Origin of the sequence: Martinezella rhizogenes (assembly GCF_027460065.1) — a bacterium.
GTDB lineage: Bacteria > Pseudomonadota > Alphaproteobacteria > Rhizobiales > Rhizobiaceae > Agrobacterium > Agrobacterium rhizogenes_C.
Map to the genome: position 1 here is coordinate 57,672 of NZ_JAPYZZ010000005.1, position 230,686 is coordinate 288,357.

Sequence of the window (230,686 nt, forward strand, 5' to 3'; positions counted from 1 at the left end):
CACGCTGGGCGGGGCGATGACGGGAAAACGCGAGACGGGCAGCTGCGGGATGGACATCACGCCAGCGATCACGATCAGAATGGCGACAACCCAGACGAAAACCGGCCTGTTGATGAAAAACTGCGGCATGGTGTGTCCGCTCCTTAGGTTCTTGTCTCTGGGGCGGCAGGGAAAAAGGGCGATGTTTCGAGCGGCTGTCCGCTTTGGACACGATCCTGCCCCAGCACAATGATGGTCTCTCCGGCGGAAAGACCGTGCGTGACGATGTATCGACCGTCGGCAAGCGGCCCCAGTTCCACCGTGCGGCGCGCACCGGTCTTGTCTGCGCCGATAACGACGATCTGCGGACGCCCGGCCGGATCGCGGATGATTGCTTCCTGCGGCACCCGGATCGCGGCGCCGTAGATGGCACGCGGCACCATGGCGCGGATATACATGCCTGGAAGCAGCTGTTCTTCGGGGTTCGGAACGAGGATGCGAATGCCGAGACTGCCCGTGGCGCTATCGACTGAAATATCGGAGAACAGCACTTTCCCGTCATGAACAAACGGTTTGCCGGCAATGGTCATGATCTTGACCGGCAGCTCATCCGGGTTTTGTGCGCCCGCCTCGGATGCCGTATCGCGCAATGTCTCCAAGCTCATGGCCGACTGGCGGACATCGACATAGACCTTGTCAATCTGCTGGATGACAGCCAATGGTGCGGTTGCGGAGGAAGAGGCAAGCCCGCCCTCGCTCATGAACGACTGACCGATCATCCCGCTGATCGGGCTTCTCAGGGTGGCATAGGAGAGCTCCAGCTTTCGCCGCGCCAGAATGGCTTTCGCTTCCGCGACATTCGCCTTTGCCTGCGCCAAAGCCGCCGTGGCGTTGTTGAAGGATTCCGCACTGGTGATCTCGCGCGAAGAAAGGGATCTGGCCCGCTCATACTTCACCTGCGCATTCAGCAGTTCCGCATCCGCACGCGCGAGCACGGCGGCGGCCGCATCCACATCAGCGGAAAACGGTGCGGGATCGATCTGGAAGAGTGGCGTGTCGGCTTCTACGAATGCGCCTTCCGTGAAGAACTTTTTCTGGATGATGCCACCCACCTGCGCCCGGATTTCCGCCGTGCGATAGGCCGACACCCGGCCGGGCAACTCATCATAAACCGTCACCGTTTCCGGCTCGACGGTCATGACACTGACGCGTGCGGGCGCCGCCACCACGGCGGCACCGCTTTCGCTCTGGCCGTTGTCGCTACAGCCATAAAGAAGCATGATCGGCAGGCACAATGCGCCAAGTTTCCAGAAGCGTGATCCGCGTCGCATGAGTGTCCACCATCCAATTCTTAAACTACCTGTTTGCTGGCGATCATCTAGAATTTGAGCGTGGGGGCTTTGTGGAGGTTTTGTTGCGGGTTTATGGAGGCCAACGCCCGATACTCGACGGCGCCGACGTTCGGTGGCATGGAAGTATCAAGGAGTTTGAAGACGATGGCTGAACTAGTTTTGATCGCTGAAGACGACATGGAAATCGCCGGCATCCTCGAAGCCTATTTTCTCCGCGAGGGTTTTCGCACGGTGCATGCCCGTGACGGCAAGGTGGCTCTCGAACTCCACCGCGCCCTCAAACCCGATATCGTTCTGGCTGACGTCACCATGCCACGACTGGACGGTTGGGAGGTTCTGGCGGAGATACAAAGGCGCGGCCACACACCCGTCATCATGGTCACGGCGCTGGATCAGGATGTCGATCGTCTTCAGGGACTGCGCATCGGCGCGGATGATTATATCGTCAAGCCGTTCAACCCCATCGAAGTCGTCGCGCGGGCCAAGGCGGTGCTCAGGCGCGCCGGGTTCTCCCAGGCGGGCGCCGTCGTCCGCGTCGGCAATCTGACCATTGATCTCGACAGCTATCAGGCAAAGATCGACAAGGACGGAGAAACCATCCGCCTGTCGCTGACGCTGACCGAGTTCCGGCTGCTGGCGCATCTGGCGCGAACACCAACCAAGGTCTTCACCCGCAGCGAGCTGGTTGACGCTTGCCTGCCCGGTTCGGATGCGCTCGACCGCACGATCGACAGCCATCTCAGCAAGTTGCGCAAGAAACTGGATCAGGCGGGTGGCGAGGGCATGCTGGCCAGCATTCGCGGTGTCGGTTATCGCCTGGCGGTCGAGCCATGATGCTGAAAAAAGGCCTCAGCCGGCAGATATTGCTGGCCATGTCATCGATGACCGTGGTTGCCGGGTTGGTGGTCTTTTTCGGCACCTATATCGCCTTCAGCATCATCTTTTATTTTTCGCCCTGGTCGGAAAGCGAGGACAGCTGGCTGACGGGGGTCGACTTCATCATCCTCTCGGTCCTGATCTTCATCGCGCTCATCGTTGCCGCCATCGCCTCGGTCCGCTTGACCCGGCGTATTCTCCAGCCGCTTGAATCGCTCGCCCAAAGCGCAAGGCGCATCAAGGATGGCGATCTTTCCGCGCGCGCCCTGCCGGGCGATCATTCGCTCGGGGAAACTGCCCATCTCGTCGAGGATTTTAATGCCATGGCGCAGCGTCTCGAGGACATGGCGGCGGATATGAAGCTGTGGAACGCCACTATCGCCCACGAGTTGCGCACGCCGCTCACCATCCTCAAAGGCCGCCTGCGGGGCATGATCGATGGCGTATTCGAACCCGACGAGACATCTCTTCAAGGGCTGGTGCTGCAGGTGGATTCGCTTGCCCGGCTTGTCGAGGATCTGCGCACCGTCACGCTTGCCGATAGCGGCCATCTCGACCTGCGCATCCAACCGGTGCGGCTGAAGGCGGAAATCGAGCAGCTTGCCGGCCTGCTGGAACAGGAGCTGCGGGAGGATGGTTTCGAACTTCGGCTCAGCCTCTCCGATATCGTGGTGCAAGCCGATGCGATGCGCATTCGCCAAGCTCTCCTTGCCCTTGTCACGAATGCACGCCGTCACGCCGTGCGCGGCGACATCGACATAACACTCGGGGTTGAAAATCACATCACGCTCCTGCGGGTCGTGGATGAAGGCCCCGGTCTCGGCGGCGACATCGAACCCTGGGCCTTCGAGCCGTTCAGGAGGGGCATCCAGACCGGCCCACAGGAAAAGGGCGGCAACGGGCTCGGTCTCTCCGTCGTTCGCGCCATCGTCGAGGCTCACGGCGGCAAGATACGTTACGCACCATCCGCAAAAGGCGGCGCCATGTTCGAGATTTCGCTTGGCCAGCCGGTCTCCTGACCATGGTCACCGCGCATTGTCGGCCGACATCCATCTCCACATATTCTCCACACGTCCTCCATGAAGTCACAAAACGCGGCCAATAACGTCCAGGCTGCGGAAGTGGTCGTCGCCTTCACCGCGGCGACCATCTTGCGCGATCAAGCATTCTGATGGTGAAAACAATGACGGTGTCTCTCGACCCGAAAAAAGTCACTCCACACTCCGCGCTTCACGCGCGCCGGTGGGTTATTCTCATTGCGGTCATGCTGGCATTTCTGCCCGTCGTGCTCGACATGACAATCCTTCATATCGCCGTGCCGTCGCTGACGCTGGCGCTGCAGGCATCGACCACACAGGTCCTTTGGATCATCGATATCTATTCGCTGCTCATGGCCGGATTGCTCGTGCCGATGGGAACCCTCGCCGACCGGATCGGCCACAGGAAAATGCTGCTCACCGGCCTGTTCGTCTTTGGCATCGCCTCTGTCGTGGCTGCGTTTTCGCTAACCCCGTGGATGTTGATTGTCGGACGTATCCTGCTTGCATTCGGCGCATCGATGATCATGCCCTGCGTCCTCGGTATCATCAGGCGCACATTTGAAGACCCGGGCGAGCGCGCGATGGCCCTTGGCCTCTGGGGTACGGTCGGAGCCGCCGGTGCCGCGGTCGGTCCACTGGTCGGCGGCGCCCTGCTCGAGCATTTCTGGTGGGGATCGGTCTTCCTCATCAACATTCCCGTGGTGCTCGTCATCATGCCGATCATCGCCTTAATCCTGCCGGAAAAGGAAATCGTCTCTCCGGGCAAGTGGCAGATAAGCCAGGCCCTGCTTTTGATCGTCGGGATCATCGGACTGGTCTTTGCCGTCAAAACCGGTTTCGGTGGCAAGGAGCCGCTTGCGATCGTCGTGCTGGCATTCCTCATCGGCGCGGCCGCTTTGACGATCTTCGTGCGCAACCAGCTTTCGGTCGCAGAGCCGATGCTGGACGTCACGCTCTTTTCCCGCCCCGCCATCGTCACCGGTGTCGGCATGGCCATCATCACATCAGGCGCACTGGCGGGCGTGGAGCTGACGCTTGCGCAGGAGCTGCAATTTGTTCTCGGCAAGTCTCCGCTGCAGGCCGGCCTCTTCATGCTGCCCATCATGGTTGCCGCAGCCGTCGGAGGTCCGCTTGCCGGCTTCCTGTCGAACCGGCTCGGCCTTCGAACGGTGGCAAGCGCCTCCCTTCTGATCGCGGCGCTGTGCCTTGTGGCGCTGGCGCAATCCGACTTCCATGATCCGGGCCTCATCGTGCCCGCATGCCTGGTGCTGCTAGGACTGTCGCTCAGCATCGGCCTCACCGCCTCATCCATCGCGATCATGGGGGCCGTAGAGGCTGAAAAGGCCGGTGCCGCGGGTTCGCTCGAGGCAACCGGTTACGAGCTTGGCGCCGGCCTCGGCATCACCTTCTTCGGCGTCGCCTTGTCGGCAATCTACATGGGCGCGCTGGTGCTTCCGGCCGGCATTCCGGCAGGGCTCGCGGATGCTGCAAGCCATTCGATCGGAGATACCTATGTCCTGGCCGGCAAGCTGCCGCAAGACGTCGCTGCGGCACTGGTGGCCGCTGGCAAGAGTGCCTTTTCCCAGGCGCATGCGGTTCTGCTGACCGCAGCCGGCACGCTGGTCGGCCTGCTCTCGGCAGCCGTTTTCCTTGCCCTCAAAAACGTGAAGGCGGGCCATTGAGCCCGTCTTTTTCATTCGCCAGAGCCCATCCGGCCCGATAGACATTCATCACGGAGATATTGCGATGTCACACATCAACACCGAGAGCCGCGCGACCGTAAAATATCCCTTGCCGATCCGCTGTCTGCACTGGGTGAGAGCCGCCCTGATCATCGGGCTCATCGCATCGGGCTGGTATATGACGCGCCTGCCGGAAAGCGACATGGCCACCGCCTCGATCTTCTACCCAAACCACAAGCAGTTCGGCGTTCTCGTCTGGTTGCTCGCGCTCGTCCATCTCGCGCTTCGCTGGCGTTACGCGAAGATCATGCCTTCGACGCCTTCGGCCCTTGCACGGTGGGAGAGAATTATCTCACACGCAGTACACAAGCTTCTCATTCTCCTGACTTTCCTCGTCCCCCTGCTCGGTTATTCGCTTTCCAGCAGCTTCTCCCAGAGTGACGGCGTGCCGTTTTTCCTGATTTCGCATCTGCCGGAACTGCTTTCGAAAGACGACAATGCCTTCGTGGTTTTTCAAACGCTGCATCGATACGGCGCTTACGCCATTCTGGTGCTGATCGGATTTCACGTGCTGGGAGCGCTGAAGCACAGGCTGATGGACAAAGGCGGCCCGACCGATGTCCTTCCGCGCATGGTCTGATACGCGCGAGGCGGACGCGCCAGATCACTGGCGCGCCGCCGGTTTCGACATTCAGGCCCTCAGTGCTTGAATGTTGGCGCGACCTCGCTCATGCATTACGCACGAGCTGCGCCGGAGACCCTTCCCACGATGTTCCGGCCGGCAGCGTCTCGCCTTTCATGACCACGGAAAGATCGCCGAGCTGGGCGTCCTCCCCGATTTCGGCATCGTAGAGCACGATGGCATAGGATCCGATCACCGCGCGGTCACCGACCGTTACGCCGCTCACTTTCATGACGCGGTCTTCAAACAGATGGGTTTGCAGACCGGAAAATTCATTGAGCGCAACTTCGTCGCCGATCCGCACCAGATCATGTTCGGTGATGTCAGTCGTGTCGATAAAGCAGTCACGGCCGATCTTGCAGCCGAGAAGGCGAAGATAAAACGCCAGCCAGGGTGTGCCCCGCAGCGGTTGCAGCAGGTTCGGCACCGCCAGGTTCTCATAGGTCGCCGTCACCAGTTCCGTTCGCCAGACGAAGGTGCTCCAGAGCGGCTTGGTCGTCGGCTTGTATCGCCCCATCACCAGCCATTTCAGCGCGACGACGGAGAGGCCGCAGGCGAGCGCAAATCCAATGTAGAGGAAGGGGAAGATCGCGGCAATCAGCGACTGGCTGTCGTCATAATCCTGGATATCGCCCACCATGGAAAAAAGCAGGCTGAAAAATGCCAGAAACAATGTCAGCGGCAGGATCACCCGGATCGCCTCGATGGCAAGCCGCATCGCGACAAGGCGCGGCCGCGGATTAAAGCGCGCGCCCTCGTCGAAAAGGCCGACAGCCTGCCGCACGGGCAGCGAAATCGGCGGAGAACCGAACCAGGTTCCGTCCGGCTGCTCGGCACCGCCATCCGCCGGTGGCTTGGAAAGCACGCCGATCAGAACGCCATCGGCAATGGTTGCACCGGTTGGCAACACGGCCGAATTGCCGATGAAGGACCGTCGCCCGATCTTGGTATGTGCGAGTTCGATAATACCCGGCTCATGGCGCGCCGCACCGAAGACAACCGCATCCGCAATGAAGCTTTCCGGCCCCATATCGACAAGATCGGGCACGATCTTCGCAGCCGTCGAGATTTCGGCACGTCTGCCGATCCGCACGCCAAGCGCGCGATACCAGGGGATCACGTAGAGCGTCGCATAGATCGGATGAAGCAGCGCCAGCGCCAGATCGGTCACCTGCTGGACAAACCAGAACCGCAGGTAGAACCAGCTATGGATCGAATATCGCCCGGGCCGGACCGGCCCGAGGATCAGGCGCTTGGCGGCAACGGTCAAAACACACATCAGGATGATGTAGGTAAGTGCAAGGAACGGCGAAATCAGCAGGTAGGAATAACCATCCGTGTTCCAGTCGATTTCGATCATCGCAATCAGACCCGGCGCAATCGGCAGGATCGCGACCAGAGGAAGAATGGCCGCAGCGATGAACAGTCCGAAGCCAACCAGCAGGCGACGCAGAAAGCCCGCCTCCTCATCCCGCTGGGCGATACGTCCGGTTGCGGTGCACTTGGCGGGAGAGCCGCTCCAGCTTTCCCCTGAAGGGATCGACTGGTTCATCGGCAGGGAAGAGAGATCGTCAAGCGCGGCCGCATCACCAATCGTGCTGTTGCGTCCAACCACCGACATGGTGCCGATGAAAGCACTATTGCCAATCTTGACGGAGCCGATGCGCAGCAGTCCCCGCTCGACCGAACTCGTCGCCAGCATCGCATAATCGCTGACGATGGCGTCGTCGCCGATGGTGACGAGATCGGCGGTATCAATGCTGACCATGCCGATAAAGGCGCGGCGACCGATGCGGGCGCCCAGCAACCGGTAGTAACCCCGGATCATCGGCGTGCCGCTAAGATAGGGCGTGGCGATGATGTCGGAGAGGCGCCGCACCAGCCACCAGCGCAGATAGTAGCTGCCCCATAACGGATAATCGCCGGGCTTGTAGCGGCCGATGATCAGCCATTTGACGATAATCGCGAACACCATGCCCAATGGCGGAATGAAAACGAAGCTGAGGCCGCCGAGAAGCAGGGCCGAGACACGACCGAAATCCTCGACCAAATAGGTATAGGCGAGATAGGGGAAAAACCACTGCAATCCCGCCACCGCATAGATCGGCACCAGAGCAACGGTCTGGAGCGTCCAGCACAGGCGTTTCTGAAATTCGCTGACGCGGTGGAAAGGTTCCAGCGCCGCGGTATCGGCCATCACGCGGTCCCGCAGCCGCTCGGCGAGCCGGCGAATGGTGGGCGCAGCATAGAGGTCCTGAATGGAAACGCCGGAGAGGCCCGGCGATTTGCGGATTGCCGAGGCAAGCCGGGCAGCCTTCAGCGAATGGCCGCCAAGATCCTCGAACAGATCGTCCTCCACCGAAACCTTCTGCGGCGCAAAAGCCTCCGACCAGATGGCGTGGAGCTGGATTTCAAGCGGTGTTTCCGGCGCGACCGTTTCCCGATCCGAGACGGCAACGACGACCGGCCGTTGCAACGCCTTTCGATCGACCTTGCCGGAGGCCGGCAGGGTCGGCAAGGCATCCAGCACCTGATAGGCGACCGGCCGCATATAGTTCGGCAGACGATCATTCACGCGTTTGCGGGCGGCTTCAATGTCGATTGCGGCATTGCCCCGCGCAACAAGAAACGCGGCCAGCAGTTCCGATCCGTCATTATCGCGGAAAAGATGGACGACGGCCTGCGCGACCGACGCGTCTTCGGCAATCACCGCTTCGATTTCCGCCAGCTCGACGCGGAAACCACGGATCTTCACCTGCGTATCGATACGCCCCATGAATTCGATGTCGCCGACCGCATCGAGACGCACGAGGTCGCCTGAGCGATAAATCCGGGCCGGCTGCCCGTCCGGGCCGAGAAACGGCGTGTTGACGAATTTGTCCGCGGTGAGATCGGGACGGTTTACATAACCGCCACTGAGACCGGGGCCGCCGATGACAAGTTCACCTTCGGCGCCCGCAGCGACCGGCCATAGTTTGTCATCGACAATCCAGGCCGTATATCCCGGCAGCGGCCGGCCGATGGTGACACGCCGGCCCGGCTGCACCTCGGTCCAGGTGGCCGTGACAGTCGTTTCGGTCGGTCCATAGGTGTTGAGAATCCGAAGACCCGGTCGCGCCCAGCGGTCGACGAGGTCAGGCGGACATGCCTCACCACCCAGGTTAACGATGCGCAGCGTGGATATATCGGCCTCGACGAGGGTGAAGAGCGACGGCACCACATGCCAGACGGTGACGCTTTCAGACGCCAGGGTGACCGCCACGTCGGGGCCAGCCTTGTGCAGGGCCTCGGTGGCGACAAGCAGCTCTGCACCGGCGGAAAAAGCGCTCCACATCGTCTCGATCGACATGTCGAAGGCAATACTGAACCCGCCGAAAACCCTGTCGCTCTCTTCAATGGCGAGGATCGCCCCTTCGGAACGCAGGAAATGGCAGGCGCTGCGGTGGGAAATCATCACGCCCTTCGGGCGGCCGGTGGTTCCCGAGGTGTAGATGATATAGGCGAGGTCATCGGGAGACGCGCCGCTTTCGGCGCGGGTGATCGGCACGGCATCCTGTGCAGCCAGATCACCAAGGGTCTCGTTGACCACAAGCGTTTTCGCCCGCATGCCGCCGGCCCGTTCGGCATCCGTGACGATCAGCGTGGCACCGCTATCCTCGGCAATAAAATCAATGCGATCCTGCGGATAACTCCAGTCAACCGGCACATAACAGGCGCCGGCCCAGAGGGTGCCGAGGATGGCCATATATTGGTCAAGGCCGCGCGGCAGGCAGATGACGACGCGATCCCCGCGCTGAACTCCCATGGCGCGGAGCTGGCGGGCAAACCGGGTGGCACGCTCGGCCAGTTGCGCATAACTGAGCTGGGTGCGGCGGCTGTTTTCGGGATCATGGCCAAGCAGCCTGACGGCGCATTTGGCCTGAAATCGTTTGGCTGTCTGCTCGAATATTTCGTGCAGCATCTCATCGCGGGCGTAAGGCTCATCCTCGCGGACTGGAAGCGAAGGCGCAATCGGCGCGAATACTGTGGGTTCCAACTGCCTTTCGGCGGTCATATTGCGATCCATAGGGTCACCAGGCATGTAAAATTGATGCCCCTATACATGATTTGGAATTGCGCCGAAAGGAGGTGCAATGAGGCTCGTTTAGCGCTCATTTTTTAAGCAATGTTGAATTCTTCCGCGGTCTTCAACGGTAAACAGGCATGCCTCAGAAACCGGCGGAATGGAGAAAGCTTTTACGCCGTCACTGTGCCAGAGCAAGATCGATAGCCGCCTCGCAGTGAATGAGCGTGGTATCGAAGACGGGAACCGAAACATTGTTTTGATTGAGGAGCATACCGACTTCGGTACAGCCGAGAATCATGCAATCGGCACCCGCATCGACCAGCCGCCGGGCGACGCCCTCATAAGTCGAACGGCTTTCATCCGTGATAATGTCCTTGCAGAGTTCGTCGTAGATGATGCGGTGCACCGCCCTGCGGTCATCAGCGTCGGGAACGAGGGGATGAAGCGTCGCCGCGGCCAGCCTGTCCTTGTAGAAGCTCTGCTCCATGGTGAAGGCGGTTGCTATCAGGCCCGACCGGCTGAGCCCGACGCTTAATATACGATCCGCGGTAGCGTCAGCGATATGCAGCAGCGGAATATCGACACCCTCCATCATGTCCCGGGCGAGCTTGTGCATCGTGTTGGTCGCAAGCAGGATGAAGTCCGCGCCGCCCCGCTGCAGCGATCTGGCCTCGGCATTCAATATGGCTGCGGCAGCATCCCATTCGCCATGCGCCTGCAATGTCTCGATCTTCGCGAAATCAAGCGAGCGGATCAAAAGCTCGGGGGAATGAAGGCCGCCGAGGCGATCGCGGGTGATCTCGCAGAGCTTGCGATAATAGATCTGCGTCGATGCGGCCGACATGCCGCCGAGAATTCCGATAATTTTCATCTGCTGATCATCAATGCGCTTGGGTGGGACGGAAGACGGACGTCCGGTGGACTTGTCGGCATATTCTGGCACAGCCGGAGTATCGGCCTCAAGCCCACATGCTAGATCGACCGAACCACAATCGTTCCCGGCCGCCTTTCACCCTCAGACCAGATTCGAAGTGCCCCGACGACTGCGCCGTGCGGGGCCACGTGCTGGAATCAAATCCGTGCACCACCCGTCGCATCGATCATCTGCCCGGTCGTCCAGCGGGCATCATCGGAGGCGAGGAATGTGATGACGTCGGCGATATCCTCGGCACGGCCGATCCGTGAGAAGACCGACAGGGCTTCGGCACCCGCGCGCGCTTCAGGCGCGGCCAGCCATCCGGCATTCATGTCGGTTTCAGTCACGCCTGGAAGCACCGAATTGACGGTGATTCCGCGCCGGCCGAATTCCGGTGCAAGCGCCAGCGTCAATGTTTCAAGCGCACCCTTGGAAGCGGCATAGGCCGGATGGGTCGGCGCCGCGATGCGGGTAAAACCGGTCGAGACATTGATGATACGGCCATTGTCGCGGAGATGGTCTGCAACAGCCTGGATCAGGAAGAAGGGTGCCTTGAAGTTGATCGTCATCAACTCGTCGAAGGCGGCCTCGGTCATGTCCTTCAACGGTGTCGCCGGCGCGATGCCCGCATTATTGACGAGAATATCAAGCGACGGCGTACCGGTGAAAGCGATGGACGCTTGCCTGAACTGCTCCCACAGGCTGTCCGTTGCCGCTTTCCCCTCGCGTAGATCAGCCTTGAGGGCGACCGCCTTCGAGCCGAGGGCTTCGATCTCGCGGACTGTTGACTGTGCGGCATCGGGGTTTGCGCCATAATGGACGCCGATAAGACCTGCGCCCTCCTTGGCAAATGCCAGGGCGGCGGCACGGCCGATGCCCCTTGAACTTCCCGTTATGAGGGCGACTTTGTTCGACAGTTTCTGAGACATGGATCTCTCCGTTGCGATTTAACTAGCGATCGATATAATAAAATCCGAACATGATCTGTCAATATTTTTATAGTGATCGATTTAATAATGACTGAAACGACACGAAAACGCGGCAGGCCGCGCCTGCTCGATCGGAATACCGGGCTCGACATCGCAGCCCGGCTGTTCTGGGAACGGGGATATGAGGGGACATCGGTAGCGGACCTTACCCATGCGATGGGGATCACGCCGCCGTCTCTTTATGCCACCTTCGGTTCGAAGGAAGAACTGTTCCGGCAGGCGCTCGATCATCATATCGCGCAGCAAAGCGAGCGCCGTGCCGGACTATTGCAGGCGAAAATACCGGCCCACGAGGCGCTCGCCGCTTACCTTTACGATATTGCCGAAGGCGACACCCAGCCGGACAAGCCGCGCGGATGCATCGTTTCGACCGCCGTTCTCCAGCATTCGGAAGAAAACGCCTCCGTCGCCCGTGCCACGGCAGCATTGCGCGAAGGGGCGATACAGATTCTCAAGGCGCGGTTCGATCGCGCCATCCATGACGGTGAGCTACCGGAACAAACCGATACGGACACCCTTGCGCGCTTTTATGGCGCCATCATTCAGGGCATGTCCGCGCAGGCTTGCGACGGGGCATGTACGGCGACGCTGAAGGCTGTGATCCATGTTGCGCTGATGGCGTGGCCGGGAAAGAAAGGCGCGACCGGTCCTCAGGGTTGAATCCGGGGCGCCTTGAATAGACGGGCATGGGATATTTTTCAGGCGTGGATTTACGCACCACATGGTGCTATTCACAGTGACAAAGGCTGGAGAATATCAATGCGATCCACCATCAATCTCGATGACAAACTCATGGAACAGGCCAAATCTTTGACCGGCACGAAAGAGACCGCAGCTCTCGTCCGCCAGGCACTGGAGACACTCGTGCGTGTCGAGTCCGGCAAGCGATTGATTGCTTTGGGCGGCTCCATGCCGGAGGCCGAAGCAGCCCCCCGCCGGCGGAGTGACGTCAACAAGTGATACTCGTTGATTCGTCAGTGTGGATTGATCATTTCCGCCAAGGAAACGTGGAATTGCGCGAGATCATCGAGGATGATCGGTTGCTTTGTCATCCGTTCATTGTCGGTGAACTTGCGCTGGGGAGTCTTCGAGATCGCGACGCCGTGATAGGATTTCTGAAGGCCCAGCGTGAAACACTGGTTGCAACTCACGACGAAGTTATGACTTTTATCGACCGCTATTCGATATTCAGCATGGGAATTGGCTATACGGATGCGCACCTGTTGGCTTCCACGCTACTGGACCGGCGAGTGAGCTTGTGGACAAGAGACAAACGATTATTGGCTGCGGCTCAGAAGGCGGGCGCCTCGGTTCACATGGCTGCTAGCAATTCTCACTAGCCCGACCGCATGCGCCTGCCCTCTCAACCTATTGCTTGATCCCTCAACGTCACTTGCCCTGCGCCGCTCTGCCAAGACCCAGCAAGTGGTAAAACGCAATCGCTCCGATTGTCGCCGTGCCGATGCCATCCAGCGTGAAGCCGGCGACATTGAGCTTGAAATTGCCGGCGCCGAGAACAAGCGCGATGCCCACGGTGATGAGGTTGCGCGGCTCGGAGAAATCCACTTTGTTTTCCACCCAGATGCGTCCTGCGGTCGCCGCGATCAGGCCGAAGACCACGACCGACAGGCCACCGATGACAGGCCCCGGTATCGTCTGGATGAGTGCGCCGAATTTCGGTGAGAAGCCGAGAATGATGGCGACAAGTGCTGCGACGATAAAGACCAGCGTCGAGAAGATGCGGGTGATTGCCATAACGCCCATATTTTCGGCATAGGTCGTCATGCCGGTGCCACCGAAGGCGCCGGAAAAGATCGTCGCGATGCCGTCGCCAATAAAGGCACGGCCGAGATAAGGATCGAGATTACGGCCGGTCATCGCACCGATCGCCTTGATATGCCCGAGATTTTCCGCCACCAGAATGACGACGACCGGCGCGATCAGGGCAATCGCCGGTGCGGAAAACACCGGCGTGGTGAAGGCCGGCAATCCGAACCAGGCTGCGGCCGCAACGCCTGCAAAATCGACGGGCTTGCCGAGACCGAAACCGTTTGCGAGCACGAGATAGGCAAGATAGGCAATCGCACCGCCCAGAAGAATGGGCAGCCGGCGCGTCATGCCGGGCGCATAGACCGCGATCGCACCGACCGACGTCACCGTCAAAATCGCAATCCAGCGCGACAGCTGGTCGCCATCGGGATTGCCCGGCCCGGTGCCGGAGGCGCTTGCGATCGCAATGGGTGCGAGCACGAGACCGATTGCGGCGACGATAGCGCCGGTCAGAACCGGCGGCATCAGCTTTTCGATCCAGTTATGGCCGACGATCATGACGATGACGCCGATCAACGCATAAAGCACGCCGGCCGCGATGATGCCGCCGAGTGCCAGCGCGATATCAGGGCTGGCCGCACCCGCAGCCGCCCCCGTTGCCACCAGCACGGGACCGATGAAAGCGAAGGACGAGCCGAGATAACTCGGCACACGCCCACCGACGGCGATGAAGAAGATCAGCGTCGAGATGCCTGAAAACAGGATGGAGACGTTGGGATCGAAACCCATGATCAGCGGCGCAAGCACCGTGGAACCGAACATGGCCACCACATGCTGCAAACCGAGCACTGCGGTCTGCCCGGCCGGCAGCCGCTCATCCGGCATGATGCGCCCTTCGGTTTTCAGCCGCCAGCGAGGAAAATAACCACCGGTATCGCTCATCGTCGTCCCCCCAGGAAATGCCCGGCATGCATCTTCCGGGCTTTCCCGTCCCGGTTCGTAGCCGTGCAAAAAAAGATCTGCTCTTTGTGATTTGCGCCCGTCGCCCGAGACCGAATCGGTTGCCGGCGCATCTTTTCCCGGTTAGCGCGATTGCCGGCCGCTGTCATCGGGATTGGATTGTTTTCCAAAGTCTGCCGGGCTTTAGCCGAAGCGGCGGGTGGCTTCGCCCTCCAGCGAAGGAATATTCACCTTTTCGCGGCGGGCATTTTTCGCGTCGTAGAGCGCCTCATCGGCCTTACGGAAAGCCTCGTCGCAATTCGTTTCCCCGTCAGACACACCGCTGAGACCAAAGGACGCTCCGATGATCATCGCCTTCTCCTGCACTAGATAGGGCTGGGAAAGCTCCACACATATTTGCCGAAAAAGCAACTCGGCGGCGGCGGTCGATATATCGGGCATCAGGACCGCAAATTCATCGCCACCGAGCCTGAATACCATATCCTGCGTACGGCAGCAGACACTCAGTCGCGCCGCCACAGCCTTCAGGACCTCATCGCCCGCCGCGTGACCGTGACGGTCATTGATCGCCTTGAAGCCGTCAAGATCGAGACATCCGACAACCATCTGCCCGGCTTTCGACAACCTCTCGAATTCCTCCGCGACCAGCGAACGGTTTGCCAGTCCGGTGAGAAAATCGTGGTTCGCCGCATGGCGCATCCGACGTTCCGCCTCGATGAGCGATTCGATCGCGCGGCGTGATATCCGGGCCGCGAACACGCAAACGACGACGAGAATCAGGACGACGGTAACTGCAAGCGGCAGTGACTGGCGCAGCAGGTCGCGTGCAGGCGTCGACGGCCGCCAGGACAACGCATGTGCCTGCCCGTCCGGTCCGCTGGCAATCTCCACCTTTGCCCGATCGTCGGCAACCTCCATCGCAGGTCCGACGTCGGCATCGTCGAGAAGGAACCGATCGCCTAGAAAATCCTGCAGGCTGCCTGCGATCGGAATGGCGGAAATGAGAATGGGCGCTTGCCCGCCACGCGGGACGGCTGTCCTGAAATCAGGCTGGAAGAGGCTTGCCGACAGAAGAACTGCATCATCACCGATCACTTCGATTTTGCTGAAGGCAATCGGCTGTGGGATGCCTGTTTGCCCACCAGCCTTTTCTTTTTCCCTGACGGCATCGATCAGCGGGCGGGCATCGGCCGCGATTGTTGTCGCACCGCGCGCGAAAAAAGGGCGCTGTTCGAACTCGCCATCGGTTTTGGTGTAGATGATGTCACCACCACCGCTAAGAATTGTGACAAAGCGTGTGCGCGACGTGCCTATCAGCGAACGACCGATATTTCGGTCCGTCCACTCCAGATCGAAATCGTTGTCGATCTTGGCGACGGCTTCATCCCATATCGTCCAGGCCGTCAACGCAAACTCCACGTCGGAAATCCAGATTGAAATATTGCGCGAGACCAGGGTTTCCTGTCGCTGGCGGATTTCTCTGTCGAGGCGACCGACACCGTAGTAGGGAATAGCAGCAAGGCCGACCAGAAGCACCGTGACGAGCAGAGCCGCCGGGCCAACGAGCCTGAGTTGGGTAAAGCGCATCTTCAATCGACGTCCTGATTAGTTTGCAGACGTCATATTGTCGCCGTTGCGTTTAAGACCGGTTACAACTCCGGAAGTTTTGATCGCATTGTCTAAAATTTATTCCACTAAACGAGCCACCTCAGTACGCACGTAACCCGGGGATCCCCGGCCCTGGCCCAGCGCCGAACCAGCCGGCGCCGGAAAAAGGCTGCTACCTCGTCTTATCTATAGCCGTCAAAATCTCATAGGCCGCAGAGACGCGTTCCTCATTGGGATAGTTTTTATTGGCCAGAATAACGATGCCCAATTTCTCCTTCGGTATGAACGCCACATAAGCGCCGAAACCATTGGTGGAGCCGGTCTTGTTGATGAAAACGTCTTCGCGCGGTTTCATCGGCGGCGAGATTTCGGAGACCGGCACGGTCTTCAGAAGAGCGCCGCCGTTCAGCTCCATCAGTGTCTTCAGGGGAGCCGGGTGGGTATATTGCTCCCAGACCATATCCTGCGTCATGGCGCCGACGCTGAAATATCCCGTATGGGTATTGATGATCGCCTGCTGGATTTTCCCGTCCAGCTTTTCGAGACCCATATTGGCATTGACGAAGCGGATCATATCCTCCGCCGTCGATTTGACGCCATAGGCCTCCGAGGAGAGGACGCCCGGTGTCACGCGGGTTGGTTCGCCGGTTCTTTTATAGCCCTGCGCATAGTCATCCATCTTCGCCTTGGGCACCACGGTGAAGGTGTTCTTCAGCCCAAGCGCCGGGAAAAGCGTATCCTGCATGGCTCCATCAAAACCCTGCCCCATCGCCTTTGCGGTGATATAGCCGAGCATGCCGATGCTGGGATTGGCATAACTTCTGTGGGTACCGGCCTTGTATGAAGGTTTCCAGGCCCTGAGATAGGCCATCAGCTGCTGTTCCGTCTTCACCTTGTCAGGCAGCTGAATGGGAAACCCGCCGGCGGTGTGGGTGCCGAGATGCATCAGCGCGACATCGCCGAAGGGTTTTCCCTTCATGGACGGAAGATACTCACTGACCTTACCCGACAGTGACAGCTGGCCATTCAGTTCCGCATAGGTGCTGAGGGTGACCGTGAAGGTCTTGGAGATGGAGCCGAGTTCGAACAGCGTCTGCGGGGTAACGGGCTTTTCCGTACCCTTGGACAGGACGCCATAGGTGAAGATATGGTTTTCGCCGTTGATGCTGATACCGACGGCCAGACCCGGAATGCCGTTTTTCTCCATGACTGGCTTGATTGCGGCATCCGTTATCGCTTTCAGCCTGGCGTCATCGGCGGCAGAAGCCTGCGTGACCAGGCCCGTCGAGACCATGACAGCCAGTGCGATATGTCTGCGATTAAATTTCATTTTTCGCGCTCTCCAAAACCTCAGGTGGATTTTCGGCGTCTCCGCCGTCCCCAGCGAAAAGAGGTTTAGCCGCCCTACATTACACGAACAAACCATGATATCTCGGAGGAGATACAAGAAAATCTAGGTCTTGAATGGTTCGGCAATTTCTTCCCCTAAACGGTCTGCGGGCGTTCGAGGCGTCCGCCCGGCACCTGAGCTTCACCCGCGCGGCCATTGAACTCTGCGTGACCCAGGCAGCTGTGAGCCAGCAGGTGAAAGGGCTCGAAAGGCGGCTGGGTGTCGCTCTTTTCCAGCGGCTTCCGCGCGGCTTGAAGATCACCGCCGAAGGTGAGGCCCTGTTGCCGACCGTGACCAGCTCCTTCGATCAGATGGCGACGACGCTCGACCGGATCGAGGCCGGACAGGTGCGCGAATTGCTGTTTCTCGGCGTCGTCGGCACCTTTGCCGTCGGCTGGCTGCTGCCGCGGCTGGCGGCATTTCAAAAGCGGCATCCGTTTATCGATGTCAGGGTTTCCACCAACAACAACCGGGTGGACATGGCGGCGGAGGGGCTGGATTTCGCCATTCGTTTCGGCCAGGGCTCCTGGCATGGCACCGATGCCTTCCGGCTGTTCGAGGCGCCGCTTTCGCCGCTCTGCACGCCGAAACTGGCGGAAACGCTGAAAGAGCCAGCCGACCTGATGGATGCAACATTGCTGCGCAGCTACCGCGCCGATGAGTGGAGCACATGGTTTGCCGCAGCGGGCGTTTCACCGGCGGCGCAGGTGAATGCCGGCATCGTCTTCGACACGTCGCTCGGCATGATGGAAGCGGCGCTTCAGGGGTTGGGCGTGGCGCTCGCGCCGCCATCGATGTTTTCGCGGCATCTGGCATCTGGCGCAGTCGTGCAACCCTTCGCCGTCACCATCTCGCTTGGAAGCTATTGGCTGACCCGCCTGCAATCGAAACCGCCAACATCAGCCATGCAGGCTTTTTCCGATTGGCTGTTCGAGAGCATCGGGACTGCGTGACCGACCCTATCACATCAAGGCAAGCAGAACGCCGCCGACCGCGCAGAGCAGGACCACGGCCCATGGCGGCGTTTTCCACACCGTCAGCAGGATGAAGCCGGTGAGCGCAAGGGTAAAATCCTTCGGCGTGAAGATCGCGCTCGTCCACACCGGATCATAAAGGGCGGCACCGAGAATGCCGACGACGGCGGCATTTGCCCCGCGCATGGCGGCCTGCACCGTCAGGTGTTTGCGGAAATCCTCCCAGAAGGGAAGTGCGCCGACGAGCAGCAGCATGCCCGGCAGGAAGATCGCAACAAGGGCGATGGCGGCACCTGCCAAGCCGTTGGGCTGCGGCCCCACCACCGCACCGAGATAGGCCGCGAAGGTGAAGAGCGGGCCAGGCACGGCCTGCGTTGCGCCATAACCGGCGATGAAAGCGTCTTTCGTGACCCAGCCGGTCGCGACGACTTCCGATTGCAGCAGCGGCAACACCACATGGCCGCCGCCGAAGACCAGCGCGCCGGCGCGATAAAAAGCGTCAAACAGGGAGATGCCCTGCGACGCCGCCACTGCCGCAAGCAGCGGCAGAAAGCCGAGAAGCAGGACGAAGGTGGCGAGCGCACCATATCCGACGCTTTTCGATACCCGGAAGCTGAGATGGGTGGCCTGCCCCGCGGCACCGGAGCGACAGAAGACAAGCCCGGCGATTGCGCCGAGGCCAAGCGCCAGAACCTGCCCGAAGGCTCCCGCGATGAACACCACGCAGACAATGCCGGCAAGCGCAATGCTGGCACGCTGACGATCAGGCGCGAGGCTTTTCGCCATGCCCCACACAGCCTGGGCCACCACGGCGACGGCGACGATCTTCAAACCGTGCAACAGACCGGTGCCGACCGGCCCTTCGATCGAGGCGGCGACCATGGCGAAAAGAACGAGGAGAATGGCGGATGGCAATGTGAATGCCGTCCAGGCCGCGAGCGCACCGAGCGGTCCTGCCCTGAGCAGCCCCAGCGCAAACCCAACCTGGCTCGAGGCCGGGCCCGGCAGAAACTGGCAGAGCGCCACGAGATCGGCATAACCCGCCTCATCGATCCATTTGCGCCGCACGACCAGCTCATCGCGAAAATAACCGAGATGGGCGATGGGGCCGCCGAAGGAGGTGACCCCAAGCTTCAGGAAGGTCGCGAAAACCTCGCTTGGCGTGCCCTGTCTGTTGCTGTCCGATTCGGCGGGCATGGTGTGTGTTGACGATTTCACGAAAAAGCTCCCTGCATGCAACAGTTGTTCGTCAACGGATCGGCGTCAAAAGGATTTCCGTATCAGACACTATTGCGACAGGGATATGAAGGGGCTGACTGCATCGACGCCGGAAAGTGGGCCGACTTTCCGGCGTCGCTCGATAATTATCCGGCAAAGGGCCTATCGCTCGGTCGGCAACAATGCGGTGAAGTGCGAAATCCAGCCATTTTCATCCGTGCCGCCGGAGAAACCCGTTGCTTCCCAGATGATGTGATGGCGGTTGCTGCCGTTGTGAATGGTTACCGCAGCGGCGATGGGGGTCGGCGATCTCCACGAAAAATTGCGGTTCGCACCCGGCGTCAGATGGCTGAGGGAGTCAAGCTGGACATCGTCGAGGAAGAGCACCGTGCTCATCTGGGTCTCATAGAGGTTCTGCCAGCGCGCCTGCGCCAAGGCATTCGCCGCCTCGACGAGAAGATTGCTCTGACCCACGGGATCAGCCAGTGCCGCCTGGCGCCACGCGGCGAAGATATTGGTGATCTCCGCCGTACTAAGCCCGAGGCTCGAGAGGAATTCGATGGTCTGGGCATTGCCGAACGCATTGTAGCCCGCTTCACCGAAAGGCCGGATATGCTTGACCACGAAATTGCTGAGAATTGGCATGTGTGTCTCCTTTGGACATGGGCCACTTGCTCCCGGACTTTGACGAGCGGGATGGGTTGGCGTTTATTGAGGGTTGATTGTGCGCCGGCTCAGGCGAAGATGACGGCCGTATGGGCGGGCGTTGCCAGGAACTCCTGCAGGCCTATCCGCGTCTTGGTGCCGCCCCGTCCAGCCGGCCACGGATCGCGGATGTGAAGCTGGAGGCCTTTTCCTTCCTCCGTGTAACCGTAGACGAGGTAATAATGGATATTCGTACCGATCACGAAAACCCGGTTGTTGTCGATCTCGCGCCGCACGATATCGACCGTCAGAGCGGGGACGAACTGGCCGCCCGTCGTCCCGTGGTCGAAAGCGTTCCACTGGCTGGACACCAGCTTGACGACCTCGCTGTGCGGATTGGCGCCGCCCATCTCGTCGACATCACCGGATTGATCCAAAATCTGCGCCAGCTCCCAGCGCTCCTGAACCTGCGGATCGACCGTCGCAAGGGCTGCGGTGTTGCGCCTTGCGATGGCATATTGCGTGGCGGCTGCAAGCCCACGATAGGCCCGCACCATCTGCTCCACGGCGGCGAAGCACCAGGATGGCGTCTCCTGGGCGATCAACGCGGGAGGGTTATTGACTGTTGGCATTGGTCTTCTCCTTCCTGGAAATGACGCGGTCCGGGTTGCGCTTCGATGGCGTCCGGGGCCGGTCCTTGGTTGGCATCGGATGAATGTTGACGTCTGGGTGGTTCGGCCGTCCTGCCGGCATAGTTGCCGACAGGACACTGCCCATGATCCAAGCCCTTTGGGGGACGGCTGCGGCTGGGATCATGGAGACGCTTCCTGCCGGGCCGGAGCAGGAGCGGCAGTCTCGGAGCGGATCAGGCGGTTTTGTTCAGATCCTGGCGATAGGCCTGCAGCGACGCGATTTTTGCGTCCGCAGCGGCCTCGCGTTCCGCGACGATGGCCGATACCTTTTCCGAGGCTTCTGCCATATAGTTCGTCAGTTCAGTGCCGGTGAGATATTTCCCCTGCAGCTTGTTGAGCTTTGACCATCCGTCCGCAAAGCTGCGGTTGAACCTGTCGCTGACGGTCACGACCGCATACCACTGGGCGGTCTGCCTGACGAAGAACTCGTTGACGGAGCGAACGAGCTGGGCCAGGCGGTTCTTGCGAATGACCTCCAGCTCGGCCACATTGTCGATCGCGTTGATCTGGTGCTGGGCATCGTCGGCCACCGCCTGCATGAAATCGGCGAAGCTCTTGAAGAAAAATGCTATTTCCTCAATGATTTCCTTCATGCGTTTCAGCGCCGTAATGCTGACGTTAAGGGATTGGACCGCAAGCTTGATCTTGTCGTCTTCAGCCTGCTTTCCCTTGAGCAGAGCGTTGATCTTTATGAGTTCGGCGGCCTGGGTGCGGCGTTCGTTCTCATAGGATTCCGCCTTGTCGATCATCTTCATCTGCATTTCGCGCAGGCTTGCGGCCTGTTGCTGCTGCTCGTCGGTGAGTTTGCCGAGCCCCTTGTCGAGGGCGTCGAGCGAAGCCTGCAGGCTGGAAATCAGGGTCTGCTGACTTGCAATCTTGTCCTCCTGCGCTTTCAGTTCCGAAGCGCGCGCGGTCAGACGTTTATCGAGCTCGGCTAGCTCCACGGCCTTGCTCGATTTCGGATCAGCACCCTCGGCGTCTTTCGCAAGTGTCGACCTGCTGTCCTCCAGCGCCTTTATATCCATTTTCAGGGTGTCGCGTTTTTCCTCGCTCTTGCGCAGTTCGGCCTTCTGCTCGGAAAGCTTGCTCTGCGTGGCGGCGGCATCTGCCTTGCTGCCGCCGTCCGTGGGCGCGCGGGAGCCGCTGCCCTGCCCCTGCCCGTCGGCATCCTGGCCGCCCTTGGGCTGTCCCGAAAGCGCGCCGCCGACCGACGAGGCCAGCATGGAGGCCGGACCGCCCGCCACCATGGCGATGGCGGGAATAGCGCTTGAAATCATCTGTGCGCCAACCCGGACGATCGACATGATGAAGGCACGCTCTTCCGCCGTATTGGCCCGCTTTTCATATTCACGGGCCTTCTTTTCGAACTCCGCGACCTGCACCTTCAGATCGTTCACAAGCGATTCCAGCTGTTGACGCCGCGCGTCAGCCTCCCGGATTTCCCGCTCCATCGTCGCCTTGTCCTCGAGACGCTTGCTCAGGACCATTTCGCTCGCATCGGTGATCTGTGCCGTTGCCTTGATGATGCCATCATAGGTGGAGGCGACCTCAAGGAGATCATTCCGCACTTCCAACGCCTTATCGCGGATATTTTTCGCGAGCTTTATCAAGTCGTTGGAGACGAAGGCCTTGATCTCGCCCTGGTCATTTCCCTCCCGGACGTCCAGCCAGTCCGGGAAGAGGTCGTCGACTGAAAGACGGATACGACCGGCAATATCCATCGCATGTTTCATGGTGATTTCACTGTTCTGCTGCGCCGTTATCAAGCTGTCCATGATGGCGCTGATGCGGCCGCGAATTTTGCCTTCCTCCTGCGGCGTGGTGTTATAGGCGATGTAGAGCAGGTCGATCGCATTGTCGGTGTCGCGCTTGGCGCGCTCGACATCGTATGTTCCCTGGATCTTGTCGACATAGGTGCGGACCAGCGCCGTGTCGGCCTTGGGAAGGCTGAATTCCGGCTTCGAAACGATCGCCTCGACATCGGCATCGATCGCACTGTTGAGTTTGGTTTCCCGGCTTTCGAGAGTGACGACATTGTTCATTTTCAGGCTCCTGTTGAAGGGTGAAGGGTGGTTACGGAGGGTCATGGCGTGATCGTTCACGATCCGCATTGTTTCCTGGCGTCATCCGGCAGCCCGGCCTCGGTGGAGGAGATGAACTGTGGCACGTCCTTCGTCAGGCCCTCGATCTCGGCGGAGAGCCGGTTGACCTGACGTATTTTCGCGTCATCGGGATTGACGTCGCTTGCTTCCTTGAGGGCATTGGTGAAGTTACCCACCTGAACGTTGAAATCCTGGACCTTGACGTTGATGGTGGAAATCGCCGCTTTGAGCCTGGTGATCTGCTCTTCCAGATTTTTCACTGCTCTCTCGTTTTCCGCGTGGCTCTGCTGTGCCGCCGCAAGCTGGCGGCGATTGTTTTCAAGCTGGTTGCGAACGCCTTCAAGAGCCGCCCGGGCATTGTCCAGCCGCGGTTGCGCGATGCGGTATTCCCTCTCCGCGTCGTTCATCCAGCCCAGCGCCTTGACCGCGGCGTCACCGGCCTGGCAAATTCCCGGCAGGAAGAAGAGGACACCGCTGCAAATTCTTACTCTCTTGGCCTGTTCGTCCATTTCGCTTCGGGCTTTTTCGAAGGTGGCCTGACGCGCCCTGACGTTCTCGCCCTCGGATTGAACGAGATCCTCATAGCCCTTCACGCTGGTTTCGGACTGCACCACCTGCCGCTCCAGCTCAATCTGCAGGTACTTTGCCTGGCCGAGTGCCTTCTCGTGGTCGGCGCTGATCTGCTGCTGCGTCGTCAGATGCTCCATCAGGCATACGGAGCGGCGACCGAGCACCTCTCGGCTTGCTTCCGCCTGTTCAAGTTTCGACTGGAAAGCCGCCGTCTGTTCGGCAGTAAGGGTGGCGGCGTTGGCAGGGGACGACCAGCCCAGTGAAGGGAGATCACCCTGCATCGCGATAGCGGCAAGGCCCGCAAAAATAACATGTCGAAGTTGCATTGTTTCAGCCTCCTTTGGAGAATTGGGGATGGACAAAATGCATGATGGAGCTCTGAGCACCGCGCGGCATCGCCGCCGGCAGGCCCACAGACATGGCAGTCATCTTCATGTGTCAGATGGTTTCGGCTCCGTGCTTCGCCGATCTCCAAGCGCCGAAAAGCGACCCTCAAAGATTGTATTCCAGACAAGCCAGCGGCGAACTCAAAGTCCGAATCTTCATAAAATATTGCAATGAAAACAGACGATAACACTATTGTTAGCGCCGCTCCCGCAAACCGTCTCAAAAGGGCACATATTTTAAGGCGCCGCTTAATACTCAATTTATGAGAGTGTTTTTTAATACCGCTCAACAGGATGTCGGGGGAGTGCAACAAATTGCACGCATCTTCCACACCGGAACCTTTCTGCTGCCACGCCCGCCCGCAGCGGCCGTCGACAGCGAACGGAACTCACGCTTTGGACTTCACCGCAAAGTAGCGAAGACCGAGAAGCCAGGGGAGAGAGGTATCCGGAAAAGCAGTCACCAAGCTTCCAAAAGCTTTCCCGAAAAGGGACTTTACCCGGCTTCGACCGGACGAGCTTCGGGAGAGGCTGGGCCTCGTTGCGGACCGGATTCTGAAGGATGACGCCTTTGACGATGCCGTCACTTATCTCTGCACGAATATACCGGCTGTCTTCAAACAGGAGCAACGACTGGTTCGCGCCCTCGGCGACTTCGGCGCCTTCGCGACCGTGATGTGTGCCGCGAGCCTCGGATCGCCGTCCGGCGCGCAATTCACACTGGCGGCGGTTCAGGCTGTCGTGGTTCCGGCCGGCTGGATATCCAGCCGCAGGACACGCGCCTTGATCGACTGGCTGGAACTGGAACACGCCGCCGCCCGCCATCCGCCCGGTCGTGACTATCGCGAGCGGCCATGGTCGCTAAACGGCTGGCTGATTGCCGCCGTCGAGAGGCTTACCGAAACCTATCTGGTTGCGGCCTCGCCATGGCGGATCACCGCGACAGGGGAAATGCCGGAGGAAAAATCCACGGTAACGAATATGATGAGAGGCGGGGTCAGCTGGTTTCTGGGGAATGCACAGGAATTGCCTGCCTCTTCGGAGGAAATACGAATGTTTCTGGGGCATGCGCCCGGCTTTCCATTGCTACTGGACCTGCTGCTCGCTGCCCGAAGAGGCACATGCGGTGCGACGGGCTGCGAATTCTCCCGCAAGGCGACGGCGCACGCCTATGGGGTCAGCCGCGCCCATATCACGGCGTTGCTGGCCCGAGCCGAGCGGTTGAACTTCTTGAAAAGAGACGGCGCGCGGGTCGTCCTGAGCGATCTGACATTTCAGAATGTGCAGCGCGATCTCGCCTATCAGCTGGCATTCGTCGTTTTATGGTTGGAGATGACGAGTGGTCCCGACACCCCCGGAATGGCGCTGTAGGCCGCAAGGCCCACGGCGCCTGTTGCAACAGCAACATGAGGGGGACCTCAGACGATAAGGCCCTTCAGGGGACGGATAAGGTCCGATCCGGGAAACACAAGCTTGTCCAGCGCTCCGGCACTTGCGCCGAGATGATCGATGGCGAGCCCTTTGATCACGGCGCGCAGATCGGTGGTCGCGGCAAGGTCGCGGCCGTCACGCAGCTGCGCTTCCTTAAGGCCCGGCCAGTCGGCGATGACACGGCCGCCGCGGATGCTGCCACCGGCCAGAAAGGCGGTGGTGGCGGTGCCGTGGTCGGTGCCTTCAGTGCCGTTGATGCGCGCGGTGCGGCCAAATTCCGTCGCGACAAGGATCACCGTATCCTTCCACACCGGCCCCAGTTCCTGTTCGAAGGCCGCAAGGGCATTATCGAGACCGGACAAAAGCTTGGCGAGGCGATCGACCTCCTGCGCATGGGTATCCCAGCCCTCGAAGGCGAGCGCCGCCACGCGGGGACCCTCCGGATGGGCAATCAGCCGTGCGGCGCCGCGCGCCATCTGCTCCATTCCCTGCGGATCGCCGGGGCCGCCGCGCGCCTTGATGTCGACGCCCGAGGCGATCCTGCCGGTCTCCACGCCTTCCGCCAGCAGGGCGGCGAGCATGGGGTCCGTCTGGCCATAGAGATCGGCAAGCCGGGGTGCCAGGTCACCATCGGCGGGTCGCAGCACGGATGGCGCCCATCCAAGGATCGGCGCCTTGCCGCGAATGACGAGCGGTGCGCTGGCCCCGATGGCAAGCCCGCTCACCCGGTCGCCGGCAGCGGGATTGATCGTTTCTCCCGCCGGCATCTGCTCCAGCAGCCGGTTGAGCCAGCCGCTCTCGACATGGCCGGGTGTCGCAAAACCGGATTCGAGAACATCCTGTCCGTCAAAGTGTGATCGGTCGCGATAACCGGTGGCACTGGCATGCACCACGGCAGCCTCACCCTTGCGATAAAGCCGCTGGAAATTGCGCAGCGAAGGATGCAGCGCGAAATAGCCATCCAGCGCCAGTGCCGGGTTTTCTCCTTCGGTTCGCAGCGTCAATTGCTGCCTTAGCGCTTCGTAATCGGGATCGCCGACCGGCGGCACGGCGGTCAGCCCGTCAAGCGCGCCACGCAGGATGATCGTCACGAAACGCGGATCGCGCCCGGAGGCCGCATGGGCAAAACGCGGCATGAAAGCCCAGGCAAAAAGAGCGCCGGTTGCACCGAGAACGGCGCGGCGGGTGGGGGAGAAATCTTCACACAGCATGGTTAGCGCCTCTGAAATTCGGGAGAAAGGAAAGCGATGGTCAGGCCCTGCGGCTTGGTTTCCGCGCGCTGGACGGCCTGGGCGGTCTCACGCGTGAGAAGCGGGCCGAACCGATCGGCAACAAAGTCACGGGGGTCGATGCCGCCGGCGACCTGATGGGCGAAAAGGCTCGCGGCATCGATCCGCGTTGCCAGCCCCTCGGATGAACCCCAACTATCGCTCACGTCGGAAAAACCGTTCGGCCCGGAGGGATCCCAGAAGGGTTGCCCCAGCGCCTTCAACACCGAAACGATCTGCTCGGGTTTCGGCTTGACATCGCTGCTGCGAAGCACGGCGGTGACGAAATCGAGCGGTGGCCGCAACTTCTTGAGAGCAGGATCCCAGGCTTCCTCCGCATCCAGCATGGCAAGATAGGTGGCGGCGAGATCGCCGTGGGATTTGGTGTAGGCAGCGGCGATCTTGGCCACCAGCGCTGCAGGCGGCTGGTCGCTGACGAAGTGCCGCGCCAGTTTGAAGGCAAGGTGACGGGCGGTGGATGGGTGATGGGCGAGATCGCGCAGCGCCCGCCGCCCCTGCTCCACGCCGGCATCGGCATAGGTGATACCCATCACCGCGTGATCACCCGGCTCGTGGCTGTTGGCATTGAAACTGAAACGCCCGACCGGCCCCGGCTTGTTCTCGTCGCGATAAACGGTCCAGCCGGTGATGATGCGGGCAAGCTCGGTCACGTCAGCCTGATTGTAACCGCCATCCACGCCCAGCGTGTGAAGTTCCATGATCTCGCGGGCCAGATTTTCATTCAGGCCGCGCTTGCCGTTTTTATTGGCCGGTGAGTTAGGACCGATCGATTGCTGGTTATCGAGAAAGAACAGCATGGCCGGATGGGTTTCCACGGCAAGCAGCATGTCCTCGAAATTGCCGAATATATGCGGACGTATGGCTTCGCGCTCGAAGGCGCCGGCGAGCATGTGCACATCACCGCCCTTGCCGATGGCGACGGAGAAGTGGTTTGCCCAGAACATGGCGAGGCGTTCGCCAAAGCCGATCAGCGGCTGGCGGACGGTGCCATTAAACCGCGCATCGACCTCCGCCAGCAATATCTGCTGTGGCAGATAGGGTCTCTTATTGGCCATTTCGGCCGGTTTGTCTTTTGGCATGGGTGGCGATATGGTCGGCGCGGCCACCATTCCGGCCTTATCCATCCTGTTGTCCGGATCCGCCATCGCCTTGTCCACGGAAACGGCGGTCACCGCCGGTTTTTCGCGCTCGGCTTTCACCTGCTTGTTAAAGGCAATGAGCGAGACCATGAGATCGGCGCTCGAGTGCAATTGCGGGCCAACCGGGATCGGCACAGCATGTTCGGTTACTTCTGACCGCAAGAGATCGCGTGGATCATCCGCAATTGCCTGCAGGTCTCCTTGCCGGGCACCCAGACCGAAGCGCCAGAGGCACAGCGCGGCATCCACTTGACTGGAATTAGGCGTCGTATTTGACATGGCCGATACGAACTCCGTTTCGTTATCGGCTCTTTAACGGCGTGGATATCGCAAATCCGTCGCCGTTCAATTGTGATCATTTCGTGGCAGGCTTCGGCGCCTCGCGGGAGAGCAGACCTTCCGCGAGACGCCGTCTTGCATCCAGCGAAAGCGTGCGGGCAGATTCCACTGCCTGAATCTCGACCGCGGCACGGACCTCGTATTCAGCCTTGCGGGCGCGCTCCAGCGCGTCGGACAGTGCTTTTGCGTCGAGAGTATCGGCGCCCATCAGCGAAGCAGCCTCGATGCGGGCCTGCCGCGCTTCGGCCGAGGTTTCGCGCATGGGTTTGCGTGCGTCGCTGAGGGCCTGGCGAAACGCCTCCCGCTCCGCCTTGGGCAGTTGCTCGCCGGCAAGCGGCATCCTTGAAGTGGAAGCTGCGGTATCGTTGCGCAGATAGACGAAACCGGCCCCGGTGAGTGCACAGACAAGGAATGTATTGGCGACGAGCAGCACAACGACAATCCAGCGGAAATTCTGATCGGTCATTTCGCGTCCTCAGCCAACTCGTTTTCACTTTGCAGATTTCCGAATGCCGTCAGATTGTCGCCGAACGAGAAGGACGGCGGCGGGTTGAGATTGATGACGGCGACGGCACCGGTCAGGGCACCCGCAAGGCTGATGCCGACCATGCCGGCGCCAAGCCCAAAACGGACGAACCGCCGGTGGCGCGACAGCCGGGATCGGCCTTCTGCGAGAATTCGTCCCTGAAGGGCGGCGGAGGGGGCGACCTTGGGCCGGAAAGCAGCCAAGGCGCGGTCCAACTGCGCCGCGTCGCTGAGCAGACGCTGACCATCGGCTGTTTCGGAATAAAGCTCGGCTTTCGCGCGACGATCCTCCGGCCAGCGTCTTGGATCGGCGCCATATGCCGAAACGAGGGCGGAAAATGCCTGCCCATCCATGCCGTCTTCCCTCGACCCGCTCATGTCTCATCCTCGTTCAAGATTTTCTGCAACGCTCTGCGCCCGCGCGACAGAAGACTTTCCAATGCGTCGACGCTGACATGCATGATGTCGGCGGCTTCCCGGTTCGACATTTCCTGATAATAGACCAGAATGATCGCCTCCCTTTGCCGCTCGGGAATAAGGGAGAGCGCTCGCCCGACAGCCTCGCCCTCGTCGATATCAGCGCCGCCGGTCTCCGGTGACTGGCGCGCATCGGCGAGGTCGGATGGCTGGGCGACGGATATTTCACGTCGCTTCCTCAGCCGGTCATAACACAGGTTCAGCGCCACACGGTGTATCCACGTATCGAACCGCGCAGCGCCCTGCCGCCATGTTCCCGCGTGTTTCCATATCCGCAGAAAGGTTTCCTGCGCAACATCCTCCGCCTCGACGGGATCACCCAGCATGCGGCTTGCCAGGGCCATGATCCTCGGCAATTTCGCCTCAATCAGTGTCCGCATCGCCCTGATATCTCCGGCCGCGACATCTGCCACGAGCTTTGCATCGGGGTCGCTCACCATGCTTCGGTCGAATCTCCGTTGCGGTCCTGCAAGGCCGGACAAGACATGTCGATAAATGACGTTTTACACGCAATTTTCGACTTTAACGGGGAAAGGTGCGAAAATCCGTCGCAGAGTTTTGATATTTTTTCAGCAATGACAGCGCTGTATCAAACCGTCATGCGGTCCGGCCGGAATGCCTCCAGCAGGCCGTAATAGGGCTTGGCGACCGGAGTGGCATAAGCCCCGCGTTTGGCGGTGGAAAGCCCCATGGAAACAAGGGATTCTGCCTGCTTGACGGCGGCTGCGACACCATCGATGACAGGCACGCCGAATTCGGCGCGCAGCTGGGCGGTCAGGTCTGCCATGCCGGCGCAGCCGAGAACGATTGCCTCCGCCCGGTCTTCCTTCAGCGCCAGCGCAATCTCCTGCCGCAGCCTTTCGCGGGCGTTCGAAGTGGGGTCCTCAAGTGACAGTACGGGAATATCGGCGGCCCGCACGTTGCAGCGGGCGGACATGCCATAACGATGAACAAGATGTTCGAGCGGCAACCGCGACCGTTCCATCGTGGTGACGATGGTGAATTTCTGCGCGATGAAGGCGGTGGCGGAGACCGCCGCCTCGCAGAGGCCGATGACGGGAATATCGCAAAATGCGCGCGCCGCATCGAGGCCGGTATCGTCGAAACAGGCGATGACGGCCGCATCGACACCAAGCGCCGGAGCCTTGGCAAGTTCGAGCAGCAGGCCGGGCACGGCAAAAACCTCGTCATAATAACCTTCGATGGAGACAGGCCCCATCGAGGAGGTCACTGCGAGAATTTCCGTATCCCGGCCGACCACCCGCATGGCGGCGTCGGCGATCGTTGCGGTCATGGATTGGGTGGTGTTGGGATTGACGACGAGGAGGCGCATTGGACGTTTCTTTATCCGCGTGAATGGCGGCGGTTGAGGGTGACGATCAGGCCAAGCGTGGCCGCAATCACCAGAAGGGAAAACAGCGTCGTGACGGCACCCAGCGCATAAAGCACCGGCGTCGTGACATTGGTGGTCATGCCGTAGATTTCCAGCGGCAGCGTGTTGTAGGTGCCCGCCGTCATGAGTGTGCGGGCGAACTCGTCATAGGACAGCGTGAAACCGAAAAGGCCGACGCCGATCAGGCTCGGCGCGATCATCGGCAGCACCACATGGGCGAAGGTCTGCCAGGAGGACGCACCGAGATCGCGGGCGGCTTCTTCATAGGATGGGGAGAAGCGGTTGAAGACCGCGAGCATGATGAGCACGCCGAAAGGCAGCGCCCAGGTGAGATGCGCGCCAAAAGCTGATGTATACCATGAAGGTTCAAGCCCAAGCTGCTGAAAAAGAACACCAATGCCGAGCGAGATGATGATCGACGGCACCACGAGGCTGGCGACCGAGAGGTAAAAGAGTGGAGTCGCACCGATAAATTTGCGCCGGAAGGCAAGGCCTGCCAGCAGCGAAACGAGGACGGTGACGGTCATCACCATCAGCCCAAGCCCGAAGGAGCGGCGGAACGAGCCGCCGAAATCGCCGACCGCCTGCTGTTCGAAGAGATTGCCGAACCAGTGCAGCGAAACGCCGTTCAGCGGAAAGGTCAACCCGCCATTCGGTCCCTGAAAGGCGAGGATGAGGATGGCCGATAGCGGGCCATAGAGAAACAGCACGAAGAGGGCGAAGAAGAAGGCGAGAATGTAGAATTCGCGGCCGCGTTTTTCCTGATGCATGGATCAAAGCTCCTTGCGGATATCGACGATGCGCAGGATGCCCGCGACCATCAGAAGAACGAGGATGAGCAGGATGACGGCGTTCGCGGCTGCCGCCGGATATTGCAGCAGCGACATCTGGTTCTTCATCATCAGCGCCACCGAGGCGCTCTGGCCACCGGACATGACCTGAACGGTGGAGAAATCCGCCATGACCAGCGTCACGACGAAAATGCTGCCGATGGCCATGCCGGGCTTGGCAAGTGGGATGATGACGTTGCTGAGCGTCTGCCATCCGGTCGCGCCGGCGTCACGCGCCGCCTCGATCAGCGATTTGTCGATACGCATCAGCGTGTTGAAGATCGGCGTGACCATGAACAGCGTATAAAGATGCACCATGGCCAGCACCACGGCGAAATCGGAATAGAGCAACCACTCGATTGGCTCAGGAATGATGCCGGTGCCTATCAATGCGCTGTTGACGAGACCGTTTCGCCCGAGAACCGGAATCCACGAAATCATGCGGATGATGTTCGAGGTCAGGAACGGCACCGTGCAGACGAGAAACAGCACCATCTGCATGGTGGTGGTGCGAATGTGGAAGGCGAGGAAATAAGCCACCCAGAAACCGCAGAACAGCGTGATCGCCCAGACGATGGCGGCGTATTTCAGCGTGTTGAGATAGGTCTGCCAGGTGACCCACGAGCCCAGCGTCTCCAGATAATTGAAGGTGACGAAATCTGGATACATCTGGGCGAAGTCGTAATCCCAGAAGCTGACGACGGCGATCATGAGGATCGGCAGGGCCAGGAAAAAGCCGAGGATCAGGAAAAGCGGAGCGGCCTGCATATAGGATACGAGCTTTGGCGGCAGGGCGAAGCTGCGGGACGGCTTTTCCTTTTTGTCGCTGACGCCGATGAGTCTGACCGTCACCATGGGGAGCCTTTCGCTGGATTTGCAGAAGTACCGGCGGCAACGCCGCCAGCGAGCATGTCGATAAGCCCTCCACACCCTCGTCGTCATCCTCGGGCTTGACCCGAGGATCTAACCACGTCTGATGTGGTGGTTCGTTAGATCCTCGGGTCAAGCCCGAGGATGACGGATGAGAGGTGGGGGCCTGTCGTTGCAATTGACCGGCGGCGCTTGCCGCCGGTGTCGTCCTAAAAGCATCAGGCCGCGATGAACTCGTTCCAGCGGCGGACCATGTAGCGGTCTTCGTCCATGACGGAGTTCCAGCAGGCGACCTTGCCCATGCGTTCCTCGAAGGAACCGCCGTCGCGCACGGCGCCGGCCTTTTCCATGACCTTGCCATCGGGCGCGATGATATCTCCCTGCGCGGCCTTGCCTTCCACCCAGTAACCCCACTCGTCGGCGGACATGTGTTCCTTGGCTGTTTCCATGGCGGCGGAATAATAGCCCTGACGGTTGAGGTAAGCGCCGACCCAGCCGGAGGTGTACCAGTTGATATATTCATAGGCCGCGTCGAGCTTCGCGCCGGACAGGTGCTTCGCAAGGCCAAGACCGCCGCCCCAGGAGCGATAACCTTCCTTCAGCGGCTGGTATTTGCAGGCGATACCCTTGGAACGGACGGCAGCAACGGCCGGCGACCACATGGACTGGATGATGACTTCGCCCGAGGCCATGAGGTTGACGCTTTCATCGAAGCTCTTCCAGAAAGCGCGGAACTGGCCGTCCTTCTTGGCCTTGATGAGGAAATCGATGGTCTTGTCGATCTCTTCCTTCGTCATGTTGCCCTTGTCGGCATATTTGATGTTGCCCATGGCTTCCATGATCATCGCCGCATCCATGATGCCGATGGACGGGATGTTGAGGATCGAAGTCTTGCCCTTGAACTTCGGGTCCATGATATCGGCCCAGCTGCTGATATCGCGGCCGACCAGATCGGGACGGATGCCGAGCGTATCGGCATTGTAGATGGTCGGGACCATGGTGAAATAATCTGTCTCACCCTTGGCGAAGGTCTTGTCGCCGGGCTTCTCGACGTAACCGACCGTGTGCGGCGCGGTGCCCTGTGCAACGACGCTGTCAGGCTTCAGCTTGCCGTTTTTGAACAGCGGCACGATCTTGTCGTAATATTTCAGCTTCTTGATTTCCATCGGCTGGATGACGCCGGCCGGATAGACCTTCTTGAGGATCCAGTATTCGATATCGGCAATATCATAGGAATTCGGCTGGGTGACGGCGCGCTGAGCGGCCGCATCCGAATCCGTCGCCGTCATTTCCAGCGTGATGCCAAGATCGGCCTTGCACTTTTCGGCAATGGCGTTGAGGTTAGAGACGCCGGTGCCGAACTGGCGGATGGTGATGGGGTTCTGTGCCCAGATGGTCGGGAAGCCGGTGATGAGGCCGGAGCCGATCGCCGCACCTGTCGCGGCCGCGCCTGCCTTCAGAAGGCCGCGGCGGGACAGGCCCTTCTTGCTGTTGGTGATATCGGTCATTTCAAAGTTCTCCTCTGGTTATTTTTGGGGTCACTTCTCTACCCGGCCGAGCACGATGGCATCGGCCGCATTCCATGAAAGCGGTATGGCGTCGCCGGTCCTGACCGGATTTTCGAAAAAGGCGGCATCGCTGAGGATGACGTTGAAATCCTCGATACCTGCGCCGGTGACGGCGATCTTCACGCTCGCGCCGCGATATTCGACATTCGAGACGATGCCGGTGAAACCGAGGCCCGGCTGCTCAGCTTCGCCGACGCGCACACGGTCGGTGCGCACGGCAATATCGACCGCACCGTCATCCGGGGCCGTGCCGCTGGCAATAAATGTGCCGCCGCCTGCCACTTCAAGCGTCACGAGATCACCCGTTTTTTCGCGATAGCGGCCGGAGATGACGTTATGATCCCCCATGAAACGGGCAACGAAAGCGGTGGCCGGGCGCTCGAATACCTCACGCGGTGTGGCTGCCTGCTCGATGCGGCCGTCATTCATGACGACGACGATATCGGCAAGCGCCATCGCCTCTTCCTGGCTGTGGGTGACGTGCACGAAGGTGATGCCGAGCGAGGTCTGCAGCTTCTTCAACTCGGCGCGCATGCGGATCTTGAGAAACGGATCGAGCGCCGAAAGCGGCTCATCCAGCAGCAGCGCCTCCGGATCGGTAATCAGCGCCCGCGCCAGTGCCACACGCTGCTGCTGCCCGCCCGAAAGCTGGGCCGGACGCCGGCTGGCATAGGGTTCGAGCTGCATCAGCCGCAGCATCTCCAGCGCCTTGTCACGCCGGCTCTCCTTGTCCGTACCCTTCATCTTGAGGCTGAAGGCGACATTGTCGACGAGATCGAGATGCGGAAACAGGGCATAGGACTGGAACATCATCGCCGTGCCGCGCCGCGCCGGCGGCAGATCGGTAACCACCACATTGCCGAGCCTGATATCGCCGCTGGAAATGCTCTCGTGCCCGGCAATCATTCTGAGCGTCGAGGTCTTGCCGCAGCCCGATGGCCCGAGCAGGCAGCAATAACTTCCCGCCGGTATCTTGAGGCTGATCGCATGCACGGCGGTGGTGGTGCCGTAAATCTTGGATACGGACGCGATGTCGATTGCGACGGCTTTGCTCATAAACACTCTCCTGCGACATCTTTGTCATGCAGGAGGCGTGCCAATCGGCTTAGCCATTGATATAACAAGAGGTTTTTAAGGCGCTCGACCCGTAGCCCAAATAGCTGCTTAAATTTGCAGCGATTGTTTTCGATCGATTGGCAAAATTGTATTCAATCTGACGCCAGATTGTAGATATTCTCCGTAGGGAAACACTTGGTGCGGCGGCAGCCGGAAACCGCCTTGCCTATCCCGCCCTGAAGCGGTCGAAGGCTGTGAGATGTTTCACGGTCGGATCGGCATCCCAGCGGTAGATTTCAGTGCGCAGGAAATGCAGTTCCTCTTCCAGCTTCTCTTCCGGCAGTTCCACCCACCAGGATTTCGGCCGGCCATCGGAACCATCGGACCAGCGATACCCACGCTTCTTGAGGTGATCCTTCATGTCGAAAGGGCTGTTTTCCGCGTAAATCCGCACCCGTGAACGCCCGCTTGCTTCATAAAGCTCGGCAAAAGGCGTGGCCTCCTGGCCGGGGCGGGTTTGTTCCAGCACCTCCAGCAGGGCGAAACAATCATCCACCGCGCGATGGCCGTCATGGAAATAGCCAGATTGCCCGATCAGATAACCAAGCTTGTTGCCTTCGAAACCACGCACCCGCCAGTCAATTTCCGAAACGGAACAGGCCCAGGCTTTGTTACGGAAGATCGGCGAGAAGGCCTCGCAGAATGGACGATCAAAGCCGGCATTATGGGCGATGATCAGATCGGCATGGGCAATGAGAGAGGTCAGCCGCGCCATGTCGATAGACTGTCCGGTCACCATTTCGTCGGTAATCCCCGTCAGGCGGGTGATGTCTTCGGGAATGGCAATAGCCGGCTGCCGCAACCCGCCATAGATGCCAGTGACATCACCGATCGCACCCTGGTCATCGAAGGTGAAGGTGATCACCCCGATTTCGATGATCTCATCCGTGCGATAATCAAGGCCCGTCGTTTCCGTATCGAGGATCACGCCCTGGCGCGGAAATTCCGGCCTTGGCCTGTCGACGACCGGACGCGGCTGCAGCCTGCGCAGGACACGATAATTGCCGGTGGTTTCAAGATGCGCGGCAAGTGCCTCGTCATCCATGCCGGTCTTTGGCGCCGCGTCGCGACCACCCGGCTTTCGTCCCTTTTCAGCCTGAGGAAGCCGCGCGACCGCGGGGGCAAAAAAATCCATCTGGGAGGTCATTATGCGCGTGTCCGTCGTGCCCGGAAATCAAGATTCAGTACTCCAACATATGCGCAGAGGCTCACAGTAACAACAGCGCTCAGCCTCATCCACAGGAACGGGATATTTCACAGGGTACAGTTGAGGGTTGCGACTTCAATTTACGATGGTAAAAAAAGCACACCGTTCCCGTGTTTCAGGAGAGAAGAAGAATGCCGCTTCCATCACCTTCCAACCCGAAAACGCTTGCCGACCAGGGCCAATTGAAGCTGTTTCCGCTGCAAAGCGGCCCGCATTTCGCCAATGTAGGTCTCAGCAACGGGGCGAGCGGCATTGTTTTCACGGGATATACGCGCGATGCGAGCGTGGACAATGAAGCCTTCTCCTGCTGCGGCAGCTACACCCTGCGCAACTCCGTGCATGCCGCGATTGCCGGCACGACCAGCGACAATTGCACGGTCTTTGCCCTGAAAAGCATCATCAACCAGCGCCCCTGCCTGGCGGTCGGAAAGTTCGACCCGGATGGCAAGCCGCTGGAATTGTCGAAGTCGGAGTTCGATCAGGTCACGAAACCGCTGTTCCAGTTCGCAGACAAGGTTTCACCGATCCTCGGCAGCGAACCGGCGCCGGGCATTCAGATCCGCAGCGGCGACGCCTCCTATAATTATCAGGTCGATGCACGCAGCGGCCGCTTCCGCTTCACCTATAAGGACAGTATGAGCGGCGGTCGTTACGGACCTTCGGCCGACGGCAATGTCACTCTCGAGCACGACGGTCATCGCCTCGCCAAAATAAGTGCGAGCGGCAGCTATAGCAGCTCGGACAATTCGATTGCCGCCTCGGCCTATCGGGATATCGATTCCCGCGGCTTCGAGACGACGGTGCGCAGCGGCCAGGCTTCCGCCATGTTCGGAAGAACCTATACGGACAACGCCATCACCCGCAAAATGGGTGTCGGTTACGGCAACACCTCGTTCCGACGCGAGGATACGCCGGGCGGAACGATCAAGGAAAGCCTCGGGCACAAGCTGGACAAGGTCACGCTTGAAGTCTCCCGCACGCGCGACCGGGCGAAGGGCACCGAATATATGCTGACCATCAAGATGGAGCTTTGAGACATCGGGCAACCGGGGCGGTTGCGACGGACCGCCTCACGAAGCCGGGCGATTGAGAATATCCGCGCAATTGGCGGGATTACCGATGATCTCGCTCGTTTTGATGGTGGAGGCGGCATTCGCGGTGATCTTGATGATGCAATCGCGGCGATGTTCCTTGATCTTCATGCCCTCGGTTTCCGAAATCCGCGCCTGTCCGTCCACGGTCCTGATTTCGCGCCGGTTGCTGAGCCCGGCATAGGTCTCCACATCGACCTTCAACCAATAGGATTCGGTTTCGCCGTTTTCGATGATGACCTTGTTCGGGCGGCCGAGCCGTGCGATTGCGGCATCGCGCGGTTGCCCCACGAAACCCGCAACCGTGCGGGAAATCCCCATCTCCCCGGTGCTGGTGCACGCCGCAACAACGACCAGAACGGCCGCGAGACATCCGGTTTCAAACCACTTCATTTCCAGAACATTCCCCACACCTGCAGCCAACCCCTGTTGGCCAGCATTGGCGGCAAATCTATGCACGATCATGTCGCCCCGAAAGATGGCACGGCCGCAAAGCCGATCAACTTGTTATGATCGCCGTGCCTGTGGAGGGAAGAAATATCGGTCCGGCGCTCGCCGCTGCTAACGGTTGCGGAACACGGTGCAGGGAACGCCCGCCCGCCTGATCTCGCCACACAGCGTGTTGGCTTCGGTGCGGGTCTCACGGCCGATGCGGGCGGCATAACGCGGCCGCGAGCCGAAATTCCCGCCCCGCTGCCGCACGATCAGGGCTCGTTCGGCATTCAGCGGTTCCGAAAGCTGCAATATCGCCCGGGTGAAAAGCCGGTTGGCCACACCAGGATTATAATGCGCGGCAAGCTGCACACCCCAGGGCGCCCAGTCGGCCGAGGCGATGAGAACCGGATCGTTCATGGTGCGGGTATCGGCCAGACGCACGCAGGCATCAAGAAACGAAAGGTTGTCATCCAGCGCCGGAGCCGCCTTTTCCGGCGGATTGTCCTTCCAGTTTTCCACGGGATATCCGGTGATCGCAAACACATAGTCGCGGGTTTCCGTCGGCAGACGGCCGGTGGCGATGAAATTCCGCAGCCCAGCCTCGCCGGCATTATAGGCTGCGGCGGCAAGACCGAAATTACCGAACTGCACGTTCAGTTCCGACAGGTAGCGCGAGGAGGCCTCAAGGGCGGCGATAATGTTGAAACTGTCTTCGAGACCACGCAGCCGTGCCGTGCCGGGCATGAACTGGGCAATACCCTCCGCTCCTTTCGGACTGACGGCACTGGCCCGGAACAGGCTTTCCCGCCAGATCAACCGGGCGAAATAATCAGGCGGAACGGCGTGGCGGGTGGCGAGAACCTCGATGGCGCGGCAAAGGTCATTATTGTAACTGCCGGCATTGATGCATAGTTCCGGCGCGACATCATGGGAATAAGCGCAGGCGGTCTTTTTCTGGGCGGGCTCCTCGGCTTTCGCCGCGCCGGAGGCTGAGAAAAGCAAACAGAAGGCGAGAGCCATGCGGCTGGTTGATATTCCTGCCAAGCGAGTGTCCCCGAAAACTCCAACCGTGATGTGCCGATTATCCGTCAATGGGGAAGATATGCCCCGCTTTCGGGCTTGTCATCAGATATCGAACACCGAAAAAGACCAAACCAATCATGCCGACTTCATCCTCGGGCCTGCCCACTGCTGTCCGGTTTTTGACAGAGGCCTGAAGCTGGTTGGGAAGAGTAAACATCCCTTCGGCGTCATCCTCGGCCCTGTGCCGAGGATCTAATCACGTCAAATAAAATCAATCGGTTGCAGATATCAGGGACAAGCCCGAGCATGACGTTGGAGAGTTTGGTACGATCTGTCATCCCACATCCACCGCTATGCTTCAGTGCGCGGATGACGTCGAGAGAATGTGCGCCCTCAGTACCGACTTGAGGGCGACTTAGCCTGCCTTAAAAGTCCTGCCACTCCTCATGCTTGATAGCAACCGCAGCCGAACCGCGTGCCGCAAGCGGGCGAGATGCACTATGGCGCGCGCTTACAGGCGTGGTCTGCTGCTCGAAGCGGTTGCGCGAGGAGGAGGTCGATCGTGGCGCATCCTCGAACCGGAATTGCCCGAGAAGTTCGAACAGCGCCGCAGCTTCCCGTGCAAGGCTATGGCTTGCGGCAGTCTGCTCTTCCACCATCGCCGCATTCTGCTGGGTGCCCTGATCGACCGTATTGACCGCCTGGTTGATCTCGGCAAGCGCCGTGGACTGTTCGCGGGCAGCCTCAACGATGGCGACGACATTGGTGTTGATATCGCGCACCTGCTCGGCGATCTCCTGCAGGGCCGAACCAGCCCTGGTGACAAGGCCGACACCGTTTTCCACCTGCGCGCCCGAGGCATTGATCAGGCTCTTGATTTCCTTCGCCGCGGTTGCCGAACGCTGGGCGAGTTCGCGAACTTCCTGCGCCACGACGGCAAAGCCCTTGCCCGCCTCCCCCGCACGCGCCGCTTCCACACCCGCATTCAGCGCCAGAAGATTGGTTTGGAAGGCGATCTCATCGATTACGCCGATGATGTTGGAAATCTCGCGCGACGATTTTTCGATCTGGTCCATCGCGCTGATCGCGTCACGCACCACCTGGCCGGAATGCTCCGCATGGTCGCGAGCGCGGGCGACGATCTTGCCGGCCTCGTCCGCCCGGCGGCTGGAATCATTGACCGCCGTGGTGATCTCCTCAAGAGCGGCGGCCGTCTCCTCGATCGAAGCGGCCTGCTGTTCGGTGCGTCTGGCCAGATCATCGGCAGCAGAGCGTATCTCGTTCGAACCCGAGGAAATCGCACCGGCATTTTCGGAGACCAGCGTCATGGCCTTCTTCAGCTTTTCCGAAGCCGCGTTGAAATCCGTGCGCAGTCTTTCAAGAGAAGGAATGAAAGGCTTGTCGATGCTCTGCGCAAGATCGCCTTCAGCAAGATCGTTGAGGCATTGCGCCAGTTTCTCGACATTCTCGACGCGGCCGGTCACGTCAGTGGCGAATTTGACGACCTTGAACACCTTGCCGTTCATATCGAAGATCGGATTATAGGAGGCCTGGATGAAGACCTTGCGGCCGCCCTTGCCAAGCCGCATGAACTCGTCCGCAACGAGATCGCCTCCGGCAAGCCTCTGCCAGAACTGCTTGTATTCTGACGATTGTGTATAGGCCGGTTCGCAGAACATGGAATGATGCCTGCCCTGCACTTCACTGAGCGAATACCCCAGCGCCGCCAGGAAATTGTCGTTGGCGGTAAGGACCTCGCCCTCAGGGGAAAATTCGATGATGGCCTGCGCCCGCGACAGCGCATCGATCTTGCCCGCATCTTCCGCCGCCTTCAGCTTGCGTTCGGTGATATCGGTGGCGATCTTGACCACTTTCACCGGCTTGCCACGGCGAAACACCGGATTATAGGAGGCCTCGATCCACACTTCGCGGCCACCCTTGCCGATGCGCTTATATTGCCGCTGATCGAACTGGCCGGACGCAAGCTTGGACCAGAAGGCCTTGTAATCCGGTGACGACACGACGGAGGGCTCAACGAACAGGCTGTGATGTCGGCCGACGATTTCGGCAAGCTCGTAGCCGAGCGCCCGGCAGAAACTCTCATTGGCTGTCAGAATCTTTCCCGAGAGGTCGAATTCTATGATGGCCTGGGATTTGGAAAGCGCGGCGAGAACCGCGACAGCATTGGCACCACGATCAAGAATAGTCACGCACAGTCCTCCGATGAAAGTAAAGTTCTTATCGAAAATTATTCATGAATATTATGATTGCATTATTAAATAATATTTAAGGATAATATTGACTTTCGTCATCATGATTGAGGCTGCGCGACGAATGCCGGCAATTTCCTGACCCATTTTCAAAACGTGGCGCAATCGCACTTGGCCGATGTCATGACGATGCAATAGTCATGTCTCGATTTACGTTCCGAGTCGGAGGCTTGCCTTTTCTGGAGATCGCAGGGCTCGGAAATGCTTTCGGGGGGGAGAAGACATGATCGACATGATAGCCGTGCTTGCTGTGTGGGCTTATATCGGCGGATTTTTATTATTGACGGCCCGGCTGGCGACGCGATCGGGTGAGCCGATCTGGCTTTTTGCAAAGGGTCGTGAGCGGCAAACTGTTCCCGCCATGCTTTTCCGCTTTGCCTTTTTCCTCGGCGCCCTTCTGCCGCTTGTCACGCTCTGGCTGGAACCGCAATACAGCATCTGGCTTCTGGAGCGCCGTGATGCTGGCGCAGTTATCCGCACCCTTGGGCTGGCGATGGTACTGGCGGGAAGCGTGATCGCACTTTACGCACAGCATTACATGGGCAAATCATGGCGCATCGGCGCCGCTGAAGGCTATCTCGGCACCATCGTCGATACCGGACCTTTCGGCCTTTCCAGAAACCCTGTTTTCGTCGGGCAGATCATGCTTTTTGTTGGACTGACGCTGGTATTCACCTCGGTCCTTCAGCTTGCCGTCGCCATCGCCCTCATTGTCGCGGTGGTGCTGCAGGTCAGCATCGAGGAGCGCTTGCTGACCAAAGAACTCGGCCCGGCCTATGATGCCTATCGGCGCAGGGTGAGGCGCTGGCTCTGACCTTCGGCGCGACCGCGGGACCGGAATTTTCGGAACGTTTTCCGCACGGCCGCATTTTATGCCTGATAGGGGACGGACAATCGGTCGCTTGAATTTCCGGTGGCTGGGACAGAATTCAACTTGGGAGGATCATGCACATGGAGAAGAACACGATCTGTATCTGGTACGACAAGGATGCGGAAGCGGCCGCCAGATTTTATGCCGAGACATTTCCCGATAGCGCGGTGACGGCCGTGCATCATGCGCCGAGCGACTATCCCTCCGGCAAGAAAGGTGACGTGCTGACCGTGCAATTCACGGTAGCAGGCGTTTCCTGCATCGGCCTCAATGGAGGACAGGCCTTCAAACAAAGCGAGGCTTTCTCATTCCAGATATCGACCGAAGATCAGGAAGAAACCGATCGCTACTGGAACGCCATCGTCGGTAATGGCGGTGAAGAAAGTGCCTGTGGCTGGTGCAAGGACAAATGGGGAGTCTCCTGGCAGATTACGCCGCGCGTACTGATGGAGGCCATGGCCGCCGGTGGCGCGGAGGCCAAACGCGCCTTCGACGTGATGATGGATATGAAGAAAATCGACGTCGCCGCCATCGAAGCCGCACGTCGCGGTTGACACAAACGACCGACTCAGCAGCAAGTAGAGAAGTGAAGACGAAATCTCAAAATACTGAAAAATAAAGAAAAAATCCGATTTCTTTGATTTAAGTCACGTTCACTGCCGCGCAGAACACCCTGCGCGGCCAGTCATCATAAAACGTTCAACAAAATGTAAGCGATCCGTCAAAGACGGCTGTTAGCAGAGCCCGTGGCTTCGTGCCGGGGACGTGATGTCCTTGCCGAATAGGCCATCATTCCATCAACGGGGCTCAACTCATGAAATCTTCCGCTCTGACTTCCTTCGTGGCCGGCATCGCCGTCGCCGCCGCCTTCGGCGCCACGGCTGCCCACGCAGAAAAGACCAAGTTCGAATTCTGGTACGGCCTTTCCGGCGATCTCGGCGACCGCGTTCAGGAAACCTGCAAGAAGTTCAACGATTCCCAGGCCGACTTCGAGATCGTCTGCACATCGCAGAACGAATATGAAACCACCCTGCAGAACACCATCGCTGCCTATCGCGCCAAGAAGCAGCCCGCCATCACCCAGATCTACGACGCCGGCACGCTGGACATGATGTTGTCCAAGGCGTTCGTTCCCGCCAAGAAGCTGATGGCCGACAACGGCTACAAGATCGACTGGAACAATTATTTCCCCGGCATCGCCAATTATTACGCCACGGCTTCGGGCGAGCTGAACTCCTTCCCCTATAATTCCTCCACCGCCGTCTTTTATTACAATGTCGATGCCTTCGAAAAAGCCGGCATCACCTTCAAGCCCGACACCTGGGAACAGGTCGAAGAGGCTGCCAAGAAGCTGAAGACCGCCGGTTTCGAATGCCCGCTCGCCTTCAATTTCGACACCTGGATGCTGATGGAGCAGTTCTCCGCCATCCACAACCAGCCGATCGCCACCAAGGGCAATGGCTATCAGGGTCTCGATGCCGAACTGACAATCAACAAGACCAAATTTGTTGATCATGTCAAATTCTTCAAGAAGATGCAGGACGAGAAGCTGTTCGTCGTCAAGACCAAGCAGCTCGGCATGGACATTCTTCCCGCCTTCACCTCGCAGACCTGCCAGATGTTCATGTCGTCGATCGCGGGCCACGGCACGGTCGGCAAGGCCATGCCGCAAGGTGTGAAGTGGGACGTCGCCATGCTGCCGATCTGGAAGGGCACCGAGCGTCACAATTCGCTGGTCGGCGGCGCTTCGCTGTGGGTCATGGCCGGTCGCCCGGACGCCGAATACAAGGGTGCCGCCGCATTCCTGAACTTCATCGCCCAGCCAGACATGGTTGAGTGGTGGTCGACGGTCACCGGCTACATCCCGGTCACCAAGACGGGCTTCGACGCCATGAAGGCCAACGGCTTTTATGACAAGGCTCCCTATAAGGGTCGCGAAAAGGCAATCGAAAGCCTGACGTTTACGCCGCCTTCCGAATATACCCGCGGCATCCGTCTCGGCGGCTTCACGCAGATCCGTAAGGAAGTCGCGACCTCGCTCGAAGCCATCTTCATGCAGAACGCCGATATCCAGACCGAACTCGACAAGGCCGTGGAGCGCTCCAATACCGGCCTGCGCCGCTTCGAAAAGACCTATGAAGGCGCCAAGTTGAACTAAGCCCGTCTTCGTTGCCGTCATAAGGCCTGTCCGGACATACTCCGGGCAGGCCCGCCTAGAATCTCGAACATTGCCGGTCTCCAATGGAAAAACGTACCGTTTTCAAAAGCACATGGCTGCCTGTGCTCTTCGCCCTGCCGCAGTTCCTGCTCATCCTTCTGTTCTTCTATTGGCCGGTTGTCGCGGTGCTGAACTGGGCATTCACCCTCGAACCACCCTTCGGCGGCCCGGCGGAATTTGTCGGCCTTGCCAATTTCGTGGAAACCTTCGGCGATCCGCTCTACTGGCAATCGATTGTCACGAGCCTGACCTTCGCCATCGTCGGGCCGTTTTTTGCCATTCTCATCGGCCTCGTGCTGGCCCTTGCGGTCGATCGCCAGCTTCCCGGCTCCGGTTTCTTCCGGGTGCTTTATATCCTGCCCTATGCGATCGCCGGTCCCGCCGCTGGCATGGCCTTCCGTTTCATCCTGTCGCCGGAACGCGGTCTCGCCGCCTCCCTGAACGCCTGGTGGCCGGATATCTGGAATCCCGCCAAATATAATGAACATGCGCTGACCCTCATCATCGTCATCTTCATCTGGAAATGGGCGGGTTACACCTTCATCTTCCTGTTCGCCGGCCTGCAATCGGTGCCGCGCTCGCTGACCGAGGCCGCTGCCATGGACGGCTCCGGGCCGATCCGCCGCGCCATCGACATCCAGGTGCCGCTGCTTGCGCCCACCCTGTTCTTCCTGACCGTCATCATGATGACCGAAGGTTTCGTCGGCGCCGATACATTCGGCATCGTCGCCTCCACGACCGAGGGTGGTCCCAACCACGCCACGGAAGTGATGGTCTATCGCATCGTCAGCGAGGCCTTCGAGGGGCTGAACTATTCCGGCGCCTCGGCGCAGAGCCTCGTCCTCATCGGCCTCATCATGGTCTTCACCTTCGTTCAGTTCCGCTTCGTCGAGCGGCAAGTCCATTACAAGTGAGGCGGCGATGATCCAGCGCACACCCTATGCCGACGCCCTGACCTATACGATCATGGTGGCGGGCTTTCTCCTGCTCATCGGCCCTTTCCTCGTCGTCATTTCCGGCGCCAGCCAGACGGTTCAGCAGGTCAACAGCGTGCCGTTCAGCTTCATGCCGCAGGGCGAATTTTTCGCCAATGCGCAGGCCGCCTGGGCACGCGCCAATCTCGGCAACGCCCTCTTGAACAGCCTGATCATGGCGACGCTGGTGACCATCGGCAAGGTGGCCCTCTCCGCCTTCACCGCCTTCGCCATCGTCTTCTTCCGCTCGCCGCTGAAACACCTGTTCTTCTGGACGGTCTTCATCACCCTGATGCTGCCGCTCGAAGTGCGCGTGGTCCCGACCTATTCGGTCGCCGCCGACCTTTTCCAGCCGGTCCGCTCCATTCTCGGCCTGTTCGGCATCGAGTTGACGCTAGAATGGAACCTCCTGAACTCCTATGCCGGACTGACCCTGCCGCTTGTGGCCACCGCCACCGGCACTTTTCTCTATAGGCAGTTCTTCATGACGATCCCCGACGAGCTGGCCGAAGCGGCCCGCATGGACGGTTCGGGCGCCGCACGTTTCTTCGTCGATATGCTGCTGCCGCTCTCGCGCACCAACATGCTGGCGCTCACCACCATCATGTTCGTTTATGCCTGGAACCAGTATCTGTGGCCGCTGCTGATGATCACCGACCCTTCCTACAAGACGGTGATGATGTCGCTGAGGGCGCTTTTGCCCGCCGAAGACGGGACGCCGGACTGGAACGTCACGCTGGCCGGTTCCCTCATCATCATCTTGCCGCCGCTTTTCGTCGTGGCCTTCCTGCAACGCTGGTTCGTCCGTGGCCTCGTCTCGTCCGACAAGTGACGCGCGGCTTTCAACAACAAGGTTTTCTATCATGGCTCAGATCGATATTCGTCAGGTCCGCAAATCCTATGGCAAGACGCAAACCCTGCACGGGGTGGACCTTTCTTTCGACTCCGGCGAATTCGTCGTCATTCTCGGCCCTTCGGGCTGTGGCAAATCCACGCTTCTGCGCATGATCGCCGGCCTGGAGGACATCACCTCGGGCGAGATCGCCATTGGCGGGCGCGTTGTCAACACGCTGGAGCCGCGTGAGCGCGGCTGCGCCATGGTGTTCCAGAATTATGCGCTTTATCCGCATATGTCGGTGGCCGGCAATATCGGTTATGCGCTGAAAGTCGCCGGCGTTCCCAAGGCCGAACGCCAGCGCCGCATCGAGGAGACCGCCAAAATCGTCGGCCTGTCCGACTATCTGGAACGCAAGCCGGCCGCCCTTTCCGGCGGCCAGCGCCAGCGCGTGGCCATGGCCCGCGCCATCATCCGCGAACCCGCTGTGTTTCTCTTCGATGAGCCGCTCTCCAACCTCGACGCCAAGCTGCGCGTCTCCATGCGCGCCGAAATCCGCAAGCTGCACCAGCGCCTCTCGGCCACCTCCATTTTCGTTACCCATGACCAGGTGGAAGCCATGACACTGGCCGACCGGCTGGTGGTGATGAACAAGGGCAATGTCGAGCAGGTCGGCCATCCGCTCGATATTTATCACCGCCCGGCCAGCACCTTTGTCGCCTCCTTCATCGGCTCCCCCGCCATGAACCTCTTCACCACAAAGGTGGAAGTGGAAACCCCTGCCGTGATGCTTTCCGGCACGCCGGTGAAACTCTTCCCCGAAACCGCGCTGGAACTGCGCGGCCGCAACGTGACGGTCGGCATCCGCCCGGAACAATGCGTGGTGAGCATGGATGGCCCCGGCGTGCCGGCTGTGGTGGATTTTGTCGAAGAACTTGGCTCCGGCCGCATCGTACATGCGGATATTGCCGGCGAAACCTTCTCCGCCGCCATCGGTGAAGATCTCCTGGTAAAACCCGGCCAGCGCATTCACATGGAGCTTCCCGCCGCCCATCTCCATTTCTTCGACCCGGCCACCGGCAAGCGCATTGAAACGGAAGGCGCGGTGGAAACTGCCCGCGGCAACAACGAGAAGCTGCTCGCGGTCTGAGCCTCGCGCAAGATATGTCCGTCGCGGTTTAGAAAACTCTCTGCCCGCGCCGGACAAGCAATCGAGCCGGCCTCACCCCTTCACGCCTGATGAGATCATGATCGCTTCCGTCACGCGGCGCTGGAAGACGACATAAGCGATGATGACCGGCAGGGCGGCCAGCATGGCAATGGCCATCAAGCGTGCATAAACAATGCCGAAAGTATCGTTGACCTGCGTGATGCCGACGGGGATCGTCATCATGTTTTCAGAGGTGATCACGAGGAAAGGCCAGAAGAAGGCGTTCCACACCGTGATGAAGGTCACGATGGCGAGAGCGGTGGTGATGCCCCAGTTCAGCGGCAGATAGACCTTGAAAAGAATGGTGTATTCGCCGCCACCATCCAGAACCACGGCTTCGCGCATTTCCTTGGGCACGCTGTCGAAGAACTGCTTGTAAACGATGATGACGATGGGCGTGATGAGCTGTGGCAGGATGATGCCCGCCCAGGTGTTGATGAGGTTGAGGTTCTTCATCAGGATGAACTGGGTGACCACAAGCGTCTGCGCCGGCACCATGAAGCTCGCCAGCACGATGCCATACAGCAGGCGGCGTCCCGGAAAACGGATCTGCGAGAGGGCGTAGGCGCACAACATCGAAATCAGCAGGACGGAAACCGTGACGATTGCGGCGGTTCCGATGGAATTCACATACCAGGTCAACAGCCGCGTGTTGAATATGGCATTCACATAAGCTCCCAGCTGGAACTCATCGGGCAACAGCGACATGTTGCCCGCGACATTATTATCCGAGCGTAAAGACGTCACGAAACCCCAATAGAGCGGAAAAATCCACACGAGCGCCGCCGAAAATGTCAGCAGGGTCAGAACGACGTTTTCTAGTCTCCTCGCGAAGCTCATGAATTCCTCCGGATGCGCAGCAACTGGAACTGAAGAATGGAAACGATGACGATCAGCAGGAAGAGCACGGTGGAAACGGCGGAAGCATAACCGCCATTGTTCAGCTGGAACGCCTCGCGATAGACCTTGAGCAGAAGCACAAAGCTGGAATTGAAGGGCCCGCCACCGCTCAGGAGATAGATCTGATCGAATATCTTCAGCTGCAGGATGAGTTGCAGCGTGAGAACCAGTGCGGTGACGGGCCAGAGAAGCGGCCATGTCACCCGCCAGAAGCGTTGCCAGGTCGTTGCGCCATCGAGCGAGGCAGCCTCGTAAAGCTCGGTCGGGATATTGCGCAACCCGGCGATGAACAGCAGCACGTTAAAGCCGTTCGTCCACCAGATGGTCACGACGGCGACCATCGGCATCACCCAATAGGGGTTCTTGAAAACCGCGACCGGCTTTCCGGCAATCAGCGAGATGACAGGCTGGAGAATGCCGAACTGCAGATCGAGCATCCATGCCCAGATTTCCGTGACGACCGAAACCGGCAGCACATAGGGCAGGAAAAACAGGCTCATGGCGATCGTCTGCTTCACGCCCGACAGGCGGCTGACGGCAAGAGCGATCATGAGCGCGATGACTGTCGTCGGCACGACGGTCAGAAGCACAAAATAGCCGTTGTTTTTCAAAGAGGTGACGAAGAGACGGTCGCTCAGCAGTTTTGCGTAGTTCGCAAACCCTACCCAGTCACCGTCACCAATCAGCGGCGCATCGGTGAAACTGATGCGCACCATCTCGATCAGCGGATAAAGGAAGAAGGTGACGAAGACCACGATGAACGGCGCCACCATCGACAGCGCGATCAGCGATTTCTTGCGCCGGTTTTCAATCATAGCCATGGAATATCTCCGGGACCTTGCGCATTGCGTGCTGCCCTCCGGCGAGAGGCCGGAGGGCAGGTTTCCGTTACTTCAGCTTGCTTTGCAGCTCGTCCTTGATCTGTGCCACCGCATCCGTGCCACTCATGAAGCCCTGAATGGCCGGCGCGATGACGTTGAGCGCGGCATCATAGGCAGGCGAGGCAACACCGGTGATCGTCGTCTTCGGATCGAACACCGCCGCTTCCGCCAGCGATGCATAGGTCGCGTTCGGCTGCATCGCCTTGTATTCGCCGCTTTCGGTGATCGATTTATAGGCGGGGATATGACCGGCATCGGCCCAGCTGATGGCGTGTTTTTCCATCCAGCCGATCACCTTCATCACGGCGGCGCGCTTCTCGCCCGAAACGGTCTTGTCACCCTGATTGGGAATGGCAAAGGCGTGTGAATCCGCCCAGGTGGCGCGTTTGCCCATGAAAGGCGGAACCTCGACTGCGCTCCACTTGAAGCCCAGCTTGCCGTTTTTCTCCAGGTCCTTGTAGGTCGGCACTTCCCAGACGCCATTCAGCTGGAAGACGGATTTTCCGGCGGAGAAGAGCGCAACCGAGGCAGGATATTCCGCCTGCTCAGGCGCCCAGCCGTTTTCGCGCCATTTCGACATGGTGTCGATCGCCTTGGCGGCCTTTTCGGCATTGTCACCGGCCAGCACCTCGCCATTGGTGACGAGTTCACCGCCCTGCTGCGAGAACAGGGTGTAGAAGACGCGCCAGACACCGGCTTCACCGCCGGACTGGTAGGTCACCGGCGTCTCAACGCCTTTCTCCTTCGCCCAAGCCAACGCCTTCTCAAAGTCATCCATCGTCTTGATGCCGGTCAACTTGCCTTCGGCATCGATATAGGGCGAGCCCTTGAGAAGATCGGCATTGTAATAAAGAATAAGCGCGTGAATATCGAAAGGCACGGCATAAAGCTTGCCATCATGGGTGGCCGCCTCGAGCGGCGCGCTGAAGAAATCGTCCTTCTTCAGGCCGGCTTCCTCCAGGTCCTTGTCCGTGATCTCGCTCAGCACCTTTTCTTGCAGGGCAAGCGGCGCGCGCGACAAGTGATAGGTCATGACATCGGGTCCTTCCCCGACGGCAGAGGCGGTTCGCACTTTGGTATAAAAGGGGACGCCCCATTCCAGCGTCGTACCCTTGACCTGAATATCCGGGTGCTCCTTGTTGAAGGCATCGATCAGCGCCTTCATGCGCACGCCGTCACCGCCGGACAGAAAGTCCCACCAGACGATATCCTGTTTGGCCAGCGCCGGCAGGGCCGTCAAACCCAGAACCGTGCCAACAAGCAATGTCTTGATCAGTCGCATCGTTCACTCCTCCCGTTTATGTGGAAACACCCCTGCTGGGGCGGTCTGCTGCATCGAAAGGCGCCTCCTCGCGCCTATCGCAATCTTTTGCCGTCGCTATCGAAAACCATGATGTGGTCGGGCGAGGCGCTCAGCGGGACGGACCGGCCATCCAGACTTTCGCGCGAGCCCTGCCGCTGCACGATGATTTCCTTGCCCGAGGCCGCGCGTGTGTAGAGATAGGAAACATCCCCCAACTCCTCCGCCACCTCGACATTGACAGGCAGGGCGCCATCCTGCGCGATCGTCAGATGCTCCGGCCGAACGCCGATTTCGACCCGCTGGCCAGCGGAAACAGGCTGCGAAAGCCGCGCTTCGAGATGTCTCTGGCCACCATTGAGGGAAAGCGTCACGACGCCGTTTCGCTGTTCGACAATCTGCGCCTGCAAGAAGTTCATCGCCGGCGAGCCGATGAAGCCCGCCACGAACCGGTTATCAGGATCGTCATAAAGAGTGAGCGGTGCACCCGCCTGCTGCACAACGCCGCCTTTCAGCACGAAAATCTTGTCCGCAAGCGTCATGGCCTCCACCTGGTCATGCGTGACATAGATCATCGTGGCGCCGAGCTTGCGGTGAAGACGCGTCAGTTCCAGCCGCATCTGGACGCGCAGCTCCGCATCGAGGTTCGAAAGCGGCTCGTCGAAAAGGAAGACCTTCGGCTGCCGCACGATGGCGCGGCCGATCGCCACGCGCTGCCGTTGGCCGCCCGAAAGCTGCGACGGTTTTTTATGCAGATGGTCTTCAAGCTGCAGGATGCGGGCAGCCTCGCCCACCCTTTCATTCACCTCGGCTTTCGGGCGGCGCGCAAGCCGCAGGCTGAAAGCCATGTTCTCGAACACACTGAGATGCGGATAAAGCGCATAGTTCTGGAACACCATGGCGACGCCGCGTTCGGCCGGTTCGACGGCCGTGACATCACGGTCGTCGATGGCGATGCGGCCGCCGCTGGTCTCTTCAAGACCGGCAATCATGCGCAGCAGCGTGGATTTACCGCAACCGGAAGGCCCGACAAAGACCGCAAAGCTGCCGGTCGGGATTTCCATCGAGACATCCCGGATCGCTGCGAAAGATCCGAAGGACTTGGCTATATTGTTGAGACGGACACCCATGGCCGCCTCACTGAACCTTCAGCCGCAGCACATGATAGGACAGTGCCGGCACGGAACCCTTCAACGCCCCGTCTTCGACGCCAACGCCGCTGCCCGGCGTCGGCACGACGCGATCCGGCTGATCCGGCCCGTTGCCGACACGCAGGTCATATCCCGCCATGGCAAGATGCAGGTCGAGTGTTGCCGACGAGAACCCGGTGAGGCTGACATTGATATCGGCCGCCTCGGTGAGATGCCGGTTCAGCACGAACAGCGTCACCATACCTTCGGCTTCATCATAGACACCGGCGACGTCGAGATATTTGACGTCATCGGCCGCGTTGCAATCATAGGTCGGGCAATCGACCGCGACATTCAGCGCAACGCCGCGACCATAAAGCGAGGCGAACTGATAGGGGTAATAGATCGTCTGGCGCCAGGCCGGACCGTTCTTTTCCGCCCGGATGGGGGCGATGACATTGACGAGCTGGGCGATGCAGGCGATGCGCACGCGATCCGAACGGCGGATGAACTCATTGAGCAGACCGGCGACAAAAAGCGCATCCTCGAAGTTATAAGTCTCTTCCAGAAGTGCCGGCGCTTCCGGCCAGTCCCAGCTCTTGATACGTTTGCCGTCGTCTTCGCGAATATGATACCAGACGTTCCATTCGTCAAAGCAGATGGACACGTCGTTCTTGGCGCGCTTCTTCGCCTTCACGTAATCGATGACACCGGCAATGGTCTGGATGTAGCGCCCGGTTTCTTCGATCTTGCCGAAATAATTGAGCGTGTCGCGGCTGTTATTGCCGAAATATTTGTGCAGCGAGATGTGATCGACATTCTCGTAGCATTCCTCCAGCACCTCGCGCTCCCATTCGGGATAAGTCGGCATGCCGTCATTGGAGCTGCCGCAGACGATCGCTTCAATTGTCGGGTCGAAGCCCTTGAAAGCCTTGGCGGTTTCGTTGGCCAGACGGCCATATTCCACTGCGGTCTTGTGGCCGATCTGCCAGGGGCCGTCCATCTCGTTGCCGAGGCACCACATCTTCACGCCGTGGGGCTTTTCCGTGCCGTGGCTGCGGCGCAGATCGCTGAGCGCCGTACCACCTGGGAAATTCACATATTCGAGGAAGTTGCGGGCATCATCCAGACCACGGGAACCGAGATTGACGGCAAGCATCATCTCGATACCGGCCATCTGCGCCCAGTCGGCAAATTCGTTGATGCCGATCTGGTTGGTTTCCTTCGAACGCCAGGCAAGGTCGAGACGGATGGGGCGCTGGTCGCGCGGGCCGATGCCGTCCTCCCAGCGATAGGCAGACACGAAGTTGCCGCCGGGATAACGGATGGCCGGGATTTTCAGGTCCTGCACGAATTTCAGGACGTCCTTGCGAAAGCCGTTCGCATCCGCCTGCGGATGGCCGGGCTCATAAATCCCGCCATAGATCGCACGCCCCATATGTTCGATGAAGGCGGAATACAGACGATCGTCGATACGCCCAATCCGGAAGTCCCGGTGGACTGAAACCCGCGCTTTCATAGGCTCTCCTCCCTGCGCATTTATATCTTAAAATATGATATGAACCATATTTGATAATATAGTTGCCGAGGGAATCCGCGCCTGTCAACCGCGAAAATCATACTTTTGAAAATTGAGGGGTTCAGCCCGCGGTACGCAGGCGCAGGACGATGTCCTGATCGTAATTGCCGAAACCGCGGCCGAATATATTCAATCCGCCGGGATGTTTTGCATCGGCCTTGACCTCGATGCGCAACCGGATGGACCGATGGCTGACGAGATCGATATCCGCAAGCGTGACGTCCGAAATTCGCGTTCCGTCGACATAGGTTCCCTGTGGCGTGATGCGCCAGGTTTTCAGCATGCCATATTGGGACCCGGAGAGTTTCCACCAGTCTGGTGTAAAGACGCCCCGCTTGTCACCGAAGTCGCCGGGCGAGGTCCAGACACCGATTTCCTTGCCATTTACCGATAGCGTGATATCGGATGGCCAGTTGCTGTGGGTTCCCGGCACCTCGGAACTGACTTCCATCGAAAACTCGATTTCCTCGACGTCCCGACCTTGAATCTTGGCATTATTGGGGAATTGATACTCCACGAAACCCGAGGTCAGCCACAGCAGCGCCGTCTTCATACGGTCCGGATCCATGAATGTATCGGGCACATCCAGCAGCCCGATGATACCCTCCGGCGAGCAGATGCCGCAGGGCGCGGTGACCGAACTCTGCGTATAAAGACCGAGCGGCATCGCTACTGCAATATAGTTGGAAGCTGCCGGCGTCTCCGGTTTCCGGAAGGAAACGATAAGCTCGTCGCAGGTGGCAAAGCAGATTTTCTGGCTGCCCTTGCGCGCCTTTCGCGTCTCCGTTCGCAGCAGCCCCGCCTCTTCGAGAACCGCCACGCCGGCCGATACGGTGGATTGCGGCAGCGCCAACCTCTGGGCGATCTCGTTGACGTTCAGACCACTGGACTCATGCAGCAATTTCAATATCTGCACGCGGATCAGCGAGGCGGCCGCCTTCAGCACATCGAATTCTTTTTCAGCATCAACGAGGAGGAAATTGGGCGCCATTGTCTAATCTTCAGATTTATCGATCCAGATCAGAATTTCTGGCTTAAATGCCCTGCCCTTGTCCAGTCCTGTTTGTCATAAAGCCGTAGTAGAGAGCGTAAAGCGCCGCTCATCCCCTCGCGATCCTCTCGCAATCAATGAAAAAAGCACCGCCACACGGCTGCGAGACCGCGTGGCGGTGCCCTTTTTGTCGTCAACCGCGCTTGCGCAGGGTCCGCGTGCCGGTGTCGACAAGATTCTGCGCCGCCTCATCGACGCTGGCGCGACCGAAGGCAAGCGAATCGGCAATCGGCCGCATCACACCACGGTCGAATTCATTGGCGCCGATCGGGGCGGGTTCCGGATAGGGATCGAGTTTGCCGGACAGGCCCTCGATATAATCCACCGTCTTGCGTTCGGTCTCGTTGAGGCTTGGCAACACCGCCTCGCGCACCTTTTTCGCCGGCGGCACGCCGCGCTCGACACCCAGAACCTTGCCGGCGTCAACATCGTTGACGAAGAAGTTGATGAACTTCGCCGCCGCTTCCGGATTGGTGGAGGTGGAGGAAATGCACCAGATAAGACCCGGCCGATAATAATGTCCGGTCGGCTTGCCCTCACCCTCACCGGGCAACATGCCGATGGACAGCGTCTTCTTGTTGAGCGCCTGGTAACCCACGAGTTGGTTGGAATAGGCAAAACCGATGGCCGAATTGCCAAGCGTCAAAGCGTTGGATTCGATGGTATTGTCATCACGCGTCTGGATATCGGCGGAAACGCAGACCTTGTCCTCGCGCAGCTTCTCCCAGTAGGCGAACCATTCCTTGGCGTCTTCCTTATTGAAACCGATGGTGCCATCCTGGAACAGGAGCTTGCCACGCTGGCGCAGCCACACATCGAAAACATAATGATACCGCGCGCCATAGGGCACCGCCCAGTAGTTTCGCTTTGCCGGGCCATTCTTCTTGAAATCCCGCGCCAGCTCTGCCAATGCCGTCCACGTGATCTGCCCCGCCGGCATGGAGACGCCCGCTTCCTTCAGCGCCTCGGCATCATACATCATGCAGAAGGAGTTGAGCCCGAGGCCAACGCCATAAAGCTTGCCATCGATACGGCAAAGATCGATCTCGCTCTTGCCGAAGTTGGAAAGATCAAGCGCCGAGCCGACGAACTGGTCGAGTTCCATGCAGGCGCCACGGCCGGAATAATCGGCAATCGTGGAAGGTTCGAGCTGGAAGATATCGGCGACATTGCGCCCCGCCATGGAGGTCGCAAGCTTGGTCCAGTAGTCGGAACCGGCAATCATCTCGCCGCTTACCACCGTTTGCGGATCGGCCTTCTGGTAGAGCGAAATCACCTCATTGGTGCGCTTGTTGCGGTCTGCCGAGCCCCACCATACGCAACGAAGCCGGGTTTCCGCCGCCATCGCGCGAAAACCGCCCGCCGCGGCCCCCAGGCCGGCCAGCGCCGCCGTCACCAGAAATCCACGTCTATCGATCATTTGCATCTGCTCCTCCCGCGTTTTGCAAATTTTTCAGATGTCACTTAAATTCTTGCAAATTTTCTTAGTTTGCAATATTTGCATCACAATAGATTTTTTTGCAAGCGCAGGAGACGATATGAACGATACGCCCGACATCAGCCGCCCGCGCCAGTCGGATATCGCCCAGCGCGCCGGCGTCTCCATCAGCACCGTCTCGCGGGTTCTGGCAGGCGAAAAGGGTATCAGCGCTTCGATCCAGACCAAGGTTCTGGGGGTGGCGGCGGAACTCGGTTATCCGCTACGGCCGGTCACCAGCCAGACGGGCAGCGTGCCGCTGGAAGGCAAGAAGGTGCTCGCCCTCATGTCCGCCGAGCGTGCGACCGGCGATATCGGCGCGTTTTATCACGATATTTTCGACATGCTGCGCAGCCTTGCCCAGACGGATGGGTTCGAACTCGACATTCGGCTGCTGCACCAGAAACAGGTGGATGACGCCCTGACGCAGCGCGTCTGCGAAGCGGACGGCCTTCTCGCCATCGGCCTCGACCCTGAGGATGAGATCATCCATCGCATCACGCAGGGCGTGCTGCAGCCGGTTCTGGTCAACAGTGCCGATCCCTCGATGATGCTCGATTGCGTTTCGCCTTCCAACTTTTACGGAGGCGCGCTGGCGGCACGGCGGCTGCTGGAACTCGGCCATAGCAAGGTCGCTTATATCGGCCCGCACCACCGCCACACCATACGCGAACGCATGCGCGGCTTCCGCCAAACCATCCTTGAACAGCAAGGAACCGTCTATGAGGAATTCCTGCTCACGACAGTGGATAGCGGCTTCGGTCAGGCAGGCGATGCGGTTCGCCAGCTGCTCGCCAAAAACCCCGATCTCACCGGTATTTTCTGCATGAACGATGCGATCGCGCTCGGCGCGCTGGGAGCGGCACAGGAACTTGGCCTCGCCGTTCCCGACGATATTTCCATCATCGGCTTCGACGACCTGCCCTTTGCGGAACTGTCCACTCCCCGCCTCAGCACCATCCGCGTCGATCGCCGTGAAATCGCCCGCGAGGCGGTGGAACTGATGCGCCGCCGGCTGACAGAGCCTTCCGCCAATGCCCGGCAGGTGCAGCTGGGCGTGCAGCTGGTGGCGGGAGAGACCGCAGGCAATGCGAAAAAGACGGGAAAGGCGACACGTAATGCATGATGCGGCAAACAATGATCCGATGACCCGTTTCAACCCGCTGCATGGCAATCCGCTCAAGACCCGCGCCGATGTCCGGCGTGCGCTCGATGACAGTTTCGCGCCCCTGCTCCCCTATTTTTCACCGGGTGGGGCAAGGGTAACCCTCAGCGGCACCGCCGCGCATTTCGACCGGGCCGCGGCCGATCTGGAGGGATTTGCCCGCCCGCTCTGGGGCATCGCGCCGCTTGCGCTGAGCGGCGACAGTTTTGAGCATTGGCCACTTCTGGCAAAAGGCATCGCCAACGGCACCGATCCCGCCCATCCCGATTACTGGGGCGATGTGCGCCAGAAGGACCAGCGGCTGGTGGAGCTTGCAGCACTTGGTTTCGCATTGCGGCTTGCGCCGCAACATCTCTGGGAGCCATTGTCCGACGCGCAGAAGGATAATGTAAGCCGCTACCTGTTGACGGCACGCGAGCGCAATTATGCCGATAATAACTGGAAGTTTTTCCGGGTGATGGTCGACATGGCACTCGACCATCTCGGCATCGGTTTCGACCGCAGCCTGACCGAGACATTCCAGAAGGAACTGGACAGTTTCTACATTGCCGATGGCTGGTATCGCGACGGCAATTATCGCCGCATCGACCACTATATCGCCTTCGCCATGCATTTTTACGGCCTGATCTATGCCAGGCTCAGCAAGCCTGACGATGCCTATGCCGCACGTTATCGCGAGCGCGCCCGCCTCTTCGCCGGCGATTTCGCCAGCTGGTTCGACGAGGATGGTGGCGCGCTGGCCTTCGGTCGTTCCATGACCTATCGTTTCGCCTGCGGCGGCTTCTGGGCCGGCCTTGCCTTCGCCGATGAGGAAGCACTGCCCTGGGGCGAGATCAAGGGGCTTTATCTGAGCCATCTGCGCTGGTGGGCGAACAAGCCGATTGCGGATCGCGATGGCGTGCTTTCCATCGGTTATGCCTATCCGCAGCTGACCATGTCTGAAAGCTACAACTCGGCCGGTTCGCCCTATTGGGCCTTCAAGGCCTTCCTGCCGCTGGCGCTTCCAGAAAGCCACCCCTTCTGGCTGGCGGAGGAAAAACTGCCCCCGGCGGTTTCAAAACCCCGGCCGCTCGTTCATCCCGGCATGGTGATGACGAGGACCAAGGGCAACGTCACCGCACTTTCCAGCGGGCAGGAGAACCTCTCCATGCGCGGCGGGCCGGAGAAATACGCCAAATTCGCCTATTCCTCCCGTTACGGCTTCGGCGTCGAGGTGGATGAGCGCGGTTTCAAGACCAATGGTTTCGACAATATGCTGGCCTTCTCCGACGACGGCCTGCATTACCGGGTGCGTGAGACCAATCAGAAGGTTCTGCTTGCGGGGAATAACCTGCGGGCGACATGGAAACCGTTCTCCGATGTCGAAGTCGAAACGACGCTGGCGGCGGCGGGGGACTGGCATATCAGGCTGCATCGAATTTCCTCCCCGCGCCCTCTTTCCGTCACCGAAGGTGGCTTCGCAATCAACCGCAATGACGGCGACAGGGATGTTGTGAACGAGGCAACCGGCCGGACAACGGCAGATAGCGGCACCGATATATCGGCCATCGTCGATCTCGGTTCCACAATAAGTCGTCAGGGCGTGGCGCTGAAGGCGCTGCCAAACACCAACCTTATCAACGCCAAAACCACGGTGCCGCAATTGCGGGGCGAGATTCCGCCTGGCGAAACCCTCCTCGCCTGCGCCGTTTTTGCAGGGTTGTCAGCACCTGAAAGTGAAAGAGCCTTGGCAGCCGCCCCCGCGCGCCCGGACCTTGAGGCGCTCGACCGCCTGTTTGCAGAACACGGTGTCCCCGTCAGCAGCATGGCGGCGACCGGAGAACCGCAATGACGAACCCGCTTCCGCGTCTCAGCCTTGCCATGGACCCGGAGCGGACACAGCATGTGCTGACACCAAAGGCGCTCGAGAGGCTGTCGCAACGCGTTGAAATCCTCGATATGGCGCGGATTTGCGATTTTCACGATCCATCCGTGAAAGACCGGCTGGAACGCACGGATATTCTCCTTACCGGCTGGGGTTGTCCCGAGATCGGCACACGGGAACTGGCACTGATGCCCCGGCTGAAGCTGATCTCCCACGCCGCCGGCACGGTCAAATATTTTCTCTCGGAAGCGGTCTTTGAACGCGGCATCACCGTGTGCAGCGCGGCGGAGGCGAATGCGCAGCCGGTTGCCGAATTTTCGCTGGCGATGATCCTGCTCGCAGGCAAACGCACCTTCGGCTTCAGGCGCCTCTACGAGCGGGATCGCGGGCGGATCAATGTCGAACGACTGCAATCGGCGCCCATCGGCAATCTCGGCCTGACGGTCGGCATCGTCGGGGCGTCGCGGATCGGACGGCGCGTCATCACTCTTTTGCGCTCCTTCGATCTCGATCTTGTCCTCTTTGACCCTTTTCTAAGTCTGGCGGAGGCGGAGCGACTCGGCGTCCGCCTCGTGTCGCTTGATGCGCTGATGGCGATAAGCGATGTCATATCCCTGCATGCGCCCTCCCTGCCCCAGACCCGGCATATGATCGGTGCCGCAGAGTTCGCCCGAATGAAGGATGGCGCGACGCTGATCAACACCGCGCGCGGCGCGCTGGTGGATGAAAATGCGCTTCTGAGCGAACTGAAGACCGGCCGCATCGAGGCGGTCATCGACGTGACCGATCCGGAAGTGCCGCCGCCGGATTCGCCTTTCTACAGCCTGCCTAATGTGTTTCTGACGCCGCACATCGCCGGCGCCGTAGGCCTCGAGCGCGCACGTCTCGGCGACATGGCGATTGCCGAGATCGAGCGTTTCTGCACAGGCCGGGCGCTGGAACAGGAGGTGCGCCCTGAACATCTGGAACTGATCGCATGAGGATTTTTAAACCCGGCCTCTGTTCCGTCACCTTCCGGTCGCTTCCGCCGCAGGCCGTCATCGATCTTGGCGTGGCAAACGGCATCAAGGCGATCGAATGGGGCGCGGATATCCATGTGCCGCCCGGCGATGTCGACAATGCGAGGGATGTGGCGGAACGCACAACCGAAGCCGGCCTCACCGTCTCCTCCTACGGCTCCTACATCTTCGCGCCGGATTTTACGCGGGAAGATTTGACCGCCGTTCTTGAAACCGCCAAAGCGCTCGGCACCAGCCATATCCGCATCTGGCCGGGCCAACGCAAACGGCCCTCCACCGACTACTCTCCCGCCGAGCGCCGCAGAGCCACCGAGGCGCTGGCAGAGATCGCCCGCCACGCGCAAGATTACGGCATGACGATCGGCCTCGAATATCACCCCAATTCACTGACGGACACCCTGCCCTCGGCCCTGCAACTGGCGCAGGATTTGGCCGTGCCCAACCTCTTTTTCTACTGGCAGCCGGCACCCGGCCTGCCGCTCGAAAAGGCTCTCGCTGAAATATCGGAAATCGGCTCACACATCTGCCATCTGCACGTCTTTGCATGGCTTGCCGACACCAGCCGCCTGCCGCTTGCCGACCGCGCGGATTATTGGCGGTCGTGTGTCAAGGCGCTACCGCAGAGCGAATGGACGAAACCGGCTTATGCGATGCTGGAATTCGTCAAAGGTGACGATGTCGGCCAGTTTGCGGAAGATGCGGTGGCGTTAAGCGAGATCCTCGCCGGTCATAGCGATTAGTGCACGATTGCAACCTCACACGCGACGTCATTCTCGGCCCTGTGCCGGGAATCTAATCACGTTGAACAAAATCAACACTTTGAAAATCCTCGGGACAGGCCCGAGGATGATAAACGCAAGCTTTGCGAACTTCGTTGGCCGCCCTGTGGTGAGACAGCTCTCACCCACCCACTCTCATATCCGCCGCCCATCCGCCCCGAACAGATGCGTCTTGGCCAGATCGAACGCAAAGGGAATGGTCTCGCCGATGCGGATTGGGCGCTGGCCGTCCAGCAGCACGGTGGCTGGTTGGCCGTCCGGGGTGCTGGTGTAAACCACCGTCGAGCCGCCCAGATGTTCCACGAGCTGGATGGACGCTTCGCCGAGCGAGGACTGCGCCTGCGGGTTGACGTGTTCGGGACGCACGCCGAAGGTCAGCGGCTCGCCTTCCTGCGCCGCGACCGGCTTTTCCAGCACGATGCGCTGGCCGGCAACCTCGATGGTGCGGTTGGAACTGTCGCCTGAAACCACTTTGGCGGAGAGGAAATTCATCTTCGGCGAGCCGATGAAACCGGCGACAAACTGGTTGGCCGGATTGTTGTAAAGATCGAGCGGGCGACCGACCTGCATGATGCGGCCATCGCGCAGGACCACGATCTTGTCGGCCATCGTCATGGCTTCCACCTGATCGTGCGTCACATAGATCATGGTGCTGCCGAGCGTCTGGTGCAGCTTGGCGATTTCGACGCGCATCTGCACGCGCAGTTCCGCATCGAGGTTGGACAGAGGCTCGTCGAAAAGGAAAATCTTCGGCTCGCGCACGATGGCCCGGCCGATGGCGACACGCTGGCGCTGGCCGCCCGAAAGCGCCTTCGGCTTGCGCTGCAACAGCGGGCCGATCTGCAGGATATCGGCGGCCTTCTGCACCCGCGCCTCGACTTCCGGTTTTTTGTAACCCGCGGTTTCCAGCCCGAAGGCGAGGTTCTTGTAGACACTCATATGCGGATAAAGCGCATAGGACTGGAAAACCATGGCGATGCCGCGCTTGGAGGCGGCTGTTTCGTTGACCCTTTCGCCATCGATGCGAAGATCGCCCTCGGAGATTTCCTCCAGCCCGGCAATCATGCGCAAAAGCGTGGATTTGCCACAGCCCGATGGGCCGACAAAAACGGTGAATTCACCCGGTTCGATCTTCAGATCGATGCCGTGAACGACCGGAAAAGCGCCGAACCGCTTGACGATTTTTTCCAGAGTAATGCTGCTTGCCATGCTGTTTCTCCCGACTGTCGCGCCGCGCCAATGGCGGCCGCGACAGTGTTGATGGTCTTATAAAATGCGTTCTCGGTCCGGTTCCCTCGGTTCAGCGTTTCATTCCCGTCGTGGCGATGCCTTCGATCAGCAGCCGCTGAAAAAACAGGAAGAACAGGAAGACCGGCACCAGTGACAGGTTGGACATGGCGAAAAGCGAGGTCCAGTCCGAGCTGCCGGTGGAATCCACGAAGGATCTGAGGCCGAGCTGCACGGTGTAGGTGTTGATGTCGTTCAGATAGATCAGCGGGCCGAAGAAATCGTCCCAAGTCCAGATGAAGGAAAAGATGGCGGCCGTCGCCAGCACCGGCATCGACAGGGGCAACATGATCTTCCAGTAGATGCGAAAGGGCGAGCAGCCATCCATGACAGCCGCCTCGTCCAGTTCACGCGGGATACCACGGAAGAACTGCACCATCAGGAAGATGAAGAAGGCATCCGTCGCGAGGTACTTCGGCACGATCAGCGGCAGCGAGGTGTTCACCCAGCCCATTTCCAGAAACAGGATATATTGCGGGATGAGCACGACGTGATAGGGCAACATCAAGGTGCCTAGCATCAGCGCAAACCAGAAATTGCGCCCGCCGAACCGAAGCCTTGCAAAGGCGAAGGCGGTGAGCGAGCAGCCGACCACATTGCCGATGGTGGCCAGCACCGAGATGAAGAAGGAGTTCCAGAAGAACTGCCCGAAACTCACCTGCAGCCCGCTCCAGCCACGAATATATCCGCCGATATCGACCGACGAGGGAATGAGCGAGGAAGAACCGAACAGCTCATCCTGCGGCCGGAACGAACCCGAGATCATCCACAGGATCGGATAGAGCATCGCAAAGGAAGCGATGATCAGCGCGGTGTGGAGCATCACCGATTTTAGCGGCGAACGTTGCGGGCCTTGTCCGGGCCGGGGAGCGGTAACAGCATCAGTCATCGTAATGCACCCAGTATTTCGCGCTGAGGAACGAGAAGGCCGTGAACAGCGAGATGATGATCACCAAAATCCAGGCAAGCGCCGAGGCGTAACCCATGCGGAAGAAACCGAAGGCTTCCTGATAGAGGTAGAGCGTGTAGAACAGCGTCGAGTTGATCGGCCCGCCGGTGCCTTCGGAAATGATGAAGGCGGGCGTGAAGGCCTTGAAGGCATCGATCGTCTGGATCACGGCATTGAAGAAGATCACCGGGGTCAAAAGCGGCAGGGTAATGCGGAAGAACTGCCGCACCTTGCTTGCACCATCGATTTCGGCGGCTTCATACATATCCTGCGGAATTTGTCTCAGACCCGCGAGGAAGATGATCATCGGCGAACCGAATTGCCAGACCGACAGGATGACCAGCGTGTAGATCGAATAATCCGGATTGGAAATCCAGCTTGGTCCTTCATAACCGAAGGCCTGCCAGAGGATCATGTTGACGAGGCCGTCGGAGGCGAAAAGCTGGCGCCAGAGCACGGCAATGGCCACGCTGGAACCCAGCAGCGACGGCAGATAGAAGATCGCCCGGTAGAGCGTCAAACCCTTGATGCCGCGATTGAAGGCGAGCGCCACCAGCAGGGCGAAGATGAGCTTCAGCGGCACCGACAGCAGCACATAGGTAAAAGTCACCTGCATGGCCGCTGCAAATTTCGGATCATCGGTGGCGATACGCACATAGTTTGCCGCCCCCACCCAGTCCGGTGACTGCAACAGGTCGTAATTGGTAAAAGACAGATAAAGCGACGCGAGCGCCGGGCCGAGGGTAAGGCCGAAAAAGCCGATAAGCCAGGGCAGGAGAAACAGGTAAGCATGAATGTTGCGGTCAAACATCCGCCTCATGCCGCCCCGCTTCGGGAGAGCCGCGCCACGGCTCTCCCCCACAAGAGTTTCAGATCGAAAGGCCATAAACCATCACTTCCGTTTGATAACGGTTTCGGATTCCTTGACGAGGCGGTCCCCGCCCTCTTCCGGCGTGATCTTGCCGAAGCCAACTTCTTCCGCCGTGCGTTTCAAAACGAAGGCGAATTCGCCCGCGCCCGGAGGCGGCGCCGGCGGCAGATCGCCGACGCCGGGGGTAATCTCGGCGATGTAATCCACCATGATCTTGCTGACCTCGTCGAGCTTGCTGCTCAGCGCATTGCGCATGGATTCCGAGGCGGGAACGCCGCGCTCGACGCCGAGAATATCGATACCCTCAGGTTCGGCGACGAGGAAGTTGATGAAACCAACCGCCTGTTCGATGCCGGCGCTGCCATTGGCAACGCTGATGAGCATCGAGGGCTTCAGATAATGGCCGGAAGGGCCATCTTTCTTGCTCTTCGGATAGGAGCTTATCGCCAGCTTGGACTTGTTGAGCTTCTGATAACCGACGAACTGGTTGGAATGGGCAAAAGCGGTAGCCGCCTTGCCCGTCGTCAAAGGGTTGGTTTCGATGTTCAGCTGGTCGAGCGCCTGCACATCGGCGGGCACGCAGGCGCCGCTCTTGCGCAGGTCGGCCCACAGGGTGAACCACTTGGTCGCGTCAGTAGGATCGAAGCCGATGGCGCCATCCTGCGTATAAAGCGACTTGCCGTTCTGGCGCAGCCAGTTTTCGAAGCTCGGTTCCACGCCGCTCGCATCGGCCGTGGCATAATAACCGGGTTTCGGCTTGTTCTTGCTGAGTTTGGCGGCGTTTTCGGCGAACTCCTCCCAGGTCTGCCCCGTCGCCGGCGGTGTGGCGCCGGATTTTTCCCAGGCCGCCTTGTCGAAGAAGACAGCGCTCGAATTCACCCCAAGATTGATGCCGTAAAGCTTGCCATCGACCCTGCCGGAATCGATGTTCATCTTGCCGAAATCCTCGATTTTCAGGCCCTTGCCGATATAGTCGTCAAGCGGCGCCAGCGCGCCGCGACGGCCATATTCGAAGATATAGCGATAATCCATCTGGATCAGATCGGGCGCATTCCGGCCCGCCACCTGCGTGGCAAGGCGCGGCCAATAATCGCTCCAGCCGGCAAATTCGCCGGCAATGTCGAGATCGGGCTTCACCTGCTTATAGGCCGATATCGCCTTGTTGGTGCGATCGGCACGCTCCTGCGACCCCCACCACAACATGCGAAGGCGCGCGGCCTGCGCCTGCGCCGACCCTCCCCCCAATGTTGCGAGCGACAGGGCCGCAAGCCCTGTTGAAAGCACACCTCTCCTTTTAAGCATCATGGGCATTGGCAACTCCTCCCTATTGACTGCCAATTGATGATGAACGTAAACGACACTTGCCGTTTTATAACTAATTGGTTACATGGGAACACCGATCACCAACATTGTCAAGCGGGTGCTGAAATGGAAGAAACGACAAAAAACCAGCCACTCGATACGGCCCCGGAAGAAACGCTGCCGCCCAAGCGCAAACGCGCGACGACACAGGTGCGAAACCCTGAAAGAACCCGGGCCGCCATCCTTGAAGCGGCCCGCCGCGAGGTGGCAGCGAAGGGGCTGGCCGGCGCTCGAATCGATGTTGTTGCCCGTCGTGCCGGCACCAACAAACGGATGATCTATCATTATTTCGGCGACAAGGACGCGCTTTATCTTGCGGTTCTTGAGGATGCCTATCGCCATATCCGCCAAACCGAACGGCGGCTTGACCTGACCCGCAAGGCCCCTTCGGATGGGCTGCGGGAACTTGCGCTTTTCACGTGGCACTACTTCCTCGACCACCCTGAATTCCTGAGCATTCTCGCCACGGAAAACCTCAATAAAGCCCGCTATCTCAGGCAATCTCCGACAATTACGGCGATGCATTCGAATTTCATTTCGGAACTTGAAGACGTGCTGCGGCGCGGCAGCGAGGCCGGTGAATTCCGTGACGGCCTCGATCCAATCGACGTCTATCTGACCATCGCTTCGCTCGGCGCCTTCTATCTTTCGAACCGGTTCACGTTGTCGACGATCTTCCAGCGCGACCTGACCGACCCGACCGAGCTGGAACGCTGGGGCCAGCACATCGTCAACACCCTGCTTGCTGCGGTGCGGCCGGTCTGAGCCGTCCGAGAGGAATTCTCTTTTAACAACAGTGACGACGCGCCATTCGCACCCGCGAAGCGCGTCGTTTTCTTTTGCGGCGCGGTAAAGACACGCAATGGCCGCAGCAAGCGATATCCGAATTTTTCCTGCCGAAAACACCTTGACAGATCGCCTTATTCACGACCACAAATAACCAAATGGTTACAAATTGCCATGTTTGACGGAAGCGGCTTTCGGGAAAAGGCCGCCTTGGGAGGAAATTCATGAAACGTATCGGCGTCATCATGCACGGCATCACCGGCCGCATGGGTTACAACCAGCATCTCGTTCGCTCCGTTCTCGCTATTCGCGATCAGGGCGGCGTGCTTTTGAAGAACGGCGAAAGGGTCATGCTTGACCCCATTCTGGTCGGCCGCAACGGCGCAAAGATCGAGGAAATCGCGAAAAAGCATAATGTCGCCCGCTGGACGACCGATATCGATGCGGCGCTTGCAAACCCTGACGATACGCTGTTCTTCGATGCCGGCACGACGCAGATGCGTGGGAGCCTGCTGGAGAAAGCCATCAAGGCCGGCAAGAACGTTTATTGCGAAAAGCCGATTTCCGACACAATGGAAGAGGCTCTGGCGATTGCCCGGCTCGCCGAAAGCGCCGGCATCAAGCATGGCGTGGTGCAGGACAAGCTGTTCCTGCCCGGCCTGCGCAAGCTCGCCATGCTGCGCGACAGCGGATTTTTCGGCAAAATCCTCTCGGTGCGCGGCGAGTTCGGCTACTGGGTATTCGAGGGAGACTGGCAGCCGGCGCAGCGCCCGTCATGGAACTACCGCCTGAAGGACGGCGGCGGCATCATTCTCGATATGCTGTGCCACTGGCGTTATGTGCTCGACAATCTGTTCGGCCCGGTGAAATCGGTGAGCTGCCTCGGCGCCACCCATATTCCGGAACGTTTCGATGAGCAGGGCAAGGCCTATAAGGCGGATGCGGACGACGCGGCCTATGCCACTTTCGAGCTGGAAGGCGGCGCCATCGCCCACATCAACTCCTCATGGGCGGTGCGGGTGCGCCGCGACGATCTCGTCACCTTCCAGGTGGATGGCACCCATGGTTCGGCGGTGGCGGGCCTGACCAAATGCTTCACCCAGCACCGCACCAATACACCGAAACCGGTGTGGAACCCCGACCAGCCGCAGACCATCGATTTCTACAAGACCTGGCAGGAAGTGCCCGACAATGTCGTCTATGACAACGGCTTCAAGGCGCAGTGGGAAATGTTCGTGCGCCACCTCGTCGATAACGATCCGTGGCCCTATGGCCTTATGGAAGGCGTGAAGGGCGTGCAGCTTGCCGAGCTTGGACTGAAATCCTGGAAGGAACGCCGCTGGCTCGACGTTCCCGCTATTTCCTAAGGAGGCGATGGTGAGCGAACTCAAGCTTCCGAAGGATGACCGCAGCATCGAGGTCTACAGACTATCAGGCACGCCGGTCGCGGTTGAGAAACGAAGTGCGGTGGATTTCAACCGCGTCGCCTTCGCCGCCGCCCATGTGGTGGCCGATCCCCTTGCCGATAACGACCCATGGCTGACGCCCGCCATCGACTGGGACGCCACTTTACGTTTCCGTCACCGCCTGTGGGATCTCGGCCTCGGCGTCGCCGAGGCGATGGACACGGCGCAGCGCGGCATGGGGCTCGCGTGGCCGCAGGCGCAGGAACTGATTTCCCGTTCGCTGAAGGAGGCGGCCAGCCGCAAGGATGCGCTGATTGCCTGCGGCGTCGGCACAGACCATCTTGATAGTGGCGGTTATGATGTAAACCAGATTGTTGACTCTTATCTGGAACAGCTTGATTTTGTTCAGGGAGAAGGCGGGCGCGTTATCCTAATGGCGAGCCGTGCATTGGCTGCGGCGGCGCGTTCCCCGGATGACTATCTCAAGGCTTATGCACGGGTCCTCTCCCATGCCGACCAGAAAGTGGTGATCCACTGGCTGGGTGAGATGTTTGACCCGGCGCTTGAGGGTTACTGGGGCTCCGGTGACCACATGCAGGCCATGGAAACCTGCCTTGCCATGCTCGAGGAAAATGCCGACAAGATCGATGGCATCAAGATTTCGCTTCTTTCCAAGGAAAAGGAAATCGTCATGCGCCGCCGCCTGCCGGCTGGTGTGCGCATGTATACCGGCGACGACTTCAACTATGCCGAATTGATCGCCGGTGACGAACAGGGGCACTCGGACGCCCTGCTCGGCATTTTCGACGCCATTGCACCGGCTGCCTCCAAAGCTCTCGCGAGCCTGAAGCGCGGCGCGGACAATGAGTTCTTCGATATTCTGGAGCCGACGGTGGCGCTGTCGCGCCATATCTTCAAGGCCCCAACGCGCTTCTACAAGACCGGCGTGGTGTTCCTCGCCTATCTCAACGGATTGCAGGAGCATTTCACCATGGTTGGCGGGCAGGAAAGCACCCGCTCCACGCAGCATTTCGCCAAGCTTTTCCGGCTGGCGGACAAGGCCAATGTGCTTGCCGAGCCGGATCTCGCAACGCGCCGCATGAAGGCGTTTCTTTCGGTCCGGGGCATTGGCTGAGGCAGCAGAACCAGGGGAGATATCGATATGAGTCTTGAGGGCCTTTCCATCAATTTCGCCACCGTGCGCCAGGGCGGCGCTTTTGGCGCCATCGTTGATGCCTGCCTTGCCCATGGCATCACCGCCATTTCGCCCTGGCGCGAACAGGTGCACGGCGTCGGGCTCGCGGAAGCCGCCCGCATTGTCGAACAGAACGGCCTGCGCCTCAGCGGCCATTGCCGCGGCGGCTTTTTCCCCGCCCCCGATGCGGAAGGCCGCCGCCGCGCCATCGAGGATAATAAACGCGCCGTCGATGAAGCGGCCGCCATGAAGGCCGATTGCCTCGTGCTTGTTGTCGGTGGCCTGCCCGCCGGCTCCCGCGATCTGAAAGGCGCGCGGCAAATGGTGGAGGACGGCATGGCCGAACTTCTGCCCTATGCACGGTACGCTGGCGTGCCGCTGGCCATCGAACCGCTTCACCCCTTTTACGCTGCCGAGCGCGCCTGCTTCAACACACTGAAACAGTCGCTTGATCTCTGCGACCGGCTGGGGGCCGGCACCGGCGTCGCCATCGACGTCTATCACGTCTGGTGGGACCCGGAACTGGAGGAGCAGGTGGCGCGGGCCGGCAGGAACGGGCAAATCCTTGCCCACCACATCTGCGACTGGCTGGTGCCGACCACCGACCCGCTCAATGATCGCGGCATGATGGGTGACGGCGTGATTGACCTCAAGGCATTTCGCGCCATGATCGAGGCTGCCGGCTTCCACGGCCCGCAGGAAGTGGAAATCTTTTCGCATCGCTGGCAGGCGCGGCCAATGGACGAGGTCCTGTCCACGGTGGTCGAGCGTTTCAAGACTGTTTGTTGAGATATCCGGGAGAGATACAATGCCTGAAAGGCTGAAACGCAAACGCTATGCGCTGGTCGGCACCGGCAATCGCGGCACCACCATGTGGGGCCGCGAACTTCTGGCCGGCTGGAGCGATTATGTCGAGCTGGTCGGCATTTGCGACCTGAACCTGATGCGCGCCGAACGCGCCCGCGCCATGATGGGATCGAACGCACCGCTTTATGACGATTTCGACCGGATGATGCTGGAGCAGCGCCCGGAACTGGTGATCGTCTGCACGCCTGACGATACGCATGACGGCATCATCATCCGCGCCCTGGAAGGCGGAGCCGATGTCATCAGCGAAAAACCGATGACCACCACCCCGGAAAAGATCGACCGCATCCGCGCGGCGGAGGCCAAAAGCGGCCGCCGGGTCGATGTGTCCTTCAATTACCGTTTCTCCCCCACCGCCGCGCGGATCAAGGAACTGATCGACGACGGGGCCATCGGCACCGTCACGTCAGTCGATTTTCACTGGTATCTCGACAACCAGCACGGTGCGGACTATTTCCGCCGCTGGCACGCCTTTACCGAACATTCCGGCAGCCTGTTCGTGCACAAGGCCACCCACCATTTCGATCTCTTGAACTGGTATCTCGATTCCGATCCCGTCGAAGTGAAGGGTTTCGGACAGCTGCTGCACTATGGCAAGAACGGCCCGTTCCGCGGAACGCGCTGTCGCACCTGTCCGCACAAGGATGAGTGCGATTATTTCATGGATCTCGGCGCCGATCCTTTCCTCGATGCGCTCTACGAAGATCCGTCGAGCATTGACGGTTATATGCGCGATGCCTGCGTCTTCCGTGAGGAAATCGACATCCCCGATACGATGAGCGCCTCGATCCGTTATGCCAGCGGCGTACAGGTCTCCTATTCGCTCAACACCTATATGCCGATAGAGGGCCATCACATCGCCTTTAACGGGCACAAAGGCCGCATCGAGATGCGCCAGTATGAAAAGCAGCCCTGGACAGAGCCGCCGGCCGATGAAATCCTGCTGGTGAAAAGCTTCGGCGGCGGTGTCGAGCATATCTGGGTGCCGCATGAGCCGGGCGGCCACTACGGCGGCGACAACCGCATGCGCGACATGATCTTCAAGCCGGGTTCCAACGACCGGCTGCGGCAGCGGGCGGGCTCACGCGCCGGCGCCATGTCTGTCCTCTGTGGCGTGGCCGCGCTGAGAAGTGCCCGCGAAGGCGGCTCGCAGCCGGTAAAGTCGCTGCCGCTGTGACCGATTCTGGCCCGTGGCGTGTCAAGCCGCGGGCCAAGGGCGGCAATTGCCAAAAAGAACAGACGATATTCCGCAGATTACGCGCTTCTTCCATGCCGGTAAAATGATCGCCGGGGGAAGAAAGAGTGAATCATGTCCAGTTTTGAATCCTTCGTTCCGCTCATCATCATCGGCGCCAGCCTCTTCCTGTTTTTCAAATGGGTCGGACGCGATATGAACCGCGAAGAGAAAAAGCCGCGCACCCGCCGCTGACGCTTCCGCACTATTCCGTACCTTGCGCGGTTGCGGAACTTCGTCCGCTTCCCGACGTTTTCCTGCCAAAGGAGAACGCCCATGACGCAGCAGCAAAAACCGAAAACCACCGACAAAAATCCCTCTAAGGCAAACGACATTCCGCCCGCCGGTCCGCACGCCAAACCCTCACTGACCGACTACGAAAAGACCCCAGGCGCCGGTAGCCTGCCGGACGATGACAGCCGGGACGTGACCCCTGGCGCGGGCTGAAAACCAGCCGCGCCGGACCATTCTGAACAAGATATTTCACTTATAAAACAGTCAATTAAGCCATCAAATTGGCAACGAACCCTATTTTCCGGGCCCAGTCATTGCAAAATCGAAAATTGTGCCTATATTTAGTTTCATCGACCATTGCTTGTGACGTCGTTACCGGAACCTAGTGTTCCCCGTCGGATTTCCTCTCAAAAATCGATCTAATCCCGCAAGGTATCGCGGGAACCACAACGATTCTAAAAAGGAGATCGTTATGAACACTGGTACTGTAAAGTGGTTTAACGCCACCAAGGGCTTCGGCTTCATTCAGCCTGACAACGGCGGCACGGACGTTTTCGTTCACATTTCTGCTGTTGAGCGCGCTGGCATGCGTTCGCTGAACGACGGCCAGAAGATCAGCTATGAGATCGTTCAGGACCGCCGGTCCGGAAAAAGCTCTGCCGATAACCTTCAGGCAGCTTGATATTCGTCATTTTGGCCCCGCAGACCACGGATGTACTGGCTGCAGGTGCAAATGACTGTGAGAGGTCGGGTCAAAGCCCGGCCTTTTGTTTTTGGGCCATGGAGGTCCTTAATGCGCAAAAATCCCTATCGTTGTGGCGATGACGTGTTTTTGAAGTCAGGGGTCCTCGGCAATACCCAGCCCGACGGCCCAGGCCGGATCACGTTAGTCATGCCCGAAGCGCAGGGAACGGTTCGTTACAGGGTACGTTTCCAGCATGAGAATTTCGAGCGCAACGTCGCGCTCGATGACATTGATGCGCAGATGTCGACGGCATCGCGGCCAAGCAAAGGCGAAAGCCATGCGCCACGCGAAACCGGATCGAGCTGGATCAATCTGAATACGATCAAAATCAGAAAATAGCGGCATCGGCTGCTTAAAGGAGATATTCTTGCAAGTACTCGTCAGAGACAACAATGTAGAGCAAGCCCTTCGCGTCCTGAAAAAGAGAATGCAGCGTGAAGGCATTTTCCGCGAGATGCGCGCCCGGGAATCCTATGAAAAGCCGTCGGAAAAGCGTGTTCGCGAACAGGCCGAGGCCGTGCGCCGCCACCGCAAGCTGGAAAAGAAGAAAATGCAGCGCGAAGGCCTGCTGCCAGCGCCCAAAAAGGCCGCCCGTACCCGGTAATCACTCGATACCGCTCTTCCGTGAAGGAGAACTGCCATGGCCGCGACTAAAGAAGCTTTTTTCAAGCCCGGAAAACTGTCCGCGCAGGATAAAGCATCATTGACCGATAGCGCGGCAAAGCAGATCATCAACGCCGAAGCCGACCAGCGCGCCCGCAAGACAGAACGCCTTCGCCAGCTTCGCGAGGCACAGGAAGCGACGATTGTTGCCGCCGAGCCTGTGCCCGCGAAAAAACGATCCGGCGGGAAATAGCGGACGGGTTTTACCATTACCCGGTCAACACAGGAGGACGACATCATGGCAAAGGGTCAGTTACGCAGCAACAAGGAAGTCCGCAAGCCGAAGAAGGACAAGGCAAAGGCACCTGCCGCGACGCCAGCGGGTTCGCAGGTCAAATTCGCAAACGCCACGACAGCGGATGGTAAAAAGAAATAGGGTGCCTCATCGGTCTGCAAGCCGCGATTATAAAAGCATCATTAGGGATGCCGGACTTGTTTTGGCCACATTGCCCCTCTAAATAGGTCTCATGGCAACTGCTGGTGAGCGCGAATGAAATCGTCGTTCGCAGTTGTTTTAGTCGCTTCAGACTTTTGACCACGGATGTACTGGCACTGGTGTAGAGAGCGATATGAGGAAGGTCGGTGCAATATTGCCCCGGCCTTTTTTGTTGCCTGTGCGCGACATTTTAGAGATTGCGCAACACGGATCGCCTACCGAATTGCCTTGCCTATTTCACCCAAAGGGCGCACTCTTCTTCATCGGTAATTAAAGGGCGTTGCCGCCGTCAGGCCTGTATGCCGTCCCCCAGCCCCTGTTTCCTCCCCTTTTCATCAATAGGCAGGAACGATCCCGGCACTTAGATGACATTGATGACGGCACGGGCCGGGAATGATGTTCCTGGTGCGCCCGTGTTTCGAAGCGTTGAAGCGTCACGGCATCCCCTGCCCGACGCTCCGGCTTTTGTGAACTCACAAGAAAGGAGGACATCATGTCTTCCGCTTATGAAAATTGCATCATCACGTCGCAGGACCTCAAAATGCTCCAGTCCGTGCTGGAAGGTCTCGGCTATGATCGCCACACCATGGATGGCGAAGTCCTGCTCTACAACAATGCAGCCCGCAAGGTGATCGAGCTTTTTCAGGATGGCTTGACCGATCCCGCCGATATTTCGGAGGAAATGCTGTTTCTGTTCGGCGTTCACAAATATGAACGCGTCAAACCGTGGAAACCGCTGCCGCGTTACGCCATCCAGGGCCTGCCGCCCCTTTACCGGTGATCCTCTGGCGCCGGCAACTCGCCGCCAACCCGCGATTGAGCCGTCAAAATCACCGATGAAAATAGCGGCTTGGCAAAAGCCGTATATCAGGCAACACTGAAGTTCGGCGTCCCGCGCGCGATCAGGCGCGCCAAGGATGTTGGGGGATGGACCAATACTTCAGGCTGAAGGCGCAACCATGACCGGTCTGTGCTGAGCCCGAACGGTTCATACCGGCGTTGCGTCTGCGTGGAGGGTGAGTATGACGTATGACTGGAGCGGCCGCAGGATGCGGCGCGTGCGAGCGGCAAAACTGACGATCATCAGCCTCGTCGCAGCATTCGTGCTGACGGCTCCGATTTTCGCCCATATTTGAGATCGCCAATATTTAGATCGACAGTCCGCCCGTTGGGCTAGACCGGCTGGTGGATTTCCGCGCGTTTTCTCAAGCGGCTTTTCAGCCATTTCTGAACGGGCTGGTCGAAATAGACCGTCAGCCACCATGAGACGCAAGTTACGGCAACAAGGAAAACGATACCGGCCGGCAGTGCGATGGTTTCCCGCGTGGCCGCCGGCACCAGAAACTCCGTCCAGGCCAGAAGCGGAATATGCAGCACATAGACCGCGTAGGATGCCGTGCCGAGAAACACCGACACCGACCCTACCTTCGGACCCGGCACGGTCCTGCTGGCCACGAACAGCAGCAGCGGCCAGACGAACAGCACAACAGCGAGATCGAAAAACGGTCGCAGCTCGCGCGACATGGGCACCGCGAGAATGAAGCAGACCAGCAGCAGGCAAAGACCGGCCTGCACCGGTTTCAACACCGGAACGCGGTTGCGAAAACGGTAGATCAGCACACCGGCAAAAAACGAGAAAAACACCCGGCCCATGCCGGCATACATTTCTTGCCAGCGGAACCCGGCATGCAGCTTGCCGAATTCCGCCGCCGCCACCATCAGCACGATGACGCTGACCCCGAGCACCAAAACCGTCTGTTTGATCGTCGCCCGCACACCCCAGCGGGCATAAACCGCATTCACCACCAGTTCGTTGAACAGCGACCACGCCGGGCTGACCAGAAACAGGGCGCCGTTCAGCGTCAACGTAAAGGGTGCGGGCAGGAACAGAAGCCCCGTGACGAGGGCAAAAGCCAGTTCGCCGGGATCGATGAGACGATGCAGATCATCGATCGGCGTTGGCAGGCCCAGCACGTAAAGGCAGATGAAATAGGCCACCATCAAGACCAGCGCCAGCACATAGAGCGGATAAAGACGGGCAAACCGCGCCTTCATGAAAAAGCCCGGCGTAATTGTCCCCTGATATAGCTTCCTGCCATAGGCGTGGGCCAGCACGAAGCCGCTGAGCGCAAAAAACAGATCGACGGCGAGATAGCTCGACGCCGGATCGCGACCGAAAAACTGCTCCGCATGGCGGTGAACGATAAAAAGTGCAGCCACACCCCTTATGCCGTCAAGCAAGATGAAACGTTCCGGGGGTGACTGGATCATGGCATTGGAGCTCGGTGACAACGGATTCCGGTTATATCTCAAAAACGAGGTTTATCGCACCGCGGTTCATTTCTTCCAGTCACAAACCGTTCAGCGCAGACTGCTTCCTACAGATGCCGTCCGAATATCTCCAGAGCAGAACCGGTCCCTGAAGAGTGTTGAATTCGTACGCGGCGAGGAAGACTTCCGCCAGCCTCAAAATACATGACAATAATAGTCATGTTTATTGCCATGCCGTGATTTTTCACCTATGTAACGCGGAAACGCTCAACCCTTCCGACTGGGAAACCGCCGCATGTGGAGCAAACCCACGTCACGCGCACTCGTTGATGATGCCGTGCAGCTCTATTATCAAGACCTGTGCCAGGCCATGAACCGGCGTGGGCACACCACCGCAATGTCGCAGGAAATTGTGCACGACCTCTATCTGCGGCTCACCGGCAGGCCCCGGCTTCCTGCAAATGCCTCCCTGGTCCGTGCATTTCTCGTGCGCGCGTGCGCCAATCTGGGTATCGATAGACTTCGCAGAGAGCAATTTGAACGCAGGTTGTTTTCCGGCAGCATGGAAGAAGCACTCGCCGCGCCGCAGCCGGCGACAGATGCAGACAGCAGCGCTGACAGGGACCATCGGCTCAAAGTTCTGCGACGTGCGGTCATGAGCATGTCGCTGCAGCGCCGCCAGGTCTTTATTGCCAGCACTATCGGCAACCTAAGCTCGGTCGAAATTGCGTTACGCAGCGGCATCAGTAAGAACATGGTGGATCGGCATCTTCGCAAAGCCTACCTCCATTGCCTGGAATGCATGGAGGAGACGCTGTGACGGCGAAAGCAAAAACCTCTGCCACGCTACGCGAAGAGGCCGTCGACTGGTTTCTGCAACTGCGGGACCGGCCGGAAGATGCGGCTTTGTCGGCGCGGTTCGGCGCCTGGATCAACTGCGACGAACGACATGCGGAATCCTATGAGCGTGTCCGATGTCTCATGGGCGATGCTGGCGCCCTGATGGCCAGCGATCAGGCCTTTTTACTTAAAGCGACACATAAAAGGACAGGCGGCAAGGGCAAGGCGGCAGCGGCGGCAATTACCGGCGTCCTGCTTCTCACAGGTTTCTACCTCGCAGATATACCTCTGCGCTTGAACTCCGACTACATGTCCGGCACCGCGGAGCGCCGGGTCGTGACCACGCCGGATGGATCCATCATTACCCTAAACGCCAATTCTGCCATCGCGCTCAACTTCTCGCCACGGCAGCGTCGTATTGTGCTGCTGCGTGGCGAAATCTACGTTGAGGTTGCTCCAGATTCCACAAGGCCCTTTTCGGTCGAGGCAGCGGGCGGCAGGACGACTGCACTGGGTACCGCCTTTGACATCGACATGCGCGATGAAGCAACGAGCGTGACGGTACTGCAACATAGCGTGCAGGTGGAAACCGGCAGGCAGGGCCAGAGTGGCCATATTGTTGAAAACCAGCGCGTGGACTACTCCACCGATGGCCGGCTTGGCAGCATCGAAACGGTCGACCCCTCCTCTGTTGCCGCGTGGCGTGAAGGACGCCTGATTTTCGAAAACAGACCACTCGTCGAGGTGGTCGAGAGCTTCGAGCGTTATCTTCCCGGCCGCATTGTCGTGGCGCGCGCGGCCCTTCGAGGAAAACGGCTGTCGGGTAATTTTGACCTCTCGAACCCGGCTGCTGCACTTGAGGATCTGGCTACCGCGCTTGACATCAGAGTGGTTAAAGCGGGCTCCTATCTGACGGTTCTATATTGAGTGATATTTCTTCTCAGGGGGTGTCCCTGGAAGAGGGCCTTATTCGTTCGTGGAGCAGAAAACTTCTGCTGCCCCGGAGATGCCCGAAATGACGAGATTACACACCCCTTTGTGCCACAGGACCCTTGCTTCGGTGGTCTCCCTCCTGCTTGCCGGTGCGGCATTAACGGCCGTTCCAGCGCAGGGTTTGGCGCAGCAAAAACAAAAGATCCAGATTGACCTGCCTGCAGGCACCATGGTGATGGCGCTCAACCGCCTCGCCAGCCAGTCCGGCTTGCAGATGGTCTACGACGCCGCCGTTGCAAACGGCCTTAAAAGCAAAGCCATATCGGGCAACATGACGCCCGCCGAAGCGCTTGAGCGTCTGCTTGCGGGAACTGGCATCAGTTACCGGTTCGTTGGCGACAAAACCGTCCGCATGCAAATGGCCGGTAATTCCATTGCTATTGTCGAAAACGATGGAAGCACAGTTTTGCAACCGATCACGCTCAGAGGCGGACGCGTCTTCAACGGTGATGCCCCAAGTGTCGTCGAGATCGATTCAGCCACTATCGAGGCGGCGCAGTCCAATTCCCTGCCGCAACTTCTCCAGAAAACCCCGGGCGTCAGCTCCAGTGGCGGCGTGCGCTCGCAGGGTCAATCCACCTCCATTCGCGGCTTTGCCCGGCAGTCCGACGTGCGGCTTCTGCTTGACGGCGCGCCGAAGAATTTCGAGCGCTACGACCAGGGAACGGTCTTCATCGATCCGGAACTGCTGAAACGTGTGGAAATCCAGAAAGGCGCGACATCAGTCCGCTACGGCAATGGTGGCTTCGGTGGCACGGTCATCATGGAAAGCAAAACGGCTTCCGACATGCTGAAACCCGGTCAGAGCTTCGGCGCATGGGGCAAGACCAGCTTCCAGTCGGCTAACAAACAGAAGCTCGGATCGGCGGCGATCTACGGCAAATCCGATTTCGGCGGACCCGTGACCTATGACGGGCTGGCCTCGGTTATCTGGCGCAAGAGTGACAATATGCGTGTCGGTGGTGGTCAGGTCTATGACGCTTCCAACGACAAGATAACCTCGTTTTCCGCCAATGCCGGTGCTGCCTATGACGGCCACGAGCTGCGCGCTTCTGTCATTTACGGCAAATCTGCCGATTACGGACCACTGGCAGCCAATCGTGGCGATCTCGGTCTGACGGCTTACTCCATCAAGACCTATGGCTACGATCTGGCGCGACTGCGAGCACTGGCCTGGCGCGACATGGAGGATTTCTCCTCGACGCTGAAATACTCCTATGACGGTGACAGCGACCTCGTGAATTTCAAGGCAATGGCGAGTTTTTCCGCCACCAGTCTCGACATGACCCGGCCGGCCATTCCCGGTTTCGTTCCCACCGGTTCACTGGGAGGCATGCAGGACGACACGAAATATACCGACTTCAAGCTGGAGGCGGAAAACACCTCGAATTTCGAGTTGGGCGGCTTGGCCCACGTCGCCAATTACGGCGTGCAATATATGCGCCACGAGCGGGATTCGTGGATGTACGACATCGCCAACCGTAACAGCGCCCAATATAATTTCGGCCGCTATGCCTCATGGATCAAGCCGGAAGGCACGCAGGAGACAATCGCCGCCTTCTTCCGCGACGAGATTAGCCTGACCGACACGTTCAAGGTAACGCCCGGCATAAGATTTGACCATATTCGCTCCGAAGGTCTTCCAAATGCAGCGCCGCGCTATAACACGCCGGCCGCCGGTCACGATTATTCTGCCGTGTCCCACAGCGGCGCGACGCCGGCTCTCAGCATGCGCTGGGAAGCGGTGCCCGGCACCACATTCTTTGCAGACTGGGCCTATGCCATGCGCGCGCCGGTCATTGACGAACTCTATTCAAGCCAGAGTCTGGCAACCGCGGCGTCGGGAACATCGCGCAATCTGAAAGTCGAGCGCGACAACAACTTCAATCTCGGCGTTTCACAGCGTTTCGATGACGTGTTCCTGAATGGCGACAGCCTGACGGCCTCGATCGGCGGCTTCTACAACAATGTCACCAACCCCATTACCCGGCGTTTCGGCAGCGCCAATCTCGCCCGGGTCAAGAATGTGCCGTTCTACTGGAATACGCCATCCTACAAGATTTACGGCCTGGACGTTTCGGCGAACTATGATTCCGACCATATCTTCGGCAATCTCGGGCTCTCCTGGATGAACGGCTCCCGCAACGGCGCGATCAACGACGTCTATGGTCCCGATACCTATATGAACGACCTGTCACCGCTGACGGCCAACCTTCAACTGGGTTACAAGCTGCCTGACTGGGACCTGGCACTCAGCTGGAACGGGCAGTTCGTGGCCCATCAAGAGCGCACGCCCGTCAATCAGGGAACGGGGTATTTTTACGCCCGGCCGGAAAGCCTCGGTTATGCCGTACACGGAATCGCCGTCGACTGGACACCGAAGGAAGGCATGATGGCCGGACTGGAAGTGCATGCCGCGGTCGAAAACCTGTTCGACAAATATTACTTCCCCTATCTCAGCGATGGCATCGCCGCCCAGCCGGGCCGCAATTTCAAGCTGTCGATCAGCCGCAGGTTCTAAACGCTATATCAGGCTAAAAACCGACGGGGCGGAAAGCGCTTTCGCCCCCTCACCCACCTCTCACTTCAAGGAAAGACTTTCAGCATAAGCCATCATCAGCGGCCCGACACCCTTTGCATCGTCGGATACGACCGGCTCCGTCAGATAATAGCCCGGCGTTCCATCACGGTAGTTGCCCTCGAAACCGCCGAGCCCGGCGACATGCACGATGCCGGTCAGTCGGACAACACCCTGCTCGTCCAATTCGAGGCGCGTTTCCAGAAGTGCGGCAAGCGCGTGGCGGCCAGCCGAAAGGGCGGCCTCTGCCTCCTCGCCCTGCAAGAGGAGCCCCAGCCGGACCGCACGCAGCAGGGCATAAGTGAACATGGCGGAGGCGGAGGTTTCCGCGTAATTGCCGGCAAGGCCCGGATTGTCGAGCACCTGCATCCAGAGACCAGCCTGTGTCTGCCGTTCAATGATACTGGCCAGAAGCCGTCGCGTCTTCTCACGAAGCTCGGCCGTCGCATCGTCGTCCGGCAAGATGACCAGCGCATCCACCAGCGCCATGGCAAGCCAGCCTACCGCCCGCGCCCAGATGGCCGGCGATTTGCCGCTCCCAGGATCGGCCCAGCGCTGGCTGCGGCTCTCGTCATAACCATGAACGTAAAGACCACCGGCATCCGCTGTCAGCGCAAGCGCAGCTAAAAACTGCCTTAGCGCGTCCTCGATCAGCTCCCGGCGGCCCGTCGCCTGCCCATATTCGATCTGGAATGGTAGCCCCATATAGAGGCCATCGAGCCAGACCTGATGCGGGTAGCGCCTCTTGTGCCAGTAGTTGCCGGCATCGGTGCGCGGATGGTTCTGGAGTTGGCCTGCCAGATGCCCCGCTGCCGCCAGATAACGGGCATCCCCGGTTTCCGCCGACAGGGGAAAGAGAATGCGTCCGGCAAGGATATGGTCGATATTATATTCCTGCGGATCATAACCGGCGAGCGTTCCATCCGCGGCGATCTGGGCATCGGCCAGACGGTGCAAATGGTCGTTCCAGCGCGCGTCGCCCGTCGCCTCGAACAGCTGCTGCAGACCACGATAGACACAACCATCCTCGTAACACCAGCTGCCACCTTTGTAATGCTTGTATCGGTTAGAGAATTGATCAAAATATTCAGTGGCTTTCATGGGCTTTCTCAATCAAAATCTAACGAAATGGATACAGGGGCGTTACTCAGTAGCGCCGGATCATCGCAGATGACATCCGCCTGCTCGAAAACGATCGTATCATGACGCATCGGGCGCACGCGGTCGGCCATGATCGGCGGCGTCGCGACGGCCGAAGGGTCATGCGAGACGATGGTGAGGTTGCGGAGAACGATGTTGCGGATGGGAGCCTCCGGCAGACCGAGAAAGACACCTGCCGCATGGGCGAGATTGCGGATTTCGACATCTTCCACGGTGATGCCGTCGATGAACGGCGTGCCGTCATTGACCGGCGCCGGGTTTCGCGACTGCACCCAGTCATCATGCCCATCGGCATCACAATGATAATGGGCGTTGGCGGAAAGTGCGGTCTGCACGCCGTCCAGCAACACCCGGCGCATGGTGATGTTGCTGACGATACCGCCGCGACCGCGCCGCGTCTTGAGACGCAGGCCGCGATCCGTGCCGATCATGTCGCAGTCTTCCACGGTCACATCATGTACCCCGCCGGACATTTCCGAACCGATGACCAGCCCACCATGGCCGCGCTGCATCAGGCAATGGCGCACGCCGATGCCGCGTGTCTCCGCCAGATGATCGTCCTCACCATCAGGCCCACGTTTTCCCGCCTTCACCGCAATACAATCATCACCCACGGAAAAGCGCACGCCCGATATCATCACGTTACGGCAGCTTTCGGGATTAAAACCATCGGTATTGGGGCTGTCATGGGGGGCGATGATGGTGAGGGCGGCGGCCGTCAAATCCTCGCAGCCCTGCGGATGGATCGTCCATGAGGCGGCATTGCGGATCGTGAAACCCAGAAGCCGTATTTTGCGGCAGGACACGAGATGCAGGCCGCGCGGCCGGCGCGCGCCATTGCGCGTTTCTTTCGGCCAGCTCCACCAGTCGCCCTTGTCGCCGGATCCATCCAGTATACCCCTACCCTCGATCACGAGACTATCCGCCCCGATCGCATGAACCGGCGCCGCAAAACAGGCATCCGGCAATCCCTCCCAGCTGCCGAGCATTCGTCCGGCCTCATCGCGGGCGGGAAGGATCGGCCATCCGCTACGGATGGAGGGCGCGCGCAGCACAGCACCCTCCGCCAGGTGCAGCGTCATGTCGCTTTTCAGCCGCACCGGAAAGGCCGTCCAGATACCGGGCCCAAGACGCAGCGTGCCGCCAGCCGGCACGGCGGCGACAGCGTTTTCGAGCGCCTTTGCATTGGCACGCGCACCGTCTTCATCGTCAAGTGCACTATCTGATCGCAGGGAAAACGCCGAGGCTTCGACGAGCCCGGCACAGGGCGCGGTTCTGAATTCCAGACTGCCGAACCCCTCGGCTTCGAAGACATAGCGCGTATCCGGGCGCAGATCATGCAGCAGCGTCACCACGGTCGTGGTCTCGCCGCGCTGACCATCACTATCTGGCGATGACAGACGCCATGCCGTTTTTGATGGCAGGTGATAGCGCGCACCTGGTGCGGCAAGGCAAAGCGCTGCCGTTCGCGCGGAAAGCGCGATGATAAGGGGTTCTTTCATACTCTCTTCTCGTCTTCCACGCCTGTCCGGCTAATCTCCTGCCAGACAGGCAGCGTATCACCCGGCGGCGGCAAAAATGGTCCCGCCGCAGGTTGCGCGACGGGACCGTTCGTTTCAGTCGAACTTGGCTAGAACATCGTTGGTCGTATCGATGATCTGCTCGGCCGCCTCTTCCGCCGTCAGCTGGCCATAGGCATATTCTTCCAGCGTATCGATGAAGCCCGAGCGGATTTCAGGATGTTCGTTGAAAGGCGAGACCACCGGTCCCGAAGCCGCCATGACGATGGCGTTGGCGGCACGAACTTCCGGTTCACCCTTGTTGCCCAGACGCTCCGCTGCAGCCTTGGAAGCAGGCAGGCCGCGCGAGGTGCCGAGCGCATCAATACCCTCGGGTTCGTTCAGCAGGCAGTTCAGGATCTGCGCGGCCGCTTCCGGGTTCTTCGAGTTTTTCGAGATCGAAAACACCATGGAAGGTTTGCGATAGACGCCTTCGGTCACCGCTCCAGCGAGTTTCAGCATCGGCACGGGTTTCAGAACCTGCCCCTCTTTCAGGGGATCGGCATATTTCGAATAGGTCGAATCCCACTCGTAGGAACCGGCAATGCGGCCTTCCGACCAGGACGGTTTTTCATAGAGATTGACGTTTCCGTCAGCCGCTTCCTCTTTCTGGGAGCGGATGGAGCCGGTCTCGACCAGCTTGCCAACGAAGGAGATACCCTCGGCGAGTTCCTCCGGCGTCCAGGCCACGCGGTTGGTCTTGGGGTCGACCAGATCCTTGCCGGTCTTCTGCACGACAGCCAGTGTCACCAGAAGCTGGGCGGTCTCCTTCACGGCGTTGAAGGTATAATGGTCCTTACCGAGCTTTTCCTTGATGGTCTTGGTTGCCGCGAAGAACTCATTCCATGTCTTCGGGATGTCGATGCCTGCCTTTTCGAAGGTGGTGGCGTTGAAGAAAAAGACGCGGCCGGTGGTGGAGACGGAAAGCCCCTGCAACACGCCGTTCATCGAGCCCGCGTCCAGATCGCTCTCGGCCCATTGGGAAAGATCGAGCGGTTTCAGCTGGCGCAGATCAGCAAAACCCTCGCCGTTCTTGGAAAACAGCGGCAGCCACGGCCAGTTGACCTGAACGATATCGGCTTCGGTCTTGCCGGCCATCTGCGTGGTGAGTTTTTCCAGATACCCATCGAAGCCGGTAAATTCACCCTTCACCGTGTGGCCATATTTTTCGCCACAGGCGGCAATCGCCTTTTGAGTGGCGACATGACGGCTTTCACCACCCCACCACGACATGCGCAATTCGGCAGCGCCGGCGGCCGGGGCAGTTGCCATTGCCACATAAGCAGCACCCGCAAGCATCGTCATCGTTCTTGTCATCATCTTCATTGTTTTTCTCCTCCTCGAAAAATCAGACATACCCGTCCCCTCCTCACAGCGAGACGTTGCGGCCATCGGCCTTGTCGAAAATATGCAGCTTCTCCGGGTCCGGCTTCAGCCGCAGGATACCGTCACGCCCGAGCGCTTCGAATTCCGTCGCACCCACAACACTCACCAGCTTCTGGCCACCGAGATCGGCGTGCAGATAGACCTCGTGCCCCATGAATTCCGCATTGGTGAGTTTCGCCTCCAGCGCCACCCCATCGGCTTCCGCCGCCAGCGAAAGATGCTGCGGGCGGATGCCGATGACGGCATCTGCGGGTCTCGCCGATAACCGCTGTTCCAGATGCGTCCCGATCGGCAGACGTTGTCCGCCGATGACGAATTCCGCGCCGTCGATGGCCACATCCACGAGATTCATTTCCGGCATGCCGATAAAACCGGCCACGAACAGATTGGCAGGGCGGTTATACAGCTCCTTCGGTGTGGCAACCTGCATGATACGACCCGCCTGCATGACGCAGATACGGTCGCCCATGGTCATGGCTTCCGTCTGGTCATGGGTGACATAAATGACCGTCGAGGACAGGCCTTCCGCCTTCAGCTGACGATGCAGATCGGTGATGCGCACCCGCATGGAGGCACGCAGCTTGGCGTCGAGATTGGACAGCGGCTCATCGAACAGGAACACGCCCGGCTTCTTGATGAGCGCACGGCCCAACGCCACACGCTGCGCCTGCCCGCCGGAAAGCTGTTTCGGCAGGCGGTCGAGCAGCGGTTCGATTTCCAGAATGCGCGCGACATTGTCGATTGCCTTTTCGATCTCGGGCTTGGCGACACCGGCGATCTTGAGGCCGAAGGCCAGATTGCCGCGCACCTTCATATGTGGATAAAGCGCGTAATTCTGAAACACCATGGCAATCGAGCGCTTGCCGGGCGGCAGGTCGTTGACACGCTGGTCGCCGATCAGGATTTCACCGCCGGTGATTTCCTCCAGCCCCGCCACCATGCGCAGCGTCGTGGATTTGGCGCAGCCGGAAGGACCGACGAACACCATGAACTCACCATCCTCGACATCGAGATTGATGCCATGCACGGCCTTGAAGCTGCCGCCATAGACTTTTTCGAGATTTCTAAGTTGAACGCTTGCCATTTTCAGCCCTTGACCCCGCCAGACGAGATCCCTTCAATGAAATACCGTTGCGCCGCGAAGAACACGATCAGCGCAGGCGCGATCGTCAGCACCGACATCGCCAGGATGCGGTTCCATTCAAAGGCTTCGGTGGTGTCGATGGAGAGTTTGAGCGCCAGGCTCACCGGATATTTGTCGACCGAGGACAGGTAGATCAACGGCCCGAGGAAATCGTTCATCGTCCACATGAACTGAAACAGGCAGACCGAGATCAGCGCCGGCGCCAGCATCGGCACGACGATGTAGATGAGTGTCTGCAGGCTGTTGGCACCATCCACGCGGGCGGCCTCTTCCATGTCCGACGGCAGCGAGCGCAGGAACTGCACCAGCATAAAGACGAAGAAGGCATCACCGGCGAAAGCCGAGGGAACCCAAAGTGGCAGGAAACTATCCAGCCAGCCGAGATCGCGGAACAGGATATATTGCGGAATGCGGGTGACGACATTCGGCAAGAGCAGAATGGCGATGACCGAACCGAACAGGATTTTCTTCAGCGGAAAATCGAAGCGGGCAAAGGCATAGGCCGCCATGGTGCAGGAAATCGCCGTGCCGATGACCTTCGGCAGGATGATCAGGAAGGAATTCCAGAAGAACCGGCCGAACGTATAGGGCGTCGAGGTTTGCCAGCCACGAATATAGCCGTCCAGCGTCGGTTTTTCGGGGATGAAACCGGCACCCGAGAAGATTTCCGAATTGGTCTTGAAGCTCGCGCCCACCAGCCAGATCAGCGGATAAAGCATGACAAGGCCGACCGCGAAGAGAAGCACGTAGCGGACCGAGGTGGAAAGCAGCCTGAGCCTTGCCCGGCGGGCCGCCTGCATGTCGTTGAGGGTTGCGATATCGGTCATGGCATCAGTTCCGCTTGTCGCCGGCGTAATAGACCCACTTCTTCGACGACCAGAAGGCCACGAGGGTCAGCACGGTGATGATGGTGAAGAGCACCCAGGCAATGGCGGAGGCATAGCCCATGTTGAACTTCTTGAAGGCCTCGTCATAGATGTAGAGAGGCAAGAGGTAAGTGGACTTCAGCGGCCCGCCCTGGGTGATGATGTAAGGACCGTTAAACTCCTGAAACGCCTGGACCATCTGCATGATGAGATTGAAGAAGATTACCGGTGTCAGCAGGGGAAGCGTGATGAAGAAGAAGGTCTTCACCTTGCCCGCGCCATCGATGGCGGCCGCTTCATAAAGCGACTTGTCGATGGATTGCAGCGCGGCGAGGAAAATCACCATGGCAGAACCGAACTGCCAGCAGCGCAGCAGCGTGATGGTGAAAAGCGCATTGCCCGGATCGCCGAACCAGTCGACTGGCGACAGGCCGATTGCCGCCAGCGCCATGTTGGCAAGCCCTTCGCTCGCAAAGATATAACGCCACAGCACCGCAATCGCGATCGAGCCGCCGAGGATGGATGGCACATAAAAGGCAGTGCGGAAGAAGTTGATGAATTGCAGCTTGTAATTGAGGATCGCCGCAATGAAGAGGGCAAAGGCAAGCTTCAGCGGCACCGTCAGGAACACGTAGAACAGGGTGACGTTCAGCGACTTCATGAAGGTACGGTCGCGGGTGAACAGCCGTTCGTAATTGGCAAGCCCGGCCCATGTGGGATCACTCATCAGGTCGTAACGGGTAAAGCTGAGATACAGGGAGCCAAGGAAAGGGATTGCGGTAAAGACCAGCAGCCCGACGATATAAGGCGTCAGATATCCCAGCCCCAGAAAGCGCTGAGATTTCATGATGCTCCTCCCCGCGTCCCGGCGGAACGCGAGTGACAGAATTCAATTTCGTACAAGTGATTCTCCCGGAACGGCCGGCGACGGGCGCATGAAAGCGCATTGTCTCGTCGCGACCGATCTCCTCCCTCATTGATACGGCGCGTAAAAGCGATTTATGCGATGACAAAACCAAATTTCCGCGCCAAGGTGAATTAACAAAGACGAGGAAAAAGATGGACGAAATCGAAGGTGGCATTCTGTCGTCCGTTCCACCTGCGGCGCTCAACCTCAACCTGACACGCGCAACGATCAAGATGGAGCATTCGCGCACCTGGCAAATCGACAAGTCCAATCCGGTGGACGATCTCATCATCTGCCTTGAAGGACGCGGGCATTATCTCGTCGACGGCGAAGCACGGGTGCTGGAACCCGGTGATGCAATGCTGATTTTGAGAGGGCAGCGCTTCGTCGGCTGGAACGAGCAGGCCGTGACCTATCGCGGCGTAGCGCAACATTTCACGCTGGATATTTACGGCCGCCACAACCTTATCGCGCAGATGGACCTGAAGCCCAAACTGCGGCTAAGCCGCTGGCCGCTTTTGGAACCGCTGGTGCGCCACTACCGGCAGAGTGCCCCGCCCTCCTCCGTAACACTCGGCCAGCACCATCTCTTCATGGTGCTTCTGATCGCTTTCATCGACGATGCATTCCTTGGATGGGTGGATCGCCCGAGCTTCCAGCTGGAGGGGGCGGAAGCGCTCGACCTTGCGGTGATGAAGGCGATCACCATGATTTCGGCCAATCCGCTGGACCCCGACATTGCCGGCCGGGCGACCGATGCGGCGCCCTATAATCGCGATTATTTTCTCCGGGAGTTTCAAAAGAGGGTCGGTCGGACGCCGCGCAAATATCAGGAGTTCAAGCGCATGGAACGCGCCATGCATTTTCTCGAGGCGGGGCTTTCGGTCTCGGCAGCGGCCGCCGAAGTGGGTTATGGCGACCCCTATTATTTCTCGCGCATGTTCAAACGCACACTGGGTTTGAGTCCGCGCGACCATATGAACCGGATACGCCGCAGCCGGCACGGCAATCTGATGGCGTTTGACGAGCATGAACAGCAAAGGCTGCTTACCACTGAAATGGAAAAGGCCCCGACATAACGGGGCCTCATCGAAACGGAGCTTGGATACCACCTGCCATCGCGGCTTGAACTATGTCGTCGCAAATGGCGTGAGCTTGAACAAGGCCTCGGGGTTTTCGAGCAGCGCCCGATGACGCGCCGCCTCATCCGGCAGCCAGCCGAGCACCAGTTCCGAAAGGCGGGCATCGTCGGGATAGGCCGCCGTCTCGCGCACCGAGTTATGCGGCCAGTTGGTGCCCCAGACGATGCGCTCAGGCGCATGGGCGGCAATCACCCGCGAAAAGGCGGCGACATCCGCATAGGGCCAGCTTTCGCGGGAGCTTTCATAAACGCCCGCGAATTTGAACCAAAGATTGCCACGGTCGATGAGCTTCAGAAGCGCCGCCATTTCCGGCCCATCCGTCTTGATGCCCTTGAAGAACTTGCCGTGATGATCGAACACCCAGCGCGAGCGGATTTTCTGAAGGCGCGGCAGATGGTCGAGAAGACCATTACCGTCGAACTGCACCGCCACCATCCAGTCGGCCGCATGCGCCCGCTCGTCGACCGCCTCCAGCTCGGAAAGGTTCACCGCGCCGCCCGGCAAATCCATGATGCGCGCACCCACCGTACCGGCGGCGGTGAGCTTTTCCATGTCCTTTTCGGTCGTGGTCGCATCGATGATGACAACGGCACGGGCCGCCTCGCCCATTTCGGCAACGCAGGCGAGCGTGTTGCCATTATCGCGCTGATGGGCGTTGCCCTGCGTGATAATGACCCGGTCTATGCCGAGCCATTGCATGAGGCTGCGATAATCCTCCGGTCCCGGCAGATCGCCCGGCGGTAGGCCCGGCCCGCCCGGCAAGGCGGGATAACCCGGCAGATACATGTGCATCTGCGTATCGACGGCCCCTTTTGGGAAAGCAGGGTTCGGCGCTGTGCCGCTCAGTTTTCTGACAAGTTCGCTCAAGGGTCTGGCATCCTGAATTCAGTCAATGCGTCGCGGTTGATCTCAATGCCGAGACCGGGGCCATTGGGAATGGCGACAATGCCGTTCACCGCCTCGAGAGGCTCAAGCAGCACGGCCTGACGGAACGGATTATGGGTGCGGTCGAATTCCATGATCGGCTCGATGGGATTGACGCGAACGGGATCGGGCGTCATCGCCGCCATGAATTGCAACGCGGCGGCGATCTGCACGCCCGTGCCCCAGACATGCGGCACGATGCGCACGCCATGTAACGTGGCGAGCGTAGCGATCTTCTGCGTTTCGGAAAAACCACCGCAGCCGCAGAGATCAGGCTGGAGAATATCCACGGCACCGGCGGAAAGCGCCTGCCACATGCCGTAACGCCCATGCCAGGTCTCGCCGCCCGCAACCGGGATCGGCTGGCCGGCCCGCACGCGGGCATAGGCATCCAGCTGTTCGGGAACAACAGGCTCTTCGAACCAGTCGATGCCATAGTCGGCGGCACGGTTGCCGAGCGTGATGGCTTCGGTGACGGTATAACCGTGATTGGCGTCGATCATCAGCCGCATATCCGGTCCGATGGCCTCACGCACGGCGGCGATGACCCTGAGGTCTTCTTCGATGCCGAAACCGATCTTGATCTTGCAGGCGTGAAAGCCCTCTGCCCGGCGCGCCGCCATCTCCGAGGCATTGTCGGAAACGCGGTCGACACCATCGCGCTTGAAGCTGCCGGTAGCATAGGCGCGCACGCTGTCGCGCCAGCGCCCGCCAAGCAGCATGGAGATGGAAGCGCCGTAATGCTTGCCCTTGATATCCCAGAGCGCGATATCGATGCCGGAAAGCGCCGTGAGGCTGAGGCCGCGCTGGCCCTGATCGCGCAGGGCATTATAAAGCACGGCCCAGAGCTTTTCCGTCTGGCGCGGGTCCTGGCCGATAAGCCAGCCCGCGTAAGCCTGAACCACGGCGGCGTTCGGTCTTGCCGGGCCGAGGCATTCGCCCCAGCCGACCGTTCCGTCATCGCATTCGATCTCCACCAGAATATGGGCGCGGCGATCAAAGCGCATGGAAGCGCTTTCAAACGGCGTGTCCAGCCGGTGTTCGAGCAGATGCGTGCGCACCGCAGTGATTTTCATGGCTCCCCTCCCGTCATGCCGTGATCAGGCTTTACGCTTGTGCGTGCCGATCAGGGCTTCGAGCATGCCGATTTCCTCATTGGTCAGGTCTTTCAGCGGCGCACGCACCGGCCCGGCGTTGAAGCCCTGCAGGCGCACACCGGCCTTGACGGCGGAGACGGCATAACCCTTGGCGCGGTTGCGGATCGCCATGAACGGATAGAAGAAATCCGTCAGGATGCGTTCGCAGGTGGCGCGCTCGCCGGCACGCAGCGCCGCATAGAAGTCATTGGCAAGGCCGGGTACGAAGTTGAAGACGGCCGAGGAATAGGTGGTGAAGCCGGCGCCGAGATAGGCTTCGGCAAACAGTTCCGCCGTCGGCATGCCGCCGAGATACATCAGGCGGTCGCCCATCTTGGCGGTGATCTGGCGCACGAGGCCAATATCGCCGGTGCCATCCTTGAAGCCGACAAGGTTCGGGCACTCGTCACAAAGACGCGCCAGCGTATCGGCCTGCAGCACGGAATTGTCGCGGTTATAAACCATGACGCCGATGCCGACCGACTGACACACCTTCTTGATATGGGCGTAAAGGCCTTCCTGCGGCGCATCGATTAGATAATGCGGCAGAAGCAGGATACCATCAGCACCGACCTTTTCGACCGAGCGGGCAATGTCGACGGCAATCTCGGTGCCGTAACCGCAGCCGGACACGATGGCGGTTTCGCCGGCCACTTCCTTGGCGGCGGAAACGATGGTGGGGATTTCATCCGGCTTCAGCGAGAAGAACTCGCCCGTGCCGCCGGCGGCAAACAGCACCGGGGCTTTATAACCGGCGAGCCATTCGACATGCGCCCTGTAGCTATCGGCCGCAAAACGACCCTCGGCATCGAAATGGGTGACCGGGAAGGACAACAGACCGGAGCCGAGCGCCGTCTTGATTTGTTCAGGGTTCATCATCGAAATTCCTCTGCAAGTTCACTGACTGAAAGCCACCTAAGCCGCTTGCCGCATCTTTGTCAACAATTCATCATACATCTTGTATGATGAATTTCGAAAATCTGTCACAGATCAGCGCGCCAGCCAGCCGCCATCGACATTGAGAATGGCGCCGTGCACGTAATCCGCCGCCGGCGACGCCAGAAATACCGCCGCGCCGGCAATATCCTGCGAGTGCCCCCAGCGACCTGCCGGAATACGCTCGAGGATGGCCTTGTTGCGGGCGGCATCTGCACGCAGCGCCTCGGTATTGTTGGTTTCGATATAACCGGGGGCAATGGCATTCACATTGATGCCCCTGGCGGCCCACTCATTGGCCAGAAGTTTGGTGAGACCAGCAACGCCATGTTTCGCCGCCGTGTAGGACGGCACGCGGATGCCACCCTGGAACGACAGAAGCGAGGCGATATTGACCACCTTGCCGGAGCGGCCTTTCGCCAGCAGCTCTTTCGCGAAAGCCTGCGTGGTGAAAAACAGCGCCTTGAGATTGACGTCCATCACCTCATCCCAGTCGAGTTCGGAAAACTCGACGGAATCGGCGCGGCGGATGATGCCGGCATTGTTGACGAGAATATCGAAACCGGCGTCAGCAAAATTGTCCTTCGCCGCCAGCGGATCGGCGAAATCGATGAGCAGTGCGCTCGCCTTGCCGCCTTCTTTTGCGATGATATCAAGCGTTTCATCCGGCGCACGGCGGGCGGCGCAGACCACCTCTGCGCCAGCGGCGGCAAGACCCACCGCAATCGCCTGGCCAAGACCGGTATTTGCGCCCGTCACAAGCGCCTTGCGCCCTTCAAGCGAAAAGGGGTTTCTCATTTCAGATCCCCCGGCTGGATGAAGTCCATGTCGGTGTAATCGACATTGTCGCCAGCCATCGCCCAGATGAAGGTGTAAGAGCCGATGCCGGCGCCGGAATGGATGGACCAGGGCGGCGAAATGGCGCCTTCTTCGTTGGAAATGAACAGATGGCGGGTCTCCTGCGGCTCACCCATCAGATGCAGCACGCGCGACTTTTCATCCATGCCGAAATAGAGATAGGCCTCCATGCGGCGATCATGAATATGCGAGGGAATCGTATTCCAGACCGAGCCGTCCTCCAGCATCGTATAACCCAGCACCAGCTGGCAGCTTTCCATGACCAGCGGATGGATGAACTGGTTGATGGTGCGCTTGTTGGAGGTTTCCGTCGCGCCGAGCTTGACTTCCTTGCTGTTGGCGAGCGTGACGAGCTTGGCTGGCAGGCTGCGATGCGCCGGGCAGGAGGTGATGTAGAACCGTCCTGCCCCATCAAAGGTGACTGCACCGCTGCCCGCACCGAGGTAAAGCACATCGCCGCGATTGAGGGTGTAGGTCTGCCCGCCCGCGTTGACGGTGCCGCTCTCACCGATATTGACGATGCCCATCTCGCGCCGGTCAAGGAAGGACGGCGTCTTGGTTTCTTCCACCTTGTCCAGCGTCAGCGGCGCGCCATTTGGCACCGCGCCGCCCATCACGAACCGGTCGTAATGGGTATAAATCAGCCTGATTTCACCGGAACGGAACATGTCGTTGGCGAGGAAATGCCGGCGGAGCCCTTCGGTATCCAGCGTTTTTGCATATTCCGGGTTCACGGCCTGCCTTGTTTCGACGGTCAACATCAAACTCATCCTTCATGATTGTTGCGTATGGCACATAATATATGTTATCGGCTTTTTGTACGATCTGTATGACAAGGTCAAGAGGTGACGGCACTCTCGGCCACAGCAGAGACGCAGAAAAGGCTTGGAAGAATGGCAATGAAACGGCTTCTTGTTACCGGTGCGGCGGGCCAGCTTGGCCGCGTCATGCGTGAACGTCTCGCACCGATGGCGCAGATATTGCGTCTTGCCGATCTCTCCCCGCTCGATGCGGCCGGTCCGAACGAGGAATGCGTGCAATGCGACCTTGCCGATGCGGATGCCGTGAATGCCATGGTTGCCGGTTGCGACGGCATCGTTCATCTGGGCGGCATCTCGGTGGAGAAGCCCTTCGAGCAGATCCTTCAGGGCAATATCATCGGGCTTTATAATCTCTACGAGGCCGCCCGCGCCCATGGCCAGCCGCGGATCGTCTTTGCCAGCTCCAACCATACGATCGGTTATTATCCCCAGACCGAGCGGCTCGGCCCCGATGTTCCAGTGCGTCCGGACGGGCTTTACGGCGTCTCCAAATGTTTCGGCGAGAACCTCGCCCGCATGTATTTCGATAAATTCGGACAGGAGACGGCGCTGGTGCGCATCGGCTCCTGCACGCCGGTGCCCAATAATTACCGCATGTTGTCCACCTGGTTTTCATATGATGATTTCGTGTCGTTGATCGAGGCGGTGTTTCGGGCGCCCGTGCTCGGCTGCCCGGTCGTCTGGGGAGCGTCGGCCAATGAAGCCGGCTGGTGGGACAATTCGCATCTCGGCTTCCTGGGCTGGAAACCGAAGGACAATGCCGAGGCCTTCCGACAGCATATAGCCGAGACCACACCGATGCCGGACCCGAAGGATGCGTTGGTGCGGTTCCAGGGCGGCACGTTTGTCGACAACCCGATTTTCAAGCAAAGCTGAGTGATCAGCGGGATTGCAAGCCGGGCCGCGAATAACGTATCGAGGACATCCGGACGCAACCCCGCACCCTTTTTAGAACGGCGACACAGATGACAAAAGCGACAACCTCCGAACCGGCAGCTCCACAGGGCAGAACGCTTGTGGTGAAGGTTTCGGAGGAACTCCGCAGCCAGATCGCCAAGGGCCGTTACAAGACGGGCGACCGCCTGCCATCGGAAGCGCAGCTGACGCAGGAATTCGGCGTGAGCCGCACCGTGGTGCGCGAGGCGATTGCCTCGCTGCGCTCCGACGGTCTGGTGGAGCCGCGTCAGGGCGCCGGCGTCTTCGTGCTGGAGCCAGCCCCCACCGAGCGGCGGCCGTTCCACAATGTCGATCTCGCCCGCGTCTCCTCGCTGATCGAGATGCTGGAATTGCGCACCGCCGTGGAAGGCGATGCCGCCGGCCTTGCCGCCATTCGCCGCTCACCGGCGCAGGAAGAAAAGATCATCGAGGCCTTCGACGCCTTCCGCGCCAGCGCCGCCAGGGGCATTCCGACGGCCGAGGCCGATTTCGCCTTTCATCTCGCCGTGGCCGAAGCGACCAACAATCCCCGCTTCAGCGAGTTTCTGCAGGTGCTTGGCCCAACCGTCATTCCGCGCCGCGCCGTGGCTGATAATGGCGCAGAAACCGTGCTTTCACCCGCCGATCTCAGCCGTCTCGTCGGCGAGCATGAAGCGATCCTGATCGCCATACAGGATGGCAACGAGGATGCGGCGCGCAGCGCCATGCGCAACCACCTGAAAAGCAGCCAGACGCGTTATCGCGCCATGCTGCGTGCGCCGCGCTGAAAATCAATATTGCAAGACAGAGGAGAACGACATGCAGCAGCTTCCCAAATTCCCCATCGTTTCACCCGATGACGGCGTGGAACGCACCGTGCTTTCCGAAGCACCGGAGCTGATGGTCGTGTCCTTCCGGTTCAAGACCGGCGCAGAAGGCAAGCTGCACAGCCATCCGCATGTGCAGTCCACCTATGTCGCCAGCGGCAGCTTCCGCTTTTACCGCGATGGTGAGGCCTATGACCTGCAGAAAGGCGACAGCCTCGTCGTTCCCGGCCATATCGAACATGGCTGCCTGTGTCTGGAAGAGGGTGAGCTGATCGACTGCTTCACCCCGCGTCGCGACGACTTTCTCTAAAGGCAGGAACGGCGGCAGGCCGTCACTGCCGTGATAGATCCCTGAGAGTGCGTGGCAGGCTGTTCATGCACTCAGCACCTGACGATGTGACGAGGAACTGATCCTCGATCATCAGCGCGCCCAGCCCTTCGCCATAAAACGGCGCTTCGAGTGCGACCACCATGCCGGGAAGGATGATTTCCGGATTGTCATGGGAAAAGAACGGCCATTCCTCGATACCCACACCGCCGCCGACGGAATGGCCGAAATGACCGCGATAATATTCGCCGAAACCTTGCCTGCGCATCGAGGCCAGCATGGCCGCGTGCACCGCGCCAAAGCTGTTGCCGGGGCGGATCGCTTCCAGCCCGCAGGCGAAGGCAACCTCCAGCGCCCTGAAAATATCGGCAGCAAGAGCCGAGACCGGCCCCCACGAAAAAGTCCGCGCACCGTCAGAGGAATAACCGTCGACCAGCGTGCCGACATCGGCCTTGATCAGCGCGCCCGGTGTGACCGCTGCGGTCATATCCGACAGGGCCGGACCGACGGAAATATAGTCCCAATGCCCGCTCAGCGAAAAACCGGATGTCGCGGCATATGCCTGCGCGCCGGATTTCCAGGCGGCGGAGAGCTGACCAAGGGCTGCTCCCGGTCGGACGGCGGCCGCCATCTCGACCAACCCTGCCTCGGCGGCGGCTGCCGCCTGCCTGAGAAGTTTGATCTCGCGTTCGGATTTCACCGCCCTCAGGCGTTTCAGCACCGTTGAACCGTCCACCCAGTTCACCTCGGGCAGCGCCTGCCGCAGCGCTGAAAAATCGGCGGCGGGCATGAATTCAAGATCGGCACCAATGCGCGCCGAAGCCAGCCCGCGCTCCCGCAAAAGATCGGAGAGCAGACCGAAACAGGCGGTGCGATCGAATGTCTCCGGCCGCGGCCCGCCGGAATTGTTGCGGCGATAGGCGTCGTTCATCTGCGCGATGGTTTCCACACCCGAAAGATCGACCATATCGATCCAGATGCGATGGCAGCGCAGATCGACATCCGGCACGGCCTTCCTGACGAGCGTGGCGGCATGATCACTGACGACGGCAGCGAGCCCTGCCCCGGCATCGGCCGGCACCAGCGCAATCGCGGAACCCGCCTTGCCCCACATCGTCGCCACGCCGGCAGGAGCACCGAGCGCATAACGGAAGGCTTCGGGCTGGAACACCACCAGCGCATCAATCTCCGCCTCCCGCATCAGCTGCTGCGCACGGCTTCGATCAATATCGCTCATAGGAACCCCGGTGATTGTTTGGCGGCAGGTTTGTGAACCTATGCCTTAGCAGTCACCGAGAGAGGAAAGAAGGTGGAAGATGATGTCTCCACGCTGAGAATCGTCAGTGGGAGCGAGCGGATGCCCCTTGTTTCTTCTCCCCGCCGGGGAGAAGTCCGCGGCAGCGGGATGAGGGGGCAAGGGCAGAGTTATTCGGAGAGCTGGCCCCCTCATCCGACCCTTCGGGCCACCTTCTCCCCCTCGGGGAGAAGAAATATGCCGCAACGCCTTGCCCTATCCGAATGAGCGGCGGAAAACCCGCCGCCTCATTACCTTTCACGCCTCCAGCCACTTCACCTGCTCGGGCGTCAGCGCAATATCCAACGCCGAAAGACTGTCTTCCAGCTCCGCAATCGTGCGCGGCCCGATCAACGGAATGACCGGGAAAGGCTGGGCGATGACATAAGCGAGCGCGATATGGATTGGGTGGCGGCCGAGTTTTTGCGCAAGCTCGATTGCCCGGTCGCGGCGGACGAAGTTACGGTCGGAATACCAGACGCGGACGATTTCCTCATCGTCATGCTTGTCGCGCCCTGCCCGGTCGGTGAAGAAACCGCGCCCCTGGCTGGACCAGGCGAAATTGGGGATCTGGCGCGATTGCAGCCACGCTTTCCACGCGTCGTCTGATGCCGCAACGCAGCCTGCCCAGATGGGATCGAGCATTTCGGCAAGCGAGAAATTGTTGGAAAGCGCGCCGGGCGCCTGCTTGCCGTTCTTCTGCGCGTAAGCCGCAGCTTCGTCCATGCGCTCGCGCGTCCAGTTGGAGCCGCCGAAAATACCGCGAATGCGCCCGCGCCGGACTTCGGCATCCATGGCGTCTACGAATTCGCCAACCGGCACGTCGGGGTTATCGCGATGCATGAAATAGGCATCCACATAATCCGTCTTCAGACGCTCCAGCGACTGGTCCAGCTGTCTGGCGATGACGTCGGGATAGCAGAGCGGCGAATGCGCACCCTTGCCGATCAGCACGATCTCCTCACGCGGCACATTGCGGCTGGTGTGCCAGTCGCCGAAAATCGCCTCGGTCCTGCCAGCGCCGTAGACATAGGCCGTATCGAAGAGATTGCCGCCAGCCTCGTAAAAGGCATCAAGCGTCAGGGATGCGGAGGCGAAATTGGGGAAAAATTCAAAACCGAGCGCGACCACGGAAGCGGGCTTGGCAAGCCCCGGTATCTGCCGCTTCGGAACGGAGTTTCCGGCAACGACCTTGCCACCGGCGATATTTCCGATGCACGATGTCGCCTTTTCGATGCTGTATTCCAGCCCGACGGAAGCCCGCCACTGGTCCATGACACGCAGATTGCCGAGGCTGTCGGCCCAGGCCATGCCGGGTGCCGCGAATTCGTGCCTGCCCTGGCGAATTGCCTCGCCTGCCGCATCCACCTCGAAGGAATAAAGCCAGCGGTCTTCCGGCAATTCGATGGTTTCGACCTTGTCGCCCCTGATGATATCGATCCGGCCGGTGCCGCCCTTGTGGCCGGCGGCATACCAGAAATCCTTGACCTCGATGCGCCCTTCCGAGCCGATGATGCGCAGCACATTGTCCTGCGCCGCCATGATCGAGCACGAGACTTCGGCGACGATGCCGTTTGCGAATTTCAGCACGGCCGAGGCCCATTCATCGACGCCCGACTGGCCGAGATGGGCGACGCCCGCGACCTTTTCCGGCTCGGCAAAGGGTTTGCCATCCACGGCACCTGCGATCATCCGCACCATCGAAACCGGATAACCGCCGACATCAAGAATGCCGCCGCCCGCCGTTTCATTGGCAAACAGCCGGTGATCGGCCCGGAACGAACCCATGTTGAAACCGAAGCTGGAGCGGATGATGCGGATATCGCCCACCGCGCGGGCTTTCACCAGTTCCAACAATTTCACCGTCTGCGGGTGCAGGCGATACATATAGGCCTCGCCGGCAAAAACGCTGGCCTTTTTCGCCTCGTGGAAAATGGCATCGGCATCATAGGCGGACAGAGCGATGGGTTTTTCCACCAGTACATTTTTGCCGGCGCGGATGGCCTTGATCGCCCATTCGGCATGGCCGGTATGCGGCGTGGCGATGTAGACGGCGTCAATATCGGGATCGGCAAGCAGCGCATCGTAACCCTTCACGATGCGCGCACCGGCGAAGGCGTCGGCAAGGCCGGGCTTGTCCGGATTGCGGGTGGCTATGGCCTCTAACCTGCCGGTGCGGGAATGGGCGATGCCATCTGCAAACGTCCTGGCGATGGTACCCGGGCCGATGATGCCCCAGCGGATTGGTTGTTCGGTCGTCATGAAATCCTCGTCTTATGTCAGTGCTTGGGAAAAGGTTCAGCGCAGGCGATCGCCCTTGCTGTCGAAAAGGAAAGCCCTGCGGGCGGAAAGGCCGACCGTCAGCCGGTCGCGATTGCCGACATCGCGCGATTCCGGCCGCTCGATGATGAGCTGCTCGCCGCCTTCGGTTCGGGCATAGACATAGCTGGTATTGCCGAGATGTTCGGCGACATCGACATGCACGGTGAGATCGGCATCGCCCCCGCCCGCATCGGCAAAATGCTCCGGCCGGATGCCAAGCGAAACCTTGGCCCCCTCGTTGATGCGTTCCTTTATCGGCAAGGTCAGTCGCACAGCTGGGTCGCTGTCGAGGGAGAGTGTTATGCTTTCAGCGCCGGTGCCGATGATGGTCGCTTCGAGAAAATTCATCTTCGGCGAACCGACGAAACCGGCAACGAAACGGTTGGCGGGATCGTCATAGAGATCGAGCGGCGCGCCGACCTGTTCGATATTGCCCGCGCGCAGGACGACGATCTTGTCGGCCAGCGTCATCGCCTCTGTCTGGTCATGGGTGACATAGATCATCGTGGTGCCCAGCTGCTTGTGCAGCCGCGAGATTTCCACGCGCATCTGCACCCGCAATTCCGCATCAAGATTGGACAAAGGCTCGTCGAACAGGAAGACCTGCGGTTCGCGCACGATGGCGCGGCCGATGGCGACGCGCTGCCGCTGGCCGCCGGAAAGCTGTTTCGGGCGGCGTTCCATCAGCTCATTGATCTGCAGGATTTCGGCGGCGCGGTTGACCCGCTTTTGCGTATCGGCCTTGGGGTTACCGTTCATTCTAAGGCCGAAGGACAGGTTTTCGGCCACTGTCATATGCGGATAAAGCGCATAGGACTGGAACACCATGGCGATGCCGCGATCTGCCGGGTCGGCATCACTCACCGTCCTGCCGCCGATCACGATATCGCCACCGGAAATATCCTCCAGCCCGGCGATCATTCTGAGAAGCGTGGATTTGCCGCAGCCGGAGGGGCCGACGAAAACGACGAACTCCCCGTCCTTTACCTCCAGATTTGCGCCATGGATCACTTCCAGCGCGCCATAACGCTTGACCACGTTGTTGAGCGAAAGTTCCGCCATGCGGCCCCCTTACTTGACTGCCCCGGCGGAAATGCCGGCGATGAAGTGACGCTGCAAAGCCACGAAAACCACGAGTATGGGTGCGGTGAGCAGCACCGCGCCGGCCATGATGCCGCCCCATGACACTTTGGTGAGCCCGATGAGGGTGCCAAGCGCCACGGGTGCGGTCATCATTCCTGGGCGGGAATTGATGAGAAGCGGCCAGAGGTAATTGTTCCACGAGGCCAGGAAGAGAATGATCGACAGCGCCGCCATGGTGGGTCGCGCTAGTGGCAGGGCGATGCGCAGGAAGATCTGCCATTCCTTGACGCCCTCCACCCGTGCCGCATCGAAAAGCTCGGTCGGCATCATCGAGAAGGATTGCCGCATGAACAGCACGCCAAGCGAGTTGAACAGCGGCGGCACGATCAGCGCCACCCAGGTGTTGGCGAGCTTGAATTCCCGCGCCACCATGATGAATTGCGGAATGACAACGACGGCAAAAGGCAAAGTGATGGTGCCGAGAATGATGGCGATGACCACCCCGCGTCCGGCAAAGCGGTAACGCGCCAGCGCCCAGCCGGCCATCGACGTCAGGAACACCGAAAGCACGGTGTAAATGACGGCGACGGTGATCGAGATGAACATGGCCCTGAGGAAATTGGTATCCGCCTGCAGATTGTTGAAATTCTCGACGAAATTGGTGGATGGCACCAGAACAATGTCCGGGCTGAAAATGCCGTAATCCGGCATGGTCGAGAACACGAACATCATCCACAGCGGAAACAGCCAGATGATGGCAAGCGGCGTCAGCGCCGCGTGCAGCGCAATCTTCTGCCAGAAAAGCGATCTCGATTTCGATCTCATTTCGGCTCCCTCCCGACCCAGAGATTGAGGAGTGAAATGGCGATGGCGAGCGCCGCCATGGTGTAGGCAATGGCCGAGGCGTAACCGAAATTGAGCGAAGTGAAGCCCTGCCGGTAAAGGAACAGCCCCAGGGTCTCCGTGCCGCCGCCCGGCCCGCCCCTGTTGGTGATGAGGAAGGGTTCGGCAAACAGCTGCATTGTGCCGATGACCGACAGGACAACGCAGAACAGGATGATGGGTTTAAGCAACGGCAGGGTGATGTAAAAGAACTGCTGGCGCTTGCTCACCTTGTCCAGCGTCGCCGCTTCATAGACATCGCCGGGGATCGATTGCAACCCGGCCAGAATGATGATGGCGTTATACCCCGCCCAGCGCCATGTCACGGCAATGATGACCAGCGCCATGGCCGCGTTGGCATTGTCGAACCACGAGATGGGCGAAAGGCCGACGGAGGTGATGAGCTTGTTGATGATGCCGAAATCGGCGCTGAACATCAGCCGGAAGACAGCCGCATAGGCCACCTCGCCAACGACGACAGGCGCAAAAAAGGCAAAACGATAAAGCGGCCGCGCCTTCAGGAGCGGCGAATTCAACAGCACCGCCATGACAGTGGCGAGCGCGATCATCACGGGCACCTGAATGACCAGAATGATCAGCGTATTATAAAGCGCATTATAAAAGGCCGGATCGGAAACCAGCCGCCCCCAGTTCATGGAAGGCGCAAACCGCCACGGATTGATCCGCGTGTTCTGGAACGACAGCATGAACGAGCTGATGATCGGCCAGACCCAGAAGGTGGCGAAAATCAGGAGATAGGGCGCAAGGAACGCATAAGCGATCCTGTTCCTGGACGGCATGACGACCTCCATATGCCGGGCGATGGCCGGATAAATGGAAAAGCTTGGAGGCCTGCCCCCGTTTGAGGGCGAGACCATTGCAAGGCGGTGCGGCAGGTTTCTTCTCCCCGAGGGGGAGAAGGTGGCCCGAAGGGTCGGATGAGGGGGCTGGCTCTCGGTCTATCGCTACCGTCGCCCCCTCATCCCGCTGCCGCGGACTTCTCCCCCTCGGGGAGAAGAAATTCGTGGCACCCGCTCGGTCCTAGCCGCCGGCTTACTGCGCGACTGGCAGCCCCGTGGCCGTTTCGATCTGCTTGGCCGCATCATCAAGCGCTGCTTTCGCATCGGGATACCCGCCGGCGAAATATTTCGTCTGCGTCGCCTTGTAGATCGCATCGGCATCCGACTGGAACGCCGTGCCGCGGCTCGGCACGATCTTCGGCAGGGTGGCCAGAATATCGGTCCACACCGCCTGCCCGCCCCAATAGGCCTGCTTTTCCTTGACGAAGGGATCATCGATGGCGGACAGCAGTGAGGGAACGAGGCCGAAGGATTTCAGCATCGTCACCTGGCCTTCATTGGTGGTCAGCGCGTAGTCGATATATTTCCACGCCGCCTCCTTGTGTTCGGATGTCGAGCTGATCGCCAGCGACGAACCGCCGAGATTGGCCGCATGCGGACCATCCGCCGTCAGGCTCGGCATCAGATAGACGCCCCATTTGCCGGAAAGATCAGGAGAGCCGGAACGAACCGTACCTTCATACCAGGCGCCATACATCTGGCTGGCGGCCTTGCCGGCCGTATTGGCCTGGATTTTCTCATCCCAGATCGCCGCCGTGATGACGCCGGCGTCCTTCATTTCCTTGACCTTTTCAAGGGTCGCGACACAGGCAGGCTGGTTGATGGTGATGTTCTGGCCATCGGTCGAAAAGTAACCGCATCCCTGCTCATTGGCGATCATGCGAAACCATTCGCTATCGCCGTTGAAATCGGTCTGCGCCATGACGGTGCCGGGATTGGCGGCCATGACCTTCTTGCCGGCGGTGATGAAATCATCCCAGCTTTTGATGGTGGCCGGATCAACGCCTGCCTTCTCATAGAAGTCGCGGCGATAAAATACCGCCACCGGACCGGAATCCCACGGAACCGCATAGGCGACGCCGTCAACCTCCAGTTCCGTGCGCTTGAAATCAGGGAAAAGCGCCTGTTTCTCAGGCGTATAGCCAAGCTCGGTCAGATTGGCGAAACAATCGGGAAAACGACTCCAGAACAGTTCCGCCTCAAAATTTTCAATGGTGACGATATCAGGAAGACCATCGCCCCCGGCTGCGCAGGCAGCCAGCGTCTTGTCAAAAACCTGATTGTTTCCAAGGTCTTCAACGACGATCTTGATATCCGGATTCTGCTTGTTGAAGCCCTCTACCGTGGATTTCAGCGCGGAAGCCGCGACGTTCCAGCTCGAGATGGTGACGGTTTCTGTCTGCGCGAAAGCCGGGGCTGCGAGAAGCAGCATGGCCGTAGACGCGCCAAGAAATTTCAAGCACATTGAAAACCTCCCTTTTTCAATTGCCGTTCTTCAGCGAACATGGGCACATTAGCGGCGGCAGGAAATCTGTCTCGTAAAAAGGGAACATCGATTTGGCGGAAAGTAAGATTGCTGAAAGAGCCTTCTACCAGCCGGGTGCAAGCAGCATCGAAGGCATGCCGACGACGCTGCAGCTTTTTCACAATCATCCGCCCATCATGCTCAGGCCTCACTGGCACGCGCAGGTGGAAGTGAATTACGTGATGTCGGGATCGGTGCATTATCGCATGGGCGATCACGACCTGACGCTCGATGCCGGCCAGATGTGCATCTTCTGGGGTGGCCAGCCGCACCAGATGGACCACTCCTCCGACGATTCCTTTTACGCCGGCGCGCATCTGCCGCTGGTGCACTTCTTCCGCATGCGGCTGCCCGCCACCGTCTCCAGCCTGCTGATGGGTGGTGCTACGATGGTGAGCGCTGAGACCGACCGGGCAGATGCGGAAAACTTCGGCCGCTGGTTTCGTTACGTCACTTCGGGCGAACAGGCGAAAGCCCAGCACGCGGTGGAGGAATTGCTGCTCAGGGTGGAGCGGATGTTCCTTGAACCCTACTCCGTCATATCATCAGCCGCCAATGGCAAACGCAGGGAGGATGACGAGGGCATGGCGCCCTCCATCGGCGTGGTGCGCATGTGCGACTTCATCGCCGCCAATTTTCTCGACGATATCGACGCGACGGAGATTGCCCGTGCCGCATCGCTGCATCCGAAATATGCGATGAACCTGTTCCGCAAATCCACCGGCATGACGCTGATCAAATATCTGACCCTGCTGCGGCTTTCGCGCGCGCAGGCGATGCTGATGACCGGCAAGGACAATATCCTGCAGATCGCCATGGAAAGCGGCTTCGGCTCCGTCAGCGCCTTCAACAAGGCGTTCCGCCAAATCGCCGGCATGTCGCCGTCCGATTTCCGCCGCGACATGCGGGCGACTGCGGCTTAACCCTCGATCTCTTCAAAATCGGAAAAAGCAGCGCTGCGCTGCCGCGCCGCCTGCCGATAGGCCCTTGGTGAACTGCCCAGCATTCGCCGGAACATGGTGGTGAAGGCTGGTATGTTTTCATAACCGGCATCCAGCGCCACATTGGTCACCGCTTCGCCGGCCGCCAGTCTCGGCAGGGAGGCGAAGATACAGGCCTGCTGCCGCCAGGTGACGAAGCTCACCCCCAGCTCCTTACGAAACAGCCGTGTAAAAGAGCGGCGGCTGATGCCCATGGCGGCCGCCCAGTCATCGATCTCCACCCGCGCCACAGGCTTGTTCAGGAAATCGCGGCATAATCCGGCAAGGCGCTGATTGCCGGGAAATGGCAATCCGAGCGGGCGTTCCGGCAGGCGGTTGATTTCGTCCAGCAACAGCGCCCGCACCAGACCTCGCCGATGAAAAGCGACGGGTTGATGCTCTTCGCTCAGCAATTCCGCAATCAGGCTGGAGGCAAGTGCGGTGATTTCCACCACCCTTGGCACCTCCGCCTGAAACAGGTCGGGATGAACGTAGATCGAATGCATTTCCACCGTCGAGATGGTCTCCGATTCATGTTCCAGCCCGGCGGGAATAATAAGCCCATGGCCGGGCGGTATCATCCAGCGGCCATCTGCGGTGCTGACCAGGACGACGCCCTGATGCGCGTACCAGATCTGCGTCCGGCGATGGCTGTGGACCGGTCCCAGATGTCCCTTGGAATAGGTGCGGCAAAGCGCCAGCACCGGTTCGTTGGTGCCGTCGATCAGGTTCAGCATATAATTGTGGTCTTCGGCCGAGAAGGAACCGTAGACCAACGGCTTGATTTTTGCCATTTGGCCCACTCACAAAGAAAATCGTCCAGAACACAAATGCAGGCCAGAAACAATATGAATAAAAGCGGGAAGAAATAAAGACATGTTTCCCGCTGATCGAGTGGGAATCTGAAGAGGATTTACCATGGCCACCGTCACCAGCACCGGCTTCAACCCGCAACGCACGGCGTTTTCGATCATCGCAGCCGCCAGCTTCTGCCACATGCTGAACGACATCATGCAATCGCTGCTGACGTCGCTTTATCCGCTGCTGAAGGCGAATTACGCGCTCGATTTCATGCAGATCGGCCTGCTTACCTTTGCTTTTCAGGTCACCGCCTCGCTGCTGCAGCCGGTTGTCGGCATGGTGACGGACCGCTGGCCCATGCCGTTCTCCCTGCCCGTCGCCATGCTGTCCACCTGCGCCGGCCTCATCACGCTTGCTTTTGCCCATAGTTTCGAGGTTCTGGTGATCGGCGCCTGCCTCATCGGCATCGGTTCGGCGATCTTCCATCCCGAAGCCTCCCGCGTTGCGCGTCTCGCATCCGGCGGCCGTCATGGTCTGGCGCAGTCCTTCTTCCAGGTGGGCGGCAATACCGGCACGGCCATCGGCCCGCTGCTCGCCGCCTTCATCGTCATCCCGCTCGGTCAGACGAGCCTCAGCTGGTTCTCGCTGATCGCGCTCGTCGGTTTTGGCGTGCTTTCCTGGGTTGGCGTCTGGTACACCCGCCACCGCCGCGCAACAGTCGGCAAGGCGCCGGCCAGCCGCACGCTTCCCCTTGCGCGTGGCACTGTCATGATGACGCTTCTGGTGCTGGTGGTTCTGACCGCCACCAAGAATGCCTATCTCGCCAGCCTGTCCAGCTACTTCACCTTCTACACCATCGACAAGTTCGGTCTTGGTGTTCAGGACGCGCAGGTTCTGCTGTTCCTCTTCCTCGGCGCTTCGGCACTGGGCGTGTTCTTCGGCGGCCCGATCGGCGACCGTTTCGGCTCGCGCGTCGTCATCTGGTTCTCTATCCTCGGCGTCATTCCCTTCGCGCTGATGTTGCCCTATGCGAACCTGTTCTGGACGGCCATTCTCGTCGTCGTCATCGGCTTCGTCTTCTCCTCCGCCTTCTCGGCCATCGTCGTGTTCGCGCAGGAACTGGTGCCGGGTCGTGTGGGCCTCATCGCCGGCATGTTCTTCGGTTTCGCCTTCGGTTTCGGCGGCATCGGCGCTGCGGTTCTGGGTGTTTATGCGGATAAGGAAGGCATCGAATTCGTCTACCGCATCTGCTCCTACATGCCGCTGCTCGGCCTGCTCACGGTGTTCCTGCCGAAACTGCCGAGCCACCGCTAAAAGCCTCGCGTTCAACGCTTTTCAACACGGCGGTCACCTGTGATACTCAGGTGACCGCCGTATTCCGTTGAGCAAAGCCCTACCCATGCAAATCCCGATAAAATCGATCCTCGTTTTCCACGCCGCGGCAAGGGCGGGCAGCATTTCCCGGGCGGCGGAGGAACTGAGCGTCACACCATCGGCCGTTTCCCAGCAGATCCAGTTGCTGGAAGGCCAGCTCGGCACGACCCTGATGGCGCGAACCGGCCGCAAGGTGACATTGACCGAAGCGGGCGAGCGCTATTTCTCCATGATCACCGCCCAGATCGAACAGATATCAGACGCCACCGACAGTATTCGCGGCTTCCGCTCGGTCACCACGCTGACGATCCGGGCGACGCCGACCATCTCCAACAAATGGCTGCTGCCGCGTCTCGGCTCGTTTCTGGAGGAACACCCGGAACTGGAAGTGCGCCTCGACGGCACCAATGAGCCGACCGATTTTTCGCAGGAACTCGTCGATATAGAGCTGCGCCATGGCGATGGCCGCTGGCCGGGCCTCTTCGTGGAAGGGCTGGTGGAGGAGGAATTCCTGCCGGTCTGTTCGCCGGATTATCAGGGTGCCGGTAAATTTCTGCCTGAGGAATTGCAGAACCAGCGGCTGATCCATTCGGTCAAGGCGCAGGCGCAATGGAACCACTGGTTCCCTCTGGCCGGCGTGACAGCCGAAAAGCGCTGGCGGCGGGTCCTGTTCGACCGCAGCCACATGGCCATCGACGCCGCCGTTCTCGGCATCGGCGTGGCGCTGGAAAGCACGCTGATGATGGAGCGGGAGTTGCAGGATAAAATGCTGGTGCCGGCCGTGACGGACGCGCCGCGCATCAAGCTCGTCACCCAATGGATCGTCTGCCCGCATTCCCATCTGCGGCAGAGAAAAGTCATGCTGTTTCTGGAGTGGATGCGAAAACAACGCGACGAGTGGCAAGCCCGCCGCGTTGTCTGATGGTTCAGGCAATCCGTTTGCGCGTCAATAAAGCCCCATCAGCCGGATTGGCCCGAGCGTCAGCACCGGGAAAAGCACCAGCGCGAAGATGGCAAGCGTCAGTACCGTCATCGGCGCCAGCGAACCGCGAATGACATCCTCGATCTTCATATTCGCCACCTGTGCTGCCGCAAACAGGCAGACCCCCACCGGCGGCGTCACCAGCCCGAGCGTCAGCGTCATGACAGTCACGATCAGGAAATGGATCGGATCGATGCCCAGTGCCTCCACCGGCGGCATCAGCACAGGGATGAGGATGAACATGGCCGGGATCGCTTCCATGAAGATGCCGATGATCAGCAGAAAGACGAAGATGACGAGCATACCGGTCATGGGGCCAAGGTTCATGGCCTTCAAAAGCTCGGCCACCTGTTCGGGCAAGCCATCGAAGGTGAAGACCCAGGCGGCAAGCTGCGAGGTGGCGGCGATGAACAGGATGGTGCCGGAAATGCGCGCCGTCGAGATCAATATTTCCGGCAATTCCCGCACCGGCAACGTGCGATAGACGATGACGCCGAGCACCGCGACATAAACGACCGCGATGGCTGCTGCCTCGGTTGGCGTGAACAGGCCGCTGGCAATGCCGATGATCAGGATCAGCGGCGTCAGCATCGGTAGGATGGCGCGCAGACCCGTGACGACCACCAGACGGAAATTGAACGGTGTCGGCGGATTGTAACCGTAATGCACCGAATAGAAGTGGTTGAAGACCAGAAAGGCGAAGGCGATGAAGAGGCCGGGCACCAGACCGGCGATCAGCAGCGTGCCGATCGACACGTTGGCGATGGAGCCGGCAATCACGATCAGGATCGACGGCGGAATGATCGAGGAGAGCGTGGAGGTGCAAAGCGTCATGCCGACGGCATAACCCTTTGGAAATCCATGCCGCTCCATGGCCTTGATCTCGATGGCGCCGACCGAGGCGATATCGGCGACGGACGAGCCGGAGACGCCGGAAAAGATGACCGACGAGATGACATTGACATGGCCGAGACCGCCGGGAAGCCAGCCGACCATGGCCTCGGCGAAATCAAAGATGCGCTCCGCCACCCGCCCCCGCTCCATGACCGTGCCGACGAGAATGAACAGCGGCACGGCGACGAGGAGGAAAGAGTTCATCGACGAGAACATCGTCTGCGACAGCAGGTCCATGGGCATGGAGGTGAAGAGCCAGAGCGTGCCGACACTGGCGAGCGCGAGCGCGATGGCAAGCGGCACGCCAAGCATGCTGAGACCGAAAAAGGCGATGAGAAGAAAGACCGACATGGCTCAATGTCCTGCTGAAATGGAGATATCGGCATGGGCGATCTCGTCCGCCGGCAAGCCAAGCTCGGGAAGCGCGATGAGCTCCCGGCGGCTGCGCAGCGATTCGATGATGGCGAGCACGGCGATGATGGCGGAAACGGGCAGCACCATGCCGATGGCCCACATCGGGATCGGCAGGGTGGCGGCGGTCTCGTTCATCATGATCTGCTGGCGCACCAGGGTCAGGCCCGTCCAGCCCATCATGCCGAAGAAAAACACCGATGAACCGACATAGATCGGCACCGCCAGCCGCCGGAAGAAGCGGTGGAACAGCACCAGAAACACCACGACACGGGCGCTTTCCACGGTGCGGAAACCGGCGGCAAGGCCAAGGAAGACCATCCAGATGAAAAGAAAGCGTGTCGCCTCCTCGGTCCAGGGAAGCGGACTGCCGATAAGGCGGCCGATGACCTGAAGAAGCACGACGATGAGAATGCCGGCACAGGCTGCCCCCGCGGCTATATCGGCGATGAGTTTTACGATGGTGCCGAGCACCGAAGGTTTCGTATCGCGCATGACAATACCCTTCCACTGCTGAAACCGGATATCCGGTAAACGAATGCCACCCTGCCTTTCCGGCAAAGCAACGCCTGCTGACGTTTGGGGATGGCCGGGCCTGCCAAAAGATGCAGGCCCGGCCTCCAACTGCGGCAAACGTCAGTTCGTCTTCAGGAAAGCCTGCGTCTTGTCGAAGAACGCCTGATCTTTCACCAGCGCCGAGAACTTCGCCGAGAGACCGGCCGCGACCTCTACGAAGGCCTTGCGCTCGTCATCGGTCAGCGTGTTGACCTCCATGCCGTTCTTCTTCAGCGTCTCAAGCGACTTGTCGATATCGGCAGCGTCGTTCTGCGCTTTCCAAAGCTCGGTTTCAGTCGCCGCTTCCTTCAGCGCCGTCTTGAAGCCCTCGTCGAGACCTTCGAAGCGGGCCGGGTTCATGCCCAGCACCCAGGCGTCAGCAATGTGGTTGCTGATCGTCAGATATTTCTGCACCTCGTAAAGCTTGGCGCTGACAGGCACGTTGACCGGATTTTCCTGCCCATCGACAACTTTCAGCTGGAGCGCATTGTAAACTTCAGCGAAGGCCATCGGCGTCGGCGCAGCCCCCATGGCGCCGAAGAATTCGACCCAGAGCGGATTGTTCGGCACCCGCAGCTTCATACCCTTGAGATCAGCCGGCGATTTGATCGGCGCCTTGGAATTGGTGATCTGGCGCAGCGGCCGCGACCAGAGATCGAGCCCGAGAATGCCAATCTTGCTCAAATCAGTGGAAAGCTCCTTGCCGAGATCGCTGTCGAGATAGACCCGGAGCTGGTCGATATCGCGGAACTGGTAGGGAATGGCGATGGCGGTGAATTTCGGATTGAAGGTCGCGTAAAGCGAGGTCGAATTCAACAGCATGTCCAGCGAACCGCCGGCCAGCTGCTTGACGCCCGCCGAAGGGTCGCCGCCATACAGCGTGCCGTTCGGGAATACCTTGATCTTGAGTTTGCCGTCGGTCTTTTTCGAAACGATCTCGGCAAACTTGTTGGCGGCGAGCGTGATTTCGGAATTGTCGGCATCCGGCGTCGAAAGCGTCAGCGTTTCGGCCTGCGCGATGGATGCGACCAGCATGGTGGCGGCGAGAGCCAGCCCGTAAAGTTTTGAAATTTTCATATGTTCCTCCCTTTGTTGTGTCTCAAACAGTTTCGAGCGTTCCTCCGAACGCATTCATGCGCTTAATCTCAAGGATCACACCGCTGTGATCAAGCTCGCCCGCGCCATGCTCGACCATGGAGCGGAACAGCCGGTCAACCTCCTCGCCGACCGGTAATTTCAGGCCACGGCTTTCGGCGAAAGCCAGCGCCGTGGACGTATCCTTCACCTGATATTTCGCGGGGCCGCCGGGGCGGAAATCGCCCTCCACCATGCGTTTACCGTGCTGGCGGAAGACGGTGGACTCGGCAAAACCGCCCAGCAAAGCCTGGCGTACCTGAGCCGGGTCGGCTCCCCCGGCTTCAACGAGGGTGAGAGCCTCGGCGACAGCGCAGATTGTTGAAGCGACGATCAGCTGGTTGGCAAGCTTGGCCAATGACCCGCAACCCACCGGCCCGACATGGGTGACGCGGCCAAGGCAATTGAGGAGTGGCCGCAATGCATCCACGTCCCGCTGTTCACCGCCGGCCATGATGGCGAGCGTTCCCTCTATCGCCCCTTTTTCACCGCCGGAAACCGGTGCGTCGACATAAGCGACGCCATAAGCCTTTGCCGCCTCCGCCTGTTCCCGTGCGCTGTCGACCGGGATGGAACTCATCACCAGCAGAATAGCACCGGGCTTCATGGTGGAAACGACACCCGAGGCACCGAACAGAACCTCGTTGCAGACCGGCCCGGAACTCAGCATGCAGATGACGACATCGGCTTCGGCCGCAGCTTCGGCAGCCGTGGACGTCGGCTGCACGCCCTTTGCCGCCAGAACCGCAGCTTTTTCAGCGCTGCGGTTCCAGGCCTGGACGGAAAACCCGGCTTCCGCCAGACGCCCCGCCATCGGAGCGCCCATGATGCCCGTTCCGATAACGGCGATCCGGCGAATGTCAGCCATCATTTCCATCCTTCAGAGCCATTGCCGGTTTAAGAAGCGCACCGGCAGTTCTTCTTCGATGAGGGCGGGAAATGCTTCCCGAAACCGGTCGAGATGTGGTGTTTTCAGATGGTCGTCGAAAGCCTGCCTGTCGTCATAGACCTCGTAGAACACCACATTGTTTCCGGTTTCCGGCCGCACCACATCGAATTGCTGGCAGCCCGGTTCATCCTGAACCGAATGCCTGGCGTCATCGCGCGCCGCATCGAGAAAGGCGTCCATCGCGTCGGGCTTCACCCGGAATTCTGCGATCACCACGAAAGCTCCTTTCGACATGTCCTCTCTCCCGTCCATTACGCCGCGGCGTCCTTTTGCGGACGGAACTGGTTTTCCATGTCCTGGCGCAGCTTCACCACATCGAGATCATTGACCAGCTCCACATCGTCGAAGCTGACGATCTGGTCTTTCTTGATGGCGCGCTTCAGCTTGACATTATGGGCAAGGCCGATCGGCAGTGCCTTGATGTCTAGGCTACGGGTGGCGGGAATGGCGTTTGCCCAGACCGCGTAACCGCCCTCGCCGTCGAGCATCTCGCCGGGCTGCATGTCCTTCTTCGCCGTAGCGACGGCATCGCCGCGGAACTCCCTGGAGCAACCGGTAGCCTCATTGCGCAGCACGGCGGAAAGCACGCTGATGGAGGTTTCCAGCCCGATGATGTGGAAAGGACGCCACATCGAGGCGTACCAGCCGGAGGGATCGGTCAGCAGGCCATATTGCTTGAAGCAGGCCCGGGCATATTCATTATGCGCCTTGAAGGTGACGAAAACGCCGTAGCGAATGTTGTTGAACACCTCGCGTCCGTCCGGCTCCTGGCTCGCAGCAATATCGACCAGACCGGAGCGCGACATACGGCCGCCATCGGCAGCCGGGCGGAAGACGCGGGCGAGATCGTGCAGGCCGGCCGGCGGGAAGGCCAGACCGTCATCCGGGCAATCCAGCCCCGTGCCGTTGGCGACGGCCGCCATTTCGATGGCCGCCTTGGTCCCGTCGGTGAAGGAATTGTACATTTTCGGATTGAAGTCGCCCTTGGCCACTTCCTCGTCCGTCCAGCCGAAATAACCCCAGACCGTGTCCGGCGTCGAATAACGATAACGCGGCTCGAAATTCATGCCCTTGCCGGCGGAAACGACCTCGAAGCCGGTGGCGCGCGCCCAGTCGACCAGTTCGCAGATCAGCGCCGGCTGGTCGCCGTAAGCCATGGAATAGATCAGGCCCTTCGCCCGCGCCTTTTCAGCAAGGATCGGCCCGACCATGACATCGGCTTCGACATTGACCATGACGACGTGCTTGTTGTGCTCGATGGCGCCCAATGCATGGCGTGCACCAGCCAGCGGATGGCCGGTCGCTTCGATCACGCATTCGATTTCGCCGCAGGCGAAAAGCTCGTTCACATCGTCGGTCACATAGGTCTTGCCGCTCTTCAGCGCATCGGCGCAGCTCGTCGCGTCGTAACGCTCCTTCGGCCAGCCGACGCGGTCAAACGATTCCCTTGCCTTGCCGACATTGAGGTCTGCTACGGCGACCATGTGGAAACCGGCGATACGCTGCGCCTGCGCCAGCACCATGGAGCCGAACTTGCCGGCGCCGATGAGACCGACCCGGACAGGTTTGCCGCCGGCTGCACGCGCTGACAGAAGAGAATAGAGATTCATGTTTTGACATCCTTCGCTGGGGAAATTGCTGGCGAGAATGTCCAGACTGCCCGGCGAAGGCCATGCGATACCGAGGCAGCGAAGGTTCACCCCTCGCGGCGCTGGCCACATGACGTTTCTGCGTTCCTCCCGGATCCCGGCGCACCTCTGCGCCGGCTCTCGCGGTCGCCTCCCAAAGCAACCTTGAGACCAGAGTAGGAGCGTTCAGATATTAGTTCTATTTAGAAAATCAGATTTTTCGTTTAGTTTATCTAACAAGCCATCAGGCCGATTTGCGCAACATCAGATCCGCGCTGAGGAGAATGCGCTCCCGCATCCGTGTCGTGTCATCCGCCTCTTCGTTCAGCTTCTGCAGCAGAAGCTCGATCGAAAGCCTGCCGATCTCGTTATAATTCTGCGCGACGGTTGTAATCGGCGGGCAGGCATAACGCGACAGCGGATGATCGTCATGGCCGGCGACCCGGAGGTCATAGCCAACGCCATGGCCGACCTTTAGCCCTTTCTGGAAGGCTGCCGCGATGACGCCGAAAGCTATGCGATCATTGGCGCACAGAATTGTGCGGGACGGCAATAGGGCCGCATTCTCGAATAACCGACTGGCTTCGTCGAACGCAAACCGTTCGAAATCCCACCGCGCAGGTTTTGCGACATCAAGCAGCCTGGGCTCGAAGCCCAAGCGCTGCATCGCCGCCACATAAGCCATACGGCGCGTCACGGAGTTGGTGTTGACCTGTGGCATATCAAAATAGCTGGGCGGCTCACCCGAGCGACAGAGATAGTCAACAATCAGGTCAACGCTTTGCCGATTGTCGGTGCCGACAAAGGCCGACCTCTCATCGAGCGGCGAATCGACATAAACGATGGGGATCGTGGCGGCGAGCTGTTCGAGCGTCGAACAGTGGGATGTGACACCCAGCGGCGCGATGATGGCCCCGGCCACATTCATCGACTTGAATGTGCGGATGGCGCGGTCTTCGATTTCCGGCTTACCGTCCGATGACAGCACAAAGGCAAGAAAACCCGCCTCGTTGGCAATTAATTCGATGCGGTTCGTCAGCGCCATGTAGAACGGATCGGCGTAGTTGGGAATGATGATGCCGATAATGTTGCTGCGGCGGCGATTGAGATTAACCGCAAAAATATTCGGCCGGAATCCCGATTTCTTGAGCGCCTCCTCTATGGCATCGCGTGTTTTCTTGCGCACCGAAGCCGGATCATTGAAGTATTTCGAAACCGTGGGGCGGGAAAGTCCGACGAATTCCGAAAACTCTTCCATCGTCCTGATAGTTTTGGCCAAGTGCTTGCCCCCATGAAAATTACATGCAGCATTTTATATCGACCGCCCTTCCATGGAAAAGCCGGTCGAACACAGTTATCAACCGCCAAACGATCATTCGGCCGCAAATTGTACTTTCACTGCCCGCCGGATTGGATGGGCGTCATGCCTCCCCGATCCTCATGCCATTCCTGTCAAAGACATGCAGCCTTTCCTGCGGGAAACCGACCCGCAGGGACTTACCCGGCTGCAACAATGCCCGGTCTGACGAAAACAGCTTGAAGGGCAATCCATGCACGGTGAGGTGCAGGATGACGCCGAGGCCGGTCGGCTCGACCAGATCGACGGTTGCCTCCACACCGCCTTCAGCCGGCGCTACGGTCACATGTTCCGGGCGGATGCCGAGCGTGACCGGCTCGCCATCGGCCAGCCTCACATCGCGGCCGAGCGCCAGACGCGTGCCGTCACCCAGCACGACGAAACCGCCGCCATTCTCCTGCACGAGCCGTCCTTCGAGGAAATTCATGCCGGGCGAACCGATGAAACCGGCGACGAAGAGATTGGCGGGGCGGTCGTAAAGATCGAGCGGTGCGCCGATCTGCTGCACATGGCCGGCATTCATGGCGACGATCCGTGAGGCAAGCGTCATCGCCTCGATCTGGTCATGGGTGACGTAAACCGAGGTTGCGCCAAGATCGGCATGCATGCGTTTGATCTCGGCCCGCATCTGCTCGCGCAGCCGGGCATCGAGGTTGGACAGCGGCTCATCGAACAGGAAGGCCTTTGGCTGGCGCACGATGGCGCGGCCCATGGCGACGCGCTGGCGCTGGCCGCCGGAGAGCGCCTTCGGACGGCGGGCGAGATAGGGATCGAGGCCAAGTTTCGCGGAAGCACCGGCCACCGCCGCCGCGATGGTTTCTTTCGGGCTGCGGCGCAGGCGCAGGCTATAGCTCATATTGTCGGCGACGCTCATATGCGGATAGAGCGCATAGGACTGGAACACCATGGCGATATCGCGATCCTTCGGCCGGCGATCATTGACGCGTTCGCCATCGATGGACAGGTCGCCGGATGTTATCTCTTCAAGGCCTGCGATCATGCGCAGCAGCGTCGATTTTCCGCAGCCGGAGGGACCGACGAGGACGATGAACTCGCCATCCCTGATATCAAGATCGACGCCATGCAGCACGGCGAGGTCGCCATAGGTCTTGCCGACATTCTTCAGCTCGATGGAAGCCATGGGATTATCCTTTCACCGCGCCGGCCGTCAGGCCCTGCACGAGATAACGTTGAATGAGCAGGAAGAAGAGGCAGGCCGGAATGAGCGCCAGAACGCCCGCCGCCATCATCTGCCCGAAATCGACAGAGAATTTCGAAACGAAGGTCAGAAGGCCAACCGGGAAAGTGGCGCTCTGGTTGCCGGAGATCAACATCAGCGCAAACAGAAGCTCGCTCCACGCGGCGGTGAAGACGAAGCCCAGCGTCGCGGCGATGCCCGGCAGCGTCAGCGGCAGGATGATCTGGCGGAAGGCCGTAAACCGGCTCGCCCCGTCAATCATCGCCGCCTCTTCCAGATCCTTCGGAATGCCATCGAAGAACGACTGCATCAGGAAGGTGGCGAAGGGCACGTTGAAGGCGGTGTAGACGATGACGAGGCCAGTCAGGCTGTTGGTGAGGCCGAGGGGCGAGAGCATCTTGAAGATTGGCGCAACCAGCATGACCAGCGGGAACATCTGGGTGATCAGCATTAGCGCGACGATCCAATATTTGCCCTTGAAACGGAAACGTGACAGCGCGTAACCCGAGAGCGAAGAAAGTATTGTCACGGCAATTGCCGTGGAGCCCGCGACGATGACGCTGTTCTTAAAAAACGTCGGGAAAGCACTGTTTTCTATGACGAAACGATAATGATCCCATGTCGCCCGCGACGGCCACATCCTCACACCTTCGCTATAGAGCAGGTCATTCGGCGTCACGGACACCTTGAGCAGCCAGAACAGTGGGAACAGTGCAAAGGCGATATAGGCAAGGATCGCCAGACGATGGGCAAGGGTGAGAAATATCCTTGATGTCATCGGTCAGTCCTTCTCGATCAGGCGCTGGCGCAGCAGCACGATCAGCATGGAATAGGCAAGCAGCAGCACCAGCAGCACCAGCGCGATGGCCGAGGCATAGCCGAAATCCAGACGCCGGAAGGCCTGCGTGAAGATGTAGCTGGCGACGATCTGCGTGCGGTCGGCCGGCCCGCCATTGGTCATGACGATGATGAGATCGGCGAAATTGGCGATCCAGACGGTGCGCAGCAGAATGGTGATGGCGATGGTGGGCGCCAGAAACGGCAGGGTGATGGAGGTGAAACGCTGCAACGGGTTTGCCCCGTCAATTTCCGCCGCCTCGTAAAGATCGCGCGGGATGGCCTGAAGTGCGGCAAGCAAAGTGATGGCGAAGAAGGGAATGCCCCACCAGACATTGGCGATGATGGGCCCCCACATGGCAAGCTGCGGATCGGCGAGGATATTGTTGGGCGCGGATAACAGCCCGAGCGAGACCATCCAGTGCGGTAACGGCCCGATGACCGGGTTGAACAGCCATGCCCAGTTGAGACCGGCAAGGAAGGTCGGCACGGCCCATGGCAGGAATACCAGCGCCTGCGCCAGCCCCCTGCCCGCAAAGGGTTTATCGAGCAGCAGCGCCAGAATGAGGCCGAAGAAGAATTGCAGGAAAACCGAAGTGCCGGTCCACCACAGCGTGTTTTTCAGCGCCCGGTAAAAGGCCGCGTCCTGCGAAAGCGCCTCCAGATGTTTGAGACCAACGAAACCGCCGGAGAACGGATTGAGCAGCTGTACATCGCGAAAGGCATAGGAGAGGCCAAGCACCAGCGGCACCAGCATGACGGCGACGATGAGCACCAGCACCGGCGCGCTGTAAAGCCACGGTTCGGCCCAATCGGCAAACCGCCGCATCGCAGGCTTGCCAGCCGTTTTGCGCGCAGCCACCGGCCCGGCGCCATGGGCATAGGACATTGTATCGCTCCCTGATCGGACGACGGAACGGACGGGTTTTCCAGCCTCTCGGCTTACCGATCCGAAAAATTTCTATGAAAAGGCCTGTCGCAGCGAAGGCCGGCAAGACCCGCCGCACGGGCATTTGCGCCCGCACGGCCGGTCAATGTCGTTACTTCGAGGCCAGGAACTTCTGCTGCGCCTTGGTCATGTAATCAGCCCATTGCTTGGCAAGGTCTTCCGGCGTGATGTCGCCGAGCAGCGCTTCCTGCGATGTCTTGATCACAAGCGAATCCTTGAAGAAGGCGAATTCCTCAAGATAGGTCGGCATTTTCGTCGGCACGGCGTTCTTGTCGGCCAGTTCGTCGAACCAGCCCTTGAACTGCTCGCTGGCATAGAAGGGGTCCTTCTCCGCCGACTTGTGCACCGGCAGCGCACCGGTCTTCTTGTTCCACTCGATATTGCCTTCCGGCCCTTCAAGCGTCTCGATCAGCTTCCAGGAAAGGTCCTTGTTTTCGGATTTCGACATCATCGACCAGCCGGCGAAACCAATCGTCGGGAAGGTCTTGCCGTCAGGTCCCTTGGGCATGGTCATGACGCCGAAATCTTCCGGCTTCATGCGCTGGGCAATGGCGATAAGCGCATCCGGGTCCTGATCGAGGAAAGCGCAGGTGCCGGAATAAAAGCCGGCGACGATCTCGTTGAAGCCCCAGTTGACGCTGTCCTTCGGCGCATAACCGTTCTTGTAGAGATCGATCACATAGGTCAGGCCCTTCACCCAGCCGGGGCTGTCGAAAGTGGAGGTGCCGTCCTTGGTGAAGAACTCGTTCGAACCGGCCATGGATGCGCCGAACATGACCCAGCCGTTAAGGCCGCCCGGGCCACCGCGCAGGCAGTAGCCAGATTTGCCGGGAAGGGCTGCGACCTTCTTGGACGCATCGGCAAATTCCTCAAGTGTCTTCGGCGGCTCCTTCACGCCGGCTTCGGCCAGCAGCTTCTTGTTGTAGAACATGGCGCGCAGGTAGAAACCATATGGCAGCATATACGCCGTGTCCTTGACATCGCGGCCGAGTTCGAGCGTGCGCTCGCTCAGGCCCGCGGTGTGCTCCCACTTGGCAAGATAGGGCTCAAGGCTCTCCAGCATGCCGTTATTGGCATAAAGCGACAGCCATGTGTCGGGCATTTCCATCACGTCAGGCACATCGCCGGCCGAGACCATGGTGGCGAATTTCTGGAAGGCTTCGCTCCACGGCAGGGAGATGATTTCCACCTTGGTGCCGGGATTGGCAGCCTCGAATTTCGAGACGATGCCTTTCAGCGTTTCCGTCCGCTCGGGACTTGTGATGACCTCGACCAGTTTCAAGGTCGTGTCCGCCAGCGCCGTTCCGGTCATCAGGGCGGTGAAGATGGCTGCTGTTACCAGTTTTTTCATGTCGTTCTCCCCTTTTTTGTCGTCAGTTTAAAAACGCGTCAGGCGGCGGAGGCCGCCTTGATCGCGGGTTCGAGATCGTTCCAGAGGGCTTCCGTGCCCTCCAGCCCGACATGCAGGCGCACCGAACGCGCGCTGATGCCGAAGGTGTGGGCGGAGTTTGGCTGCGCCTTCTGTTCGAGCACCACTTCGCCGGGGACGATGAGGCTTTCATGCCCGCCCCAGGAAACACCCAGTTTGAAAAGCTTGAGGCGGTCGGCAAAAGCGCGCACATCCACCCCGTCCTTGAAGATGAAGGAAAACAGGCCCGATGTGCCGTTAAGGCCGGGCGGCAGACGGTTCGCCAGCCCCGGATGGCAAACCTTCTCCACCACATCCAACGCCTGCAGGCGGGTTGCGATCTCAAGCGCCGAGGCCTGATGCGCCTTCATGCGCAGCGGCAGGGTGCGAAGCCCGCGAATGAGCAGCCAGGCATCGAAGGGCGACATCTTGCCACCGAGATAGGGATAGGTTTCCGCCCGGATGCGATCGACCATCGCCTTCGAGCCGGCCACCACGCCGGAGACCACATCGCTATGGCCGCCCAGATATTTCGAGGCCGAATGCACGACGAGATCAACGCCGAGCGAGATCGGCTGCTGGAAGACCGGGCTTGCCCAGGAATTGTCGATGACGGTGACCGCGCCATGACGCTTGCCGATGGCGGCCAGCGCACCGACATCATGGGCTTCCATCACCCAGCTCGTCGGGCTTTCCATGTAAAACAGCTTTGCACCCGGCATAGCCTTTTCAACCGCCGCCTCATCGCGGCCGTCGACATAGGTCACCTCGATATTCATGCGCTGCATGAAGGTGCCGAACAGGCGGAAGGCATCGGGATAGACATGGCGCACCGCGACGATGCGGTCGCCCGGTGAGACGAAGGACAGCACAGTGGAAGAGATAGCAGACATGCCGCTGGCAAAACCGAGCGCGTCTTCAGCGCCTTCGAGTTTGGCCAGCATTTCTTCGAACATGCGCACCGTCGGGTTCAGCCCGCGCGTATAGACCGGCCGCACCTTTTCACCGCGATAGGTGGAGACCATTTCATCGTAGCTGGAAAAGGTGAAAAGCGAGGTCTGCACGAGCGGCGGAACCACGGCTTCGAAAGCGTGGGTCTCGTCATGCGCGACAATCAGGGAGGCGGGATCGAAGAGATCGTTGCCTTGGTTCATTTCGACATGTCCTTGATATCCTCCTCGACAACGGCGAGGATTTTCAGTGTTTCTTCACGGGCGGTCTCGGCATCACCGGCGGCGATGGCGTTGAACAGCGTGCGATGAAAGGGGAAGGAGCGGCTGGCAAAATCCGGCCGGTCGAACGGCTTCAGCCAGAAGCGTTCGAAACCTTCACGCATCTGCTCCAGCAGCTGCTTGAACAGCGTATTATGCGTGGCGTCGTAAATCGAAAGATGGAAGGCAAGGTCGGCCTTGCCGGAGGTGCCTTCGGCGAGATGCACCCGCTCCATCTCATCGAGCCGCGCTTCCATGGTGGCGATATCGTCCGCAGTGCGACGGCGCGCAGCGGCCATGGAGGCCTCGACCTCGATGCCGCGCCGCACTTCCAGCGTCATCAGCAGCGCATCGCGCAGGCTTTCGGCATCGATGGAAATTGGCATATGCACGGTGGCGGCGGAAATCGGTTTCAGCAGATAATTGCCGCTGCCCTTGCGACTGTCGATAACGCCCAGCGCCTGAAATTTGCGGATGACCTCGCGAATGGTGGAGCGACCGACACCCAGCGCCGCCATCAGCTCCCGCTCGGCCGGCAGCCGCTCGCCTGCCTTCAGCCCTGCCCTCTCGACATAATCGGAAAGCGCTGCCTCCACCTGGCGCACGCGGTCGCTCGGCGGAATTGGCTGCATAAGTTCCCGGCTGGACCTGTCCAAGACGCATCCTCTAAATTGGTCTGACATCTTACCATTTCAAAGGGCGGATCGATTGTCAACGGGCAACGAAGAAACGGCTCAGGTAACCGCATGTGGCTAAGTGGGTTGAGGGTGCGGTAAAATATCGGCGCACCCGCCCGATAGGGGGAAGGGTCGAGACCGGGAACGGCTGGAATCAAACTTAAGGTACCGAAGGACGGTGACTGACGGCCGCTGGTTAAGTTGCCGTCGTGCGCGCGACACCACGCGCCAATGCATCGGCATGCTCATTGCCGGTCAAGCCGGAATGCCCTTTGCACCATTCCACTGCCACATGGGGATGCCGCTCCAGCAGCTTGTCAAGCTGCTGCCAGATTTCCCTGTCGGGGATCGGTCTTCGGCGGGTGCGCTGGTTAGGCGTGATCCGCTTCCAGCCGTTGTTGCGCCAGATCGCTCGATAACGGCGGCAGCCCTCAATCACATGAACGGCATCCGTCCAGAGCGTGACGTCACGCGTTGGCGCTTCGGCGGCGACCCAGGACATGGCGCTCAGAATGGCGAGAACCTCAAAACTATTGTTCGATGTGCCAGCCGCCTTGCCCGAGGCGGAATGCACTTGGTGGCCGTCTTCATGAACGACGAACGCCCATCCTCCGGATCGGGAGGCATCGTCGAAGGAGCCGTCGGTGAAGATGTGAAGCGCGTCGGACATGAAGAGGGTGTGTAGCACCGAAATGGAAATCGCTAAAGGAACAGGCCATTGCGAAGGGATTATTTCGTTCCTGTTCCTGTGTCGCCTCACGTTCCCCGACGAGCGGCAGGGCTGCCAGGACAAAAGCAGAGAGGGCGGCGCAAGCCACCCTCTCCCAGAGCAAGGCAAGACCATCCGTTTTACTGGCTGAGAACGGCCGCCGTAATCGTCTGCATATTGTGGTTGACCATGTCGATATAGGTCGCGGCCGGGCCATCGGCGGTGGAAAGCGCATCGGAATAGAGCGTGCCGCCAACCTTCAGGCCGGTTTCGCTGGCGATTTGGTTGATGAGCCGCTTGTCGGTGATGTTTTCGACGAAAATAGCCGAAGCCTTGTCGTGTTTAACCTGATCCACCAGCTTGGCGACGTCGGCGGCCGAGGCTTCGGATTCCGTCGAGATGCCCTCGGGCGCGAGGAAGTTGAGGCCATAGGCGTGCTCGAAATAACCGAAGGCGTCATGCGAGGTGATGATAACGCGTTTTTCCGGCGGGATGGCGGCGATTTCGGTCTTCACCTTCTCGTTCAGAGCGGCAAGCTTGGCGATATAGGCTTCCGAATTGGCGGTGTATGTCGCGCAACCGGCCTTATCGACTTCGCAAAATGCGCCGGCAATGTTCTTCACGTAGATTTCGGCGTTGTTGATCGACTGCCAGGCATGTGGATCGTATTCACCGTGATGATGTCCCTCGTGGTCGTGATCATGGGCCTCGGCGGTCTGGTGTTTGTGGCCGGCTTCTTCGGCCTTATGGTCATGGCCTTCTTCCTCAGCTTCCGGATGGGCGTGACCGACTGGCTCGTCGGAAAGCTTCAATGGCTGCACGCCCTTGGTCAGTTCCACGACGGGGGCCTTGGTGCCGCTGGTGTCGATAAGCCGCTTCAGAAAGCCTTCAAATTCCAGGCCATTGACCAGCACGACGCCAGCCTTGCTGACGGCGACCGCATCGGCGGGACGCGGCTCATAGACATGCGCATCGCCATCCGGCCCAACGAGCGTGGTAATCTCGACCCGGTCACCGCCGACATTTTTGGCGAAATCGGCGATGATCGAGAAGCTGGCGACGACCTTGAGTTCGGCAGCCGAAGCCTGCGCCATCAGGACCGGGGAGAGGGTAAGAAGGCTTGCGCAGGTGGCAAGACGGAAGGCTTTGAACATGAAGGTTCTCCTTTTTTCGAACGCTGTTTTCAGGCCGTTCTGTGACGGCCGGAACCGAGAAGATCGCCGAGCACGCCGCGTGTGCCGACGAGAATGGAGAGCGCATAGATGACGCCCGCCGAAAGGATGATCGCCGGGCCGGATGGCAGCGACGCGTGATAGGACAGGATGAGGCCGGCAAAGCAGGAAACCATGCCGATGCCGATCGAGATGAAGCACATGGGCGCCACGCGGTTGGACCAGAAGCGGCTGGCGGCGGCGGGCAACATCATCAGGCCCACCGACAGCAGCGTTCCGAGCGCCTGAAAGCCACCAACCAGATTGAGCACGACGATGGCGAGGAAGAGGAAATGCACCGGGCTGCCCCAGCTGCTGACCGAGCGCAGGAACAGGGGATCGAGGCACTCCGCCAGAAGCGCCCGCCAGAAGGTGATCATCACCACCAGCGTCACGATGCAGATACCGCTGATCAGGCCAAGCGCCTCATTGTTCAGCGCCAGCACGGTGCCGAACAGCACATGCATGAGATCGACGCTGGAGCCGCGCCACGAAACGAGCAGCACGCCGAGCGCCAGTGAAATCAGATAAAGGGCGGCCAGTGACGCATCTTCCTTCTGGACGGTGAAACGCGATACCGCACCGGCACCCAGCGCCACCACGAGGCCGACCACCAGCCCGCCAATCGTCATCGGCAGGATTTCCAGCCCGTAAAACAGAAAGCCGACCGCCGCCCCCGGCAGGATGGCGTGCGACATGGCATCGCCCGTGAGACTCATGCGGCGCAACATCAGGAACACCCCGACCGGCCCGCAGCTGATGGCAAGGATCAACGCGCCGGCGAGCGCCCGTTGCATGAAGACATATTGAACGAAGGGTTCGATGAAGAAATCAGCCATGGGCATTCGAATTCGCGTGGGAGTGGGCTTGGGGATGAGTGTGAGAATGTGACGCCGCCGCCCGTGGGCCTTCGTCGAGCGCGTCGGTCACCGGTGCATTGGTCATTGGCGCATCGCCCGGCGCGCACCACGGTGCATTTTCCTCCCATGCCTCGTGGAAATGCCGCGCCTGGCGCATGTTTTCCGGCTTCAGGACATCGGCTGTCGGGCCGAGGCCGACCAGACGCCGCGCGAGGAACAGGGTCTGGGGAAAATGCTGCCGCACCAGCTGATGGTCATGCAGGACGGCGAGCACCGTGCGTCCTTCAGCAACCCATGCCTTGATCAGCACCAGAAGATCGGTGACGGTGCGCTCATCGACGGCATTGAAGGGTTCATCCAGCAGGATAAGCTGCGCATCCTGCAACATGGCGCGGGCAAACAGGGCGCGCTGCATCTGGCCACCGGAGAGCGAATCTATATTGCGCTTTTCAAAACCGGACAGCCCGACCGCTTCCATCACCCGGCCCATCGCCGCTTTGTCCTGGGAAAGGTGGCGGCCAAGCAGGCCGCGTTTTGGCCAGAGACCCAGCGCAACGAGATCGCGCACCTGAGCCGGAAACGAGCGGTCGAGTTCCGACTGCTGCGGCAGATAGGCGACGGAGATGCCTGAGCTGATCCGGCACTCACCGCCGAGCGGTTTCAAGATGCCGGCGATACCCTTCATCAGCGTCGATTTGCCCGAGCCATTGGCGCCGACAACCGCGGTGAGCGATCCCCTGGCGATAGCGCCATCCAGATGATGCACGGCCGCACGGCCGGCATATCCAAGCGTCAAATTTGTGAAGGTAAGGCACGGATCGCTCATCGATCCCTCCTGGGCAGGATTTCATTTGATGGCCCTTGATATGTAATGTTATTACATTCGTCAAACGAATATGTAATGAAATAACATTAACTATTGGAAAGTTTGAGTGTCGCGCTGTTGGGCAGAGACCTCACTCTTGCGCAGATGCTTTTTTTCCAAAGCCCGTTGACATGTCGCACATATGTAATGTTATTACGTTACATAACTGGAACCGGCACTTCAAAAAACCTCCGTTTCCAGATCGCCTGCCGTGGTCGTCATAACGTCCACGCGACTGTTGCCACAGAACGAGGTTCCCATGAAAAAACTGCCCGTCACCGTCCTTTCCGGCTTTTTAGGGGCCGGCAAAACCACCCTTCTCAACCACATCCTCGCCAATCGTGATGGCCTGCGCGTGGCGTTGATCGTCAACGATATGAGCGAAATCAATATCGATGCGGCGCTGGTGCGGGATGGCGGCGCCAATCTTTCCCGCACCGAGGAACAGCTGGTGGAAATGACCAATGGCTGCATCTGTTGCACGTTGCGCGACGACCTCTTGACCGAGGTCCGTGCGCTCGCCGAACAGGGTCGCTTCGATTATCTGCTGATCGAATCCACCGGCATCGCCGAACCGCTTCCCGTGGCCGCCACCTTCGATTTCCGTGACGAGAACGGCCGCAGCCTGTCTGATGTTGCGCAGCTGGATACGATGGTGACGGTGGTGGATGCCGCCAATCTTCTCAATGATTACGGTTCATCCGATTTTCTGGCCGACCGGGGTGAAACCGCGGGTGATGGCGACAACCGCACCATTGTCGACCTTCTGGTCGAGCAGATCGAATTTGCCGATGTGGTCGTCCTCAACAAGATCGGCACCGCCACGCCAGAGGAGCGGGATGCGGCCCGCAAGATCATCGTCGGTCTGAACCCGGATGCGAAACTCATCGAGGCGGATTTCGGCAGGGTGGAACTGAAAGAAGTGCTCGGCACCGGTCGCTTCGATTTCGCCAGGGCCGAAGAACATCCCCTGTGGTTCAAGGAACTGCACGGCTTCAAGGACCACATTCCCGAAACCGAGGAATATGGCATCCGCTCCTTCGTTTACCGCGCCAAAAAGCCCTTCGATCCCGTGCTCTTCCAGCGCTTCATCGATCGTGCCTGGCCGGGGGTGGTGCGCGCCAAGGGCTTCTTCTGGCTGGCGACACGGCCGCGTTATGTCGGCGAGATCAGCCAGGCAGGCGCATTGGTCCGCACCGGCAAGATGGGCCTCTGGTGGTCCGCCGTGCCGAAAGCGCAATGGCCGCGTGAACAGCAGTTCCTCGATATGATGAAACCCTATCTCGATCCGGTCTTCGGCGACCGGCGGCAGGAGATCGTCTTCATCGGTTCCGATCCGATGAGCGAAGCCCGCATCCGCGCGCAGCTGGATGCCTGCCTGATCGACACCGAAGCCTTCACGCCGGACGCGTGGCGGCACCTGCCGGACCCCTTTGCGAGTTGGGACCGACAGGCGGCCTGATTGCCTTCCCCCCATTTTCAGGCGAGCGACAGCGGTTTTAGTCTTCTCCCCGCCCGGGGAGGAGAAACGGGTGACTCAAAGAAAATTCAGCGTCAGCAGCGCCAGCACGACGTATCTCCCGACCTTGGCAATGGTGACCAGCAGCAGAAACACCGGCAACGGTTCCTTCATGATGCCGGCTGCCACGGTCAGCGGGTCACCAATCAACGGCGCCCAGCTTAGAAGAAGCGACCATTTGCCGTAACGCCTGTACCAGTTCTGCGCCCGTTGCAGCGCAGCCTCCCCGACGGGAAACCAGCGTTCATGCCGGAAACGCTCGATGCCACGCCCAAGCAGCCAGTTGGCGAAGGAGCCGGCGACATTGCCAACGCTGGCCACGGCGACGAGCAGCCAGACAGGCTGGGATTTCAGCAGGATGAGACCGGCAAGCGCTGCCTCCGACTGCATGGGCAGGATAGTCGCCGCGATGAACGCCGTCAGAAACAAACCCGCATATACCGCCAGATCGGCCATTGCCTGCCCTTTATTGTCAGCGAATCCCACCGCCGTCCCTGAAGTGGCGGATGAGGACTGCGGCGGTCAAGCGCCTCCGCCGCTTGGAGGCGGGTTCTCAGGCGGAATTCACGGCAAGGGCGCACACGATATCGTCATGATCCACCTCCAGCAGCGCCTTGTGGATGGATATTTGCCTGGTTTCGCCGCAGGCGAACAGGACGACGATCACTGTTTCCCGTGGCGGGCAATCCGGTAGCGCACAGGAAAGCTCGCTGACGGAGACGATATCTTCGGCACAAAGATGTAGCAAATCGCGCGCCCATTGTTTCAAAACGCGGGCCTTCGAGATGATCGCGGAACCGCTACGTGCGAGCGGATTGTTCATGCCCTGCCCTTTCGCCCCGCCTGCGCGGCCAATGTGTTGAAAAGATCACGGATCGGCTGCTGCGGCATATCCATACCGATCATGACGATACGGGTTGAACGATCGCCATCCGGCCAGCTTTCCAGCCGGGTCAGGGGATAAAGCCGGTGCTGCACGGCGTGGGCGACAACCGGCCGCTCCGGGTCGTCAGTCGCGCCGAAAATTCCCTTGAGCCGCAGCAGGCCGGAATGCACGTTGCTGGTGACAAGTTCGAGAAAGGTGACGATCGCCTGCGGATCGAGCGCGCCGTCGAAGGTGAGGTCGAATGCCTTCACCCCGGCGCCATGGCGGTTGATGTCGTGATCATGGCCGGCATGAAGGCTCAGCCTGTCGGCGGCCAGCCACCCCGGCACGTCCTCCGTCTTGCCGTGCAGCGAATAATTCTTCGTTGCGAGAAGCGACATGAGATCGAAATCGGCCGCGTTGCGGTCATGCAGGTGGGCGGCGGGATTGAGATCGGTGAGGCTCTTCTGGTCGATTACCGCCGCATCGGCGAGATCGGTCTTGGTGAGAACGATGTGATCGGCAAAGGCCAGCTGTTTCCAGCCCTCGATGAAACTGTCAAGCACCGCCCGGCCCGAGATGACATCAAAAACCGTGACAACGCCCGAAAGATGAAAGTGCCGGGCAACGATATGGTCACGCAGGCCAAGCGCCGGTGTGCCACCGGCAATCAGGCTGTTGATGATCGGTGCGGGATCGGCAAGGCCGGTGGTCTCGATCACGACCCGCGATATTTCCGGCATCACCCCTTCGAGAAAGGCCTGATGCAATTCGTAAAGCGAGGTGCGGATATCGCTGGTGGCGGTACAGCAGATACAGCCCGTCGTGGTCTGGAAATAACGCTCCGAACCGGTTCGAACCAGACCGTGATCGATGGGTACCGAGCCGAATTCATTGACGATGACGGCCGCGTCGCCCATGGCCGGCGCGGCCAGAAGCTCGTTCAGCAAGGTGGTCTTGCCGGCACCGAGAAAGCCGGTGAGCAAGGTGACGGGCACCGTCTGAACCGGTGGCGCCGCAGCCGAATCCTCCTTGCGTTCAACCGTCTTCTTTCGCGTGATTCCGAACACGTCTGCATCCTGCAATTCATATATTCGCATCACCATAATATGTTATGTAATAACATATCAATAACATTCATACACGCCACATATAAAGGGCACTGCCATAGCGGTGTTCGTCCGCATAACCTTGCCTCATCACGTCATGCCAACGAACACAAGAAAAAATCGAGACACTCCGAAAATGGAATAATAAAACCATTCCATTCACTTTCGTTTTAATCGTTCCACGTTCTCTTGCATTTTCGTTAGAGTTCGCTTTTAATCGGCGATGCTAATACAGAAAAGATCGCCCGCAGCCGGATCGAGGAGGATAGGCTGCAATAAGGGCATGTATCTTTTACTGTTTTTAAAACGGGAGGAATCACCTTGAAAAAACTCAGCTACCGCCTTGCTGCGGCATCCGCGCTTTCGTTTTTTGTCACATCGAATGCTTTCGCTGCGACGGAAATCCAGTGGTGGCACGCCATGACCGGCGCCAATAACGAAGTCGTGGACGCGCTTGCGAAAGAGTTCAACGACAGCCAGAAAGACTACAAGATCACGCCCGTCTTCAAGGGCACCTATCCGGAAACGCTGAATGCCGGCATTGCCGCCTTCCGCGCCAAGCAGCCGCCAGCGATCATTCAGGTCTTCGACGCCGGTTCCGGCGTGATGATGGGCGCCGCCGGCGCCATCAAGCCGGTGGCGGATGTGCTGAAGGAAGGTGGCTACACCTTCAACAAGGATGAATATCTGGCCGGCATCGTCGCCTATTATTCCAAGCCCGACGGCACCATGCTGTCCTTCCCCTATAATTCGTCCTCGCCGATCCTCTATTACAACAAGGACACCTTCCAGAAGGCAGGCCTTGACCCGGCCAACCCGCCGAAGACCTGGCCGGAAGTTTTCGAAGCCGCCAAGAAGATCAAGACCAGCGGTGCCGCACAATGCGGTTTCACCTCCACCTGGCTTACCTGGATCCAGACCGAAAACTTCGCCGCCTGGAACAACGTTTCCTATGGCAGCAATGAAAACGGGCTTGGTGGTACGGATGTGAAGCTTGCGGTCAATGCGCCGCTGTTCGTCGGGCATTTCCAGGCGATTGCTGATCTCGCCAAGGACGGGACCTTCCGTTATGGCGGACGCACCTCCGAAGCCAAGCAGCTGTTCATGTCCGGTGAATGCGGCATTCTCACCGAATCCTCCGGCGGCCTTGGCGATATCGTCAAGACCGGCATGAATTACGGCATCGGTCAGCTGCCCTATTACGAGGGCCATGGCCCGCAGAACACCATTCCCGGTGGCGCCAGCCTCTGGGTGTTCGGCGGCAAGAGCGACGCCGAATATAAGGGCGTGGCGGAATTCTTCCATTTCCTCTCGCAGACCAAGATTCAGTCTCGCCTGCATCAGGTCTCCGGCTACATGCCGGTAACGATCGCGGCCTATGAGGAAACCAAGAAATCCGGCTTCTACGACAAGAATCCTGCCCGCGAAACGCCGCTGCTTCAGATGATGGGCAAGCCGCCGACAGAAAACTCCAAGGGCGTGCGCCTCGTGAACCTGCCGCAGGTGCGCGACATCATGAACGAAGAGTTCGAGGCGATGCTGGCCGGCAAGCAGGACGCGAAAGCCGCCCTCGACAAGATCGTTGAGCGCGGTGACGCAGCCATCAAGCAGGCCGCCGGCAACTAAACGATCCCTGCTCCCGCCCGCATCGCTCACCCGGTGCGGGCGGTATTTCCATCTCATCAGGAGATCGCCGTGCAAAGCGTCGTATTCCCCAACAAGATCCTGCCCTATCTGCTGGTCGCCCCGCAGATTATCCTCACGGTGATCTTTTTCTTCTGGCCCGCAAGCCAGGCTCTCTACCAATCCACCATGCGCGAGGACGCCTTCGGGCTGAGCAGCAATTTCGTCGGGCTGGCCAATTTTTCCGCCGTGCTGTCAGATGAGAGCTATCTCAACTCCCTGCACGTCACCGTCATCTTCAGCGTGCTGACCGCACTCGTCTCCATGGGACTTGCGCTGCTTCTGGCAACGGCAGCTGACCGCGTGGTACGCGGCAAGGGTTTTTACCGCACGATGATGATCATACCCTATGCCGTGGCGCCTGCCGTCGCCGGCATGTTGTGGCTGTTCATGTTCAACCCCGCTATGGGCACCTTCTCTTATATCCTGCGCCGCAACGGCATCATGTGGGACCCGCTGCTTGACGGCAACCAGGCCATGCTGCTGGTGGTCGCCGCCGCTGCGTGGAAGCAGATCAGCTATAATTTCCTGTTCTTTGTCGCAGGCTTGCAGGCAATTCCGAAATCATTGCTGGAAGCGGCCTCCATTGATGGCGCGCGCGGTGCGCGGCGCTTCTGGACCATCGTTTTCCCGCTGCTGGCACCGACAACCTTCTTCCTTCTGGTCGTCAACACGGTTTACGCCTTCTTCGATACCTTCGGCATCATCCATTCCGTCACCGGCGGCGGCCCCGCCAAGGCGACGGAAACGCTGGTCTACAAGGTCTATAATGATGGCTTCGTGAACCTGAACCTCGGCTCTTCCGCCGCGCAATCTGTCATCCTGATGGTGATCGTCATTGCGCTCACTGCCTTCCAGTTCCGCTTCGTTGAGAAGCGCGTGCATTACGGCTGAGGATTTCACAATGATTGAAAATCGCCCGGTCGCCCGCATGGTCGCCCATCTGATGCTCATTCTCGGCATCATCGTTGTGGCCTTCCCGATCTATTACACCTTCGTCGCTTCTTCCATGACGTCGACGGATATCATCCGCCCGCCCATGTCGCTTTTGCCCGGCGATCATCTAGGCGCCAATTACACCGAGGCCATGGCCGGCGGCGTCGAAAGAGTGGTTGGCGTCAGCCTCGAGCGGCTGCTGTTCAACAGCTTCGTCGTGGCGCTCGCCATCGCCATCGGCAAGATCGTCATCTCGTTCCTGTCGGCCTTCGCCATCGTCTTCTTCCGCTTTCCCTTCCGCATGGGCTTTTTCTGGATGATCTTCATCACGCTCATGCTGCCGGTGGAGGTGCGTATCCTGCCCACCTACAAGGTTATCGTCGATTTGGGCCTGATCGACACCTATGCGGGGCTGACGCTGCCGCTGATGGCGTCGGCGACCGCCACCTTCCTGTTCCGGCAGTTCTTCCTGACCATTCCCGGCGAACTGGTCGAGGCGGCGCGTATCGACAATGCCGGTCCGTTCCGCTTCATGCGCGATATTCTGCTGCCGCTGTCGAGAACCAATATCGCCGCCCTATTCGTGATCCTGTTCATCTATGGCTGGACCCAGTATCTCTGGCCGCTGCTCGTGACCAACGACGCCAAGATGAACACGATCATCATCGGCTTGAAGCGCATGGTGGATTTTACCGACGCTTCGACGCCCTGGAATTACGTGATGGTGACGGCGATCCTCGCCATCATCCCCCCGATTATCGTTGTGGTGCTGATGCAGCGCTGGTTCGTCAAAGGTTTGGTGGAGACCGAGAAGTAATGGCAAAAATTGCGCTGAAAGACGTCCGCAAGGTTTATGGCGGCAATGTCGAGGCCATCAAGGGCGTGTCCATGGACATCGCCGACGGCGAAATGATCGTGCTCGTCGGCCCGTCCGGCTGCGGGAAATCCACGCTGCTGCGCATGATCGCCGGTCTGGAGAGTATTTCGGGCGGCCAGATCGTCATCGGCGACCGCGTCGTCAACGATCTCGAACCCTCTGACCGCGACATCGCCATGGTGTTCCAGAACTATGCGCTTTATCCGCATATGACGGTGCACCAGAACCTTGCCTATGGCCTGAAGAACCGCAACACGCCGAAGGAGGAGATCGAACGGCGCATCACCGAGGCGGCCAAGGCGCTGGAGATCGAGCAGTTCCTGGAGCGCAAGCCGCGCCAGCTTTCCGGCGGCCAGCGCCAGCGCGTGGCCATGGGCCGCGCCATCGTGCGCAAGCCCGCGGCCTTCCTGTTCGACGAGCCGCTCTCCAACCTCGACGCCAAGCTGCGCGTGCAGATGCGGGTGGAAATCCGCCGCCTGCAACGCTCGCTCGCCACGACAAGCGTTTATGTCACCCATGACCAGATGGAGGCCATGACGCTCGCCGACCGGCTGGTGGTGCTGAATGCCGGCCGCATCGAGCAGATGGGCACGCCGATCGAGCTTTACGAAAAGCCGGCGACCACCTTCGTGGCCACCTTCATCGGTTCGCCCTCCATGAACCTTCTGGCGCACGGCACGGCTTCGTCCAATGGCTCTACCGGCTGGTCGGTGAACGGTGTTACAGCACTACCGCAGACCGTCGCCACACTCGGCATTCGCCCGGAAGACATCACGCTTGCCACCGAAGCCCCGGCCGACGCCGCCTTCACCGGCACGGTGCAGGTGGATGCCGTGGAACTGGTTGGAGCGGAAAGCTATGTACACGGCTCCTTCGCCGATGGCACCACCATCGTCTTCCGCGTTCCCGGCCGCTCCCAGCTGGGCATTGGCGAGACACTGAAGATCGCCGCACAGGCGAAGAATTTCCATCTGTTCGATACGACGGGCAAGCGGATCTAAACTTATCGATGAAAATCGAACACCCGCCATTCGGCGGGTGCTCGGGCATCGCTAAAACCTTCGCCGTCCCCCTACCACACCAGTTCCACCTGCGGCCGGCCGTTGGAGGTTTTCTCCACCGTGCGGCCGGATGTGTCGATATTGCAGTGGACACGTTGCCGGAAGGCGGAGAAGCTTTCGAAGGTCACGACATCGACGGGATCGTCGAGATGCAGGGTGAGCCGATAGCGTTCGGGCTCTCCGCCGAGCGCCTGAACGCCAAGCACGGAGGCGACAAAGGGTTGGCCGAGGTAGAAGCCTTCCACTCTCGAACCCAGAAGATAGGGATTGAAGGCGGGGCGGTTGCCGGCCGATGCGTGGAGGGTGTTCCAGTCGCGGAAGCCATATTGCGCAGCGATGAGTTCCAGCGCCTTCGAGTGGGTGATTGTCTGCCCCTGTTCCTCAAGGGCGGCGCGCAGGCGTTTTGCCTGTTCCTTTAGCCCCTCCAGGGCGGGAAGCGGTTTGGACACGTTCATAACGGTTCTCCAACATTGACATGCCGAATTTTCCGAGGGGTGTCCGCGTTGCCATCGACGACATGCAAAACATGGGGATGACCGTTATCAAGGATAAGAGCTTCACCAGGGGCAAAAATGCCTGCGGACGGCCGGGGCTCTCTGCCCGTGGCCGTCCGTATAGCTCAGAACGCGCCGCCCGTCAAAGGCAGTGCTCAGGCCCGCCCTCGATCAGAAGCGATAGGTGATACCCGCGCCGATCAGCCAGGGATCGAGCTTGGCCTTGCCGCTGATTGGCGTGCCGCCCAGTTCGGCGGTCCAGTCGGTCTTCAGGAAGATTTTCTTCACGTCGAAGTTCACGCCCCAATGTTCGTCGAGCATATAGTCGAAACCGACTTGCACGGCAGCACCGAGCTTGTTCTTGACATCGAGATTGCTGAAACCGGGCTTTTCCGACTGGTTGTAGAACAGCGAATAGTTCACGCCCGCACCGATATAGGGCTTGAAGGCACCGAAATCGGTGAAGTGATATTGCAGCGTCAGCGTCGGCGGCAGCAGCCATGTCTTGCCCACAGGCGTGCCGGCGAGCACGCCCTCGCCATTGATCTTGGCATAGGTGGTGCCGAGGATAAGTTCGGCGGCGAAGTTGTCGGTGAAGAAGTAGCTGATGTCGAGTTCGGGGATCACGGTATCCGAATAGGACAGGCCCGCACCCGGAACGCCGTCGACGCTGCCGCTGTCATTGGTGATGACGCCGAGGCCGCGCACGCGCAGCATCCACGGGCTTGCCGCCGCAATGGCTTCTTCGGCGGTGGGCGCCGGTGCCAGCGGCGCCAGATCGGCGGCCAGCGCACCGTTTACCATCACCATCGCCGCAACGCTGGCCAGCAGGGCGGTTTTGCTGTTCATCTTCGTCATTCCATCTCTCCTATAGCGCAGCGCGGCCGGGCAGCCCCCGAACCGGCTGATGACGGTGGGTAGGCGACTCTTCGCCTGCCGCACCGGATCGCAGCCACTATGGCGATGGACCGGGTGGGCCGATTGAGATGGATCAAATGGGAACGACGATCGCTTGTCAGGCCGACGAAGCAAGCGGCATTGTGACAATTGCGCAACAAAACTTGTCCTGTGACGGACGGTTTCATACCCTTGAAAAGGAAAAGGGCGCCGGTTCGGCGCCCTTCCTTACCCTCAGGCCGCCTGAGGCGTCAGGGCGGCGGAGCCCGGCTTCCTGAGAAGCAGCACCGAGAAAGCCGCGATCAGGCACATCAGGCCGGCAATCTGCAGCGCCGGCATATAGGTATCGAAATCGCTCTTGAAGAAACCGGCGCCGAAAGCCGCGGTGGCTGCGCCCAGCTGGTGGCCGGCGAAGACCCAGCCGAACACGAGACCCGCTTTTTCGCGTCCGAAATTTTCGGCGGCGAGCTTCACCGTCGGCGGCACCGTCGCCACCCAGTCCAGCCCGTAAAAGACGGCGAAGACCGAAAGCTCCACGAAACTGAAACCGGAGAAGGAAAGATAAATCAGGGAAAGGCCGCGCAGACCGTAAAACCAGAACAGCAGGAACCGGTTGTCGAAACGGTCGGAGAGCCAGCCGGCGAAGATCGTGCCGAAGAAATCGAAGATGCCGATTACCGCCAGCGTGCCTGCCGCCGTGACCGCGGCCATGCCGAAATCACCGCAGATCGAAATCCAATGGGTCTGGATGAGGCCATTGGTGGACAGGCCGCAGACGAAAAAGGTGCCGAACAGGACCCAGAAGACCGGGTTGCCGGACACGCTTTTGAGCGTCACCAGCGGTGAGGCCAGCGTGGCGAGAAGATTATGGTCCTGCTTCGGCGGCTTTACCACCGCCGTCTCGCCATAAGCCGGCAGGCCGACATCGGAAGGGTGGTCTCTCATCAAAAGCAGGACGAGGACCATCGCGGTTGCAATCACCGCAACGGATAGCGTCAGGGCCGTCCGCCAGCCATAGGCCTCGGTCAATGCCGCCAGCAACGGCAGAAACACCAGCTGACCCGTGGCATTGCTGGCTGTCATCAGGCCGATCACGAGGCCCCGGCGTTTGGAAAACCAGCGTGACGCCACCGTCGCACCCAGCACCAGTGCGGTCATGCCGGTGCCCACACCGATCACCACACCCCATAGAAGCAGCAATTGCCACACTTCCGTCATGAAGAACGACACAACGATGCCGCCCATGATCAAGGCGAGTGCCGTCGATACCACCTGCCGGATGCCGAAATGGTTCATGAAGGCGGCGGCAAAAGGCCCAAGAAGACCAAAAAGCACCAGCCGCACCGCCATGGCGGAGGAAATATCGGCGATATCCCAGCCGAATTCCTGGTGCAGAGGCTGGATCATCACCCCTGCAGATCCCATCGCGCCGGCGGTGGCCAGCATGGTCAGAAAGGTGGTGACGGCTACGACCCAACCGTAATGCAGGTTTCTGCCGGCCATCCAGCTGGCAAGGCGTGTGGAGAGCATGTTCAAGGTCCCTTTCCAGCGGCCTTTGGCCGAGTCTTGCGGGTAGATACCCGCTTCATGATCTAAAAATTAGAGGACTGCGAGTATTTCCTGCAATTGCGCGGTCTTTTCGGGCCCCAGCCGAGCCTCGATGTCGTCCTGCACGCCGTCCCAAAGCGGCGCGCCTGCCTTCAAGATCGCCTGCCCCTCCTCCGTTACGGTCAGCATTGCCTCCCGCTGGTCCTCACCGTGGCCGATGGCGACCAGCCCCATGCGGGCCAGCACCCTGGAATTGCGGCCGACAGTGGAGCGATCCAGCTCCACCCGCGCGGCAAGGTCGGTCAGCGACACAGGCGCCGTGCGGTTGATGTTCCGCAACAGGCTGAACTGGGCGATATTGACGCCAAGCGGCGCCAGCGCCTCGTCATAATAGGACGAGACCTTGCGGGATGCTTTGCGCAACAGAATGCAGTGGCAACGATCATTTGGCATTTGTCTCGGGTATATACCCGCAAATTATCGCAAGCAATAGGCGTTTGGAAAATTATCGGTGGGGAAAGGTCGAGCGCATTGACCGTATGATAGAAACAATAAACCCCGGCTTTGGGCCGGGGTTTGATATCAGTAGGAGGGTCGCCTCAGGCCGAGAGACGGCGACCGTTTGCGACCAGAAGACCGGCGGCACCTTCCAGCCAGCCAGCTTTCAGCTCCAGCGCCAGGAAACGGTTGCGCTCGAACGGGCCGGGCATGATCAGGTGCTGCGCCTTGTCGGCGAAGAAGCCGAAGCGCTCGTAATAGGGCGCGTCGCCGACCAGAAGGATGGCGCCGTGACCGCGCTTGGTGGCTTCACCGATTGCCGCGCGCATCAGCGCCGAGCCGATACCTTTGCCCTCATGGGCGGCATCGACGGCAAGCGGGCCGAGCAGCAGCGCTTCGACGGGACGGCCTTCGCGCGAAATGCCGGCTTCGACATTCCACAGGCGCACGGTGGCGATGACATGGCCGTCCTCATCACGGGCGACCAGCGCCAGGCCTTCGGCCGGAACGCGGCCGGCGCGCAACTTCTCGGAAGACTTGCGGCGGCGGCCAGCGCCCATGGCGCGGTCCAGCAGGTTCTCACGGGCGACGACATCGCCCGGATTTTCCTGATCGACATGAAATGTCTGCGGCGTGAAAAATGCCCGTACCGAATTCAAAAGAGCGGCCATCCTTGGCCTCCCGTCACACAACCGCCCACACGCGGCCCTTGATGAAAAATGGTGAAACCGCTCCGGCCCGCCGACACGCTTTCCTCGGCTGGAAGAGGTGCAGCAAGCAGGGATTTGCGCAACAGCACAATCGGCAGGGCCGGAACGGAAGCTTGGTCGAGACGCCGCCCTGTTCAGCGGGCGGCGTTCGAACTTTTTGACCTGCGCATCGGGTTTTCCTAAAACCGCGTTACACTTTTCGGCCCGATGCTTAGATGACGTAAGCCTTCAGCGGCTCGAAGCCATTGAACGCGACCGCCGAATAGGTCGTCGTATAGGCGCCAGTGCCTTCGATCAGAACTTCGTCGCCAATGGTCAGCGAGACCGGCAGCGGATACATGTTCTTTTCATACAGCACGTCGGCGCTGTCGCAGGTCGGGCCGGCCAGAACGCAGGGCTGCATCTCGTCCTGATCGCGCTCGGTGCGGATCGGGTAACGGATTGCCTCGTCCATCGTCTCGGCGAGACCGCCGAACTTGCCGATGTCGAGGAACACCCAACGATGGTTGTCGTTGTCGGACTTCTTCGACACGAGAACGACTTCCGCCTTGATGACACCGGCATTGCCGACCATGCCGCGGCCCGGCTCGATGATCGTCTTCGGGATCTGGTTGCCGAAGTGCTTGCGCAGCGCCGTGTCGATCGCCTGGCCGTATTCTTCGGCAGCAGGAACGTCGCGCAGGTACTTGGTCGGGAAACCACCGCCCATATTGACCATCTGCAGGTGGATGCCCTGCTTGGACAGCGACGCAAAGACGCGCTTTGCATCGGCAAGTGCCGCATCCCATGCGTCGAGGTTCATCATCTGCGAACCGACATGGAAGGAAACGCCGTAGGATTCCAGACCCATCTGATGCGCATAGACCAGAACGTCGACAGCCATCTGCGGCACGCAGCCGAACTTGCGCGACAGCGGCCATTCAGCGCCTTCACCGTCCGTCAGAACGCGGCAGAACACGCGCGCGCCGGGAGCGGCACGGGCAATCTTCTCGACTTCCTCATGGCTATCAACGGCGAAGAGATCGATGCCGAGCGCGTGAGCGCGGGCGACATCGCGCTCCTTCTTGATGGTGTTGCCGAAGGAAATCCGGTCGGACGTCGCACCGGCATCGAGCGCCATCTGGATTTCAGCCACGGAGGCGCAATCGAAGTTGGAGCCGAGCGAAGCGAGCAGCTTCAGGATTTCGGGAGCCGGGTTTGCCTTGACGGCATAATAGATCGCGCTGTTCGGCAGGGAATGCCGGAACGCGTTGAAATTGTCGCGCACGACGTCGAGATCAACCACGAGGCAAGGGCCTTCGGGACGTCGGGTCTTGATGAAGTCGAGAATGCGTGCAGTCGTCATCGATATATTCCCTATAAAACCGACTCCGGAAAAATCCGGAGGACAAAGGACGCTCGAGATATGCATTCGAATCAGCCGGTGGAGGCGCAGAATCGATAGCATACGCTCAAGGCGTGAATATGAACGATGCCCTGCCAGAGCATCATTCGGCTTTGTCTGCCATCGATTGGAGGGATTGACCCGACCGCACTTCAGGCAATGATGGTGTGCCTCTTCAGTACCCCGGCTGATGGAAAGCCGGCAGAGAACCAGAAAGGCCCGCACCGTCGTTGCTTCATATGTCCTCGCATTTCCCGGTTGGCCGGAATAGCGACTGGAGGGGTTAGTTCCAGGTACCTTACCTAAATCCTCACCACATCGAGGAATCGGCGGACACACATGGGCACGTGCGACTTTGGGCAGCACGGGAGATAAGAATATTCGCAGTCATAATCAAGAGAATTTTTTCATCAAAGCGCGGATTTTTTCGGCAGTGAATTTAGGGTTGAACAGTCACGCCCCAGCGTTCAATTATATGGAACGAACCGGAGGATTTCCATGGACACGCTCACCCGCATCCGCGCCTTTATCGATGTCGTCGAAGCGGAGGGGTTTTCCGCCGCCGCCCGCAAGACCGGGCGTTCCAAGGCGCTTCTGTCCAAATATGTCCGGGAGCTTGAGGATGATCTCGGCGCGCTGCTTCTCAATCGCACCACCCGGCAGTTCTCGCTGACCGAGGCCGGGCATACCTATTACCGCACCGCCTCCGACATTTTGAAGGAGATCGACAACCTTGCCGATCTGGTGCGCGAAAAGAATGCCGATCTCAAGGGCAAGCTCAGGATCTCGGTGCCGCGAACCTTCATCGACGCCGATGTCGGCCAGAGCCTCATCGATTTCGCCAAGGAGAACCCGGAACTGGTGCTGGAAATCGTCGCCGATGACCGATTCGTCGATCTGATCGAAGAAGGCTTCGACCTTGCGATCCGTATTACACGGCTGGAGGATTCGGGCCTCATTGCCCGTAAGCTTTCCGACTTCCGGGTTTATGCGGTGGCGACGGCGGATTTCGTGGCGAAACACGGGCCGCTCGACGGGCCGCAGGATTTTGCCCGAGTGCCCTTCATCATCGACACCAATACCCGCTTTCATAATACCGTGCGTTATTTCGAACCGGATGGCGGCTCGAACTCGGTCGCCATCAGCGGGCCGATCGAGGTGAACAGCCCGCAGGCAACGTTGCGCGCCGCTCGCGCCGGGCTCGGCATCGCCATGGTGCCGGATTTCATCGCTCGGCCGCATATCCAGTCCGGTGAGCTCGTGACCCTGTTCGATGACTATATTTCCAAGGATCGCGGCATCTATGCGGTCTATCCGCACCGCCGTTACCTGCCTGCCAAGGTGCGCAGTTTCGTCGACTATCTCTCGGCATGGTTTCGCAAGAGCGGCTGAGGAATGGTTTTCATCAGCTACCAAATAAAAAACGCCCGCCTTTTGGCGGGCGTTTTCATGTGCGGGATTCTCAGAACGGCGAATCCGGGAAGTAGAACTGCTTGGCATTGTCCTTGGTGATGAGCGTCGCGTCGAGAATATACTCGCCGGCAACCGGCACCTGATCGTAGAAATGACCTGCTGTCAGCTGCATGGCGGTCGCCACCATCGCCGGCGGATAAAGCACGTCGACCGGCACCAGCTTGTCGCCGTCCATGACCTTCTTGATCATGTCCTTGGAGCCGGCACCCGCAACGATATACTTGATATCGGTGCGTTTCGCCTGCTGGATCGCTTCCAGCACGCCGATCGCCATGTCGTCGTCCTGACACCAGACCACGTCGATCTTCTTGTATTTGGTCAGATAGTCCTGCATCACGCGGAAGGCGTCGTCGCGGTTCCAGTTGCCGTACTGGCGGTCGAGAACCTTGACGCCGGAGCCGGCGATACCCTTGTCGAAACCATCCTGGCGCTGCTGGTCGATCGGGATCGGCAGGCCGCGAATGACCACCACTTCCGCGTCAGGCGTGGTTTTCTTGATGTATTCGCCAGCCACCTGTCCAAGTGCCGGGTTGTTACCAGCAACATAGAGATCGCGGATCGAATTGTCGTTGACGCTCGGCGCGCGGTCGACGAGCGCGACGAAGGTGCCCTTATCCTTGATTTCCTTGATGGCATTGACGAGCGGATCGGGATCCGACGGCAGCACGACCAGCGCGTCCAGCCCCTGCACCGCAAGATCCTGAAGCGCGTTTGCCTGGTTGGCGGCATCCGGCGAGGTCTTGACGATGACGTTGAGCCCCGGATGCTCCTTCATCAGGAGTTTTGCCACGCGCTCGGCGTGGTAAACGACGCCCGCCGTCCAGCCATGGTCGGCCGCCGGAATGGACACGCCGATCGTAACCTTCTTGTCCTGCGCATGAGCAGAACCCGCAAGGACGGCAGCCAGCGCGACAAATGCCACGCCGATGAATTTTCTACGCATAGTCTCTTTCCTCCCAAGACCGGGGCGTTCCTCCTCCAACCGCACCTGCCCCACATGGCGCGGCGTGATACGTCACCTGCGGCTGAGCGAGCGCTGCACCAGCATGGCGATGATGATGATCGCGCCCTGAATGGCGCCGATCAGATATTCGCTGACGAAGTTAGACAGGATCATGATGTTGCCGACGATCTCCAGAATGAAGGCGCCGCAGATCGTGCCCCAGATGCGCCCTACCCCACCCCGCAGCGCCGTGCCGCCGACAACGACGGCGGTGATGGCCTGCAACTCCCACAACATGCCTGTCGTGGCCGAGGTGGAAGCGAGACGCGGCACGTAAAGCAGCACGGCAACCGCGACGCAGAGCCCCTGAACCACATAGGCAATTGTGCGGACCCGGACGACGGAGATGCCGGAATAACGCGCCACGTCCTCGCTGGAACCGACGGCGGTCAGATGGCGGCCGTAACGGGTGCGGTACAGCACGAAGGCGGCAATGGCGGCCGTCACGAAAATCACGACGACCGGCACCGGCACGCCGAGGATATTGCCGAAATAGACCGGACGATAAAGCGTCTGGATGTCCGGGTTGCGCAGCGTGATCGCTCCGCCCTGCGACAGCCAAGTGGTCAAGCCGCGATAGATGCCCATGGTGCCGAGCGTGGCGATGAAAGGCTCGATGCGGCCGATGGTGGTGATGAGACCGTTCGTCAGCCCGCAGGCCGCCCCGATGGCGATCGCCAGCGCCATGGCCGTGAGCAGCATCAAGAGTGGGCTGGCAATGACGCCGCTGTTCATGAACAGGATCATCAGGCTGGCGACGAAAGCGACCATGGCGCCGACCGAAAGATCAAGCCCGCCCGACGTGATGACGTAAGTTGCGCCAAGCGCGATGATGGCGATGAAGGCGCTGCGGGTCACGACATTCAAGAGATTGTCGATGCCGATGAAATTTGGATTGGCGATGGTGCCGAGCACCAAGAGCAGGGCCAGCGCCACGAAAGGCGCAACGGCGCGCAGGTCCCAGTCCTTCGAGGTCTTCGGCGTTTTGCCGTTATCAAGTGCGGCCTCAGTCATATTTCCCCTCAATTGTCTTTTCTTCAGGCCTTGTTCGAATAACAGGCGGGCCTCAGGCGAATTCCTGCGTATGAACGCCCGTCGCCAGCGCCACGATGTCGTTTTCGGTCATCCGCTCGCCCGCCACCTCGCCGACGATCCGGCCCGAACGCATCACCAGAATACGGTCGCAGATGCCGATCAACTCCGGCATTTCAGAGGAAACGACGATGATCGATCGCCCCTCATCCGCAAGGTTCGCGATGAAACGGTAAATCTGTTCCTTGGTGCCGATATCGATACCGCGTGTCGGCTCATCGATGATGACGATGGACGGATCGAGCAGCATCATCTTGGCGAGCAACAGCTTCTGCTGGTTACCGCCGGACAGCTGGCCGGCGAGCAGGTCCTTGCGCCCGGTTCGGATGTCGAAATCGCGCACAGCGTCGTCGAGCGCCTGCGCCTCGCGACGGATATCGATCTGAAACAGCCGGCTGAACTTGCTGAGCGAAGCGAGCGTGAGATTGACCCGCAAATCCTTGGTCAGCAGCAATCCCTTGCCCTTGCGGTCCTCGCTCAGATAAACGATGCCGGCCTTCAGACTGTCCTCCGCCTTTGCGAAATGCACAGGCTGACCGAGATGGCGGATATTTCCGCGCCCGGCCCGCAGGCCGAGGACACCTTCCATCAGCTCCGTTCTGCCCGCCCCCACCAAGCCCGCAAAACCGAGGATTTCTCCCTTGCGAAGGCTGAAACCGGCATCCTGCGCATAACCGGGAACGGTGAAATGCTCCACCTGCAGAACCGGTTCTTGCTCTCCGCCGGCGTTCCTGTCCGGATAGAGCTTGGCGACATCGCGCCCCACCATCAGCCGCGCCATATCGGCCGGCTCCAGTTCCGATGCCGTATGTGAGGCGACCAGCCGGCCATCGCGCAGGACAGTCACCCGGTCGGCGATCTCCTTCACTTCAGGCAGGCGGTGCGAAATATAAAGCACGGCCACGCCCTTGGCCCTGATGTCCCTGATAACGTTCAGCAGCGCATCGGTTTCGATGGGCGTGAGGCTTGCGGTTGGCTCGTCGAAAATGACGACGCGATGCGGCACGAGCAGAACACGGGCAATCTGCACCAGCTGCCGCTGGGCAATCGAAAGGCTACCGACGATGGCATCTGGATCGATCGTGCCACCGAGATCGGCTATCGCCCTGCGGGCTCCTGCTCGCATGGCCCGGTCGTCCATCATCGGGCCCCGGCGCAATTCGCGACCAAGATAGATATTCTGCGCCACCGTCAAATCCGGCGCCAGCAATATTTCCTGATGCACGAGGACGATGCCGCGATGTTCGGCGTCCACCGGTCCGCTCAGCGTAACGGCTTCGCCATCGATGCGGATTTCCCCGCTCGACGGCTTCTCATTGCCGGCCAGAAGCTTCATCAGCGTCGACTTGCCGGCACCGTTCTCACCGATGATCGCGTGGACCTCGCCGACCCGCACCGCAATCTCGATATCCTTCAGGACCTGTACCGGACCGAAGGACTTCGACAGCCCAACCGTCCGGATCAGGGCCGGGTCTGGAGATTCGTCAGCAAAAGCCATCAGCCGTCACCGATATCCAGCGGAAACGGACGGCACTTGCCCCTTGATTATACCTGAAATGACCATCTTCGAACTCCTCCCAAAGCTCGAAGAAGAAGCTAGCGTCCGTTTTGAGGTACGTAAAGCAATTTTCGCCTGTCTTTTAGAATACACTCAAATTTGACCGGCGCGGCAGGATCAGGCGGCGCTTCGTTCACGGCGCTGGAGGACGCTGAAACCCCTTCATGAGGCGATGCATGGCCTCGGCCCCTTCCTTGACCAGATCGAAACGTTGACCGAACAGCAACCAGTCGTAAACAATGCCTTTCAGCATCCAGTAAAGCGCACCAAGCGCCGATTCCGCCGTCCAATTATCATTAAAGACACCCTCTGACTGTACACGCTGAAAAGCGGCCTCCAGCACATCTTTGTGGTGACGGTCCAGCTCTTCCTGTGCATGCAGGACCGGGGCGAATTCGTCGGAATAATTGGTACGCAGACTGATCGTCATGATGCGCTGGCGTTGTTCGTCTTCCGCCAGAAGCGCAAGCCACTTGCAGGTCGCTTCCTCGATCTTGGCCAGCAGTGCCGTCCCCTTGAGGTCCGGATCGCCAAAATCCAGCAGATCCGATTCCGGCAACGCCACGGATTCGTAAAGTCCGATAAAAAGGTCGGTCTTGCTGGAGAAGTGCCAGTATATTGCCCCGCGGGTCACCCCGGCCGCGGCCGCCACTTCGTCCAGCGAACTATTGGCCACGCCCTTTTTGAAGAACACCCGCTCGGCAGCGGCAAGGATCGCCTGACGCGTCTCTTCTGCCTCGGCCTTGGTTCGGCGCATGCTGATGTCTCCTTTCAACCACGGCACGGTGCTTTCGCACCGTGCCTCTTTGCGGTGCCGGGCTGTCAATCAGATGAATGCTTTCATCGGATATCAACCCGGCCTTCCCATTCGTTTTATTCGGCCGGCGACACGGCGTCAGCAGCAATCTCGCTGCCCTTCTTCCGATCCCCGAAAATCTTCATGACAAAAACGAAGAACACGGGAACGAAGAAGATCGCAAGGATCGTCGCCGAGATCATGCCGCCGAGAACGCCGGTGCCGATGGCGTTCTGGCTCGCCGCGCTGGCGCCCGATGCAATTGCCATCGGCAGCACACCAAGCGAGAAGGCGAGCGAGGTCATCAGGATCGGCCGGAAACGCAGATGCGCCGCCTCCACCGTCGCATCATAGGTGGATTTTCCTTCCGCCCGCAAATCCTTGGCAAATTCGATGATCAGGATCGCGTTCTTGGCCGAGAGACCGATGATGGCGACGAGGCCGACCAGGAAGTAGACGTCGTTTGGCATGCCGCGCAGCATCACCGCCGCCACCGAACCGATGACGCCGAGTGGCACCACCAGCATGACAGAGAGCGGAATGGACCAGCTTTCGTAAAGCGCCGCCAAAAGCAGGAAGACGAACAGCACGCTGAGGCCGATCAGCGCCGGCGCCTGCGAGCCGGACTGAATTTCCTGCAACGACTGGCCGGTCCATTCGAAACCGAAACCGCCAGGCAATTCGCGCGCCAGACGCTCCATTTCGGCAATCGCATCACCGGAGGAGTAACCCGGTGCGGACTGGCCGCCGATACGGATCGCCGGATAGCCGTTATAACCGACCACCTGCGAGGGACCGCGCACCCATTCCACCGAAGCGAATGAGCTCACTGGCACCATGCCGCCATTGGCATTGCGGACGTTGAGGTTCAAAAGATCCTCGGTCTTCATGCGCTGGCCCTGCTCCGCCTGCACGGTCACACGCTGCATGCGGCCGGCATTGGGGAAGTCGTTGACGTAGGACGACCCCATATTGGCGGAGATGGTGGCGTTGATGTCGCTGAAGGTTACACCGAAGGTATTGGCCTTTTCACGGTCGATGATGAGATTGACCTGTGGCGAATCCGGCATGCCTTCGACGCGCAGGCCGGCGAGAACCGGGCTTTGTTGCGCCGCCGCCATCAGCTGTGCTCCGGCGGCGCTCAGCGCCGCCTGTCCCGCACCCGCACGGTCCTGCAGGCGGAAGGTGAAGCCGCTGGAATTGCCAAGACCCTGAATGGGCGGCGGCGACAGCGTGAAGGACATGGAACCCGGCAGGCCCCACAGCTTGCCATTGATGCGTTGTGCAATGGCGGCGGCAGAATCCTCCGGTCCGCGCTCGCTCCAGTCCTTCAGCGTCGCGAAGGCGAGACCGGCATTCTGGCCGGAACCGGAGAAAGAGAAGCCCGACACCGCGATCACGCGATCGACCGCCGGTTCCGCCAGGAAGATCTTTTCGATCTGCTGGATGGATTGCAGCGTGCGTTCGCTGCTGGCTTCCGCCGGCGCCTGGATGTCGACGATCAGGTAACCCTGGTCTTCGTTCGGCAGGAAGGAGCTCGGCAATTGCATATAGGCCCAGCCGAGACCGGCAAGCAGCGCCGCATAGATGATCATGAAACGGCCGGAACGCTTGATGATGCTGCCGACCGAAGATGAGTATTTATGCGAGGCCTTGTCGAAGCCGCGGTTGAACCAGCCGAAAAAGCCCTTCTTCTCGTGGTGGCCGGCCTTGATCGGCTTCAGGAACGTCGCGCAGAGCGCAGGCGTGAGCGACAGCGCGAGGAAGCCCGAGAACAGGATGGAGACCACCATCGTCAGGCTGAACTGCTGGTAGATGATGCCGACGGCGCCGGGGAAGAAGGCCATGGGCACGAACACCGCCGTCAGAACCAGCGTGATGCCGATGATGGCGCCGGAAATCTGTCCCATCGCCTTGCGGGTGGCCTCCTTAGGCGACAGATGTTCTTCCGCCATGATGCGTTCGACATTTTCGACGACGACGATCGCGTCATCGACGAGAATGCCGATGGCGAGAACCATCGCGAACATGGTGAGCACGTTGATGGAGAAACCCGAGACATACATGATGGCGCAGGTGCCGAGCAGCGCCACGGGCACCACCAGTGTCGGGATGATGGTGTAGCGGATGTTCTGGAGGAAGACGAACATCACCACGAAGACGAGGATGATTGCCTCCACCAGCGTGTTGATCACCTTCTGGATCGAGATTTTCACGAAGGGGCTGGTGTCGTAGGGAATCTCATATTCCAGACCCGCCGGGAAATACCGCGACAGCTCCTCCATGGTGGCGCGCACGCCGTCGGAAGTCTGCAGCGCATTGCCGGTCGGCGACAGCTGCACGCCGATGGCCGCACTGGGCTTGCCGTTCAGGCGGCTGGAGAAGGCGTAGCTTTCGCCGCCCACTTCCACCCGCGCCACATCCCGCAGCCGTACGGAGGAACCATCCGGATTGGCGCGCAGCACGATGGAGCCGAACTCCTCCGGCGTCGTCAGCTGGCCCTGCACATTGACGGTGGCCGAAATCTGCTGGCCGATGGGGTTGGGCGATGCGCCGATGCGGCCTGCCGCAACCTGCGAGTTCTGCGCCTGAATGGCGGAGATGACGTCGGACGAGGTGAGGCTGAGGCCGAGCATCTTGTCCGGGTCCATCCAGATGCGCATGGAGCGCTGGGTGGCGAACAATTGTGCACTGCCGACACCCGGCACGCGGCGCAATTCGCCGACCACGTTGCGGCTGAGATAATCACCGAGGCCGATGGCGTCCGTATTGCCATCCACGGAGGTGAGCGCCACCATCATCAGGAACGATGTGCCGGCCTGTTCGACGCGCAGGCCCTGCTGGGTAACCGCCTGCGGCAGACGCGGCTGCACGCGGGCGATGCGGTTCTGCACCTCCACCTGCGCTTCACCGATATTGGTGCCCGGCGCAAAGGTGACGTTAATGGAAATGCTGCCAGAGGATTCGGAAGTCGATTCGAAATAGAGAAGACCCGGAACGCCGTTCAGTTCCTCCTCGATGGGACGCGTCACGCTCTGGTAAATGTCCTCGGGCGCAGCACCCGGATAGTTGGTGCCGATCGAAATCTGCGGCGGGGCCACATTCGGATATTGCGCAATCGGCAGCATGGGAATGGCGAGCAAACCCGCCAGCATGATGAAGATGGCGACGACCCAGGCAAAAATGGGCCGATCGATGAAAAAACGTGCCATGGAAGTCGGTCCTTATTGCTTCGCGGCCGGGGCAGCACCCTCGCTGCCGGCGGCGGCAGTGACATCGGGCTCCGCAGACCACGGCTCAGGCTTCACCTTGGCGCCCGGCGCAGTTTTCTGGAAACCTTCGGCAACGACACGGTCGCCATCGTCAAGGCCTTCCGAAATCACCCAGCGGTCGCCGATGGAGCGGCCGACGCTGACGCGCCGCTGTTCGACGGTGTCTTCGGCATTGACGACAAGTACGCTTGCCTGCCCGCCCGCATCGCGCTGCACCGCCTGCTGCGGCACGGCAAAGGCCGCCTTCTCAATGCCCTGCTGGATCTGGACGCGGACATACATGCCCGGCAAAAGATCGCCGTTCGGGTTGGGGAATTCGCCGCGCAGCGTCACCTGGCCGGTGGTCTCATCCACCGCCGCTTCGGAGAACAGCAGGCGGCCGGAAACCGGATAACGGCTGCCGTCATCAAACAGCAGGTTGACTTCGGCCTCGTTCTGGCCGGTCATCAGCTGGCCGTCCTGCAGCGCCTTGCGCAGGCGGATGAGGTCGGCGGCGGGCTGGGTGAAGTCGGCATAGATCGGATCAAGCTGCTGGATCGTCGCCAGGCTTTCCGAACCGGTGGCGCTGACCAGCGCGCCTTCGGTGATGCGCGCCCGGCCGATGACGCCGCTGATCGGGGCCTTCACATCGGCATATTGCAGATTGAGCTTTGCTTCCGCAACGCCGGCCTCCGCAACCGTCACTTCGGCATCGGCCTGCGCCAACTGGGCGACCGCATTGTCGAACTCCTGCTGCGAGCCGACATTGGACCGGCGCAGCTGCTGCTGACGGTCAGCGGTCTGGCGCGCCTGCAGTTGCGCGGCCTGCGCCCGGCGCAACGTGCCTTCGGCGCTGTCGACGCGCACCTGGAACGGCGCGGGATCGATCCGGTAGAGGACGTCGCCTTCCTTCACCAGCGAGCCCTGCTCGAACACTCGTTCGACGATGATGCCCGAGACGCGCGGGCGCACTTCGGCAAGCCGCGTCGGCGCGATGCGTCCCGGCAATTCGTTGGTGATGGGCAGCTCTTCCGGCTTCACGGCCACGACCTTTACCGCACCGGGCGGCGGGGCACCGGGCGCGGACGCCTGCTCGTCGCTACATCCGACCAGAACGATGCCTGTCAACAACACCGCTACGATCTGCCCAAATCTCTTCGCCATACTGCGCTCCGAATCCATAAAATAGGTCACATTTACATACATACTAAGACGTATGTAAAATTTCGGCAATAGGATTGTTGCAGTGCAAAAGCGCCCTCACGCGCTTGTGAAGAAGAGCGCGGCCCTAACCGGACACCAAGGAAGAGTGACATCGTGAAATGGGAGGGAGAGTCAGGCCAATCGCATCAACGCCATCCTCGGGCTTGTCCAGAGGAGCTGCAACATACTGATTTTGTTGACGTGTTTAGATCTTTGGGACAAGCCCAAGGATGACGTCGAGATGATGCAACGTCGCAGCAGACAAGAACACTCCGCCCCTTGAAACGACCTCGCCGCTTTATCCTCAGAAGAGGCGTTTCAGGGAGGTGGTTTCCGACTGCGGACCGCCCTTCGTCGTGTCGCTATTGTCGGCGGACCTGCTGCGCAGGGCCGCATAATAGGCGTTCTTCTGCTCGTACATATTCATGTCGGCCCGGCGAACCAGCGATTCCATGGTCTCGCCGGCTTCGCTGGTCGCCACGCCCAGCGACAGGCTGAGCGGCGCGCTGGAATAGAACTGATTGTTGATCTTCAGCAGTTCATAAACCGTCTCGACCATGGCGGCGGCAATCTGCCTGTCGGCGCCGGGAAGAAGGATGGCAAATTCGTCCCCGCCGATACGGGCGGCATGGTTCGGCGCGGTCACCACGCCGTTCAGCACCTCGCCCACCCGCCGCAGCAACGCGTCGCCGGCATCATGGCCGAGCTTGTCATTGGCTTCCTTCAGGCCGTTGAGATCGATGACGATGGCAGAAACCGGCCTGAGCGCGCTACGCTCCAGCCGGTTCAGCTCGTCCGAATAAAAAGCGCGGTTATGCAGCTTGGTCAGCACATCGTGCTTGCCGAGATATTCGAGATAGGCTTCCGCCTTCTTGCGCGCGGTAATATCCGTCAGTGCCACCTGCACCAGCGACCAATCCCGTTCATGGCCGGGGAAGACGGAAAAATGCAGGAGAACGTGCCGCTCCGAACCATCAAGCGCATAATTCACCACCTCGCGGTGGTGGGTCAGATTACCGTTCCAAAGCTCCATCAGCTGTTCCCGGAACGGTTTTTCCATCTCGCCACGGAAAATATCGCCGAGCCGCTGTAACAGAACCTGTTTATCCGGGGCGCAGAAGAGGTCGAGCGTCGCGCGGTTGACGTCAATGACGCGGATTTCACTCATGCATTGCCGCACGAATTCGGGATGCACATCCATGAACACCCGGAAATCAACAATACCGCGATCCCTGACCTCCTCGATGAGCCGCCGTACCCGGCTGAAATCTTCCACCCAGAGGGAGACCGGTGAATGTTTGAACATGCCTTCGGCGTAACGGCGGTTGAGAAGCTCCTTGCGGCGGGCTTCCTCGCGCTCCGTCACATCCTCGGTGGTCAAAAGCAGCCGGCCGAGCGTGTCCTCGTGGCCGGGTATGACCGCGCCGCGCAGCTGGATATCGAGCCGCCTACCCCCGATCGAATAGTTCACCGCATTGCTGGTGAACTCCGTCCGCCCCGCCCAGAGTTCGGAAAGCTCGTTCACATGGCTTTCCAGCATGTCGTCGCGAAAAATCCGATGCAGATTATCGACGAGATGCGTCTGGTCGCGCGCTTCGAACAGTTCCAGCGTCTTGGCGTTGACCTCTATCACGCGGATTTTCTGCGAACAGGCCGCCACCCGCGATAGATCCTCCAGAAGAAATGCCCTGATATCCTCGACACCCTCAGCCCGCCAGATATCGAACTGACGCTTCACCTCGCTGAAATCTTCGATCCACATCGCCACGGGTGCAAGATTGAACACATTGGTATCGAACGTCTCACTCATACGGGCATTCTTCTCGAAAAGTAGATGCAGGCGGATGCCGGAATGTTACGGAACGGCGACAACCGTCCGCATATCAGGATTTATTAGGGATATTCGATTTTACGCAAGCATTTATCGCGCAAACCGCCGGATTGCGCGATAAATCACGGGGTTTCGCCGATGGATGCCCGTTACCAGAGCTTCACATGGCGGTTCACATCCTTGTAAAGCAGGTAACGGAACCGGCCCGGCCCGCCCGCATAACAGGCTTGCGGGCAATAGGCGCGCAGCCACATGAAGTCGCCCGCCTGCACCTCCACCCAGTCCTCATTCAGCCGGTAGACGGCCTTGCCTTCCAGCACATAGAGGCCATGCTCCATCACATGGGTTTCCATGAAAGGTATGGTCGCGCCCGGCTCGAAGGTGACGATGTTGAGATGCATGTCGTAGCGCACATCTTCCGGATCGATGAAGCGCGTCGTCGCCCATTTGCCATCCGTGTCAGGCATGGCCGACATGGCGTTCTCATCTTCATGCGTGAAGATTGCTGGCGGTGGCTCAAGACCATCAACCGCCTGAAACGCCTTGCGGACCCAATGGAACTTGACGGGCGCCTTGCCCGAGTTTGTGATCTGCCAGCGCGCACCGGCCGGCAGGTAGGCGAACGAGCCCTCCCGCAGCGCATGCTGCGCGCCCTCGAAGGTCACTGTCATTTCGCCGTCGACGACGAAGATCGCCGCCTGCGCCCTTTCGTCCGGCTCCGGCCTGTCGCTGCCGCCGCCCGGCTGCACCTCAACGATATATTGCGCGAAAGTCTCGGAAAAACCGGTCATCGGCCGGGCGATGATCCAGGCCCGTGTGCCCGTCCAGTGCGGCAGCACGCTCGTTACGATATCGGACATCACGGTCTTGGGGATGACGGCATAGGCGGTCTTGAAAACAGCCTTGCTCGACAGCAGTTCCGTCTGCCCCGGCAGACCGCCCATATCCGAATAATATCTCTTCATTTCAGCCATTCCATTCTGCAACGCATTCGGCGCGGATTCTTAGGCCCGCGACGGGGTTTAATCAAATGGTTATTGGCAGGCGGAGGCCGGCCGAAGGATGTCACGCCTTCTTCCGCATCGTCGCGTAGACGATATTGTGGTTTTCGCCGAAAAACACCTCCGCCTCTATGCTTGAGGGGTCGGCGCTGGCATTGACGATCCGCCACATATCCGCCTTGGAGCGCAACAGCAGCGCCCAGTTCATGAAGGTTTCCATGTAGCCATCGACGACGATGTCTTCAGAGAAATTGGCGAAGAGGAACATGCCGCCGGGTTTCAGCATCTCCATGCAGCGCCGTGTCAGCTTGATCGCCACACGGTCGTTCAGATAATCATAAAGACCCGCCGCATAGATGAGATCGAAGCTGCCGAGTTCCTGTGTCCGCAGAACGATATCGCGCACCGAACCGTCGATCGCCTCGATGCAGGTGCCGTTGAAATCGCGCGCGACGGAACCGACGCTGAGCGGGTCCTGATCGAGCGCCACCCAGCGCTTGATCCCGCCTTCTTTCAGCGCTGCGGAGGCATCGGCCTCGCGCAGATGGCCGGAGGCGATGGTGAGGATCTCCGTCTCCCTACCGTGCCGGGCGGCGGCCTCGTCAACAAATCGCGTCAGCAAATCGCGCCGCTCGCGCACGGCGACCGAGGAACTGGCATCCTTCGTATAGTCGTAAAGGGCCGCGCCAAGCGGGGTCGCTTTGTTCACCTGTTCGGCGACGCTGGGATGGCCATAGATGAAATCCAGCAATTGCGCGTCGCCCGAATAACCGCGCGGCTTTTCAAAGGACCAGCGCGTGAACGGGTCTTCCAGAAAATGGCGTGACACGGAGTGATTCTGTACCAGCGGAATCAGTTCAGCCCACACGCTGGAGTGGAGCTTCTCTCGCAGGAGATGAAGTGCACCCGCCGTTCTATGTATTATCTCACGTGCTGAAACACGATTGTCGAATTGCTGTTGTGCCAATTCGAGAATGAGCGCCACCTCTGCTTTCGCAAGTGCGAACTGCTCATCGAATGTTTCCGTTTTGCGCGCAAAAATCTCTTTTGCGACAGTATCCGGGGTAATCAGACTTGCCCCGTCAAGATTTTTCTTCTTTACCCGCACTACATCAGCCTCCAGGATTAACACATTGTTAACTATACGTTTCTGGGAGACGGATGGCCACTCGCTTTCGATTTTTCAGCGGTGTAGGGATACATTAGTAAATTAGCGTACTTTTTTGGTCACACTCGTGGGCAGGGGAGAAAGCGGATACGCGATTTAGTGAAACTTAATGTTGCGAACGTATGATGCGTTCTTCCGCCCGGTGTTTTCCGCTCGCATTGGGATAGATCGACAGAAACCCGCGCCGGTGCATTAGTACACGGAAAAGTGGAATAAGCAGTTACTTGATTAAGTATACGCAACACTATGGGAAAGTGCATGAAGCACACATTGGGAGAGGTGAGTGGACAGCAAGACTATCGGCGGCCGGACTCCCGGTTTTCTGATGAACTTCTTGCCCTTTACCAGCGGGAAGGCGAGCGCAGTCGTCGCGGTTCAATCCGGCGAGGCCTGTGGACGGCCGTTTTCATCTATCTGCTATTTGCCGCAACCGACATCATTCTGATACCCGACGTCGCCTTTTATACCATTCTCGCGCGCTTCATCGTCGTCCTGTCATCCTTACTGACCCTGGAGATCCAGCTGCGCAAGGGCGCCAGCACAGCAGCCCTCGATCTCACCTGCGCCACCGCGCTGGTCATGGGTTATATCGGCTGGCTGCTGCCTTCGCTTCTGACCGACAATCTAGAAAACATGTCCTATTACATGGTTTTCGGGGCGATCTTCATGATGGGCGCCAATCTGTTCTTCAGCTTCCGTTTCCATCTGTCGCTGGTGTCATCAGGCATCATTCTCGTCACCTATTTTCTGGCGGCGACGCAGTTTCCCGAGGATGTTTTCTACAAATTCGCATTCGGCACCTTCTACATTTCGTGCTTCGTCTTTACCTCCTATGTAAACTGGAACCTCAATCGCGAGCGTTTCCACGTCTTCGTTAACGGGCTGGAGGCAAAGGCGCAGCAGAAGGCGGCGGATGAGCGTGGGCAGGCGCTGCTGCGGCTTTCCAACACCGATTCCCTAACCGGCCTGCAGAACCGCCGCGCCATCGACCATCATCTGCGCCTGCTGTGGGACAATTGGAGCAAGAAGGAAGAGGGTTTCGCCGTTCTCCTGATCGACGTCGACTTCTTCAAGAAATACAATGACCGCTACGGCCACCAGGAAGGCGACAAATGCCTGATGACGGTCGGCAACGCGCTGCAGGATGCGATCATCGACCACGGCGCCTCCATCGGCCGTTATGGCGGCGAAGAATTCATCGTGCTGGCGCCGTTCAAATCCAAGCAGCAGGTGGGTGAGCTTGCCGAAACGATCCGCCACACCGTCGAAGAGCTTTCGCTTGCGCATGACCAGCGTCGCGACGGCACCTTCATCGTCACCGTCAGCATCGGTGCCTCCTTCACCCGTCCCAACCCGGACGGCAAGCTGGAGAAAATCATCAACGAAGCCGACCGCGCGCTCTACATCGCCAAGGGCAACGGCCGCAACTGCATGAAGCTGTTCGATCCAGAAGATCCGCAGACCAGTGATGAGACCGAGAACATTGCCGCCCTGCTGAAGATCGCCATCGCGGAAAATCTCGTTTCCCTCGTCTATCAGCCGATCCTCAACGTCTCCACCAATGAGACCGCAGGGGTCGAGGCGCTGATGCGGCTTCGCCTGCTGGACGGCAATCCGGTTTCGCCCAGCATTTTCATTCCGATTGCCGAACGAACCGGCACGATCATGGAACTCGGCCTCTGGACCATCAAGACCGTCTGCAAGCACCTTCTGGCCGATGACAGGGTGGACGTCGTCAGCGTCAATGTCTCGCCGATGCAATTGAAAAATCCGGGTTTTGCCACCTCGGTCGCAGCCATTCTCGTGGAGGCCGGCATTGCCGGCAACAGGCTCGCCTTCGAGATCACGGAAGGCGTCGACATGGAAATGCATTCCGACGTGCTGCGCTGCCTGAGCGACCTGAAGACACTGGGCATCAATATCTGGCTGGATGATTTCGGAACCGGTTTCGCCGGCCTTTCCTGGCTGCGCATGACGGATTTCGACACCGTCAAGATCGACCGCTCCTTCCTGCAGGACAGCAACACGCCGCGCGGCCGGGCGATGCTGCAGGACATGATCCGCCTCATCCGCAATCGCGGCCACAAGATCCTCATCGAAGGTGTAGAGACGGAAGAGCAGTTGAGGCTCGTGCGCCAGATGGAGATCGACTACGCGCAGGGCTATTATATCGGCCGTCCGGTTGTCGCCGAAAGACTGGGCGCGGCGGCAACGCCCTATCCCCGCCCCAACATGCTGCTGCGCCCCGCCTGATCCTGCGATGGCGGCTGCCGGCTGCCGTCATCCACGGGCCGCTTTAATGATAGTTTGGCGGGCTGAGCGAGAATTTTTCTGCAAGCTCCGAAAAGGCCGCCCGCGTGACGGGATCGACAGGCGCGCCATCCCTCTCCCGTTTTGCCGCAACGGCCCATTCCCGGTCGCCCGGCGCCATGACCTTGCAATCTTCGCGGGCGGGTGATCCGCGCAGCACTTCGAGATAACGTTTCATGCCCTCGTCGAACACGTCGCGCTCGAGAAAGGCCTCTGGCTTCAGCGCCAGAACGAAGGCTCCGAGCCCGCGCGGCGTTGAAAAATCCAACCCGCCCATGGGGGCGAGATCGAAACTGAGCTTCATGCCGGAGAGAACGGCGCTGAAAATCTCGACCACGCCCGCCAGCGCCGCCCCCTTGAAACCGAACTCACCGCCAACGGGAGCAAGCATCTCGGCGGCATTGGGATCGCGCGTATCGACGCCGTCACTATCCGAGGCGACACCTTGCGGCAGTTGCTGGCCAAGGCTCCGGTAAAGCAGAACACGATTATACGGCACGGCGCTTGTAGCCATATCCAGCAGCCAGGGCATGTCATCCGCCGCCGGTACGCCGACGGCAATGGGGTTGGTGCCGTGGAACCGCATGGCGCCATCATGCAGGCGCACAAAACTGTCCGAATTGCAGAAAACAAGGCCGATATAACCCTGCCGCGCCGCTTCCAGCGCATAAGCGCCGGCCGGGCCGAAATGCGAGGAGTTGCGGATGGCCACCGCGCCGATGCCGAATTTTTCCGCAAGCACCATGGCATTCTCCATGGCCGCATAGGTGGCGCGGGCGCCATGGGCATGATCGGCATCGATCGTTTCCACCGCGCCGAAGCCGGAAACGCGGCTGATCTGCGGTCGCCGATTGAGGCGCCCGCCTTCAAGGGCAGTGACATAGTGGGCAAGCAGGCGCACGCCGTGGCTGTCCACGCCAAGCCTTGTGCCATGCATCATGGCGCGGGTCGCCGCATCGGCCGTTTCCTCATCCGTGCCGACGGCCAGAAAAACGGCGCGGCAGAACCGCTCCAACTCGTCCAGCCTCGCCAGAACATTGGCCTTTTCGTTACCATGCGCCATGAGGGAACCCTACCTAATTCCAGAATCTATGCGGCACAGGCTATTCGCAGGGCGCGCTTTTGCAATCAAATATCGCGCGCCCCAAGGGCAAGATCAGTCTTCCGCCCCGATGGCATCATAGGAAGAGCGCTCACCGGCGATGATGGCGCGCTTGCCGACGTGGTTGGCGGGCCCTACGATGCCTTCCTGCTCCATGCGCTCCACCAGCGAGGCGGCGCGGTTATAACCCACAGACAGGCGGCGCTGGATATAGGAGGTCGAGCACTTCTTGTCGCGCATCACCACCTTGACGGCCTTTTCATAGAGATCGTCACTGTCGTCGTCACCCATCGAGGTCTTGTCGAAGACAGCCGTATCCTCTTCGGCCTCTTCATCCGCGTCTTCAGCGTCTTCGGTGACGGTGCCGAGATATTCCGGACGGCCCTGCGTTTTCAGATGCGCCACGACCTTTTCCACTTCCTCATCCGATACGAAGGGGCCGTGGACACGGGCGATGCGACCGCCGCCCATCATGTGCAGCATGTCGCCCTGGCCGAGCAGATGCTCTGCGCCCTGTTCGCCAAGGATGGTGCGGCTGTCGATTTTCGACGTTACCTGGAAGGAGATGCGGGTCGGGAAGTTCGCTTTGATCGTGCCGGTGATGACATCGACCGAAGGACGCTGCGTGGCCATGATAAGGTGGATACCGGCGGCACGCGCCATCTGCGCCAGGCGCTGGATCGCCCCTTCGATCTCCTTGCCCGCAACCATCATCAGGTCGGCCATCTCGTCAACGATGACGACGATGTAAGGCATGGCCGTAAGGTCCATTTCCTCCTGCTCGTAAACAGCCTCGCCGGTGGCGCGGTCAAAGCCGGTCTGCACGTTGCAGAACACCGTTTCGCCCTTGGCGCGGGCAGCCGCTGCCCTTGCATTGTAGCCGTCGATATTGCGCACGCCGAGACGCGACATCTTGCGATAACGGTCTTCCATTTCGCGCACGGCCCATTTCAACGCCATGACCGCCTTTTTCGGATCGGTAACAACCGGCGTCAACAGATGCGGAATGCCGTCATAAACCGACAGTTCAAGCATTTTCGGATCGACCATGATCAGGCGGCATTCTTCCGGCTTCAGACGGTAGAGCAGCGACAGGATCATGGTGTTGATGGCGACCGACTTGCCCGAACCGGTGGTGCCGGCGACCAGCAGATGCGGCATCTTCGCCAGCTCGGCAATGACCGGCTCGCCGCCGATGGTCTTGCCAAGGCAGAGCGCGAGTTTCTGGCGGGTTTCGGCATAATCGGTCGCTTCGATTAGCTCACGCAGATAGACCGTTTCGCGCACCGGGTTCGGCAGTTCGATGCCGATGACATTGCGGCCGGGCACGACGGCGACACGGGCCGAGAGCGCCGACATGGAGCGGGCGATATCGTCAGACAGACCGATGACGCGAGAGGATTTGACACCGGGGGCAGGCTCGAATTCATAGAGCGTGACAACAGGGCCGGGACGAACATCGATGATCTCGCCCTTGATGCCGAAATCCTCAAGCACGCTTTCCAGAAGCCCGGCGCTCTGTTCCAGCGCTTCGGGCGTCATGGTCGTGGTCTGCTGGACGCGGGCTTCCTGCAGGAGATCGATGGAGGGATATTGATATTCTCCCTCGGCAAAGACCGGCGCTTCGCGGAACATCGGCTGCGAAGCCTGAATGGGTGCGCGTGGCGTGAAGCGCGGCTCTGCCGCTACTCTTGCTACCGGCTGGCTTTCAATCGGCTGGGCCTGCTCGATCGGCCGCTGCGGCTCGATAAAGACGGGTTCCTCCGCCACCGGCTGCGGTGCGATTTCCTGTTCTGCGGCCAGCGCGGCAACCGGAACGACGGCCTGACGCACGCCGATTTCCCGGTAAAGCCGGATCGCGGAGCCGCCCGGCACGGTGACGACCGGCGGCTCGGCTGAAAGCACGACGGCAGCGGCCGACGACACGGCAACGGCAGGGATGGACGCCGTCAGCGCCGGGTTCGTCAAAGCGGGATTTGCCAGCGTCGGATTTGCAAGAGCCGGATTTGCAAAATTGGCGCGCAGATAGGCGGGAACGGTCTCGACCGCTGCACCCGGCAGATCAAGCGTCATGACTTCCCAAAACAGCTCATCCGGCAGGTGGGCGGCAAAGGCCGGAACGGACGCAGCCGGCATGGCGGCCTGCGCCACAGCAACTGGCTGGACAGCAGGCAGCGGCTGGGCGGCGGCAAACACCCTCTGTACCGGCATTTCCACGATGGGCGCGGACGTCACGACCTCCGCTGGCGCCTGTGCGGCGGCCGCGGCTTCTTCCGCCTGTTTACGGGCAAGTTCGAGACGCAATTTGTAGGTCAGCGCCCTGGCGCCGCGCGCATCGGGCGGCTGCGGCAGGAACGGCATGCGCTGCGGCGGCACGCGCTGCTCCGCCGGCTTTACGACCTGATGGGACAGGGCAGCAGCATCCTCATATGCGACAGCCTGCTGCACCGTCGCTTCAGGCTCCACCGTGTCCGGCGCAGCGACAGCCACGGCTTCCTCTTCGAGACTATGTAGTTCTTCCGGAATATTCGGCGTTTCGACCGGCATGCGCCGGCTAAAGACGCTTTCCGGCGTGCGGGTAAAGCGCACATTGGGGCCAAGCACAAAAGCATTCTGCCAGCCGGGCATTTCGGCACGGCCTTCAATGGCGTCTGCTGCGCTGACATCGGCATTGGGCCGGGGCGCGGCACTCGCCTTCATCGCCGTCTGCTGCCCGGCAACCGCCTTGCCGCCGGCATGACGGGCGTTTTCGCTCCCCTCCCCTGCGTTATTGGACGAATTCTGGAATCTGGATCGGGAGAAGCTCATGGCAGCGTGCACACTCATCATAAACGTACATATTTCGGTCTCCCTGAAATAGAAAATAAAGGTTAATTACCCCTTTCCAAACGCCGCCCCGGCGGCAGATTTCGCCTCACCCTCAAGCCCGCTCTGGTATGCGCTAACAGCAAAAACAACGATCAACACTCTGTTTTTGTTTTATTAAATCGGCTTTTCCGCAAACTGGGGATATTCCGCAGCAACGGGGGAAAACCAGATTGGCGTAGGTGAGGCATATTGTTTCTTCAAACTCATCAGCAACGTAAAATCATTGCTGTAAAGGCCGCGAATTAACGTGGACACTGCCGAGGTTGCAGTCTTAAGATCGGCGTGCCGCGGGCCAAGCGGAAAGGCCCGCCTCGCCCTCATTTCCGGAGTGAAATTCATGTCGCCTGTCCAGCTTTCCCGCCGCTCGCTTCTCAAGACCTCACTTGCTCTTGCCGCAACCACGGGACTGGCGGGAATTGCCGCAGCGCAGGAAAAATCCGGCGGGCGGCTGATCGTCGCGGCCGATTCGGAGCCGAAAAACCTCAACCCGGCCATCGTCGCCTCCAATGGCGTGTTTTATATCGCCAGCAAGATTGTCGAGCCGCTGGCGGAAGCCTCCTTTAATGGCAAGGACGGGCTGGAGCCGCGGCTTGCGACCGAATGGCAAGGATCGGATGATGGCTTGAGCGCCACCTTCAAGCTGCGCGAAGGCGTGACCTGGCATGACGGCAAGCCGTTCACCTCGGCGGATGTGGCCTTTTCGGCGCTTTCGGTATGGAAACCGTTGCAGAACCTCGGGCGGCTGGTCTTCGCCAATCTTGAGAAGGTGGAAACGCCTGACGACCACACGGCCGTCTTCCGTTTTTCCAAGCCCACACCGTTCCAGCTCATCCGTAATGCTTTGCCTGTCGTCACCAGCGTCGTGCCGAAACATCTCTATGAGGGCACCGATATCGCCACCAATCCGGCCAATACCAAACCGGTCGGCACCGGTCCTTTCGTGTTTGCCGAATACAAGCCCGGCGAGTATTACCGCCTGACCCGCAATCCGAATTACTGGGCCAAGAACCAGCCGCAGCTCGAGGAAATCATCTATCGCGTCCTGCCGGACCGTGCAGGGGCAGCCTCGGCACTGGAAGCCGAAGAAATCCAGCTGGCCGCCTTCTCCGCCGTGCCGCTCGCCGATCTTGCCCGCATCGCCAAAGAGCCAGGCATCAAGGTAATCGCTGACGGTTATGAGGCCCTGACCTATCAGCTGGTGGTGGAAATCAATCACCGCCGCAAGGAACTGGCTGACCTCAAGGTCAGAAAGGCCATTGCCCACGCCATCGACAAGAAATTCGTCATCGACAAGGTGTTCCTCGGTTATGCCACGGCATCGACAGGCCCCGTGCCGAAAAACGCCCCTGAATTTTATACCGGCGATGTGGAGACCTATGATTTCGACGTTGCCAAGGCCAATGCCCTGCTGGACGAGGCCGGTTATGCTCGCGGACCTGACGGAAAACGTTTTTCGCTGAAACTTCTGCCCGCGCCCTATTTCAACGAAACCAAACAATTCGGCTCCTATCTTCGTCAGGCGCTTCAGGAAATCGGCATCGATGCCGAGCTGGTCAATAACGACGCTGCCGCCCACCAGAAGGCGGTCTATACCGACCACGCCTTCGATCTGGCCGTTGCTCCCCCGGTGTTCCGTGGCGATCCGGCGATCTCCACCACGATTCTCGTGCGCTCCGGCATCCCCGCCGGCGTCGGTTTCTCCAATCAGGGCGGGTATGAGAACAAGGCGCTCGATACGCTGATCGACAAGGCGGCGGAAACCGTGGATACGGCCGCGCGGACAGCACTCTACAAGGATTTCCAGAAACAGGTTACAGCCGATCTGCCGCTCATCAACGTCGCCGAATGGGGCTTCATCACGGTGGCGCGCGATACGGTCAAACATGTCGCCAGCAATCCGCGCTGGGCGGTTTCCAACTGGGCGGACACCGCGGTCGATAGTTGAGGCCGCGCCGTGAAACGTGCGATGTCTTTGCTGCGGCGAAGGGCGATCAGCGCCATTCCGGTGCTGCTGATCGTTCTCATCTTCACCTTCGCCCTGCTTGAAAATGCCTCCGGCGATGCGGTGGATGCCTATCTCGTTTCCATCGGCGGCGGCGATGCCGGGCTGCGGGACGCGCTGCGCGAACAATATGGCCTCAACGGTTCGATGCTGGCCCGTTTCTGGCTTTATGCCAGTTCGGTGCTGCGGCTCGATTTCGGCTGGTCGCTTGCCTTTGACCGGCCGGTGCTGGGGCTGATCCTCGAGCGGCTGCCGAACACGCTGCTCCTGATGGGCAGCGCCACCGCACTCGCCTTCATCCTCGGCACCACGCTCGGCATCGTCGCCGGCGCGCGCCCCGGCGGGCTGGCGGACCGTGTCCTTTCAACGCTTTCGCTTGCCCTTTACGCCACGCCCGGTTTCTGGCTCGGCCTCGTGCTAGCCATCGTCTTTGCCGTGCAGCTTCGCTGGCTGCCGACGTCAGGCATCGAAACCATCGCCTCGGGCAAACAGGGCTTTGCACGGGCGCTGGATATTGCCCGCCATCTCGTGCTGCCGGTCGCCAGCCTCGGCCTCATCTATCTGGCGCTGTTCCTGCGCGTCATGCGCACCGCCATGGCGGCGGTCTGGCCGCTGGATTTCGTGCTTTTTGCGCAATCCAAGGGGCTTTCCAGACGGCGCATCGTGCTGCGCCATGTTGCCCGCAACGCGGCGCTGCCGCTCATCACTGTGCTTGGCCTGCAGGCCGCAACCATGCTGGGCGGCAGCGTGGTGATTGAAAGTGTCTTTGCCATTCCGGGTTTCGGCCGGCTGGCGCAGGAGGCCGTCAGCGGTCGTGATACGCCGCTTCTGATGGGCATCATCCTCACCAGCGCCGTCTTCGTCATCCTCGTCAATCTCGCCGTCGACATTCTCTATTCCATTCTCGATCCGCGCATCGGCAGCGGGGAGAATGCGGCATGAATTTCGTTCTCCGGCTCCTACGCAATTTCGAAGGGGTGACGGGCACCATCATCCTGACATTGCTGGCGGTAATTGCGCTCTCCGCTCCCCTCCTGTTCCCCGGCGATCCGCTGGCGATCGTCGGCGAGCCGCTGATTGCGCCCTTTACAGATGCGGCCCTGCCGCTCGGCACCGACCGGCTGGGCCGCAATGTGCTGGCCGAACTTGCCCATGGCGCGCAGGCCTCCCTGCTCGTCGGCATGGGTGCGGCCGCCGCAGCACTTGTTTTCGGCACCGTCATCGGCACGATTGCCGGTTTTGCCGGCGGCCTTGTGGATGAGGCGCTGATGCGTGTCACCGATGCCTTCCAGATCGTGCCGAATTTCCTGCTGGCACTTGCCTTTGTCAGCACCATCGGCCCCTCAATGCCGACAGTCATTCTGGCCATTGCGCTCGGCGCGTGGGCGGATCCGGCGCGGTTGATGCGGGCGCAGGTGCTGAGCATCCGCGAGCGGGACTATGTGCAATCCGCCCGCGCCATCGGCATGCATCCGCTGGAAATCGCCTTCCGGCAGATATTGCCCAATGCCCTGCCGCCGGTTCTGGCGTTCGCCGCCATCATCGTTGCCGCGGCCATCCTCACAGAGGCGGCGCTCTCCTTCCTCGGGCTTGGCGATCCCAATATCGTCACCTGGGGCTCGATGATCGCGGAAGGACGCAACGTGCTCCGCTCGGCGGCGTTCCTGTCCGTCATCCCCGGCATCGGTCTGCTGGTGACCGTGCTCGGTGTCTATCTTTTCGGAGAAGGCATCAACCGGGCAATGTCGACGAGGAGGCAGGCCCCATGAGCGGCAACGCCCTTTGCCGGATAGACGATCTCAGCGTCCGTTACGCTGCGGCCGATGCACCGGCGCTGCACAAGGTTTCCCTGACGATACGGCAGGGGCAGCGACTGGCGATCATCGGCGAAAGCGGCTCGGGCAAATCCACGCTCGGCAAGGCGATCGCCGGGCTTCTGCCGCAGACAGCGCGGGTCTCGGGCGATATATCCTGGAGCCGTGACAGCGGCCTTTTCACCGGCAGGCCGATGCCGGGGCGCGATATCGGCACGATCTTTCAGGATACCGGCGCGACACTGAACCCGGTCCTGACCATCGGTGAACAGGTGGCGGAAGGCGCTGTGCGGCATCTCGGCCTCTCATGGAAAGCGGCGCACGATCTTGCTCGCGATCTTCTGGAAAAAGTGCGGCTGCCGCATCCCTCCCATCTGCTCTCCGCCTATCCGCACCAGCTTTCCGGCGGGCAGAGGCAACGCGTGGCGATTGCCGCCGCCATTGCGGCGCGCCCTTCGATCCTGATTGCCGACGAGGCGACGAGCGCGCTCGACACGGTAACCCAGGCGGCCATCGCCACCCTTCTCGATGATCTCGTGCGCGAGGAAGAAAGAACGCTTGTCTTCATCACCCATGATATCGGCCTTGCCTCCAGCCTTGCCGACGACATCGCGGTTTTAAGCGCCGGCGAGCTGGTGGAACACGGCCCGGCGCGGCGGGTGCTTTCCGCGCCCGCGCATGCCTATACCCGGGCGCTGCTTGCCGATTACCTCGATCTTTCGACCCCGCCGCTCGTCAGCGAGGCCGTGCCATGAATGAAACCCTTCTGAGCGTGGACGGCCTTTCCAAGACCTACCGCACCGGCGCAAGAACGGTGACGGCGCTCTCCGATATCTCGTTTTCGCTCAAGCGCGGCGAGACGCTGGGCCTTGCTGGCCCCTCCGGCTGCGGGAAATCGACACTGGCGCGCATCCTCATGCGGCTGATCCCCGCCGACGAAGGCACGGTCCGTTTCGAAAACCGCAACTGGCTCTCGCTTGGCGGCAGTGCATTGCGCACCGCCCGGCAGCAGATGCAGATGGTGTTTCAGGATACGCATGGCGCCTTCAACCCACGCGCCACCGTCGAGGACGCCATAGGCGAGCCGCTGCGCATTCACCGCATCGTTCAGAGACGCGAGCGCCCGGCGGAGATACGCCGCCTTCTCGAGCGTGTCGGCCTGCCTGCCGCCTATGCCGGTCGCTCCGTCTTCGAACTTTCGGGCGGGCAGAGGCAGCGTGTGGCGATTGCTCGTGCCATTGCCCTCAAGCCGTCGCTTCTCATCATGGACGAAGCGGTCTCGGCGCTTGATGTTTCGGTTCGCCGGCAGATTCTCGAACTGCTGGTGGAAATCCAGCGGGAAACGGCGATTTCCTGTATTTTCGTTTCCCACGATCTCGCCGTCATCCGCGCCGTCTGCCACCGTGTCGCGATCATGGAGACGGGTCGGATTGTTGAAATCGGCGGGACCGGAGCGATCATTTCCATGCCGCAATCCTCGACCGCCAGAAGCCTGATTGACGCCGCGCCGCGGCTCATCACCACCACCATGCAAGGATAAGACATGCCCGCCCCGGATTATGCATTGCTCCTCGACCCGCCCGCTTTCCCCGCCGAGCGTTACGCCGTGCTGGCCGACCGGCTTGCGGCCCTGATGGGCACAAAAAACGACGTGCTGCTGATACAGGCGGAAGCCGTGCTGGCGTTGGAGGCGGCGGCGACAAGCCTCGCGCGGCCGGGGCTGAGGGCGCTCAACATCGTCACCAGCCCCTATGGCGCATGGTTCGGCGGCTGGCTGGAACGCGGCGGCGCGACGGTGCGCAACCTGACGGCCAGCCCGGCAAAGCCGGTGACGCTCGCCGAGGTGGAACGGGCTCTGGATGACGGGCCGGGCTTCGATCTTCTCGCCATCGTGCATGCGGAATCGGCAAGCGGCATTCTCAACCCCCTGCCCGCCATTGCCGCGCTGGCGCAGACCAGAGGCGTCGTCACGCTGGTGGATGCCGTCGCCTCGATTGGCGGCCATGCCTTCGAGGTCGACAGACTGGGCATCGATATCGCCGTCATCGGGCCGCAGAAGGCGCTGGCCGGCCCGGCAGGCATATCGGCCATTTCGGTCAGCCCAAAAGCATGGGAACTTCTTTCGCACGACAAAGCACTCAGCAACTCCATGCTCTCGCTTCTCGACCAGAAACAGCTCTGGCTGGATGCCGGCCGTGGCGCACTGCCCGGAACACCGGCGCCGCTGGAATTTTACGCGCTGGAGGCCGCACTCGACAGGATCGAGGCTGAGGGTCTGCCAGCCGCCAATGCGCGCCACGAGCGGGCAGCGGCGGCCACCCGTCATGGCATCAGGGCACTCGGCATCGCCAACTGGGTAGAAGACGCGCATTCCTCAGCCCTCGTTTCCACGGCGATCCTGCCGGATACTATCGAAGCCGGAGCGTTTCTCGCCGCTATATCCAGAGAGCATGGCGCGGATATTTCCGCCGGCGTCGGCCCCGGCGCGGAACGGCTGATAAGGCTGAACCACACCGGTCGCCGCGCGCATCCGCAGGCGGTGAAAGCCAATATCGCAGCCGTCTCAAGCGCCCTGAAAAACCTCGGCCATGCCACCGATACCGATTCCGCGCTGGAAGCGGCCGAAAAGAGCTATTCCGAGGTCGCTACGAAAGAGGTTTGAGGACACCCACAAACATTCATTGCGTGAAATCCGGCACCGGTGAAACGCCAATCACGACATTGTTGTTAAAAATAGTAGACAAATTCCGTGGCCAATCTTGACGAAATCATGGCAACGCGCGAAACTTAACACACCGTTAACTCGCGTGAAGAAGGGAAACTGGCCATGGTAGCAGGGTTCAACATGCTCTCCTTTGACCTCTTTGGCATCGGCCGAAGAATGCCCGTCGTCAATGAGCGGGTGGAGACCGAGTTTCAGGACAAGACGCCGCGCCGGCCGGACGACGAACAGCATGATGACGACCGTGATCAGGAATATGAACTGTTCTTCTGGTCGCTTTATCCGGTGATCTAGATCACCCGCAGCGGCTCGCCGGCATGAACCTTGCCAAGGACGGCAGGTTCATTCAATGATTGCCACATGCCGTCTGGAAATGAAAAGAACTCTGCAAACAGAGACTTGTTGCTCCTGCGCCGCCTGCTGCGCGCCAGGGATCATATGGACGCGGCACCGCATGAGGCATGGCCCGTTTCACGCCTTGCAAAAGTCAGCGGTGCCTCGCAGGCGCATTTCGCAAGATCGTTTCGCGATGCCTTCGGCATACCCCCTCACCGCTATCTGCTGACCCGCCGGGTGGAGCGCGCCGTGGCGCTTCTGCGCGACACCGACCTTCCAGTCATCGACATCGCCTTGCAGACCGGCTGGAACAGCATCGGCACATTTGGCCGCGTCTTCCGCGATGTAACCGGGGAGAACCCGAGCGAAGTGCGGCGACAAATGCGGCTTTCGCCTGCCGATCTCGAGCAGGTTCCCCATTGCTTCGTCAGCGCCGCCCATCGCCCCCATCTCACAATCGCAGTTTCGGAGAAGCGCCGACAGGCGAAAGGCGGTAGGCACGATGAGTGAAAGGGAGATAGCTCATGAAAAATGGTGTTCAAGTCGTCGGGCTTTACGTTCATGACCAGGACGAGGCGCTGCAATTTTATGTCGAAAAACTCGGATTTCGTGTGCATACGGACGCACGCAACGGCGATTATCGCTGGTTGACCGTGCAGCATCCGGATCAGCCGGATTTCCAGCTCGGCCTGTTTCGGCCGCAGGCCCCGACCGTTGACGAGGCGACGGCGCAGAATCTGAACGAAGCCGTGGCCAAGGGCGCCATGCCGCCTTTGGTTCTGGTGGTCGAGGATTGTCAGAAGGCCTTTGACGCCATGCACAAACGCGGCGTCGAATTCACCCAGGAACCGATCACGCGTTACGGCTCGGTGGATGCGAGTTTCCGCGACCCTTCCGGCAATGGCTGGAAGCTCGTTCAGGCCCGTTGAGGCAAACGTGTGTCACATTCCATCATGGATGCTTTTTCTCGGGGGCGACTTTGATCTTGCAAAAATGGATAAGGCAGAGCCATCGGTGGCTGGGCATTCTGCTGACCGTTACCATTCTGGCGAACTTCGCTTCGATGGCTTTCGGCCCGACACCACCGGTGATCGTTTATGCCCCGCTTCTTCCGCTGACTTTGCTTGTCGTCAGCGGGCTCTACATGTTCTTCCTGCCTTATCTGAGAAAGCCGCTCTCCCCCTCGAAGGAGTAGGCGGGCGGGCAACGAGGCGCTGTATGCCTCACGCATCAGAAACATTGCGGCGGCTTTGAAGTCCGGCGCTTCATCGATGCCCGAAAATATTTCAGCCCCGGGACGACGCCCCGGGGCTGATTTTTAGCTGATTTTTAAAGGCGGCCGGCCGAAACGGCCTTGCCTTTAGTGGTTGTCGCGCGGCAGGCCCTTGGTCTGGGCGATGCGCTGGTACTTGACCGCCGGTTCCAGAACCGCGCCGGTTTCCATCTGGCTGACGATACCGCGCTGGATTTCCTGCCATGGCGTCTGGTGGTCAGGGAACTTGTAGCCGCCTTCGGCTGACAGCGCCTCGTAACGCTTGGCGAGTTCTTCACCTGAAATCAGGATATCCGCCTTGCCGCGGCCCACATCGATGCGGACGCGGTCGCCCGTCTGCAGAATGGCAAGACCGCCGCCGGCCGCCGCTTCCGGGGAAGCGTTGAGGATGGACGGGCTGCCCGACGTGCCGGACTGACGGCCATCGCCGATACAGGGCAGCGAACTGACGCCTTGCTTCAGAAGATAATCCGGTGCGCGCATGTTCACCACTTCCGCTGCACCCGGGTAACCGATCGGGCCTGCACCGCGCATGAATAGGACGGTGCTGGCGTCGATGCCGAGCGACGGATCGTCGATGCGGTGATGGTAATCTTCCGGACCATCGAACACCACGGCGCGGCCTTCGAAGGCCTCCGGATCATCAGGGTTGGAGAGGTAACGATTGCGGAATTCTTCCGAGATCACGCTCGTCTTCATGATGGCGGAGGAGAACAGGTTACCGCGCAACACGCGGAAACCGGCGCGCTCCTTGAGCGGCTGCTCATAGGGGCGGATGACCTTCTCGTCCTCGATGATCGCGCCACGGCAATTGTCGCCGATGGTCTTGCCATTAACGGTCATGGCATCTTCCATGATCAGTCCCTGCGTCATCAGCTGGTTGACGACTGCGGGCACGCCGCCGGCATGATAATAATCCTCGCCGAGATATTCGCCAGCCGGCTGCAGGTTGACGAGCAGCGGCACGTCTTCGCCATAGGTCTGCCAGTCATCCACCGTCAGCTCGACGCCGACATGGCGGGCAAGGCCGTTCAGGTGGATCGGCGCGTTGGTGGAGCCGCCGATGGCGGAATTGACGCGGATGGCGTTGATGAAGGCATCCTTGGTCATGATGTCTGATGGCTTCAGGTCTTCCTTGACCATTTCCACGATGCGCAGGCCGGTCAGGTAAGAGACTTCCTGACGGTCACGATAGGGCGCGGGGATGGCGGCAGAGCCGGGAAGCTGCATGCCGAGCGCTTCGGCCAGCGAGTTCATGGTCGTTGCCGTGCCCATGGTGTTGCAATAGCCGGTGGACGGCGCCGACGAGGCGACGAGCTTGACGAAGCCCTGATAGTCGATCTCGCCCTTCGCCAGAAGTTCGCGTGCCTTCCAGACGATGGTGCCGGAGCCGGTGCGCTCACCACGGAACCAGCCGTTCAGCATGGGGCCGACGGAGAGGGCGATGGCGGGAATGTTGACGGTGGCCGCCGCCATAAGACAGGCAGGCGTGGTCTTGTCACAGCCGATGGTCAGAACGACGCCGTCGAGCGGATAGCCATAAAGCACTTCCACGAGGCCGAGGTAAGCGAGGTTACGGTCGAGACCGGCGGTCGGACGCTTGCCGGTTTCCTGGATCGGATGCACCGGGAATTCGATCGCGATGCCGCCGGCTTCGCGGATGCCTTCACGCAGGCGGTTTGCCAGTTCCAGATGGTGACGGTTGCAGGGCGAAAGATCCGAACCGGTCTGGGCAATACCGATGATCGGGCGATCGGACTGAAGCTCGGCCTGGCTCAGACCGAAGTTCATGTAACGCTCGAGATAAAGTGCCGTCATATCCGCATTGGCGGGGTTGTCGAACCAGGCGCGCGAGCGGAGCTTGCCCTGAGTTGCAGGAAGATTATCAGATGTCGTCATGATGCGGGTCTCCAGCCGGAAGTGGCCAACGGTAAAATATTACGAATTGCGACAAGCTTATGTTGTGCGCAAGGAAAATGGAATCAGCGTCTCGGAGATCACGCATAACCGACAGTGCGAGCGCAGACGAGTGGCATTGGGCTGCTCATCGGCTTTAACCGAATATTTTTCAGTATTTACGGCCATCGCGGAACTGCGCAACGGAATCTCCCTCCCTCTTTTGCCGGTTCAATTGCGGGTCCTGCGACGCCAAATCACGACAAAAATCATCTTCTTATTTGTATTACTATTAGACCTTGCCACATCCTGTCAAGCGATATAGCGCTTGACAGGGCGACGGTGCCCGCCGTTCGAACCAGAAAGCGTGAATATCTTATAATATTGATTTATATAAATTTATTTCAGAATTTCGTGACGTAGGCGTCACTTTAAAATTGAAATATACAAAAATGCCCCTTTTCAAGAGTATTACTATATGCTCATAGTGCGTCCGTCACGCTGACATCATCTCTGGGAGGAATAAGATGAGAAAAGCTCTCGCGACAGTCACTGTCGCCGTTTCGCTGTGCCTTGCATCCAGTGTTTCCGCAAAATCGCTCACCGTTGGCTTCTCGCAGATCGGTTCGGAATCCGGCTGGCGTGCGGCTGAAACCACTGTCACCAAGCAGCAGGCCGAAAAACGCGGCGTCACGCTGAAATTCGCCGACGCGCAGCAGAAGCAGGAAAACCAGATCAAGGCCGTTCGCGGCTTTATCGCGCAGGGCGTCGATGCGATCCTGATCGCACCCGTCGTCGCAACCGGCTGGGACGCTGTTCTGAAGGAAGCCAAGGAAGAAAAAATCCCCGTCATCCTGCTCGATCGCCAGATCGAAGCGCCTGACGATCTTTATTTGACCGCGGTCACCTCGGATCAGGTGCACGAAGGCAAGGTCGCCGGTGACTGGCTGGTCAAGGATGTCGGCGCCAAGGACTGCAAGGTCGTGGAACTGCAGGGCACCACCGGCTCTTCGCCTGCCATCAACCGCAAGAAAGGCTTCGAGGAAGCCATTGCTTCGCACAAGAACATCAAGATTGCGCGCTCGCAGACGGGTGACTTCACCCGTACCAAGGGCAAGGAAGTAATGGAAAGCTTCATCAAGGCTGAAGGCGGCGGCAAGGATATCTGTGCCGTTTACGCTCATAATGACGACATGGCCGTCGGCGCAATCCAGGCCATCAAGGAAGCCGGCCTGAAGCCCGGAACCGACATCAAGGTCGTCTCCATCGATGCCGTTCCTGATATCTTCAAGGCCATGGCCGCCGGCGAAGCCAATGCGACGGTGGAACTGACGCCCAACATGGCAGGCCCGGCCTTCGACGCGCTCGAAGCCTATCTGAAAGACAAGAAGGCGCCGGCAAAGTGGATTCAGACCGAATCCAAGCTCTACACGGCGTCTGATGACCCGATGAAGGTCTACGAGGCGAAGAAGGGCCTGGGCTACTAAGCCATTTCTTCGAAAGGAGCGGCACCTCCCCGTGCCGCTCCGTCGTCGCATTCTTATCCGGGACCTCATCAATGTCCGAAACGGCACCACTTCTGGAAGCACGCGCCATCGGTAAATCCTTTCTGGGGATCACGGCGCTGGACGGCGTTGATTTTTCGCTCGGACGCGGTGAAATCCATGCGCTTCTCGGCGAAAACGGCGCGGGCAAGTCGACGCTCATCAAAATCCTGACCGGCGTCTACCACCGCGACAGCGGCTCGATCTTTCTCGACGGGAACGAGATATCACCCACCAATGTTGGTGAGGCGCAGGCGCTCGGCATCGGCACCGTCTACCAGGAGGTAAACCTTCTCGAAAACCTGACCGTTGCGGAAAATCTCTTTCTTGGCCGCCAGCCGCATCGCTTCGGCATGATCGACCGGGCCTCGATGCAGAAGCAGTCCCAGGCGCTGCTGGCGCAGTACGGGCTTTCCATCGACGTCAACGCCCTGCTGTCCAGCTATTCCGTCGCCATCCGCCAGATCATTGCCATTGCCCGCGCCGTCGATCTTTCCGGCAAGGTGCTGGTGCTGGACGAGCCGACCGCCAGCCTCGATGCCCATGAGGTCGAGATGTTGTTCGGCGTGTTGAGAAACCTGCGCGCGCGCGGCATCGGCATCATCATCATCACCCACTTCCTCAATCAGGTCTATGACATCGCCGACCGGGTGACGGTTCTGCGCAACGGTCGTCTCGTCGGCACGCGCGATATCGGCAGCCTGCCGAGATCCGAACTCATCGCGATGATGCTGGGCCGCGAATTGCAGCACATCACCCATGAACATCAGGCAGCGGATGATACGGTCGTTGATGGCGAACCGCCGATCCGTTTCGAAGGTTACGGCAAACGCGGCAGCATCGCCCCTTTCGACCTTGGCATTCGCCCCGGCGAAATCGTCGGTGTCGCAGGTCTTCTCGGCTCCGGCCGCACCGAAACGGCTTTCCTGCTGTTCGGCGTCGACAAGCCCGATACCGGCAAGGCCACGATCGACGGAAAGACGGTGGCGATTTCCTCTCCCGAAGCCGCCATCACCGCCGGTTTTGGCTTCTGCCCGGAAGAGCGCAAGACTGATGGTATCATCGGCGATTTTTCGGTGACCGACAATATTGCGCTGGCGCTTCAGGCCCGTCAGGGCTGGGCACGGCCATTGTCCCGTCGACAGAAGGCGGAGCTTGCCGAAAGCTTCATCAAATCGCTCGATATCCGGCCAGCCGATCCCAACCGGCCGATAAAATTCCTGTCCGGCGGCAACCAGCAGAAGGCCATTCTGGCGCGCTGGCTCGCCACCCATCCCCGGCTTCTGATCCTCGATGAACCAACCCGCGGCATCGATATCGGCGCACACGCAGAAATTCTCAAAATGATCGAAAAACTCTGTACCGAGGGCATGTCGCTCGTGGTCATCTCCTCCGAACTCGAAGAGCTTACCGCCGTTGCCCATCGTGTCGTCGTGCTCTCCGACCGCCGCCACGTCAGCGAATTGAAAGGTGGCGACGTCACCGCCGACAACATCATGCGGGCCATCGCCGATGCGGCGAAAACGGAGGCGGCATGATGGTGGCTGCGACACGACGCCTCAAACGGCTTGCACCCCAGCTCGCCGCCCTCTTCATCATTCTGGCAGCGATTACAATCATTTCACCTGGGTTTCTGAATGTTTCATTCCAGAACGGACGGCTCTACGGCAGTCTGATCGATATTCTCGTGCGTGCAGCCCCCGTGGCGCTTTTGACGATCGGCATGACGCTGGTAATCGCGACCAAGGGCATCGATCTGTCGATCGGCGCGGTCATCGCCATTTGCGGCGCGGTGGCCGCCACGCTCATCAGCAACGGCCACTCCATCCCCACCGTCCTTGCCATCTCGCTTGCGGTCGGCATTGCCTGCGGCCTGTGGAATGGCGTGCTTGTCGCCCTTCTCGATATCCAGCCGATCATCGCCACGCTGATCCTGATGGTGGCGGGACGCGGCATTGCCCAGCTCATCACGGAAGGTGTCATCCTCACCTTCAACGATGACAGCTTTGCCGCCATTGGCTCAGGCTCCTTTGCCGGCGTTCCCCTGCCCGTCATCATCTGGGTGGCGGCGGCTCTCGTCATCGGCGTTCTGGTGCGCAAGAGCGCGCTCGGTTTCCTGATCGAGGCGACCGGCATCAATCGCCGCGCGGCGGCCCTTGCCGGGGTTCGGGCACGCTTCCTGCTGTTTTTCGTCTATGCCGTCTCCGGCCTCTGCGCGGCCATCGCTGGCATGATCGTGACTGCGGATATTCGCGGCGCGGATGCCAATAATGCCGGGCTGTGGCTGGAACTTGATGCCATCCTGGCGGTAGTGATCGGCGGCACATCGCTGAATGGCGGCCGCTTCTCCATCACCGCATCGCTGATCGGCGCGCTCATCATCCAGACCATCAATACCGGCATTCTGGTTTCCGGTTTTCCGCCGGAATTCAACCTCATCATCAAGGCGGGCATCATCATGGTCGTCCTGACGCTGCAGTCGCCGGCGATCATGGCGGTTCTCGGCTTCGTCAGAACACCAAAGGCGCACGCAAAACCGGCTGCCGCCAACGGCATGACCAAGGAAGGAACCGCGCGATGATCCACAACCGCAACCTGCCCTTCCTCACCACGCTGACGATCTTCGTGATCGCCTATCTGCTGTGCGTGCTGCAATATCCGGCGATCCTGTCGACACGGGTGATCGGCAATCTTCTGACCGACAATGCCTTTCTCGGTATTGCCGCCGTTGGTATGACCTTCGTGATCCTTTCGGGCGGCATCGATCTGTCCATCGGCTCGGTCATCGCCTTCACCAGCGTTTTTGTGGCCGTGATGGTCGGCACCTATAATATTCACCCGCTTCTGGCCTTCGCCATCGTGCTCGTGGTCTCCACGCTGTTCGGCTGCCTGATGGGGGTGATGATCCGGTTCCTATCGATCCCGCCTTTCGTGGTGACGCTGGCGGGCATGTTTCTGGCGCGCGGCGCGGCCTATCTGATATCCACGCAATCGGTGCCGATTTCGCACCCCTTCATCGATGAGATCCAGGGCTTCTATTTCCGCTTTCCGGGCGGTGGCAGGCTGACGGCGCTCGCCATGCTGATGCTCATCGTTTTTGCCGCCGGCATGCTGATTGCCAGCCGCACCCGCTTCGGCGCCAATGTCTATGCGCTGGGCGGCAACCCGCAATCGGCCGAACTGATGGGCGTGCCGATCGGGCGTACAACAATCGGCATCTATGCGCTTTCCGGTTTCCTCTCCGGCCTCGCCGGCATCGTCTACACGCTTTACACCTCGTCGGGTTATTCGCTGGCGACGGTTGGCGTGGAGCTGGATGCCATCGCCGCAGTCGTCATCGGCGGTACGCTTCTCACAGGCGGCACGGGACTGGTGGCCGGAACCTTCGTCGGCCTGCTGATCCAGGGGCTGATCCAGACCTACATCGTTTTTGACGGCACGCTGTCATCCTGGTGGACGAAAATCGTCATTGGCGTGCTGCTTTTCGTCTTCATCGTGTTGCAGCGCGCAATCATCTGGTATTCAAACAGGAGACTGGCCGGACCACATCCGGCATAACGCAAAGGGAGGCTTTATTGGGGCTGCTCGAAACGACGATAAGCGGGCGAAAACGCCGGAACAGCCACGCCCATGTGGTCTCCGAACTCGGCAGCGCCATCGTCTCGGGTAGGATTGCCGAAGGCTCCCTGCTGCCCAATGATGCCGAACTCTCCATGCGCTTTGGCGTTTCGCGCACGGTGCTGCGCGAAACCATGAAGACACTGGCGGCCAAGCGGCTGGTGGAACCCAAGGCCAAGGTTGGCACCCGCGTTCTTGATCGTTCAAGCTGGAACTTCTTCGATCCCGACGTGCTTGGCTGGCGCTGCGAGGCCGGCATTGACCAGGAATTCGTCAAGCATCTGGCGGAAATCCGTCTGGCGCTGGAACCGGCGGCGGCGGCGGCAGCGGCCCTGCAGGCCTCCAATGACGACATCGTGTCCCTCTATGTCATCGCCGCCAAATTCGACAATCCGAAACATACGCCGGAAACCATCGCCAAGGTCGATCTCGAATTCCACCTTGCCGTGGCGCATATGTCCGGCAATCCCTTCATGCGCTCGGCAAGCGGGCTGATCGAAGCCGCCCTTGCCATTTCCTTCCAGCTTTCCTCGCCCGCCGCCTCGCCCGGCACCATCGCCGAGATCGCCTCCAACCATCTGCGCATCGTGCATGCAATTGCCGCGCGTGATGCGGATGCGGCTGTGAAAGCCATGCGGCATGTGATCGAGGTGGGCAAGGACCGGACGCAGAACGCGATCAAGACGGTTTGAAGACGCGGTAACAGGGAACGAGCGGGTGCCCCTTTCGCCTTCTCCCCGTGGGGGAGAAGGTCGCGGCAGCGAGATGAGGGGGCGAGCGTCCCGAAATCCGGAGAGGGTGCCCCCTCATCCGACCCTTCGGGCCACCTTCTCCCCGGCGGGGAGAAGAAATATGTGGCAACGCCTTCGCTTATCTTGGGACGCGCACGAATGCGTGTCCGTTTTTCTTCAACCAACTTACCCCTGTGAGGCCTCGACCTGTGGCACCACGCCCCGGCGTGATGCCATCAGCGACGCACCGAGAAGGGCGGAGATCGCGACGAAAACGAAGACCATGGTCGCGCCATGAAGATCGATCAGCAAACCACCCAGCACCGCACCGCTGGAGATGGCGATCTGAAACGTGGTGAGCAGCAGCGCGCCGGCACTTTCCGCCTCATCGGAAGCAGCCCGGGTGATGAAGCTCTGAACGCTGACCGGCACCGCACCGAAGGCAAAACCCCAGGAAGCGATGGCAAGGCTGGCAATCACGGGCGACGCACCCGCAACGACCAGAACGGACGCCGATGCGGCAATCAGCGTCGCGGCGAAAGTTACCGCCCATGCCGTATTCTTCTCGGCGAGGAAACCACCGAAGAGATTGCCGAAAAAGCCACCGATACCATAGACCAGAAGCACCAGCGAAATAGCCTCCACGCCAAACCCCGTCACGTTTTCCAGGAACGGGCGGACATAGGTGAAGCCGGCAAAGTGGGCCGCAACGATGAAGAGCGTCGTCAGAAGACCGATGCGGACCTGCGGACGCTGCAACAGCCGGAACATGGTGGAAAGCCCGGGAGCACCGGCCGGCGGCAAGGAAGGCACGGTCAGCAATTGCACGATGAGTGCGACGACACCGAGAGCGCCGGAAACGACGAAGGCGGAACGCCAGCCGAGCGTCGCGCCGATCCACGCCCCCACCGGCGCAGCACAGACGGTGGCGACGGAAACCCCTGTCAGGATGATGGCCATGGCGCGCGGCATTTTATCAAGCGGCACGAGCCGGAGCGCCAGCGCCGCCGACATGGCCCAGAAGCCCCCGAGGCCGATGCCCAGCAGAACGCGCGAGGCGAACAGCATGACAAGACCATTGGCAAAGGCGGCCAGCGCGCTGGAAATGATCAGCAGCGTGGTGAGCCCAAGCAACGTCCAGCGGCGGTCGATACTGCGTGTGCCGATGACAATGCCGGGGCCTGCGACCGCCGCAACCAGCGCCGTGACGGTGATGGACTGACCGGCAATACCGGAGCTGATGGCAAGATCGGCCGAAAGCGGTGTCAGAAGGCTGACCGGCAGGAATTCCGCCGTCACCAGTCCGAAGACGCCAAGCGCAAGCGAAACCACGGCGGCCCACTTCGCATCCGGCTCCGTTTGACGCGGCACATATTCGAGTTCGTTTATGGTCCGGTTGTTCATGAAAATCTCCTGATGCGCATTGGCAGAATGCGTCCTGAAACAGAAAGGCGAGGATGAAGGCGAATGGTCAAAGCCGGTGGAAGCCCCGCCCAACAACTGCAAATCGATACGCCGCAGGCTATGCGTGACAGCCCGGCGTTTCCATGCTAGAAAGTCCACATTCCTTAACCAATCGTCCGAATTTGCGAGAGCTGCCATGAATGATGCCTTGACCGAAATGCTGCGTGGCCTGAGGCTCGACGGCGTGGAATATGGCCGCTGCCGCATGGCGACGCCCTGGGCGACGGCTTTTCCCGAACAGGACGCGGCGCGGTTTCACTTCATCGGCGTCGGTCAGGCGAAACTGCAGAAACCTTCCGGCGAGTGGCTGACGCTGACATGCGGCGATGCCGTTCTTCTGCCCCGAGGCCACGCCCATGTGCTGGGCAGTGGTGAGAGCGTGGCGCCGTCTCCCTTTGACCACTTCGGCAAAAAGGAAGTCTGCCAGGGCGTGTTCGACTTGGAATGCGCGAGCGCCGGCGGAGATACCATCGCCTTCACCGCCTCCATGCGTTTCAACATGGATAATCTGCATCCGCTCCTGCAGCTGATGCCGGATGTGATGCTGACCAGCGATCTGGCCAAAAGCGACCCGGCCATTCCGCACCTGCTGGAAGCCATGACGCGCGAGGTGGAGCTGAACCGCGTCGGTGCGGGTGGCATTCTGGCAAGGCTTGCCGATGTATTGACCGCAACCCTGATCCGCACATGGGTGGAACACGGCTGCGGCGATTCCAGCGGCTGGCTCGCCGCCGTGCGCAATCCCGAACTCGGGCGGGTGCTGGCCGCCATCCATCTCAGCCCCGAAAAGGACTGGAGCGTAGAGGAACTCGCCTCACTGATGGGTGCATCCCGTTCCAGTTTCGCAGAACGCTTCACCCGCGTGGTGGGCGAAAGCCCGGCGCGTTATGTGGTGCGCGTGCGCATGCATCAGGCGCGGCTGTGGCTGCGCGAAGGCATGCGCGTAACAGCGGCGGCGGAAAAGCTTGGTTATGATTCCGAAGCCTCCTTCAGCCGCGCCTTCAAACGCGTGATCGGCGCACCACCCAGCCAGTTCCGCAGAAAGGATACCGCCGGGCTGGAGGAAGCCGCATAGGGAATGCGCCTCAGTGAAAATTGCGGGAAATGACCTTTATCCGCTCGACCGCATCGTCATCATGGTCGGCGGGCGGCGGGCGTTTCCTGATGACGCGGTGGTCATCCGGCGGCATGCCGTGATGAAACTCGTCACCACGCCCATGCGGCAGGGGAAAGGCGTGGTTGCGCTCGCCCACGCTTGCCAGGGCCTGCGACAGATCGGTCAGCCGGTGGGCGACCAGATGCACCACCTCACCTTCCCGCTGGATCTTGCCGTAAATGCCGACCATGCCGGCGGACAACACCACGCGGCGGTATTTTTCGAAGGTTTTGACCCACAGCACCGCATTGGCAATGCCCGTCTCGTCCTCCAGCGTCATGAAGATCACGCCCTTTGCCGAACCGGGGCGCTGGCGCACCAGCACCAGGCCGGCCGTTTCCAGCCATGTGCCATCCCGAACGCGTACCGCCTCCGCACAGGTGACGATGCGGCGGCGGGAAAGATCATGCCGCAGGAAGGTCATGGGATGTTCGCGCAGTGTCAGCCCCACATGGCCATAATCTTGCACCACCTCGCCACCATCAGTCATGGGCCTGAGCGCAACGGAGGGTTCCTGAAGCTCTTCGATAACGGCATTTTCCCTGATGGCAGCGGCGGCGAAAAGCGGCAGCGGCTCATCCCGCAGGGCCTTGATGGCCCAGAGCGCCTCGCGCCTGGCAAGCGAAAGTGCCGGCAGAAAGGCATCGGCCTCCGCCAGACAGACAAGGGCGGCGGCCGGAACACCCGCCCTTCGCCACAGATCGTCAACGGAGGCAAAAGGCCGATCCTGCCGGGAGGCGACGATTTTTGCAGCATGATCATTGGAAAGCCCCTTCACCATGCGCAGGCCAAGCCGCACGGCAAAGCGCTCCTCACCCTTGCCATTCTTCTTGCCCGTAGGCTCCAGCGTGCAATCGAAGCGGCTGTTATTAACGCAGACCGGACGCACCTCGACACCATGATCACGCGCATCGCGCACGATCTGCGCCGGGGCGTAAAAACCCATGGGCTGCGAGTTGAGAAGCGCCGTACAGAAAATATCGGGATGATGGCATTTCAGCCATGAGGAGGCATAGGCGATCAGCGCGAAGGAAGCCGCATGGCTTTCGGGGAAACCATAACTGCCGAAACCTTCCAGCTGTTTGAAGATGCGTTCGGCGAATTCCTGCTCATAACCGCGCTCTACCATGCCCGTGACCAGTTTCTCCCTGAATTTGGAAATGGTGCCGACATTCTTGAAAGTCGCCATGGCCCGGCGCAACTGGTCAGCCTCATCTGCAGTGAAACCCGCGCAATCCATGGCGATCCGCATCGCCTGCTCCTGAAACAGCGGAACACCCATCGTCTTTCCCAAGACGCTTTCAAGTTCTTTTTTCGGAAAAAGGACCGCTTCCTTTCCCTGCCGGCGGCGTAAATAGGGATGCACCATATCCCCCTGAATGGGCCCCGGACGAACGATGGCAACCTGAATGACGAGGTCGTAAAACTCCTTCGGCCTCAGGCGCGGCAGCATCGACATCTGCGCCCGGCTTTCAATCTGGAACGTGCCGAGCGTATCGGCCTTCTGGATCATGGCATAGGTAGGGCCGTCATCCGGCGGCATGGCGGCGAGATCATATTTTTCTCCCGTGCGTGCCTCCAGCATGTCGAAGCCGCGCTTCATGCAGGAAAGCATGCCAAGCGCCAGGCAATCCATCTTCATGAACTTCACGACATCGATATCGTCCTTGTCCCATTCGATGATCTGGCGATCATCCATGGCGGCGGGTTCGATCGGCACCAGTTCGTCCAGTCGGTCATGGGTCAGAACAAAGCCACCCGGATGCTGGCTGTGATGGCGCGGCGTGCCCACAAGCTGGTTGGCCAGTTCGAAGACAAGCTTCAGGCGGCGATCCTCCATATTGAGGTTCAGTTCCTTCACCTGCTTTTCACCCACCCCTTCGCTCCAGCGCCAGACCTGCGAAGACAGAAGCTTGGTCAGGTCTTCCGGCAGGCCCAGAACCTTGCCGACATCGCGCAGCGCCCCACGCCCGCGATAACGGGTAACGACAGAGCAGAGTGCGGCCTTGTCACGGCCGTAGGTGTCATAGACCCACTGAATGACCTCTTCACGCCGCTGGTGTTCGAAATCCACGTCGATATCCGGCGGCTCACCCCGGTTTTCGGAAACGAAACGTTCGAAGACGAGATTGCTGAAAAGAGCGGGATCGATGGCGGTGATGCCAAGCACAAAACAGATAACCGAATTGGCCGCCGAACCACGCCCCTGACAGAGAATATCTTTTGAACGCGCATAACGGACAATGGCATTCACGGTCAGGAAATAGGAGGCATATTGCAGCCTGCCGACAACCGCCAGCTCATGATGCAACGCCTTTTCCACCTTCTCGGGCAAACCCTTCGGATACCGCCCCGGCACCGCATCCCATACCATTTTCTCCAGCGCCTGCTGCGCCGTCAGTCCCGGCAGGCTACGCTCCTCGGGATATTGATAGACCAGTTCCTTCAGTGAAAATTTGCAGCGTTTCGCAATTTCGAGGCTACGGGCAAGCGCTTCAGGGTAACGGGCAAACAGCCGGTGCATCTCTTCCGGCGGCTTCATATAGCGGTCGGCGTGGCGTTCGCGGCGGAAACCGGCCTCATCGATGGTGCAATTATGACGGATGCAGGTGACGACATCCTGCAGCATGCGCCGCTCGGGCACATGAAAGAGCACGTCATTGGTGACAACAGTCGGTACACCTGCGACCTGCGCCATCTCCGATAGCTCGAAAAACCGCATCTGGTCGTTGGGGCGTCTTCTGAGGCTGAGTGCCATATAGGCCCTGTCGGCAAAAGCAGCTTTGAGACGTCGCAGCCGCAGTGCGCAGAGATCATCGGCCAGATCGGCGAGCAGCACGACGATGAGGCCTTCGCCATAGGCAACGAGATCGTCCCAAGCCAGCCGGCATTTGCCCTTGCCGCCTCTTTTCTTGCCGACGGAAAGCAGTCGGCAAAGCCGCCCGTAAGCCGCGCGATCCATGGGATAGGCGAGCACGGAAAGATCATCGTCCAGATCGAGCCGGCAGCCGATGATGAGGCGGATGCCATGATTATGGGCGGCTTCATAAGCGCGGGGAATGCCCGCAAGACTGTTGCGGTCCACGATACCAAGCGCCTCGATGCCGAGGCTTTTGGCCTGTTCGAAAAGCTCTTCGCAGGAGCTTGCCCCACGCAGGAAGGAAAAATGCGTGGTCACCTGCAGCTCGGCATAGCGGGGCGTATTCATGCAAAGACCCCATGGATGAACCAGCCCTGCGAGCCCGTTTCGGCATGTTCGCCGTCACCGGAGCGGAAAATCCAGAAGCGCTCGCCGCCTTCGTTTTCCACCATGAAATAATCGCGTACGGCGGCCTTTTCCCGGTCGCGTTTCCACCATTCGCCGAACACCCGTTCCGGCCCGTCGGCGCGCCTGACATTATGGCGCACGCCTTTCCAGAGGAAATAACGCGGCGGATGGTCGGGCAACAGCGCCAGCGTCTCGATGGGTTCCGGCCTTGCAAAAAGCCGGACCGGACGCGGCCAGTGGCCGGGCCAGCCGAGCGTATCCTCCGCCGCCAGCGCCGCAACGCGGGCAAGAGAACGTTCCGGCACGTCGCTTGCCACCGCCGCATAACGATAGACCCTGTGGCCACGATTGAGGATGACATCGACCGTATCGGCGATTTCCGCACGGCCTTCCTCCAGAAGCGAAGAACGGGCCTGCGCGGCGACAAGCGGCTCGGCATGGGTGGCGGTCAAAACCATCATCTCGATGCCGAAACCGGGATCGATGGTGTCGATGCGGTCGGTCAAAAGCCGAACGAGCTGTTTGATATCGCGCACCGGTCTGGACGTACCGGCCCGTATGGCCTGCAGGCCGCTATCCACCCGGTGCAGCACCAGATCGACCCGGCGCGCGCCGAGGCCGCGCTTTTCCAGCGCGACGCAAAGTTCGGCAACCAGCTTTTGGCTATAACGGGCAATCGTTTCCGCCGCTGCGATGGGTTCGGGAAAGGCGCGCCGCACCTCCACCAGTTCAGCCACCCGCACCGGTTCGATGGGTTCGCCGATCTCCCCGAGCGCCTGCGAAAGACGGCGGACGAGCTCGGGGCCGAAACGCAGGGTGAGCGGCGCGCGCGGGGCTTCGGCAAGCTCGCCGATGCTGCGGAAACCGAGCACCTTCAGCCCGGAAACGATACGCTCCTCCAGCCTCAACGCGGAAAGCGGCAGGCCGCTGATCGACGCTCTCTGTCCACCCGGCGGTATGATGCTGATCTCCTCACGACCAAAACGCGCCAGTGCATGCGCCGCACCCCAGCTATCGGCAATGGCAGCGCGGGCGGCAAAACCGGCGGCATGCAGGCGGTTGACCATGCCGCTCAGCATCAGCGCCTCATTGCCGTGCAGATGGTCCGCACCCGCCGTGTCCAGCACCAGCCCGTCCGGCGGGTCGGCGGCGACGATCGGGGCATAGATGCGCAGGAAATGAAAGGCCAGCTGCTGCAGGGCGCGGGCATCACCAGCCGCATCCAGATCTTCAACGAGAAGACCCGGCACCAGCGCCTGCGCCTTGCTGACCGGCGTGCCGGGGCGGATGCCCGCCGCCTTTGCCGCCTTGTCGAGCGCCAGCACCAGCCGGCGGCTGCCCTGACGACCAATCATGACCAGCGGCTTTTCAACCGGCGGCGCGTTCTTGCCCGAAAGACGCCGGAAACGATCCGTCGGCCATGTCGGCAGGTAGAGCGAGACGACCCTTTGCATCACAGGCTTCCACTTCAAATTCGGCACTTTCGCCGCCGCGACATCGCAAAAGTTCGAGAAACCAGCGCGGCCTGCCCACTCCCGGCACCGGCAGGGGCGAAGAGGGCCGCACGGAGATGCGCCAGCGGGTCACCGCCGCCGTCGGCTCCCCGAACAGCGCCGCATCGGCTTGACGCCGGAAGCGGCGGATGGCGATGCCGGTAACCCCAGAGGTTTCCGCCGCCAACTGCAGCCGCCGCGAGGCGGTCATCGGCAGTTTCGCCACTTCACCCATCACCGCGCCGAAACCATTGCAGCGCAAGCCCTCCTCGAAACAGTCAAGCACGCCTTTCTCATCGCGGCATTCAACGATGATGAGCCGGTTCTGCGACAGGCCGGCCTGCGTCAGACCCGGCATGAACAGATCCCGCCGGGTGACACACCATAAAACATTGCCGGAAAGCCGTGCCGCCACACCGGCAGCAAACAGCGCTGCCGCTGCCCCATCGGCAGTGCCATTGCCGCCGCCGCTCAGCTCATGCAGGCAACCGAGCTTCAGCCCGCCTCCCGGCAGGTGATGGTCGATGGCATCCACGCCGAAAGGCAAGGTCTCGTGCAGCCGCTCAGGGCCGTTACCGATCCTTTCCAGCCTTTCACGCAGCTCTTCGACAACGAGCAACTGGTCCGCGCGCTTTTGCATGGCATGACGGTTTTCAATTCCGGATTTTCAATCTTACTGTTCTTGTTTTGTTCCTATTTCAGCAAAGAGTCAAGCAACAGGCTGTCGCTCATCAACAGTTTGCACGGGAAGAAAGGATTAAGCCCTTGCAGCGCTTCGTCCCGCCGTTAAAACGGAGTTGTCCGCTCGCTGCCGTTTTTCTCACGAGAACCGATGCGCCACGGACATCAGGGTTTTGGAGGAAACCGCCGATGATCGCCAGCATTCTGATTGCCGTGGTTGCGGCCATCCATATCTACATCGTCATTCTGGAAATGCTGCTGTGGGATAAGCCGGCCGGCCGCAAGGCCTTCGGTTTCTCGGCGGATTTCGCCCGCCAGACGAAAGTGCTGGCCGCCAATCAGGGGCTTTATAACGGGTTTCTGGCAGCCGGGCTGATCTATGGGCTCATGCAGGGCGTTGAAGGGCTGAGCTTCAAGGTCTTCTTCCTCATCTGCGTTCTGGTGGCCGGTATTTTCGGTGCCGTTACCGCCAATACCATGAAGATCCTGTTCATTCAGGCCCTGCCCGCCCTTCTGGCGCTTGGCGCGCTCTGGATTGGAGTGTGAACCGATGACCGCATGGAACGACAGCCGCGCCAAAGACGCCCTCAACCGGATTTTCATGGCGGCAGTCGCAAGCGCCGATCCGGCAAAGGTGCTGCAACACCACCTTCCCTCCCCGCCCAAAGGCCGCTGCGTGGTGGTGGGGGCAGGCAAAGCCTCGGCCGCCATGGCCGCAGCGCTGGAAGCGGCATGGCCGCATGTCGATCTTTCAGGTGTGGTGGTGACGCGTTATGGCCATGCGGTTCCAACCTCTCGTATCGAGATCATCGAGGCCTCCCATCCCGTACCTGATGACAAAAGTGCGGAAGCGGCCAAACGCATTCTCGCCGCCGTTGAGGGCCTGACCGCCGACGACATGGTGATCGCGCTGATTTCCGGCGGCGGGTCTGCGCTGATGATCGCTCCCGCCGAAGGTATGACGCTTGCCGACAAGATGGCCGTCAACCGTGCCCTTCTGGCAAGCGGCGCGACGATTTCCGAAATGAACGCGGTGCGCAAGCATCTCTCCCGCATCAAGGGCGGGCGGCTGGCGCTGGCCGCCAAGCCGGCCAAGGTTGTTTCACTGCTGATTTCCGACGTGCCCGGCGACGACCCCTCCGAGATCGCCTCCGGCCCGACGGTTGCCGATCCGAGTGATATAGCGACCGTGCGCGAAATCGTCGCCCGATATGCGCTCGATCTTCCCGAAACCGTGCGCAGGGTGCTGGAAAAAGGTGAGGAGACCCCGAAGTCCGGTGATATCGAAGAGGATGTCAGGATGATCGCGGCGCCCTCGCTTGCGCTGCAGGCTGCGGCGGATGAGGCCGTGAAGCTCGGTCTTACGCCGCTTATCCTCGGGGATTCCCTTGAAGGCGAATCCAGGGATGTCGGTGCCGTTATGGCCGGCATCGCGTCCTCCGCCAGCCGCAAGGGCCTGCCGGTCAAAGGTCCGGCCGTGCTGCTTTCCGGCGGCGAAACCACGGTCACGATTGGCAAGGGACCGGCCGGCAAGGGCGGCCGCAACACGGAGTTCCTGTTAAGCCTCGCGCTGACGCTGAAAGGCGCAGCCAGCATCTGGGCTATTGCAGGCGATAGCGACGGCATAGACGGCGTCGAAGATGCGGCGGGTGCCGTGGTGACGCCGGATACGCTTGCCCGCATGCGCGCTGCCGGTGTCGATCCGCGCCAGTCGCTCGTAAACCACGACAGCTATACCGCCTTCAAGGCGGCGGGCGATCTTGTCGTGACCGGTCCGACCCTGACGAATGTCAATGATATCAGGGCTATTTTGATCGAGTGAAAGCGCAAGCGTTCGAGCCGGTTCCCCGTCCGGCCGCGCTTATCCTCAGGCAAGGCCGTTTTGACTATGCCGCCGGACAGGTATAAATTGGCGGCATATCCTTGGGAGCCTCAGCCATGCGTCTTGGAGTGCTCGTACCCGGCCTCATAGTGGCCCTTAGCCCCGCCTTGGCGGATGCCCATAATTGCAAATGCCGAAATCGCGGCACCATGTTCGAACTCGGCCAGACATCCTGCCTGAAGGTCGATGGCGCTTCTTATCTCGCGCGCTGCGAGATGAAGCTCAACGTTTCGTCCTGGACCAAGATCGAGGATGGCTGCCCGGTGACAGAGCGGACGCAGCCACAGTCGACACGCGTTAATTGATGTCGCCGTCAGGTGGCGGCAGACCGGGCTCTGGAGCGTGGAGGCTTATGCCCCAGCTTTCGATTGCAATCCATCCCGAGCAGAACTGCGCGATGACAAAGGAAGCGAGCGGATGCCGCTTGCTTCTTCTCCCCGAGGGGGAGAAGGTCGCGGCAGCGGGATGAGGGGGCGAGCTCTCCGAAATCCGGCAACGTAGCCCCCTCATCCGACCCTTCGGGCCACCTTCTCCCCGGCGGGGAGAAGAAAGACGCCGCAACGTCGTTTTACAGCTTCACCCAGCCGCCATTCTTCTTGCCTGACTCGATGCAGGCCGTGACGAAGGCGACACCTTTGACGCCGTCATCCACCGTCGGGTAAATCACCGCCTTGTCCAGTGCCGAACCGGTGCGACGCGCCTCGATGGCATGTGCTGCCTCGGTATAGATGGTGGCGAAGGCTTCCAGATATCCTTCCGGATGGCCGGAGGGTATGCGGGTGACGCGGGCGGCTGCCGCCCCTGCCCCGGCACCGCCGCGGGTGATCAGCTGCTTCGGCTCGCCGAGCTTCGTAAACCACAGATAATTCGGATCGGCTTGCGTCCATTCGAGACCGGCCTTGTCACCATAAACGCGGATCTTCAGCCCGTTTTCATGACCGACCGCCACCTGGCTGCACCAGAGCATGCCCCTCGCGGCCTGCTTGCCGCCATTCGGCTTGAAGCGCATCATCACATGGGCATTGTCATCGAGCCGGCGGCCTTCGACGAAAGTGTGCACATCCGCCGCCAGCTCATCCGCTTCCAGACCGGAAATGAAGCAGCCGAGATTATAGGCATGGGTGCCGATATCGCCGGTGGAGCCACCAACACCGGATTGGGCCGGATCGGTGCGCCAGACCGCCTGTTTCGCACCGGTCTGTTCCACCGCTTCCGTCAGCCAGTCCTGCGGATATTCCATCTGCACCAGACGGATCGTACCGAGTTCACCGGCCTCCACCAGTTCGCGCGCATGCCGCACCATCGGATAGCCGGTGTAGTTATGCGTCAGGATGAACAGCGCATCGGCCTTGTCTGCCACGTCTTTCAGCTTTTTCGCGTCTTCGAGATTGGAGGTCAGCGGCTTGTCGCAGATGACATGGATGCCGCGCTCCAGAAAGGCCTTTGCAGCGGGATAGTGCACATGGTTGGGCGTGACGATCGCCACGGCCTCGATACCATCCTCGCGCAGCGCTTCCTTTTCGGCCATTTCTTCAAACGAGCCGTAGCAACGCTCAGGGTCGAGCCCCAGCTCACGACCGGAAGCGAGGGATTTCTCCGGTGTCGAGGACAGGGCCCCCGCCACGAGATCGAAGCGATTGTCGAGCCGCGCGGCCATGCGATGAACGCCGCCGATGAATGCGCCCGAACCGCCGCCGACCATGCCGAGACGAATCCGCTTGTTCGCCGCGTCGGTTGTCTTTCCTTCAATAGCCATAATGTTTCCTCTGCAATGCTCTCAAAGCCCAAGCATACGGCGGTTGGCCGCATCGTCGGTGCCACCAGATGCGAAATCGTCAAAAGCTTTTTCCGTGACGCGGATGATATGTGCCTTGACGAACTCGGCCCCTTCGCGCGCGCCATCTTCAGGGTGTTTCAGCGCGCATTCCCACTCGACCACGGCCCAGCCGTCGAAATCATTGGCCGCCATTTTCGAGAAGATCGCACCGAAATCAACCTGCCCGTCGCCCAGCGAGCGGAAACGACCAGCGCGGTTCACCCAGCCCTGATACCCGCCATAGACGCCCTGCCGTCCGGTCGGATTGAACTCCGCATCCTTGACATGGAACATCTTGATGCGATCCTTGTAAATGTCGATATTGTCAAGATAATCAAGGCATTGCAGCACGTAATGCGAGGGGTCGTAGAGCATGTTGGCGCGGGGATGGTTCTTCACCCGCTCCAGGAACATCTCGAAGGTGACGCCGTCATGCAGATCCTCACCCGGATGGATTTCGTAGCAGACGTCCACACCCTGCTCGTCGGCGTAATCGAGAATCGGCGTCCAGCGTTTTGCCAGCTCGTCAAAGGCGGTTTCCACCAGACCGGCCGGACGTTGTGGCCACGGGTAGACGAACGGCCAGGCAAGCGCACCAGAAAAGGTCGCATGCGCCTTGATGCCGAGATTTCTCGAGGCTTTCAGCGCAAGCTTCACCTGCTCTACCGCCCATTCCTGGCGCGCCTTGGGGTTGCCGCGCACTTCCGGTGCCGCAAAGCCGTCAAAGGCCTCGTCATAAGCAGGATGAACGGCAACGAGCTGGCCCTGCAGGTGGGTGGAAAGCTCGGTCACCTCCACACCATTCTGGCGTGCCACACCGGCGAACTCGTCGCAATAATCCTTCGATTCAGCCGCTTTTTTGAGATCGATCAGCTGGCCTGCCCAGCTTGGCACCTGCACGCCGACATAACCTTTTTCCGCCGCCCATTTGGTGATGGCATCCCAGCTGTTGAAGGGGGCAACATCACCGGCAAACTGGCCGAGAAAAAGACCCGGGCCCTTGATCGTTCTCATAAAAATCTCCTCCTGCATCGATACAGTTGCGCGGTAAACCGCTTTTTTCTCCAGCGCCAAGCTAACCGCTCGTGATTTTCAAACAAGCCCCAAAAGCGGAGGGACAAAAGAATTTTCACACTTCATTGAAAATGCACATGGCGCTTAAAGCGCCAGGCCGCTCGCCCTGTCGAAGACATGCACACGTTCATGATGCACGGTGGCGGCGAAGGGCGTATTGACCTTCACCGGTTGCTCGCCATCCACCACTGCCGTCACCTGATCACCCGCCAGTTCAAAGACAACATGCGTCTGCGCGCCGGTCGGCTCCACCAGCACCGTCCTGCCGGATAGCGAAATATCACCGCCTATGCTCGAGCCGATATGTTCCGGTCTCAAGCCAATCGTCACCGGCTGGCCGCGTTTGACCTTTCTGGAGGCGGCAATGCGGATCGCGGTTCCATCCTTCAGCCGGGCGGCGGGCTCATCGCCCTCGCCATCGACCACGCCTTCGATGAGATTCATGGCGGGCGAACCGATAAAGGCGGCGACGAAGAGATTGGCGGGTGTCTTGTAAAGCTCGAGCGGTGTGCCCTGCTGCTCGATGCGGCCGTGATTGAGCACCACCACCCGGTCTGCCAGCGTCATGGCTTCGATCTGGTCATGGGTGACATAGATGGAGGTCGTACCGACCTTCTGGTGCAGAGCCTTGATTTCACTGCGCATCTGTACGCGCAGCTTGGCATCCAGGTTGGACAGGGGCTCATCGAACAGGAAGACTGCGGGGTTGCGCACGACGGCGCGCCCCATGGCGACGCGCTGGCGCTGGCCGCCGGAAAGCTGAGACGGCTTGCGATCCAGAAGCTTGCCGAGATCGAGCATGCGGGCGGCTTCCGCCACACGCTCTTCGATGACGGTTTTCGGCTGGCCGGCGAGCTTCAGGTTGAAGCCCATGTTTTCGGCCACAGTCATATGCGGATAAAGCGCATAGGACTGAAACACCATGGCGATGTTGCGTTCCCGCGGGGTCATGGAATTGACCACCTTGTCGCCAATGAGAATATCCCCATCGGTGATTTCTTCCAGCCCGGCGATCATGCGCAGCAGCGTGGACTTGCCGCAGCCCGAAGGCCCGACAAGTGCGATGAATTCGCCGTCGGCTATATCAAGCGAGATGCCGTGAATGACATCGAGTGCGGCATAGGACTTGCGGATATCCCTAAGTTCGACGGAAGCCATATTTTGCTCCTTTCACGTTACGATTTGACGGCACCGGCCGTCAGGCCCGCGATGATATGTTTCTGGGCGAGGAAGAAGACGATGACGGTCGGCAGGATCGTCAGCGTGATGAAGGCGAGCACGAGCTGCCATTCCGTGCCGAATTCGCCGCGATAGACCATGATGCCGAGCGGCCAGGGATATTTCGATTCCGAATTCAGCATGATCAGCGGCAGGATGTAGCTGTTCCAGCTGCCAACGAAAGAGACGATGCCAACAGTCGCCACAATCGGCCGCGAAAGCGGCACGGAAATGTGCCAGAAGAAGCGGAGATAACCGCAGCCATCCACGAAGGCCGCCTGAAACAGCTCGTCCGGCAGATTGCGAAAATAATTGCGGAACAGAAGGATGCTCATGCCCAGTCCGAAGGCCACCTGCGGCAGAACAACCCCCCAATAGGTGTCGAGCAGGCCGAGATCGCGAATGCGGATGAACAGCGGCAGGATGGCCGTGGCCGCCGGGAACATCAGGCCGAGCAGGAAATAATTGAGCATGAAGGACGAGCCGAAGAATTTCACATGCGCGAAGGTGAAGGCCGCCATGGCCGAGACGGTAAGCGTCAGGAACACCGTCAACAGCGCGATGACAAGCGAGTTGAATATCTGCAGCCAATAACGTTTGCCGAAAAGAATATCGCCGTAATTGGCCCATTGCCATTCGGCCGGAATGCCGAAGGGATTGACGCGCAGGTCTCCCAGCGTCTTGAAACCGCCAAGGGCCGTTGTCAGAAGCGGGATGAGCACGATGGCCGCAATCAGGCTCAGCGAAATATAAAGATAAAGCTTGGTTTGCAGCGGCATGCGGACGGAGGTGGATGTGTCAGTCATGGCGCATGAAAATCCTTTTGTAACCGAAGGCGAGCGTCACGCAGATGACGAAGAGAACGACGCCGACCGCACTGCCAAGCCCCACCTGCATGCGCATGACGCCGTAGGTGTAAAGGAAGGTGACCATGGTCTGCGTGGAGTTGGAGGGGCCACCGCCGGTAAGCGGCATGATCATGTCGAACAACTGCAGCGAGCCGATGACCGCAAAGAAGACGGAAAGGCGCACCGTCGAGCCAAGCATTGGCAGCGTGACGTAACGGAATTTCTGCCAGCCGGACGCGCCGTCGATTTCGGCCGCTTCCAGCACATTCTTGTCGACGGATTGAAGGCCGGCGATGAACAGCATCATGTGGAAACCGAAATATTTCCAGACGATGACGCCGAGCACGGCATAGATCGCCACATCCTTGTCGGCCAGCACGTAAGGATTGGCGAAGCCGAAGAAATTGGAGATGGCGGCAAACAGACCATAATCGCCATCATAAACGAAGCGCCAGATCAGACCCGCTGCGACGTCAGCCAGAACATAAGGCAGAAAAAACACCAGCCGGAAGGCGACGACGCCGGGAATGCGATGCGCCAGCATCATGGCGAGCCAGATCGCCAACGGAATCTGGATCAGGATCGAGATAAGGATGATCAGTCCGTTATTCATCAGGGCCTGCGAGAAGGCGGCATTGCCGAACAGGACCTGGAAATTCTTCAAACCCACAAAATCGGTCGGCGTGCCGTAGCCGTTCCAGCGGTAAAGGCTGTACCACGCCGCCTCGCCCATGGGCAGGATAACGAAGAGGGTAAAGAGCAGAAGTGCTGGCGGCAGAAACACCAGCAGGGTCAGCGCCCGGTCATGTGCGACCGAACTTTGCTTGCGCTTGGCCTTTGTCGTGCCGCGCGCCGGTATGGACGCAGAAGTCATGGAAATATCCGTCATCTCTATCCGCTTTCATGGAGGCAGATAAGCGGCGCCGCATATTCGGCGGCGCCACCATGGAAATCGTCAGATCAGCGCAGTTCGAATGCGTCCTGAATCTGCTGGGCGCCTTCCTCTGCGGTCATCTGGCCGGAGACGATCTCGACAGAGACATCATTGACGACGCGGCCAACAGCGGCCCCCAGTGTCTGATCGAAGAAGTTCTGGTGCCAGGTGGAGGCGGCAAGCTGCTTGGCCGAATCCGCCAGCAGCGGGTTCTTCACCGCACCGGCAGCACCCGTCGCAACCGGCAGGATCATGCCTGCAGTCGCCATCTTTTCTTCGCTTGCCTTGCTGGTCAGGAAGGTCGCGAAATCGATCGCTTCCTTGGAGGCGTTCTTAGTGACCGCCCAGCCGTTCAAGCCGCCCAGCGTATCGGTGGCCTTGCCGGCACCGCCTTCAACGACCGGAAAGGCGAAGCGGCCGATATTTTCAGGGGCAAGCCCCTTGCCGTCGCCGGCATTCTTGCGCTGGTTGGCCTCGGTATTGTCGAAGCCCAGGATGATGGCCGCCTTGCCGTCGCCGAAGACGCCGAGCGCCTGCGGCCAGGTGGAGCCAAGATAGCCGGGCTGGAAGGGCTCGAGCTTGCCGAACTCGGCCAGCTGTTCACCCGCCTTGATGATGGCCGGGTCCATGAACCCTTTGCCTTCGCCCTTGCGGGCAGCATCGAACACCGCCTGCCCGCCATTGCGCATGACGAGATAGCTCCAGTAGAAATGGATCGGCCATTTTTCGCCGCCGCCGCCGGCAATCGGCACGATACCCGCCTGCTTGATCTTCTTGACCGTGGCGCTCAGATCATCCCAGGTCTTGATGTCTTCTGCTTTCACGCCGGCCTTGGAAAACAGCTCTTTGTTATAAAAGAAGCTGACGAGGCTGACGCGGTAAGGCACGGCCCAGGTCTTGCCATCGAACGACAGACCATCGATTGCGGAGGCATTATAGGCCTGACGCAGCTTGCCGCCATCCGCATCGAAAACTTCGGTCAGGTCCTTCAGCGCGCCGGTCTTGGACTGCTCCTCCAGGACGCCGCCGCCCCAGCTGTAAAAGAAGTCAGGCACGTCGTTGGATTGCAACAGCGTCGGCAATTTTGCCTTGAAGGCCTCGTTTTCGAGGAACTGCAGCTGAATATCGACATCGGGGTGCTTGGCCTCATATTCCTTGGCAATCTCCTCCCAGACAGCCACGGATTTGGGGTCCAGTTCCACATGCATCCATTTAACGACCGTCGCGGCCGAGGCGCTTGCGGCGCCGAGCATGAGAGCAATGCTTGTCGTTGCGGCAAAGCCTGTCAGCCTGCCGCTCAGGCTTGCGCCTGCGTGCCAAATCGTCATGATGGTGATCCTCCCTCGGGGATTTCCTCATTTATTCCCCAATGCGGATTAATTCATATCAGGGTTCACTCATTGTCAAGGCACAATGCCGATTTTTTGCGCTTGGCGCTTGACACACCCCACCCCCACCCCGTTATTTAATCCGCATTCCGATATAAATCGGGAAGAAACGGCATTGATCGCAGCAGGACACCATGAAGACCGCAGACCCAGAATTGATGCGCGCGATCAACAGGCTGAGCGTGCTGGACAGCATCCGCCGCCATGGGCCAATCTCGCGGGTGGAAATCAGCGAAAGAACGCAGCTCTCCACCACGACCGTTTCGGCGATCACCGCCTCGCTGCTGGATGACGGGCTTATCCTCACCCGCCATATCGGCGATATCCGCACCGAAGGTGCACGCGGCAGACCGCGCGTGATGCTGGAGCTGAACCCGGATGCCGCCCGCGTGGTGGGCGCCAAGATCGCCGCGAACCGCATGGTTTTCGTCGTCACCGATTTCTGCGGCAATGTGCTGTCGACCCTTTCCCTGCCGATCCGCGTCGACCGCCAGCCGATTGGCGTCATTGCCGATCTGGTGGAGGACGGGGTGCGCCGCTGCGTCGTCGATGCCGGCTTTTCGCTTGAGGATGTGGACATGGTCTGTCTTGGCCTGCCCGGCGTCATCGAGCACCGCACCGGCAAGATCCGCAGCAGCCCTATCCTGCGGGAAGTGAATGTCAATTTCGCCGAGGAAATGACGGCACGGCTGAGTTCGCCGACCATCATCGAAAGCGACGCCCACGCCATCACACTCGCCCATCACTGGTTCGGCCATGCGCGTGATCTCGAAGACATGGTGCTGATTTCGCTCGAACAGACGCTCGGGCTCGGCGTGCTGCATCAGAACCAGCTCTTCCGCGGGGCGGGCGGCCTCAGCCACAATCTCGGCGACCTCGTCATTGGCCTTGCCAATGAAGGTACCGTGCGGCTGGCGAGCCAAGCGGGCGAAAATGCCATTCTTGGCTCTCGTCCTGTGGACGGGCGTTTTGCCGAGGCCATCCGGCTCGGTCGCGGCATGCAGCATGCCCATGCACTGATTGCAGCGGAAGACCATGATCTCATCGCCGCGGCATTGCGCGCCGGTGCGGCACTCGGCCTGACACTTGCCAATATCGTCACGCTGTTTGCGCCACCGCGGGTCATCATTACCGGCTCCAGCCTTGAACTGGGCGAACCCTTCATCACCAGCATTCGCGACAGCTACAACGCTGCCGTGCCACCATCCCTGGCCGGTGTCGCGGAACTGGTTTTCGACATTGCGAGCGACGAATTATGGGCGCAGGGGGCTGCGGCCGTCGCGCTTTACGAACTTTACGAATCGCCATGGAACACCACGGGGCCGGCGCTCTAGCCGAAAGGCTCGTGCACGGGATTCGGCATTTCTGATTTACGGGAGGAATTACATGAAAAAGGTCGGTATCGGCATCATCGGCTGCGGCAACATCTCCAGTGCCTATCTCAAGGCCATGGCCTCGTTTCCGATTCTCGATATTCGCGGTCTTGCGGATATGAACGAGGAGGTGGCGAAGGCGCGGGCGGACGAATTCGGCCTTCAGGCAAAAAGCATCGACGCGCTTCTTTCTGACCCCACAGTGGAAATCATCGTCAACCTGACCATCCCCAAGGCGCATGTGGAAGTAGGTCTGCGGGCGCTGGATGCCGGCAAACACGCCTATTCCGAGAAGCCGCTGGGCATCAATTTCGCCGAAGGCAAACGTCTTGCGGATGCGGCAAAAGCGAGGGGTCTGCGTATCGGCTCGGCCCCCGATACATTCCTCGGCGGCGGCCACCAGACAGCGCGCCGGCTGATCGACGAGGGCGTTCTGGGCCAGCCGGTCGGCGGAACGGCCACCTTCATGTGCCCTGGCCATGAGCGCTGGCACCCCAACCCCGCCTTCTATTACGAGGTTGGGGGCGGGCCGATGCTGGATATGGGACCCTATTACATCACCGATCTCGTCAATCTGTTTGGTCCGGTCGCCAAGGTCGCGGGCTTTGCCATTGCTCCGCGCAACGAGCGCCTCATCACCAGCGAGCCGAAGAATGGCGAAAAAATCCCCGTTCATGTCGCCACCCATGTTTCTGGCGTGCTGGCGTTTGAGAATGGCGCCGTGGTGCAGGTGGGAATGAGCTTCGATGTCGCCGGCCATAAACACGTGCCGCTGGAAATCTACGGCACGGAAGGCACGCTGATCGTGCCCGATCCCAACCATTTCGGCGGCGAGGTGCAATTGCTGAAAAAGGGCGGCCAGTTCGAACCGCAGGCGCTGTCATCCCCCTATGCCGACGGCAATTACCGGTCCATCGGCGTGGCGGACATGGCCCATGCGATCCGCGAGAACCGACCGCACCGCGCCAATGGCGATCTTGCCCTGCATGTGCTGGAAGTCATGGAAGCCTTCCAGACGGCATCGGACAGCGGCACCACCATTTCCATCACCACCAAGGTGGAGCGCCCTGCTCCGCTTGAAACATCGCTGGTCGACGGCCAGCTCGGCAAATAATCCTGAGGAGGAAATAAATGCGCGAAGCACTTATCGTCTGGGGCGGCTGGAGCGGCCACGAGCCACAGGAATGCGCCGCCATCGTCAAGGACATGCTGGAGGAAGACGGTTTCAAGGTCTATGTGGAGCACAGCACGGAAGCCTTTGCCGATCCCTCAGTGCATGATCTCAGCCTCGTGGTGCCGATCGTCACCATGTCGAAGATTGAGAAGGAAGAAATCAAGAACCTGACGGCGGCCGTCGAAAACGGCGTTGGCATTGCCGGCTTTCATGGCGGTGCGGGCGACAGCTTCCGCGAATGTGTGGAATATCAGTTCATGATCGGCGGCCAATGGGTCGCTCATCCCGGTAATATTATCGATTACACCGTCAACATCACCCGCCCCGACGATCCGCTGATGGAGGGGATTTCCGATTTTCCCTATACGTCGGAACAATATTACATGCATGTCGACCCCTCGAACGAGGTTCTGGCGACAACGAAATTCACCGGCGACCATGCCTGGTGGATCGACGGCGTGGTGATGCCGGTCGTCTGGAAGCGCAAATACGGTAAGGGCCGCGTCTTTTATTCGGCGCTCGGCCATCAGGCCAAGGAATTTTCCGTGCCGCAGATGAAGACCATGTTCCGCCGCGGCGCCAACTGGGCGGCACGCTAACGGTTGCAACGAGAGCGGCCCTGAAAGGCCGCTCTTCCATCTCACCAGTCGCGGATAATTTCTTCCGCAGCCATCGCAACAGCCAGCAGATGGTCATCCGTTCCATCCAGGCCCGAGAGCAGCAGGCCGACCGGCATTCCTGCCTCGCCGGTTCCGCAGGGAATAGACACGCCGCAGTGATCCAGGAAATTGCCGATCTGGGTGTTGCGCAGCGTCTTCGCATTCATCGCGAAAAAGGCATCGTCATTTTCCACAAGCGGCGCGACCTTGGCCGCGACATGCGGCAAAGTCGGTGAAGCCAGAAGCTCGTCCCTGCCGATCATGGTGGAAAACGCCGCCGTCATCCGTTCGCGCGCCTCGACGATGGCGATATAGTCAGGCATGGAGATATTCGCTCCGAGCCTTGTTCGCATGACCACGCGCGGGTCCATGCGCGCGGCTTCAGCACCTTCCAGCCGGGCTTTGTGCAGGGCAAAGGCTTCCGCCGTCACCAGCGCCCCCTTTTCCCTGATGAGATCGAACAATTCCGAAAAGACCGGGAATGCCTGCCGCCGCACCGAAGCGCCGGCTCGGACCAGCCGCTCCACCGCCTGTTCAAATGCAGCAGCGACGCCCGGCTCGATGCCATCAAAAACCACCGTTTCCGGCACCACGAGCGACACGCCGGACAAAGGCATGCGCGCCAGATCCGCGGCCGTCCTGCCGCGCATGGCGGCATCCACCCAGACGGCGTCCTGCACGGTGCGGGTCAGCGGCCCGAGCGAATCGAGGCTTTTCGCCAGAGGATAAACTCCGCGCATCGAATAGCGGCCACGGCTCGCCTTATATCCCACCACGCCATTGAAGGCGGCCGGAATGCGCACCGAACCGCCCGTATCCGTACCGATCGCCACCGGCACCAGACCGGCGGCGACGGCGACACCTGCGCCAGATGAAGAGCCGCCCGGCAGGCGATGGCCGTCCGTGGAAACAGGATTGCGCGGCGTACCGTAATGCGGGTTAATGCCGAGACCGGAAAAAGCGAACTCACTCATATTGGTGCGGCCGATGGAAACCATTCCGGCCTGCTTCAGCGCCGCCACCACATCCGCATCGCGGGACGCAGGCGCATCATCCGACAATACCTTCGATCCAGCGGTGGTAACCATGCCCTCGACATCGAACAGATCCTTCCAGGCCACCGGAATGCCATCAAGCACGCCACAGGAACGGCCCTCGCGAATGCGTTTCGATGCACTTTCCGCCTCCGCCATGGCCCGCGCCGAGGTGAGGCTAACAAAGATCGCCTGGTCATCCTCTTTGCCGATCGCATCGAGCGTCTCCTCCGCCAAAGCGCGCGGATCGAGATGGCCGCTTTGCATAAGAACGGAAAGTTGCGCGATGTTTTTGCCTCGGTGAGCCATGATGTCTTCCCTGAAACCCGCATGTCGCGCTCAACATGCCGTTTCTCGGCCACTTGGCAAGGCCAATCACCACAGCCATGGTCATCCGGGCGGTGCAAAATCCTGAGCCCGCGCTCCGTTTCCGGCAGGATGGTTTTTTCAACCGCAGATATATGCCCGTCGCGCCGCATATCAGCGACGACTATAAAAAGACGGATTAATTCTTAATCGCATCTAAACTTTGTTGAATTATTTAGCAGACACCGCCGAAATACATGCCCTATAAAAATTCCATAAAACAATCATAACGCGACATCGCGGGGGACTATCGCGAATGGAAGAGACTGCCTATCAGGGGACAGATAGACAGATTGAACCCGGCCAAACGCTTCGCTCAACGACGCAGCCGGAAATGGGCCGGTTTTCGCGGCGGCGCTCGCTCGCCAGCAAGATAACCCTGATATTCCTGGGTGGCGTGATCTTTTCCTACAGCATTGGCGCGCTTGTGGGCTGGTACATGTTCGTTGCCGCCGCCAGCGAGCAATGGCTCAATCAGGCCCGCGTCAATTCACAGATCGCCAGCGCCACGCTGCGCAGCATCTATACCTATGTCAGCGTCACTGCCGATGCGGACGGGCAGGTCAACGGCATATTGACCGACAAGCCGATTGGCGACGACGGATCCATTCTCGTTACCGGTTTCAATCCCAGCGACGTTCTCGCCCTCATCGGCGCGCAGACGAAAAATGCCGTCTGGCTTTTCCGTTACGATGAGGACGATGCCGGTTTCAGGCAGATCGCCGCGGCCTTCGACAACGCCACTGACGACGACGAGAAACCGCTGGCCACCGATCCGATATTTTCGAGAGATGCCGTTGCCGCACGTTTTTCCACCGGTTTTGCCACCATCGGCGAGTCCAGCCACTATATCGGTCTGCTGCCGATCATCAGCACGGAAACGAAGAAACCCATCGGTGCGGTCGCCGTCAGTATCGGCGGTTCGGATGCGCTTTATGGCGCGCAACGCAAGCTGATCTATAATTCGCTTGCCGCGCTGATCGTGGTCCTGACCGTCACCGGCGTACTTGTGACCGTCATTGCCCGGCATTTCCTCAAACCTGTCCCGGCGCTGGTGCAGGCGACACTTCGAATTGCCCGGGAGGAAACCGATGTCGTCACACCCTTTCAGGAGCGACGGGACGAGATCGGCGACATGGCGACCGCCATCGAAACGTTGCGTGAGGCAGTTCTGGAACGCGGACGCCTGCGGCAGATACGCGATATGGCACAGCAGCTCGAACATATGGCGCATCACGATGCTCTGACCGGGCTGCCCAACCGCGTGCTGCTGATGAAGACGCTGGAGAACCGTCTCGAACATCTTTCCGCGTCAGGCCAACCGTTCAATGTCATGCTGCTTGATCTCGACCGCTTCAAGGCCGTCAATGACACGCTGGGGCATGCCGCCGGCGATGCCCTGCTGGTGGCGGTAGCCTCGCGCATTTCTTCCGTGCTCGGTGAAAACGACATGGTGAGCCGCCTCGGCGGCGACGAATTCGCGATCATACAATCGACAAACGGCGACTTTGAGAGCGATGCGGCGATGCTTGCGGCCAGAGTAGTGCACGCGGTGTCCCGCAGCTTCAACCTCGAAGGTAGCGACATCAGCATCGATACCAGCATCGGCATCGCCTGCGCGCCGGGCAACGGCACATCCGCCACACAGCTCCTGCAATATGCCGATCTCGGCCTTTACCGCGCGAAATCCATGGGCTGCGGTTATTTCGTCTTTTACGAGCCGGGCATGGACATGGCGGCGAAGCACAAGCATGCGCTGGAAATAGACATGAAATCCGCGCTCGAAAACCAGGAATTCGAGCTGCACTACCAGCCCGTGGTCAATCTGCAGAGCGGCCGCATCGTCGCTTACGAGGCGCTGGCCCGCTGGCGGCACGGCAAGCTCGGCCTCATCACCCCGGACCGCTTCATCACGCTTGCCGAAGAGAACAATTTCATCAAGCCTTTGGGCGAATGGGTGCTGGCGCAGGCCTGTACGGATGCGATGCATTGGCCCAGAGATATCCGGCTCGCCGTCAATCTGTCCGCGGTCCAGCTCTCCAATGACGATATCGTCCCTGTTGTCGACCGGGCGCTGGAAAAATCCGGCTTCCCGGCCGAGCGGCTGGAACTGGAAGTGACGGAAACCGCGATGCTGGAGCGTGACAGCAGTACGAAAGCGCTGAAATTGCTGAAGGAAAGAGGCGTCCGTTTAGCACTTGATGATTTCGGCACCGGTTATGCCGGGCTCAGCACGCTGACCCATGTCGCCTTCGACAAGATCAAGATCGACCGCGAATTCGTCTCCGGCCTGCCCACAAATCCCATGTGTTCGGCCATCGTCAACACCATCATCGATATGGCCGAGCAGATCGGCCTGAAAGTGACCGCCGAGGGCGTTGAAAACATGGATCAGCTCGAGGCCCTCAAGCTTTCGGGATGCGATGAAGCGCAGGGCTATTATTTTGCCGAACCCGCGCCGCTTGCCCGGATCCTCAGGAACCGCGCCGTTATCTCGCCTGTCGCCAAGGATGAATACGGCGATGCCGGTCGGCCAGCACGCGACACCTATCACCCACCACAAAAAGCGATTTGAGAAACCAGCCGCTGACCAAAAGGACATAAAATGCGCCTTTCAGTATTTTGCCTTTTCCTCACATGCTTTACCCCTGTTACCACGCTGCAGGCCGCCGACGAAGGCGACACGCTTCAGCAGATTGCCAGAACCGCAAAAATCCGCATCGGCTATCGTGAGGCCGAACCGCCCTTTTCCTATCAATTGCCAAACGGCGAGGTTACCGGCTTCTCGACCGATCTCTGTCGGGCGATCAGCGAGGATATTCGTAGCAGGCTGAAGCTCGACAAGATCGAGCTCGAATATGTCAAGGCAACGCCCGCGACCCGCTTCATTCTTGTCCGCAGCGGCCAGATCGACATTGAATGCGCCGCCACGACCAATAATAGCGAACGTCGCAAAACCGTCGATTTCTCCTATCCCAATTTCATGACCGCGACGCAGTTTCTCTCCCGCAAGCAGGACAATCTGAAAAACCTTGCCGATCTCGCCGGGCGATCCGTCACATCCGCCTCCGGCACCGTCAACATCGAGCAGCTCAATGCCGTGAACCGGGCGAAGAACCTCAATATCTCTGTCATGCCGACCAAGACCAATGAGGAAGCCTTCGACCTCGTTGTTGCCGGCAAGGCCTCCGCCTTCGTGATGGACGGCATATTGCTGGCGGCGCTGGCGGCAACCTCGGAAAATCCGGACCTTTATGCACTCTCCGAGGAAACGCTCAGCGCCCCCGAACCCTATGGTCTGGTTTTCCGGCGGAACGACCCGGCGTTCAAGGCGGCGGTCAATGATAGTCTTCGGCATATCTACACCAGTTCGACCATTCACGGCCTTTATGAAAAATGGTTCACCAAACCCATTCCGCCGAATGGCATGAACCTGAACCTGCCGATGGCCGCTTCCCTGAAGCAGGCCTACGACAATCCGAGCGAATACCAGGACTGAAAGCGCAAGACGCCGAACCGCATTGATTTGATGAAGATGTTTTAACGGATTATTTTAGCTGGAGATGCGCGATGCAGAGATCGACATTGTGGCTGTTGTTGTTTCTCTTGAGTTTTCTGCCTGTAGAGGCGGCCAGCGACAGCGCCCAACCGCCGACGCTTGAAACCATTGCCAGGACCGGCACGATCCGGCTCGGTTATGCCGATCGCAATATTCCCTTTTCCTATCTCGGCACCGGCCCGGAGCCGATCGGCTACAGCATCGAGCTGTGCCTGCGCGTTGCGGATTCCATCAAGAAAAAGCTAGCCCTTCCGGAACTGAAGGTCGAGTTCGTCAAGCGCACGCCCAGCAACCGCATCATGCTTCTCAACGACGGCACCATGGACATGGAATGCGTGGCGAGCACGAATACGGAAGAACGGCGCAAGGCCGTCTGGTTCTCCTACAGCCACTTCATCACCGGCACGCGTTATGTAGCGCTGAAATCAAGCGGTCTGAACACGGTCACCGACCTTGCCGGACGAACGGTGGTGGTAACGACGGGCACCATCAATATCAGCCAGCTCAACGTGCTCAATCGCAAACTGGGACTGAACATCGCCGTCCTGCAGAATGACAGCACGGAGGGCAGTTTCGACATGGTGACGGAAAACCGCGCCTCTGCCTTCGTCATGGACGATATCCTCCTGCGATCCTTCGTCGCCGAGACCGGCAGGCCGGAAGATTATGTCATCTCGAACGAATATCTCGCCCCGCCACAGCCCTACGGCCTGATGTTGCGGCACGGCGATACCGGTTTCCGGGACGCCGTCAACGAAGCCCTGGGGCAGATCTATGAAAGCGGCGAAATCGAGAAAATCTACGACAAATGGTTCAACGCGCCGATCCCGCCAAACGGCATCAACCTGAAACGTCCGCTGCCCGGGGATCTGGCAGAAGCATTTCGAAGACCCGTGGATACAACGGCGGAATAAAAAACGCCGCTCCAAGGTGGGCGGCGTTTTTATGAAATGCCTTATGCAGCGCGCAGATCGGCGCCCAACGGGATTTCGACATCGATCTCCAATATGGAGAAATGCTCGTCGCGATCCATCTTCACATGCACACGGTCGCCATCGATTTGCACATGCCTGGCGATGACGGCTAGAATTTCTTCCCGGAGAACGGCGACGAGATCGGTTCCCGACGACGCCCTTTCGTGGGCGAGCAGCACCTGCAGGCGTTCACGCGCAAGCGGTGCCGACTTCTGTTTGCGGAAGATACTGAAGATGCTCATGCAGCCCTCCTTGCGAAGATCTTGGAGAAGATGCCACGCTTCTCGCCCGGGATGACGACCGGAATATCCTCGCCGGAGAGGCGGCGGGCGGCGTCGAAATAGGCCATGGCCGGCGCGCAACGGGCATCCGCCAGCGTGACGGGCGCACCGACGTTGGAAGCGCGCAGTACATCCGTGCTTTCGGGAATGATGCCGAGCAGCGGAATGGAGAGGATTTCCAGAACGTCATCCACCTTCAGCATGTCGCCGCGTTCGGCGCGGGCGGAATCGTAACGCGTCAGGAGCAGGTGCTTTTCCATGCGCTCGCCGCGTTCTGCTTTCAGCGTCTTGGAATCGAGCAGGCCGATGATGCGGTCGCTATCACGCACCGAAGATACTTCCGGATTGGTAACGACAACCGCCACATCCGCATGGCGCATGGCCAGCGTCGCGCCGCGTTCGATACCGGCCGGGCTGTCGCAGATCACCCAGTCGAAGTGCTTCTTCAACTCGTTGATGACCCATTCGACACCTTCCGGCGTCAGATTATCCTTGTCGCGCGTCTGCGAGGCGGGCAGAAGGAACAGCGTCTCGAGGCGCTTGTCGCGGATCAACGCCTGCGTCAGCTTGGCGTCGCCCTGGATGACGTTGACGAGATCGTAAACCACGCGGCGTTCAGCACCCATGACGAGATCGAGATTGCGCAGGCCGACATCAAAATCGACAACCACGACCTTCTCTTTGTTCTGCGCCAATGCGGCGCCAAGCGCTGCGGTCGAGGTGGTCTTGCCGACCCCGCCCTTGCCGGAAGTTACAACGACTACCTTCCCCATATGGCTCTCTCCTGTTCCTGTTCGTTTCTCTGTTATCAGCCGAGTTTCGCGGCCTTGATCGTATCGTTTTCCAGCCACAGCTGGACGGGCTGGCCGCGCAGCTTGTCGTCAATGTCCTCGGCAACCTTGTAGACGCCATCGATGGCCAGAAGCTCGGCCTCCAGCTTGCGGCAGAAGATGCGCGCCGAGACATTGCCGAGCGAACCGGCCATGGCCCGCCCGCGCAGCGCACCGTAAATATGCACCGAACCGCCGGCGATGATTTCCGCACCCGAGGCGACCGACCCAATGACGGTGACATCGCCTTCGGGAAACATGATCGACTGACCGGAGCGCACCGGCTCGTTGATGACCAGAGACTGCACGACGGCCCGGACTTCGCCCGACGCACGCGGCTTATCTTCCTGTAAATCGGCAGCGGCAACGACCGGCTCCACCTCGACATCGGAAGCAGGTTTGCCACCCTTCAGCGACGGCGGCATGCCCGGCTCGATCATCGACGGACGAACACCCTCGATGCCCATGATGCCGACATTGCGTTCTCTCAGCGCCGCCAGCAGTTCCTTCAGGCCGGCCTTGTCGAGCGACAACTCCGACACATCGAGAACCACGGGGCGCGACAGGAAGAAACCGGCCGAACGGGCAGCCAGATCATCAAGCCTTTCCAGCCATTGATCGACCGGAGATTCGGGGGACAGGACGACCGCGAGGAAGGAGCGGCCTTTGATACGGATCGAACGCTGGTCTGTTAGCACTTTGGTCATCTTGGTAAACAAATCGTTGACAATTAGGTACCTCGAATATGGTTAACAAATGGTTAACGCAGCCCCTGAAGCGATGAATTCGTTAATAAAATTCCACTTCCAAAATCTTCATGCAAGACATTCAAAAAAGCCCATTAAGCCTTGAATTTAAGTCACTGCCTTGCAAAGGAAGACGCATGATAGCAACGCATCCTTGCTGCAAGCTGACTCCTCCTTGAAGCAGGCCCCCTCCACCTCCCCTGCTCTCCCGGCTCGACTCGCAGGCATCACGCAGCGTCCGATTCTGGAACAACACTCAGGAGGCGATCATCTGCTTCCGACAGCCGAAAAGCGATTCCGTTATGCCTCTTGATGCTGTAGATACGGGCTGTACCCGAGAGTTCCAACGGAAGAATGAGATGCACAGCAAAGTCCCGCCGCAGACGCAGATATTTTCGCAAGAGTTTGCGGCCTTCCTGTTCGACATGGACGGAACGCTGGTCAATTCGATCGCCGTTGTCGAGCGCGTCTGGCGGGAATGGGCTGTTGCGAACGGCATCGAGCCGAATGCTTTCCTGCAGCGCATTCATGGCATGCGGGCTTCCGAGGTGATCCGTCGCGAGGCGGTTCCCGGCCTCGATGTGGATGCCGAGGCCGACATGATATTGCGCGCCGAGATGGATGATGTGGACGGCATCATTCCGATACCGGGCGCCGCAGCTTTTCTCGCGTCTTTGCCCGCGGGGAAATGGGCCATCGTCACCTCGGCCGTGCGCGAACTGGCGGAAAAACGGCTCGCCGCAGCCGGCGTCACACCGCCACCCGTGATGATCTGCGCGGACGACGTGGTCAACGGCAAGCCCGATCCCGAAGGTTACAGGAAGGCTGCCGAAAGGCTCGGCGTTGCGCCGGAAAGCTGCGTCGTCTTCGAAGACGCACCCGCAGGCATTGAGGCCGGCGAACGCATGGGGGCCGCGGTTGTGGTCATCAACGTGACCCATTCCCACCCGATCGAAACGCCGCATCTTTCCATCGGCGGTTACGGCGAACTGAATGTGGTGACGAGTGAGAATGGCGGCCTGAAGCTGAAAAGCAACGGAGGCTGAAGAGCTGCCAGCGACCCGCTGAACCGCCCTCAAACATAATCTATAAGCTTTCCCAAAACGGCTAATTGACAGCCCCGCATAAATACGTCCTAATAAAATTGGTAAGACCATCTTACCGCTTGCGCGAACGGGGGGAGACCTTCGCGCTGGGAGGGACATCATGTTTGTGGCTCTGGAGCCGCGCCGCCTTTACCGGCTGGTCGCGGAACAAATTCGCTTGCTTATCGAAAGCGGGGAGCTGACTGAAGGTCAGCGCCTGCCGGCGGAACGGGACCTTGCGGAACGCTTCGGCGTTTCCCGCCCAACTGTTCGTGAAGCCCTTATCGTTCTGGAAGTGGAAGGCCACATCCATATCCGCATGGGTTCGGGCGTTTATGTCAGCGCTGCCGGCAGGCAGGCCAAGGAAAAGCCGCCCGTGCCGGATGCGCATGGGCCTTTCGAAATTCTGCAGGCGCGCTGCATCATCGAGAGCGCGATTGCCGAGGAAGCCGCACGGCTTGCTACGCCGGAATGCATCGCCAAGCTCGATGACATCATCGAACGTATGGCCGGCGCGCTCGACAGCTCGCCAAAGGCGCTCAATTTCGACCGGGCCTTCCACACCGCCATTGCCGACATCATCGGCAATTCGGCGCTCAATCGCTTTACCGGCCTGATCTATGACGAGCGCAGCCTGTCACCGTTTTTCGAAAAGCTCGCCAGCTATTTCGAAGGCCCGCACACCTGGAACCTCGCCGTGCAGGAACACGGCGCGATCCGCGACGCCATTGCCGCAAACGATCCGGCAGGCGCCCGCGAGGCGATGCGACAGCATCTGACTCTGTCGCAAAAGAGATTTTCCGAGAGTTTCGGGGAGGAAACGATCGGGGAAGAGTGACCGCGCCGTAATCGGCGACGGGAAAAACAGAAATCTGGCTTTAATTCGGGAGGAGTTAAGAATGAAAATCAGATTGTCGACTTTGATGGGCGCAACAGCCGCCATCCTGCTTTCCGCCTTGGCGGCACAGGCACAGACCACACTGAAATGGGCGCATGTCTACGAGACCTCCGAGCCGTTCCACACGGATTCGGTCTGGGCGGCAGAGGAAATCGCCAAGCGCACCGATGGCCGCTACAAGGTGGATGTTTTCCCCGCCTCGCAGCTTGGCAAGGAAGCCGATATCAACCAGGGCCTGAAGATCGGCACCGTTGACATCATCATCTCCGGTTCGAGCTTTGCCGCACGTGATTTCAAGCCGATCGGCGTCACCTATTTTCCGTACATCTTCCGCGATCCGAGCCACCTGATCGCCTATACCAAGAGCGATATCTTCAAGCGCCTCGCCAAGGGTTATGAGGACAAGACCGGCAACCACATCGCCGCCGTCAGCTATTATGGCACGCGCCACACCACGTCGAACAAGCCGATTGCCGCCTGCGCCGACATGGCAGGCCTGAAGATGCGCGTTCCCGACGTTCCGGCTTATCTGGCCATGCCGCGCGCCTGCGGCGCCAACACCACGCCGATTGCATTCGCGGAAGTCTATCTGGCGCTGCAGAACGGCACCGTCGATGCGCAGGAAAATCCGCTGACCACCATTGAGGCGAAGAAGTTCTTCGAAGTGCAGAAAAACATCGTCCTGACCGGCCACATCGTTGACCACCTCAACACGGTGATCTCGAAGAACCTGTGGTCGCAGCTCTCGGATGACGACAAGAAAATCTTCACCGAAGTCATGCAGGAAGCCGCCGAGCGGACCACCAAGACCATCGATGAACGCGAGAAAAGCCTCGTCGAAGACTTCAAGAAGCGCGGCCTGACCGTTGCCGAAGTCGACAAGGCCGACTTCGAGAAGAACGTCATCGAAAAAGTGAAGTTCGAGGACTTCGGTTACGACAAGGCCGACTGGGAAGCCATTCGCGCCGTCAAGTGAGCCAAGATCCGGTGCGGCTCCTTTGCCGCACCGCCCTTTCTCTCCAGACGGGATATCTCAATGTCGCAGGAAATCCATACTCAGGTCACCCCTGAGGAACTCGCCCATACGTTTGATGAAGCGCCGCCCGAGGTCGATCTCAAGGTCTATTCATTCGAGGACTGGGTCACGCTCGGCCTTTTCTGGCTGATGACGGGCTGCGTGTTCCTTCAGTTCTTCACCCGTTACGTGCTCAACAACAGTTACGCCTGGACGGAAGAAATCGCCGTCAACTGCCTGATCGGCGTCGTGTTTTTAGGTTCGGTCATGTGCGTGCGCATGTCGCGCCACATTCAGGTGGATGTGCTTTATCACTATGTGCCGCCGCAGGTGGCCCGCGCCATGTCGATCCTTGTCGACGTGCTGCGCATCCTGTTCTTCGCCTACACGTCCTGGCTGATGTGGCGTTATCTGGAAATTGTCGCGGATGAGGAGATGGTGACCGTGGCGCTGCCGCGCAACATCGTTTTCTACACGGTTCTGGCGGCATTTGTCTTGATGTTCTTCCGGTCGGTGCAGGTGTTCATCGCCAATATGCAGCGAGGCTATTCCGTTCTGGAACGGCCCGAAGAATTCCAGAGCGCGGGAGATTGATCAGATGCTGCTTCTTATCGGCTCATTTCTTCTGCTGATGCTGATCGGCCTGCCGGTCGCCATTTCCATGGCCTCGGCCTCCTTGCTCTACATCGTGTTTTACAATGTCGCGCCTGATATCATCGCGGCGCAGCGCCTGATCGCGGGTGTGGAAAGCTTCCCGCTTCTGGCCGTTCCCTTCTTCATCCTTGCCGGCAATCTCATGAACACGGCGGGGGTGACTGGACGCATCTATTCCTTCGCCGTCGCGCTGGTCGGCTGGATGAAGGGTGGTCTCGCACAGGTCAACATCATCGGCTCGGTGATCTTTTCCGGCATGTCCGGCACCGCACTTGCCGATGCCGCCGGCATCGGCACCATCGAAATCAAGGCCATGAAGGACCACGGTTATCCGGTCGAAGCGGCCGTCGGCGTTACCGCCGCCTCCGCGACGCTCGGGCCGATCTTCCCGCCATCGCTGCCCTTCGTCATCTACGGCATGATGGCGAATGTCTCGATCGGCGCACTGTTCATGGCCGGTATCGTCCCGGGCGTCGTCATGACGCTTCTGATGATGATCACGGTTGCGGTCTTCGCCTATATCAAGGGTTGGGGCTCCGATACGCCGTTCAATCTCAGAACCATCTTCGGCGCATCTCTTGAAGTCCTCGTCGTCATGATGGTGCCGCTCGGCATCTATATCCTCACGGCATTCGGCCTGTCGCTCAACCTGTCGATCCTGATCGTGCTGGTCATCCTGCTCGCCTGCGACTGGTATTTCGACTTCTCCGCCGTGATGGCGCTGATGACGCCTGTCATCCTGATCGGCGGCATGACCATGGGCTGGTTCACGCCAACGGAGGCAGCCGTTGCCGCCGTTCTGTGGTCGCTGTTCCTCGGGCTTGTCCGTTACCGGACGATGACCTTCAAGACGCTGGCGAAATCGACCTTCGACACCATCGAAACGACCGCTTCGGTGCTCTTCATCGTCGCGGCAGCCTCCGTCTTCGCATGGCTGCTGACCGTCAGTCAGGCGGCACAGATTCTGTCAGCGGCGATCCTGACGATCACCGACAGCAAGTGGATCTTCCTCGTGCTGGTCAATCTCCTGATGCTGTTCGTCGGCTGCTTCCTCGATACGATCGCGGCGATCACCATCCTCGTGCCGATCCTGTTGCCGCTGGTGCTGCAATTCAACATCGACCCGGTGCATTTCGGCCTGATCATCACGCTCAACCTGATGATAGGGCTGCTGCACCCGCCGCTCGGCATGGTGCTGTTCGTGCTCTCGCGTGTGGCGAAACTCTCCGTCGAGCGCACGACGATGGCCATTCTGCCATGGCTGGTGCCGCTGTTCGTAGCGCTGCTGCTGATCACTTTCGTTCCGGCCATCACGCTGTGGCTGCCGACCGAAATGGGCCTGATCCGCTAAGACAAACATCCACACCCGCGCGGTCGCCACCGCGCGGGTTTCAACACAGTACACGATGGTTGAAAATCATTGACAATCCTGCGTGTGGCTTACCCCCCTCTGTCCTGCCGGACATCTCCCCCTCAAGGGGGGAGATCAGCAAGACGCTTTCTCGCCACTTCATTCTCGACCGTCGAGAGGTGCGAGACATCGCCAAGGAACGATCTCCCCCCTTGAGGGGGAGATGTCCGGCAGGACAGAGGGGGGTAAGCCACACGCAGGATTGTCAAATGATTTTCAAACGTCGTGTCCAGTGCAACCACCTAAAGAAAGGGCATCGTCATGCAGACACGCGTGGCACGTCTACACGGCGTTAAGGACATCCGCGTCGAAACGCAGGAGCTTGTGGCTCCCGGCCCCGGCGAAGTGCTGCTCACCATGGCGGCAGGCGGTATCTGCGGTTCCGATCTGCATTATTATCAGGATGGCGGTTTCGGCCCGGTGCGGGTGCGCGAGCCGATCATCTGCGGTCACGAGGCATCCGGCCATATCGCGGCTTTGGGCGCTGGCGTCAGCGGGCTCGCCATCGGCCAGCTCGTCGCCGTCAATCCGTCGCAGCCCTGCGGCCATTGCCAGTTCTGCCTGAAGGGCCAGCCGATCCATTGCCTCGAGATGCGCTTCATGGGCAGTGCCATGCGCCTGCCGCATGAGCAGGGCATGTTCCGCGACCGGCTGGTGGTTCCCGCCAAACAATGCGCAACATTTTCAGACGCGACCTCGCCCGCCGAGGCCGCCTGCACCGAACCGCTCGCCGTCTGCCTGCATGCAGTCGCCCAGGCTGGTGATCTGACAGGTGCGAAGGTGCTGGTCACCGGCGCCGGTCCCATCGGCCTTCTGACCATTGCCGCCGCACGCCATGCCGGCGCCGGCACCATCGTCGCCACCGATCTCACCGATGCCGCGCTGGAACGCGCACCCGCCATGGGCGCCGACCGCACCATCAATGTCGCAAAAGACACTGAGGCGCTTTTGCCCTACCAGGAAAACAAGGGCTATTTCGACGTCATTTTCGATTGCTCCGCCGCAGCACCCGCGCTTCGCACCGCCTTTGCCTGCGTGCGCCCGCGCGGCACCATCGTGCAGGTGGGGGTCACCGGCGACATCACCATTCCGCTCAATGCATTGGTGGGCAAGGAAATCCTCTGGCGCGGCTCGCAGCGTTTCCATGACGAATTCGCCATCGCCGCCGGACTTATCTCCACGCGCGGGATCGATGTGCGGCCGATCATTTCCCACAGCTTCCCGCTCGGCGAGGCGAAAGCGGCCTTTGAACAGGCCGGAGATCGTTCCTCCGCCTGCAAGGTGCAACTGACATTTTCAGCAGACTGATATTTGAGGATTTAAGATGAGACATACATGGCGCTGGTTCGGTCCGGTCGACAAGGTCACGGTTCAGGATGCGGCTCAGGCAGGCGCGGAAGGCATCGTCAGCGCGTTGCACCACATCGCCACCGGCGATGTCTGGCCGGTGGACGAAATCATCAAACGGCATGAGGCGATCAGGGCCGGCGGGCTTTATTGGGACGTGGTGGAAAGCGTGCCCGTCTCCGAAGATATCAAGACCCAGACCGGCGACTGGAAAAATCACATCGCCAACTGGCAGGAAACCCTGCGCCGCCTCTCCGCCTCCGGCATCCGCACCGTCTGCTATAATTTCATGCCGGTACTGGACTGGACCCGCACCGACCTTCGCTGGGAAACCAGACACGGCGCAAAGGCGATGCGCTTCGATCTTCCTGATTTCGCCGCCTTCGACATTCATATTCTGAAACGCCCAGACGCCGGGGCCGACTATCCGGACTGGCTGCTGGAGGAAGCGGCAAAACGCTTCGCCGAAATGCCGGATGCAAAAATCACCGCGCTCGGGCGCAATATCGGCGCTGGCCTGCCCGGCTCGGCGGATGGTTATACGCTCGCCCAGCTGCTCGAAAAACTGCGCTCCTATCACGGCGTCAATCGTGAAAGGCTGCAGCAGAACCTGATCGATTTTCTCGCCGAGGTGACACCGGTTGCCGAGGAAGTGGGCATCAATATCTGCGCCCATGGTGACGATCCACCTTGGCCGCTGCTCGGCCTGCCGCGTATTCTTTCAACGGAAGACGACTACGCCCATATGCTGTCGCAGGTCGACATCCGCGCCAATGGCGTGACGCTCTGCACCGGCTCGCTCGGCGCACGGGCGGATAACGACCTGCCCTTCATCGCCAGCCGTTTTGCCGATCGCATCCATTTCGTGCATCTGCGCAATGTGACGCGTGACACCGATACCGTGCCCTGCTCCTTTTTTGAGGATGAACATTTGGAAGGCGGTACCGACATGGTCGCCGTCATCGCCACACTTCTTAACGAAGAAGCGCGCCGCCGGGTGGAAGGCCGCGACGACCACACCATTCCGATGCGCCCTGACCACGGGCAGGAAATCCTCGACGACCTGACGCGCGGGGCGCAGCCCGGTTATCCCGCCATCGGCCGGCTGAAAGGGCTGGCGGAGCTGCGCGGTATCGAGCGCACCCTGTCACATGCTCGTTTCGGGCTGGCGAAGGGTGATCGCTAAGCGAAAGCGCGGCGCGTTTGATCGGCTTCCTATCCGTCATTCCGGCCTCGAGCCGGAATCCAGCCGACGCGCGTCCGCGCGGCGAAAAGACTCCTTTCAGCCCATGGACTTGGGCTGGCTAGATTCCGGCTCAAAGCCGGAATGACGGATGAGAGAACCTGCGGTCAATCGCGCCTTGAACTGAAGCCAGGAAAAAGCCCCTAGCCCACCGGCTATGGCGCCGGCTGCTTTTACCACCGCATCCGTCAAATGGGGGTGGCGCGTGGGTGACAGGAATTGTAGCGCCTCGATGCCGAAAGCGGCCACGATGCCAGCCACAATAATGGCAAGCCAGTAACGCGGATAGGCCAGCACGAAGGCCGCCGAACAGACGGCAAAGGCGGCGGCACGGTCGATGCTCACCGTCGTCAGCGTGTGCGGACGAAAACCGATCGGGCAGACCGTGACGATCACGATCATCAGAAGGACCGACCAGGCGATGTATTTCAGAAGTCTATTTGTCATCATGACGTCATATAAAACGCCGTGCGCGTAAACGGAAGCGGGTGTTTTTCACGTCTCGCCCAATTAATCACACTTTTTGGTCAAATAGTTGAGAAACCGCCTTTCGCTCAGGCCCCGCACGGGCTAAGGCAGAAGGCAACCGGGCGAGGATCGCGGCTGATGGCGTTTGTGCTGTCGCCTTTCGGTCCATGTCGCGGTGTCGGGTGGATTTTCCACGCAGGATCAGATTTTCAGGGAAGAGCACAATGAGTTTCAAGCCGCACGGCAAACATCTGGTTGCAGGAGAATGGGTCGCAACGGAAGCAAAATTCCGCAGCGAGCCTGCACATGGCGAGGCTTTCGATTTTTCGGTCGGCACGGTCGATCTGGTGAACAAGGCTGCGGAAGCTGCGGAAGAAGCCTTCTGGAGCTACGGCTACACCACCCGCGAAGAGCGCGCCGCATTTCTCGACACCATCGCCGATGAGATCGAAGCACGCGCCGACGCCATCACCGAAATCGGCTCGTCCGAGACCGGCCTGCCTGCAGGACGCCTGCAGGGCGAACGTGGCCGCACCGTTGGCCAGCTCCGCCTTTTCGCATCGCATATCCGCAAGGGTGATTATCTCGACCGCCGCCACGACGAAGCGCTGCCGGATCGCCAGCCGCTGCCGCGCCCGGATATCCGCCTGATGCAGCGCCCGATCGGCCCCGTCGCCGTCTTCGGCGCGTCGAACTTCCCGCTCGCCTTCTCCACTGCCGGTGGTGACACCGCTGCTGCTTTGGCCGCCGGCTGCCCCGTCGTCGTCAAGGGCCATTCCGCCCATCCCGGCACCGGCGAAATCGTTGCCGAAGCCGTGCTTGCCGCCGTCAAGAAGCACAATCTGCATCGCGGCGTCTTTTCGCTGATCCAGGGCGGCCGCCGCGATGTCGGTTCCGCACTCGTGCAGCATCCGCGCATCAAGGCGGTCGGTTTCACCGGTTCGCTTGCCGGCGGCCGTGCGCTGTTCGATCTTTGCGCCCAGCGCCCCGAGCCGATCCCCTTCTTCGGCGAACTCGGTTCCGTGAACCCGATGTTCCTGCTGCCGGAAGCCGTTTCCGCCCGTGGCGAGGCCATCGCCAAGGGCTGGGCCGGCTCGCTGACCATGGGTGCAGGCCAGTTCTGCACCAATCCCGGCATCGCCGTCATTCTCTCCGAGCAGGCGGATGCGGTTGCTGAAACCGCGCGCGCAGCGCTTTCCGAAGTCGGCCCGCAGGTCATGCTGACCGACGGCATTGCCGCCGCCTATCGCGACGGCCGTGACCGTATCGCTGCCGGCAACGGCGTGCGCGACGTGCTGACCACCACCTGCAATCTGCGCAATGCAACGCCTTATCTCTACCGTGTTGCCGGCAAGGACTGGGTTGCCAACCATGCGCTTGCCGAAGAAGTCTTCGGACCGCTCGGCCTGATCGTGACTGTTGATAGCCCGGAAGAAATGCTTGACGTCGCCAAGAGCTTCGAAGGCCAGTTGACGGCAACCATGCATCTGGATGCCGGCGACGCCGAACTCGGCCGCAAGCTGCTGCCGATCCTGGAGCGCAAGGCCGGCCGCGTTCTCGCCAACGGTTTCCCGACCGGCGTGGAAGTTTCCGAAGCCATGGTTCACGGTGGCCCCTACCCGGCCTCGACGAACTTCGGCGCGACCTCTGTCGGCACCATGTCGATCCGCCGCTTCATGCGCCCGGTTTCCTACCAGAACATCCCTTCGGACGTTCTGCCCGAAGACATCCGCTAAAACAAAGGGGAAGGCGCAAAAGCGCCTTCCCCTTTCATGTCCGATGCGGCTGCCTCAGATAGACTGGATCGCCTCGATCTTTTCGAGACCGCCGACAATTCCGGCAAAATCCTGCCAGACGCCCTGCGCGCTCTTGCGCCATTCATCCAGCATTTCCGGCTGCAGCACCTTGCCACCCTTCGAGAGCGCAAGGTCGACGGACTTTACTTCATCTTCCACGATCAACTGGTTGAAATAACGGGCACCTTCGCTGGAGGCTTCCAAGAGTATCTTCTTTTCCTCATCGTCCAGCTGGTTCCAGAAGGCTGCACCGTAATAGACAACGCCCGAGGCCCAGATATGGCCAGTCTCGGTCAGATAAGGCACGACCTCGTAAAGCTTGAAACCGGCATAGGCCGATTTGGTGAGGTCCATGGCGTCGGCCACCCCGGTCGCCAGCGCATTATAGGTCTCGGTGATCGGAATGCCGACCGGCGTCATGCCGAAGGCGCTCCACAATCTGGTGTGCAACGGGCTCTGAATGACGCGGATTTTCTTGCCCTTCAACTGTTCCGGCCGGGTCACAGGCTCCTTGGCCAGAAGATGACGTGCGCCGTAATTGATGAAATCGGCGGCGACGAATTGCTGTGCGGCAAGCTTTGTCTTCAGTTCTTCGCCGGTCTCTCCCGTCACCACCTTGCGCACATGTTCACTATCTCGAAACAAGAAGGGCAGATCGAGGATCTGCAGTTCCGGCACCCAGCCGGACAGGGAAGAGACGGTGGAGAGGCTGGCTTGAACCGAACCGAGGCGGATGTTTTCCGCCACTTCCTTTTCGCCGCCCAGGGCGCCGCTCTTGACGATGTTGAAGCGGAAACGACCGGGCAGCTTCGCCTCCACCAGCTCGCTGATCTTCACCCAGATCTTCGTCTCCGGCTTGTCGTCGGCAAATAGCGATGCGACCGTGAGGCGGCGGGTTCTGGCCTGCGCCGGGCGCATCAGGGCCGGTGCGGCAAGCGTCGCGGCACCGAGGGCGGAGAGTTTGAGGAGATGGCGGCGATCGATAATGCTCATGACAAAAACCTCTGACTTAAAACAATATGGCCCATAGGCATAAAATGGCGAGGGCAACGAGCAACGAGACGAGATAGGGAATGACCGCCCGGAAAAGTGCTGCCGCCGGAACACGGGTCACGCCGCTGACCACGAAGATGAGCATGCCGAGCGGCGGTGTCAGGCCGTGGATCATCAGATTGACCACCAGAATGACACCGAAATGAATGGGATCGATGCCGGACGCCACGGCAGCGGGCAGCAGGATGGGCCCGAAGAGCAGGATCGCCGCGCCGATATCCAGCACCAGACCGACCGCCAGCAGGATGAGATTGGAGAGCAGCAATACGGCGATCTTGCTGCCGCCAAGCAAAGTGACAAAATCCGTGACGAGGCCGGAGACATTGTCCACCGCCAGCAGAAAGGCGAAAGGACCGGCGGTGCCGATCAGAAGACCAATTGCTGCCGCCTCCCCGGCCGATTGCCGGAAGGTCGCGAAAATGCGGCCCACGCCCAGCCGGTAACCGAAGCCGAGAAGCAGCGTATAGAGCGCCGCAAGGGCCGCCGCTTCCGTGGTGGTGACGATGCCAATACGGATGCCGACCACCACGATGACGCCGAGGCCGAAGGCCGGTATGGCGGCGATGGCCGAGCGCCATCGCTCTGCCCCAGACGCGCGTGGCAGGGTATCGACGCTGCGCACGCTCAAATGGATCGCCACGCCGAGGCAGACCGCCATCAGCCCGCCGGCGAAAAAGCCGCCGACCAGCAGGGAACCAACCGAAAGATTGGTGGCCGTGGCGAGGATCAGGAAAGCGATGGAGGGCGGAATGACATTGTCCAGCACGGATGTCGCGGCGATGATCGCGCCCGCCTGCGCCGGCGGATAACCGTGTTTGACGAGTTCCGGCTGGAAGGTGGAAGCGCCGAAGGCGGCGTTGGCGACCGATGAGCCGGACGCGCCGGAAAACAGCACGCTGGTCAGAAGCGTCGTCTGCGCCAGACCCGCCCGGCGGTGGCCAACGACGGAAGCGGCGAAACGGACGAGCTGGTTGGCGACACCGGATATCGTCAGCAGGCTTCCGGCCAGCAGGAAGAATGGGATGGCGAGCAGCAGGAATTTCGACATGCCTGTTACGGTCGAGGAAACGATGGCCGGCTCCGGCAAGGTGCTGCCGAAGGCAATCGCCACATAAGCGGCGGCAAGAAAAGCGTGAGCCAGCGGTGCCGCCAGAACCAGTCCCACCGCCGCCGTCAGCGCCAGAAACAGGCTCGGCGGCAGGTTGGTATCGACAAACACCCCCGGCAGGCCAACATAGGCCGCAAGTGCGATGGCCATGGACAGCAGAACGGCGAGCATCTTGCCTTCGCTGAAACGCTGAAGCGCCAGATAGACAAAGATCAGCCCGCCGCCCGCGCCGAGAAAGCCGAAACGCACCCATTCCGGCAGGCCGAGCGTCGGCGACGTACCGCCCAGCATCGCCGCGATCTCCACCCCGCCGAAAGCGAGGATGAGCGCCGCGACGAAGGAAAATGCATCGGCCAGAATTTCAGTGACGGTATGAAACCGCTGCGGCAGGAAGCGCACGAAGACATCGAGCCGCATTGCCAATGCGCTTTTGAGGCTGAGCGGTGCGCCGACGGCGATCATCGCCACATTGAGCCATATGCCGAGATCTTCCGCGCCGATGAAGCCGGTATGGAACAGGTAACGCAGGGCGACATTGACCAGCACCACCACGAGAAGGGCCGCAAGGATCAACGCGGCCACCACGCCGAGCACGGCATCGAAACGTGACAGCATCAACGCCGCTGCCGTCTCGAAGCTTTTGCGCCACTGCTTTTCCGCTACCGCCATGATCCGCCTTCCGCGCGTGATCGGTGTCACGCGGCCAGAAGCGGTATAGAAGAATGTCCCCCCGTGTAAAGCGCCGCGCTCCGGGAAAACGGGGCAGCAATCAGAGCGCCACGAGGTGTCCGGGTGAAACCTCGCGATACGCCCGCGGATTGACCGCATAATCGACCGGACGGATGGGGCTTTTCAGCTCGTCATTCGCCGCACCGCGCCGCGTATTCCGGCGGTCCGGATCCGGTACCGGCACCGCGGCCATCAGCTTGCGGGTATAATCATGCTGCGGATTGTCGAAGACAGCAGCACGCGGGCCGATTTCGACGATCTCGCCGAGATACATCACCGCCACACGGTGGCTCACGCGCTCCACCACCGCCATATCATGGGAAATGAACAGGAAGGCGAGATCGAGGCTCTGCTGCAGATCCAGCATCAGGTTGATGACCTGCGCCTTGATCGAGACATCCAGTGCCGACACGCTTTCATCGGCGACGATGACCTTCGGCTGCAGCGCCAGCGCGCGGGCAATGCAGATGCGCTGGCGCTGGCCGCCGGAAAACTCGTGCGGGTAACGTGTCGCCATATCCGGCGACAGGCCGACCTTTTCCAGCATGTCGGCCACCACCTCCTTCGCCTCGCGGGCGCTGCCCATGCGGTGCTCCAGAAACGGTTCGGCAATTGCCGCACCCACCGTCATGCGCGGGTTGAGCGAGGCGAAAGGGTCCTGAAAGATCATCTGCACCGTCTTGCGCATTTCGCGCATGCCCATCTTGTCGAGGGCGAGAATATTCTCGCCATTGACCACCACCAAACCGGCATCCGGCTCGATCAGCCGCATGATGGCGCGACCGGTGGTCGACTTGCCGCAGCCGCTTTCGCCCACCAGCGACAATGTTTCGCCGGCCCTCAGATCGAAGGACACGTTTTCCACCGCGTGGACGCGGCCGCTGAGCCGTCCCAGCAGGCCGGAGTGGATGTCGAAACGCTTGGTCAGCCCTTCCACCTTGAGCACCGGCTGGGCGCTGGCATCGACGGTATCGGCCGGGCGTGCCGGCTCCTGCGTTTCACCCGTGGTGGTGTTGACGATGGGAAAGCGGAGCGGTCTTTCCTCACCCGTCATCGACCCGAGAACCGGGACGGCGGACAGAAGCGCCCGGGTATAGGGATGTTTGCCGCGATGGAAGATATCTGCCGTCGCGCCGACTTCCACCTGCTCACCACGATACATGACGACGGTACGGTCGGCGATCTCCGCCACCACGCCCATATCGTGGGTGATGAACAGGACAGAGGTGCCCTCCTCTTCCTGAAGCGTCTTGATGAGATCGAGAATCTGGCCCTGAATGGTCACGTCGAGCGCCGTCGTCGGCTCGTCGGCGATCAACAGCTTCGGCCGGGAAGCGAGCGCCATGGCGATCATCACCCGCTGACGCATGCCGCCGGAAAAGCGGTGCGGATATTCATCGAAACGCGAAGCGGCCGAGGGGATGCGGACCTTTTCCAGCAACCGAATCGTCTCTGCCCGCGCATCGGCTTTCGACATCGGCTGATGGCACAGCAGGGCTTCGGAAATCTGGTCGCCAATGGTGAAGAGCGGATTGAGGCTGGTCATCGGCTCCTGGAAGATCATGGCCACCTCGTTGCCCCGCACCCGCCGCATGGCGTCTTCGGAAAGGGAAAGCAGGTTGCGACCACCGAGCAGGATTTCACCCTCAACCCTGCTGCTTTCCCGGTCCAGCAGCCGCATGATGGAGAGCGATGTCACGCTTTTGCCCGAACCGCTTTCGCCGACGATCGCAACCGTCTCGCCGGGGCCGACATCGAAGGAAATATCACGCACCACGGGTTTCCAGCCGCCATCCACGAAAAAGGACGTGGTGAGATTGCGGACGGAAAGCACGGCATCTTCGGCACTAAGCGGTGCTGCCTGCGGCATGGTCATGATCGTTCCCTTCTTTTCTTCTCGTTTGAACTGTTCAGGCTCGGCGTCGCGGCTTGCTTCTTCTCCCCGCCGGGGAGAAGGTGGCCCGAAGGGTCGGATGAGGGGGCACCCTCACCGAATTTCGGGACGCTAGCCCCCTCATCCCGCTGCCGCGGACTTCTCCCCCTCGGGGAGAAGAAACTCGCGGCACCCGCTCGCTTACTCAATCAGGCCAGCGCAGCATGCCGTCGAAACGGTGGCGGCTGCGATCTTCGAATGGCGTCGCAATCACCTCGTTGGAGGCGCGTGCCTTGTCCAACTCCTCCGCCAGCCGGGAGGCCACGATGGTTTCCTGACCGGGATGCAGATTGCAGGGGTCGAGATAGAAGTAACGATGCTCCACCTCGTGATCGCGGGTGATGATCGGAGGATTGCCCTTAGCCAGCGCCGTCGTCAGGTCCCATGCGGTGATATGCGCTTCTTCGGCATTGATGATGACACGCAGCCGGTCGAGTGGGTTATTGGTCGGGTCGGGCTCGATCAGCGCCGTCACACCCGGGCGCCCGTCCAGCGTCTTTTTCCAGAGGGCGAGATAGCCGGTTTCGCGCTCGCGAATGCCGGCATGGTCGCGCTTTTCCCAGGCTTCCAGTGCCGCCATGACACCATAGATGCTTTCCTTGCCGACTTTCATGCCACGGCCGATGCCCATATTCTGCAGGAAGGCGTTGCGCACCAGTTCCTTACTTCCGGCGACGATGCCTGACGTGGGGCCACCGAGGAACTTATGGCCGGAATAGAGCACCACATCCGCGCCTGTGGCCAGAAACAGTTTCAGGTCATATTCGGAAGCGGCATCAACGATGACAGGCACGCCCTTGGCATGGGCAATTTCAACGAATTCGGAAAGATGCAGCAGGCCGTAGTCCACCACATGGTGCGAGACGACATAAACCGCCGCCGCCGTTTTTTCGGTGATGGCGTTTTCCATGTGAAAACGATGCGTCGATGTCGCCTGCCCGATCAGCACCACCTTGCCGCCTCCGAGCCGGATCGCCTGATCCACCGGTGCGCCATAGCTCACCACATGCCCCATCTGCACCAGAACCTCGTTCTTTTCCGGTGTCACATCAGGCAGTTTTTCGATGGCCAGCAGATTGTTGCCGGTGATCGCACCCGCCACGGCCAAGCTGATGCCGGAGGAGCATGAGGCCGTGACAAAACCAGCCTCGCCGCCCGTCAGCCTCGCAATCACCGCGCTCGCCTTGCGCTGCAGATCATTGATCTCGACGAATTGCGGCAGGATGGCCGCCATGGCCTCGACCGCTTCCGGAACGACGATGGAAGCGCCGAGCGAGGTCATGGTGCCCGAGACGTTGATGACCGGGCGAAGGCCGATCCTGCTTCTGATATCCTCGGTCATGTCTTTCTCCTGTCCTTGCGATGCGATGGGCATCGACATATATGCCATAATAATGTAATAGCTTCTCAAAATGCATGAGGAGCCAAAATTGGACGCCCAGAGACTGGACGAAACATCTTCAACCGCGCTCTCCGACGCGACGGAAAACCCGGATGCGAAGGCGGCCAAGCGCTCCCGCGTCAGCGGCATCGACCGTGCGCTTCAGGTGATTGATTACCTTTATGAAACCGGTTCTCCCGCCAGCGCTTACGCGATTGCCAAGGCCATCAAGGCGCCGCTTTCCACGGTCTATGTGATCATCGACGATCTCGTCGAAAAGAACATGCTGGCGCGCAATGCCGATGGCAATATCTGGCTCGGCGCACGGCTTTACCACTATGGCCTCGCCTATGCCCGCTCGCTGGATTTCATGGGTGTCGCCACCCACGAAATGCACGATCTCTGCCGCCATGCGGGCGAGACGGTGCAGCTTTGCGGCCGCGACGGCGACCATATGCTTGTTCTGGCCATGGCCGATGGTCCAAGCCATTTTCAGGTCGCGTCGCGCGTCGGCACCCGTGTTCCCCTGAACTGGACGGCATCCGGCCGCCTTCTCGTCGGCCATCTGCCGGAGGCGGAGCGTGTCGAACTGTTCAAGCGCTGCGCCCGCACCTCGCCCACCGGCCGCGCGGAAATCAACCCGGAGACCCTGTCGCAATCGGCAGGCGCCGCTTTCCATGACCGGCTGTCGATACAGGTCGCCGAATCCGACTACGCCGTCGCCTGCATCGCCTCGCCGATCTGCGACAACAGGGGCGAATGCGTCGCGACGATTTCCATCGTGCTGCCGGAGCAAAAGGTGCTGGCGGACGAGAACCACTATACCGAACAGGTCAGGGTCTCGGCGGAACGGATCGAAAAGCTGATGGGCTGGCGCAACCATTAAACGGCCTCACCCCTTGAGCGCGACGATGGCTTCGATCTCGACGGTGATGTTGCCCGGCAATGAGCCGAAACCCACGGCGGAGCGGGCATGTTGTCCCGCATCGCCGAATACATCGATGAAGAGATCGGAGCAGCCATTGATAACGCTCGGATGATCGCGGAAATCGCTGACGGCATTGACCATGCCGAGCAGCTTGACCACTTTTTTCACCCGCGACAGATCACCCAGCGCCTCATGCATGACGGCAAGCAGATTGATGCCGGTGAGACGCGCATGATTATAGGCCTCTTCCAGCCCGATTTCCGCGCCCACCTTGCCGGCATAGAGATGGCCGTTTTCTTCCCGCGGCCCCTGGCCCGAGAGATAAAGCATGTTGCCTTCCACCACATGGGTGACGAAATTGGCAATTGGCGGCGGCGGCGGCGGCAGGGAGATGCCGAGCGCAGCGAGCCGGTCATAGGGCGAAAGGTGCCCTTCTGCATCAAGCGAAGACTGTTTCACGCGAATTCCTCATAATGCCGGGACGGGTATCCCGTAATGTCTGCGGAAGGCGCAGGGCATACCCCCGCCTTTCCATTCCGGTTCAGCGCCAGGAGTAACCATGGCTGTGGCGCACCAGCTTGCGCGCCCTTGGAATATAACGGCTGGCGGCAATCGCCTCGGCACCGATGACCGCGTAACGCGGCTCGAACAGACGCGTCAGGCGCGCCACATCGCCATTTGAATCGGTCGCTTCCAGATCGGAATCCACGAGATCGAAAATGGTGAAGTCGGCTTGGCTGCCAACATCGAGACGGTTTTCCATATCGAGGCGGATGACGGAGGCCGGATTACGGGTAACGGCCTCGACGACATTTTCGAACGGCATATCAACCGACAGCAGCTTCGACATGGTCGTCGCCAGGTCCCAGACCGGGAAATTCATCGAATGGCCATGCAAATCCGTCGAGATCGAGAACGGCAACAGGCCGCGTGCAATTGCCGCTTCCGCCACCTTGAAGGAGAAGGAGGCGCCGCCATGGCCGATATCCAGCCGGATGCCTTCACCGGCGCAGCGTTCGGCAAGGTTGAACAGGTCCTCGTCTTCCATGATGCTGGAGCCCGACTTGCCGTTGAAGCAATGGGTCACGACATCACCGGGGCCGAGGATTTCCAGCACCTCGTCATAGAGTGCGGGCGGTTCACCCACATGCACCATCATCGGCACTTTCAGGATCTTGGCGATCTTCTTGCCGAGCTTGACCGGCGTCACACCCCAGGAACCGGTGATGACATGGCTCGCCCGCACCTTCAGGCCCACAATATGCTCGCTGTTTTCGGCGTAACATTCGAGGATACGATCTAGGTCGATATCCTTGATGTCGCGCAGTTCCGGCACCCGGTTGCAGGCAACAAGGCCGATGGAGCCGAGATTGAGAAAGGCCTTGATGCGCTCTCTCGAGGGTTCGATGATATATTCGCGGAAACCGTGAAAATTCGCCTCGCCTGCCGAACCGGCATCCACCAGCGTCGTGACGCCGCGTTCCGCCCCGCATTCGGAGGGGCGGATGGAGATATCGGTGCCGCCGTGCCAGATATGCACGTGCAGATCCACCCAGCCGGGCGAGATGAAAGCGCCCTTGGCATCGATACGCTGTGCATCCGCAGGCGCCTGCAGGGCAGAGCCTACCGCGGCAATCTTGCCATCGCCGCCGATCAGAATATCGGTCGAGGCCTGGGACGCCCCCTTTCCGAAACCGACGGGTTTGACATTGGTGAGAAGAATGGGAGCTTGAAGAGGCGTGTTTGCCTGTTCGCCTGAAGTCATCTTACAAATCCCTTCGCAGTCTTGGGTCGAGCATGTCCCGCAGCCCGTCGCCGACCATTTGCAGCGACAGCACGGAAAGAATGATGGCAAAGCCGGGGAAATAGGTCATCCAGTCAGCCTGACCGATATATTGGCGGCCAGCGGAGATCATGGTTCCCCAGGTGGGTATTTCGGGGCTGACACCGAGCCCCAGAAAGGAAAGGCCCGCCTCAGCCAGCATAGCGCTGGCGAAAAGGAAGGTGCATTGCACGAGGATGGGCGAGACCAGATTGCGCAGCACATGCCGCGTCATGATGTGGAAGGTGGAAATGCCAAGCGCCTTCGCCGCCTCCACATAGGGCAACTCACGGATTACCAGCGTCGAGGCGCGCACGATGCGGGCAAGGCGCGGCGAATAAACGACGGCAAGCGCGATGATGACAGTCGTCAGCGACGGACCGAGTGCGGCGACCAGCGCAATCGCCAGCAGAATATCCGGAAAGGCCATCATGGCATCGATCAGGCGCGCAATCGGCGTATCCAGTTTCTGGAAAAAACCGGCGAGCAGGCCGAGCGTGATGCCGATCAGCGCCGAAAGCGCCACCACGGCGGCCCCGACCAAAAGCGACAGTCTTCCGGCATAGATGGTGCGGGAAAATACGTCGCGGCCGAACTCGTCGGTGCCGAACCAGTAAATTTCGCTCGGCGGCTTCAGGCGGTTCACAATCGACAGTTTCGACGGCGAATAAGGCGCAATCATCGGCGCGAAAACGGCAAGCAGCACGAAGACGACGAGAACGATAAGACCGGCAGCGACCGTCTTGCGCTTCAGGAGACGCCGAATGAACAGGATGGTCGGGTTGCGCGCCGGCGGGGTGGTGGAAACAATATCGGCCATCAGTAACGAACCCTCGGATCGACCAGCAAATAAAGCATGTCGATTGCAAAATTGATGAGCACGTAAAGCCCGGCGATGATGAGAAGCGCGCCCTGAATGACCGGATAATCCCGCCGCAGCACGGCTGAGACGACGAGATTGCCGACGCCCGGCAGGCCGAAGACGGTTTCCGTTACCACTGCGCCGGAAATCAGCACGGCAGCGGTGAGGCCAAGCACGGTGAGGATGGGAATGAGCGCATTCTTCAGCGCATGTTTCATCACCACCCGGCGCTCCTTGACGCCCTTGGCTCTGGCCGTGCGGACATAATCGTCACCGAGAACATCCAGCATTGAGGCGCGGGTGAAGCGCAGAATGAGCGCGGAGGAAACGAGGCCGAGCGCGATGGCCGGCAAGGTCAGGTGATACATGCGCTCGATGAAGCTGGCACCCGGCCCGCCATAACCCGAAACCGGAAACAGATCGAGCCGCACGGCAAAGACCTGCATGAGAATGAGGCCCAGCCAGAAGCTCGGAATGCTCGCCGCCAGCATCGCAATGGTGGTCGCGGCCTGATCCACGAAGGAACCGCGCCGGTAAGCGGCGTAGATGCCGATGGGAAGCGCTATGACGCTGGCGATCAGCAGCGAAAAAATCGTCAGGAAGAAAGTCGGCTCCGCCCGGTCCAGCAGTGCCGATCCAACCGGCATGTTGAGGAAGATCGACTGGCCGAGATCGCCCTTCAGCAACTGGCCGATATAATAGAGATATTGCACGCCAAGCGACTGATCGAGACCAAGCCGGGTGCGCAGCTCGGCAATATCCTGCGCCGAGGCATCCGGCCCCAGCATCACGGCGGCCGGGTCTCCGGGAGTGACGCGCAGGATGACGAAAACGATGGTGACGACGAGGAACATCACCACGATCATTCCTGCAAGTCTTTGGAAAATATACCGTATCACGTATCAAGGCTCCGAAGCGTGTGATAGGCCGCGATCAGGCGACGGTTGAACTGAGTTCTCGAGGGTGCCGGCAATTCCGGCACTCGCAGTAGTAAAATCGAACGTTCTCTTCGCATGTCCTCATACTCCACCCTCATTCCTGTGCTTGTCACAGGAATCTAGCCAGCCCCAAGTCCTTGGGCTGAAAGGACCCTTCTCGCCGCGCAGACGCGCGTCGACTGGATTCCCGTGACAAGCACAGGAATGAGGGCAGAGGCGAAGCAGGCACACAGGTCCGGTATGAAAGAGCGCCGGATGCAAAGCCCGACGCCCGATTGCCAGCCGGTCTTACTTCGTAACCGAAGCATTCCAGAAATACGGCCACGGAGCCGGATCGACACCTTCAAGCTTGTTGGATTTGGCGGCCGCAGCGTTGAAATCGCCGATCTTGATGAGCGGCAGCTCGGCATAGATCGTCTTCTGTACGTTAGCCCACAGCGCAATGCGCTTTTCCGGATCGGCTTCCGAGGTGAAGGCGTCAACTGCCGCCTTGCGTGCCGGCGTATCCCACCAGCCCGGCGAGCTTGTGGACAAGGCGCCCATTAGCGCCGGTTCCGGCAGGAAGGGGCTGTGACTGATGTAAATGTCCCAGAGCTTCGGGTCTGCGCGGCGCTGCGTCAGCGTCGCCCAGTCCACCACCTGCATATCCACCTTGAAGCCGGCAAGCTTCAGATATTCCGCCGCCACCTGCGCCATCTTGTAATGGAATTCATATTGGCGGCTGGTGAGGATGCGCAGCGGCTCGCCATTATAACCGGCTGCCTTCAGCTTTTCGGCAGCGGCTTCGGGGTTGCCGACATTATAGTTGCCTTCGACGCCCTCTTCCGTGTGCCAGGAGAAATTGTCCGGGTAATAGGCGCCGTCAAGCGCGTAGAAATCCGTGCTGCCGAATGCGGCAGCCAGCATGTCTTCCATGTTCAGCGCTTCGGCCACGGCCTTGCGGACCTCAAGCTTGGAAGCAAGTCCCTCCTTGGTGTTGAACACGAAGACCGGGAAACCGAATGGCTTCAGCATCATCGGCTGCGAGGCCGATGAAGACTTCACCTTGTCGAAGGACTCCACGGGAATGGAATCGACATAGTCATATTGTCCGGAAACAGCGGCTTCGACGCGGGTATTCGGATCAGGCACCGGAACGAAGCGGATTTCATCGAGATACTGATGGCGCGCACCACCATAACCATCGCTTTCACCGTCACGGGATTTGTAACCATCAAAACGCACGAGCTGGATATATTGATCCGCCTTGCGCTCCTTCAGCATATAAGGACCGGTGCCGACAAATTCGGCCATCGGCTCCGCCTGTTTTTCAGCCGGCAGGATAATGGCGGCCGAATTGTTGAAAGCCAGCAGCGAGGTCAGCGGCGCATAGGGCTGCTTGAGGGTGATCGTCACCGTTCCGGCATCGGGCGCGGAAATATTGTCGATGAAACCGGCGGCCTGCTTGCCGCGCGAGGCGATCTTCATCCAGCGGCCGAGCGAGGCGACGACATCTTCCGAGGTCATGTCGCTGCCGTCATGGAACTTGATGCCCTGGCGCAGCTTGATGGTGTAGGTTTTGCCATCCGCACTGATCTCAGGAAGGCTTTCGGCCAGGAGCGGCGTCACCTTCCAGCCCTTGTCGAAGGTGTAGAGCGTCTCGAAAATATGCTGCGTGACGATGCCGACCAGATCGGCGGTCGAGGCCATCGGGTCAAGTGTCGGCGGCTCACCGATCGTCGCGACGTTGATGACGCCACCCTTATCCGCGGCCATCATCATACCCGGCGCCAGCAACAGTGCGGCGGTGGTGAGAAATGCAATTTTACGTCTCATGGTCAAGCTCCCAGCTCGTTGTCCCAACTCGATGTTCCATTATTATGTTATATGCATCTTTATAACAGAATATCTTGATAAGACGCCTTGTCAATGACCATGCGGCGCGATGACGGTTTTCCGGTATCTGAGAACCGGAAACAGGATTTTTCAGGGAAACGAGAAAGAGCGAACCGGGACGGCGGATATTGCTGCGCGCGAAGGAAAACGACGGCGGAGAATTACGCAGCTTGGTTGTTTCGCATTTGCGAAGAAAGTGCTATTGAAGATCGGACTACGACGGACATAACCGCCTATTCTTATTTATCGTTACCTTATTCGCCTTCCCGCAGCCGTGTTTTCAAGCGCTGCAAACAGACCTGATATTCGATACCGCCGAGCTTGTTCAAAAGCGGACAATACATTTTTATTACGTTGAAATTATTGAGGAAATTATGAAGACGGCAATCGTGCATGACTGGCTCACCGACCGAGGTGGGGCCGAAAAAGTGCTTCACAACCTTCTCGAAATTTATCCTCACGCGGATCTATATTGCCTCGTCGACTTCATGAGCGAGCGCGATCGGGGCTTTCTCGGCGGACGTCCCGTCAACACCTCCTTCATCCAGAAGCTGCCCTTCGCCCGCAAAAAATATCGCTCCTATCTCCCGCTGATGCCGCTCGCCATCGAGCAGTTCGATCTCAGCGGTTATGACCTCGTCATCTCATCCAGCTATGCGGTCGCCAAGGGCGTCATCACCGGTCCCGGCCAGTTTCACGTCTCCTATATCCACAGCCCCATTCGCTATGCGTGGGATCTCCAGCATCAATATCTCAAGGAAACCCGGCTCAATCGCGGCTTCGCCTCGTGGATTGCGCGCGCCATTCTCCACTACATCCGCATGTGGGATATCCGCACCACGCATGGCGTCGATCTGATGACGGTGAATTCCAAATTCATCCGCAGCCGCGTGCGCAAATGTTATGGACGTGATTCCACGGTGATATACCCGCCGGTCGATACCGCGCATCTTTCCCCTTCCGACAGGAAAGGCGATTATTTCGTCACCGCCTCACGGCTGGTGCCCTACAAGAAGGTGCACCTGATCGTGGAAGCCTTCGCGAAGATGCCCGACAAACGGCTTGTCGTCATCGGCGACGGGCCGGACATGAAACGCATCCGCGAAGTCGCCGCGCCGAATGTCGAAATCCTCGGTTTTGTCGGCAATGAGGAGCTTCACAAATACATGGCGGAAGCCAAGGCTTTCGTTTTTGCCGCGGAAGATGATTTCGGCATCGTTCCCGTCGAATCCCAGGCACTCGGCACCCCGGTCATCGCCTATGGCAAGGGCGGCGTGCTGGAAACCGTCGTTCCGCTCGGCGCCTCGAACCAACCGACCGGCCTTTATTTTGGCGAGCAAACACCGGAGGCGATTTGTGCCGCGGTCCAGGAGTTCGTCGACAACTCCGACCGTTTCGACAAGAACGCCTGCATTGACAATGCCGCCCGCTTCTCACGCGAGCGCTTCCTGAGGGAATTCGCAGATACCGTGAATTTCGCCCTGGCTGAACGGGCGTGATGAAGCAGCGACTTCAGTCTACATCCGTCCATAAAAACTCCTATTGAGGGCTTGCATGGAAGCTAAAAAGCAGCGCGACGACAGTTATGATGTTGCCAAGGGCCTGTGTATTGTCCTCGTAGTTTTCGGCCACGCGGAAAGAGGCCTAAATGGTTCTGGCGCACCCCCACACTTCACCCTCTTGAGTTTTGCCGACTATGCAATTTACACCTTCCATATGCCGCTTTTTTTCTTCGTGTCGGGATTGTTCTTCTCCGGAGAAAATACCGCCCCGAATGATTTTTTCGCCAAGCTCGGAAAAAACATCGTTTATCCCTATCTATTTTGGTCGGTTCTGCATGGCAGCCTGATGGTGATGATGGGACATTTAGGTCTCACCAACACGACCATTGACTTTACAAGGGTGTTGGGAATTCTTTGGAACCCGATCAGTCCCTTCTGGTTTCTCTACGCACTCTTTTTCTGCCAACTGGCATCCTATATATTTGCGTGGGTACCCCCGCTTGTCCGCATGGTGTTTGCGCTCGCCCTCTTCATTCTCGTCTTCGTTTATCTGCACAGCCAGCCTGTACCGTGGGACATCGCATATGGCTTCATCTATTTCATGCTCGGCATTGTCGCCAAGCAGTATGGCTTTCAGCAACGGCGATACACGATGCGCTCGTGTCTCCTGCTTCTGGCCGCATTTGCGATTTCCACCGGTTTATCGTGGCTAATTGAAATCCCCGAACGGCTTCCGTTCTTATCCGCAATCCTCGGCATATTTTTGACTATCACAATTTCACAACGATTGGTTATTCGCGAGAACGCGATTTCATTGATGTTCAAGACACTGGGCCAGCTGTCCGTCGGCATTTATGTGATGCATATAATTGCAATCGGCTTTGGTCGGGCTGTCGCGGTGAAGTTGCTCCACGTAACAGACATGGCCAGCCTGTTGGCGATCACGACAATCATCGGCATTGCCCTGCCCGCTCTTGTTCAGATGGTCGCTATACGTTTTGGGATATATGAATGGGTGGCTTTGCCTGCCTCGGCGCATCGCCGACGCGGCGCCGGTGCTTCAGCGGGAGAGCCGATTAGTGCAAACGACGACCGGACAGCTGCCTGAAGCTCCTTCTTTCAGGATGCTTCGGCCCCATACAAGGAAAATAATTTTATAAAACAATTGATTAGACATCATCAACATCAATCGAAAAAGAAACCGTGCAAGCGTGACAAAACTGCACTAGCGCAATGCGGCAATCAAAGAGATTATGACGATAACTGAATATTGAAAAGCAACAATACTGACGCCCTCGGGGAATTCGAATATCGATCCTGCTTCTGATTTTCCGGTGCGGTTGAGCGATGAAGAACTTGAAGCATCACCTTAATTTAGGCATATGCTTGATTGGGGAATGTAGACATCTCGGACTGCGATTCCGCTGAAGGGATGTAATGCCGGTTGGGATTTCCTTTACCGGTGTCATGTAAGATGTGCTTATTTTTAAAAACTAATACGGTGTCCGGCTTATTTCCACTTTTCGGACGGAATTCATTTTTGAGGACCAAATGCGTTTATTGAATGTTTCGATCCTGCTTGCCTCTGCAGCACTTTCGGGTTGCACAGTCACTGCGGCCTCCGGCCCTGATGCGGCCACGATCGAATCCAACGCATCCGTAAAATTTGCGTCCAAGGACAAACAAAAGACCGCAGGCGTCGACTACGCACTGATCGACGTCAACAGCGCCGTTCTCAATTACGTTGGGGACACCACCAATACCACCCTGCTCGGCAGCTTCGGCGGCGGCAAGGGTGGCGTGCCGGCGCTGCCGATGGGTGTCGGCGACGTGGTGCAGGTGGCGATCTTTGAGAGCCAGGCGGGTGGCCTGTTCATTCCCAATGATGCCGGCAGCCGTCCCGGTAACTTCATCAGCCTGCCGAACCAGACTGTGGACCGCGAGGGCAACATCAGCGTTCCCTATGCTGGCAAGATTCGCGCCACCGGCCGCAATGTCGAGGATGTGCAGACCGAAATCGAGGAGCGGCTCGCCAACCGCGCCATCGAACCGCAAGTCCTCATTACCAAGATTTCCAGCCGCTCCGCACAGGCCTCCGTGCTCGGCGACGTCAAGGAGCCGACAAAGGTCCAGCTTTCGGAAGCGGGCGATCGCGTTCTTGACGTCATCTCCTATGCCAAGGGCCTCAGCGCGCCGAATATCGAATCCTACGTTACGCTGATCCGCCGCGGCAAGACTGCGCGCGTCAACTACAACCACCTCGTCAGCACGCCATCGGAAAATATCTATGTGGTTCCGGGCGATACGATCATGGTTGAGCGTGAGCGCCGCACCTATCTCGCCTTCGGCGCTTCCGGCCTGAACGGACGTTTCGAGTTCGAAGACGCCAATCTCAAGCTTTCGGATGCGCTCGGCAAAGCCGGCGGTCTGCTCGATTCCCGTGCAGACCCCGCGCAGGTCTATATCTATCGTACCGTGAGACGCGATCTTCTCGTGAAGCTCGGCATCGATACGTCGAAATTCCCCGGGCAGGAAATTCCGGTCATCTTCCGCGCCAATCTGCGCGATCCGTCGACTTTCTTCGCCACCACGAAGTTCCCGATGCAGGATCGCGACATCATCTACGTCACCAATTCGCAGGCGACAGAACTTTACAAGTTCCTGGATCTCGTCGGCTCCGTTCCGGCAACGACGGGCAATGTTGCACAGGACGTGATTACGACACGCAACGCCATCCGCGCCTTCTGACGCTCGGCATCCCGCCGCCCCATCGAAGCCGCCCCGGAAACGAGGCGGCTTTTTTAGTTTGCCAGAGCCGGTGGCGAACATAGCAATGACCGAGCATGAGGATTAGGACCGGGCAACCTTGTCCGAAAGTGCTCCAGCCCCTGCGTGGCAAGGCGATGCAGCCGCGGGCATTGTCGCCGCCATTACAAAAGTTTAAGGTGATTTTGCAGCGCATTGGGTGTCTTGTGGGGGAAAGCTGCTCCCAAGGCTTGCCGCACATGTTCGGGAAACATGTACTCTCATTACGCGGAATCGTCAGATGAAACGTTTCTGGACCGCCCTTAGCGTTCTTGCCATCGCAGCCGCCGGTACCTGGTATTTTAGGGACCGCCTGCCGCTCGATCGAATTCCCTATCTCAAACAATTTGCCAGCGCGTCTCCGCAGCCCGGCGCCGAAACCACAACGCAATCCTCCCAAAACGGCCAACCACCGGCCCGGCAGTCAGGACAAAGACAGGGCGGCGGACGACGCAATGGCGGACCACCCACGGTCAGCACCATCGCCGTCGCCAAGGCGACGCTGCCGATGGATGCAGCGGCGACGGGATGGGCGGTTGCAGCCGATATCACCAACATCGCACCGCTTCAGGCCGGCCTCGTCACGGAAATCAGCGCGAAGGACGGCCAGCACATCAAGGCGGGGGATCTGATCCTCAAACTGGATGATCGCATCGCCCGTGCCGCCGTCGACAAGGACAAGGCCAACATCGCCGCCGACCAGGCGACGCTGGAGCAGACGGAAGCAGCCTTCCAGCGCGCCGCCAATCTGGTCAAGCAGAGCGCGGAATCGCAACAGGTACTGGATCAGGCCAGGGCAGCGCGCGACAGTGCCAGCGCCAAGATCGATGCCGACAAGGCAACGCTCGCGTCAGACCAAGTGGCGCTCGAACATATGGAAATCCGTGCTCCGTTCGACGGACGGCTCGGCGACATCACCGTCAGCCCCGGCGCCTATCTCAGTGCAGGCGTCAATATCGTGACGATCACCAAATATGATCCGATCTCGGTCAGTTTCCGGCTTTCCCAGCGCTACCTGCCGCAATTGCGTGAAGGCGTGACAAAGGATACCGCTGTGGATGTCGATCCTGCGGCAACGGGCGGCGAGCCGATGCGTGGCGTCCTGCGTTTTTACGACAATACGGTGGACCAGACCTCGGGCACCGTGCTGGCAAAAGCAGAGTTCAAGAATGACCGCGGTCTTTTATGGCCCGGCCAATCGGTGAACGTCACCGCCCACTTCGTCTCCGACGATGAAATGATCGTGGTACCGACGGTTGCCGTGCGGCCCGGGCCGAAGGGCAATTTCGTCTATACGGTTGATAGCGACCACCATGCCCATATGACACCGGTGGAAGTCGCTCGCTCGAATGGCGATCTCACCGCCATTGCCAGCGGCCTCAATGGCGGCGAACATATCATCGTTGAAGGTCAGTCCGAACTTGCCGACGGCCAGTTCGTGGTCGAGCAATTCTCCGACAAGGGCGGTGCGGCTGCCAATCTGGCCGCCAATATTCCGCAGGAACAGGTTGGCGGCCAATGATCCCTAATTTCTGCATCAACCGACCCGTCGCCACCACACTTCTCGCCATAGGTCTTGTGCTGGCCGGACTTGCCGGCTTCCGCCTGCTGCCCGTCGCCGCCCTGCCGAAGGTGGATTTTCCGACAATCAACGTCTCCTCGTCGTTATCAGGCGCCTCGCCGCAAACCATGGCCACATCGGTCACCACGCCGTTGGTCAAGCAGTTCGAGACCATTCCCGGGGTCAGCGAAATCAGCGCCACCAACACGCTTGGCAACAGCTCTATCGTGCTGCAGTTCGATCTCAACCGCGATATCGACGCCGCAGCAGCCGATGTTCAGGCCGCAATTTCGCGCGCGCAGCGGCAATTGCCGAGCAACATGACGACGACCCCAAGCTATCGCAAGACCAATCCGGCCGATGCGCCGGTGCTGCTGCTGGCCGTCAACAGCAAGGAAATGCCGACCAGCAAGGTGGATGAGATCGCCGAGAACATCATCTCGCCGCTTCTCTCGACCATTTCGGGCGTCGCGCAGGTGAGCATCTATGGTGCGCAAACCTATGCCGTGCGCATCGGTCTCGACCCGACGCAGCTTCAGGCGAGAGGGCTCGGTGTCGATACCGTCACAACGGCCATCGCCCAGGCGAATAATCAGGTGCCCGTTGGCGCCTTGCAGACTGACAATCAGCGCCTGACGATCGAGGCCGATACCCAGCGCACCAATGCGGCCGCCTTCCGTTCGCTGGTCGTCTCCACGAACAACGGCGCGCCGATCCATCTCGGCGATATCGCCAATGTCACCGACAGCATCGACAATACCAATGCCGGAAGCTGGTTCGATGGCGAACAGGCCATCATTCTCGCCGTGCAGCGGCAGCCGGATGCCAATACGGTCGAAGTGGTCGATGCCATCAAGGCCAAGCTGCCGGCGCTTCACCAGCAATTGCCGCCATCCGTCAATATCCACGTCATGAATGACGCCTCGACCGCCATCAAGGATGCGATCTCGGACGTCCAGTTCACCCTGTTCCTCACCATCGGGCTGGTGGTTGCGGTCATCTATCTCTTCACCGGGCACCTGACGGCGACCATCATTCCGGGCCTTGCCGTGCCTTTGTCGCTCATCACCGCCTTCGGCATGATGTATGTTCTGGGCTACAGTATCGACAATATCTCGCTACTCGGGCTGACGTTATCGGTGGGT

The 230,686-nt window shown here is 59.9% G+C and carries 209 protein-coding genes (2 of these 209 only partly in view); 89 read left to right on the forward strand and 120 right to left on the reverse strand.

What is annotated here, in order from left to right:
• Together O8B93_RS09945 and O8B93_RS09950 are read right to left on the reverse strand one after the other, a co-directional pair.
• On the reverse strand, window positions 1-129 hold the beginning of the coding sequence (locus O8B93_RS09945) for a multidrug efflux RND transporter permease subunit (protein ID WP_269709644.1). The gene continues 2,952 nt to the left of window position 1, outside the view; the window shows 129 of its 3,081 coding nt (coding positions 1-129); its start codon is at window positions 127-129; the stop codon falls past the left edge of the window.
• 14 nt (window positions 130-143) lie between these two features.
• Window positions 144-1,310: an efflux RND transporter periplasmic adaptor subunit gene (locus tag O8B93_RS09950; protein WP_269709645.1), complete on the reverse strand. Its 1,167-nt coding sequence runs from the start codon at window positions 1,308-1,310 to the stop codon at window positions 144-146.
• 165 nt (window positions 1,311-1,475) lie between these two features.
• Between O8B93_RS09950 and O8B93_RS09955 the strand changes: the two genes are divergently transcribed.
• The 4 genes from O8B93_RS09955 to O8B93_RS09970 all read left to right on the forward strand — a co-directional run bounded on the left by O8B93_RS09955 (window position 1,476) and on the right by O8B93_RS09970 (window position 5,569).
• Window positions 1,476-2,165 (forward strand): response regulator, encoded by a 690-nt coding sequence (locus tag O8B93_RS09955; protein ID WP_269709646.1) that lies wholly within the window; start codon window positions 1,476-1,478, stop codon window positions 2,163-2,165.
• Window positions 2,162-3,226 (forward strand): ATP-binding protein, encoded by a 1,065-nt coding sequence (locus tag O8B93_RS09960; RefSeq protein WP_269709647.1) that lies wholly within the window; start codon window positions 2,162-2,164, stop codon window positions 3,224-3,226. Before O8B93_RS09955 ends, O8B93_RS09960 begins: the two co-directional genes overlap by 4 nt.
• Before the next feature lie 164 nt (window positions 3,227-3,390).
• On the forward strand, window positions 3,391-4,929 hold the full coding sequence (locus O8B93_RS09965; RefSeq protein WP_269709648.1) for an MFS transporter: 1,539 nt from the start codon (window positions 3,391-3,393) through the stop codon (window positions 4,927-4,929).
• Window positions 4,930-4,993: 64 nt separating this feature from the next.
• Window positions 4,994-5,569, forward strand: a complete 576-nt coding sequence (locus O8B93_RS09970; RefSeq protein WP_269709649.1) for a cytochrome b — start codon at window positions 4,994-4,996, stop codon at window positions 5,567-5,569.
• Between the two features lie 88 nt (window positions 5,570-5,657).
• On the opposite strand, the gene O8B93_RS09975 is transcribed toward O8B93_RS09970, so the two are convergent.
• From O8B93_RS09975 to O8B93_RS09985, 3 genes are all read right to left on the reverse strand, one after another.
• Window positions 5,658-9,665 carry a Pls/PosA family non-ribosomal peptide synthetase gene (locus O8B93_RS09975; protein ID WP_269709650.1) on the reverse strand — a complete coding sequence of 1,336 codons (4,008 nt, stop codon included), beginning with the start codon at window positions 9,663-9,665 and terminating at the stop codon, window positions 5,658-5,660.
• A 190-nt stretch (window positions 9,666-9,855) separates the two neighbouring features.
• Window positions 9,856-10,548 carry an aspartate/glutamate racemase family protein gene (locus tag O8B93_RS09980; RefSeq protein ID WP_269709651.1) on the reverse strand — a complete coding sequence of 231 codons (693 nt, stop codon included), beginning with the start codon at window positions 10,546-10,548 and terminating at the stop codon, window positions 9,856-9,858.
• Window positions 10,549-10,748: 200 nt separating this feature from the next.
• Window positions 10,749-11,522, reverse strand: a complete 774-nt coding sequence (locus O8B93_RS09985) for an SDR family NAD(P)-dependent oxidoreductase (RefSeq protein ID WP_269709652.1) — start codon at window positions 11,520-11,522, stop codon at window positions 10,749-10,751.
• An 87-nt stretch (window positions 11,523-11,609) separates the two neighbouring features.
• Here O8B93_RS09985 and O8B93_RS09990 point away from each other — a divergent pair, with 87 nt between their 5' ends.
• The 3 genes from O8B93_RS09990 to O8B93_RS10000 all read left to right on the forward strand — a co-directional run bounded on the left by O8B93_RS09990 (window position 11,610) and on the right by O8B93_RS10000 (window position 12,922).
• Window positions 11,610-12,242, forward strand: coding sequence for a TetR/AcrR family transcriptional regulator (locus O8B93_RS09990; protein WP_269709653.1), 633 nt, complete (start codon window positions 11,610-11,612; stop codon window positions 12,240-12,242).
• 99 nt (window positions 12,243-12,341) lie between these two features.
• The gene (locus O8B93_RS09995) at window positions 12,342-12,542 is read left to right on the forward strand and encodes a type II toxin-antitoxin system VapB family antitoxin (RefSeq protein WP_269709654.1); all 201 of its coding nucleotides are present in this window, start codon (window positions 12,342-12,344) and stop codon (window positions 12,540-12,542) included.
• Window positions 12,539-12,922: a type II toxin-antitoxin system VapC family toxin gene (locus O8B93_RS10000; protein WP_269709655.1), complete on the forward strand. Its 384-nt coding sequence runs from the start codon at window positions 12,539-12,541 to the stop codon at window positions 12,920-12,922. The genes O8B93_RS09995 and O8B93_RS10000 overlap by 4 nt, the downstream gene beginning before the upstream one ends.
• Before the next feature lie 49 nt (window positions 12,923-12,971).
• On the opposite strand, the gene O8B93_RS10005 is transcribed toward O8B93_RS10000, so the two are convergent.
• The 3 genes from O8B93_RS10005 to ampC all read right to left on the reverse strand — a co-directional run bounded on the left by O8B93_RS10005 (window position 12,972) and on the right by ampC (window position 17,250).
• On the reverse strand, window positions 12,972-14,294 hold the full coding sequence (locus tag O8B93_RS10005; protein WP_269709656.1) for a solute carrier family 23 protein: 1,323 nt from the start codon (window positions 14,292-14,294) through the stop codon (window positions 12,972-12,974).
• A 201-nt stretch (window positions 14,295-14,495) separates the two neighbouring features.
• On the reverse strand, window positions 14,496-15,899 hold the full coding sequence (locus tag O8B93_RS10010; RefSeq protein WP_269709657.1) for a sensor domain-containing diguanylate cyclase: 1,404 nt from the start codon (window positions 15,897-15,899) through the stop codon (window positions 14,496-14,498).
• Window positions 15,900-16,092: 193 nt separating this feature from the next.
• Window positions 16,093-17,250, reverse strand: coding sequence for a class C beta-lactamase (gene ampC, locus O8B93_RS10015; protein WP_269709658.1), 1,158 nt, complete (start codon window positions 17,248-17,250; stop codon window positions 16,093-16,095).
• Between the two features lie 134 nt (window positions 17,251-17,384).
• Between ampC and O8B93_RS10020 the strand changes: the two genes are divergently transcribed.
• Window positions 17,385-18,263, forward strand: coding sequence for a LysR family transcriptional regulator (locus O8B93_RS10020; RefSeq protein ID WP_269709659.1), 879 nt, complete (start codon window positions 17,385-17,387; stop codon window positions 18,261-18,263).
• A 9-nt stretch (window positions 18,264-18,272) separates the two neighbouring features.
• Here O8B93_RS10020 and chrA read toward each other — a convergent pair whose 3' ends face one another.
• From chrA to O8B93_RS10045, 5 genes are all read right to left on the reverse strand, one after another.
• Window positions 18,273-19,481 carry a chromate efflux transporter gene (chrA, locus tag O8B93_RS10025; protein ID WP_269709911.1) on the reverse strand — a complete coding sequence of 403 codons (1,209 nt, stop codon included), beginning with the start codon at window positions 19,479-19,481 and terminating at the stop codon, window positions 18,273-18,275.
• 183 nt (window positions 19,482-19,664) lie between these two features.
• On the reverse strand, window positions 19,665-20,147 hold the full coding sequence (locus tag O8B93_RS10030) for a hypothetical protein (protein ID WP_269709660.1): 483 nt from the start codon (window positions 20,145-20,147) through the stop codon (window positions 19,665-19,667).
• An 89-nt stretch (window positions 20,148-20,236) separates the two neighbouring features.
• Window positions 20,237-20,779 carry a hypothetical protein gene (locus O8B93_RS10035; protein ID WP_269709661.1) on the reverse strand — a complete coding sequence of 181 codons (543 nt, stop codon included), beginning with the start codon at window positions 20,777-20,779 and terminating at the stop codon, window positions 20,237-20,239.
• A gap of 233 nt (window positions 20,780-21,012) precedes the next feature.
• Entirely contained in the window at window positions 21,013-22,881 is a 1,869-nt protein-coding gene (locus tag O8B93_RS10040) for a tyrosyl-tRNA deacylase (RefSeq protein WP_269709662.1), read from the reverse strand.
• Window positions 22,882-22,937: 56 nt separating this feature from the next.
• Window positions 22,938-23,837, reverse strand: a complete 900-nt coding sequence (locus O8B93_RS10045) for a hypothetical protein (protein WP_269709663.1) — start codon at window positions 23,835-23,837, stop codon at window positions 22,938-22,940.
• A 735-nt stretch (window positions 23,838-24,572) separates the two neighbouring features.
• Between O8B93_RS10045 and O8B93_RS10050 the strand changes: the two genes are divergently transcribed.
• Window positions 24,573-25,268 carry a hypothetical protein gene (locus O8B93_RS10050; protein WP_269709664.1) on the forward strand — a complete coding sequence of 232 codons (696 nt, stop codon included), beginning with the start codon at window positions 24,573-24,575 and terminating at the stop codon, window positions 25,266-25,268.
• 47 nt (window positions 25,269-25,315) lie between these two features.
• Here the strand turns inward: O8B93_RS10050 and O8B93_RS10055 are convergent, their stop codons facing one another.
• The 11 genes from O8B93_RS10055 to O8B93_RS10105 form a co-directional block, all read right to left on the reverse strand.
• Window positions 25,316-26,539, reverse strand: a complete 1,224-nt coding sequence (locus O8B93_RS10055) for a DUF1501 domain-containing protein (RefSeq protein WP_269709665.1) — start codon at window positions 26,537-26,539, stop codon at window positions 25,316-25,318.
• A gap of 2 nt (window positions 26,540-26,541) precedes the next feature.
• Complete coding sequence (locus tag O8B93_RS10060) at window positions 26,542-28,035, reverse strand: DUF1800 domain-containing protein (protein ID WP_269709666.1); 1,494 nt, start codon at window positions 28,033-28,035, stop codon at window positions 26,542-26,544.
• Between the two features lie 76 nt (window positions 28,036-28,111).
• Window positions 28,112-28,561, reverse strand: coding sequence for a periplasmic heavy metal sensor (locus tag O8B93_RS10065; RefSeq protein WP_269709667.1), 450 nt, complete (start codon window positions 28,559-28,561; stop codon window positions 28,112-28,114).
• Complete coding sequence (locus O8B93_RS10070; RefSeq protein ID WP_269709668.1) at window positions 28,558-28,998, reverse strand: hypothetical protein; 441 nt, start codon at window positions 28,996-28,998, stop codon at window positions 28,558-28,560. The genes O8B93_RS10065 and O8B93_RS10070 overlap by 4 nt, the downstream gene beginning before the upstream one ends.
• Window positions 28,995-29,537: an RNA polymerase sigma factor gene (locus tag O8B93_RS10075; protein ID WP_269709669.1), complete on the reverse strand. Its 543-nt coding sequence runs from the start codon at window positions 29,535-29,537 to the stop codon at window positions 28,995-28,997. Before O8B93_RS10075 ends, O8B93_RS10070 begins: the two co-directional genes overlap by 4 nt.
• A 149-nt stretch (window positions 29,538-29,686) precedes the next feature.
• Complete coding sequence (locus O8B93_RS10080) at window positions 29,687-30,430, reverse strand: aspartate/glutamate racemase family protein (protein ID WP_269709670.1); 744 nt, start codon at window positions 30,428-30,430, stop codon at window positions 29,687-29,689.
• A gap of 11 nt (window positions 30,431-30,441) precedes the next feature.
• Entirely contained in the window at window positions 30,442-31,260 is an 819-nt protein-coding gene (locus O8B93_RS10085; RefSeq protein WP_269709671.1) for an ABC transporter permease, read from the reverse strand.
• Window positions 31,261-31,263: 3 nt separating this feature from the next.
• The gene (locus O8B93_RS10090) at window positions 31,264-32,175 is read right to left on the reverse strand and encodes an ABC transporter permease (RefSeq protein WP_269709672.1); all 912 of its coding nucleotides are present in this window, start codon (window positions 32,173-32,175) and stop codon (window positions 31,264-31,266) included.
• 233 nt (window positions 32,176-32,408) lie between these two features.
• Complete coding sequence (locus tag O8B93_RS10095) at window positions 32,409-33,698, reverse strand: ABC transporter substrate-binding protein (protein WP_269709673.1); 1,290 nt, start codon at window positions 33,696-33,698, stop codon at window positions 32,409-32,411.
• Window positions 33,699-33,728: 30 nt separating this feature from the next.
• The gene (locus O8B93_RS10100) at window positions 33,729-34,814 is read right to left on the reverse strand and encodes an ABC transporter ATP-binding protein (RefSeq protein WP_269709674.1); all 1,086 of its coding nucleotides are present in this window, start codon (window positions 34,812-34,814) and stop codon (window positions 33,729-33,731) included.
• Between the two features lie 226 nt (window positions 34,815-35,040).
• Window positions 35,041-36,021, reverse strand: a complete 981-nt coding sequence (locus O8B93_RS10105; RefSeq protein WP_269709675.1) for a 3'-5' exonuclease — start codon at window positions 36,019-36,021, stop codon at window positions 35,041-35,043.
• A 191-nt stretch (window positions 36,022-36,212) separates the two neighbouring features.
• Here O8B93_RS10105 and O8B93_RS10110 point away from each other — a divergent pair, with 191 nt between their 5' ends.
• Entirely contained in the window at window positions 36,213-37,115 is a 903-nt protein-coding gene (locus tag O8B93_RS10110; protein WP_269709676.1) for a hypothetical protein, read from the forward strand.
• 36 nt (window positions 37,116-37,151) lie between these two features.
• Here O8B93_RS10110 and O8B93_RS10115 read toward each other — a convergent pair whose 3' ends face one another.
• From O8B93_RS10115 to O8B93_RS10125, 3 genes are all read right to left on the reverse strand, one after another.
• Window positions 37,152-37,565 carry a hypothetical protein gene (locus O8B93_RS10115; protein ID WP_269709913.1) on the reverse strand — a complete coding sequence of 138 codons (414 nt, stop codon included), beginning with the start codon at window positions 37,563-37,565 and terminating at the stop codon, window positions 37,152-37,154.
• A 168-nt stretch (window positions 37,566-37,733) separates the two neighbouring features.
• Window positions 37,734-38,627: a lytic transglycosylase domain-containing protein gene (locus O8B93_RS10120; protein ID WP_269709915.1), complete on the reverse strand. Its 894-nt coding sequence runs from the start codon at window positions 38,625-38,627 to the stop codon at window positions 37,734-37,736.
• A 428-nt stretch (window positions 38,628-39,055) separates the two neighbouring features.
• Window positions 39,056-40,840: a methyl-accepting chemotaxis protein gene (locus tag O8B93_RS10125; RefSeq protein WP_269709677.1), complete on the reverse strand. Its 1,785-nt coding sequence runs from the start codon at window positions 40,838-40,840 to the stop codon at window positions 39,056-39,058.
• Between the two features lie 283 nt (window positions 40,841-41,123).
• Between O8B93_RS10125 and O8B93_RS10130 the strand changes: the two genes are divergently transcribed.
• From O8B93_RS10130 to O8B93_RS10155, 6 genes are all read left to right on the forward strand, one after another.
• Entirely contained in the window at window positions 41,124-41,714 is a 591-nt protein-coding gene (locus O8B93_RS10130; protein WP_269709678.1) for a methyltransferase family protein, read from the forward strand.
• A 137-nt stretch (window positions 41,715-41,851) separates the two neighbouring features.
• Window positions 41,852-42,325 carry a VOC family protein gene (locus O8B93_RS10135; protein WP_269709679.1) on the forward strand — a complete coding sequence of 158 codons (474 nt, stop codon included), beginning with the start codon at window positions 41,852-41,854 and terminating at the stop codon, window positions 42,323-42,325.
• 260 nt (window positions 42,326-42,585) lie between these two features.
• On the forward strand, window positions 42,586-43,929 hold the full coding sequence (locus tag O8B93_RS10140) for an extracellular solute-binding protein (protein ID WP_269709681.1): 1,344 nt from the start codon (window positions 42,586-42,588) through the stop codon (window positions 43,927-43,929).
• 83 nt (window positions 43,930-44,012) lie between these two features.
• Window positions 44,013-44,903 carry a carbohydrate ABC transporter permease gene (locus O8B93_RS10145; protein WP_269709682.1) on the forward strand — a complete coding sequence of 297 codons (891 nt, stop codon included), beginning with the start codon at window positions 44,013-44,015 and terminating at the stop codon, window positions 44,901-44,903.
• Window positions 44,904-44,910: 7 nt separating this feature from the next.
• Window positions 44,911-45,795, forward strand: a complete 885-nt coding sequence (locus tag O8B93_RS10150; RefSeq protein WP_269709684.1) for an ABC transporter permease subunit — start codon at window positions 44,911-44,913, stop codon at window positions 45,793-45,795.
• Between the two features lie 31 nt (window positions 45,796-45,826).
• Window positions 45,827-46,948 (forward strand): sn-glycerol-3-phosphate import ATP-binding protein UgpC, encoded by a 1,122-nt coding sequence (locus O8B93_RS10155; RefSeq protein ID WP_269709685.1) that lies wholly within the window; start codon window positions 45,827-45,829, stop codon window positions 46,946-46,948.
• Between the two features lie 72 nt (window positions 46,949-47,020).
• Here the strand turns inward: O8B93_RS10155 and O8B93_RS10160 are convergent, their stop codons facing one another.
• The 7 genes from O8B93_RS10160 to O8B93_RS10190 all read right to left on the reverse strand — a co-directional run bounded on the left by O8B93_RS10160 (window position 47,021) and on the right by O8B93_RS10190 (window position 55,275).
• The gene (locus O8B93_RS10160; RefSeq protein WP_269709686.1) at window positions 47,021-47,848 is read right to left on the reverse strand and encodes a carbohydrate ABC transporter permease; all 828 of its coding nucleotides are present in this window, start codon (window positions 47,846-47,848) and stop codon (window positions 47,021-47,023) included.
• Window positions 47,845-48,729: a carbohydrate ABC transporter permease gene (locus O8B93_RS10165; RefSeq protein ID WP_269709687.1), complete on the reverse strand. Its 885-nt coding sequence runs from the start codon at window positions 48,727-48,729 to the stop codon at window positions 47,845-47,847. Before O8B93_RS10165 ends, O8B93_RS10160 begins: the two co-directional genes overlap by 4 nt.
• A gap of 67 nt (window positions 48,730-48,796) precedes the next feature.
• A complete protein-coding gene (locus tag O8B93_RS10170) occupies window positions 48,797-50,071 on the reverse strand; it encodes an extracellular solute-binding protein (protein ID WP_269709688.1) in 1,275 nt (424 codons plus the stop codon).
• A 74-nt stretch (window positions 50,072-50,145) separates the two neighbouring features.
• Window positions 50,146-51,219 carry an ABC transporter ATP-binding protein gene (locus O8B93_RS10175; RefSeq protein WP_269709689.1) on the reverse strand — a complete coding sequence of 358 codons (1,074 nt, stop codon included), beginning with the start codon at window positions 51,217-51,219 and terminating at the stop codon, window positions 50,146-50,148.
• 7 nt (window positions 51,220-51,226) lie between these two features.
• Entirely contained in the window at window positions 51,227-52,738 is a 1,512-nt protein-coding gene (arfA, locus tag O8B93_RS10180) for an arabinosylfuranosidase ArfA (RefSeq protein ID WP_269709690.1), read from the reverse strand.
• A 121-nt stretch (window positions 52,739-52,859) separates the two neighbouring features.
• The gene (locus O8B93_RS10185; protein WP_269709691.1) at window positions 52,860-53,789 is read right to left on the reverse strand and encodes an ArsR/SmtB family transcription factor; all 930 of its coding nucleotides are present in this window, start codon (window positions 53,787-53,789) and stop codon (window positions 52,860-52,862) included.
• Between the two features lie 193 nt (window positions 53,790-53,982).
• A complete protein-coding gene (locus tag O8B93_RS10190; RefSeq protein ID WP_269709692.1) occupies window positions 53,983-55,275 on the reverse strand; it encodes an ABC transporter substrate-binding protein in 1,293 nt (430 codons plus the stop codon).
• A gap of 112 nt (window positions 55,276-55,387) precedes the next feature.
• Between O8B93_RS10190 and O8B93_RS10195 the strand changes: the two genes are divergently transcribed.
• The 4 genes from O8B93_RS10195 to O8B93_RS10210 are packed head-to-tail and all read left to right on the forward strand — an operon-like array spanning window position 55,388 to window position 60,114.
• Window positions 55,388-56,452: a LacI family DNA-binding transcriptional regulator gene (locus O8B93_RS10195; RefSeq protein ID WP_269709693.1), complete on the forward strand. Its 1,065-nt coding sequence runs from the start codon at window positions 55,388-55,390 to the stop codon at window positions 56,450-56,452.
• Window positions 56,445-58,322 carry a DUF2264 domain-containing protein gene (locus tag O8B93_RS10200; RefSeq protein WP_269709694.1) on the forward strand — a complete coding sequence of 626 codons (1,878 nt, stop codon included), beginning with the start codon at window positions 56,445-56,447 and terminating at the stop codon, window positions 58,320-58,322. The genes O8B93_RS10195 and O8B93_RS10200 overlap by 8 nt, the downstream gene beginning before the upstream one ends.
• Window positions 58,319-59,335, forward strand: coding sequence for a hydroxyacid dehydrogenase (locus O8B93_RS10205; protein WP_269709695.1), 1,017 nt, complete (start codon window positions 58,319-58,321; stop codon window positions 59,333-59,335). Before O8B93_RS10200 ends, O8B93_RS10205 begins: the two co-directional genes overlap by 4 nt.
• Window positions 59,332-60,114, forward strand: a complete 783-nt coding sequence (locus tag O8B93_RS10210) for a sugar phosphate isomerase/epimerase family protein (RefSeq protein ID WP_269709696.1) — start codon at window positions 59,332-59,334, stop codon at window positions 60,112-60,114. Before O8B93_RS10205 ends, O8B93_RS10210 begins: the two co-directional genes overlap by 4 nt.
• 174 nt (window positions 60,115-60,288) lie before the next feature.
• Here O8B93_RS10210 and O8B93_RS10215 read toward each other — a convergent pair whose 3' ends face one another.
• From O8B93_RS10215 to O8B93_RS10230, 4 genes are all read right to left on the reverse strand, one after another.
• Window positions 60,289-61,362, reverse strand: coding sequence for an ABC transporter ATP-binding protein (locus tag O8B93_RS10215; RefSeq protein ID WP_269709697.1), 1,074 nt, complete (start codon window positions 61,360-61,362; stop codon window positions 60,289-60,291).
• A 91-nt stretch (window positions 61,363-61,453) separates the two neighbouring features.
• Window positions 61,454-62,329: a carbohydrate ABC transporter permease gene (locus O8B93_RS10220; RefSeq protein ID WP_121691113.1), complete on the reverse strand. Its 876-nt coding sequence runs from the start codon at window positions 62,327-62,329 to the stop codon at window positions 61,454-61,456.
• Entirely contained in the window at window positions 62,322-63,209 is an 888-nt protein-coding gene (locus O8B93_RS10225) for a carbohydrate ABC transporter permease (RefSeq protein WP_080842764.1), read from the reverse strand. The genes O8B93_RS10220 and O8B93_RS10225 overlap by 8 nt, the downstream gene beginning before the upstream one ends.
• Window positions 63,210-63,281: 72 nt before the next feature.
• On the reverse strand, window positions 63,282-64,571 hold the full coding sequence (locus O8B93_RS10230; protein ID WP_269709698.1) for an ABC transporter substrate-binding protein: 1,290 nt from the start codon (window positions 64,569-64,571) through the stop codon (window positions 63,282-63,284).
• Between the two features lie 117 nt (window positions 64,572-64,688).
• On the opposite strand from O8B93_RS10230, the gene O8B93_RS10235 reads away from it, so the two are divergent.
• The 12 genes from O8B93_RS10235 (at window position 64,689) to O8B93_RS10290 (ending at window position 72,969) form a co-directional block, all read left to right on the forward strand.
• Window positions 64,689-65,387 carry a TetR/AcrR family transcriptional regulator gene (locus O8B93_RS10235; protein ID WP_269709699.1) on the forward strand — a complete coding sequence of 233 codons (699 nt, stop codon included), beginning with the start codon at window positions 64,689-64,691 and terminating at the stop codon, window positions 65,385-65,387.
• A gap of 245 nt (window positions 65,388-65,632) precedes the next feature.
• A complete protein-coding gene (locus tag O8B93_RS10240; RefSeq protein WP_269709700.1) occupies window positions 65,633-66,775 on the forward strand; it encodes a Gfo/Idh/MocA family protein in 1,143 nt (380 codons plus the stop codon).
• A gap of 10 nt (window positions 66,776-66,785) precedes the next feature.
• Complete coding sequence (locus O8B93_RS10245; protein ID WP_269709701.1) at window positions 66,786-67,949, forward strand: dihydrodipicolinate synthase family protein; 1,164 nt, start codon at window positions 66,786-66,788, stop codon at window positions 67,947-67,949.
• Between the two features lie 27 nt (window positions 67,950-67,976).
• The gene (locus O8B93_RS10250) at window positions 67,977-68,798 is read left to right on the forward strand and encodes a sugar phosphate isomerase/epimerase family protein (protein WP_269709702.1); all 822 of its coding nucleotides are present in this window, start codon (window positions 67,977-67,979) and stop codon (window positions 68,796-68,798) included.
• Window positions 68,799-68,817: 19 nt separating this feature from the next.
• Complete coding sequence (locus O8B93_RS10255; protein ID WP_269709703.1) at window positions 68,818-70,053, forward strand: Gfo/Idh/MocA family protein; 1,236 nt, start codon at window positions 68,818-68,820, stop codon at window positions 70,051-70,053.
• Window positions 70,054-70,386: 333 nt separating this feature from the next.
• Window positions 70,387-70,557: a hypothetical protein gene (locus O8B93_RS10260; protein ID WP_269709704.1), complete on the forward strand. Its 171-nt coding sequence runs from the start codon at window positions 70,387-70,389 to the stop codon at window positions 70,555-70,557.
• Between the two features lie 259 nt (window positions 70,558-70,816).
• Window positions 70,817-71,026, forward strand: a complete 210-nt coding sequence (locus O8B93_RS10265; RefSeq protein ID WP_003508146.1) for a cold-shock protein — start codon at window positions 70,817-70,819, stop codon at window positions 71,024-71,026.
• 111 nt (window positions 71,027-71,137) lie between these two features.
• Entirely contained in the window at window positions 71,138-71,428 is a 291-nt protein-coding gene (locus O8B93_RS10270) for a cold-shock protein (protein ID WP_269709709.1), read from the forward strand.
• Between the two features lie 28 nt (window positions 71,429-71,456).
• Window positions 71,457-71,693, forward strand: a complete 237-nt coding sequence (gene rpsU, locus O8B93_RS10275) for a 30S ribosomal protein S21 (protein ID WP_080827726.1) — start codon at window positions 71,457-71,459, stop codon at window positions 71,691-71,693.
• 36 nt (window positions 71,694-71,729) lie between these two features.
• The gene (locus tag O8B93_RS10280) at window positions 71,730-71,945 is read left to right on the forward strand and encodes a hypothetical protein (RefSeq protein ID WP_269709710.1); all 216 of its coding nucleotides are present in this window, start codon (window positions 71,730-71,732) and stop codon (window positions 71,943-71,945) included.
• Between the two features lie 45 nt (window positions 71,946-71,990).
• Window positions 71,991-72,128, forward strand: coding sequence for a hypothetical protein (locus tag O8B93_RS10285; RefSeq protein WP_269709712.1), 138 nt, complete (start codon window positions 71,991-71,993; stop codon window positions 72,126-72,128).
• Between the two features lie 553 nt (window positions 72,129-72,681).
• Window positions 72,682-72,969 (forward strand): hypothetical protein, encoded by a 288-nt coding sequence (locus O8B93_RS10290; RefSeq protein ID WP_269709713.1) that lies wholly within the window; start codon window positions 72,682-72,684, stop codon window positions 72,967-72,969.
• Between the two features lie 392 nt (window positions 72,970-73,361).
• Here the strand turns inward: O8B93_RS10290 and O8B93_RS10295 are convergent, their stop codons facing one another.
• On the reverse strand, window positions 73,362-74,459 hold the full coding sequence (locus O8B93_RS10295; protein WP_269709715.1) for an acyltransferase family protein: 1,098 nt from the start codon (window positions 74,457-74,459) through the stop codon (window positions 73,362-73,364).
• Between O8B93_RS10295 and O8B93_RS10300 the strand changes: the two genes are divergently transcribed.
• The 4 genes from O8B93_RS10300 (at window position 74,458) to O8B93_RS10315 (ending at window position 78,813) form a co-directional block, all read left to right on the forward strand.
• Window positions 74,458-74,667 carry a hypothetical protein gene (locus tag O8B93_RS10300; RefSeq protein ID WP_269709716.1) on the forward strand — a complete coding sequence of 70 codons (210 nt, stop codon included), beginning with the start codon at window positions 74,458-74,460 and terminating at the stop codon, window positions 74,665-74,667. The two genes, O8B93_RS10295 and O8B93_RS10300, sit on opposite strands and share 2 nt — an antisense overlap.
• Window positions 74,668-74,754: 87 nt before the next feature.
• Window positions 74,755-75,279, forward strand: coding sequence for an RNA polymerase sigma factor (locus tag O8B93_RS10305; protein ID WP_269709717.1), 525 nt, complete (start codon window positions 74,755-74,757; stop codon window positions 75,277-75,279).
• Window positions 75,276-76,226, forward strand: coding sequence for a FecR family protein (locus O8B93_RS10310; RefSeq protein ID WP_269709718.1), 951 nt, complete (start codon window positions 75,276-75,278; stop codon window positions 76,224-76,226). Before O8B93_RS10305 ends, O8B93_RS10310 begins: the two co-directional genes overlap by 4 nt.
• Before the next feature lie 88 nt (window positions 76,227-76,314).
• Window positions 76,315-78,813 carry a TonB-dependent receptor gene (locus O8B93_RS10315; RefSeq protein WP_269709719.1) on the forward strand — a complete coding sequence of 833 codons (2,499 nt, stop codon included), beginning with the start codon at window positions 76,315-76,317 and terminating at the stop codon, window positions 78,811-78,813.
• Window positions 78,814-78,873: 60 nt separating this feature from the next.
• Here O8B93_RS10315 and O8B93_RS10320 read toward each other — a convergent pair whose 3' ends face one another.
• From O8B93_RS10320 to O8B93_RS10345, 6 genes are all read right to left on the reverse strand, one after another.
• Window positions 78,874-79,971, reverse strand: coding sequence for a glycoside hydrolase family 88/105 protein (locus O8B93_RS10320; protein ID WP_269709720.1), 1,098 nt, complete (start codon window positions 79,969-79,971; stop codon window positions 78,874-78,876).
• An 8-nt stretch (window positions 79,972-79,979) separates the two neighbouring features.
• Window positions 79,980-81,533 carry a polygalacturonase PglA gene (pglA, locus tag O8B93_RS10325; protein WP_269709721.1) on the reverse strand — a complete coding sequence of 518 codons (1,554 nt, stop codon included), beginning with the start codon at window positions 81,531-81,533 and terminating at the stop codon, window positions 79,980-79,982.
• A 114-nt stretch (window positions 81,534-81,647) separates the two neighbouring features.
• Window positions 81,648-82,916 carry an ABC transporter substrate-binding protein gene (locus O8B93_RS10330; protein ID WP_269709722.1) on the reverse strand — a complete coding sequence of 423 codons (1,269 nt, stop codon included), beginning with the start codon at window positions 82,914-82,916 and terminating at the stop codon, window positions 81,648-81,650.
• A gap of 43 nt (window positions 82,917-82,959) precedes the next feature.
• Window positions 82,960-84,060, reverse strand: a complete 1,101-nt coding sequence (locus O8B93_RS10335) for an ABC transporter ATP-binding protein (RefSeq protein WP_269709723.1) — start codon at window positions 84,058-84,060, stop codon at window positions 82,960-82,962.
• A 2-nt stretch (window positions 84,061-84,062) separates the two neighbouring features.
• Window positions 84,063-84,947, reverse strand: a complete 885-nt coding sequence (locus O8B93_RS10340; RefSeq protein WP_269709724.1) for a carbohydrate ABC transporter permease — start codon at window positions 84,945-84,947, stop codon at window positions 84,063-84,065.
• Between the two features lie 4 nt (window positions 84,948-84,951).
• The gene (locus O8B93_RS10345) at window positions 84,952-85,833 is read right to left on the reverse strand and encodes a carbohydrate ABC transporter permease (protein ID WP_006311867.1); all 882 of its coding nucleotides are present in this window, start codon (window positions 85,831-85,833) and stop codon (window positions 84,952-84,954) included.
• 212 nt (window positions 85,834-86,045) lie between these two features.
• Here O8B93_RS10345 and O8B93_RS10350 point away from each other — a divergent pair, with 212 nt between their 5' ends.
• A complete protein-coding gene (locus tag O8B93_RS10350; protein ID WP_269709725.1) occupies window positions 86,046-86,972 on the forward strand; it encodes a helix-turn-helix domain-containing protein in 927 nt (308 codons plus the stop codon).
• Window positions 86,973-87,023: 51 nt separating this feature from the next.
• Here the strand turns inward: O8B93_RS10350 and O8B93_RS10355 are convergent, their stop codons facing one another.
• The 5 genes from O8B93_RS10355 to kduI form a co-directional block, all read right to left on the reverse strand.
• Window positions 87,024-87,902 (reverse strand): D-galactarolactone isomerase, encoded by an 879-nt coding sequence (locus tag O8B93_RS10355; RefSeq protein WP_269709726.1) that lies wholly within the window; start codon window positions 87,900-87,902, stop codon window positions 87,024-87,026.
• On the reverse strand, window positions 87,899-89,035 hold the full coding sequence (locus tag O8B93_RS10360; protein ID WP_269709727.1) for a D-galactarolactone cycloisomerase: 1,137 nt from the start codon (window positions 89,033-89,035) through the stop codon (window positions 87,899-87,901). Before O8B93_RS10360 ends, O8B93_RS10355 begins: the two co-directional genes overlap by 4 nt.
• Before the next feature lie 24 nt (window positions 89,036-89,059).
• Window positions 89,060-89,971, reverse strand: coding sequence for a 5-dehydro-4-deoxyglucarate dehydratase (gene kdgD / locus O8B93_RS10365; protein WP_269709728.1), 912 nt, complete (start codon window positions 89,969-89,971; stop codon window positions 89,060-89,062).
• Between the two features lie 114 nt (window positions 89,972-90,085).
• On the reverse strand, window positions 90,086-90,829 hold the full coding sequence (gene kduD / locus O8B93_RS10370; RefSeq protein WP_269709729.1) for a 2-dehydro-3-deoxy-D-gluconate 5-dehydrogenase KduD: 744 nt from the start codon (window positions 90,827-90,829) through the stop codon (window positions 90,086-90,088).
• Window positions 90,826-91,650: a 5-dehydro-4-deoxy-D-glucuronate isomerase gene (gene kduI, locus O8B93_RS10375; RefSeq protein WP_269709730.1), complete on the reverse strand. Its 825-nt coding sequence runs from the start codon at window positions 91,648-91,650 to the stop codon at window positions 90,826-90,828. The genes kduD and kduI overlap by 4 nt, the downstream gene beginning before the upstream one ends.
• Window positions 91,651-91,788: 138 nt before the next feature.
• Between kduI and O8B93_RS10380 the strand changes: the two genes are divergently transcribed.
• From O8B93_RS10380 to O8B93_RS10390, 3 genes are all read left to right on the forward strand, one after another.
• A complete protein-coding gene (locus O8B93_RS10380) occupies window positions 91,789-92,586 on the forward strand; it encodes an NAD-dependent epimerase/dehydratase family protein (protein ID WP_269709731.1) in 798 nt (265 codons plus the stop codon).
• A gap of 89 nt (window positions 92,587-92,675) precedes the next feature.
• Entirely contained in the window at window positions 92,676-93,413 is a 738-nt protein-coding gene (locus tag O8B93_RS10385) for a FadR/GntR family transcriptional regulator (protein WP_110760040.1), read from the forward strand.
• Between the two features lie 31 nt (window positions 93,414-93,444).
• Window positions 93,445-93,762, forward strand: coding sequence for a cupin domain-containing protein (locus tag O8B93_RS10390; protein ID WP_269709732.1), 318 nt, complete (start codon window positions 93,445-93,447; stop codon window positions 93,760-93,762).
• A 22-nt stretch (window positions 93,763-93,784) separates the two neighbouring features.
• On the opposite strand, the gene O8B93_RS10395 is transcribed toward O8B93_RS10390, so the two are convergent.
• From O8B93_RS10395 to O8B93_RS10420, 6 genes are all read right to left on the reverse strand, one after another.
• Complete coding sequence (locus tag O8B93_RS10395) at window positions 93,785-95,017, reverse strand: M24 family metallopeptidase (RefSeq protein WP_269709734.1); 1,233 nt, start codon at window positions 95,015-95,017, stop codon at window positions 93,785-93,787.
• Between the two features lie 315 nt (window positions 95,018-95,332).
• The gene (locus tag O8B93_RS10400) at window positions 95,333-97,336 is read right to left on the reverse strand and encodes an aldo/keto reductase (protein ID WP_269709736.1); all 2,004 of its coding nucleotides are present in this window, start codon (window positions 97,334-97,336) and stop codon (window positions 95,333-95,335) included.
• Between the two features lie 36 nt (window positions 97,337-97,372).
• Window positions 97,373-98,458, reverse strand: coding sequence for an ABC transporter ATP-binding protein (locus tag O8B93_RS10405; RefSeq protein WP_269709737.1), 1,086 nt, complete (start codon window positions 98,456-98,458; stop codon window positions 97,373-97,375).
• 9 nt (window positions 98,459-98,467) lie between these two features.
• The gene (locus tag O8B93_RS10410) at window positions 98,468-99,304 is read right to left on the reverse strand and encodes a carbohydrate ABC transporter permease (RefSeq protein ID WP_046800394.1); all 837 of its coding nucleotides are present in this window, start codon (window positions 99,302-99,304) and stop codon (window positions 98,468-98,470) included.
• Window positions 99,301-100,161 carry a carbohydrate ABC transporter permease gene (locus O8B93_RS10415; RefSeq protein ID WP_003523586.1) on the reverse strand — a complete coding sequence of 287 codons (861 nt, stop codon included), beginning with the start codon at window positions 100,159-100,161 and terminating at the stop codon, window positions 99,301-99,303. The genes O8B93_RS10410 and O8B93_RS10415 overlap by 4 nt, the downstream gene beginning before the upstream one ends.
• Window positions 100,162-100,414: 253 nt before the next feature.
• Window positions 100,415-101,686, reverse strand: a complete 1,272-nt coding sequence (locus O8B93_RS10420; RefSeq protein WP_269709738.1) for an ABC transporter substrate-binding protein — start codon at window positions 101,684-101,686, stop codon at window positions 100,415-100,417.
• A 92-nt stretch (window positions 101,687-101,778) separates the two neighbouring features.
• Here O8B93_RS10420 and O8B93_RS10425 point away from each other — a divergent pair, with 92 nt between their 5' ends.
• Window positions 101,779-102,669, forward strand: coding sequence for a helix-turn-helix domain-containing protein (locus O8B93_RS10425; RefSeq protein ID WP_080820769.1), 891 nt, complete (start codon window positions 101,779-101,781; stop codon window positions 102,667-102,669).
• Here the strand turns inward: O8B93_RS10425 and O8B93_RS10430 are convergent.
• Window positions 102,666-103,520 (reverse strand): AraC family transcriptional regulator, encoded by an 855-nt coding sequence (locus O8B93_RS10430; RefSeq protein WP_269709739.1) that lies wholly within the window; start codon window positions 103,518-103,520, stop codon window positions 102,666-102,668. The genes O8B93_RS10425 and O8B93_RS10430 overlap by 4 nt on opposite strands.
• A gap of 124 nt (window positions 103,521-103,644) precedes the next feature.
• On the opposite strand from O8B93_RS10430, the gene O8B93_RS10435 reads away from it, so the two are divergent.
• Complete coding sequence (locus O8B93_RS10435; protein ID WP_269709740.1) at window positions 103,645-104,841, forward strand: MFS transporter; 1,197 nt, start codon at window positions 103,645-103,647, stop codon at window positions 104,839-104,841.
• An 85-nt stretch (window positions 104,842-104,926) separates the two neighbouring features.
• Window positions 104,927-105,823: a LysR substrate-binding domain-containing protein gene (locus O8B93_RS10440; protein WP_269709741.1), complete on the forward strand. Its 897-nt coding sequence runs from the start codon at window positions 104,927-104,929 to the stop codon at window positions 105,821-105,823.
• Window positions 105,824-105,847: 24 nt separating this feature from the next.
• On the opposite strand, the gene O8B93_RS10445 is transcribed toward O8B93_RS10440, so the two are convergent.
• The 17 genes from O8B93_RS10445 to aztA all read right to left on the reverse strand — a co-directional run bounded on the left by O8B93_RS10445 (window position 105,848) and on the right by aztA (window position 122,697).
• The gene (locus O8B93_RS10445) at window positions 105,848-107,128 is read right to left on the reverse strand and encodes a TRAP transporter large permease (protein WP_173990185.1); all 1,281 of its coding nucleotides are present in this window, start codon (window positions 107,126-107,128) and stop codon (window positions 105,848-105,850) included.
• Window positions 107,129-107,131: 3 nt separating this feature from the next.
• The gene (locus tag O8B93_RS10450; RefSeq protein WP_269709742.1) at window positions 107,132-107,683 is read right to left on the reverse strand and encodes a TRAP transporter small permease; all 552 of its coding nucleotides are present in this window, start codon (window positions 107,681-107,683) and stop codon (window positions 107,132-107,134) included.
• Window positions 107,684-107,824: 141 nt separating this feature from the next.
• Entirely contained in the window at window positions 107,825-108,820 is a 996-nt protein-coding gene (locus O8B93_RS10455) for a DctP family TRAP transporter solute-binding subunit (protein ID WP_080820762.1), read from the reverse strand.
• A 22-nt stretch (window positions 108,821-108,842) separates the two neighbouring features.
• Complete coding sequence (locus O8B93_RS10460) at window positions 108,843-109,745, reverse strand: NAD(P)-dependent oxidoreductase (protein ID WP_269709744.1); 903 nt, start codon at window positions 109,743-109,745, stop codon at window positions 108,843-108,845.
• A 12-nt stretch (window positions 109,746-109,757) separates the two neighbouring features.
• A complete protein-coding gene (locus tag O8B93_RS10465) occupies window positions 109,758-110,060 on the reverse strand; it encodes a putative quinol monooxygenase (protein WP_080820760.1) in 303 nt (100 codons plus the stop codon).
• Window positions 110,061-110,077: 17 nt separating this feature from the next.
• On the reverse strand, window positions 110,078-111,436 hold the full coding sequence (locus O8B93_RS10470; protein WP_065116564.1) for an NAD(P)H-dependent oxidoreductase: 1,359 nt from the start codon (window positions 111,434-111,436) through the stop codon (window positions 110,078-110,080).
• A gap of 262 nt (window positions 111,437-111,698) precedes the next feature.
• On the reverse strand, window positions 111,699-112,712 hold the full coding sequence (locus O8B93_RS10475) for a LacI family DNA-binding transcriptional regulator (protein ID WP_269709917.1): 1,014 nt from the start codon (window positions 112,710-112,712) through the stop codon (window positions 111,699-111,701).
• Between the two features lie 163 nt (window positions 112,713-112,875).
• Window positions 112,876-113,952, reverse strand: a complete 1,077-nt coding sequence (locus tag O8B93_RS10480) for an ABC transporter ATP-binding protein (RefSeq protein WP_269709746.1) — start codon at window positions 113,950-113,952, stop codon at window positions 112,876-112,878.
• Window positions 113,953-113,956: 4 nt separating this feature from the next.
• Window positions 113,957-114,787 (reverse strand): carbohydrate ABC transporter permease, encoded by an 831-nt coding sequence (locus tag O8B93_RS10485; RefSeq protein WP_035228147.1) that lies wholly within the window; start codon window positions 114,785-114,787, stop codon window positions 113,957-113,959.
• Window positions 114,788-114,790: 3 nt separating this feature from the next.
• Window positions 114,791-115,735: a carbohydrate ABC transporter permease gene (locus tag O8B93_RS10490; RefSeq protein ID WP_269709747.1), complete on the reverse strand. Its 945-nt coding sequence runs from the start codon at window positions 115,733-115,735 to the stop codon at window positions 114,791-114,793.
• A gap of 151 nt (window positions 115,736-115,886) precedes the next feature.
• Window positions 115,887-117,146: an ABC transporter substrate-binding protein gene (locus O8B93_RS10495; protein ID WP_269709748.1), complete on the reverse strand. Its 1,260-nt coding sequence runs from the start codon at window positions 117,144-117,146 to the stop codon at window positions 115,887-115,889.
• Window positions 117,147-117,184: 38 nt separating this feature from the next.
• Window positions 117,185-118,357, reverse strand: a complete 1,173-nt coding sequence (locus tag O8B93_RS10500; RefSeq protein WP_269709749.1) for a PLP-dependent transferase — start codon at window positions 118,355-118,357, stop codon at window positions 117,185-117,187.
• Window positions 118,354-119,046, reverse strand: coding sequence for a FadR/GntR family transcriptional regulator (locus tag O8B93_RS10505; RefSeq protein WP_269709919.1), 693 nt, complete (start codon window positions 119,044-119,046; stop codon window positions 118,354-118,356). Before O8B93_RS10505 ends, O8B93_RS10500 begins: the two co-directional genes overlap by 4 nt.
• A 241-nt stretch (window positions 119,047-119,287) precedes the next feature.
• Window positions 119,288-119,761, reverse strand: a complete 474-nt coding sequence (locus O8B93_RS10510; protein ID WP_269709750.1) for a ribonuclease H family protein — start codon at window positions 119,759-119,761, stop codon at window positions 119,288-119,290.
• Between the two features lie 179 nt (window positions 119,762-119,940).
• Window positions 119,941-120,954 carry a zinc ABC transporter substrate-binding protein AztC gene (aztC, locus tag O8B93_RS10515; RefSeq protein WP_269709751.1) on the reverse strand — a complete coding sequence of 338 codons (1,014 nt, stop codon included), beginning with the start codon at window positions 120,952-120,954 and terminating at the stop codon, window positions 119,941-119,943.
• A 29-nt stretch (window positions 120,955-120,983) separates the two neighbouring features.
• On the reverse strand, window positions 120,984-121,850 hold the full coding sequence (gene aztB, locus O8B93_RS10520) for a zinc ABC transporter permease AztB (RefSeq protein ID WP_269709752.1): 867 nt from the start codon (window positions 121,848-121,850) through the stop codon (window positions 120,984-120,986).
• Window positions 121,843-122,697, reverse strand: coding sequence for a zinc ABC transporter ATP-binding protein AztA (gene aztA / locus O8B93_RS10525; protein ID WP_269709753.1), 855 nt, complete (start codon window positions 122,695-122,697; stop codon window positions 121,843-121,845). Before aztA ends, aztB begins: the two co-directional genes overlap by 8 nt.
• Before the next feature lie 298 nt (window positions 122,698-122,995).
• On the opposite strand from aztA, the gene zigA reads away from it, so the two are divergent.
• A complete protein-coding gene (gene zigA, locus O8B93_RS10530; RefSeq protein WP_269709755.1) occupies window positions 122,996-124,198 on the forward strand; it encodes a zinc metallochaperone GTPase ZigA in 1,203 nt (400 codons plus the stop codon).
• 75 nt (window positions 124,199-124,273) lie between these two features.
• On the opposite strand, the gene O8B93_RS10535 is transcribed toward zigA, so the two are convergent.
• The 3 genes from O8B93_RS10535 to O8B93_RS10545 form a co-directional block, all read right to left on the reverse strand.
• The gene (locus tag O8B93_RS10535) at window positions 124,274-124,711 is read right to left on the reverse strand and encodes a YqaA family protein (protein WP_092732962.1); all 438 of its coding nucleotides are present in this window, start codon (window positions 124,709-124,711) and stop codon (window positions 124,274-124,276) included.
• A gap of 97 nt (window positions 124,712-124,808) precedes the next feature.
• Window positions 124,809-125,078 carry a hypothetical protein gene (locus tag O8B93_RS10540; RefSeq protein ID WP_269709757.1) on the reverse strand — a complete coding sequence of 90 codons (270 nt, stop codon included), beginning with the start codon at window positions 125,076-125,078 and terminating at the stop codon, window positions 124,809-124,811.
• A complete protein-coding gene (locus O8B93_RS10545; RefSeq protein ID WP_269709921.1) occupies window positions 125,075-126,220 on the reverse strand; it encodes a CobW family GTP-binding protein in 1,146 nt (381 codons plus the stop codon). The genes O8B93_RS10540 and O8B93_RS10545 overlap by 4 nt, the downstream gene beginning before the upstream one ends.
• Window positions 126,221-126,544: 324 nt before the next feature.
• On the opposite strand from O8B93_RS10545, the gene ugpB reads away from it, so the two are divergent.
• The 4 genes from ugpB to O8B93_RS10565 all read left to right on the forward strand — a co-directional run bounded on the left by ugpB (window position 126,545) and on the right by O8B93_RS10565 (window position 130,726).
• Window positions 126,545-127,855 carry a sn-glycerol-3-phosphate ABC transporter substrate-binding protein UgpB gene (ugpB, locus tag O8B93_RS10550; RefSeq protein WP_269709923.1) on the forward strand — a complete coding sequence of 437 codons (1,311 nt, stop codon included), beginning with the start codon at window positions 126,545-126,547 and terminating at the stop codon, window positions 127,853-127,855.
• A 69-nt stretch (window positions 127,856-127,924) separates the two neighbouring features.
• Window positions 127,925-128,806 (forward strand): sn-glycerol-3-phosphate ABC transporter permease UgpA, encoded by an 882-nt coding sequence (ugpA, locus tag O8B93_RS10555; RefSeq protein WP_269709758.1) that lies wholly within the window; start codon window positions 127,925-127,927, stop codon window positions 128,804-128,806.
• A 10-nt stretch (window positions 128,807-128,816) separates the two neighbouring features.
• Window positions 128,817-129,665 (forward strand): sn-glycerol-3-phosphate ABC transporter permease UgpE, encoded by an 849-nt coding sequence (ugpE, locus tag O8B93_RS10560; RefSeq protein WP_269709759.1) that lies wholly within the window; start codon window positions 128,817-128,819, stop codon window positions 129,663-129,665.
• The gene (locus O8B93_RS10565) at window positions 129,665-130,726 is read left to right on the forward strand and encodes a sn-glycerol-3-phosphate import ATP-binding protein UgpC (RefSeq protein ID WP_269709760.1); all 1,062 of its coding nucleotides are present in this window, start codon (window positions 129,665-129,667) and stop codon (window positions 130,724-130,726) included. Before ugpE ends, O8B93_RS10565 begins: the two co-directional genes overlap by 1 nt.
• 71 nt (window positions 130,727-130,797) lie before the next feature.
• Here O8B93_RS10565 and O8B93_RS10570 read toward each other — a convergent pair whose 3' ends face one another.
• From O8B93_RS10570 to odc2, 6 genes are all read right to left on the reverse strand, one after another.
• On the reverse strand, window positions 130,798-131,241 hold the full coding sequence (locus O8B93_RS10570) for a glyoxalase superfamily protein (RefSeq protein WP_269709761.1): 444 nt from the start codon (window positions 131,239-131,241) through the stop codon (window positions 130,798-130,800).
• 210 nt (window positions 131,242-131,451) lie between these two features.
• The gene (locus O8B93_RS10575; RefSeq protein ID WP_269709762.1) at window positions 131,452-132,138 is read right to left on the reverse strand and encodes an OmpW/AlkL family protein; all 687 of its coding nucleotides are present in this window, start codon (window positions 132,136-132,138) and stop codon (window positions 131,452-131,454) included.
• 273 nt (window positions 132,139-132,411) lie between these two features.
• Entirely contained in the window at window positions 132,412-133,707 is a 1,296-nt protein-coding gene (locus O8B93_RS10580; RefSeq protein WP_269709763.1) for an MFS transporter, read from the reverse strand.
• 69 nt (window positions 133,708-133,776) lie between these two features.
• Window positions 133,777-134,178, reverse strand: a complete 402-nt coding sequence (locus O8B93_RS10585) for a MarR family winged helix-turn-helix transcriptional regulator (RefSeq protein ID WP_269709764.1) — start codon at window positions 134,176-134,178, stop codon at window positions 133,777-133,779.
• Between the two features lie 146 nt (window positions 134,179-134,324).
• A complete protein-coding gene (locus O8B93_RS10590) occupies window positions 134,325-134,894 on the reverse strand; it encodes a GNAT family N-acetyltransferase (RefSeq protein WP_006314763.1) in 570 nt (189 codons plus the stop codon).
• A 250-nt stretch (window positions 134,895-135,144) separates the two neighbouring features.
• The gene (gene odc2 / locus O8B93_RS10595) at window positions 135,145-136,278 is read right to left on the reverse strand and encodes an ornithine/lysine decarboxylase (protein WP_269709765.1); all 1,134 of its coding nucleotides are present in this window, start codon (window positions 136,276-136,278) and stop codon (window positions 135,145-135,147) included.
• Between the two features lie 537 nt (window positions 136,279-136,815).
• Between odc2 and O8B93_RS10600 the strand changes: the two genes are divergently transcribed.
• Window positions 136,816-137,709 (forward strand): LysR family transcriptional regulator, encoded by an 894-nt coding sequence (locus O8B93_RS10600; RefSeq protein WP_080827809.1) that lies wholly within the window; start codon window positions 136,816-136,818, stop codon window positions 137,707-137,709.
• Between the two features lie 70 nt (window positions 137,710-137,779).
• Here the strand turns inward: O8B93_RS10600 and O8B93_RS10605 are convergent, their stop codons facing one another.
• The 9 genes from O8B93_RS10605 to O8B93_RS10645 form a co-directional block, all read right to left on the reverse strand.
• Window positions 137,780-138,733, reverse strand: a complete 954-nt coding sequence (locus O8B93_RS10605; protein ID WP_080827810.1) for a substrate-binding domain-containing protein — start codon at window positions 138,731-138,733, stop codon at window positions 137,780-137,782.
• Between the two features lie 72 nt (window positions 138,734-138,805).
• Window positions 138,806-139,807 (reverse strand): ABC transporter permease, encoded by a 1,002-nt coding sequence (locus tag O8B93_RS10610; protein ID WP_269709766.1) that lies wholly within the window; start codon window positions 139,805-139,807, stop codon window positions 138,806-138,808.
• A 52-nt stretch (window positions 139,808-139,859) separates the two neighbouring features.
• A complete protein-coding gene (locus tag O8B93_RS10615) occupies window positions 139,860-141,383 on the reverse strand; it encodes a sugar ABC transporter ATP-binding protein (protein WP_269709767.1) in 1,524 nt (507 codons plus the stop codon).
• Window positions 141,384-141,576: 193 nt separating this feature from the next.
• Entirely contained in the window at window positions 141,577-142,200 is a 624-nt protein-coding gene (locus O8B93_RS10620) for a TetR family transcriptional regulator (RefSeq protein ID WP_269709768.1), read from the reverse strand.
• Window positions 142,201-142,316: 116 nt separating this feature from the next.
• Window positions 142,317-145,451, reverse strand: a complete 3,135-nt coding sequence (locus O8B93_RS10625; protein ID WP_269709769.1) for an efflux RND transporter permease subunit — start codon at window positions 145,449-145,451, stop codon at window positions 142,317-142,319.
• Window positions 145,452-145,463: 12 nt separating this feature from the next.
• A complete protein-coding gene (locus O8B93_RS10630) occupies window positions 145,464-146,654 on the reverse strand; it encodes an efflux RND transporter periplasmic adaptor subunit (RefSeq protein ID WP_405049053.1) in 1,191 nt (396 codons plus the stop codon).
• A gap of 343 nt (window positions 146,655-146,997) precedes the next feature.
• Window positions 146,998-148,503, reverse strand: a complete 1,506-nt coding sequence (locus tag O8B93_RS10635) for a sensor domain-containing diguanylate cyclase (protein WP_269709771.1) — start codon at window positions 148,501-148,503, stop codon at window positions 146,998-147,000.
• A gap of 170 nt (window positions 148,504-148,673) precedes the next feature.
• Window positions 148,674-149,498 carry a bifunctional allantoicase/(S)-ureidoglycine aminohydrolase gene (locus O8B93_RS10640; RefSeq protein WP_269709772.1) on the reverse strand — a complete coding sequence of 275 codons (825 nt, stop codon included), beginning with the start codon at window positions 149,496-149,498 and terminating at the stop codon, window positions 148,674-148,676.
• 91 nt (window positions 149,499-149,589) lie between these two features.
• Entirely contained in the window at window positions 149,590-150,633 is a 1,044-nt protein-coding gene (locus tag O8B93_RS10645) for a class I SAM-dependent methyltransferase (protein WP_269709773.1), read from the reverse strand.
• Window positions 150,634-150,951: 318 nt separating this feature from the next.
• On the opposite strand from O8B93_RS10645, the gene O8B93_RS10650 reads away from it, so the two are divergent.
• Window positions 150,952-152,946 (forward strand): putative bifunctional diguanylate cyclase/phosphodiesterase, encoded by a 1,995-nt coding sequence (locus O8B93_RS10650; RefSeq protein WP_269709775.1) that lies wholly within the window; start codon window positions 150,952-150,954, stop codon window positions 152,944-152,946.
• Window positions 152,947-152,989: 43 nt separating this feature from the next.
• Here the strand turns inward: O8B93_RS10650 and O8B93_RS10655 are convergent, their stop codons facing one another.
• From O8B93_RS10655 to O8B93_RS10665, 3 genes are all read right to left on the reverse strand, one after another.
• A complete protein-coding gene (locus O8B93_RS10655) occupies window positions 152,990-154,066 on the reverse strand; it encodes an Ldh family oxidoreductase (protein ID WP_269709777.1) in 1,077 nt (358 codons plus the stop codon).
• 93 nt (window positions 154,067-154,159) lie between these two features.
• Window positions 154,160-156,934, reverse strand: coding sequence for a DNA translocase FtsK (locus O8B93_RS10660; RefSeq protein ID WP_269709779.1), 2,775 nt, complete (start codon window positions 156,932-156,934; stop codon window positions 154,160-154,162).
• A 153-nt stretch (window positions 156,935-157,087) separates the two neighbouring features.
• Window positions 157,088-157,312 (reverse strand): hypothetical protein, encoded by a 225-nt coding sequence (locus O8B93_RS10665; protein WP_269709781.1) that lies wholly within the window; start codon window positions 157,310-157,312, stop codon window positions 157,088-157,090.
• Here O8B93_RS10665 and O8B93_RS10670 point away from each other — a divergent pair.
• The 10 genes from O8B93_RS10670 (at window position 157,311) to O8B93_RS10715 (ending at window position 165,042) form a co-directional block, all read left to right on the forward strand.
• Window positions 157,311-158,918: an ABC transporter substrate-binding protein gene (locus O8B93_RS10670; RefSeq protein ID WP_269709783.1), complete on the forward strand. Its 1,608-nt coding sequence runs from the start codon at window positions 157,311-157,313 to the stop codon at window positions 158,916-158,918. The genes O8B93_RS10665 and O8B93_RS10670 overlap by 2 nt on opposite strands.
• Window positions 158,919-158,927: 9 nt before the next feature.
• Window positions 158,928-159,917 (forward strand): ABC transporter permease, encoded by a 990-nt coding sequence (locus O8B93_RS10675; RefSeq protein ID WP_269709785.1) that lies wholly within the window; start codon window positions 158,928-158,930, stop codon window positions 159,915-159,917.
• Entirely contained in the window at window positions 159,914-160,744 is an 831-nt protein-coding gene (locus O8B93_RS10680) for an ABC transporter permease (protein WP_269709786.1), read from the forward strand. The genes O8B93_RS10675 and O8B93_RS10680 overlap by 4 nt, the downstream gene beginning before the upstream one ends.
• Window positions 160,741-161,544 carry an ABC transporter ATP-binding protein gene (locus O8B93_RS10685; RefSeq protein WP_269709788.1) on the forward strand — a complete coding sequence of 268 codons (804 nt, stop codon included), beginning with the start codon at window positions 160,741-160,743 and terminating at the stop codon, window positions 161,542-161,544. Before O8B93_RS10680 ends, O8B93_RS10685 begins: the two co-directional genes overlap by 4 nt.
• Window positions 161,541-162,329: an ABC transporter ATP-binding protein gene (locus O8B93_RS10690; RefSeq protein ID WP_269709790.1), complete on the forward strand. Its 789-nt coding sequence runs from the start codon at window positions 161,541-161,543 to the stop codon at window positions 162,327-162,329. Before O8B93_RS10685 ends, O8B93_RS10690 begins: the two co-directional genes overlap by 4 nt.
• Window positions 162,330-162,332: 3 nt before the next feature.
• Window positions 162,333-163,451: a pyridoxal-phosphate-dependent aminotransferase family protein gene (locus O8B93_RS10695; protein WP_269709792.1), complete on the forward strand. Its 1,119-nt coding sequence runs from the start codon at window positions 162,333-162,335 to the stop codon at window positions 163,449-163,451.
• 165 nt (window positions 163,452-163,616) lie between these two features.
• Complete coding sequence (locus tag O8B93_RS10700; RefSeq protein ID WP_046800845.1) at window positions 163,617-163,805, forward strand: hypothetical protein; 189 nt, start codon at window positions 163,617-163,619, stop codon at window positions 163,803-163,805.
• Between the two features lie 66 nt (window positions 163,806-163,871).
• Window positions 163,872-164,357 carry a helix-turn-helix domain-containing protein gene (locus O8B93_RS10705; RefSeq protein ID WP_065117048.1) on the forward strand — a complete coding sequence of 162 codons (486 nt, stop codon included), beginning with the start codon at window positions 163,872-163,874 and terminating at the stop codon, window positions 164,355-164,357.
• A gap of 14 nt (window positions 164,358-164,371) precedes the next feature.
• Entirely contained in the window at window positions 164,372-164,776 is a 405-nt protein-coding gene (locus tag O8B93_RS10710) for a VOC family protein (RefSeq protein ID WP_269709795.1), read from the forward strand.
• 56 nt (window positions 164,777-164,832) lie between these two features.
• On the forward strand, window positions 164,833-165,042 hold the full coding sequence (locus O8B93_RS10715) for a hypothetical protein (protein WP_405049054.1): 210 nt from the start codon (window positions 164,833-164,835) through the stop codon (window positions 165,040-165,042).
• 165 nt (window positions 165,043-165,207) lie between these two features.
• Here the strand turns inward: O8B93_RS10715 and O8B93_RS10720 are convergent, their stop codons facing one another.
• Window positions 165,208-167,019, reverse strand: coding sequence for an IlvD/Edd family dehydratase (locus O8B93_RS10720; protein ID WP_269709799.1), 1,812 nt, complete (start codon window positions 167,017-167,019; stop codon window positions 165,208-165,210).
• A gap of 524 nt (window positions 167,020-167,543) precedes the next feature.
• Here O8B93_RS10720 and ytfQ point away from each other — a divergent pair.
• From ytfQ to O8B93_RS10745, 5 genes are all read left to right on the forward strand, one after another.
• Window positions 167,544-168,503, forward strand: a complete 960-nt coding sequence (ytfQ, locus tag O8B93_RS10725) for a galactofuranose ABC transporter, galactofuranose-binding protein YtfQ (RefSeq protein WP_269709801.1) — start codon at window positions 167,544-167,546, stop codon at window positions 168,501-168,503.
• Between the two features lie 71 nt (window positions 168,504-168,574).
• Window positions 168,575-170,098, forward strand: a complete 1,524-nt coding sequence (locus O8B93_RS10730) for a sugar ABC transporter ATP-binding protein (RefSeq protein ID WP_269709803.1) — start codon at window positions 168,575-168,577, stop codon at window positions 170,096-170,098.
• Entirely contained in the window at window positions 170,098-171,141 is a 1,044-nt protein-coding gene (locus O8B93_RS10735) for an ABC transporter permease (RefSeq protein WP_269709925.1), read from the forward strand. Before O8B93_RS10730 ends, O8B93_RS10735 begins: the two co-directional genes overlap by 1 nt.
• Window positions 171,138-172,118, forward strand: a complete 981-nt coding sequence (gene yjfF / locus O8B93_RS10740; protein ID WP_269709805.1) for a galactofuranose ABC transporter, permease protein YjfF — start codon at window positions 171,138-171,140, stop codon at window positions 172,116-172,118. Before O8B93_RS10735 ends, yjfF begins: the two co-directional genes overlap by 4 nt.
• A 17-nt stretch (window positions 172,119-172,135) precedes the next feature.
• A complete protein-coding gene (locus O8B93_RS10745; protein ID WP_080829778.1) occupies window positions 172,136-172,870 on the forward strand; it encodes a FadR/GntR family transcriptional regulator in 735 nt (244 codons plus the stop codon).
• A 225-nt stretch (window positions 172,871-173,095) separates the two neighbouring features.
• Here the strand turns inward: O8B93_RS10745 and O8B93_RS10750 are convergent, their stop codons facing one another.
• On the reverse strand, window positions 173,096-174,313 hold the full coding sequence (locus tag O8B93_RS10750; protein WP_269709808.1) for an MFS transporter: 1,218 nt from the start codon (window positions 174,311-174,313) through the stop codon (window positions 173,096-173,098).
• 196 nt (window positions 174,314-174,509) lie between these two features.
• On the opposite strand from O8B93_RS10750, the gene O8B93_RS10755 reads away from it, so the two are divergent.
• Window positions 174,510-175,448, forward strand: coding sequence for an AraC family transcriptional regulator (locus O8B93_RS10755; RefSeq protein ID WP_269709810.1), 939 nt, complete (start codon window positions 174,510-174,512; stop codon window positions 175,446-175,448).
• Between the two features lie 10 nt (window positions 175,449-175,458).
• Here the strand turns inward: O8B93_RS10755 and O8B93_RS10760 are convergent, their stop codons facing one another.
• From O8B93_RS10760 to O8B93_RS10770, 3 genes are read right to left on the reverse strand one after another with little or no spacing between them, the layout of a single operon-like run.
• The gene (locus O8B93_RS10760; protein ID WP_269709812.1) at window positions 175,459-178,737 is read right to left on the reverse strand and encodes an error-prone DNA polymerase; all 3,279 of its coding nucleotides are present in this window, start codon (window positions 178,735-178,737) and stop codon (window positions 175,459-175,461) included.
• Entirely contained in the window at window positions 178,734-180,251 is a 1,518-nt protein-coding gene (locus O8B93_RS10765) for a Y-family DNA polymerase (RefSeq protein WP_269709814.1), read from the reverse strand. Before O8B93_RS10765 ends, O8B93_RS10760 begins: the two co-directional genes overlap by 4 nt.
• On the reverse strand, window positions 180,166-180,930 hold the full coding sequence (locus O8B93_RS10770; RefSeq protein ID WP_269709816.1) for an ImuA family protein: 765 nt from the start codon (window positions 180,928-180,930) through the stop codon (window positions 180,166-180,168). The genes O8B93_RS10765 and O8B93_RS10770 overlap by 86 nt, the downstream gene beginning before the upstream one ends.
• Before the next feature lie 230 nt (window positions 180,931-181,160).
• Here O8B93_RS10770 and O8B93_RS10775 point away from each other — a divergent pair, with 230 nt between their 5' ends.
• From O8B93_RS10775 to O8B93_RS10785, 3 genes are all read left to right on the forward strand, one after another.
• Window positions 181,161-181,517 (forward strand): DUF1304 domain-containing protein, encoded by a 357-nt coding sequence (locus tag O8B93_RS10775; protein WP_269709818.1) that lies wholly within the window; start codon window positions 181,161-181,163, stop codon window positions 181,515-181,517.
• 4 nt (window positions 181,518-181,521) lie between these two features.
• Entirely contained in the window at window positions 181,522-182,793 is a 1,272-nt protein-coding gene (locus O8B93_RS10780; protein ID WP_269709820.1) for a glycerate kinase type-2 family protein, read from the forward strand.
• Between the two features lie 116 nt (window positions 182,794-182,909).
• Complete coding sequence (locus O8B93_RS10785) at window positions 182,910-183,158, forward strand: hypothetical protein (protein ID WP_162688048.1); 249 nt, start codon at window positions 182,910-182,912, stop codon at window positions 183,156-183,158.
• A 263-nt stretch (window positions 183,159-183,421) separates the two neighbouring features.
• On the opposite strand, the gene O8B93_RS10790 is transcribed toward O8B93_RS10785, so the two are convergent.
• The 6 genes from O8B93_RS10790 to O8B93_RS10815 form a co-directional block, all read right to left on the reverse strand.
• Window positions 183,422-184,609: a Gfo/Idh/MocA family protein gene (locus tag O8B93_RS10790; RefSeq protein WP_269709824.1), complete on the reverse strand. Its 1,188-nt coding sequence runs from the start codon at window positions 184,607-184,609 to the stop codon at window positions 183,422-183,424.
• 21 nt (window positions 184,610-184,630) lie between these two features.
• Window positions 184,631-185,683: a sugar phosphate isomerase/epimerase family protein gene (locus O8B93_RS10795; protein ID WP_269709826.1), complete on the reverse strand. Its 1,053-nt coding sequence runs from the start codon at window positions 185,681-185,683 to the stop codon at window positions 184,631-184,633.
• A gap of 144 nt (window positions 185,684-185,827) precedes the next feature.
• A complete protein-coding gene (locus tag O8B93_RS10800) occupies window positions 185,828-186,901 on the reverse strand; it encodes an ABC transporter ATP-binding protein (protein WP_269709828.1) in 1,074 nt (357 codons plus the stop codon).
• Between the two features lie 17 nt (window positions 186,902-186,918).
• Window positions 186,919-187,767, reverse strand: a complete 849-nt coding sequence (locus O8B93_RS10805; protein WP_269709831.1) for a carbohydrate ABC transporter permease — start codon at window positions 187,765-187,767, stop codon at window positions 186,919-186,921.
• On the reverse strand, window positions 187,760-188,698 hold the full coding sequence (locus O8B93_RS10810; RefSeq protein WP_269709833.1) for a carbohydrate ABC transporter permease: 939 nt from the start codon (window positions 188,696-188,698) through the stop codon (window positions 187,760-187,762). Before O8B93_RS10810 ends, O8B93_RS10805 begins: the two co-directional genes overlap by 8 nt.
• A gap of 71 nt (window positions 188,699-188,769) precedes the next feature.
• The gene (locus O8B93_RS10815) at window positions 188,770-190,071 is read right to left on the reverse strand and encodes an ABC transporter substrate-binding protein (RefSeq protein ID WP_269709835.1); all 1,302 of its coding nucleotides are present in this window, start codon (window positions 190,069-190,071) and stop codon (window positions 188,770-188,772) included.
• Window positions 190,072-190,265: 194 nt separating this feature from the next.
• On the opposite strand from O8B93_RS10815, the gene O8B93_RS10820 reads away from it, so the two are divergent.
• Genes O8B93_RS10820 through O8B93_RS10830 form a run of 3 tightly spaced genes read left to right on the forward strand, consistent with a single transcriptional unit; the run spans window position 190,266 to window position 193,277 of the window.
• On the forward strand, window positions 190,266-191,465 hold the full coding sequence (locus O8B93_RS10820) for an ROK family transcriptional regulator (protein ID WP_269709837.1): 1,200 nt from the start codon (window positions 190,266-190,268) through the stop codon (window positions 191,463-191,465).
• 52 nt (window positions 191,466-191,517) lie between these two features.
• Window positions 191,518-192,618, forward strand: a complete 1,101-nt coding sequence (locus tag O8B93_RS10825; RefSeq protein ID WP_269709839.1) for a Gfo/Idh/MocA family protein — start codon at window positions 191,518-191,520, stop codon at window positions 192,616-192,618.
• 17 nt (window positions 192,619-192,635) lie between these two features.
• A complete protein-coding gene (locus tag O8B93_RS10830; RefSeq protein ID WP_269709841.1) occupies window positions 192,636-193,277 on the forward strand; it encodes a ThuA domain-containing protein in 642 nt (213 codons plus the stop codon).
• 41 nt (window positions 193,278-193,318) lie between these two features.
• Here O8B93_RS10830 and O8B93_RS10835 read toward each other — a convergent pair whose 3' ends face one another.
• Window positions 193,319-194,680: an amidase gene (locus tag O8B93_RS10835; RefSeq protein ID WP_269709843.1), complete on the reverse strand. Its 1,362-nt coding sequence runs from the start codon at window positions 194,678-194,680 to the stop codon at window positions 193,319-193,321.
• 313 nt (window positions 194,681-194,993) lie between these two features.
• Between O8B93_RS10835 and O8B93_RS10840 the strand changes: the two genes are divergently transcribed.
• From O8B93_RS10840 to O8B93_RS10850, 3 genes are all read left to right on the forward strand, one after another.
• Window positions 194,994-197,312: a sensor domain-containing phosphodiesterase gene (locus tag O8B93_RS10840; protein WP_269709845.1), complete on the forward strand. Its 2,319-nt coding sequence runs from the start codon at window positions 194,994-194,996 to the stop codon at window positions 197,310-197,312.
• Window positions 197,313-197,342: 30 nt separating this feature from the next.
• Window positions 197,343-198,236: an amino acid ABC transporter substrate-binding protein gene (locus O8B93_RS10845; protein ID WP_269709846.1), complete on the forward strand. Its 894-nt coding sequence runs from the start codon at window positions 197,343-197,345 to the stop codon at window positions 198,234-198,236.
• A gap of 71 nt (window positions 198,237-198,307) precedes the next feature.
• Window positions 198,308-199,210, forward strand: a complete 903-nt coding sequence (locus O8B93_RS10850; RefSeq protein ID WP_269709848.1) for an amino acid ABC transporter substrate-binding protein — start codon at window positions 198,308-198,310, stop codon at window positions 199,208-199,210.
• 41 nt (window positions 199,211-199,251) lie between these two features.
• Here O8B93_RS10850 and minE read toward each other — a convergent pair whose 3' ends face one another.
• The 3 genes from minE to minC are packed head-to-tail and all read right to left on the reverse strand — an operon-like array spanning window position 199,252 to window position 201,088.
• A complete protein-coding gene (gene minE, locus O8B93_RS10855; protein WP_269709850.1) occupies window positions 199,252-199,512 on the reverse strand; it encodes a cell division topological specificity factor MinE in 261 nt (86 codons plus the stop codon).
• Complete coding sequence (gene minD / locus O8B93_RS10860; RefSeq protein ID WP_080829757.1) at window positions 199,509-200,324, reverse strand: septum site-determining protein MinD; 816 nt, start codon at window positions 200,322-200,324, stop codon at window positions 199,509-199,511. The genes minE and minD overlap by 4 nt, the downstream gene beginning before the upstream one ends.
• Before the next feature lie 35 nt (window positions 200,325-200,359).
• Window positions 200,360-201,088 (reverse strand): septum site-determining protein MinC, encoded by a 729-nt coding sequence (gene minC / locus O8B93_RS10865; RefSeq protein ID WP_269709852.1) that lies wholly within the window; start codon window positions 201,086-201,088, stop codon window positions 200,360-200,362.
• Between the two features lie 398 nt (window positions 201,089-201,486).
• Here minC and O8B93_RS10870 point away from each other — a divergent pair, with 398 nt between their 5' ends.
• The 7 genes from O8B93_RS10870 to uxuA all read left to right on the forward strand — a co-directional run bounded on the left by O8B93_RS10870 (window position 201,487) and on the right by uxuA (window position 208,723).
• Window positions 201,487-202,173, forward strand: coding sequence for an HAD family hydrolase (locus O8B93_RS10870; RefSeq protein ID WP_269709854.1), 687 nt, complete (start codon window positions 201,487-201,489; stop codon window positions 202,171-202,173).
• A gap of 160 nt (window positions 202,174-202,333) precedes the next feature.
• Entirely contained in the window at window positions 202,334-203,050 is a 717-nt protein-coding gene (locus O8B93_RS10875; RefSeq protein ID WP_269709856.1) for a FadR/GntR family transcriptional regulator, read from the forward strand.
• Between the two features lie 61 nt (window positions 203,051-203,111).
• Window positions 203,112-204,086 (forward strand): sialic acid TRAP transporter substrate-binding protein SiaP, encoded by a 975-nt coding sequence (locus O8B93_RS10880; RefSeq protein ID WP_110760313.1) that lies wholly within the window; start codon window positions 203,112-203,114, stop codon window positions 204,084-204,086.
• Between the two features lie 60 nt (window positions 204,087-204,146).
• Window positions 204,147-204,719, forward strand: coding sequence for a TRAP transporter small permease (locus O8B93_RS10885; RefSeq protein ID WP_020809476.1), 573 nt, complete (start codon window positions 204,147-204,149; stop codon window positions 204,717-204,719).
• Window positions 204,720-204,723: 4 nt separating this feature from the next.
• Entirely contained in the window at window positions 204,724-206,130 is a 1,407-nt protein-coding gene (locus tag O8B93_RS10890; RefSeq protein WP_269709858.1) for a TRAP transporter large permease, read from the forward strand.
• A gap of 321 nt (window positions 206,131-206,451) precedes the next feature.
• Window positions 206,452-207,498 (forward strand): L-idonate 5-dehydrogenase, encoded by a 1,047-nt coding sequence (locus tag O8B93_RS10895; RefSeq protein WP_269709860.1) that lies wholly within the window; start codon window positions 206,452-206,454, stop codon window positions 207,496-207,498.
• A gap of 16 nt (window positions 207,499-207,514) precedes the next feature.
• On the forward strand, window positions 207,515-208,723 hold the full coding sequence (uxuA, locus tag O8B93_RS10900; protein ID WP_269709862.1) for a mannonate dehydratase: 1,209 nt from the start codon (window positions 207,515-207,517) through the stop codon (window positions 208,721-208,723).
• A gap of 96 nt (window positions 208,724-208,819) precedes the next feature.
• On the opposite strand, the gene O8B93_RS10905 is transcribed toward uxuA, so the two are convergent.
• The gene (locus tag O8B93_RS10905; protein WP_269709864.1) at window positions 208,820-209,227 is read right to left on the reverse strand and encodes an antibiotic resistance protein VanZ; all 408 of its coding nucleotides are present in this window, start codon (window positions 209,225-209,227) and stop codon (window positions 208,820-208,822) included.
• A 245-nt stretch (window positions 209,228-209,472) separates the two neighbouring features.
• On the opposite strand from O8B93_RS10905, the gene O8B93_RS10910 reads away from it, so the two are divergent.
• The gene (locus tag O8B93_RS10910; protein WP_269709866.1) at window positions 209,473-210,984 is read left to right on the forward strand and encodes an aldehyde dehydrogenase (NADP(+)); all 1,512 of its coding nucleotides are present in this window, start codon (window positions 209,473-209,475) and stop codon (window positions 210,982-210,984) included.
• A 54-nt stretch (window positions 210,985-211,038) separates the two neighbouring features.
• Here the strand turns inward: O8B93_RS10910 and O8B93_RS10915 are convergent, their stop codons facing one another.
• The 4 genes from O8B93_RS10915 to O8B93_RS10930 all read right to left on the reverse strand — a co-directional run bounded on the left by O8B93_RS10915 (window position 211,039) and on the right by O8B93_RS10930 (window position 217,209).
• Window positions 211,039-212,037 (reverse strand): TRAP transporter substrate-binding protein, encoded by a 999-nt coding sequence (locus tag O8B93_RS10915; RefSeq protein WP_269709868.1) that lies wholly within the window; start codon window positions 212,035-212,037, stop codon window positions 211,039-211,041.
• A gap of 16 nt (window positions 212,038-212,053) precedes the next feature.
• Window positions 212,054-213,820 (reverse strand): TRAP transporter large permease, encoded by a 1,767-nt coding sequence (locus tag O8B93_RS10920; protein ID WP_269709927.1) that lies wholly within the window; start codon window positions 213,818-213,820, stop codon window positions 212,054-212,056.
• 154 nt (window positions 213,821-213,974) lie between these two features.
• Window positions 213,975-215,810 carry an ABC transporter ATP-binding protein gene (locus O8B93_RS10925; RefSeq protein ID WP_269709870.1) on the reverse strand — a complete coding sequence of 612 codons (1,836 nt, stop codon included), beginning with the start codon at window positions 215,808-215,810 and terminating at the stop codon, window positions 213,975-213,977.
• Window positions 215,811-216,012: 202 nt separating this feature from the next.
• A complete protein-coding gene (locus O8B93_RS10930) occupies window positions 216,013-217,209 on the reverse strand; it encodes an aminotransferase class V-fold PLP-dependent enzyme (RefSeq protein WP_269709872.1) in 1,197 nt (398 codons plus the stop codon).
• A gap of 88 nt (window positions 217,210-217,297) precedes the next feature.
• On the opposite strand from O8B93_RS10930, the gene O8B93_RS10935 reads away from it, so the two are divergent.
• Window positions 217,298-218,134, forward strand: a complete 837-nt coding sequence (locus O8B93_RS10935; protein WP_269709874.1) for an IclR family transcriptional regulator — start codon at window positions 217,298-217,300, stop codon at window positions 218,132-218,134.
• A 6-nt stretch (window positions 218,135-218,140) separates the two neighbouring features.
• On the opposite strand, the gene O8B93_RS10940 is transcribed toward O8B93_RS10935, so the two are convergent.
• The 5 genes from O8B93_RS10940 to O8B93_RS10960 all read right to left on the reverse strand — a co-directional run bounded on the left by O8B93_RS10940 (window position 218,141) and on the right by O8B93_RS10960 (window position 223,613).
• Window positions 218,141-218,635: a RidA family protein gene (locus O8B93_RS10940; RefSeq protein WP_020011822.1), complete on the reverse strand. Its 495-nt coding sequence runs from the start codon at window positions 218,633-218,635 to the stop codon at window positions 218,141-218,143.
• Between the two features lie 82 nt (window positions 218,636-218,717).
• The gene (locus tag O8B93_RS10945; protein WP_269709876.1) at window positions 218,718-219,941 is read right to left on the reverse strand and encodes an amidohydrolase/deacetylase family metallohydrolase; all 1,224 of its coding nucleotides are present in this window, start codon (window positions 219,939-219,941) and stop codon (window positions 218,718-218,720) included.
• 1 nt (window position 219,942) lies between these two features.
• A complete protein-coding gene (locus O8B93_RS10950; protein WP_065117645.1) occupies window positions 219,943-220,818 on the reverse strand; it encodes an ABC transporter permease in 876 nt (291 codons plus the stop codon).
• Entirely contained in the window at window positions 220,818-221,759 is a 942-nt protein-coding gene (locus O8B93_RS10955) for an ABC transporter permease (protein WP_269709878.1), read from the reverse strand. The genes O8B93_RS10950 and O8B93_RS10955 overlap by 1 nt, the downstream gene beginning before the upstream one ends.
• Window positions 221,760-222,086: 327 nt before the next feature.
• Window positions 222,087-223,613: an ABC transporter substrate-binding protein gene (locus O8B93_RS10960; protein ID WP_269709880.1), complete on the reverse strand. Its 1,527-nt coding sequence runs from the start codon at window positions 223,611-223,613 to the stop codon at window positions 222,087-222,089.
• Between the two features lie 434 nt (window positions 223,614-224,047).
• Between O8B93_RS10960 and O8B93_RS10965 the strand changes: the two genes are divergently transcribed.
• From O8B93_RS10965 to O8B93_RS10985, 5 genes are all read left to right on the forward strand, one after another.
• Window positions 224,048-225,172 (forward strand): glycosyltransferase family 4 protein, encoded by a 1,125-nt coding sequence (locus O8B93_RS10965; protein WP_269709882.1) that lies wholly within the window; start codon window positions 224,048-224,050, stop codon window positions 225,170-225,172.
• 55 nt (window positions 225,173-225,227) lie between these two features.
• Window positions 225,228-226,283: an acyltransferase family protein gene (locus O8B93_RS10970; protein ID WP_269709884.1), complete on the forward strand. Its 1,056-nt coding sequence runs from the start codon at window positions 225,228-225,230 to the stop codon at window positions 226,281-226,283.
• Window positions 226,284-226,726: 443 nt separating this feature from the next.
• Window positions 226,727-227,923 (forward strand): polysaccharide biosynthesis/export family protein, encoded by a 1,197-nt coding sequence (locus O8B93_RS10975; protein ID WP_269709886.1) that lies wholly within the window; start codon window positions 226,727-226,729, stop codon window positions 227,921-227,923.
• A 298-nt stretch (window positions 227,924-228,221) separates the two neighbouring features.
• The gene (locus tag O8B93_RS10980; RefSeq protein WP_269709888.1) at window positions 228,222-229,502 is read left to right on the forward strand and encodes an efflux RND transporter periplasmic adaptor subunit; all 1,281 of its coding nucleotides are present in this window, start codon (window positions 228,222-228,224) and stop codon (window positions 229,500-229,502) included.
• A protein-coding gene (locus O8B93_RS10985; RefSeq protein ID WP_269709890.1) for an efflux RND transporter permease subunit crosses the window boundary here: on the forward strand, window positions 229,499-230,686 show its 5' portion. Its footprint extends 1,953 nt past the window's final position; only the first 1,188 of its 3,141 coding nucleotides appear in the window; the start codon lies at window positions 229,499-229,501; its stop codon lies off the right edge, out of view. The genes O8B93_RS10980 and O8B93_RS10985 overlap by 4 nt, the downstream gene beginning before the upstream one ends.

Bases quoted from the DNA above. Each gene is read 5' to 3' on its own strand.
- O8B93_RS09950 (WP_269709645.1), bottom strand. From the start codon at position 1,310: ATGCGACGCGGATCACGCTTCTGGAAACTTGGCGCATTGTGCCTGCCG.
- O8B93_RS09955 (WP_269709646.1), top strand. From the start codon at position 1,476: ATGGCTGAACTAGTTTTGATCGCTGAAGACGACATGGAAATCGCCGGC.
- O8B93_RS09960 (WP_269709647.1), top strand. From the start codon at position 2,162: ATGATGCTGAAAAAAGGCCTCAGCCGGCAGATATTGCTGGCCATGTCA.
- O8B93_RS09965 (WP_269709648.1), top strand. From the start codon at position 3,391: ATGACGGTGTCTCTCGACCCGAAAAAAGTCACTCCACACTCCGCGCTT.
- O8B93_RS09970 (WP_269709649.1), top strand. From the start codon at position 4,994: ATGTCACACATCAACACCGAGAGCCGCGCGACCGTAAAATATCCCTTG.
- O8B93_RS09975 (WP_269709650.1), bottom strand. From the start codon at position 9,665: ATGACCGCCGAAAGGCAGTTGGAACCCACAGTATTCGCGCCGATTGCG.
- O8B93_RS09980 (WP_269709651.1), bottom strand. From the start codon at position 10,548: ATGAAAATTATCGGAATTCTCGGCGGCATGTCGGCCGCATCGACGCAG.
- O8B93_RS09985 (WP_269709652.1), bottom strand. From the start codon at position 11,522: ATGTCTCAGAAACTGTCGAACAAAGTCGCCCTCATAACGGGAAGTTCA.
- O8B93_RS09990 (WP_269709653.1), top strand. From the start codon at position 11,610: ATGACTGAAACGACACGAAAACGCGGCAGGCCGCGCCTGCTCGATCGG.
- O8B93_RS09995 (WP_269709654.1), top strand. From the start codon at position 12,342: ATGCGATCCACCATCAATCTCGATGACAAACTCATGGAACAGGCCAAA.
- O8B93_RS10005 (WP_269709656.1), bottom strand. From the start codon at position 14,294: ATGAGCGATACCGGTGGTTATTTTCCTCGCTGGCGGCTGAAAACCGAA.
- O8B93_RS10010 (WP_269709657.1), bottom strand. From the start codon at position 15,899: ATGCGCTTTACCCAACTCAGGCTCGTTGGCCCGGCGGCTCTGCTCGTC.
- ampC (WP_269709658.1), bottom strand. From the start codon at position 17,250: ATGAAATTTAATCGCAGACATATCGCACTGGCTGTCATGGTCTCGACG.
- O8B93_RS10020 (WP_269709659.1), top strand. From the start codon at position 17,385: ATGGTTCGGCAATTTCTTCCCCTAAACGGTCTGCGGGCGTTCGAGGCG.
- chrA (WP_269709911.1), bottom strand. From the start codon at position 19,481: ATGCCCGCCGAATCGGACAGCAACAGACAGGGCACGCCAAGCGAGGTT.
- O8B93_RS10030 (WP_269709660.1), bottom strand. From the start codon at position 20,147: ATGCCAATTCTCAGCAATTTCGTGGTCAAGCATATCCGGCCTTTCGGT.
- O8B93_RS10035 (WP_269709661.1), bottom strand. From the start codon at position 20,779: ATGCCAACAGTCAATAACCCTCCCGCGTTGATCGCCCAGGAGACGCCA.
- O8B93_RS10040 (WP_269709662.1), bottom strand. From the start codon at position 22,881: ATGAACAATGTCGTCACTCTCGAAAGCCGGGAAACCAAACTCAACAGT.
- O8B93_RS10045 (WP_269709663.1), bottom strand. From the start codon at position 23,837: ATGCAACTTCGACATGTTATTTTTGCGGGCCTTGCCGCTATCGCGATG.
- O8B93_RS10050 (WP_269709664.1), top strand. From the start codon at position 24,573: ATGTGTGCCGCGAGCCTCGGATCGCCGTCCGGCGCGCAATTCACACTG.
- O8B93_RS10055 (WP_269709665.1), bottom strand. From the start codon at position 26,539: ATGCTGTGTGAAGATTTCTCCCCCACCCGCCGCGCCGTTCTCGGTGCA.
- O8B93_RS10060 (WP_269709666.1), bottom strand. From the start codon at position 28,035: ATGTCAAATACGACGCCTAATTCCAGTCAAGTGGATGCCGCGCTGTGC.
- O8B93_RS10065 (WP_269709667.1), bottom strand. From the start codon at position 28,561: ATGACCGATCAGAATTTCCGCTGGATTGTCGTTGTGCTGCTCGTCGCC.
- O8B93_RS10070 (WP_269709668.1), bottom strand. From the start codon at position 28,998: ATGAGCGGGTCGAGGGAAGACGGCATGGATGGGCAGGCATTTTCCGCC.
- O8B93_RS10075 (WP_269709669.1), bottom strand. From the start codon at position 29,537: ATGGTGAGCGACCCCGATGCAAAGCTCGTGGCAGATGTCGCGGCCGGA.
- O8B93_RS10080 (WP_269709670.1), bottom strand. From the start codon at position 30,430: ATGCGCCTCCTCGTCGTCAATCCCAACACCACCCAATCCATGACCGCA.
- O8B93_RS10085 (WP_269709671.1), bottom strand. From the start codon at position 31,260: ATGCATCAGGAAAAACGCGGCCGCGAATTCTACATTCTCGCCTTCTTC.
- O8B93_RS10090 (WP_269709672.1), bottom strand. From the start codon at position 32,175: ATGGTGACGGTCAGACTCATCGGCGTCAGCGACAAAAAGGAAAAGCCG.
- O8B93_RS10095 (WP_269709673.1), bottom strand. From the start codon at position 33,698: ATGACCGATATCACCAACAGCAAGAAGGGCCTGTCCCGCCGCGGCCTT.
- O8B93_RS10100 (WP_269709674.1), bottom strand. From the start codon at position 34,814: ATGAGCAAAGCCGTCGCAATCGACATCGCGTCCGTATCCAAGATTTAC.
- O8B93_RS10105 (WP_269709675.1), bottom strand. From the start codon at position 36,021: ATGACCTCCCAGATGGATTTTTTTGCCCCCGCGGTCGCGCGGCTTCCT.
- O8B93_RS10110 (WP_269709676.1), top strand. From the start codon at position 36,213: ATGCCGCTTCCATCACCTTCCAACCCGAAAACGCTTGCCGACCAGGGC.
- O8B93_RS10115 (WP_269709913.1), bottom strand. From the start codon at position 37,565: ATGAAGTGGTTTGAAACCGGATGTCTCGCGGCCGTTCTGGTCGTTGTT.
- O8B93_RS10120 (WP_269709915.1), bottom strand. From the start codon at position 38,627: ATGGCTCTCGCCTTCTGTTTGCTTTTCTCAGCCTCCGGCGCGGCGAAA.
- O8B93_RS10130 (WP_269709678.1), top strand. From the start codon at position 41,124: ATGATCGACATGATAGCCGTGCTTGCTGTGTGGGCTTATATCGGCGGA.
- O8B93_RS10135 (WP_269709679.1), top strand. From the start codon at position 41,852: ATGGAGAAGAACACGATCTGTATCTGGTACGACAAGGATGCGGAAGCG.
- O8B93_RS10140 (WP_269709681.1), top strand. From the start codon at position 42,586: ATGAAATCTTCCGCTCTGACTTCCTTCGTGGCCGGCATCGCCGTCGCC.
- O8B93_RS10145 (WP_269709682.1), top strand. From the start codon at position 44,013: ATGGAAAAACGTACCGTTTTCAAAAGCACATGGCTGCCTGTGCTCTTC.
- O8B93_RS10150 (WP_269709684.1), top strand. From the start codon at position 44,911: ATGATCCAGCGCACACCCTATGCCGACGCCCTGACCTATACGATCATG.
- O8B93_RS10155 (WP_269709685.1), top strand. From the start codon at position 45,827: ATGGCTCAGATCGATATTCGTCAGGTCCGCAAATCCTATGGCAAGACG.
- O8B93_RS10160 (WP_269709686.1), bottom strand. From the start codon at position 47,848: ATGAGCTTCGCGAGGAGACTAGAAAACGTCGTTCTGACCCTGCTGACA.
- O8B93_RS10165 (WP_269709687.1), bottom strand. From the start codon at position 48,729: ATGGCTATGATTGAAAACCGGCGCAAGAAATCGCTGATCGCGCTGTCG.
- O8B93_RS10170 (WP_269709688.1), bottom strand. From the start codon at position 50,071: ATGCGACTGATCAAGACATTGCTTGTTGGCACGGTTCTGGGTTTGACG.
- O8B93_RS10175 (WP_269709689.1), bottom strand. From the start codon at position 51,219: ATGGGTGTCCGTCTCAACAATATAGCCAAGTCCTTCGGATCTTTCGCA.
- arfA (WP_269709690.1), bottom strand. From the start codon at position 52,738: ATGAAAGCGCGGGTTTCAGTCCACCGGGACTTCCGGATTGGGCGTATC.
- O8B93_RS10185 (WP_269709691.1), bottom strand. From the start codon at position 53,789: ATGGCGCCCAATTTCCTCCTCGTTGATGCTGAAAAAGAATTCGATGTG.
- O8B93_RS10190 (WP_269709692.1), bottom strand. From the start codon at position 55,275: ATGCAAATGATCGATAGACGTGGATTTCTGGTGACGGCGGCGCTGGCC.
- O8B93_RS10195 (WP_269709693.1), top strand. From the start codon at position 55,388: ATGAACGATACGCCCGACATCAGCCGCCCGCGCCAGTCGGATATCGCC.
- O8B93_RS10200 (WP_269709694.1), top strand. From the start codon at position 56,445: ATGCATGATGCGGCAAACAATGATCCGATGACCCGTTTCAACCCGCTG.
- O8B93_RS10205 (WP_269709695.1), top strand. From the start codon at position 58,319: ATGACGAACCCGCTTCCGCGTCTCAGCCTTGCCATGGACCCGGAGCGG.
- O8B93_RS10210 (WP_269709696.1), top strand. From the start codon at position 59,332: ATGAGGATTTTTAAACCCGGCCTCTGTTCCGTCACCTTCCGGTCGCTT.
- O8B93_RS10215 (WP_269709697.1), bottom strand. From the start codon at position 61,362: ATGGCAAGCAGCATTACTCTGGAAAAAATCGTCAAGCGGTTCGGCGCT.
- O8B93_RS10220 (WP_121691113.1), bottom strand. From the start codon at position 62,329: ATGACTGATGCTGTTACCGCTCCCCGGCCCGGACAAGGCCCGCAACGT.
- O8B93_RS10225 (WP_080842764.1), bottom strand. From the start codon at position 63,209: ATGAGGCGGATGTTTGACCGCAACATTCATGCTTACCTGTTTCTCCTG.
- O8B93_RS10230 (WP_269709698.1), bottom strand. From the start codon at position 64,571: ATGCCCATGATGCTTAAAAGGAGAGGTGTGCTTTCAACAGGGCTTGCG.
- O8B93_RS10235 (WP_269709699.1), top strand. From the start codon at position 64,689: ATGGAAGAAACGACAAAAAACCAGCCACTCGATACGGCCCCGGAAGAA.
- O8B93_RS10240 (WP_269709700.1), top strand. From the start codon at position 65,633: ATGAAACGTATCGGCGTCATCATGCACGGCATCACCGGCCGCATGGGT.
- O8B93_RS10250 (WP_269709702.1), top strand. From the start codon at position 67,977: ATGAGTCTTGAGGGCCTTTCCATCAATTTCGCCACCGTGCGCCAGGGC.
- O8B93_RS10255 (WP_269709703.1), top strand. From the start codon at position 68,818: ATGCCTGAAAGGCTGAAACGCAAACGCTATGCGCTGGTCGGCACCGGC.
- O8B93_RS10260 (WP_269709704.1), top strand. From the start codon at position 70,387: ATGACGCAGCAGCAAAAACCGAAAACCACCGACAAAAATCCCTCTAAG.
- O8B93_RS10265 (WP_003508146.1), top strand. From the start codon at position 70,817: ATGAACACTGGTACTGTAAAGTGGTTTAACGCCACCAAGGGCTTCGGC.
- O8B93_RS10270 (WP_269709709.1), top strand. From the start codon at position 71,138: ATGCGCAAAAATCCCTATCGTTGTGGCGATGACGTGTTTTTGAAGTCA.
- O8B93_RS10280 (WP_269709710.1), top strand. From the start codon at position 71,730: ATGGCCGCGACTAAAGAAGCTTTTTTCAAGCCCGGAAAACTGTCCGCG.
- O8B93_RS10285 (WP_269709712.1), top strand. From the start codon at position 71,991: ATGGCAAAGGGTCAGTTACGCAGCAACAAGGAAGTCCGCAAGCCGAAG.
- O8B93_RS10290 (WP_269709713.1), top strand. From the start codon at position 72,682: ATGTCTTCCGCTTATGAAAATTGCATCATCACGTCGCAGGACCTCAAA.
- O8B93_RS10300 (WP_269709716.1), top strand. From the start codon at position 74,458: ATGGCATTGGAGCTCGGTGACAACGGATTCCGGTTATATCTCAAAAAC.
- O8B93_RS10295 (WP_269709715.1), bottom strand. From the start codon at position 74,459: ATGATCCAGTCACCCCCGGAACGTTTCATCTTGCTTGACGGCATAAGG.
- O8B93_RS10305 (WP_269709717.1), top strand. From the start codon at position 74,755: ATGTGGAGCAAACCCACGTCACGCGCACTCGTTGATGATGCCGTGCAG.
- O8B93_RS10315 (WP_269709719.1), top strand. From the start codon at position 76,315: ATGACGAGATTACACACCCCTTTGTGCCACAGGACCCTTGCTTCGGTG.
- O8B93_RS10320 (WP_269709720.1), bottom strand. From the start codon at position 79,971: ATGAAAGCCACTGAATATTTTGATCAATTCTCTAACCGATACAAGCAT.
- pglA (WP_269709721.1), bottom strand. From the start codon at position 81,533: ATGAAAGAACCCCTTATCATCGCGCTTTCCGCGCGAACGGCAGCGCTT.
- O8B93_RS10330 (WP_269709722.1), bottom strand. From the start codon at position 82,916: ATGAAGATGATGACAAGAACGATGACGATGCTTGCGGGTGCTGCTTAT.
- O8B93_RS10335 (WP_269709723.1), bottom strand. From the start codon at position 84,060: ATGGCAAGCGTTCAACTTAGAAATCTCGAAAAAGTCTATGGCGGCAGC.
- O8B93_RS10340 (WP_269709724.1), bottom strand. From the start codon at position 84,947: ATGACCGATATCGCAACCCTCAACGACATGCAGGCGGCCCGCCGGGCA.
- O8B93_RS10345 (WP_006311867.1), bottom strand. From the start codon at position 85,833: ATGAAATCTCAGCGCTTTCTGGGGCTGGGATATCTGACGCCTTATATC.
- O8B93_RS10350 (WP_269709725.1), top strand. From the start codon at position 86,046: ATGGACGAAATCGAAGGTGGCATTCTGTCGTCCGTTCCACCTGCGGCG.
- O8B93_RS10360 (WP_269709727.1), bottom strand. From the start codon at position 89,035: ATGAAAATCACTGCGGTGCGCACGCATCTGCTCGAACACCGGCTGGAC.
- kdgD (WP_269709728.1), bottom strand. From the start codon at position 89,971: ATGAACCCTGAACAAATCAAGACGGCGCTCGGCTCCGGTCTGTTGTCC.
- kduD (WP_269709729.1), bottom strand. From the start codon at position 90,829: ATGAGAAACCCCTTTTCGCTTGAAGGGCGCAAGGCGCTTGTGACGGGC.
- kduI (WP_269709730.1), bottom strand. From the start codon at position 91,650: ATGTTGACCGTCGAAACAAGGCAGGCCGTGAACCCGGAATATGCAAAA.
- O8B93_RS10380 (WP_269709731.1), top strand. From the start codon at position 91,789: ATGAAACGGCTTCTTGTTACCGGTGCGGCGGGCCAGCTTGGCCGCGTC.
- O8B93_RS10385 (WP_110760040.1), top strand. From the start codon at position 92,676: ATGACAAAAGCGACAACCTCCGAACCGGCAGCTCCACAGGGCAGAACG.
- O8B93_RS10390 (WP_269709732.1), top strand. From the start codon at position 93,445: ATGCAGCAGCTTCCCAAATTCCCCATCGTTTCACCCGATGACGGCGTG.
- O8B93_RS10395 (WP_269709734.1), bottom strand. From the start codon at position 95,017: ATGAGCGATATTGATCGAAGCCGTGCGCAGCAGCTGATGCGGGAGGCG.
- O8B93_RS10400 (WP_269709736.1), bottom strand. From the start codon at position 97,336: ATGACGACCGAACAACCAATCCGCTGGGGCATCATCGGCCCGGGTACC.
- O8B93_RS10405 (WP_269709737.1), bottom strand. From the start codon at position 98,458: ATGGCGGAACTTTCGCTCAACAACGTGGTCAAGCGTTATGGCGCGCTG.
- O8B93_RS10410 (WP_046800394.1), bottom strand. From the start codon at position 99,304: ATGAGATCGAAATCGAGATCGCTTTTCTGGCAGAAGATTGCGCTGCAC.
- O8B93_RS10415 (WP_003523586.1), bottom strand. From the start codon at position 100,161: ATGCCGTCCAGGAACAGGATCGCTTATGCGTTCCTTGCGCCCTATCTC.
- O8B93_RS10420 (WP_269709738.1), bottom strand. From the start codon at position 101,686: ATGTGCTTGAAATTTCTTGGCGCGTCTACGGCCATGCTGCTTCTCGCA.
- O8B93_RS10430 (WP_269709739.1), bottom strand. From the start codon at position 103,520: ATGGCAAAAATCAAGCCGTTGGTCTACGGTTCCTTCTCGGCCGAAGAC.
- O8B93_RS10435 (WP_269709740.1), top strand. From the start codon at position 103,645: ATGGCCACCGTCACCAGCACCGGCTTCAACCCGCAACGCACGGCGTTT.
- O8B93_RS10440 (WP_269709741.1), top strand. From the start codon at position 104,927: ATGCAAATCCCGATAAAATCGATCCTCGTTTTCCACGCCGCGGCAAGG.
- O8B93_RS10445 (WP_173990185.1), bottom strand. From the start codon at position 107,128: ATGTCGGTCTTTCTTCTCATCGCCTTTTTCGGTCTCAGCATGCTTGGC.
- O8B93_RS10450 (WP_269709742.1), bottom strand. From the start codon at position 107,683: ATGCGCGATACGAAACCTTCGGTGCTCGGCACCATCGTAAAACTCATC.
- O8B93_RS10455 (WP_080820762.1), bottom strand. From the start codon at position 108,820: ATGAAAATTTCAAAACTTTACGGGCTGGCTCTCGCCGCCACCATGCTG.
- O8B93_RS10460 (WP_269709744.1), bottom strand. From the start codon at position 109,745: ATGGCTGACATTCGCCGGATCGCCGTTATCGGAACGGGCATCATGGGC.
- O8B93_RS10465 (WP_080820760.1), bottom strand. From the start codon at position 110,060: ATGTCGAAAGGAGCTTTCGTGGTGATCGCAGAATTCCGGGTGAAGCCC.
- O8B93_RS10470 (WP_065116564.1), bottom strand. From the start codon at position 111,436: ATGAATCTCTATTCTCTTCTGTCAGCGCGTGCAGCCGGCGGCAAACCT.
- O8B93_RS10475 (WP_269709917.1), bottom strand. From the start codon at position 112,712: ATGGAAGAGTTTTCGGAATTCGTCGGACTTTCCCGCCCCACGGTTTCG.
- O8B93_RS10480 (WP_269709746.1), bottom strand. From the start codon at position 113,952: ATGGCTTCCATCGAGCTGAAGAATGTCGGCAAGACCTATGGCGACCTC.
- O8B93_RS10485 (WP_035228147.1), bottom strand. From the start codon at position 114,787: ATGACATCAAGGATATTTCTCACCCTTGCCCATCGTCTGGCGATCCTT.
- O8B93_RS10490 (WP_269709747.1), bottom strand. From the start codon at position 115,735: ATGTCCTATGCCCATGGCGCCGGGCCGGTGGCTGCGCGCAAAACGGCT.
- O8B93_RS10495 (WP_269709748.1), bottom strand. From the start codon at position 117,146: ATGAAAAAACTGGTAACAGCAGCCATCTTCACCGCCCTGATGACCGGA.
- O8B93_RS10500 (WP_269709749.1), bottom strand. From the start codon at position 118,357: ATGAACCAAGGCAACGATCTCTTCGATCCCGCCTCCCTGATTGTCGCG.
- O8B93_RS10505 (WP_269709919.1), bottom strand. From the start codon at position 119,046: ATGCAGCCAATTCCGCCGAGCGACCGCGTGCGCCAGGTGGAGGCAGCG.
- O8B93_RS10510 (WP_269709750.1), bottom strand. From the start codon at position 119,761: ATGTCCGACGCGCTTCACATCTTCACCGACGGCTCCTTCGACGATGCC.
- aztC (WP_269709751.1), bottom strand. From the start codon at position 120,954: ATGTTCAAAGCCTTCCGTCTTGCCACCTGCGCAAGCCTTCTTACCCTC.
- aztB (WP_269709752.1), bottom strand. From the start codon at position 121,850: ATGGCTGATTTCTTCATCGAACCCTTCGTTCAATATGTCTTCATGCAA.
- aztA (WP_269709753.1), bottom strand. From the start codon at position 122,697: ATGAGCGATCCGTGCCTTACCTTCACAAATTTGACGCTTGGATATGCC.
- zigA (WP_269709755.1), top strand. From the start codon at position 122,996: ATGAAAAAACTGCCCGTCACCGTCCTTTCCGGCTTTTTAGGGGCCGGC.
- O8B93_RS10535 (WP_092732962.1), bottom strand. From the start codon at position 124,711: ATGGCCGATCTGGCGGTATATGCGGGTTTGTTTCTGACGGCGTTCATC.
- O8B93_RS10540 (WP_269709757.1), bottom strand. From the start codon at position 125,078: ATGAACAATCCGCTCGCACGTAGCGGTTCCGCGATCATCTCGAAGGCC.
- O8B93_RS10545 (WP_269709921.1), bottom strand. From the start codon at position 126,220: ATGCGAATATATGAATTGCAGGATGCAGACGTGTTCGGAATCACGCGA.
- ugpE (WP_269709759.1), top strand. From the start codon at position 128,817: ATGATTGAAAATCGCCCGGTCGCCCGCATGGTCGCCCATCTGATGCTC.
- O8B93_RS10565 (WP_269709760.1), top strand. From the start codon at position 129,665: ATGGCAAAAATTGCGCTGAAAGACGTCCGCAAGGTTTATGGCGGCAAT.
- O8B93_RS10570 (WP_269709761.1), bottom strand. From the start codon at position 131,241: ATGAACGTGTCCAAACCGCTTCCCGCCCTGGAGGGGCTAAAGGAACAG.
- O8B93_RS10575 (WP_269709762.1), bottom strand. From the start codon at position 132,138: ATGACGAAGATGAACAGCAAAACCGCCCTGCTGGCCAGCGTTGCGGCG.
- O8B93_RS10580 (WP_269709763.1), bottom strand. From the start codon at position 133,707: ATGCTCTCCACACGCCTTGCCAGCTGGATGGCCGGCAGAAACCTGCAT.
- O8B93_RS10585 (WP_269709764.1), bottom strand. From the start codon at position 134,178: ATGCCAAATGATCGTTGCCACTGCATTCTGTTGCGCAAAGCATCCCGC.
- O8B93_RS10590 (WP_006314763.1), bottom strand. From the start codon at position 134,894: ATGGCCGCTCTTTTGAATTCGGTACGGGCATTTTTCACGCCGCAGACA.
- odc2 (WP_269709765.1), bottom strand. From the start codon at position 136,278: ATGACGACTGCACGCATTCTCGACTTCATCAAGACCCGACGTCCCGAA.
- O8B93_RS10600 (WP_080827809.1), top strand. From the start codon at position 136,816: ATGGACACGCTCACCCGCATCCGCGCCTTTATCGATGTCGTCGAAGCG.
- O8B93_RS10605 (WP_080827810.1), bottom strand. From the start codon at position 138,733: ATGCGTAGAAAATTCATCGGCGTGGCATTTGTCGCGCTGGCTGCCGTC.
- O8B93_RS10610 (WP_269709766.1), bottom strand. From the start codon at position 139,807: ATGACTGAGGCCGCACTTGATAACGGCAAAACGCCGAAGACCTCGAAG.
- O8B93_RS10615 (WP_269709767.1), bottom strand. From the start codon at position 141,383: ATGGCTTTTGCTGACGAATCTCCAGACCCGGCCCTGATCCGGACGGTT.
- O8B93_RS10620 (WP_269709768.1), bottom strand. From the start codon at position 142,200: ATGCGCCGAACCAAGGCCGAGGCAGAAGAGACGCGTCAGGCGATCCTT.
- O8B93_RS10625 (WP_269709769.1), bottom strand. From the start codon at position 145,451: ATGGCACGTTTTTTCATCGATCGGCCCATTTTTGCCTGGGTCGTCGCC.
- O8B93_RS10630 (WP_405049053.1), bottom strand. From the start codon at position 146,654: ATGGCGAAGAGATTTGGGCAGATCGTAGCGGTGTTGTTGACAGGCATC.
- O8B93_RS10635 (WP_269709771.1), bottom strand. From the start codon at position 148,503: ATGAGTGAGACGTTCGATACCAATGTGTTCAATCTTGCACCCGTGGCG.
- O8B93_RS10640 (WP_269709772.1), bottom strand. From the start codon at position 149,498: ATGGCTGAAATGAAGAGATATTATTCGGATATGGGCGGTCTGCCGGGG.
- O8B93_RS10650 (WP_269709775.1), top strand. From the start codon at position 150,952: ATGAAGCACACATTGGGAGAGGTGAGTGGACAGCAAGACTATCGGCGG.
- O8B93_RS10655 (WP_269709777.1), bottom strand. From the start codon at position 154,066: ATGGCGCATGGTAACGAAAAGGCCAATGTTCTGGCGAGGCTGGACGAG.
- O8B93_RS10660 (WP_269709779.1), bottom strand. From the start codon at position 156,934: ATGATGAGTGTGCACGCTGCCATGAGCTTCTCCCGATCCAGATTCCAG.
- O8B93_RS10670 (WP_269709783.1), top strand. From the start codon at position 157,311: ATGTCGCCTGTCCAGCTTTCCCGCCGCTCGCTTCTCAAGACCTCACTT.
- O8B93_RS10665 (WP_269709781.1), bottom strand. From the start codon at position 157,312: ATGAATTTCACTCCGGAAATGAGGGCGAGGCGGGCCTTTCCGCTTGGC.
- O8B93_RS10680 (WP_269709786.1), top strand. From the start codon at position 159,914: ATGAATTTCGTTCTCCGGCTCCTACGCAATTTCGAAGGGGTGACGGGC.
- O8B93_RS10685 (WP_269709788.1), top strand. From the start codon at position 160,741: ATGAGCGGCAACGCCCTTTGCCGGATAGACGATCTCAGCGTCCGTTAC.
- O8B93_RS10690 (WP_269709790.1), top strand. From the start codon at position 161,541: ATGAATGAAACCCTTCTGAGCGTGGACGGCCTTTCCAAGACCTACCGC.
- O8B93_RS10695 (WP_269709792.1), top strand. From the start codon at position 162,333: ATGCCCGCCCCGGATTATGCATTGCTCCTCGACCCGCCCGCTTTCCCC.
- O8B93_RS10700 (WP_046800845.1), top strand. From the start codon at position 163,617: ATGGTAGCAGGGTTCAACATGCTCTCCTTTGACCTCTTTGGCATCGGC.
- O8B93_RS10705 (WP_065117048.1), top strand. From the start codon at position 163,872: ATGCCGTCTGGAAATGAAAAGAACTCTGCAAACAGAGACTTGTTGCTC.
- O8B93_RS10710 (WP_269709795.1), top strand. From the start codon at position 164,372: ATGAAAAATGGTGTTCAAGTCGTCGGGCTTTACGTTCATGACCAGGAC.
- O8B93_RS10720 (WP_269709799.1), bottom strand. From the start codon at position 167,019: ATGACGACATCTGATAATCTTCCTGCAACTCAGGGCAAGCTCCGCTCG.
- ytfQ (WP_269709801.1), top strand. From the start codon at position 167,544: ATGAGAAAAGCTCTCGCGACAGTCACTGTCGCCGTTTCGCTGTGCCTT.
- O8B93_RS10730 (WP_269709803.1), top strand. From the start codon at position 168,575: ATGTCCGAAACGGCACCACTTCTGGAAGCACGCGCCATCGGTAAATCC.
- O8B93_RS10735 (WP_269709925.1), top strand. From the start codon at position 170,098: ATGGTGGCTGCGACACGACGCCTCAAACGGCTTGCACCCCAGCTCGCC.
- yjfF (WP_269709805.1), top strand. From the start codon at position 171,138: ATGATCCACAACCGCAACCTGCCCTTCCTCACCACGCTGACGATCTTC.
- O8B93_RS10750 (WP_269709808.1), bottom strand. From the start codon at position 174,313: ATGAACAACCGGACCATAAACGAACTCGAATATGTGCCGCGTCAAACG.
- O8B93_RS10755 (WP_269709810.1), top strand. From the start codon at position 174,510: ATGAATGATGCCTTGACCGAAATGCTGCGTGGCCTGAGGCTCGACGGC.
- O8B93_RS10760 (WP_269709812.1), bottom strand. From the start codon at position 178,737: ATGAATACGCCCCGCTATGCCGAGCTGCAGGTGACCACGCATTTTTCC.
- O8B93_RS10765 (WP_269709814.1), bottom strand. From the start codon at position 180,251: ATGCAAAGGGTCGTCTCGCTCTACCTGCCGACATGGCCGACGGATCGT.
- O8B93_RS10770 (WP_269709816.1), bottom strand. From the start codon at position 180,930: ATGCAAAAGCGCGCGGACCAGTTGCTCGTTGTCGAAGAGCTGCGTGAA.
- O8B93_RS10775 (WP_269709818.1), top strand. From the start codon at position 181,161: ATGATCGCCAGCATTCTGATTGCCGTGGTTGCGGCCATCCATATCTAC.
- O8B93_RS10780 (WP_269709820.1), top strand. From the start codon at position 181,522: ATGACCGCATGGAACGACAGCCGCGCCAAAGACGCCCTCAACCGGATT.
- O8B93_RS10785 (WP_162688048.1), top strand. From the start codon at position 182,910: ATGCGTCTTGGAGTGCTCGTACCCGGCCTCATAGTGGCCCTTAGCCCC.
- O8B93_RS10790 (WP_269709824.1), bottom strand. From the start codon at position 184,609: ATGGCTATTGAAGGAAAGACAACCGACGCGGCGAACAAGCGGATTCGT.
- O8B93_RS10795 (WP_269709826.1), bottom strand. From the start codon at position 185,683: ATGAGAACGATCAAGGGCCCGGGTCTTTTTCTCGGCCAGTTTGCCGGT.
- O8B93_RS10800 (WP_269709828.1), bottom strand. From the start codon at position 186,901: ATGGCTTCCGTCGAACTTAGGGATATCCGCAAGTCCTATGCCGCACTC.
- O8B93_RS10805 (WP_269709831.1), bottom strand. From the start codon at position 187,767: ATGACTGACACATCCACCTCCGTCCGCATGCCGCTGCAAACCAAGCTT.
- O8B93_RS10810 (WP_269709833.1), bottom strand. From the start codon at position 188,698: ATGACGGATATTTCCATGACTTCTGCGTCCATACCGGCGCGCGGCACG.
- O8B93_RS10815 (WP_269709835.1), bottom strand. From the start codon at position 190,071: ATGACGATTTGGCACGCAGGCGCAAGCCTGAGCGGCAGGCTGACAGGC.
- O8B93_RS10820 (WP_269709837.1), top strand. From the start codon at position 190,266: ATGAAGACCGCAGACCCAGAATTGATGCGCGCGATCAACAGGCTGAGC.
- O8B93_RS10825 (WP_269709839.1), top strand. From the start codon at position 191,518: ATGAAAAAGGTCGGTATCGGCATCATCGGCTGCGGCAACATCTCCAGT.
- O8B93_RS10830 (WP_269709841.1), top strand. From the start codon at position 192,636: ATGCGCGAAGCACTTATCGTCTGGGGCGGCTGGAGCGGCCACGAGCCA.
- O8B93_RS10835 (WP_269709843.1), bottom strand. From the start codon at position 194,680: ATGGCTCACCGAGGCAAAAACATCGCGCAACTTTCCGTTCTTATGCAA.
- O8B93_RS10840 (WP_269709845.1), top strand. From the start codon at position 194,994: ATGGAAGAGACTGCCTATCAGGGGACAGATAGACAGATTGAACCCGGC.
- O8B93_RS10845 (WP_269709846.1), top strand. From the start codon at position 197,343: ATGCGCCTTTCAGTATTTTGCCTTTTCCTCACATGCTTTACCCCTGTT.
- O8B93_RS10850 (WP_269709848.1), top strand. From the start codon at position 198,308: ATGCAGAGATCGACATTGTGGCTGTTGTTGTTTCTCTTGAGTTTTCTG.
- minE (WP_269709850.1), bottom strand. From the start codon at position 199,512: ATGAGCATCTTCAGTATCTTCCGCAAACAGAAGTCGGCACCGCTTGCG.
- minD (WP_080829757.1), bottom strand. From the start codon at position 200,324: ATGGGGAAGGTAGTCGTTGTAACTTCCGGCAAGGGCGGGGTCGGCAAG.
- minC (WP_269709852.1), bottom strand. From the start codon at position 201,088: ATGACCAAAGTGCTAACAGACCAGCGTTCGATCCGTATCAAAGGCCGC.
- O8B93_RS10870 (WP_269709854.1), top strand. From the start codon at position 201,487: ATGCACAGCAAAGTCCCGCCGCAGACGCAGATATTTTCGCAAGAGTTT.
- O8B93_RS10875 (WP_269709856.1), top strand. From the start codon at position 202,334: ATGTTTGTGGCTCTGGAGCCGCGCCGCCTTTACCGGCTGGTCGCGGAA.
- O8B93_RS10880 (WP_110760313.1), top strand. From the start codon at position 203,112: ATGAAAATCAGATTGTCGACTTTGATGGGCGCAACAGCCGCCATCCTG.
- O8B93_RS10885 (WP_020809476.1), top strand. From the start codon at position 204,147: ATGTCGCAGGAAATCCATACTCAGGTCACCCCTGAGGAACTCGCCCAT.
- O8B93_RS10890 (WP_269709858.1), top strand. From the start codon at position 204,724: ATGCTGCTTCTTATCGGCTCATTTCTTCTGCTGATGCTGATCGGCCTG.
- O8B93_RS10895 (WP_269709860.1), top strand. From the start codon at position 206,452: ATGCAGACACGCGTGGCACGTCTACACGGCGTTAAGGACATCCGCGTC.
- uxuA (WP_269709862.1), top strand. From the start codon at position 207,515: ATGAGACATACATGGCGCTGGTTCGGTCCGGTCGACAAGGTCACGGTT.
- O8B93_RS10905 (WP_269709864.1), bottom strand. From the start codon at position 209,227: ATGACAAATAGACTTCTGAAATACATCGCCTGGTCGGTCCTTCTGATG.
- O8B93_RS10910 (WP_269709866.1), top strand. From the start codon at position 209,473: ATGAGTTTCAAGCCGCACGGCAAACATCTGGTTGCAGGAGAATGGGTC.
- O8B93_RS10915 (WP_269709868.1), bottom strand. From the start codon at position 212,037: ATGAGCATTATCGATCGCCGCCATCTCCTCAAACTCTCCGCCCTCGGT.
- O8B93_RS10920 (WP_269709927.1), bottom strand. From the start codon at position 213,820: ATGCTGTCACGTTTCGATGCCGTGCTCGGCGTGGTGGCCGCGTTGATC.
- O8B93_RS10925 (WP_269709870.1), bottom strand. From the start codon at position 215,810: ATGACCATGCCGCAGGCAGCACCGCTTAGTGCCGAAGATGCCGTGCTT.
- O8B93_RS10930 (WP_269709872.1), bottom strand. From the start codon at position 217,209: ATGACCGAGGATATCAGAAGCAGGATCGGCCTTCGCCCGGTCATCAAC.
- O8B93_RS10945 (WP_269709876.1), bottom strand. From the start codon at position 219,941: ATGACTTCAGGCGAACAGGCAAACACGCCTCTTCAAGCTCCCATTCTT.
- O8B93_RS10950 (WP_065117645.1), bottom strand. From the start codon at position 220,818: ATGGCCGATATTGTTTCCACCACCCCGCCGGCGCGCAACCCGACCATC.
- O8B93_RS10960 (WP_269709880.1), bottom strand. From the start codon at position 223,613: ATGAGACGTAAAATTGCATTTCTCACCACCGCCGCACTGTTGCTGGCG.
- O8B93_RS10965 (WP_269709882.1), top strand. From the start codon at position 224,048: ATGAAGACGGCAATCGTGCATGACTGGCTCACCGACCGAGGTGGGGCC.
- O8B93_RS10970 (WP_269709884.1), top strand. From the start codon at position 225,228: ATGGAAGCTAAAAAGCAGCGCGACGACAGTTATGATGTTGCCAAGGGC.
- O8B93_RS10975 (WP_269709886.1), top strand. From the start codon at position 226,727: ATGCGTTTATTGAATGTTTCGATCCTGCTTGCCTCTGCAGCACTTTCG.
- O8B93_RS10980 (WP_269709888.1), top strand. From the start codon at position 228,222: ATGAAACGTTTCTGGACCGCCCTTAGCGTTCTTGCCATCGCAGCCGCC.